This window comes from Paenibacillus sp. FSL R5-0713 (genome assembly GCF_037973325.1).
In the GTDB taxonomy this organism is placed as follows: domain Bacteria; phylum Bacillota; class Bacilli; order Paenibacillales; family Paenibacillaceae; genus Paenibacillus.
The window spans coordinates 4,613,720-4,844,405 of record NZ_CP150229.1; the positions used below are offsets into that span (position 1 = coordinate 4,613,720).

Consider the following 230,686-nt stretch of genomic DNA (forward strand, 5'->3'; position numbering starts at 1 on the left):
CGACGATCAGGAGACTGAACGAGCAGATCACACTCATATATCTCGCCAGACCCAATATAGATTAGTTCCTGCGGAATGCTGTCAAAAAAGTAATTGGCAATCAGCAACAACGGTTGTTTCAGATCACCGGGCCGTATAACCGTGCCTGCGACGACCAGATTTAATTCTGTATCCTTTACAGCGTCAAAACGTGCAAAATCCACTATGCCTTGTTGAATAAAGGATTGCATGGATGGATGCTCTTGCCAACCGAGCACATTCTCCGCTACAAGATCGGTCATTACATATCTGAAAGGTGGTAACTGTATTCCCGCAAATTGTTTGAGTTCCAGCAGCTTCAAGAGAATTTGATGCGCCAAACGCCCGACTCCTGCCCCAAGTTCCAGAATGGTGACGGTCTCGGTGATCTGTCCCTTGTTCGCGAGATCCTGAAGAAATCCAAAAATCATCTCTGCATACGCCGTGGCAATCATCGGATTACTGGTAATATATTGTGGGACTTGATTCTCTGTCCAAGCTTGCAAGCCCTTCTGTTCATAATAGGCTCTCTGCCAATCCCAGACCGGAGCTTCACTGTAACGAAAACGTTGACTTTCATTTGACGTCATTAAAATGGAAACCTGCTTTCTATCACTAATTTCATAAGATTCTCGGATGTTCTAGACACTACTTATTTTCAATGCCAATCAATCTCTGTACATGCATTATATCATAGAACCCTGCCTACTCGATGAAGATCAGTTTCCCCTCTTAAACACGAAAAAAACCTGCTTTTGAGGGCAGGTCTGTGAGTCTTTTCATTAAGAAGACTATTAATATATTTTTAAAACAAGGATGGTAACATTAGTCCGAATACAAAGCTCCCTCAAAGTTTTCAGGTCCTACACGGATCGTACCAAGCAAGTTGGAGCTGATAAATGCCGTGTACGTCAATTGAGGGGTTACTGGCGGATCGAAGTCACTTGCCGAGAACGTAATTACCTGAGGTGCCAATACACTTAAATTGAAAGTTGAAGTTGCCGAATATATAACTGGGTCTGTTGACAAAGTTCCTCTGACAATCGTAATCGTTATACCCACGAGTGCCAGTGGCAGTTGCACAGATACCGTTCCCGTAAATTGCACCCGCGGGTTAGCTCCAATACTGCCTCCTGTGATTAGACCGATCTGGCCAAATAATTGTGGCGTGTTAATAACAAGGATTGGTATTGCGATCGAGTTCGCCAAGCTCGCATTCTGCGAAGTTCTTGCATCAATAAATTGACTCATGAAATCTACCTCCTATGGGTTGGGATAAGGTAGTATATGCGAGATTTGAGATATGGCATGGACATACATTGACTTTCACAAAAAAGGGCATATTAGAAAGATACCAACAACAAAGTTACGCATTTCCTCTAGCAGCTGATTGCAGACAGAAAAAAACCCTTGCTAGGCAAGGGTTTCAAGAGTATGGGCCCTACAGGACTCGAACCTGTGACCAATCGGTTATGAGCCGACCGCTCTAACCAACTGAGCTAAGGGCCCTAGACATAATGTATAACGTGCAGATGATGGCTGTAAATCATCCAAGTGAAACTAAATTGCGGGGGCAGGATTTGAACCTGCGGCCTTCGGGTTATGAGCCCGACGAGCTACCGGGCTGCTCCACCCCGCGTCAGTAAGAAATATTAAAACAGCGACTTAATTAATATACACTATTGTTACCCTATAAGTCAAGGGGTAATGTCAGGGAATAAATCGCACACCGTAACGACCCTTGCGTGATCGATAAACTTCCACTTCCGCCGGTTCATTATGACCATATATCCATCCATCCTGTTCCATACGCTTGGCCAGACATCCTGCCTGAAATTTGGTTGCATACAACTTGCTGAAATATACCCAGTGCATACCGCTCGTCCTTTCCAGAGTCGTCATTTATTCCTGCTTTTTGTAGAATACCCCATTTTCATAAAAATAGCCGCCAAAGATAAAATCTTCAGCGGCTATCCTTATAATAAAACTACTCAATCAACTCTCATTTCTCATTGAAACGTGGCTTTAGGATCCTTTTTCAATTTTTCCAGCATCTCGTTTCCTTTAGCTGCCCACTCACCAAGTGCTTCTTTTGGTGTCTTTTTGTTCTCGAGAACCTGATTGAAATATTCCATGCCTTTTTCGTTCACTTGCCATAGACCTGGGGATTTTTGATACATTTTATCCAGGTTGGTATTCGTTGGCGGAATCGGCTTCAAAGAATAGAAAGCTTGTATGTTGTAATCCAAGCCATCTTTTGGCTTGATGAAGCTCTTCCGGGACACCATCTCATAGCTGCTACGCGCCTTGATTTTAGCCCAATCTTCACTGTTCATGTACTTGATCAGTTCCCACGCATCATCCGGGTTCTGAGCCGCACTATTGATCGCCATGAGATTGCTCAGGTAGATGCTACCTCCAATTTCAGGAGCTTCCGGGTGAACTGGAGGTGTAACTACATCCCAATCCACTTTCGTAAAGTCTTTCATTTTATCTGCATTTTTATTGGCATCAATTAATTGATTAATATAGCTGTAATCACCAATAGCCATGGCTGCCTTGCCGCTCAGGAACAGGTCACCCTGTATTGGATCATAACGTCCGCTAGGATTCTGATCCTGCGGTTCGTCTCCTTTAGGGATGACTTTGTCAATGGCAAGTTTGCTGATGGTACTCCACACTTTCTCCCATTGAGGAGAATCTACGGTCATCTTCTCTGCTTTGTCATCGAACGTCTTCAGTTGCAACGCGCTATAGTACTGCTGCATGGAGTAGTAAGGCGAACCACCCTGATATGTCGTGAAGGTGAAACCAAATACGTGATCTTTACCCTCGCCTTTTGTAAGTCGGGTACCCAGATTGAAGATATCGTCCCAAGTCATATTGTCCGTTGGCGGTTCCACGCCTGCTTTTTCAAACATGCCCTTGTTATAGAACAAAGCGGAAGAGGAGAACGTTGGTGTCAATGCATAAATGCTCTGATCCCCCAGATCTTTGATACCCTCCAGCACACTAGGAACAATGTCTGTCGTATCAAACTTGTCTTCTTGCATTAATGGATCCAGCTGTTTCACCAGATTCTCCTGAATTAATGATTTGACTGTAGAGGTATCTGCCACGATGACGTCAACCGGATTATCGCCAGTCATTATCTTCTTCAGACTTTCCATCGTATCCGGAACTTCCTGCTGTTCTTCGGTGTTGCCATACCCATACATGCTGCTCTGATCAACGGCAGCTACAATCTCAATGGTTACATTGGGATGGGTCAACTCAAAAGCATCGGTAAATTGTTGACGGAAATAACTGTCGTCTTGTCCTCCCCACATAGTAGCCACACGTAATACACGTTGCTCTGTATCCTTCGCCTCACTTGCCGTACATCCTGCAATCAGCGGCAATGCAAGCGTCGCAGTAGCCATGACAGCCAGCACACGTTTTCCCCACAACCTGTTCTTCATCTCCCAATTCCCCCTCATTAATTATCTTGGCGGTGTAATGACAATGCGTTCACCGTCAAATTCCAATGTAGCCCGGTTATCGATGGCTAAGGCCTCCAGATACTCTTTTGGCACCTGAAGCCGCCCAGCACGGTCAATAATGACAAATGCTTCATGAATGTCCGGCATACCCGTCTCGGATAAGCTATGCTCATCGTCCAAATTCGGGTTGCGCTTCACAAACTCGGTACTGGTCAAGCCGTCCCGGATCGCAACGATCCGGTCTACCTTGCCAGCTAACGTCAAGTCATGGGTAACGATGACAATCGTAACGCCGAGTTCCTTGTTCATTTTTCGGAAAATGCCCATGATTGTATCACATGTCTCGGAATCGACCGAACCCGTTGGTTCGTCTGCAAGCAGAATTTTGGGACGATTGGATAAGGAGATCGCAATCGCTACCCGTTGCTGCTCTCCTCCTGACAATTGATGCAATTTGTTATTCATCCGATCCTTAAGCCCTACCCATTCGAGCAATTGTTTCGCGTAAGCACGATCACGCTTGCCTCCCAGAATCATGGGCGTCTCCACATTTTCCAATGCCGTGAGATAAGGCAGCAAGTTACGACCGTTATTTTGCCAGATAAAACCTACCGTATGACGTTTGTATTCAACCAATTGGGCATCTGTCATCTTCAGCAAATCCCAGTCTCCCACAACAGCCGTACCCGCCGTAGGACGATCAAGTCCACCCAGAATATTCAGCAGTGTGGATTTACCGCTACCGCTGTTACCAATGATGGCCATCATTTCACCTTGATTGACAGTCAGGTTGAGACCCTGAAGGGCAACGACTTCCACATCGCTGGATTTAAAAATTTTGACAAGTCCTTCGCATTGGATCACGTTTACCTCTCCTCTCCCATTTTGACCGCCTGGTGAACACGCAGTCTGCGAATCTGCCAGAGCAACATCGTTGCACCAATGACCAGCATCACCACAGTAACCCCATACAGTTGCAACATATCCTGCTGCTCAAAGACAATCCGGAACGGAGGTACCTGAGCAGATACATTATCCGTCGTTTGCAGGAATGGCAGGAATAAACGACTGGATACCTGACCAATACCAATACCTAACAGGATCGATAGCCCCGCTGTGAATACCTGCTCCAGCAGCAGCATGCCGCTCAGTTGTGCACGAGACAATCCCATGGCACGTAATACACCGAACTGCACAACACGTCCGGACAGGTTGAAGAACCAGTACAGCACGTATCCAATCAACGAGATAATCACCGATACCAGGAAACCAAGGCTCAGAATTCCGAATACGCCACCTCGTGATGGGTGTTTACCCTGAGATACCAATTCGGTGCGTACGTCACGCACAGAAGATAACTCAATCCCTTCTGCTGCAAGTTTCTCCATTAATGGAGCCACTTTGGCATCCGGTTCCATTTTCAGCCAGACCTCATAAGGAATTAGAGGCACTTGGTCATAGATATAATCCAGATTAGCCACGAAGAATGGCATCTGATCCGGATACTGGGATGGCCAGTAAGGAATGATTCCGAAGACTACGAATTCAATCGCCTGTCCCTGTATACCCATGGAGACGAGGTCTCCGGTTTTCAGCTTGAATTTGTCAGCAAATTTGGAAGAGATCAATACAGCCCCTTCATATTTGCCGAGCAAGTCAAGGTACTTGTAGGGATGTGCCGGGAACAGATCATTGCGGAACCAAGCCACTTGAGCGAAATCCACATTATCAATCCCGACCAGCATCCCCTGCCCGCCCGATTTACCAGAGACGATTATATTGCCTTTGGTCTGCAGTACTCTTGCTGCATGTTCGACACCATCTAATCTGCGGAACACTTCAAAAGGAGGTTCGGAGTAGATGACTTTGGATGGCTGCGAAGAACCGCCGCCACCACCTGGAGCACCTCCACCGCCATTTCCTCCGCCGGGAGCGCCACCACCCGTACCACCACCGCCTTGTTGACCTCCACCCGTGCCGCCATTCTGCCCGGAACCGCCGGGTTTAACCTCAGGTGTTCCTTCCCACACCGTCTGCATAATCACATCAGAACCATAACGGTACAAGGTGCGCTCAGTGGAATTCAGATCAATCGTCCGAGCCGCAGCCGAGTTGTACACCCCAAGTCCCAATGTCAGTACAAGGAGGATCATCAGCGGATAATAAGACGAAGATGAACGCGATAGCTGCGTTAATGTCAGATACAACGGGACCGGGAGCAACTTGCGACCAATCAGCTGAATCAGCTTCAATATCCACGGGAACAAACGCAGGAAGAATAGTCCGAGCGCAAAGATCGCGAGTGCGGGTACAAAGAACAGAAACGGCTGTACCTGTAACTGATCGGTTGTCATTCCCGTCTGGAAAGTCAACATCTGGCGTTCATAGAACAGGTAGTATCCATATCCAGCCAGACCCAGTAACACAACATCCAGGAACCAGCGTTGCCATACTGGAGCACGGTCTGTACGTGCTTGCCGCCGTTTGGCTGATACAATGGTTGCCCGTGCATAGGTTATCGCAGGGATCAGGGAGGCAATAATGGCAACAAGCACTGCTGCTACACCTAAAAGAATGGCTTCTTTGGATACGCCAATCGGAATCGACTTTCGATCAACAAAGGATAGAAATCCACTCGCTGAACCAATACTCTTGGCCATAAAATAACCGAGCAACGGCCCGATAATTAGCGCAATAGCGCCCAAAAATATACCTTCAAGCAGGTAGAGAGAGAAGATCTGCCGAGCGGAAGCTCCACGGCTGCGCAATACCGCAATATCACTCTCTTGCTTCTGTAATGACTGTCTGGCATTCATAGCAATAAAATAAAAGACCATCGCAATCATCGGTGCTGCCAAGGTAAACAACATCGTCTGCAATTGCAGACTCTGACTGCGGAACTGCTTGAGCAGATCACCGAAGGTAATGTCCACTTTTGTATCTTTCAGCCGCTGATACAGATCGATATCCAGCCTTTCCAGCATGGAAGTCAGACCTGATAGCTGGCTGGTTTGAATTTCCTTCAGATCGAAGGCATAGTACCAACGTGAGTTTTGAAGTGGGATGCCTTTTTCTTTCAGTAAAACATCATTAAAAACCGATTCATCCACATAAAGTCCATTCATCATACCGTCAAATCCCTGTACCCAGTAAGGACTGTTTGGATCATCTGCTTTGAAAGACCCCGTAATCTTCACACGCAACGTAATATCAAGACCGCTGTATACCGGATATTCCAGAATATCACCGATATGCAGATCGTTACGATACATGCCTTCTTCCAACATGACTGCCTCGATAATATCGTCCTTGACCTGATTGCCAGGTTTCACTCCGGCTGAGTAATTCACCTGTGCATCCAGTCCACTCATCGTGCCCATACTCATACTGCGCACCCGGCTGGCGTCCACTTTGGTTGGATCCTCTGGACTCACCTCGGTGCTGCGAATGGATCTGGCATTCACATACGTATGGAATGGGAAACCGATCTCGCGAGGAACATCCTCACGAATATATCGATCTACTTCATCCAGACCCCTTGTGTCTGTCTTCACACCACCAGGTGCCTGATAACTCATGAGCAACGAACCCGCTGGCAATCCTTCACTATTATCCTGTAACGTCTGCGCGACGACCCGTTTCAGTGCACCATCGGCATACATGGGAATACTGACGGTGAACGCAACCGCCACAATTAATCCGATTAATGTGCTGAAGGTCATCCAGCGCGTGTTCCACATTTTGCGGAACAGCAGTCGAAGCAATGGCAGCCCCATTAGCGTCCCACTACTTTCTCGCCTACGGTCAGACCTTTCAGAATCTCAACATCTGTCGATGTCTGCTGGCCCACTTCAACGTCCACTTCACGCTTGCTACCATCACTCTCCACGACTTGTACATACGTTCTTGAACCGATGGAGCGTAAAGCGGATACAGGAATCACAATCGCGTTCTCGGTACGCTGCGTCACAATAGAGACCGATAGAGGTGTGCCACGTTCCACGCCTTTTGGCATTTTTGCAAGTGTAACGATTACATACTTATCCAGCGTTTCCTTCGTTGGAGGCGTCCCGCCTTCCCCCGTTCCTTCGCCACTGCCGCTTCCCGATGCTTCAGCCAGAGGCATGACTTTAATTTTGCCAGCGACTTTACCGGCTCCATTAATGTCCACTTCTGCCTTCATACCGGCTGAGAACTTCTCCAGATCTTCCTTTGCAAAGGTAGCTGCCACAACCAGATTCGATGTATCCGCAATCGTAGCAATCGGGTCATACGCTTTCACGGCTGCGCCCTTCTCAACCTGCACAGCAATTACGGTACCACCGAACGGAGCAGTCAACGTAGCTTTGCCCAGTTGCGCTTCCAGATCGGCGAGTTCCTGGCGTAGTTCTTCAAACGCAATGGTCGCCTCTTCGAACTCTACAGGGTCCATCTCATCTTTTTTGCGGAGTGTTTCCTTCATTTGAACTTCGGATTTGCGAATAGCCAGTTTCTTGCCACGGATCTCCTTCTCCACACTTTCCACATCGAGCACGGCTAGAAGTTGACCCTTTTTCACTTTATCTCCTGGTTTAACATTTAACTCTTTGACATGCATGCCATCAAGCGTGAAGTACACCTTCTCTTCCCGCTGACTCATCATCTTGCCACTTCCACTTACTCTTTTCTCCAACGTTTCAGTCCGGACTTCATATTCCGGTTTCTTAGAGATCGTTGGTGGTGTAATTGGCGGAAGCACTTCTTCCTCTGTTTCTGACGGCAGCAATGAGCAGCCAGACATCGTTGCAACCATTATCGCACCAAGTACAATAAGCGCTGCGCGTTTCCCCCTCTTCGGAGCGGCCCCTTTACTTGATAAATCTGCCGTCCGCCATTTCATAAACATGGTCCGCAACCTCCAAAATTGTAGGATCGTGTGTAGTCATACATATCGTTACTTGTTCTACTTCAATAATATTGCGGAATACGGCCATGACCTGAGCGCCCATCTTGGAATCCAGTTCCGCTGTAGGCTCATCCGCAAGCAACAATCTGGGTCTGTGGGCAATAGCCTTGGCTATAGCTACCCGCTGTTGCTCTCCCCCGGACATCTCGAAAGGTCGATGCTTCACCCGTTTGGATAGTCCAACCAGGTCCAGACAGTGACCAACCCTGTCCTTCCACTCCGCTCGCGGAACATCCGCCATTCGCAGCGACAGTTCTACATTTTCCCAAGCAGACAATAAGGGCATGAGTGCATACGCCTGAAAAATAAAACCGATCTCTTTGCGCCGCAAAGCGGTCCGCCGCCGGTCTCCCCAATCCTGAAGAGGCTGGCCGGAGAACAGAATGTCTCCACTTGAAGGCTGATCCAATCCACCGAGCATATTCAGCAGCGTTGTTTTGCCTGAGCCAGATCGCCCCTTCAGCATGACCAGTTGTTGCGGATTCACTTCCATATCAATGCCTTTGAGCACATGGATGATACGACTGCCTGTCTGGAAACTGCGATGCACGTTACGCACCTCCAGTACAGGTCCATCATATGGAGGCAATATATCCTTCTTCGGTTTGATCTTCTTCGGGGGGTTATCAACGGAAGTGACAGCAGTTGCAGCCACTTCATCTGAAGCGATTTCACTTTCAGGTACCAGAGGTTCACTCGACGGATGATCGTGTTCATTGTTGTATGTATGTTCTCCCGAAACCGTCGGTGCCTCCAGCTCTGCTTCCCCCTGTTGATTTTCATCGCCTGACTGGCTCTTGGCAGGTCTTTTTCTGAGAAATAAATTCTTCATGCCAGCAATCACGCTCATCCTTTCTTCATATCCCGTTCACTTCTTCAAAAAACCTAAAATTAGAAATCTGTTCCAACCTACACTGAATTATAAACGACCGATCACAACTAAAAGTTACAAGCTTTTTACAACGGTAGAGGGAAAAAGTTAATATTTTGATGAACAAACGAAAAAAGCACCCCAATGTATGGGATGCCTCTTGCATATTCGATGGTTTTGCCGCTGTGACGGCAATCATTACAATTTTGATACCGTTTAACATTGAACACATATTGCATTATGCAATGATATTATTTTCCAAATGAAGAAGGATCTTCACGCCAGGATTTCAGCAACTCAAAGTCACTCTCCTGAATCGTTCCCTGAGCCAGAGCCACATCCATCAGCGCCGTGTAATTGGACAGCGTCTGAAGCGGAATTCCAGCATCTTCGAAGGCTTTAACACCCTTATCGAGCTGGTAGCTGAAGATGGCAAGCACTGCGAGCGGCGTTGCACCTGCTACGCGTACAGCTTCTGCTGCTTTGATGGAACTGCCACCTGTAGAGATCAGATCTTCAATGACAACTACTTTTTGTCCTTCGGTAATCAGACCTTCAATCAGGTTCTCCTTACCGTGTCCTTTCGCTTTATCACGAATGTAGGCCATCGGCAGATTCAGCTTCTGAGCCACCCAGGCAGCATGCGGGATCCCTGCGGTTGCCGTACCCGCAATGACTTCTGCTTCCGGGTATTGGTTACGAATAATCGTTGCGAAGGCTTCAGCAATATCGTTGCGAATCTCGGGATAGGACATCGTTAAGCGGTTATCGCAGTATATTGGTGATTTGATACCGGAAGTCCATGTAAATGGCTGCTGCGGACGCAATGCCACGGCTTTAATTTTCAACAGTTGGGAAGCAATATGGTTCGGAATCTCATTCAGTTCGATCATGCGTTCAACATCTCCTTCAAAATGGTTTCTGCCGCTTCTCGCGGATTGGGAGCGCCTGTAATCGGTCTGCCTACAACAATGTAATGGCTTCCTCTGGCGATCGCTTCACCTGGCGTCAAGACACGTGTCTGATCTCCCAGACCACTACCTGCTGGACGAATTCCTGGTGTAACGGTGTGAAAAGCACTGCCACACGCTGCCCGAATTGCGGGCACTTCCAGCGGAGAAGCAACAACCCCATCCAATCCGGCCTCTTGGGCCAGTCCTGCATAACGGACCACAGCAGCTTCCACGCTGCCCAGGATGCCAATCTCGTTGTTCATCGTTTCCAGACTTGTACTGGTCAGTTGGGTGACCGCAATAATCTCGGGTCTGTGTAAGGAAGGATCGGCGGCTATAGCTGCCTCAGCACCTTCACGTGCAGCACGCATCATGATCGTTCCACCCGCGGCATGCACATTAAACATGTCTACCCCAAGACGCGTGATACTCTCAGCACCGCCACGAACGGTGTTGGGAATGTCATGCATTTTCACATCCAGAAAAACGGAATACCCTTTAGATTTCAGCTCCCGAATGAAGTCCGGTCCTGCTGCGTAGAACAGCTGCATTCCCACCTTGAGATAACAGGGAATGCCTTCAAGAGCTTGTACCAATGCTTTCGCTTCTTCCGCTCCAGGATAATCGAGTGCCACCATCAGACGGCCAGCCATTTCATTGAAACTCGCGTGATTCATCACCAGCGCTCCCCTCCACTTGCTCATTTTTTCCGTTTTTGCCCGATATAAAGGACATCTCGCCAGCCCGCAGGCTGACTGATGTCCTTCATCAGTGAATATTTATTTTACAAAGGCAGGCATTGCTTCTGAAGAGAAGTTGATTGTTTGCAGCATGATCAGCAGCGCACGAATCGTATCCAGTGAAGTCATACATACAATACCATTCTCTACCGCTTCACGACGAATACGGAATCCGTCACGCTGTGGTGTTTTGCCTTTGGTGAGTGTGTTGAAGACAAAGTTCGCTTCGCCGCTGCGAATCATATCCAGAATGTTCGGCGAACCTTCGCTTAATTTGTTCACCGTCGTTACCGGAATGTTCGCTGCTTCAAGCGCAGCTGCAGTTCCGCCGGTAGCCATGAGTTTGTATCCCAGTCTGTAGAAACCTTCGAGCAATGGTACAGCTTCGTCCTTGTCTTTGTCTGCTACAGTCACGACAATGGCTCCGGTTGCCGGAATTTTCATTCCTGCCCCGATGAGACCTTTGAACAACGCTTTAGCGTAATTCGGGTCACGACCCATAACCTCACCTGTGGATTTCATCTCAGGTCCGAGGGTTGGTTCTACACGACGCAGCTTCGCGAAGGAGAAGACCGGAACTTTGACAGATACATGGTCCGACTCAGGCCATAGCCCGTCAACATAACCAAGATCTTTCAGTTTTACACCCAGAATGGCTTGTGTTGCCAGGTTCGCCATCGGAATGTTGGTTACTTTGCTCAAGAATGGTACGGTACGGGATGAGCGCGGGTTTACCTCGATAATGTACACTTGGCCATCATGGATAACAAACTGGATGTTGACCAAACCTACCGTTTTCAGTTCTTTCGCAATTTTGATTGTAATCTCTACAATTTTCTCTTTCATGTCCTGGGACAGGTGTTGAGGAGGATATACCGCGATGGAGTCACCAGAGTGAACTCCTGCACGCTCGATATGTTCCATAATGCCCGGAATCAATACCGTTTCACCATCACAGATGGCGTCAACCTCAACTTCTTTACCCATCATGTAACGGTCGATCAGTACCGGATGCTCCGGATTGATTTTAACCGCCTGCTCCATGTACGTGAGCAATTCTGCATCAGAGTATACAATCTCCATCGCACGACCGCCGAGTACATAGGAAGGACGAACCAGTACCGGGTAGCCCAGACTTTGAGCTGTTTCTACAGCATCATCAACGGAAATGACCGTTTTACCTTTCGGCTGTGCAATCTCCAGACGGGAGAGCAGACGCTCAAACTTCTTGCGGTCCTCCGCCTCATCGATGCTTTCCAGATCCGTTCCGAGAATCGTTACACCTGCATTACGCAGTGGTGCTGCCAGGTTGATGGCCGTTTGACCACCGAACTGCACGATAACGCCTACTGGCTTCTCCTGTTCAATCACGTTCATGACATCTTCGAAGAAGAGTGGTTCAAAGTACAGACGATCTGATGTATTAAAGTCCGTCGACACCGTCTCCGGGTTATTATTGATAATGACTGCTTCATATCCTGCTTTTTGCAAAGCCCATACAGCGTGTACAGTAGAGTAGTCAAACTCGATACCTTGACCGATCCGGATTGGTCCTGAACCCAGTACCACAACTTTTTGCTTGTCGGAAGGGATCACTTCGTTCTCAGTCTCGTATGTTGAGTAGTAATATGGCGTTGTTGCTTCGAACTCGGCTGCACACGTATCTACCATTTTGTACACTGGGCGCAGGTTCTCTTCTTCCCGACGAGTTCTAACTTCCGCTTCCGTCGTTAATGTGCCACCAGGTTGACCTTGCGCACGCAGTTCGGCAATGGCGCGGTCCGTGAATCCAAGGCGTTTCGCTTGATACAGAACATCGGAAGACAATTCGGATTCTTCGCGAATACGATCTTCGAATGCGATCAGACCCTCGATTTTGTCCAGGAACCACCAGTCAATCTTGGTCAGGTCTTGCAGTTGTTGCAGCGTATATCCTCTGCGGAATGCTTCGGCAATCAGGAAGATACGTTCATCATCCGCTTTGATCAGACGCTCGTTCAGCGTATCTTCATCCAGCGTTTCGGCATCCTTCAGGTAAAGGCGGTGTACACCAATCTCCAGGGAGCGCACGGCTTTGTGAATCGACTCTTCGAATGTCCGGCCAATGGCCATTACTTCGCCTGTTGCTTTCATCTGAGTTCCGAGTTTACGGTTCGCCGAGATGAACTTGTCGAACGGCCAGCGTGGGATTTTGCTCACGATATAATCCAATGTTGGCTCGAAGCAAGCATATGTTTGGCCTGTTACCGGGTTCACGATTTCGTCCAGTGTGTAACCCATGGCAATTTTGGCAGCCATTTTCGCAATCGGATAACCCGTTGCTTTGGAAGCCAGCGCCGATGAACGGCTTACCCGTGGGTTAACTTCGATAACATAGTATTGGAAGCTGTGTGGGTCCAGTGCGAACTGTACGTTACATCCACCCTCGATGTTCAAGGCACGGATGATCTTCAGTGAAGCTGAACGCAGCATTTGATATTCACGATCCGACAGGGTTTGGCTTGGTGCTACAACGATACTGTCGCCTGTATGAACACCTACCGGGTCAAAGTTTTCCATGTTGCAGACAACGATACAGTTATCGTTTTTGTCCCGCATAACTTCATACTCGACTTCTTTCATGCCTGCAATGCTCTTCTCGACCAGACATTGCCCAATTGGGCTGTAACGAATTCCCGCTGCCACAGTTTCGCGCAGTTCTTCTTCGTTCGCACAGATTCCGCCGCCTGTTCCGCCCAGCGTATAGGCTGGACGAACGATGATTGGATAGCCAATCTCAGCTGCAAATTCAAGTGATTCTTCGAGTGTCGTTACGATCACACTCTCAGGTACAGGCTGTTCCAGTTCACGCATCAGGTCACGGAACAGATCACGATCTTCCGCTTTCTCGATGGATGTCAGCTGCGTTCCGAGCAATTTTACATTTTCACGTTCCAACACGCCTGCACGTGCCAGTTCCACAGCCATGTTCAGACCTGTCTGACCACCCAGTGTTGGCAACAAGCCGTCTGGACGCTCCTGACGAATGATTTGGGTTACAAAATCCAGTGTGATTGGCTCAATGTAGACTTTGTCAGCCATGTTAGTATCGGTCATAATGGTCGCCGGGTTGCTGTTGATAAGTACAACTTCCACGCCTTCTTCTTTCAGAGCCTGGCAAGCTTGTGTACCGGCATAGTCGAACTCGGCCGCTTGACCGATGACGATTGGACCGGAACCAATCACCAGGATTTTTTTGAGATCTTTGTTAATCGGCATGTTATTGTGCTCCTTTCACTGCGGCTGCCAATACGGCTTGACGCGGCTTTTGCGGGTTAGTGATTTTGTGCTCGCGAATCATCTCGATGAAGCGGTCAAACAGATAGCTGTTGTCGTAAGGACCCGGGGCTGCTTCTGGGTGATACTGAACCGAGAATGCCGGGAAGGATTTATGTTTCAGACCTTCAATAGTCTTATCGTTATTGTTGATATGTGTAACTTCCAGGTCCGTGCTCTTCACAGACTCCTCGTTTACGGTAAAACCATGGTTCTGGGATGTGATGAAGCAACGTCCGCTCTCCAGCTCTTTCACCGGGTGGTTTCCTCCGCGATGTCCAAACTTGAGTTTTTCGGTATCTGCTCCTGCCGCAAGTGCGAACAATTGGTGACCCAGGCAGATGCCGAAGATCGGGTATTCGCCAAGCAGTTCACTGATCATTTTAACTGCGTGAGGTACATCTTTCGGGTCCCCAGGGCCGTTGGACAGTTGAATACCGTCCGGGTTCAGGCGACGAATCTCGTCTGCTGTTACATCGTGCGGAACAACGACAACGTCACAGTTACGTTTGCTGAGTTCGCGCAAGATTCCTGTTTTGGCACCATAATCCACGAGCACAATACGTTCAGCCGTTCCCGGGCTGTTGTAGACATGCTCTGTAGAAGTCATAGGCACCTGGTTACGCAGCTCGGCGATGGTGGTGTCTCCCATCATCTCCAGCAGTTCTTCCACAGGCTTCGATCCTGTTGTGAGAATTCCCTTCATTGTGCCGTGGTGACGAATCCGGCGAGTCAACATGCGTGTATCAATTTCGCTGATTCCTACGATACCGTATTCCTTGAGCAGATTGTCTACGCTATATTCCGCACGCCAGTTGCTCGGCGTTGGCTCATGACGACGTACAACGAAACCGTGTACGTATGGACGAATCGACTCAAAGTCATCACGCGTAATACCGTAGTTTCCGATCAGCGGATACGTCATGGTTACGATTTGACCGCAATAGGAAGGATCCGAAAGCACCTCTTGATAGCCTGTAATTCCCGTATTAAAAACGACCTCACCTGTCGTTTCACCTTCAGCACCGAATGCTTTCCCGGTGAACAGTGTGCCGTCTTCCAACAATAATCTTGCCTGTGCCTGCATCCCATTTCACTCCTCTGTGTTTATCAACGTTGAATGGCATTTGGGTTGAACATGGGGGACGTTACGATTGTGCGGCTCCGCGTACAGAAAACCCTTTGATCGCTGTTATCCCCGGATTACTTTTTATCATTTTTCAAATGATGTAATCCGGTGATAAAGGCGAACGCTTTGCTTCTTCGGGTCTTTTCTGTCCGCTCCGCAGTTACGTTGGTGTCCAAGTTCAAAATCATGACATTCAACTTTGCTTGTTTCGTATGTTAGACTCTCGGCATGATTTGCCTCGAGTTAGTTGAAAAGATGTTACTGGTGTAAAAGTTGTAGATTAAGTTTTAGAATTACTGTTACTGATTTAAAGATATAGAGTTAGTAATTTATCAATTTACTAAATTACCGTTTTATTGTTGTACAGTGTTGCTCCACACGCTTTTGCCATCCACCCATGTTTGTAGAGCCCAGCCTTTCAGCTTCCAGCCTGTGAATGGGGTGTTTCTTCCTTTGGTTGCAAACGTTGCAGGATCAACTGCTTTTTCCTCGTTCAGATCAATCATCGTGATATCCGCTGGTGCTCCTTCTTCCAGTTTGCCTGTATCCAGTCGGAATACACGTGCCGGATCAGCTGTCATGCGTTTTACCAGGAAGTCCAAGCTCCAAAGTCCAGTTTCCACAAACTTCGTGTACAGCAGTGGGAAGGCTGTTTCGAATCCTACGATACCGAAAGGTGCCAGCTCCATGCCTTTGGCTTTCTCTTCTTCACTGTGTGGCGCGTGATCGGTTACGATCATGTCCAGCGTGCCGTCCAGCAAACCTTCGATACACGCCTGCACATCACGTGGTGAGCGTAGCGGCGGGTTCATCTTCCAGTTGGCGTCCATGCCCGGGATATCTTCATCCGACAACACCAGATGGTGCGGACACACCTCAGCAGTTACTTTAATACCGATGGATTTCGCCAGACGAATCAGGCGAACCGATTGCTCTGTGCTTACGTGGCAGACGTGGTAATGAACTCCCGTTGCTTCTGCGAGCAGAATATCCCGGCCTACGTGGATAGCCTCGGATTCATTAGGAATGCCTTTAATACCATGACGTTTGGAAAACTCGCCTTCCGTCACATATCCACCGACAACCAGTGAGTCATCTTCACAGTGTGCGATCACTGGCATATCCATGCTTGCCGCAAGGCTCATGGCATCTTTCATCATTTGAGCGTTTTGTACGCCGACACCGTCATCCGTGAATCCGATAGCCCCTGCTTCTTTCAAGGCGGCAAAATCGGTAAGTTCACGACCCAGTTCGTTTTTGGTAATGGCTGCATAAGGCAACACTTTTACCAGATCGGCTTCTTTGGCTTTATCCAGTACCAGTTTCACAACTTCCGCTGTGTCTGTAACCGGTCTTGTGTTCGGCATGCAGGCAATCGTTGTAAAACCACCTTGTGCTGCTGAACGGGCACCTGTCTCGATCGTCTCTTTGTGTTCGAATCCAGGTTCACGCAGATGCACGTGCATATCGATCAATCCCGGAATGACCAGTTTGCCTGATGCGTCTGTCACATGATGCGCTGACTTTTCGGCATCCAATACGGCTTGATCTTCCAGGCCAGCGATCTTTTTAATTTTACCTTCATCTATAATGATGGTTTTCCGTTCAAGTTCCCCTTGTTGGTTCAAGATGTTCGCATTCTTTATAATCTGTAGCATAATTGCCCTCCGCTTCGGTTCTGTCCGGCTTACCAGGTAAACCGGATGATTTTCTTTATCGTTTACTCTCTTATTGCTCTATAAGAACTGCCATCTTCGTCAGCCTATGACCCACAGCCAGACCCTGTTACAGTTTCATCGCACGTTCCATAACCGCCATGCGGATGGGAACGCCGTTTGCCATCTGCGGGAAGATCCGCGATGCTTCACTCTCCACAACCGCGTCATCTACCTCGACGTTGCGGTTCACTGGAGCAGGGTGCATGATAATGGTGCTTGGTTTTAGGCGTGACGCCCGTTCTTCCGTCAATCCGTAGTGTTCGCGATAATCCTCAGCTGAAGTAATTAAGCCATGTTGATGACGTTCCAGTTGAACACGGAGCATCATGACTACATCTGCATCCAGCGCTTCTTCAAAACCAACATAAGGAGCATGCTCTGCGAGTTCCGGTGCCTGCATCGTTTGCGGTGCACAGAAGCGTACATCTGCGCCGAACTTTTGCAGTGCCCACAGGTTGGAGCGTGCTACGCGGCTATGCAGAATGTCACCTATGATGGAAACACGCAAGCCTTTCAGTTCGCCAAATGCTTTCCGCATCGTGTAGAGGTCCAGCAACGCCTGTGTGGGATGCTCATTGTTGCCGTCTCCGGCGTTCACGAGCGGAACACTCACTTTCTTAGCCAGCTGTTGCAGAACGCCTGCCGGTTTCAACCGGATCACGCCTGCATCAATGCCCATCGACTCAAGTGTTCGCACCGTATCGTAGATGGACTCTCCTTTTTCCACACTGGATGCGGCTGCCGTGAAGTTCAGCACTTGTGCGCCCAGGCGTTTCTCTGCCATTTCGAAGGAGAAGCGGGTGCGGGTGCTGTTTTCGAAGAACATGTTCGCAACGAAGCGTGATTCAAGTACAGGAACCAGTTTCTCTTTCTGCGCTTCCCAGTGAGCCGCCCTGTTCAGAATGGACTCGATCTCTCCTCGGCTAAGTTCCTTCAGTCCAAGCAAGCTCCGGTCTCTCAATGCTGTCTGTGTAATCATCATGCTTGCTCCCCCCGGTTCTGAGTGATTTTGACTTCGTCCTGTCCGTCCGTTTCCATGAGTGCAACTTCGATCTCTTCTGATTTGGAAGTCGGCACATTCTTGCCGATAAAATCAGGTCGAATCGGAAGTTCCCGGTGTCCACGGTCTGCGAGTACCGCCAGCTGAATATTCTGCGGTCTTCCACAGTCCATCAGGGCATCCATCGCTGCGCGAATCGTACGTCCGGTATAGAGCACATCATCGAACAAGATCACTTTTTTGTTATGGATCGAAAGTGATTCAGGTGTCATAATCAACATTTCCTTGCGATTCGCCTTGTTTTCGTCAAAGCGATCATCGCGGTAAGGAGTCACATCTAGTTCTCCCCAGGGGACTTTGGCGCCTTCGATTTCTTCAATCTTCGCGGCAATCCGTTCTGCGAGGTAAACCCCGCGTGTACGGATACCGACCAGCACACAATCATCGATTCCTTTGTTTTTCTCCAATATCTCATGGGCAATCCGTGTTAATGCGCGGCGGATCGCCGTCTCATCCATAATGACATGTGTCTCTGTGCTCATGCGTTCAGCCTCCTCAGGATTTCCCTTCAGATCATGGCCCCGTGACGAGGAGAACAAAAAAGACTCCTTGCCGTGTTTATTGGCAAGGAGTCTCCGAACTTCAGACCGCTCTGAAGAAAGTTTACTCTCGGGGATGCATCGCTTCATTTGCCGCAGCAAAAAACGATGTATCGTTCACGTTACCTTGCCAGTCTCACGGGACTGATTTAAAGGTGCTATTCATGTCGTTCATATTGCAGGACCTCACAGGGTTCTGTAATCAATATGTCCGTTTGTCTTCATGAATTATGACAGAAAGACAACCCCCTGTCAACACCTCACCATCGCAGGTGAAAACCCTCTGCTACGTTCTTGTTAGAATCAGCAGTTAGCCTGAAAAACATCCATGCACAATTCATCTCATTGGTTATTCATAATTATACAACATTTCTGCATATTTATCCATAGGCAAATGAGAAATTTGATATAACCAAAATAAACCTCTGCCTATGCTTAAGTAGACACAAAACACTTCTTTTTGGAACAAGCAGTCAGTTTCATCTTACGTAATATATGTAGGCTCTGCATTAGTACCCACTGAAATGGGTACAGTTTATAAACATAAACCCATTCATAGATGCTGCTGTAATGCCGATATACATAAGATTCGCAGCTATGCGACATGGAATTAAGATACGCCCTACATTTATGTACATTTAGGAGGAAGTCATGCGTCACATTTGGCACGTTTACAAAACAGACTGGTTGCATATTCTGAAGGTTCCCACAGGTATATTTCTAATTGTGGCTATCATCTTACTGCCCGGGGTGTATGACTGGGTCAACGTGAAGTCCGTATGGGACCCGTACAGTAACACCCAGGGGATCAAAATTGCAGTGACAACTGAAGACGAGGGTGCAACTGTTGCAGGAACCAATGTCAATATCGGAGACGAACTGGTATCCAGCCTCAAACACAACGAAAAGCTGGGCTGGACTTTTGTAGATCGGGCTGAGGCCAGTCGAGGTGTACAAACTGGAGAGTACTATGCAAGCCTGCTCATTCCCGGAGACTTTTCGTCCAAAATTACAGGTATTGTTGACGGAAAGCTGGAGCGTCCAGAGGTAATCTATACTGTTAATGAGAAGGTGAATGCCATTGCTCCCAAAATCACAGGCTCTGGTGTATCTGCCATAACAACACAAATCAATGAAAATTTCACTGAAGCCGTCAGTGAGGCCGTTCTTACCAAGTTGAAGGAAGCCGGGGTTGAAATTAACGCCCAGCTTCCAACTTTGCGCAAGATGGAGAATGGCATTTTCACCCTGGAGAAAAATCTTCCGGCCATCCAAGCCGCGGGTCAAAAGGTACTGGAAGTGGAAAAAGCCATGCCTGAGATTGTAAAAGATGCTCAAAAGATCGTCGAAATCGAAAAAAAACTACCTGAAATCAATGAAGCGGCAAAGTATGTGCTCAAGGTGCAGGAGTATTGGCCACAAATTAATGATGCGGCTTCGGAAGTGCTGGCTATTCAAGGGCGGATACCGGATATACAAAAAGCGGTAGAACGCATTCGAGAAGTGGATGAAAACTTTGGTCAGGTATCAGTTGTCATTCAAACAGCCCTGGATAAAACCGACAAGGCTCTCTCTATCGTAACGGCCGCAGAACAAGATCTGTACAAGGTATCCCAAATCGCTGGCAACGGGATTGAGCTGGCTGAAGGCTTGAATCAATTTGTAGATTCAAGTGAAGAAGCGTTCCAGGCTATTGGCCCAACGATCCGCCAGAATCTGCTGCTAGTGCAGCAGATTACCAACGCTGCTGGAGAAGTATTTTCCCAATTGCAGGATTCGGATCTTGATAACCTGCCCACAGCAGAAGATCTGGACCGGATTGCTGCACGTTTGGGGAATGCGGTAAAACTTGTCGACAGTATGGCAGAACTGCTGGGCAAAATAGACAATTTACTTCCAAGCCACCCACTTACCGAACAAATTCAGCATTTGAACTCCGTTTCAGATAAACTGCAGTTGCAAATCCGGCTGGCTGGCATCATCAGTGATGCCATGCGCCGCAATACAACGCTACCCGCAGACGTCGTCGCTCAGTTAAATTTGCTCTCCAAAGACATTAGCAGCGGCATTGGCAATCTCTTGACTACGTATGAAAGTGACATATCACCGGCTCTATCGGCTGGCGTGGATAAATTGCGGTCCATCCTCTCCACTTCTTCAAGTGCAATGCAAGGAGCAAGAGATCGAATTCCGGATATTGCGGACATTCTTGCATCTGCCAAAGAAGGGATTACGTTTGGACAGACCGAGTTGACGAAAATCCAGAGCGACCTGCCTCAAATCCAATCCAAGATCCATGAGATATCAGAGACACTCGCAAGCAAAAGTGAAGGTTTTATTCAAGCTTTGAACACCGTCTCTTCCTTAATCCGGACCGATCTGCCCAAATTGGGAACCAAACTGAACGAAGCGGCTGATTTTGTTCGTCATGATCTGCCTAATGCCGAGAAACAAATAGGCAAGGCATCCGATTTTGTTCAGAACCAGCTTCCGGAGGTCGAAAAAGGAGTCCATCGTGTTGCCACACTGGTACGTGATGATCTGCCAGCATTGGAAAGTGCCATCAGCAAAGCGGCAGACAAACTTAGAGAAGTCGAAGGTAATAACCAGTTTGCCGAGCTCGCCAAACTTCTGCGCGGCGATATCGAAGAAGAGAGTGCTTTCCTTGCAAGCCCAGTGCAAATCAAGGAACAGCAGCTTTACCCGATTCCGAATTATGGATCGGCCATGTCACCATTTTATGGCGTGCTGTCCTTGTGGGTCGGCTCGACACTGCTGATTTCTCTGCTTCGTGCCGAAGCTGAGAATCCAGAGGGCAAGTTCCGGGGATATGAGTTATATCTTGGACGCCTCGCTACTTTTCTGACCATTGGGTTGCTTCAGGCGATATGCGTCACCCTGGGAGATATCTTAATCCTGGGTACCTATGTCGCCGATAAACTGTGGTTTGTCCTGTTTGCCATGTTGGTGAGTGCCGTATTTGTCACCATCACGTACACCCTGCTGTCCGTTTTTGGAAATATCGGAAAAGGGATCGCCATCATCTTTATGGTGTTCCAGTTCTCCAGCTCTGGCGGTACGTTCCCAATCAGCATGACATCCCCCTTTTTCCAGGCATTGAATCCGTTCATGCCCTTCACGTATGCGATCAGTCTGCTGCGTGAGTCGGTCGGCGGTATATTGTGGTCTACTGCCATCAAGGATATTCTGTGGTTGTGTTTGTTCATCGCGCTGAGTCTCATTGTTGCTCTCGCTTTGAAACGCCCACTCAGCAGTCTCACCAAACGTTCAGCCGAGAATGCCAAGAAGACCAAAATTATTGCTTAACTCATTAGCTTGACACAAATAAAGATAAGGCCATAGGACTTTCCATCCCATGGCCTTATCTTATTTCATTATGAGAATCGCTGCATCTTGATTATTTCACTGACCGGTCCTGTTCCAATTGATCATAGGATTGCTTGATTGTTGTTAATGTTTCTACGTGGCGATAGATGTTGTTACTTGCCGTAACGATAACACATAACATGATTAAGCCTATAATCGCTTTTTTCCCCAATCCCGGACGCAGGCTGATGACGAAACCTCCACCCAACAGGAAGAACGCAAACAGATAGTGTCCCGCATACAGGTACATATCATATTGAAATACTGCCAGACCAAAGCCCACGACTACATGAAGCAAAAAGGCAAACAGAATATATGGCACAAGTGTCCACACTTCACGTTCACGAATGCCCTTGATGAAGCCCATGAGTGCCAGTAATAAAATAAAGATACCTGTAATCTGTACAACGATTGGATTGGAACGGGATAGATCCGTAACAAAGGCAGCCATGCCCGGGTCCAGTAAATGCATCTTCGGTGTCATCATCGGATTGATGGTTAACATGTTCAATGCTTTCCAGTGAATGGCGAACTGGAATGGTGTTGCATAGCTAGTTCCACCATTTTGAATGCCCAATAGCCAGTTACTAACCCAGCTGCGACCTCCAAATGCAACATATTGAACACCTGTTAATACGGCAATCATCAGAACTGCCAGTGCCATGATGCCGATGTATTTTTTCAAATTCGCCTTATCACGCCATGCATGCATATTGAAGAAATTGGCACCAGCAAACGGTACGATATTGGTTGAGGTTAATCCGAAGTTAATCGATGCAAGCAATGCATTGGGTACATATCGTACGTCCTGACGCTCACGCGTATACTGCATGTAAACCACGGAGAACAGAATAACGAACTGTACATAAGGATACGAGTCCGGGATCAACGCAGTATACATGAGGTAGGAACTGAAACCAAACAGTAAGGCGAACAGCAAAGGTATAATCGTCGGTCTATCTTCTTTTTGACTCAGGAAGAGATACGCCAGCACTACCGAACCTGCATTCACCAGCGATTGCAAAATTAGAAAGAACCAGTTGCCTCCCAGCAGCTTCGCTACAGCCGCAACGGTGACTGCCAAAAAGGAAATCAGCGGATGAATAACAGAAGAACTGTTGTCCCCATAATACATTGAAGGATCAAAGTTGAATATATTGAGTGGAAACAGCGTCGTATTAAAAGGGCTATACTTCCCAAGCAATTCCGCATTATTTTCAATGTACAGAACGTACGAGCCGTTCATTAAACCATAAAATAGAGCAAATCCTGCAAACAGGTAAAAGGCTGTCCAGTTGGCTCTGCGATTATAAAATAAGTAGTCCAAAAATTTCATGCTATCATTCACATCCAATAAATTTTATAAAAAACCATCATAATTTGAGCGATTGGAAGGTCATTCTGTCATCGCAGTGTTCGTGTATATAATGGATGGTTCAAATTAGAGCACCAATAAACATAGGCCCCCCATAATACACGCCACGCCAATCCAGCGTAAAGGCCCTACTGCCTCTTTAAATACCAGCATCGCAATGATCAGAGTCCAAACATAGGTTAATGCGTTGGCAGGCAGTACTACGGTTAATGGGAGAAACTTCAACAATACAATATTCAGCAACGCACCGGTTCCGTAGAATCCGAGTCCCATGAGTACATGCAGACGATTGCGACTAGATGCATAAGCCTTCAGTCCAGCCCCGCCCAGTGCACCACACAATGTCATGACAACTAAAACGGCAACCATCCAGCTATCGATCAACACTGGTTAATGTCACCCCGATTCCAAGCAACACAACTGCTGCCAGCTTCTGCACCGTAATTTCTTCCCCAAGCAAAAAATATCCATAGATTAAGGCAAATACGTAGCTGGCACACATCAGAGGATAAGCAACAGAGAGTTTTTCCAGAGCAAAAGCTTTAATCATCAAAATCGCTCCAAGTCCATAACACAGAAAACCAACACCAAGGTAAATCCACTCGGTTAGTCCCCATTTCCAGAACAATTGACCCGTTGCTGTCAGAAATGCGGAGACGAGCATCAACCATTTACCGGTATGACGCGATTTTATTTCCCCCACGTTAATGCCTCCATGTCCGGAACACGCTTGTTAATAAAGTATCGTTGACTCACTAGCTGCATGACTGGAAGATCGGATAAGGAGTCCGAGTAGGAACATGACTGGTCATAGTCAATGACCATATCCTTCTCCCTCAGATAAGCCTGAATTCGGCGTACCTTCTCTTCCCCTTTGCAATTGCTGCCATCAATCCTGCATGTGTAACCATTCGCATGACGGACAAGTTCAGTTCCGATGACATGATCCACCCAGGGGAAGTTTTTAAAGTATTTCATATAGGCATGCGGAGATGCAGTGACCAGCAAGACATGATATCCTGCTTCTTTGCGATGCTGCATCTCTACACTGGCCTCGGCAAATATGGACGTACGCAAGCGAGTATCAAAGAAATGTTCCAGATCTTTTTCAGACATACGCTCAATTTCTTGAAAGTAGGATCGTTTGACTTGTTCAACAGTCATGAAGCCTGCCTTGAATAAAACAGTATGTAATGCGATGACAGGTAATCTCCATACCTGCCACGGGTAACGGCGAACACCGTAGTGCACAAATTGAAACATGGAATCACTGCGTATAATTGTTTTATCAATATCAAAAATTGCGACTTTCGTGCTTTTCACCCTGATCCCCCTCAGCCTTTATTCAAAGATAGTAAAAATGGTAACAACACTGATCACATACAAAATCACCGTAATTAATATGGGCTTGTCCTCAAACAGTACACGATCGGGCGAGCCTCCCTGGTTCTTCATGTGGATCAGATACAGATAACGGAACATGCCGTAAATGACCAGTGGAATGGTCCACATGAGATGGATGGTCCGGTCTGAAGTGAATGTGAATAGAGAGTAGCTGATAATCGTAGCTGTCGTCACAATCGTATTGAATTGATCCAGCAACGTAATGGAGTAGTTGTCTAAAACCTTACGGTGCGATCCCGTATTCCCCTCAAGCAGCGTAAGTTCATTTCTGCGTTTGCCAATGGCCAAAAACAATGACAACAGCATGGTACAGATCAAAAACCACGGTGTGAATGGTACATGGATCAGCACACCACCTGCAATGGCACGAAGTACAAAGCCGGCTGCAATGGTCATCATATCCAGGATAACGAGATGTTTCAGCACAAATGAATATGATACATTCAATAGGAAATAAACAATACATAACACGCCGAATAGAGGGTTCATCATGAAGGCCGTTCCGACGGAAAGGATTAACAGAATAATACCAAACAATAAAGCATGACTCGGATTTACCTGCCCAGAAGCCATCGGACGATACTTTTTCACCGGATGCTGTCGATCCCTGTCCCGATCTACAAAGTCATTTAAAATATAAACACAGCCTGCAACGAAGCTAAATAGAATAAAACCAAGCAAAGTCGCAAGAATGGTTTCAGCCCGAATCTCCTCAAAAGAGAATAGTAACGCAGCAAATAACAGCAGATTTTTAGTCCACTGTTTGGGTCTTAACAATCTGAATAATCCTGACACTGTACTTCCTGTTCCTGTAGCCGGTGAGGATACCGTACTCGTTCGTGATGATAACAATTGTAATAACTCCCTTCAAAAACAACTTCTGTATATAAGAAATAACGTAAAGATCTAATCATATGTTGCTTGTATAATTTTGTAAAGGGAGTAAATGAAAAAAATCTAATATAAACATAAAAAAAGAGACCGTTACCGGTCTCTTTGTTCTCACACATGATTAATCTATAGGGTACTACAATTAAAATTCGAATTGCACGTCGCTCAGACGACGTTTGATCTCAGCAATAACGCGTTTCTCTTCTTCTTCACCTTTAGCTTCAAAGGTTACGGAGAAACGAACAAAGTTACCAGCATCATCCCAAGGTACGGATGAGATCAATTTCTCACGGATCAGGAATTGGGAGAAATCTTCACCGGATTCAAAGCGACGTCCGCCAACCACACCTTTTGGTGCTTCCACATACAGGAAGAATGAACCTTTAGGTTTTTCAGCCTGGAAGCCCAGTTCGTTCAATGCGGCAACGAGCATGTCGTGACGACGGGAATATTTCTCTGCAATTTTCTCCGTAATTTCTGGATGATTCAATCCATAAGCAGCAGCCTTTTGAATCGCAATGAACTGACCGGAGTCATTGTTGTCCTTCACGTCGCTGAATGCTTTGACTACAAGCGGGTTACCCGCTACGAATCCGATTCTCCAACCCGTCATGTTGTAGGACTTGGATAGAGAGTGCAGCTCTACGCCGACATCCTTCGCTCCAGGTACGGACAGGAAGCTGAACGGTTTTTTGCCATCATACGTCAATGCTGCGTATGGCGCATCATGTACAACCACTACGTTATATTTCTTAGCCCACTCAACAACTTCAGTGAAGAACTCCACCGTTGCGCTTGCGCCTGTTGGGTTGTTCGGGTAGTTCAGGTAGAGCAACTTCGCACGCTTTGCGATGTCTTCCGGAATAGCCGTCAGATCAGGCAGGAAGTTGTTCTCTTTCGTCAATTGAATGTTGAACACTTCTCCACCCAGATATTTAGTGTGTGTACCCATAACCGGGTAACCTGGAACGGTCATGATTGTCACATCACCCGGATTGATGAAGCATGAAGGCATCATCGCCAAAGCCGGTTTGGAACCAATGGAGTGCACGATTTCAGTATCAGCATCGATACCTTCTACGTTAAATACGTTTTTCAGGTAAGAAGCAGCAGCAGCCTTGAATTCAGGAATACCATTGTCGGCATAACCACGGTTCTCAGGTCTGGAAGCTTCTTCAGCAAGTGCAGCTACAATGCCTGCATCTGCCATTTCATCCGGTTCACCTACACCAAGGTCAATCAGTTCCACATCGGGAAAATCTTTTTTGGCCGAAGCTTTGGCACGTTTGATTTTCTCGAATTTATAAATGTTCGTGTCTTTACCATAGTTGGAGCCACCGATACGGTCGGCAAAATTAGTCTGAATGTAAGTTTCTTGGTATTTATCGATACTCATAACGTTGTTCATCTCCTCATTTGACGCAAATTTCTACACTTTAATATGAAGCATTTGCGTGATCAAAGCCATGGACAAAGTATCCGAACATTTGTACTTTCTTGGAACGGTTAACGACTGCGTAGTGAGGCCAGAACGTCTTCTATATCCTGAGGAAGCGGAGCTGAGAATTCAAGATATTCTCCCGTTGTTGGATGCACAAATCCAAGAATGGCCGCATGAAGTGCCTGTCCTTGCATTTTGATGCCTTTATTCCGTCCGTACGTTGGATCTCCTACAAGCGGGTGACCAATAAATTTCATGTGAACCCGAATCTGGTGAGTACGTCCTGTCTCCAGTTTCAGTTCAAGTAAGGTGTAATCTTTAATGCGCTCTGTAACAGTAAAATGCGTAACGGCATGTTTACTGTTACGATCCGTGACCGTATACATTTTGCGGTCATTGGTATCTCGTCCAATTGGTGCATCAATGGTCCCTTGATCATGGTTAAGATGACCATGCACGAGCGCAATATAACGTCTATTCACCGTATGGTCTTTCAACTGAGCAGCCAGTGATGCATGAGCACGATCGTTCTTGGCAGCCATGATCAGGCCGGATGTATCCTTATCGATACGATGCACAATACCAGGGCGCAACTCCCCATTAATACCCGAGAGGTCATTGCAGTGATACATGAGTGCATTAACGAGGGTACCGGACGTATGTCCTGGTGCTGGATGCACCACAAGACCACGCTGTTTGTTAATCACGATCAAGTCGCTATCTTCATATACCACTTCCAGTGGAATATCTTCGGCAACGATCTCCACAGCTGTTGGTTCTGGAATCTGTAACTCGACCAGATCCCCTTCGGATAACTTGGCATTGGCTTTAACCACAGCACCATTGACCGTAACCATTCCGTCTCCGATCCACAATTGAACTTGGGAGCGAGATACGTTATCTACCGCTTCCGTAATATATTTGTCAATTCGTTCTTTTTTATGTTCAGCGGCAACGGTCCATTCCATACGTTCATTGCCATTCATTAGTTCTTCGTCGTTAATCTGTTCCTTATTCGGATTACTCATGATGTTCATTCCCTTCAATCTTCGCGGCAGCTTTTTCGCGCCGTCCTTCAAGTAACGTCTCCACAATGATCAACGCTACACCGATGCAGATTGCAGAGTCTGCGATGTTAAAAATGGGAAACGTATAACTTCCAAAATTAAGTTGTACAAAATCCACAACTTCTCCGGTCAATGCCCGGTCAAGGAAGTTGCCAATTGCTCCACCAAGCACCAAACTAAGCGCCACAGGCAGCAATTTGTGCGGGGTATCTTTTACTTTTTGCAAATACCAAATCAAGGCAACGACCACAATCAACGTAACCACGATAAAGAACCAACGCTGGTCCTGCAGAATGCCAAAAGCTGCTCCTGAGTTACGATGTGATGTGATGACAAAGAAATTGCCGATTACCGGAATTTCTTCTCTGAGTTCCATCCGGGTTGCAATCAGATACTTGGTTCCCTGATCCAATAAAAATACGATAAAAGCGAGGATATAATACACCACGTTTGTTTGTCACTCCGTTCTTGTCTTTTCCAAACGATACCAGGCTTACGCCAGACTTGTTTATTGTAGCACAGCTGTTTGGAAATCGTCCACGACGCGGCTATATCACAATGCTTATGGCAAAAACGATAACATTTCCCTTCTGTAATCTTGCCCATAATGGCACATCCTACAATAGAGTCAACATCCGGATTCCAGCATGAAATCAGAAAGGGGAAAATCATGTCACATTTTACTGCCGAACAACTGCATTTTTTACGTTCCCAACTGATGTCCGATAAGCGCGATATTGAACATAGACTGTCGGAAAACGAGCATTATGGCCTTGGAGACTCCCTTAAACTACAGACAGGTGAACTATCACCGATTGATAACCATCCTGGCGACTTAGCCACGGAAGTGTATGAGCGCGAAAAGGATATTTCCCTGTTGGAACATGATGAATTCCAATTGGAGCGAATCGATTCTGCACTGCACTCCATCGAAGAAGGAAATTATGGTACATGTGCAGTCTGCCAGCAACCCATTCCTTATGAACGCATGGAAGCTGTTCCTTATACGAAATACTGCAAAAAACATCAACCGGAAACCGTTGTCTCCGAAAACCGCCCTGTAGAGGAAGAGTTCCTCGCCCCGGCATTCGGTCGAACCAGTCTGGACGAGCGTGATGACCAAAACGGCTTCGATGGTGAGGACACCTGGCAGATTGTTGAAAGCTGGGGCACATCGAACTCACCAGCCATGGCTGAAGATCGAGATATCGACAGCTATGATGTTATGGCCATTGAAGCCACCGATGAAGTGGAGGGCTGCGTTGAAGCCTATGAAAGCTTCGTTGCAACAGACATCTATGGTCATGACGTATCCATCGTGCGCAATCGGCAATATCGCCAGTATCTGGAGAACCGTGAGGGCGAGGGTCTGTTAGAACCGGATATGGAGACGGATGACATTTACTAACTGTAACTCAATATCATTCACCTTAATTGCTTAATAGGTGTTCATATCAAGCTGACGCTGGACAATACGCACAATATCAGCGATGTAGTCTCCAACAATGGGAAGATTGAGCGCCCCGAGTAGCTGTAAAACGTAAATAATTGTTGCTGCGAAAAAGGTAAAACCAATGGCGATCCCCACACCTCGTGCGGCTCCAGACAACAAGTTAAGTCCGATTAATTTCCATGGTCTGTTCAGCAATTCTGTGTATTGCGCAATCCGTGAACGTTCCAGTTCATTCGCCAGACGGTTAGTCAGGGTATGCAGCTCTTCAATTTTGTCATGTGAATTCAGATGATCTGATGTTGATGGTGTAGCCGCCGTTGCTGTTTGCTTGTCATGTTCGCTCATGTTTTGGTCAGTTCCTTTGATCAATATAGATTGACTGCACTATAGAATCATTTCCTTTTTGCCTAAAAAACAAACGAGCCCAGAATCAGGGAAAATGTCCCTGCCTCTGCGGCTCGTTTGTTTATGCTCTATACGCTCTCACTGTTGAATGGAAAATGCTTCGAATTATGCTTCGATGTAAATACCGATCGATTTGCCTCCGGCTTCAACACGTTCCATGGACTCATTCGAGCCAAATGTCACTTCGGTTACGAGAACATTCTCACGCAACACATCATCAAACGCCTGAATAGCTTCCTGTAGGGATGTATCCACATCCAGTGTCAAACGTACTCTTTTCTCAATCGGCAAGTCCAGTCGTTTCCGGGTATCCTGCACAGCACGAACCACTTCACGAACCCAGCCTTCTTGTTCCAGTGCTGCTGTAATTTCAGTATTAAGCGCAACCGTCAGACCGTAACCTGATGCTGAAGCAAAACCTGATTTGGCCTGTTTATCAACCAATAATTCTTCGCTCGTCACTTGCAGCTCTTCGCCTTCCGGAGAAACGATGTTCAGCACACCTTCCGAAACCACTTTACGCGTCTCATCGGCCGACATTCCCTTGAAGAAGTTTTGCAGGAATCCTACGTTTTTACCGTATTTCTTACCTGCAACTTTCAGGTTCAGCTTCAATGTAAAGTCAACGAATTCCGCATCGTTATGCTCCGTACGGATTCCTTTTACATTGATCTCTTCCTTGATGATCTCTTCGTAACTTGCCAGGTCAAAGCCTTTATCCAGAGAAACAATCAATTCGGACAGCGGCTGACGTGTCTTGATGCCGGTTTCGTTACGAACGTTACGGGCAAGTTCAACCACACGGCGAGCCGTCTCCATATCCTGTTCCAGTCCTGCATCAATTAGAGATTCATTGGCTACCGGATAATCTTCCATGTGCACACTCTCGCCTGTTGCAAGGTTCAGATAGATATCTTCGGCGAGCATCGGTGTAAACGGAGCAACCAGTTTTGCAGTAGTCACCAATACCTCAGTCAATGTGCGGTAAGCATCCAGTTTATCCTCTGTCAGGCCACTTCCCCAGAACCGGTCACGGGAACGACGGATATACCAGTTACTCAGCTCATCGACAAATGCTTCAATCGCTTTGGAGGAGTTCAGGTAGTCGTTAACCAACAACGCTTTTTCTACAACCAGAATCAGACTGTTCAGCCTCGACAGAATCCAGCGATCCAGCTTGTGTGCGGACAGTTGGAACGGATGCTCCTGTGGATCAAATCCATCGATGGTAGCATATAGCGTCAGGAATGCATGGGTGTTAACCAGTGTATCCACCATTTTGGATTTGGCTTCGCCTACGATCCCTTTGGAGAAACGTTTACTGTTCCACGGTGCACTGTCAGACAACAAAGCCCAGCGGAATGCATCGGTACCGTATTCTTCAATTACTTCCCAAGGATCGATCACGTTACCTTTGGATTTGGACATCTTCTGTCCGTTCTCATCAAGAACGTGTCCTGTAGCCATAACTGCTTTGTAAGGCGCTTTGCCTGTCAAAAGGGTAGAAACCGCCAGCAAGCTGTAGAACCAGCCACGTGTCTGGTCAATTCCCTCACAGATCATATCAGCAGGATACTGCTGTTCGAAGACTTCTTTATTTTCAAATGGATAGTGCTGCTGGGCAAACGGCATGGAGCCGCTGTCGAACCAGACATCGATCACTTCCGGTGTACGTTTCATCTCATATTTGCCACAAGAGCTCATGACTTTAACGTCATCCACATACGGTTTATGCAATTCAAGATTCTCAGGCACATCCCCTACCGCACGGGCACGTAATTCTGCAATGCTGTGTGGAGCAAATTGTTCACCAGTCTCCTCGCACACCCAGATGTTCAGCGGAGTTCCCCAATAACGATCACGGCTGATGTTCCAATCCACCAGATCCTCAAGGAATTTCCCGAAGCGACCTTCACGAACATGACCTGGGTACCAATCCACTTCACTGTTGTTGGCAATCAATTGGTCCTTGATGGCTGTTGTTTGGATAAACCAACTGTCCATTGCATAGTACAGAAGCGGTGTATCACAACGCCAGCAGAATGGATAGCTGTGCTCATATTTTTCTTTGCTGAACAAACGTCCATTCTCAGACAGATATCGCACGATATCAATATCACAATCCTTCACGAAACGTCCGGCAAAGTCAGTAACCTCAGCGACAAATTTACCTTCCAGGTCCACCATGTTCACAAAGCTGATACCATTTTCACGGCACACACGGTAGTCATCTTCACCATGGGCAGGAGCCATGTGTACGATACCCGTACCACTTGCATCCGTTACAAAGCCTGCACCCAGAATGATGTTGGCTTTCTCAGCCTGAACGTAGTTGAACGGAGGATCATACGTTTTGCCAACCAGATCGGCACCTTTCAGTGCACCAATGATCTCATACTCACCCTTGGTATCTTTCATTACTTTCTCTACCAAATTCGTTGCCATGATGTACACTTCATCACCTTGACGAACACGGGAGTAGTCCATATCCGGATTCACGGCAAGTGCGACGTGTGAAGGCAGCGTCCAAGGTGTCGTTGTCCAAGCAAGCACGAATTCTCCGCTGTCATTCAGCTTGAATTTTGCTGTAGCGCTCAGGTCTTTGACGTCTTTGTACCCTTGTGCAACCTCATGGGAACTCAGTGTCGTCTGGCAAGATGGGCAATACGGGCTCACACGATGGCCCCGATACAGCAGGCCTTTCTCATGGATTGTCGCGAGGATGTTCCATACACTCTCAATGTAGTTGTTATCAAGGGTGATATATGGGTTATCCATATCTGTCCAATATCCGATACCCTCTGTCAGATCACGCCATTGTTGCTCGTACTCGAATACACTCGCTTTACATTCGTTAATGAATTTCTCCACACCGTAATCTTCGATTTCCCACTTGTGGGAGATGCCAAGCTTCTTCTGTACACCCAGTTCTACGGGCAGGCCGTGTGTATCCCAACCCGCTTTACGAACAACACGGTAACCCTTCATCGTGTTATAACGACCGACGAAATCCTTGATTACGCGTCCCAGTACGTGACCGATATGCGGTTTTCCGTTCGCTGTAGGCGGCCCTTCATAAAATACAAAGTTTGGCTTGCCCTCGCGGTTTTCGATGGATCTTCTAAATGTATTCTCCGTTTTCCATTTATCCAACACGCGTAATTCTCTGGCACGTGCCTTCTCTTTGACGTCAACTCGTTGCATGGTGATCATCTTCCCTTTCTTTGGTTAAGATTGTGGACCGTCCACAAAAAGCGTTTCAATCCCCCTAAATCCCCCTTGCCAAGGGGGACCCCATAGGCGCTCCGCCCTCTGGACACCCGGGATGGCTTGTCGATTGGGGGACAGTTGCGCCGCTTGTGGGCGAGGGTTTATGTGCGTGGTGACGGCCATTTTGCGGCTTGTTCCCTGCGTGAACGCCGCATGGCCTTACCGCGAGGCGGGTGTTGCCGGGTGCTTCGCTCTCCCGGCGGGCGGCTCTCTCCTTGAGGCACCTTCGGGCCTCATGAACGTTCGCCTTAGCGAAACCCGTGTGCCGGGTGCTTCGCTCTCCCGGCGGGTGGCTCTCTCCTTGAGGCACCTTCGGGCCTCATGAACGTTCGCCTTAGCGAACCCTGTGTGCCGGGCGCTTCGCTCCCCCGGCGGGTGGCTCTCTCCTTGAGGCACCTTCGAGCCTCATGGACGTTCGCCTTAGCGAACCCCTGTACCGGGTGCTTCGCTCTCCCGGCGGGCGGCTCTCTCCTTGAGGCACCTTCGGGCCTCATGAACGTTCGCCTTGGCTAACCTGTGTGCCGGGTGCTTCGCTCTCCCGGCGGGCGGCTCTCTACCTGAGGCACCTTCGGGCCTCATGGACGTTCGCCTTAGCGAACCCTGTGTGCCGGGTGCTTTGCTCTCCCGGCGGGCGGCTCTCTACCTGAGGTCCCTGCGGGCCTCATGGACGTTCGCCTTTTTTGGACACAAAAAAGCCCCATCCCTGGAAAGGGACGAGGCTATACTCGCGTTACCACCCTAATTCTGTTCATCACAAACCACATCCAGGCAAGCCTGGGTATGCTCTGTCATCAACAGCGCTTATGCCCCGCTAAACTACCGCAGGGTGCCGTTATAACGTACGGCTTACGGTTCGGCTTACACACGGCAATCACGATCACCGCTTCAGCGTCACTTCTCCGGGGAGATATTCGGCTATAACTCATCCATTGGTTTGCACCAACCACCAACTCTCTGAGGGATGAGATCATAACGTACTGAACCCGTCATGGAATCACTATTCATTATGAATATAGTTATAGCCTCTTTGCAGACAAAAGTCAACCAGGCGACAGACTAATAAATTTCTTTCATCTCCCGCTCACGGTCACGCACTTCCTGCTCCCGGCTCTCCAGCACTTCCCAACCATCCTGAGTCAACAGTTCAAGCTGCGCTTCAACAAGCGTGCGGAAACGGGCACGATAGATCGATGCCTGCTTTTTCAGTTCCTCTACTTCCAAAGCAATCTTTCGTGATTTACCCAACGCTTCGTTCACGATCCGGTCTGCATTTTTCTCTGCTTCCTTCACGATCAACTGCGCTTCTTTCTTCGCATTATTCTTCACATCATCAGCAGCTTCCTGCGCAATAATGATTGTTTTGCTGAGCGTTTCTTCAATCGTTGCAAAATGATCCAGCTTTTCCTGAACGGACAGCAACTGATTGCTCAGCTCTTTGTTCTCGCGAATGACGCCTTCATAATCTTTGATGACTTGATCCAGGAATTCATTGACTTCATCCTCGTCATACCCGCGCAAACGTCGGGAAAATTCCTTGTTGTGTATGTCCAGCGGCGTTAATGGCATGCTGTCCACCTCCTGTAAAAGTTCCTTCCCGTCCAGAGAAGGTTTGCAGCATAAATCTTTGACTTAATGTATATCGGATACACCGCGTATTTTCTACACCTTTATGATAAACATTTCGACAAGAAAGCGGATTTTCCTGCAACAGACTCAGGCAAATTTGCCGATTTTCACTCGGCATCGTCCTTTTTTGGTCATCCCATCCTGTTCAATGACCTTGAAGCGGCCAAATCCCTGAATGGATACGACATCACCCGCTTTTAGTGATTTGGACGGATCTTCCTCAACCTTCCAGTTTACACGACAGCGTCCAGCTTTGATTGGCACCAACACTTTACTGCGACTAAGCCGGTATACATCTGCACAGATTCCATCCAAACGAAGCGAAGCGACTGTAATGTCCATCGTCTCCAGTTTGTTCTCTGACCACCGCATCTGTTCCAAAGGAAGTAACTCTGTGAACACATGTAACCGATGCACCTGATTCAGTTGAAGCGATAAAAAAGCGCCGGTTTCCGCCGCCACCACTGTATGGCAACCGTCCTCCAGCACTTGGATATCCCCGATCTTTCCACGTTTCATCCCAAGTCCGAGCAGGGAACCCATATAGTCCCCGTGCTCCAGCTCTGAGATTTTCTGATCATCAGACGTGATGCTGAGCACCTGCATACCCATATCCTCATCATCCAGATACATGTAATCAGGTGCAACCAGCGCACGCTTTCGCTCAGCAGCCTCGTAACCACCATCCAGACGAATCTGTACGTCATTACGACGATTGACAAGAGTTTGTAAGATAAACACCTGTCTTGGGTCAAGAAAGTCAGTTAGCTTCATCTCATGATACTTGCCTGCACCCTCAACCCAATCTGAAGCCTTATCTACGAAATCTCGCTCATCATGGCTAAAATGTTCGTAAATTTCACCGCTCATCTATGTCACCCTACCCTAATAGTCCGTGTTCAAAAAGACCGGTTTTCAGTACCGAGAAGATGGGATAAAGCTAGAAATGGAGCAGCGGAGCGTAGAGAAAACTACGTGAGCAACCACAATGTTTCCGAAGGAAACATTGTTCGTAAGCCTCCCACTTATTTCGGCTGAATTCCATATTCGATGCTGACGATGCCACTAGGCATCCTTCGTAATTAAAAGCGGACTTTTTGAACAACCTCTAATATACAAAATACCGAAGTATGGAGATCAATCCATTAAGCGCAAGTTGCAGAACGATCAGCGCCACAATCGGGGAAATATCCAGTACACCGAACAAAGGTGGGATAAATCGACGGAATGGTCTTAGATATGGTTCCACAAACTTACCTAGCCATTCACCAATGAAGCTTTCCCGCGCATTGGGAAGCCAAGACATCAATATGTAGACGATGACCATGTAAAAGTAAATCTGGTATAACGTGTACAGCACGCTTTCAATCTGATACAAAAGTGGCTCACCTCATTCTGTTATAATCTTGCTCGCTGTCAGCCAGTATTTCCGTAATTGATCCCTGAATTTCAACCGTATCTGGCGTGCAGAGAAAAATGTTTCCGCCGATTTTGGAAATACCGCCACCCAATGCGTATACCGTGCCACTCAAAAAATCTATAACACGCAGCGCTTGGTCCTGACGTATCCGCTGCAGGTTTACCACAACGGTACGATGCGAACGCAGATGGTCGGCAATCTCCTGAGCCTCGTCATAAGAACGCGGTTCATACAGGACAACTTTAACATTTTTCTGGGAATGAATGCTCACCACATTATTCCCCCTTTGGTTTCTACGTTTATCGAGACTGGAGGTTTCAGCTTCCTGCTGTTCAGCCTCATTTTCCTCCTGCGAAGCCATCCGTTCACGTTCCACAATCTCTTCCTCTTCCTGAAGTCCGAGGAAATTCATAAATTTATTCATTACGCCCATCGTGAACCCTCCTCTTTTCCTACGAGAATCGATCCCAGCCGTACCCAGGTTGCCCCTTCTTCAATGGCCACTTCAAAATCATTGGACATCCCCATCGACAGCTCCGTTAATGGTTCTGCTGTAAGGACTTGTCCATTCAATTGATCTCTCAGCTCACGCAATCCACGAAATACGGGACGCGTCAGCTCGGGATCTTCCTCATGAGGTGCCATGGTCATTAAGCCAACAACCTTGAGATTGTTGAACGAACGAATATCACGCAAAAAAGAACTTGCCTGTTCAGGCTGTAAGCCATTCTTGCTCTCTTCACCCGAAATATTCACCTGCAAAAACGTTTCCACTTGAATGCCAAGTGAAGCTGCTTTCTTATCCAACTCCTTCGCCAATGACAAACGATCCAGTGAATGTATGTAACGAAACTTGCCGATCACGTCTTTCACCTTGTTCGTCTGCAAATGACCGATAAAATGCCAGGTACCCTGTTGACCAAAAGCTTCCCATTTGGCCTGTGCATCCTGCCACCGATTTTCTCCAATATGCTCAAGACCATGATCCAGCACCGATCCCGTTGTTTCAAGTGAGACATATTTCGTGACCGCAATCACATTCACATCATCACGATGACGGTTACTGCGCCGACATGCATCCTCAATCTTCTGATTTACCTGTTGTATACGCTCCTCCAATGACACAGAGGTCACCTCTCTTCCAGCCCAATCCAGCTCGCCATCCGCCCTGTAACGCCATTTTCCTTCCGATAGGAGAAAAATAGTTCGGGATGACAACTTGTACACCATGTTGTACATTCGATATGATCCGGCAATATTCCTGCTTTCATCATAATGTGTCGATTACATTCTTTCAAGTTTAACATCGTTTTACCGTTATTCACGGATCGATATGCCTGTTTAGGAGCAGAATCCTTGTATTCATCATTAACCGGGGAATCATTAAACCAAACCCGTACATGCTGCATGACCGCCTCATCCACTTCATAACAGCAATCCCCAATCGACGGGCCAATTGCAGCCCGAATGTCCTGCCTACGGCTACCGTACTCCCGTTCCATCGTCTCCACCATGGATACAGCGATACCCGCGACTGTGCCTTTCCAACCGGCATGAGCAAGACCAACCGCCTGTTGTACAGGGTCATAGAAATACAGCGGGACACAGTCTGCATAGAAAGAAGTCAACAGCACACCCGGCACATTCGTGACCAATCCATCCGTATCCTGCAACGCCGACTGACGATCAAGTAATCCTCTGCTCCGATCTTCAGCGGTAATTACTGCTACATGTTTGCCATGCACCTGCTCTCCACAGGTCCAGGCTTCCGCTGCAAAGCCAATCTTCTCGGTCACAAGCCGGCGGTTGTTAAGCACAACTTCAGGATCGTCCCCCACATGATAGGCACAATTGAGCGTAGCATACGGAACTTTTCCCACTCCACCATGCCTCGTCGTAAACCCGGCTGACAACTGTTCGAATTGCTGTGTCCATGGCTCAACATATAATAATAACGGATCAGGACCAAAATCTGAATTGGGGTTCTTTGTCCGTTCAAGTAATTCCTTATCCACTACAAAGGGTTCCATTCTCTCACCTCACCACTTCCAGTGTACCAAATGAGCCACATTCTGTCTCATTTATATCGTTCGACGCTGATTACGGTCAGATCGTTCAATGCGTTCCACACGCTCTGTGCGGTTATGCTGCTGTTCATCATACAGGCGCGCTTCGCGATCACGCTCATCATATGTGTTTTCCTTCACCTCATCCATCTTCACCAGAATCACATCCGAACCAATCTTTACGATGTTTCTCCAGGGAATCACCAGATCCGTTCCCCCTCCAAAGAGACCCATAAAACGGCTGTACCCCGGCACAACAATCGCTTCAATTCGTCCCTGCTTCAGATCCAGCTCCAAATCACTGATCTGCCCCAGACGTTTACCATCCGTGATATTAATGACATCCTTAGTCTGAAAGTCCGAGATTTTCATCCCACGTGCCGCAACTTCGCTCGTATTTACTTTCATTCATTCCCGCCCCCTGTTATTCCTCTTCAGCCCGTTCTCCACGCTTCTATACAATATATGTTTCAGGGGCGAAAAATGTCCTGTTTTTCATCGAATGTGGGAACGACTCCATACAAAAAGACGACCAACGGTATACACTGCCCCGATTGATCGTCCTCCTGCCTTTGCATCGTGTTACGACTTCACATGTTTTTGCATCTGTTGTATCGCTGATTTCTCCAGACGTGATACCTGAGCCTGGGAAATGCCAATTTCATCTGCTACTTCCATCTGGGTTTTTCCTTCGAAAAACCGCATCGACAAAATCATTTTTTCCCGCTGACCAAGACGATGCATCGCTTCGCGCAGCGCAATTTCCTCAATCCACGAGACATCTTTGTTTCGGTCATCGCTGATCTGATCCATAACATAGATCGGATCTCCACCATCATGATAAATCGGTTCGAAGAGCGAGACAGGGTCCTGAATGGCGTCCAATGCAAAAACAACATCTTCCTTCGGCACATTCAGTACTTCCGCAATTTCGAATATCGTCGGTTCCCGGGAATTTTTATTCGTCAGGCTGTCACGGACCTGAAGCGCTTTGTAAGCAATATCCCTCAAGGAGCGAGATACCCGAATCGGGTTATTATCACGCAGGTATCGACGGATTTCACCGATAATCATCGGCACCGCGTAGGTTGAAAATTTGACATTCTGGGATAAATCAAAATTATCAATGGCTTTCATCAGGCCGATGCAACCAACCTGGAACAGATCATCGACAAACTCCCCCCGATTGTTAAAACGCTGAATGACACTGAGTACCAGACGCAGGTTGCCATTCACTAATTTCTCTCTTGCTGAGCGATCATGGTGTTGCTGAAGGGAATGAAACAATTCCCTCATTTCAGTGTTGGTGAGGACAGGCAATTTTGCGGTGTCCACGCCACAAATCTCGACTTTGTTTCGGGTCATCGTGATTTACCTCCCAAGGAGAAACATTAATGTACATTATCTCCGGGGCAGGCTTTTTTATTCGTACTCGGCACCCTTGCCAGTAATACCCATTCTGAGGATCGATGGTTTTCAGACCATTTTATTAAACTCCTTGCGAAGTCTTTTAATGATTCTTTTTTCGAGACGAGAGATGTAGGATTGGGAGATTCCAAGTAGATCTGCTACGTCCTTTTGTGTCTTTTCTTCCCCATCCGTCAAGCCAAAACGAAGCTCCATAATCATTCGCTCACGCTCCGTTAATTTTTCCAGTGCCTTGTGCAAAAGTTTTCGGTCTACCTGCTCTTCAATATTCCGATAGATTGTATCGTTCTCTGTACCCAGTACATCCGATAATAATAGTTCATTTCCATCCCAATCAATGTTAAGTGGTTCATCAAAAGAAACTTCTGTTCGGATCTTACTATTACGTCTCAGGTACATCAAAATTTCATTTTCGATACACCGTGAAGCATAGGTTGCCAGTTTGATTTTCTTTTCCGGGTCGAATGTATTAACTGCCTTAATCAGTCCGATGGCTCCAATGGAGACCAGATCTTCAATATTGATTCCTGTGTTCTCAAACTTGCGTGCGATGTATACCACCAGACGCAGATTGCGCTCAATGAGCATCGCGCGAATGGCCGAGTCTCCCGAAGATAATTTTTGCAGTAAAAATTCTTCTTCTTCCCTTGTCAAAGGCGGCGGAAGTGCCTCACTTCCCCCGATATAATAGATCTCTTCACTTTTGAGTCCCAACAAAAATAACAGACGGTAATATTGCAGCTGCGCCACCAGTTTCCATTTCACAAGCATGTACGTTCCTCCTATACCACATTCAGCGGCTTTTCTGTTGCTCCCGCAGAGAGAGCCGTAGACTGCGCAGAAGCAGCGTCTTGCACAAGTTCAGGATGAATCACGGCCTGATATTTCCCATCCGACGACAAAACACCTCCATCCAGCCCAATGAGTACCCTTGTCGTCTCATAACATGTTTCCCCCATCGTCACCTTCACCCGGTCCGGCTTCATTGCCAGCATAAACGCAGTGCCTTTGTTAATGCCTCGATAGGGCACTAGCCGCAGTCGATCCTGCCACTGAAAACTTTCCTGATCAAGCTCCATAATAAGGTTGTCCGGCGCCTCGTCCTTGAGTCTACCCTTCCACGAAGCCGGTAACATGTCTTGCCACAACGAAACCTCCATCACCATGACTGGCATACGCGATAAGGGATCTGTAAGTTGATTGCCCGTATCCAGAAGGCCTGTACAAGAAATGACTACCTCATCGATGCAGACCTCAACTTTACCCAAATAGGTCGTCATGCGATCTGTTTTCCGTTTTGAGCTCTGCACAGCTTTGAATACAAACAGGACAGCAAAGAATACGATAAACGTGAACCAGAAGGCAATCTTCAGATCAAATGATATCCCGCCAGAAGCCGTGAACCAAATGCCGTTAAACAGCTCACCGGAGCTCTGAAGCATGTAATGCACACCCAGAATACCTCCGGCAGCGACAAAATTAATCACATAGAAGGTACCGAGCGTCCTCGTAAAAGCCTGCAGACCCTTAAAACCAAAAGCAATCGTAAGCATGACCAGCGAGAACCCGAACTTGATCAAAAAAGTGAACATAAAATCAAACTCCGGTACAAACATCATAACCACGTATAATGCGCCCACAATGGCTGACAGCAACCATCGCCACCAAACCAGCTTCGTTTTTCGCATCCAGGCGGTCATGCCGATGAGTGCACCGTCAATACACAGGTTTGTCAAAAAAATAAGATCCACATACACAACCAAACTCTTCACCTGCCTGCGCGCAACATATCGAAATACCGGTATCCCGATATCCTGATATTCATGAGCATATTCACAAGTATACGGAGACCCCTGTTCAAAGTCTGTCTAATCATGGGGGTGTGTTTCCAACTTTTTTTGTCGGAATTGCTCAGCCCTTTTGTTCAGAATTTGTTCAATGCTGTATGCTATGATATTTAAAAAAACAGAAAAAACCCGGTCGCTCCATAAGGAGTACCGGGCTATCCATAATTTGATTTGGGTATTAATCGTTATTATTATTGCGTGAACGATTGCGTAAAAATGTCGGAATATCCAGCTGATCATTGCTCGGCTGATTTCCGAACGGACGCAGATTCGGCGAACGTGTATCGGTTGTCTCCGTTGTTGCCGGAGCTGGCTTACGTCCTTGTGGAGGTGGAGCAGGTTTGTCTTCGAAACCAGTTGCGATAACTGTAACCTTGATCTCCTCTTTCAAGTCTTCATCGATGATGGCACCAAAGATCATGTTTACTTCCGGATCGGAAGCAGAAGTTACGATCTCTGCCGCTTCGTTCACTTCATACAGGGACAGATTAACGCCACCCGTAATGTTCATAATTACGCCGCGAGCACCTTCAATGGATGTTTCAAGCAAAGGACTCATAATGGCTTTGCGTGCTGCTTCTGCCGCACGATTCTCACCTGTTGATTCACCAATCCCCATAAGAGCAGATCCACGTTCATGCATAATTGTTTTGACGTCAGCAAAGTCAAGGTTGATTAGACCCGGTACAGCGATCAAATCCGAGATACCTTGTACCGCTTGACGAAGTACATTATCCGCTTGACGGAATGCTTCAAGCATCGGTGTCTTTTTGTCTACAATTTCGAGCAACCGATCATTCGGAATAACGATCAGCGTGTCCACTTTTTCCTTGAGAGCTTCAATACCTTGCTCTGCATGGCTGGAACGTTTACGTCCTTCAAATGTAAATGGGCGAGTTACGACACCCACTGTAAGTGCACCACACTCTTTAGCGATTTCGGCAATAACTGGAGCCGCACCTGTACCTGTACCACCGCCCATACCGGCTGTAACAAATACCATGTCTGCACCTTTCAACGTGTTCATGATCAGATCGCGGGACTCTTCCGCTGCTTTTTTACCTACATCCGGGTTGGCGCCAGCACCAAGACCACGAGTCAATTTATCACCGATTTGCAATTTATGCTCGGATTTCGCCAGGTGTAATGCCTGAGCATCCGTGTTCACCGTAATAAATTCAACACCTTGTACACCATTTTCAATCATACGGTTGACTGCATTGCTTCCGCCGCCGCCTACACCGATGACTTTAATTTGAGCCAAGCTCTCCATCTCGAAATCAAATTCCAACATATTATTCCATCTCCCCCTCAATGTGCATGGATGGCCCGTCCAATTTTTGCTTTGAACCGAATCAATTTCATATATCGACGAACGAAAGCGTTTATGTTAGTACCCGCGCATTCAGACGGCTTTAAGAATGTATGAAATGGATCCAACCTGTTATATAAATTCACTGAACATATTCTTCAGCCGTTCGAACAGACCAGGTTTTTGCTCCGATTCCTGAACCGTATTTGGCTTCGGACGGTTGGTCGGTTTCTTATTATTATTATTGTTATTGTTGTTATTTCCACCGCCGTTATTGATCGAGGGACGAATGCGCAAACTGCGAATTACACTGTGCAATATGCCGACTCCGCTTGTATAGCCAGGGTCACGCACACCAATGTAATCCGGAACTGCAACTCGTACTGAAGCCGCAAGCTCATGCTGAGCGACCTGCAGAACCCCAGGCATAGAGACCGTACCTCCCGTTAGTATATAACCTCCAGGAAGCTCGTTGTAACCAAGACGCTTCACTTCTTGAGAGATCATCTGGAATATTTCCTGAACCCTAGGTTCAATAATAGCCGCCAGATCCTCCTGTGAAAATTCCTTGTCTACATTACTGCCGATTCGGGTTACTTTGAACATCACATCCGCAGCAGCATCATCCAACCAGGCGCATCCGTATTTCAGTTTCACCTTCTCCGCCTGATCCGTCAACGTGCGTAAGCCATAGGCGATATCATTCGTTACGAATTCCCCACCAATAGGCAATGTTGATGTTGCAACAAGACTGTCCTCTTCAAAAATGGCGATGGTTGTTGCACCTGCTCCAATATCCACAAGCACTGAACCCATCGTTTTTTCATCTTTGGACAAAGCCAGTTGACCCGCTCCGAGCGACATGAGAACCAGATCGCTTACTTTCAGACCCGCTTTTTCCACGCAGCGCAAAAGATTATGTATCGCGGTTTTTGCACCCGTAATGATCGTTGCTTCAACTTCCAGACGAACACCAATCATTCCACGGGGGTCCTGTATGCCCTCCAAGCCATCTACAACATATTGCTTGGCGACAACATCAATAATTTCCCGTTCCGGCGGAACTGCAATTACTTCGGCTGCTTTCAACACCCGTTCCATGTCTTCTTCTCCGATTTCACGATCCTCGTTAGAAACAGCCACGACACCGTGACTGCTCATCAGTCCGATATGATTTCCCGAGATTCCAACATACACTTCGGATATTTGAATACCCACCATACGTTCTGCATGATCCACTGCGTTGCGGATCGACTGCACCGTCTGATCGATATCTACGATTACACCTTTGCGAATTCCCTCCGAGTCGGCAGATCCAACTCCTATAATATTAAAGGTTCCATTATTCATTTCCCCAATAATAGCGCGAATTTTGGATGTACCGATGTCCAAACTAACAATGATGTCATTGTTGCTCAAGTCTGTGGCACCTCCTGACTCCAATAGTAAATTACGTTCGAATTTAAACACTCTTAAAACATATTCAACACACTTCAGGCTTTCCCTCTTTTTTCTACAATGTTTTTGGGTGTCAAAATCTGGTTGCGAGACATAAAACCTTGAAGAAAAAAGAAGGAGGCAACTCATGTGCCATAAGTTCAAGTGTATCATTTTTTCTTCATCTCAGAAAGAACAAGTTTCATTGCTCTGACGGGGCCCAACCCCCGACCAGCCTAGGCTTTCATATTCAGTACAGCCTCATCATGGCAAAGGTCAAGGGCTTGCTCCTGGCTCAGCATCATCTTCCGGGTCATCCGGGATGAACGGGACATAGGTATCTGCCTCAAGCATGGTGATTTTCCCAGGCCGTTCGGTCTCTATCACCTGATTTAGATATTCCACTTTATCCGATAAAAGAGAGACGGTCGTAATCACTTCAAACTGTGATTTGGTATACATCCGAATCTGATCCGGAAATGAAGGCGTTGGGTTCGGAATAATTTCCGAAATATCCGTCGTCAATTCATTCGGGATTTTAGCCAGTGTCTGACTCAGTTTGGCTTTGAGTGGATCATCAGCCTTCCATTGAGTCAATATAGGCTTCTCCACAGCAACACCAATTGTAGCCGGAACCGTCAAGCTTGTCCCACTGGCCAAAATCGCTTTAAGTGTACCGTCAGAACCAAGCTCATACGCAACGGTGTCATATTCCTGAACCTTGATATTGATAATACCCGGAAATTGCTTGTCCACGGTAACAGTTGAAATGGCCTTGTTGGTCTTGAGACGCTCAATCACCTCGGCAGTACTTGTCCCAAAAAATTGATCGCCTTCTTTCAGACCACTTTTCTCCAGTAGCTCTGAAGTCGCTGTATATACATTACCCGTAATTTCTATTGCCGAAATCCGACTCATGGAAGAACGAAAGAATAATACAGCGAGCAATACAATAAATAGTAATAAGAGAATAATTACAATTCTACGGCTTGTGTTTCCTTTTGGCCGATTCTTCTTCAGAACCGGAATTTGACTTTTAGGCATAAGTAGCGCTCCACAAAGCCTCAGGTCCCCTCCCTTCAAGAGGGGACTCCAAGGACGTTAATTGGCAAAATCCAACTGTTTTGAAACGGGTGACTGTCGCTCAACCGATGCTCCAAGACTTTGGAATAACTTCTCGATCTGATCGTAGCCCCGGTCAATATGATGCACTTGCTCCACAACCGTTTTGCCTTGAGCAGCCAGACCAGCAATGACCAGAGCTGCACCTGCACGAAGATCGGTTGCTTCTACTGTAGCCCCGTACAGACGGGGAACACCACGGATAAATGCTGCGTTCAGATCGACTGAAATATCAGCCCCCATCACATTCAGTTCATCCACATGTTTGAACCGGCCCTCGAATACCGTTTCCTTCATCACACTGAATCCGTCTGCCAGACTGAGCAGCACCATGATTTGCGATTGCAAATCTGTCGGAAATGAAGGATACGGAGAAGTCACAATACGGTCTACTGATTTGGGACGGCTCATACAGCTCACCGTCATTATATCATTGCAGACTGTGATTTGAACACCAGTGCGCTTCAATACATGTATAAGTGAAGTAAGATGAGCAGGATTGCAGTGTGTAAGCGTAACATTGCCACGTGTTGCTGCTGCTGCAATCATCACAGTTCCGGCAACGATTCGATCCGGTATAATCTCATAGGAACAAGGCTTCAATTTCTCAACACCATTGATCGTAATCGTATCCGTTCCTGCACCAATGATACTTGCACCCATAGCATTCAGAAAGTTTTGCAGATCCTGTATTTCAGGTTCTCTTGCCGCGTTGCAAATGGTTGTCGTCCCTTTAGCCAGAACGGCTGCCATCATGATATTCTCGGTTGCTCCCACACTCGGGAAATCCAAAAGAATATCTGTACCCACCAGATTGCGGCCATGGCAGATAATCTGTTGGTCCTGCTCTTCAATCAAAGCTCCGAGCGCTTCCAGGCCCCGGAGGTGAAGATCAATTTTGCGTTCTCCGATGGCACAGCCTCCTGGCTGATACACTGACACATGCCCAAACTTAGCCAGCAATGGTCCCATCAAAAAAATGGAAGAGCGCATCTGCTTCATTAGATCTTCTGGCACATCATATGACCGAATCTGCGAGGTATTAATGGTCACTGTTCCCTGTTCATGCCGACACGTGCATCCAAGCCGTTCCAGGATATACAGCATCACTTCAATGTCCAGCAAGTGTGGAACGTTATGCAGTGTAACTTCTCCATCTGCCAACAAACTTGCGGCCATAATCGGTAAAGCGGCATTTTTTGCTCCATGGATGCGTATGGATCCTGAGAGGGGTTTCCCGCCTTCAATCACCAATTTGTCCAATGTATCACCTCCGGGGTTTACCGTTCACCCACTACGAAGACTTCCGGTACCAGGTTAATACCGTTTTGAGATGATATAGTGCTCTGAATCTGCTGCATTAGGGTGATAACGTCCTCTGCTGTTGCTTGGCCTGTATTGACAATGAAATTGGCATGCATGGTGGATACCTGTGCGCCTCCCTGATTCATGCCTTTGAGCCCTGCTGCTTCAATCAGACGGGCTGCATGATCACCCGGTGGATTTCGGAATACACTGCCTGCACATGCCATCTGCAGTGGCTGTGTGCGTCGTCGGCGATCTTTGTAAGCTGCCATGGTTTCCGAAATGACTTTGCGTTCTCCATGCTGGAGTTCAAATGTAGCTTCCAGCACGATGCCTCTCCGATCATGCAGAACAGAGTGGCGGTAAGCAAAATCCATGTCCTCCTTGCTGTAACGTACCAATTCCCCTGTCTCCAGTACAATCTCAGCGAATTTGAATATCCGTGACACATCCGATCCATGAGCACCTGCATTCATGTATACGGCTCCACCGACAGTGCCGGGGATACCGCTGCCGAATTCCAGACCGGTCCATTCCTTTTTGGCAGCAACCACACTGAGTTTAACAAAAGAATGTGCTGCTCCGGCAGTTACACCACCTTCGTGAAATTCGGCATAATCAAAGCCATCGCCTGGTTTCACAACAACACCACGTATTCCTTTGTCTGACACCAGCATGTTTGAGCCCCGTCCAAGTTGCATCCACGGAATCTGAAACTTGTGAAGCAATTGAACGAGATTCATCATCTGCTCTTTATTCTCGGGAATGACCAGTGCATCCGCAGGACCGCCGATCTTCCATGTGGTGTATTTGGCTAGCGATTCGTTTTCAAGAACTCTGCCAACATTATTCTGGGATAGTAACGACATCCACTGGTGCATGTTTGCTTCCTCCTTTACTTCCAAACCGATGAGCACGGTATTCTGTTGTTGCTAAAGAACGTGCTCTGGCGCCATGGAACGATGGTCACGATTTATACGGTATCTTATGTCAGCCCCGTCTTGTGTGTGACAATCGCCCACAAACGCACTTTACCGGCGTGCAGCAAGACGCTGAATTTCATGAACAAGCACTTCAGCAGCATCGGGTTTACCCAATTTCCGGGAGGCCTCAGCCATTCGTTTTCGTCCCAATTCATCATTCATAATTTTGGCGATGGCTTCATACAGAACTTGGCCTGTAAGATCCTTCTCCAGCATCGTGAGTGATGCGCCCCCACCTTCAAGCGTACGTGCATTGGCTTCCTGATGATTGTTAGTCACGTTAGGCGAAGGAATCAGAATGGAAGGAATGCCCAGTGACGTAATCTCCGCAAGGAATGATGCACCTGCGCGGTTTACAATCAAGGATGTACAGGCAAGCACCTCAGGCATATTATGCACGTAAGGCAAGACATGCAGATGGTTTGGCATCGTACCCAATGAGCTGCGAATGGCTTCACGCGTTTCATCAAAATAGGTATCCCCTGTCACATAAACCACATGTACATCGTCCAGTTGTTCCAGCATTGGCGCCATGTCCACCATGGCCTGATTGATTGCTTTTGCCCCTCGACTGCCACCAACCACAAGAACAACACGGCTGTTCATCGGTACACCTAACGTGGCAAAACCACGATCACGGCTAGCCTGGGCTACCGTAGTCGCACGTGGATTACCGGTGTAGATCACCTTTTTCGCGCCAGAAAACGATTTTTCAGAATCTTCAAAGCTAACTGCAACCGTGTCCACATACCGCATCAAAAATTTGTTCGTCAGACCCGGGATGGCGTTCTGTTCATGAATTATACTCGGAATTCCCAGTTTTGTTGCTGCATATACCACAGGTCCACACACATATCCACCTGTACCTATCACAACATCCGGTTTGAATTCCTTCAGCATTTTTTTGGACTTGCGTACACCTTGAATGAAACGCATGACCGTTTTCAGGTTGTCGATGGACAGTTTCCGTCGAAAGCCGGTAATATCAATGGATTTAAAAGGGATATTTTCCTGGGGAACCAGCTTGCTTTCCAACCCTCTGGTTCCTCCAATGTATAGAAATGTCGAGTCCGGGTTCTCCGCCTCGCATTGTCTTGCTATGGCAACGGCCGGATAGATATGTCCACCCGTACCGCCACCGCTTAGAACGACTCGCATCGCATAGTCACCTCGCATAACGGGATAAATTCACTAAAATGCCCAGTGCTGTGAGCATGAGGGTCAATGATGATCCGCCGTAGCTGATCAAAGGCAAGGTAATGCCCGTTACAGGCATCATGCCAATGACAACACCAATGTTAATAATGACCTGTACGGCGACCATACCTACGATACCCACACCAAGCAGACTGCCAAAGGCATCCGGCACAGTCATGGCTACACGCATTCCTCTCCACACCAGCACCAGAAACAACAATAATACAATCATTCCACCGATAAAGCCGAGTTCTTCGGCCAAAATACTAAAAATAAAGTCCGTTTGCGGTTCAGGTACATAACTGTACTTCTGCCGGCTCATACCCAGTCCCAATCCCGCCAGTCCACCCGGACCAATTGCGTATAAGGATTGAATGATCTGATATCCGGCACCCAGCGGATCGGACCACGGGTCCAAAAACGCTGTGATACGCTGTAACCGATAGGGAGCTGCCGCGATCAATGCTGCAAATCCGGCTACACCACCAAGAGCAAGCAAACCCAGATGTTTCATTCGTGCTCCGGCTGTGAAAATAATAAGCATCGATGCACCCATCATCACCGTGCCTGTCCCCAAATCAGGCTGGAGCATAATAATACCAAAAGCCAAACCAATCAATCCCAGCGGTGGCAGAAGCCCCGTTGTGAAGGTCTTAATTTTGCCCGGTTCCTTGCTCAGCCAGTGAGCGAGAAACAGAATCATGCCCAGCTTCATGAATTCTGAAGGCTGGATACCGAACGAGCCTATGCCCAACCAACTTCGTGCACCGCCGCGAACCACACCGATCCCAGGAATGAGCACCGCAATGAGCATAATAAAACAGGCAATCAATATCGGCTTGGCATATTTCCTCCACACCCGGTAGTCTACGTTAGCGGTGACGAACATGGCCATAAGCCCAAGCACCGCAAACAGGGCCTGTCTTTTAACGAAATAAAAAGAATCGCCATAGTCATGAAAGGCAAGCACCGAGCCCGCACTATATACCATTACGATGCCGATGGCAAGCAATGCCAAAATACTAATCAGCAACCAAATATCTGGTGCTGGTCGCGTCTGTTTCATCAGGAGGCCACCCCTTGCATGGAAGTAGGGGCTTTTCCACCCCCCTACTTACAAGTTATGCGCCGCCTCTTTAAAAATGCGTCCCCGCTCTTCATAGGAAGCAAACATGTCCCAACTTGCACATGCCGGAGATAACAAAACGACATCACCGGCACTGGCAAGCTTCGCTGCTTCCTGCACAGCAACGGTTAACGTCCGGGCAGCGTCCTCCTCATTATCGACGACCTTAATTTGCTTTAATCCGGCAAGTTCCGCGACCTTGGCAATTTTTGTCCGTGTCTCTCCAATTGCAACGACAGCTTTTACCCGTTCCTGGAACAAGGGCAACAACTCCATCATGTCTGATCCACGATCTAGCCCACCGGCAATCAATACGACCGGTTCCTTGAACGAATTCAGAGCCATGACCGTAGCTTTCGAATTGGTTGCTTTGGAGTTGTTGTAGTATGCAGAGCCATTATGCTCCAGGACATATTCAAGTCGGTGTTCAACTCCCTTGAAGTCTGCGAGCGGTGCAGCCAGCACCGCAGGATCAGCTCCTGCCGCTACCGCAATGGCTACAGCAGCCAGTGCATTTTCAACATTAAATCGCCCAGGAAGGCCAATATCCTCGATGTCGATAATGATGTGGTGATCTCCGTTTTCATCTGCGTAGATAACCTGACGCTTCACATCGTCCTCATCTCCATCCACATAAGGAGGATCTGCATACACACCTGTATCCAATTTCTCTGTCACTGAGAAGGGGATCAATCTGCCTTTGATGTAAGGAACCAGACCACGACATACCGCATCATCCCAATTCAGAATGGCTACGTCGTCAGGCTGCTGATTGGCGAACAGTTTGGCTTTGGAAGCCACATAATCATCCATGTTCCCGTGATAGTCCAGATGTGTCTCTGCAACGTTAAGTAAGCTGGCAATCCGGGGACGGAAATCAACCGTTCCTTTGAGCTGGAAACTGCTAAGCTCAACAACCATCCAGTTATCTGGAGAAGCTTGCTCTGCCGCTTCACAGAGAGGTGTTCCTATATTACCGGCAACGATCGGTTTGAGGCCGGCATGTTCCAGCATTTTGCCCACCCAAGTGGTCGTTGTGGTCTTGCCGTTGGAGCCCGTAATCCCGATCATGGGTGCAGCACATAGATGATAAGCAACCTCGACTTCGGTCACCACTTCAATGCCCAATGCCAAAGCTTGCTGCACAGGAGCTGCACGGTATGGGATACCCGGATTTTTGACGACCAGCTTCACATCACTATGAATCAGATCGTCCGGATGTCCTCCGCATACAACAGAAATTCCCAAAGCCTCCAATTCGGAAGCTTCGGGACATTGATCTCTCTCTTTTTTGTCATTAACTGTAACTTTCGCTCCGGCGCGATCTAGCACTTTGGCGACCTGTACGCCGCTTTTGGCCAATCCGAGCACGACTACTTGTTGTCCGCGATATGATTCAGGATGGTTCATGATCTACAACCCCTTGTTGAGATAAAGTCCAAGAGCGGCCAAAATTGCGCCTACCGCCCAGAAGGTAATAACAACCCGCCATTCCGACCAACCACTTAATTCAAAGTGATGATGAATGGGGCTCATTTTGAATACACGTTTGCCACGAGTCTTGAATGATACCACTTGAATAATAACAGACAGGATCTCGATGACAAAAATACCGCCAATGATGACAAATAAAAGCTCTGTTTTAGTTACTATCGCTACCGCACCTATGGCACCGCCAATGCCCAGAGAACCCGTATCGCCCATAAACACTTTGGCTGGATGTGCATTGTATACCAGGAAACCGAGCACGGCTCCAATCATCGCTGCTGCACACACTGCCGCCGGCATCGACGTGGCTTGCATCGCCACAATGGCAAATGCGCCAAAGGCAATCGCACTTACCCCTGACAGCAACCCATCCAGACCATCGGTAAAGTTAACCGCATTGGTAATGGCAAGCATCATGAATACGACAAACGGATAATAGAACCATCCAGTCCAGTCGAACGAGACTGACGTACCCGGAATAGAAATGGCTGTACTGTGTCCATTCTGAATCAGCAAGAAACACATCACTGCACTGAAGAACAACTGGCCCAGCATTTTTTGTCTGGCCGTCAGTCCCAGGGAACGTTTGAACACAATTTTGATGTAATCATCCAGGAAGCCAATCAGCCCGAATCCCAGCGTAGCCACAAGCAAGACATAAAAGTCTGTATTCTTGACAGCCGAAAATTTCAAAAAGGCCAATGTGAACGCAACTAAAATGACGACTCCACCCATTGTAGGTGTTCCGCTTTTTTTCAAATGGCTCTGAGGCCCATCTTCCCTAACTTGCTGTCCGAATTTCATGCGTCGTAACAGCGGAATCAGGAGCGGTGCGGCAATCACCGCCAGAATAAATGAAACGCCGATTGTTAACAGTAATACCTGAAAATCCATGGGTTCACCCCTCTAGTCTACTCGATTCTGTAATGTTGCCATTTGTAGTGCTTCGACCACGTCCTCCAGCTTCATGCCCCTTGAGGCTTTAAACAAGACAACGTCTCTGGGATGTAGTTTCTCCAGTAGATAACGGGTCATTTCTTCTTTATCTATAAAAGCATGCACAGCCTCTGCCGGCATATGCTTTCTTGCTCCTTCGGCAATATGCGCTGATAGCGGGCCGTATACGAGCACCATGTCCATTTTGGCAGATGTAATATACGCTCCAATTCCAAAATGAAGGTCCTGCTCCTGAGGACCAAGTTCAAGCATATCACCAAGCACAGCCACTTTCATGCGGTATCCTTTCAGACCCTCTAGTACATCGATTGCGGCCTTCATGGAGGTAGGACTTGCATTGTATGCATCATTCAGCAGGGTTAGACCACTAACACCTTGAGTAACCTCAATACGCATGCCTGTCAATTTCAAGCGAGACAACCCAGCGGAAATCTGCTCCGTTGTCACTCCAAAATGACGGGCTACAGCCAAAGCAGCCAGACAGTTAACGACATTATGCGTTCCTAGAAGAGGGAGTGTAAATGCATGTTCTCCAGACTGTTTGGTGGTGAAAACGACTCCGCTCTGCGCATTCATAAGTCCGGTAGGATAATCATCATTATCGGTTTGCAGACCAAATGTAAACCGCTGCAAACCATCGGGTTGTTTCGTTGCGGGCTCTTCAAGAACTTGTGCAATTAAAGGCTCGTCTCCGTTGTAGATCAGTAATCCGCCAGGCTTCAGTCCCGCGGCAATCTCGGCTTTGGCTCTGGCAATCTCCAGTCTGGACCCCAGCTGAAGCAGATGAGATTCACCAATATTGGTAATGATCGCTACATCAGGCTGAGCAATAACCGACAGATCGTTAATTTCCCCGCGACCACTCATACCCATCTCCAAAATGATAATCTCCGTATCCGGGGCCATACTTAATACGGTCAGTGGTAGACCAATGTGATTATTGAAGTTGCCTTGTGTCTTATGCACTTTGAATGTAGTTGAGAGAATCGCATCCACGATGTCCTTCGTTGTTGTCTTGCCGTTGCTGCCTGTAATGCCAACAACAGCTGCTTTATTCTCCGTTAGATAAGCCGATGCGAGTGCTTGCAGTGCGACAAGTGTGTCATCCACCACAATGACAGCTCCTTGTGGTGGAATACCATGATCCTTTTGCCAGATCGCCCCTGCGGCACCCTTCTCTAAACAATCTTGCACAAACTCATGTCCGTCAAACCTTTCACCCACTAGCGGGATAAACAAACTGCCTTCCAAGGGTTTACGCGAATCGGTAAACACCCCTTCAACCGTTACATGGCCATGAGCAGCAGCGTCACTTAATGTTCCTCCACACATCTCGGCCAATTGTGCCAATGTTCTTTTCATCAATTGGATTTGCCCCTTATCGCTTCTTTGGCTATGATTCGGTCATCAAAATCGGTTTTGGTTGTGCCGATAATCTGATAGGTCTCATGACCCTTGCCCGCAATCAATACTACATCGGCTGGGCTTGCCATTTCAATAGCTTCATGAATCGCCTGGCGCCGATCCACAATCATCGTATAACGTTCAGCAGGAACAGATTCTTCAATCAGGCCCTGTTCAATGTCTTTGAGAATCAGATCCGGATCTTCTGTCCGTGGATTATCGGAAGTAACCAGTACATAATCACTATACTTCGCAGCAATTTTCCCCATGAGAGGGCGTTTGGTACGGTCCCTGTCACCACCACAGCCAAACACGCAGATTACACGTCCTTCGGCAAACTCCTTCACCGTCCGTAACACATTCTCCAGTCCATCCGGTGTATGGGCATAATCGACAATAACAGCAAATGGCTGTCCTTCGTCCACTCCTTCAACACGTCCATCCACACCCGGAACCGTCTCCAGACTGCGCTTGATCTCTTCCAGCGGAATACCTTCCACCAGTGCTGCAGAGATTGCTGCCATGGCGTTGTACACATTGAATTTGCCTACCATGCGCAAGCGAATATCCGTGCTGCCCGCAAATGTGTCCACGTGGAAAGAAGTTCCTTGAGAAGTGATTGAGATTTGGGATGCACGTACATCGGCCTCTTCACCCATGCCATACGTAATCACTTCAGCAGCCGTCACAGAGATGAAATAATCCGCAGCTGCATCATCTGCATTGATGACCGCGAACTTACGCTGCGAAGCATCTTGCGTATAGCCGTTACCCAGCCGTGCAAAGAACAATCCTTTCGCCCCACGATATTCCTCCATGGAATGGTGGTAGTCCAGATGATCCTGCGTCAGGTTAGTGAATACCGCAGTACGGAAGTTGGTTCCCTTTACTCGTCCTTGTTCCAATGCGTGAGAAGAAACTTCCATGACACAGCAGTCCGTACCCTTCTGAACCATATCATGCAGACTGCGCTGCAGATCAAGCGCTTCTGGTGTCGTTCCTGACATCGGGTAGGTCCGACCGTCATACCGCATTTGAATGGTACCGATCAATCCTGTCTTGCGTCCATAATCACTCATGATTTTTTCAATCAAATACGTGGTTGTTGTTTTTCCGTTCGTTCCCGTAACACCAATCATATTCATCTTCTGGCTTGGCGAGTCAAAAAAGAAATCTGCCAGAACAGCCATTGCAAACCGGCTGTCCTTCACCAGCAATTGTGGTACAGGCAGATCCAGTTGCCGTTCAACCACCAATGCGACTGCACCGGAATTAACCGCTTTTTCTGCATAATCATGACCATCTACCGTATGTCCCGGAAGACAGATAAACAGATCACCCGGTTTTACCTGCCGGGAATCTGTCTGAAGGTTTTGGCATTCTGTATTTGGTTCGCCCACGAGACGGGCGGTGGTCAGCATCGATGCAAATTGTTTTAAAAGCACATGAATAACCTCACTTTTCCAATTATACTTCTGTTTTAGCATATGTCTGTATTTATTAATATCGTCAATACAGCCAAATAATGAAACGCACTTGGATGAACTTTGTTGCGCTTGAAGCCGAAACTGCTCCAGTGCACAAGTTATTCATCCTTCGTGTGATCGTGCGCATCGTTCAGTACATTCCCCATATAAATGCGGATGGTGGATCCCTGATCTACCCTTGCCCCGGGCTTGGGTGCCTGATTGATTACGTATTTACCACTGCCAGACTTGGCCAGCATAAAATTCATGTTCAGGTCTTCGTACAGATCTTCGACAGTAGCTCCTGTCAGGTCTGGAACTGTCACGATTTTGGTCTCACCGTACTTGTATTCTTTCGCGACCTGATCCTTTCGAACAGGGACATTCATATAATGCAACGCATCTTCAAGGATGTTCTGTACAATCGGGGCGGCAACCACGCCTCCGAACTGAATTCCTTTGGGATTATCCACTGCGGTATAGACCACAATCTGAGGGTCATCTGCTGGTGCAAATCCGATAAAGGATACGATATGCTCGGTTGAGGAATAACGTCCGTTGATGACCTTCTGGGCTGTACCTGTTTTGCCACCGACCCGGTATCCATCAATGAATGCTGGACGCCCTGTACCTTTGGCGACAACACTCTCGAGTGCTTCACGTACTTGCTTGGACGTATTCTCCGAGATCACCTGACGAACCAGTTCCGGCTTGGCTTCTTCCATGACTTCTCCCGTAACCGGATGGACCCATGCTTTCGTAACATATGGCTTGTAAAGTTTACCCCCATTGATGGCCGCTGACACAGCTGCTACTTGCTGAATGGGTGTTACCGATACACCTTGACCAAAAGCGGTCGTTGCAAGCTCAACAGGGCCAACTCTGGACAGTTTGAACAAAATTCCACTGGCTTCTCCGCTGAGGTCGATCCCTGTCTTGGTGCCGAAGCCAAAGTCTTTAATATAGGAGAAGAGTGACTCTTTCCCCAGCCTTTGCCCGAGGGCCACAAATCCAGGGTTACATGAGTTCTCCACCACTTGCAAGAAGGTCTGACTTCCGTGTCCTCCCTTTTTCCAGCAACGCAGGCGGGCTCCACCCACCTCAACATATCCGGGATCAAAAAATTGATCCTGTTGCAGATTGACTTTTTTCTCTTCAAGCGCTGCTGCCAACGTAATGATCTTAAAGGTGGAGCCTGGCTCGTAGGTCATCCAGATTGGTAAATTCCGATTGTAGATCTCTGCGGGATATTGCTGATAATCGGCAGGTTCGTATCCAGGCCTGCTGGACATGCCCAAAATTTCACCTGTTTTGGGATTCATCGCTATGGCCAATGCTGAGTTCGCCTGGAACTTCACCATGGCCTGATCCAGTTCTCTCTCCATGATGGACTGAATGGATTTATCAATGGTCAGCTTGAGGTTAAGGCCGTCCTTCGGTTCCACATACTTCTCGGATGAGCCCGGCATTAGCCTTCCGGCCGCATCGGACAAGTAGGACACACTGCCATTCAGACCATTCAGCTTATCATCATATTTCTTCTCGACACCCGTTAAACCCTGATTATCAATACCCGTAAAACCAAGAATATGGGCAGCCAAATCATCATAGGGATAAAAACGTTTATTGTCCTCAGCAACAACGATACCCGGAAGCTTCAAATCACGGATGCGCTGAGCTTTCTCCATCGTAATTTTGCGGCCGCCGGGTTGTAGTCGTACAATCAGTTCTCGTTTCTTGATGGTTGCCAGCACTTTTTCTTCCGTCATTCCAAGCAATGGTGCCAGTGCTTTAGCTGTCGTTTCAGCTTCTTTGACCTGAGCCGGAATGGCCATAATGGTCGGTGTTGTCACATTATAGGCCAGAGAGGTTCCATTGCGATCCAGGATCTCACCTCGCTTGGCTGAATAAGGAATATTACGCCGCCAAGATTCTTCTGCTTTTGCTGACAACTCCGGGCCTTTCCCGAGTTGTACATAAGCAAGCCTGATCATCAGGGCCGAAAATAACAAAACTAAAATCATTAAACTCCATAGCAACCTGCGCCGCAGATTTACACTTGATCCCTTCACGAAAAGATCCCCCCACTCGTCCCAAAATCATGACATTCGTTCCCTTCATGAATATTCAGGACAACCGGGGGTTAGAACAAGCTGTCAGAGCTCCCTATGGTAGCGAAGCCCCGTCTGTTGCTGGATCATCAGAGGATTTGGATTCATTGGCAGGAGCCTTGCTGTTATCTGTTTCATTTGTTCCGTCGGTTTTAACTTCTCCACCCGAAGGCTCTTGTTCCTTCACTTCAGAATCTGACGACGGATCAGAAGAGATTGGAGCCTCATCGGCTATACCTGTCACTGCCGCTTTGGCAGTTTGCAAGTTCAACTTCACGGTTCTCTGCTCACCTGCGACCTGCTCGGTTTGCTTCACGACATAGCCCTCACCTTCGACCGTTACCCCCACTTTCATGAGTGAAAGTACTTCAAGGGCATCACGAAGAGATTCACCTGTTAGATCTGGAATCTTCATCTTGCTGCTTTCTTCCGTTAGCAGATAGATTCGTTGGCCTGGATTCATAGAGGCGCCAGCAACCGGATACTGCCGAATTACATTATCCCCTTGACCAAGAGTAACATAAGCAATACCTGCGCTTAGAAGTTGGCTTCTGGCCTGTTTGGCTGTCTTGCCACTCAGGTCAGGCGCCTTCGCTTGCACGACAGAGACTTCTTTTGACTTTTTGTCAGGAGTTTTGGCAGTGTCCTTCGGTATTCCCATGTATTGAAGAGTCTGGCTGACAATCTTTTTGAATACCGGAGCAGCCGCGGTTCCTCCACCGATGTTGGTTCCATCCGGTTGGTCAATGACAACAAGTATGGCAATCTTCGGATTATTCACTGGTGCAAATCCAATAAACGATACAACGTCTTTGGACTTGCTGTATTCTCCGTTAACTACCTTTCTTGCCGTACCCGTCTTACCAGCTACACGGTAACCTTCAATATAGGCATTACGACCGGTACCAATCGTTTGATCTGCAACCACTTGTTCCAGATAACCGCTCACCAGCTTGGAAGATTCCTTGGAAATCACCTGACGAACCACCTTAGGTTTGATCACTTCCGTGGTCCCATCATTCGGGTTCTTGATCTCCTTCACCAGATGTGGCTCCAGCAATTTACCGCCGTTGGCAATCGCAGAGATAGCTGCGACCTGTTGAATTGGTGTTACCTGTACAAGACCATGACCGTAGGCTGCCGTGGCAATCTCGGATTTGAAAACCAGTGGTTTAATTGGTGATGCTGCCTCATTCGGTAGATCAATGCCTGTTTTTTTACCGAAACCGAATTCGTCTATGTAATGACGCAGACGTTCACCGCCCAACATGTTGTAACCCAGATTAACAAAAGCAATGTTACTGGAGCGCTTTACACCTTCAAGGTAGGATATTCGTCCGTAAGAATGACCGTTATCACTAATCGTATATCCGCCAATATAGGTCGGTTTGGATTCGAAACTAGCATTGGGATCAAAGAGTTTTTCTTCCACAGCTCCTGCCAGCGTAACTATTTTGAATGTACTACCTGGCTCATAGATGGATTGAGTGGCATGATTGATAAAATTCTTTTGATCAGGTGTACTCCCATACGAATTAGGGTTAAAGGTTGGCCAATTCGCCATGCCTAGAATCTCCATCGTGCTCGGATCTGCTGCAATGACCGTCATACTCAGTGGATTATATTTAGCAACGGCTTCTTTCATTGCATCCTCAATGTAAAACTGGATCGTGTCATCAATGGTTAGCGTAAGGTTTTTCCCGTTCTGAGGCGGCAGATAGTTATCCTGTGAATCCGGAAGTTTGATGCCTTTGGCATCCTTCTGATAATTCAAATATCCGTCTGTACCAGTCAGTGCTTCATCATATGAGACTTCAAGTCCATTGACAGCTTTCCCGTCACGGCTCATATATCCCAAGAGGTGAGAAGCAAGTGTTTCTTCAGGGTAAAAACGCTTCGACTCTTGAGCCATGACAATGGCATTACGAGCCTTGTATTCTTCTTGTAATTCCTCACGCAGTTCGTTGACTTTTTCCGCAAGCTCAGGACTTATCTTATACCCTTCACTGCGTACTTCACGCTGCTGATAGAACTTGCCATCTTCCTTTTTCGCTGTGACCAGAGCACGCATCTCACTCTCATTTTTACCAAGAAGGGCTGAGAGCTTTTCTGTCACTACATCCTGAATCCCAAGTTCATTAATCAACAGAGGATTCACGGAAACCGTGTATGCAGGCGCATCAGTAGCCAGAACGTTACCATTGCGGTCCGTAATCGTCCCACGTGCGGCCTTAATCGTCTGTTCCCGCTCTACCAAACCGGCCGCCCGTTCCTGCCATACACCGCCATTTACTACTTGAATGAAGAAGATTCGGGTTACGAGTACAAGAAAAAAGAGGGTAATACATCCCCCTATAAGCAACGTGCGCATCTTTATTCTTTTTATCATCGGAACACCTCTTTACTTACTGCTTGCTGTATTCGAAGACGATTCAGTACCTGTTGATTTCGTACTTGTTGAGCGTGGTACAAAAATAACATCCTTACCGGAAGCTTCGACGTAACCAAGTTGTTTTGCATTTTCGATGACCTGATTATTTAAGGTTTCTTTTTCCACCTGCAGGTCTGCAATTGTCTTCTCATACCCCTTGATATCCGTAATAGTAGCCTGGGCCTGTTTGTTCAGATCATAGATATGAGCATAACGAGACATTAAAGCTCCACCAACAAGGATAACTGCAACCAGGGTAATCAGATACAAAATCTTCTCGCGTGCCGGAAGACCCGTACGACGGGTCACCACTTTGGTGGTTTCTTTGTATCGTTGCTGGGTCACACGTTCCTGGGACGCTTTTTCTTTTACAGCGAGATTACCACGTGTATATGCCATACTCCGATTCTCTCCTCCACTCTTGATCTACAATTTCTCGGCAACGCGCAGCTTGGCTGAACGAGCACGTGAATTTTCGGCCAATTCCGTTTCCGTTGGAATTAGCGGTTTTCTGTTAACTAAACGCAGGGTACCCTTGCCGCCGCATACACACAACGGAAAGTCGGGTGGACATGTACATTTTTCCAGATAACTGCTGAAAATTTGTTTACATATCCGATCCTCAAGGGAGTGGAAGGTAATAACAGATACACGTCCTCCTGGTGCCAGACAACGAACAGCCTGATGCAAGCCTTCTTCAAACGCACCCAACTCATCGTTAACGGCAATACGTAATGCCTGGAAGCTGCGCTTGGCAGGATGTCCACCCGTACGGCGAGCTGCCGCCGGGATGCCTTCCTTGATCAGTTCCACGAGTTCACCTGTCGTCTCAATGGTGGACTGCGCTCGTTTTGCGACGATAACACGGGCAATTCTTCTCGAAAACTTCTCTTCACCATAGCGATACAAAATTCGAGCAATCTCTTCTTCTGGCCACTCATTCACAATCTCTTTGGCCGTCAGCATTGCATCCTGGTCCATTCGCATATCGAGCGGAGCATCGTGATTGTAGCTGAATCCACGTTCTCCTTCATCAAATTGCGGAGATGACACACCCAAGTCGTACAAAATACCGTCGACCTGTGGTGCACCATCCTTCATTGGCACATCCAGATCCTTAAGTACCTGTTCCAGATCTCGAAAATTGGTTTTCACCAATGTTACACGATCTCCATAGGCAGCGAGCTTCTCGCGCGCATTATCCAAAGCCCAATCATCCTGATCTAGTGCGATCAGACGTCCCCCTGGACCGAGCTTGGACGCAATCACGGAGCTGTGTCCGCCACCGCCTAAAGTGCAGTCCACGTATATACCGTCCTGCTTGATGTTTAATCCCTCTGTTGCCTCTTCTTTGAGTACGGTTATGTGGTGAAACAACCTGCACCCCTCCTGACTTTATAAATCAAAATTAAAATCGACCAGCTTTTCGGCAATGTCGTTGAATGCTTCTTCGGATTGATTGAAATAACTCTCCCATATGCCTTTGCTCCAAATCTCCACCCGGTTCGACACGCCAAGGACAACACAATCCTTGTCCAGCTTGGCATACTCTCTTAGATTGCCCGGCAGATTTACCCTGCCCTGTTTGTCCAGTTCACATTCGGTTGCACCCGAGAAAAAAAACCGGGTAAACGCACGTGCGTCAGATTTCATCAATGGCAGTGCTTTGAGCTTCTGTTCCATGACCCCCCACTCCTCCATGGGGTACACGAAAAGACACTGGTCCAAACCCCGTGTGACAACGAAAGACGGTCCCAGAGATTCGCGGAATTTGGCCGGAATGATAACCCGACCCTTATCATCAATGCTATGTTGGAACTCCCCCATAAACATTGGCCCACTCACTCCTCACCCGTTTCTCCCACTTTGCCCCACTTTCCACCACCTAAGCATAATAGATTCGCACAAAAAAATCAAAACCCTTCTTGCAATACTTGATTTTTTAATTTTTCAGCATAAAAAAACGTCTTTGATCCTGTCACTCAGGATCAAAGACGTTTCCCGTAAACGGGCAATCGTATGTCTACACGCACATGAGCCATATCATCAATAAACCATTCTATACCCTTTGAATCAATTCATCAGCTTGTAATTATTGGATAAAACTTAAAATTTCCAGCTATCCAGGTATTTTTCTTGCTCAGCCGACAAAGAGTCGATACCAATATTCAAACTTTCCAGTTTATAGCTGGCAACCTGTTGGTCAATATCATAAGGTACATTAACAACGTTTTTACCTAACTCCGCATAGTTCTCACTCACATAACGCAGGCCCAGAGCCTGCAGAGCAAACGTCGTATCCATGATTTCGGCAGGGTGACCATCTGCTGCACCTAGATTCACGAGACGACCTTCTGCAAGAAGGTACATTTTGCGACCGTCTTTGAAACGATATTCCTCAATGTTACGGCGAACCGTGCGAATCGATTCCGAACGTTTAGCCAGTTCAGGTTTGTTCACTTCAACATCAAAGTGACCTGCATTACTCAGGATTGCTCCGTCCTTCATCACATCGTAATGCTCGCCCGTGATAACATCCTTATTGCCTGTAACTGCGATAAAGAAATCACCCAATTTGGCTGCTTCCACCATCGTCATGACACGGAACCCATCCATATGTGCTTCTACCGCTTTGATTGGATCAATCTCGGTTACGATCACATTCGCTCCAAGACCTTTGGCGCGCATCGCTACACCTTTACCACACCAGCCATAACCTGCTACCACTACGTTTTTGCCAGCGACAACCAAGTTGGTTGTACGAATAATGCCATCGAATGCAGATTGTCCTGTACCGTAGCGATTATCGAACAGATACTTGCAGTATGCGTCATTAACTGCAACCATTGGAAACTTCAATTGGCCTTCTTTCGCCAATGCTTTCAAACGAATAATACCCGTTGTCGTTTCTTCTGCTCCGCCGCGAATTGTTGCTGCGAGGTCAGGGCGCTCGGATGCAATAATGGTTGCAAAGTCTCCGCCATCATCAATAATGAGATCAGGCTTCACTTCAAGCGCACGCAGTTGCAGAGATTTGAATTCCGCAGGTTCCGGATTGTATTTCGCATATACGGTAACACCGTCTTCCACTAATGCTGCGCAGACATCATCTTGTGTGGACAATGGGTTACTGTGCGTAATCGTTACTTCCGCCCCACCCGCTTGGATCACTTTTGCCAAGTAAGCTGTTTTTGCCTCCAGATGAAGACATATCGCAACCTTCAAACCTTTGAAAGGCAGATCCTGTTCGAACTGGCGACGAATGCGGTTTAATACCGGCATATGTGCCTCTACCCAGTCTATTTTCAGATGACCCTCTGAAGCGAGTCCCATATCTTTAACAATACTGTTTTGCAACGCAGGTGTAGTCATTCCATATCCTCCTTGTTTATGTGTTTCTTCTATTATAAAGGGCTCTATAGTTCAATAACCTTGTGCTCTCCAAGGAATTCGCTTGAGGTCTTAATCAGTTCTTCGATCCACTCGGAGCCATAACGATTCAGGTAAAAGAGTGCATTATGTACTCGTTCCTGTGGTTTGCCCGTTGGAAACAAGGAGTTTTGAATGCCGTTCCAGTGCCTTAGGCTCACATTGTGTTTATCTTCAATGGCTTTGTGAGTCTGCTGTTTCAGATACTGCATTTGCTCGTTGATTTTACTCAAATTGGTATCGCCAATTCGCTCCAGCCCCGGATGAATCTCCGCGATCTCATCTAGCAATGGTCCATACAGATCAAGAAACGCTTCCTGAACCTTGTCAAACTGCTCATCTACATGGAACGTCTCCTGTTGTGCTAGCCACTGTTCCTTCTTTTCTTCCAGATGATATTGTACATCCTGGAAAGAAAGTCCATATTGTTTCATATGTTTGTGATGAATATCTTCCATAATAGTGAAAGACAACCGCGGCAACAGAATGGGCATTTGCAGTCCGAACTGACAAAATGCTTCCCGAGTCAAACCCCAATATGCAATTTCACCTTGCCCCAAAATCACAGCGGCTACAGGCAGCACGGAATCCTGCATTAAAGGTCGCGTCAATACGTTGTTACTGAAGCGCTCCGGATGTTCTTCCAGTTCCTGAAGCAAACGCTCCTCCGTGAAAGAAACCAAACCTTTGCGATCACTATACAAACCGTCCTTCAACAACAGGAGCAGACGCGTACCTTCGTGAATGTAGAACAGATTCGCTCCATCCTCTGCTACTTCGGCAGGCATAGCATAACCCGCTTGTTGAACCAGCGAAGCTCCTTGTGCATATGCGTTGCGCAGCACTTCATTTTTGCGTATCATCCGCTCAAACACGGGCTGTTCCAACCTGCGTAACTCTGGATCGGCTGCATCCATTAGAACAAGTCCACTGCTGGCAAACAAGGCAGATATCATACGGGCAAATGCATCACTCAGATTTGAACTGGATTGATGGATCTCCGTGATACTTTTCATCAATCCTGGTTTATGTATCGTATCAGGTAACAGATGCTCCACCTGTTCGAGTACATTCATCCATTGCTGCGTATCCACATGAACATTACTCACAGAATCCCTTCCTGCGAACCGTCCTTGTAACTTGATCTTCTTCATATCTCCCTGATGATCAGGTAGATACGTATGATTAACTTCATCCCAGTCATGGTCTTCACCGGCAATCCAAAATACGGGGACTACCGGACGTTGAAGTTTATCTTCCGCTTCACGCGCAGCTGCCACTACACTGGCGGCTTTGTATATGACGAACAGTGGTCCGGTGAGCAGACCGCTCTGCTGTCCTCCTGTAACCACCAGTGCATCTTGTTCTGCAAGACGTGTAATGGACGCATGAACCTCTTCATGGTCGTTCACCCGCTTATTATATATACGTAAATACTCTGCCAGATCACGACGATCAATACGTGTGTTCTCCGATTGATCCAGCCATTCGGCACGCGCCTGAAGTCCTGATTCCCAGCGAATGTCATACTCGTAAAGGCCACGCGCAGCATCTCTTGAACAGATATAATCTTCTGCAAGTCTTGATCCGCTGCGGAGTGCCTCGGTAATACCGTTCATGAGGTCTGCCTCCTATTCTGCTTCAAAGAGCCTTTCTTGATTGTACCGAATTCAAGGCCGCTTCGTCAAAAGAAAGTGATGAAAATACGAAAAAAACCGCCGAACGAGTCGGCGGCACTTAATACATCAATAATAGCATATCGCTTTAATATTCCTATTATACGTAAGGCTCTGCAACCCAGTGACCTTTGGAAACCTCAATCAATTGAGCATTTTCCAGATTGTACGGGTCATTCGCAGGACCGCCAGATCCATTCTGAATCGGGTTCATATGCTCTTCCGGCAGCAAGATGCGACGTTTGTTCGCTTCCACTTCCGGATCAGGCACAGGGATCGCTGAGAGCAACGTTTTGGTATAAGGATGGACAGGATTCGCATACAGTTCTTCACTTTCTGCGAGTTCAACCACTTTACCCATGTACATTACAGCGACACGGTCACTGATATGTTTAACCATTGACAAGTCATGCGCAATGAACAGGTATGTCAAACCGAGACGTTGCTGAAGTTCTTCAAGCAATTTAACGACCTGCGCCTGAATGGATACATCCAGTGCAGACAATGGCTCATCACAGATGATGAATTTAGGGTCTACAGCAAGTGCACGCGCAATCCCGATCCGTTGTCTTTGACCACCGGAGAATTCATGTGGATAACGAAGTGCATGACTTGGATTCAGACCTACCAGATCAAGCAGCTCTTCCACTCTTCTCTTGCGCTCTTTGGAGCTGGAAGCCAGGCCATGAATATCCAGGGACTCCCCGATAATATCCATAACGTTGAAACGCGGGTTAAGAGATGCATATGGATCTTGGAAAATCATCTGCATATCTTTACGCATTTCTTTCATTTTGCGCGGGGACAACTTGTAGATATCCGTTCCGTTGAAGTTAACATTTCCGCCAGTTGGCTCATAAAGACGCAGAATGGTACGTCCTGTTGTGGATTTACCACAGCCGGACTCGCCTACAACGCCAAGCGTTTCACCTTCAAAGATATCAAAGCTTACGTCATTGACCGCTTTGAGAATGTTACCTTTACCCAAATTAAAGTACTGTTTCAAGTTTTTCACTTGTACCAGAGGCTTATTGCTGCCTTTGATAATACCAGCCGGAGCTGGTTTTTCCTTTTTGGGCTCGTCCAGACGAGGCAAAGCATTCAGCAATTTAATGGTGTATGGATGTTGAGGGTTACTAAAGATTTCAGCAGTTGTTCCTGTTTCAACAACTTCGCCTTCCTTCATAACAACAACACGGTCACACATACCCGCTACGACACCAAGGTCATGCGTGATCAGCATGATCGATGTTCCAAGCTTTTGCTGCATGTCTTTCATGACATCCAGAATTTGAGCCTGAATGGTAACGTCAAGTGCAGTTGTCGGCTCATCCGCAATCAGAAGGGATGGACGACATGCAAGCGCGATTGCAATCATGGCACGCTGACGCATACCACCAGAGAATTGGTGTGGGTAATGATTCATGCGGATTGCCGCATTTTTGATTCCTACAAGTTCCAGCATTTCCAAAGCAGCTTTATCCGCCGCTTGTTTGGACATGTTCTGATGCTTGCGCAATACTTCGGTAATTTGTTTACCAATTTTAATGGTAGGATTCAAAGAAGTCATTGGATCTTGGAAGATCATACCGATATCTTTACCACGAATCGCTTCCATTTGTTTATCTGTCTTATTCAACAGGTCTTGCCCGTGAAAAGTAATTTCTCCGCTTTTGACCTTCGAAGGCGGGGAGGGAATCAATTTCATGATGGTTTGGGCGGTAACACTCTTACCACTACCAGATTCACCTACGATCCCCAGCGTCTCTCCTTTGCCAATTTCAAAACTCACATTTTTAACGGCATCAAATTCACCAGAGCGCGTTGAGAATGACACGCTCAAGTCCTTGACTGTTAAAATCGGCTCCATAATCCCACCTCCTATTTCTATTTACGTAATTTCGGATCAAGCGCGTCGCGCAGACCGTCACCGAGCAAATTAAATGCAAGCATAGTCAGTACCATCAGACCCGCCGGGAACCACATCCGCCACGGATACAGCGTCCAGCCTGTGAGTGCGTCATTGATCATAGATCCCAGTGATGATCTCGGTGCAGATACACCAAGTCCGAGGAAGCTCAGAAACGCCTCAGCGAAGATCGCGTTAGGAATAGACAATGTCAACGTTACAATAATCGGACCAACTGCATTTGGCAACAAGTGACGGAACAATTGACGTCCAGTACTTGCACCCATGGAGCGAGCCGCAAGAATGAAGTCTCTGTTTTTGAGTTGCATAATCTCACCACGTACAATCCATGACATACTGATCCAGCCCGTAATGGTGAGGGCGATGATGATGGTTGTCAGACTTGGTTCCAATACAACCAACAACAAGATAACAACGAGCATGTACGGCAGGGAATAGAGGATTTCGGAGAATTTGTTCATGATACCATCAACACGTCCACCGTAGTAACCCATAATCGCACCATAAATTACACCAATAACAAGGTCAATCAGAGCTGCTGCCAAACCGACAGTAAGGGATACACGCGCACCAACCCATGTTCTTACCCATACATCACGACCAAGTTCATCCGTACCGAACCAATGCTCTGCACTAGGTGCCGCGTTGGCATTCATCAAATCGTTTGAATAATAATTATAACTTGTAAACAAAGAAGTTGGACCAATCAAAGCGAAAATCACGACAAGAACCAATACACCCAGACTTATCATTGCAGCCTTATTGGTTGCAAGTCTGTACATGGCATCTTTAAAAAGGGATACACTTTCTTGCGGTTTAACCGCTGCCTGACTAGTCAGGTTCGTGTTCGCCGTTTCATTCTTTTTATTATTCGTGCCAGACAACGTTATGCCCCCTTCCGGCTTTCCAGCTTGATTCTAGGATCAATTAGTACATAAGCGATATCCGTCAGGAAGCGTGCCAACATGAGGAGAATACCATAGAAAATTGTGATACCCATAATCATGGTGTAATCCCGGTTAGTGATGCTTTCTACGAATACTTTACCAATTCCCCCGATGTTAAAGATCTGTTCAATAACAACGGAACCTGTGATGATGTTTGCTGTCATTGGACCAACATAAGTTACTACTGGCAAAATACCATTTCGTACAACGTGTTTAAACATAATCGCTGGCCATTTTAAACCTTTGGCTTTAGCTGTTTTGATATAATCTGCATGTAAAACTTCCAGCATGCTGGAACGAGTCAAACGAGCGATAAAGGCAATTGGTGATGCAGACAAAGCTGCAACTGGGAGTACATAGTCAAGCGGTCCATCGAAGCCCATTACGTTGAACCATCCCAATTTGAAAGCAAAGACATATTGCAATAATGAGGCAAGCAAGAAGCTCGGAACAGCAATACCTATGACAGCGACGACCATGGTAACATCATCAATCAATTTGCGGTGATAAACTGCCGCGAGAAGTCCCAACAGTACACCAACAATAATGGAGATGAGAATTGCAAAGATCCCAAGCTTCAGTGAAGCCGTGAATGTTTGAGTAATCATATCCGTTACGTCCTGATTCAGATACCTCATCGAAACGCCGAAATCCCCTTTAAGGATTCCACCCATATACTTCAGGTATTGTTCATACATCGGTTTATCCAAACCGTACTTAACTTCTAAGAGTGCACGAATTTCTGGCGACAGTTTCTTTTCTGCTGTAAACGGGTCACCAGGAATGGCCTTCATCAGGAAGAAAGTCAGCGATGCGAGTATGAAAAGCGATAGCAGCATAAATAGTAGTTTTTTCAACACATACTTAACCAACCCTTGCACACCTCCACAAACAATATTTTGTATACAAATCGATTGTAGAATTAGACAGAAATAAAGTCCAATCCATTTATCGGAAATTTCAAGAATTATAAGGAAAATCGGTGCACATACAAAAAAATCGGGATATATATGGAATTCCACATATATATCCCGAAGTAATCATATTAGACTTCAGAACAACTTATTTCTCTTCCAGATATGCACGAGTGAAGTCAATAGCTCCACTGAAATCAAGTTGTACGCCTTTCAGGTAAGGCTTAGTCAAAGATACGTTAGTGTAGTAATAGATCGGCATAACGCCCATTTCATCTTGAATCAGGATTTTCTCAGCGTCAGCAAATGCAGCCATACGTGCAGCTGGATCAGCGGATTTTACAGTTTCTTTAACATCTTTGTCATACTGTTCGTTGCTGAATTTGGAATCATTGTTTGTGTTTCCAGTAGTCCACATTTCCAAGAAGTTGTATGGATCGTTGTAGTCAGCAGACCAACCTGCACGAGCTACTTGGAAGTTTTGGTTTTGACGGTTCTCAAGGAATACGCCCCACTCTTGGTTTTCTGTTTTCACATCGACACCAAGATTTTGTTTCCACATATCAGCAATTGCCAAAGCGATTTTCGCGTGACCATCACTTGTGTTGTAGATCAAAGTAACAGCTGGCAATGTAGTGTAACCTTCTTCTTTCATACCTTCAGCAAGCAATTTTTTAGCTTCATCCACATTTTCTGTGAAGTAATCGTCTTTGTGCTCATCACGGAATTCGCCGTTTTCACCACGGATACCTGGAGGTACAAAGCCGAATGCTGGAATTTGTCCACCTTGTGTTACTTTGTCAACAATCAATTGACGTTGAATCGCCATTGCAAATGCTTTACGGATTTTAACGTTGTTAAATGGTGCTTCATTTACGTTGAACTGGTAGTAGTACGTACTTGCAATACCAGTAGCTTTGAACTCGTCCGGCAATTCCGCTTTTACAGAAGGAATTTGGTCGGATGGGATTTCACCGTTAGGTGCACCAGTGTAGTCCAATTGTCCTGATTTGTAAGCTTGCAGTTCGGAAGCACTGCTGTTTGTCAAAGACATATCGATTTCAGCCAGTTTAATGTCAGCAGCTGCATGGTAACCATCGTTTTTCTTCACAACAATTTTTTGACCTTTAGCGTATTGATCCATTACAAATGGTCCGTTAACGATCATGTTTTTGTAGTCTGTGAAGAATTTGTCATTTGTATCAGCAGATGCATGTACTGGGTAGTACGTGTAGAATGCTGTCAGACCCAAGAAGTAAGGTGTTGGGTTTTCCAACGTTACTTCAAGCGTGTGCTCATCAGTAGCTTTAACACCTACTTGAGAGAAGTCTGTAACTTTAGTACCTTTATATGTTTCGTCTTTGCTCAGGTTGTAACCTTCAGCACCTTTGATGTAGTACAATTGGTATGCATATGGAGAAGCTGTTTCCGGTTTCAAAGCGCGTTCCCAAGAACGAACAAAGTCTTCGGCAGTGATTGCATCACCATTGCTCCATTTAGCATCCGGGTTCAAGTTGAAAACATATTTCAAACCATCTTCGGAGATTGTCCAGTCTTTAGCTACGCCCGCTTGTTCTTTACCGTCAGCATCGATGCGTACAAGACCTTCATACAAGAACTTCAGAACTGTGTTGGTTTGGCTGTCTTTTGCTTGAGCCGGGTCCAACGTAGGAGGTTCAGCTGACAGGTTAATTTTCAGGATTTGATCTTTAGCAAGACCATTTCCTTCGCTTGCAGAACCAGTATCGGTGTTACCTGTGCCTTCGTTTTTCGATCCGCACGCTGCAAGTACGGTACCGAACGCCAGAATCAGCGTCAAAAGGACTAATAGACTTTTCCTTTTCATCTAACACGTTCCCCCTAAATTGATATGGTTTATATGTTTATAGATTATACAACCACCGGTCAAAAAAATCTACATTACTTTTTCAGAAAGTAATGTTTTTTTCAGTTTTCGACAAAATCGACACATTTTTCAGCTCTTTTGCGTTATGTATCCTTACATCTGTTGCATGAAGTATCTAAATAATCCAAATAAAGTAAACAAAATGTATCCGAAACTCATGATTACAAAAGCCATGCGCCAAACGGCCCGGAACATTCTACCCCCATCCACCTTCCCCTTTAGTCGATTTTGCGCTCCCCCGATGAATCCAAGTGCTAGTAGTATGAGTAATAATGTCAGATAAAAACCAAAATTCGAATCAAATGTTAAGTTGAATAACGCCGATACTGAAAATACAAGGAAAAAGGTGGTTACATCCATTGCCGTCCGCAATGCTGTGCGCTTGTCTTTTTTCCATAAGTACATGCCCCAATAGACGAGAAAGAACGGAAAAAAAGGTAATATACTCAGCACGATAAAAAGTCCCATTAATTCACTCCTTCCGGTTGCATTCCTTCAATCAGTTGAAGCAGTAGTTCATGTGTAGGTGCAGTAAGGCCCGACTTTTGTGCCATCCTTACAATATGTCCGTTAATTGATCCGACTTCTGTACCACGTCCAGCGAGAACATCTGCAAGCATGGAAGAAGTGTTCGTTGCAGTCGAACGACAGACTAATATCAATTGATCCCACATATCCTGATCCAAACATATTCCGCGTTCAGAGTAGACTAACAATACTTCTTCATATAACTGCCGCATTAGCCTCTTGCGTTCTTCCGTGGTGATCAATTCTCCGTTCGGGATTCGCCATAACGCTGTAAGCGGGTTAATGACTGCGTTAATTAATAGTTTCCTGTATATCAGCTTATCGATTTCATTCGACACTGTACAGTCAAATCCTGCCTGCTCCAGGACTCTTGAAAGAGTAAATATTCCTTTTTCCTCTATAGAGATAGAAGCTTCTATATGTGTATTATGATTTCCCAACCTGGTTTCACCCGCCCCTGCACGAGTCACCTGACGCTGTGAACGCTTCGCACCTTCTGTTGTAACCGCACTACAGAGAAGCGAATTTGGCATAGCAGCATGAAGTTTTTCCAGATGGCCCATCCCATTTTGAAAACAAGCGATATTCAGCATATGATCTTGCAATGGGCTAATCTCATGAATGAAATCATCAATGCCTGTCTGCTTAACCATGAGCAGTAACCATTCTCCTGGCGTGTTCTTCCATGTGTCAGTCAGCTCACTTATGGGTTTCACATGTATTTGATCCGGTAGAATATGTATCTCCTTGTCTCGTTCCACAAGGGTTACTCCATCATGACTGAGAAGGTCTGCCTGAGCCGTTGTTCTTGTCCAGAATCTGACCTGGTTACCTGTCAACAGCAGTTTCCCGCCATATAATAGACCCAGCGCCCCCGCTCCAACGATGTCAATGATCATATCATGCACTCCTATCCGCTTCAGTAGTTACGCTTCCCTTATCTATAATAGAACAAAAACACTAAACTAAAAACCCGTCATACCTGCCGTTATGTAACGGAGGTGTGACGGGTTCATACCTGACTCTCACAAATCAGACGTCTGTACTTGCTATTCAATTCGTTCCAGATTCCCGTTGGCATCCATCTTGAAACGTGTCTTGAGTTCTTCTTCTTCTTCGGACAAAAATGCAAGTCTGCGAGCACGATCCATAATCTGAATCAAAGCTTTGTAGTCGTCGTTCACCACGCGGTAATCCGTTTGTACTTCATTCACTTCCTTGGAGAGACGATCATTCTCAAGACGCAGTTCGAGCAATTCATCTTCTTTCTCCCGAAGCTCCTTCTCCAACATCTTGAGTTGACGATTACTCTCCTGCACGGTTCCCTTCCATTGTCGCAGAAAGCGAATGACTGCATCCATCGATAATGAATCGTCCGAGATCCCATCTGATTTGTACAGATGTTCTTCAGTGTCCAGTGTAGACAATGCAGCAACCTGTGGTCCGAGCATCGCTGGCTGCTTTCTGAGATAACTTCGTTTTTGCCGTTGTGCCTTGGCGTTACTGATGGCAGACTCATACTTTTTACGTACACAACTGTTCCAGCGAAAACCGCATGCGGCAGATGTTCTGCCTATTTTTTCACCTACCTCTTCAAAAGCGGCCAATTGTGTACTGCCTTCCCGAATATGACGCAAAGTAACCTCAGCTAATATCAAATCGTCCTCTGTACTCCAAGCATCCTGTCTCACTGCAGTCATGCTATAATACCCTCCTAACAACATCCTAAAATAACCGTCCGCATTACCGGAAGCCCGGTATGTGAATTAGGTATAAAAGCTGCTTCATTCATTCTTATGCCTCTCATAGAGTTCATAGAATTGATTTCATACTAAAATGTATTTCCACATTCAGGCTTGCTCATACGTGACACAAGTAAAACTTCTCTCTTTATACTTCATTTGAGCAAAAAAAGAATTCGCTTTCATATCCAAATTTGTTTACACGTTTTTCCTTTCCCGGTATAATGTTGTGTAGACAATCTATGATCGTACTTAGAGAGGAGGATTTACCGTGGCACGCATGTTTCGGGTACTCGGGTTCTTCACGCTTGCGATTGGCCTGATGGCTTTTGCGGGAGATCTGGTCGAAATGGCTTTGCTTTTTTTCCTGCAGACTGCGTTTTTTGTCATTTTGGGATACTTGAAATTTACTGAAAGAACGTACATATTGCTCTTCTGGGGTTATATGATCGTCACATTCACGGGGTTCAGCTACTGGACCGTATTCCAAATGGGTTTGCCGCTATAATCCACCTGCAGCATCAAAGTAATCCGATATCTGTCGGGTTACTTTTTTGTTGTGTTCAGATTAAATGGTTGTTCATGGTGTTATGTAACCTCTAAGGATAATTCACGTATTTGTTTCATATATTGTCTGGAAGACAACTAGCCTGTACTATTGTCATTGAAGATGTGGAAAGGAGAATGATCGTTGAGACGTCATAACGGCATTGCCGCATTTATATTATGCATCATTGTATTTCTGCAACTACCCTCAAACTATGCCTATGGAGAGTCTTCATCTGAGGATACACGTGAAATATTGCAAAAAAGTCTATCCATCGTCGAAATCGATCATGAAATTGAACGTATCGCAGGCAGACAGAAGCAGCTGGCTCAACAATACGAGAGATTATCCGTCCAACTTCAGGATCAGGAAGAACAGATACATATTCAGCAAGATCGGGCCGGAGCTGTAGTGAGGTCCTACTATACTGGAGAACGTGACAGTCTTCTTATGACGGTCCTGGGGGCCCGATCATTCAAAGACCTGTTTGTACTGTATGATTATTATCAGATTATTATTGGACGGGATCAGGCTGTGCTGGACAAGTATCAGGACCGGTATCGCAACCTGCAACAGACTACCACTCAGATTCGTCAGACTACAGCAGAACTAACCGAAATGAAGACTAATCTTCAAAACCAGCGGGAACGTGTAGTCGCCTTGCAAAAAGAAGTAGATGCCCAAATAGCCGCCAGCGGAGATGCGGCGGCGATTCAGAAACTAATGGATGAATTAACTCTCTATTGGGAGAATATCGGCATCTATGAGGTGAAACGATATTTCAAAGCATTGGCATCTGCCATGCAGAACCTGCCTGATTTTATACAAAAACAAAACGGAGGCATATCCACAACTGGAACAACTTATACGATTCGGATTGGGCAGGATGAGCTTAACGCATTTTTACGTTCGCAAAATCCTATCTTTGAAGACTTTGCCTTTCAGTTTAATCAGGATAAGATTATCGCATCCGGTCAGCGGGATCAGTTGCAATTAAGCATTGAAGGACATTATACGGTAGAAAATGAACCTCAGAACTCCATTCGTTTTCATGTAGACAAACTAGTATTTAATCAGCTTGAATTGCCCGACACCACCCGCCGAATGCTGGAAAGAGAATTCGACCTTGGATTCTATCCACAGAAAATCCTGTCTTTTGTCAAAGCAACGGATGTTTCAACAAGTGAAGGCATACTGGAAGTTAAACTAGCTATATCATTTTAAAGAGCTTGTTCTAATACTATTTACGTATTGATTCGCTGTAATCTCTCCCTTTAGAAATTGTTGTACCTTTTTATGAAAACGAGTGATTAGAGCAAGATTTTCGGTCGTTGACGCAGGGGCATCTTGGGTTGTTGAGAACCAGGAATGTCTCTTTGTCATTTCATAACGTCCAGCAAGTTTCTCGGACTCCAAATCCAGTTCCTGTTGCTTTGCAGGCAAACGGTTGACCTGTTGGTACCATTTTAACTGTGACGTAGCGGACGTCATGCCTTCAATCCATCTACTGGCCTCCTCAGCCTCAACCGAACCCGAAGTAATGACAAGGCTTCTGGAGCTTACTGTTTCCAAGGATTCAAAAGAAATGCGCTCCAAAGAATCTTTATGAACGGTACTCGCTTGATCTGCACTTAATAATTGAGATAACAAGGATACAACCATTGGTATGTTAGTCTCGTCAGCAGTTGATGAGAACATCGGATAGGTAGACTGGACCATTATATGAGGTTGAATGTGATTCATCAATTGAATCCCCTCCTGGAGGTCTCCCGGTTGCGAATCTAATGGCATTTGATGAACTTGATCAGGTGCCATTCTCGGTTCAAGATGATTTAACCACGCATTTGTCCCGTACATATCATTGATGTTCATTGTAATTAAAGGGATTCCTTCGGCATTGGCTTGTTGAGTAAGTTTGACCCACTGATCTTTATTGTGAGGTAATGACTCCATTCCAGCTCTCTTCAGAAATGAAGATTGTGCAGCCAGAATGTACGGATCAAAATCAAAAGGCATTCCCCATTGATAACCATTCCACTCTGTCATTCCCCGTAATCCAACTACTGTATCACCGAGAGACTTCGATAATGTTGTTCCATTTAACGGATACAGGTACCCTTTTTGGGCATAGTATTGCACTTCTTCACTATCAAGCAGAACCACATCGCCGTTCTCTCCTAGTGAAAATTCAAGATCCAAAACACGCTTATATGTATCCGGTTTCTCATTCCGAAGATTAATCTCTACCAGCTGGGAAGCAGCAACTTCTTTGGCTAACTTTTGAAAGGCTTGGAACTCTTCATCCGACATGGCAACCACAATCTCCAGCGGGGATTGAGCATCTTCATTACGTGACGAATTACCCGGAAAAGCATCGTTCTCCTTCTCTTGTTCCTGATTGAGCTGCGAACCTCTAAAGTCAAAACTCGGTGACAAGATCGTTAACGAAAGCAGCAATACCGCGAACAAAACAACCTGATGTTTACGCTTCATTAACTTCCCTCCTTGTTCACCTAGTTTTTTCCTGCAGCAATTATTGTAACAAATAAGTAGTACTCTTGTCCTACCCTGCCGAAAAACACTTTTTCGGATTTTCGCATAATACGAGCATATCGAGTTCTGTGCAATAACGCTTTCTTATTTTTTCAGCAAAAAAGCCGGCTCCAAGAGCCGGCTTCAATAACAACATTTTCCGGGAAATAAATCCCCTGAATTTTACAATAAATCAGCCGCAAGCTGTGCCAGCTTGGACCGCTCTCCTTTTTCGAGCATAATGTGTCCGCTGATTCCCTCTTGCTTGAACCGTTCCACGATATACGTCAGACCGTTACTGGCGGAATCAAGATACGGATGGTCGATCTGTTCGGGGTCACCCATCAAAATAATTTTACTGCCTTCACCGACCCTGGATACAATGGTCTTCACTTCATGGCGGGACAGATTCTGAGCCTCATCAATGATGATAAACTGTCCAGGTATCGATCTTCCACGAATATATGTTAATGCCTCCACCTGAATACTGCCAAGCCCCATTAGAATTTTATCGATATCCCCGGCTTTTTTGGTGTCAAACAAAAACTCCAGATTATCATAAATCGGCTGCATCCATGGACGAAGTTTTTCTTCCTTCTCACCAGGCAAGTAACCGATATCTTTCCCCATGGGAACGACAGGACGAGCGATTAACAGTTTTTTGTATTTATGATCATCCTCTACCTTAAGCAGACCTGCTGCAAGTGCCAGCAAGGTTTTCCCTGTTCCAGCTTTACCGGTAATGGTAACAAGCGGGATGTCGTCATTTAAAAGCAGTTCCAGTGCCATGCGTTGTTGTGCGTTACGTGCGCTAATGCCCCAGACATTATCATTACTGAGGAAAAGCGGCTCCAGCTTTGTTCCCTCTGTATTCACTTTAAGTAAAGCCGATTTATTGGTTCCCATCTCATCCTTGAGAATGACGAATTCATTCGGATACAACGAGTAAGACAACTGTAGCGGTTTGATTGGTAAAAAACGATATGTGTAAAACTCATCAATCACTGACGGATGAACTTTTAGGGCCGTATAACCTGGATATAACTCGCTGAGTCCTGCCGTCCGATCTGATAAGTAATCCTGTGTAAACAGACCAAGTACATCCGCTTTGATACGCACAAGAACATCTTTACTGACAAGCACGACCTGACGTTCGACTACTTCCTTTTCATTCTCTTCGATCTGATAATTCAGTGCGACAGCCAGAATTCGATTATCGTTGGATACTTCACCAAACATTTCCTGAACTTTTACGAAACTCCGATGATTCAGCTCTACTTTCAGGTTACCTCCATTAGCCAAAGGTACCCCACTGTGCAGGTGACCCAGCTCACGTAATCCATCCAACAGTCTGGATACATTACGGGCATTACGCCCAATTTCATCGGCATTTCTTTTTTTGGAGTCGATCTCCTCCAATACAACCGCGGGAATGATTACCTCATGTTCCTCAAAGGCAAATATGGCATTGGGGTCATGCAGAAGCACGTTGGTATCCAATACAAAAATCTTTTTCATTCAATCCCCTCCAAAGCGGCGTCGTTAAAGGCATGGATAGTGTGATCTTTCAGCAGCGGCATGGACAATCATGATCCCATACATAAATGTATTCGACTAGGGCAAAATAATTGTCAACCATTCTGAAAAACTCCAAGAAAGGATGAACATTTATGAAAATATGGGTTTGCACGCTGCTTCTGATCTTTATACTTACAGGTTGCAACAGTACCACTCGTAACGCTTCTCAGGAACCGCATACGTCACATCCAAGAAGCTACGGAGGAAATATTACAACTCAGCAAGATCAAAGGAAAGGATCTCACATGCTCGATGCACAGGAAGATCGGTTGAATCCTTCACGTTTGGACCGTCTTAATGAAAATACAGGTGAAGTCCACGATACCAACATTGCGGATGATGCAAAGAGTGGCCGGATGCCAAATGAAAAACGAATCAATCACCTTAAAGCACTTGCCAAGCAAGTGGAAGGTGTTAAAGATGCGAACTGCGTTATACTCGGTAATACGGCTGTGGTCGGTATTGATGTTGATGGTGAACTGGAACGTGCTCGGGTAGGTACCATCAAATACGCTGTTGCCGAAGCGCTTCGTAAAGATCCCGAAGGTGTAGATTCCATTGTTACTGCTGATGCCGATGTCACTGAACGAATTAAAGAGATTGGTGAACATATCCGTCAAGGGCACCCCATATCCGGTTTTGCTTCAGAACTCGCTGACATGGTGGGACGAATTATCCCTCAACTCCCGAAAGACGTCAAAGTCCGTCAAAATCCGGATGAACACGTGAATCAAAAACAACAAATGCAGCAGCTGCATTCATCAGACAAAACACAACAAAAAGCCCAGTGATCTCTCACTAGGCTTTTTTCATGGCAGCAAAAACTTGCCCATCTAATTTTTCAGCAGCACGCTGATCATATACTTTGACATATTGAGGCACGGAGGACAGTTGAGCGCCGTAAAACAGAGCATTCCTCACCGCTTCAATCGTAATGTCGAAACAACACATATTAAATGGAACATCCTGCAGCGGATCTTGTCGTACCGCAGCACGTCCGTTCACTGCGTACACTGTCTCTTCTCCAAAGACAGTAATCGTAATGAGCGGGTTAGTCATCATGTTATTCACTAAGCGCGAACGATGATCGATCGCTAAACGAAAAGTAGAAGCATTCTCCGCATAAATCCAGGAGATGGCTGTTGAAGTCGGACCTCCGGATTCTACATCCACTGTGCTCAGCAGCACAAAGGTCTCATTCTTGAATTGCTGTAAAAGAGATTCAGTTAATTGTGTGACGGCTTCGGACATTCAACCAGCCCCCTAACCTTCTTTATGCAATTCTTAAACTTGGTTTATATTATTATAGCATACGAATTAATGTGCTTCCAATCCCAAAAGAATGAAGGTTATTCACTCGAAGTTGAAGTGGTTACCTTACCTGAAAGAGTATCTTGTAATGCCTGCTTCGCATTGGCGAGTTCCGTTTCATTAATATACACATAAGGGCTTCTCCACTCTCCGGTTACCGGAGTATAGTGTACATCCGAGGTGGAAATATTCCAATACGTCGAGATAAAGTTTTTCATTTGTTCCGATTCCACATCTGTCGTCATGTTCTTGTCAACTGCACCAATCACTTTGCTAATCTTCGTAATTCCCCCAAGAGATTTCATCTGATCCAACATGGAGTTCAATACTTGGTTTTGACGTTTGTTACGGTCAAAGTCATTGGATTCAGCAGTCTTCGGATTACAATTGGATTTGCGGTAACGCACAAAATCCAGTGCCGCTTTACCATCGAGATGTTGTGCGCCTGCGACCAGATTGATATCTGTCCCATCGGCTGTATCTCTATAACACATATTTTTATCCACAGTCACATCCACGCCACCCACGGCATTAACAGCGTCACGGAAAGCCTGGAAATTCAGTACGGTTGTATAATTAATATCTACATCCAAATACTTACTCATCATTTCTTTCATCTGATCCTCTGCATTTTTGCCAGTGGTTTTTTCCTGTGCTTTAAACCTCGGATAATAGGAATTCAACTTGTTGGATTTGTACCCATCCAATTGAATACGGGTGTCTCGTGGCAAAGATACAATGGTTGCCGTCTTGGTCTCCGGATTCAACGAAGCCACCATTACGACATCCGAGAGATATGTGCCCGTTTCAGGACGGTTATCTGTGCCTAATAACAGCATCGTGATCGGTTTGGTTGTGGCTGACATGCCGGGAGGTACCGGTTTATCGATGCCTGTATCCACGACTTGATTGTATACCCAGTACGCATATCCACCGCCTACCAGAATGGCAATAACCAATAGACTTAAAAAGATTCTGCCAAAAGCATTCATTCTCTTTTTCTTCTTAGGCTGCTTGCCCTTGCCATTCTTCGATCCAGAAGCACCGGATTGCGCTGGTGCCTGTCTCCGTGGAGGCAGTCCGTTCGAATTTGAGTTCATATCTTCAACACCTTTATCACATCTGTTTTTTGTCTAAATAAAAGACAACCGCTTTCCCTAAGGAAAACGGATGGTCTGTACAAGACAGGATTTATGAATTTCGAGCGGTAGCTTCCGCTTTTTTCTTTTGACGGCCTTCGATAAAATAACGCACTCTCACTAACAACATCAAACCAACCGCAACCAACAAACATTGAATGATGGGAAGCTTGTCGATCTGGAAAATAAGAAGCATGAATGTGCCCATCGCCATCAATATATAGAGAACGATTTCCTTACCAAGCGGCAATTTCTGACGTACCCGAAACACCTTGTTATATACGTAAGTAATCAATACAAAGATGACGATGTAGGCTACGATCGGGTGTGATGCGAACCATGCTTGCATGCACAGCCAGCTCCTTTCGTGTTCATGCTAGAGTATAAGTTAACTGGTTGATGAAACTCCCTTTAGCAACTTAGAGAGCCAGTACGTGCATCGTGACCGTTTCGATCTCAGCTCGTTCTTCCGATCGCTGTTATCCCCAGATTTTTTTGATTCATTTTCAATGGTAAAATCCGGGGATAAAGGCGAACGCTTCGCTTCTTCAGAATCGATTCTGTTCCCTACACTACGTTAGCTGTACAAGCTCTCGTTACTAGCCGGGCCCATCAAATGCTAACTTATATAAATTATTTTGTTGTTATTAGGCTTTGGAAGCCATTTTGCGTTGTTTTTCTGCACGTTCACGCTCGGATTTATTCAGGATCTTCTTACGAAGACGAATGGATTTCGGTGTGATCTCACAATATTCATCTTCATTCAGGTACTCAAGCGCCTGTTCCAATGAGAAGATAATCGGAGTTTTAATTTTAACTGTATCATCTTTACCAGAAGAACGAACGTTAGTCAGTTGTTTTTCTTTGCAGATGTTAACAACGATATCATTATCACGTGTGTGTTCACCAACAATCATACCTTCGTAGATCTCAGTACCCGGCTCCAAGAAGAGCGTTCCGCGATCCTCAACACCCATCATTCCGTAGAACGTAGATGTACCCGTTTCAGTTGAGATCAGCACTCCTTGGTGACGTCCACCCACTTGACCGGATACGACTGGAGCGTAACTGTCAAATGCATGGTTCATAACACCGTAACCACGAGTCAATGTCAGGAAGTTTGTGCTATATCCGATCAAACCACGTGCTGGAATCAGGAACTCCAGACGAACTTGACCACTACCTGTGTTAACCATGTTAACCATCTCTGCTTTACGTGCACCTAGGCTCTCCATTACGGAACCCATGCTCTCTTCAGGGATATCAATCAACAAGCGCTCAACAGGTTCCATTTTCTTACCGTCAACTTCTTTAACGATAACTTCTGGTTTGGATACTTGAAGCTCATATCCTTCACGACGCATGTTCTCAATCAGGATACCCAAGTGAAGCTCACCGCGTCCGGAAACGACAAATGCATCCGGGCTGTCCGTTTCATCAACACGAAGGGAAACGTCAGTTTCCAGTTCTTTCAACAAACGCTCACGAAGTTTACGGGAAGTTACCCATTTACCTTCACGACCTGCGAATGGACTGTTGTTCACGAGGAACGTCATTTGTAGTGTAGGCTCATCGATTTTCAAAACTGGAAGTGCTTCTGGATTGTTCGGATCGGCAATGGTTTCACCAATGTTGATGTCCTTGATCCCTGCAATGGCAACGATGTCGCCTGCTCCTGCTTCTTCCGTCTCAATACGTTTGAGACCCTGGAAACCGAACAGTTTCTCGATACGTGCAGTTTTGCTCTTGCCATCACGCATAATAACCGTTACCGATTGTCCTTGACGGATCACACCGCGGTTAACACGACCAATGGCAATACGGCCAAGGTATTCATTGTAGTCCATCAAAGTAACGAGGAATTGAAGTGGTTCTTCAACATTTTCGGTAGGGTGTGGGATATGACTAACGATCGTATTGTAGATCGCCACCATGTTGTCATCCTGTTTAGCAGGATCACTTTCCATGCTGGATGTTCCGTTCAATGCGGAAGCATATACAACAGGGAATTCAAGCTGTTGATCGTTGGCACCCAGTTCAATGAACAGGTCCAATACTTCATCAATTACCTCAGCCGGACGAGCCGCTGGACGGTCAATTTTGTTTACAACAACGATAGGTGTCAGGTTGTGCTCCAGTGCTTTACGAAGTACAAACTTCGTTTGTGGCATACAGCCCTCATAAGCATCAACAACGAGCAATACGCCGTCAACCATTTTCATGATACGTTCCACTTCGCCACCGAAATCGGCGTGTCCTGGTGTATCCACAATGTTGATCAGATAATCTTTATAAGTTATAGCCGTGTTTTTGGCCAAAATCGTAATACCGCGTTCACGCTCCAAATCGTTGGAGTCCATTGCGCGCTCCTGTACCGTTTCGTGATCACGGAAAGTACCGGATTGCTGGAGCAACTTGTCGACGAGCGTAGTTTTCCCGTGGTCGACGTGGGCAATAATCGCAATATTGCGAATGTGTTCTCTTGAATGCATGGTTTGTATCCATATCCTTTCCAATTTCAATTCTTATCTACTAAACTTCCCGCAATTTCGCAGGTTACTCACAAAATAAGCGTCGGTGATATCCCGACGCATGTCTATATCCCTTATATTATAGTTTATTATAGGTAAAAATCAAGATATTTCGCACGAAAAGACCATTGGGAATGTTACCAGCCTCTCCCTTGCCGTCCTCGTCCAAGCAATAACCAGACTCCGCCCAGGATCAAAAGAACAGCAAGGACATAGATTATTCCCGTTTGCAGCAAGGTAAATCCGAATAATATGATGGATACCGCACCAAGGATCAAAGCTGCAGGTAATACATATTCCGGTCTTCGACGCTCAGCCATTCCATATTCGAGCAGCCCTATGGCGATCCCAAGCAAAATTGCTGGCCAGAGCCTGCTCATCAGTCCAGCACCCCATGTATTGGTTATACTGAATAACACACCATACACCGTTAGTATGCCGGCTGGAACAAGTGACCACGACGGTGAAATACGCGCATAATATAACGCATGAAGGGCTATGCCTGGCAGCAAGATCAGCAAAGGCCAGAAGTTACGACCAATAAATCCAAACACGCCAAACTTACCGAGCAGAATAATAATTCCAGCAGCTACAATAAATATGCCAATTGCTTTTTCATTTCTCATCCTCATCTGCAATCACCTCTTATACCATGGCTATGTACTTTATTTCTTTGATAAACAATTTACAATCCATGCTGACTGTTGATTTCCTAACCTGTTATCCTGCTTCTAGTGTATCTGATGTTTCGGCAAAAAACTATACTTTATGTCGCACTTTGCAAGTGCCCTTTACCTGTATTACCCTAAAATGTGCAACTTATGACTAGCCCAATGGAACTTCTAATGGCAAGAGTATTCGCTCAACACAGGACCGCCTAAACCTGAGGGTTCGGGCGGTCCTGTGTTCAAGCTTTTATCCATAGTCAAACTATGCGTTCTTCCTCACAAATTTATGGGCTCCTCCAACCGCTATTACAAGACAAGCCATTGCTGCGGGCAACAGCGTGTGTACCTCTGATGCCATTCCTCCCAGCCATTCTCCTAACTTGGGGTCTTTCATCACCATCTCACCAGCTGTGAAAGCCAGAATGCCTGATCCGGCGAATACCAGAATCGGAAATCGCTTGAGCAAACCAACAATTAGCCCACTGCCCCATACGACAATGGGAATACTTATTGCAATCCCGATGACGATCAAAGCCAAATCTCCATCTGCCAAAGCCGCTATAGCCAAAACGTTATCCAGGCTCATTACAAAATCGGCAATCAGAATGGTTTGAATGGCTTTCCACGTCGTAGAAGCTTCCCGAATATGTACTTCATCCTCATTTTGAAGCAGTAGCTTCACTGCAATCCAGAGTAGCAACAGTCCACCTGCCGCTTGGATAAAGGGAATCCCGAGTAATAACACTGCGACGAAGGTTAACACACAGCGTAGCAGCACCGCCCCAAAAGCTCCCCACCATACCGCTTTTTTGCGTTGTATCGGTGGCAGATCCTTGCTAGCAAGCGCAATAACAACCGCATTATCTCCACTCAATACCAGATTGATCATTAAAATCTCAGTCAACAGCCAGAGTGTATCCATGTCCTCATCCCCCCACATTAACTTGTATGTCAGAGTTGTCCATGCTATTCTTAATGATTGAACCGTATATAAGGAGTGACATAATACATGGAGCTATTTAGCCCCGCTTTCTGGCTGGCTTTGCTGAACGTTGTCTTTATTGATCTCATTCTGGCTGGAGATAATGCCATCGTCATTGGTCTTGCAGCTCGAAATTTGCACCCTTCCGTGCAGAAAAAGGCAATTCTATATGGAACGGGCGGCGCACTTCTGATTCGAATCTTGGCAACCGTTGTTGTTTTATGGTTGCTTAAAGTGCCTTGGCTCTTGCTGGTGGGAGGCATACTGCTGATCTGGATTGCCTATAAATTATTGGCGGATCAGGGAGATGAACACAATGATATTCAGGCGGGGACTTCCTTATGGACTGCTGTTCGTACCATCGTGATCGCAGATGCAGCCATGGGACTCGATAACGTGATTGCCGTTGCCGGAGCTGCGCAGCAGCATCTTGTGCTTGTCATTCTCGGGCTCCTGATCAGTGTACCTATTATCGTCTGGGGCAGCACTCTGTTTATCAAGCTCATTAATCACTTTCCCTGGATCATCTATGTCGGAGCCATCGTTCTCGGGTATACGGCATCCAATATGATTACCGAGGAGCAGCGACTCTCGCCTTACTTTACTGAACATCCGGCATTGCGAATTCTCTTCATCGTTGTGGTTATCGCAGGCGTAGTCTTTGCAGGTTATCGCAAACGCTCCAGCAGTTCGAGTCACAAGGGATCTGGCGGGGAACAGCAACGCTCCTATTCGTAGGCTATTTAATTTTATAATTGCTCCTGAACACAGCAAAGGACTGAACGATATTTTATCGGACAGTCCTTTTTTGCAGTTAACATAGCCCTTATTATGTCAGCCATGCTCATTTTTATTGAGTTTAGAACCAGTCATCCTTCATGGCTTGATCGCCTGACTGATTCGTTACCACAGTAGTTTCACCGGCGTGCAGCGTGATGGTTTCTGTTAATTCTACCGCTTGATCGACCCATTCTGGCAGATGGCTCATGGTTGATTCAATTTTATCCACAATCCGAAGATTGGGATTGGTAGAAGGTGACTTTGGCACAAAGAGAGTACAGCAATCCTCATATGGCAAAATCGATATGTCATACGTTCCAATTTGTTTGGACAGGGTGATGATCTCCTGTTTATCCATCATAACCAGTGGTCGCAACAGTGGTAGATCCGTCGCACGGCCAATGACATTCATACTCGGAAGAGTCTGACTCGCTACTTGGCCCAGGCTATCCCCGGTGATCAGTGCTAGTGCACGCTCCCGCTCGGCAAGTTTGGATGCAATTCGCAGCATTGAACGTCTCATTAGGGTAATAATCAGATTGTCCTGACCCAGTTGGGTGAATGCCGTTTGGATCTCCGTAAATGGAACCAGATGCAGCTTGATTGTTCCTGCATGATCAGCAAGGGCACGCGCCAAATCAATGACTTTTTCTTTGGCCCGCTGGCTTGTGAACGGATAACTGTAAAAATGTACACATTCCACTTCGAGTCCACGACGCATGGAAGACCAGGCAGCAACAGGGCTATCTATCCCACCTGATAGCAGTACCATTGCTTTGCCATTCGTCCCCAGCGGAAACCCACCCACCGCAGGAATGGTTTCATTGAAAATATAAGTGCCTTGATCCCGAATTTCCACTCGCAGTTCAATATCAGGCTGACGAACATCAACACTCAATTGCTGGAACTTCCGAAGGATCGGGGAACCAACCAGATGATTCATTTCATGTGAAGAGTTCGGGAACTCCTTCCATACCCGCCTTACATTTACCTTGAATGTGGTGCCTTCCTTAAATTCGTCTTCCCTTTCGTCCATAAAAGCAACTGCGGTTTTCACAATCTCATCAAGCTCGGATGGAGTAACTTTAACCGGACTAATCGACATCACACCGAATACCCGCTTTAACACCTTAATCAGTTCATTATGTGATTCACCGCCAAGATCCACATAGACACGGCCATATTCTTTGCGAAGACTTGCTCCTGGATAAGGTTTAAGTAAAGCTTTCACCTGTGTAATGATCGTTTTCTCGAATCGCGCACGATTTTTTCCTTTTAACATAAACTCTCCGAAACGGAGAAGCAGCATATCATATTTCATATCCATTCACATCCGCCTTTCAAGGGGTCGCAACTGCGCCACCATCTGATGTAAAGCCCGTTCAAGCGAGGCTACATCTTCTTCTGTATGTTCATCTCCAAGACTAATACGCAATCCGCCAGCAGCACAAGCTGTATCTCTGCCCATCGCAAGTAGAGCTCTACTTGGTTCAGCCGAACGCGAAGAACAGGCAGATTGGGTGGATATGGTTATGCCAAGTTGCTCCAAGGTGTGCAGCGCCACTTCTGCCTTCATCCCGGGATAGGAGAAGTGCACAATATGAGGTGCACCCTCTGTGCGACTGTTCAATTCAAATTCAGGAATATGACGTATCGTTTCCATCAATCGATCACGGAGTACCTGAGTACGACGGGCAAAATTAACCTGGCCTTCTGCTGCCATCCGCATGGCCTTTGCCATGCCTACTAACAAGGCCACGTTCTCCGTGCCAGCTCTTAGACCCTGCTCCTGTGATCCCCCTGACATGAGTGGCGTAAGTTCCACTCCACTTCGCACATACAAGAGACCTGCTCCCTTCGGTCCACGGATCTTGTGAGCAGACAAACTGTACAGATCTGCGCCCCAAGCGGCAGGTGAAGCCTCCATTTTTCCAAACCCCTGAACACCATCCACATGAAAAAGCACTCGGGGTGCTTTCTTTTTGAGCTTTTTGCCAATCTCTGCAATCGGATGGATAGCTCCTGTTTCATTGTTTACATGCATCAGACTTACTAGCACTGTATCCTGTCTGATTGCATCTATAACCTGCTGAGCATTCACAACACCAGCGGAATTGACAGGAATTAGCGTTACATCCCATCCCCACTGTTGCAATTGCATAAAACTTTCATACACCGAGGCATGCTCGGTAGCCGTTGTGACAATATGTCTTCCTCGTGACTGATAACGTAATGCAGCACCTTTTATCGCAAGATTATTGCTCTCGGTCGCACCGGAAGTAAATACAATCTCCTCAGGCTTAACGCCTATCGCCGCAGCACAGCCAGAGCGTGCACGACGCAACAATTGATGAGCACGCTCTCCATATCCATGAATAGAGGACGGATTACCGAATTGTGTCTCCATAATTTCGGCCATCGTACGAACTACATCCGGATGGGGAGGCGTGGTTGCAGCATAATCAAAATATTTCAAATGAGGTTAGACCTCCCTTATCTCTTCGTTCATGAACCTACAGTGAGCATTGTAACACGATACCCATACAACACAAAAAGACCAACCGGGAACAGGCGTTTCAAGCGCTGCTGTCCCCACATTTGATCTCATCCTGCCTATCATGTGTTATCGCAAATGTTACTGTGAGTTTAAATCACATATTTAGACTGTGCCTTTTCCACCTTGGAGATATAATTCTGTGTTTCTGAAGGCAGACGGTTAAGTACACTCATCAGTTCGCTATCACTCGACACGCCCAGACGTGAAACACGACCCGGTCCTGCATTATATGCAGCAAGCGCCATCTTCACTTCTCCACCGAAACGCTGGAGCTGAAGAGAAAGATATTTCGTCCCGGCATCAATGTTCTGGGCAGGATCAAATGAATTATTTACACCCAGCCCTGCAGCTGTCCCATCCATTAATTGCATGAGCCCTTTGGCACCGGCGGAGGAAACAACATTTGGGTTAAAATTGGACTCTGTGTCAATGACGGCCTTAATCAATGATTCAGGCACACCATATTTCGCACTTGCTTCCGCAATCAATGATTCAAAATCCGTAGGTACGGATGCACCGGAATCCACGATTCCTGTATTGGATGAAGATAATAAAGACTCAACGATGTTATTGGAGACAGAGGACGATCCTGCCGTATTTATATCCGGATTGTACGTGCTTCCGAGTTGCAGCCACAACAAACCATCACTGGATCTTTTGGAGACCGTAGCGGTGGAATCCGTATTGCTCGTCGAATTGGCACCCGTGCCTAACAGCTCGTCCATCACATTGGCGAAATCCACTGTTGAACCAGCATCTGGTTGTGACCCACTGGTTTGGTTATTCACATTGGACAATTGCAGTTCCAACAACTGCCGCGATCCGCTTGGATCTATCTGCATGACTTATACCCACTCCCGTAGTATTAAGCGTAATATGACCTTATTCTACATCGTTTTACAGCAAGGTTCCATTGTTTTCAAAAAAATAGTTAAATCCCACGGTCTAACCTGCGTATATACGAAAAAAAAAACCTCCTGTAAGTCACCACACATGGGTGCAAACAGAAGGCTTGGTGAAGCATATTTTACACCTAGCGCGCAAATGGGATCATGAAAAAATAACTCAGCGTAGCTACAATACCCAGTCCAATGGACCAAGCTCCCGCCGTTTTCCTACCATTTACATAAGCATAGTAACCCAGAACAGCTGCCGCTGGTCCAAGTACGATTGACCACATGAACAAGGACGCAATACCGAAGGCCAGCCCCATATAACCTGCGACTTTGCCTGTTGACTCCATGACACGGTCCGCCTCATGCTTCTCAACTACAGGTTCTGAACGTTCGGTGCCTCCAGTTCTTACAACAGTTGGAGGAGCCACCTCAGCCCCGTACTCTTCCCGATGTACTTTCCTTGGATAATCCACACGCATACGCTGTTTTTCAACCTCACCTTTGTTTTCAGGGCGATCAATAGAACGAATGTTGTTATCGTCATTTTTCATTTGGAAGCACCTCCATTATGAATAGGGATGACTGCTCACTTGGGTTTGAACGTGTGACAGCAGGTTGCAGAGGATGTACGCGCATGATCATGATGATCCGAGTCGAATGTCTCACCGGCAAACTCCTCATGCAGACGACGGGTGGCGTGTTGGTCGATGTCAATCATGATAGCATCAGCCTGGCAGAAGTTGTTCTCTCCCCAAAAGTTGCAGTTGGAGACGCTGCATTTGACAATTGGTTTGTCTTGGCTCATTTTTTTTATCACCTCGACTACTATTGTCTCCCCGCCACAAACCCGATATTCTCCGCTAAAATGCCAGATGATGACATGATCCCTCCCCGTTAATTTCTGACTGAAAACACAAAAAAACCGCCACAAGGGCGGTTTCGTTCAATATCATATTAAAATTCAAACGTTAGTTAAGCGTGATTCCGTTGATTTTGCATACGGCGCTGAGTCAGGTAATCACTTTCGTAGTATGCCAGATCATCGCGCAATTCTTCGTACGTTTTGGAAACCTCAAGAATGACATCCCGCACTGCACGAATTGGCTTGTCACGAAAACGAATGGCATCTTGTCCTGTGTAAGCGTATCTTCCGTCTTCCGAGTAACATTCATTTTTGGGATAGAAAAAGCTGTTTACGCATTGGTGATACGTATTATAAAGAGCCTTTTCGGCAAAATCGACATCAAAGTTGGCACGACGCAGCACAACGCCAAGTTTTTCGTAAGAAACTTCAGAAAAAACGAGTAAATGACGGAGATCTGAAAGAAATCCTTTGTAGAAGACTGTTGATTCTTCCGTCTGATTCTGATCCAGTTCAGGCAAAGCATTCTCATTCAAAAATTTTTCAATCCGATCGATAGCCGGTTTTAACTTTTCCCTAGTTGACTCACATGTTTTCTGTACATTGGCTGCTGACATAAAGGTAGCTCCCCCTTAAATAAGTCCTTACATATAGGTCGGCCAACGGTGGTTTTCCCCTGACCTTTGAATTCTCAGCTATAATCCTACCATAAAAAGTTGACGAGCGGTATCCCTTAATCATGCTTTCCGTTTCTGCCATTGAACATGCCTATTATACGCAGTCAGACTCGAACTTGTTTGCATAAAACGTTCCACTTTTTCTAACGATAGATATAACCAGTGACAACGATGAAGCACTGTTAATGACTGTCCAAAAATGAACGAAGGAGGATCCATCCGCCATGGCCAGACCGAAATGGATTAACTGGGCCCTTGCAGCTGGTGCGGGAGCACTCGCCCTGACACTTTTGCTTCCAACATCAAATCGTACCGAGCCCAAACCTAGCGCCCTGTCCGATTCTGCTCATGAAGAGCACACGAGTAAACAGCGTCTGAAAGTGCAGGATGTCAAAGCAACCGATCTTCTGACCCGCATGGATGCCAAGCAACATCTCAGTATCATGTTGGAGAAAACCGCCACAATGAATGCCGCGCAGGTGAATCGATATGTGAATGATCTTCAAGGCTCACATGAACATATCAGATCCATTCATCTGATGAATATCAATGGCTCTTTTGACAAACCGTTAGATAAGGCTTCCACACTAGGAAGCAAGCTGGAACAACAGAAGCTTCAACATGCACTGAACCTTGCCAAAAAAGCGGTAAACAAACGTCAAAGTTTCGAATCCTCTTCTTTTCCTTTGGGAAAAGAAAAATATTTTGTTATGGGGCAACCCTCCAAAGATGGCAAACGAGCTGTAGTTGCCTTGTTCAGCCAGAATGTATTAAATGCAGTTGAACAACATCAACGCAAAAATCTGCGTATGATCCCTTATCCGCGTGAGGGTAAATTCAAGATTGAGTCTGTTCACCCGGATACACTTAACGAAATCACAGTGAAAACCGGACATGATAACGCCAATGCCAGTCATTTTTACGAAAACGAAATCGTTATCCGATTTCGCCAGGATCCCAGTGAACGGGATATGCGTATCATTAAATCTGATCTAAGAATGCAATCTGCGCGCAAGCTGGGATACACGTATGTTTTTCGGTCAGAAGACATGAGTTACAAGCAATTGCATAGCTATTTCGAAAGCAAATGGAATCCACTTTATATGGAACCCCACTACATGTATTTAACCAATGATACCGTAACTGAACAAACCGATGTTACGATACCCAATGACATTTTGTTCTCCGATTATCAGTGGAACCTGCCTGCGATTGAGACAAACAGAGGTTGGAATATTACCAGGGGAAACAAAGATGTCATCGTTGCAGTCGTTGACACGGGGGTTGATATGAATCACCCTGACCTAAAGGGCAAACTCCTCGAAGGTTATAATGTTGTCGAGCCGGGAAGCAAACCGATGGATGATGTGGGACATGGCACACATGTCGCAGGCATTATCGGTGCTATTGTCAACAATAATGAAGGCGTGGCAGGCATGAGCTGGTATAACAAGGTACTACCGGTTAAAGTACTCGACAACTCGGGTTCAGGTACCACGTATGCCGTTGCCGAAGGTATCATCTGGGCAGCCGATCATGGAGCCAAAGTGATCAACATGAGTCTGGGCAATTATGCTGATGCGCAATTTCTTCATGATGCCGTTAAATATGCTTTTGATCGGGATATTGTCCTGATTGCAGCCACGGGAAATGATAATACAGAACGTCCAGGATACCCTGCTGCTTATCCGGAAGTATTTGCCGTATCAGCTACCGACCCGGATATGAGCAAAGCTTCCTACTCCAACTATGGGGATTATGTGGATGTGATGGCTCCGGGTTCTAGTATCGCCAGTACCTATCCAAACAATCAGTATGCGGCCTTGTCCGGAACGTCCATGGCTAGCCCCCATGTAGCCGCACTTGCAGGTTTGATTCGTTCGTTAAACCCGGATTTGACCAACACGGAAGTAATGGATTTGATGCGTCAAAGTGTTATTGACCTCGGTGATCCGGGTCACGATAAGTATTTTGGATATGGGCAAATCGATGTCTATAAGGCATTGCAAGCCGCATCAGGCAACAGCGCTCCTTTGCAGTTCTGGCCGCAACATGTCAGACAACAAATGGATAATACAATGAAGAAGTATACCCATTAACCGTAATAACACTAATCAGTAAAAAACAAAAGCAGCTGCGCCCCGGGGCGTACGCTGCTCTTTGATTTATATTCAATTCCCCGGGGCACCCGCTGCAATTAGCGCTTGCGTGAAGATGTGCGGGCTTTACTTGATTTTTTCACGGATTTTTTCTTCGCATTGTGACTGGATACATAGCAAGGATCTTCTTCTTTGACAACAACAGGATACATGTGGTGATGAATCGGAACACAGTGATGTTTTTTGATTACTTCGATCGGGTGGATTACAGGCACGATTTGTGGGATGTAGTAATCCTCAACAACCTGGATCGGGTCACAGACAATCGGGCAAAGCGGTGGACAGTAATGGTTCATTTCAAAACCAACTCCCTTTCTGGTGATACTATAACCTATTGCAGCAGGTCGAAAGTGGATTGGATGTATGTCCATACTCCGAAAAATTATATGAGCGGTAGCCTGTCCGCCACTGCCCCACCCTGCCCAGGTGTCACACTAGCAATGACTCCGCACAGTACACGAAGACCCTCACACAAAAGCTCCACACTCGTAACCGTGAAGCAGATGCGCAGACTTGGTGTATCCATCTCCCCTACATAACAGGCGGAACCCGGCAGGAAAGAGACCCCTGCAGCCAAGGACTGATGATGCAGCTCACGCATATCCAGGTTGCTCGGAAGTTGGAGCCACAGATTGAGTCCTCCCTCTGGCAAACGCCATTGCATTCCCATAGGAGCATGCTCTTCCATCACTTCAGATGCGGCACGCAAACGAGAATACAATTCATCCCTCAATCGGGATACATAGGCACCATACTGATTCTGAATGAAAGATTGCAATGCCTTTTGTGTAAGCAACGGACTACCCAGATCCGCCGTTGACTTCGCAGCCACAAGCCGGGTCAGTACACTTCCATCAGCGATAGCACAGGCTATGCGGCAACCGGGAGAGAGCACCTTGCTGAAGCTTTTGATATATACGACATGGCCTGACCCATCCATCGATTTAATGGAAGCTGGCGGAGGGTCCCGAAAATAAAGATCTGCAAATGGATCATCCTCCAGGATGAGGCAGTGGTAGCTTTGCGCGAGATTCAGAAGCTGTGCCCGCCTTCTCGCACTCATCGTAATACCTGTTGGATTATGATAAGTCGGGATCGTATAGATGAGTTTGGGCGGATAGGTATCACATAATCGGGTCAACAGATCGATACGCATGCCTTCGTCATCCATCGGGACCGTAATGATCTTCGCACCTCTACTCGTAAATACATCAATGGCTCCGGTATAGCTTGGCGCCTCCATATATACAACATCCCCAGGTCCAATAAAAGTCCGGGCCACAAGATCAATCCCCTGCTGAGCACCACTTGTGATTAGCATGCGTTCAGGTACTACCTGTAGTCCACGTTCGGCAAAATGTTCGGCGAAGATCTGTCTGAGCTCCCGATCTCCCTGAAAAGATCCATACGCCGCCATACGCTCTGCATGGTCAGAGGAGAGCCGGTAGGCACTGTCAATAATCTCGCGTGTAGGCAGCAGTTCTGGCTGAATCGCTGACATATGTAGTTCATACCGTACTTGAGGGGACGTATCGAAATGTCTCCAGAGCTGCGCTCGGGGTAAATAATCCACAAGTGCCATCTGCCAATTCCATGACGTACCGGATTCACTGTTAAGATGATTACGCTTGGCTCGATCCACATCCTCCATCGAATCCGCGTTTAGAGTACCTCTTACATAACAACCTTTCCCCTGAGAGCAGGTGATCAGTTGAATCGCTTCGAGTTCAGCATACGCTTTGGATACAGTGACCAGGCTAACACCCAAATCTGTGGTCATTTTGCGAACAGAAGGAAGTCGGGTTCCGGGTTCAATGAGTCCTGATCTGATACGATCGGCAATTGTTAGTGCAATCTGCACGTACAATTTGGTACTGCTTCCCCGCTTTAATTCAATATGCATGGTTGCGCCCCCCAACTGTTATGATCTTCATTTTACTGTTATAGTGCAGTCCGTCTATTATAGTTTATAATATCAGTATAACAGTGAATAACAGGAGATGAGAATAACATGAGTATCCCATGGTCCAAAATGTCACAAAATACCCCGTCCTCTGTCGTTCGCGACATGCTCCAGGCCGCTCAGGCACCTGGAATGATCTCGCTAGCCGGTGGATTACCAGCCCAGACTTCTTTTCCGCTGGAAGCCATTCGTGTTGCGTATGAAAAAGTATTTATGAGCGGAGCAGCCGCTCTTCAATATGCAGAGACTGAGGGCTACCGTCCTCTTCGCGCCAAAATCGCCGAACGTCTCGAATCCAAGGGCATTCCCGCTTCACCTGATCATATGCTTCTCACTACGGGTTCACAGCAATCTATTGACTTGGTCTGCCGCATCCTTCTTGACCCGGGTGACCGCGTATTAGTTGAATCACCAACCTACCTCGCTGCTCTGCAAGTCATCCATTCCTATCAAGCTGAATCTCACGGCGTAGCCTGTGATGATCACGGCATGTTGCCTGAGTCTCTGGAGGAACAGCTCCAGTTGCATCGTCCAAAACTGGTCTATATTAACCCCACGTTCTCCAATCCTACGGGAAAAGTATGGTCTCGAGAAAGAAGAAAGCAGGCTGTGGATCTGTGCCGCAAGTACGGCGTACTTATTTTGGAAGATGACCCCTATGGTGAAATCCGGTTCAATCCAGAGCAATTGGATGTCCCTGCTCTCGCAGAACTGGATGCCGTATCCTATGATGGCCCTTCCAATGTTATCTACACAAGTACATTCTCCAAAACGGTAGCACCAGGCCTTCGTACGGGCTGGATACTGGCTGCTCCCGATATTGTTAAAATGGCAGCACGCGCCAAACAAGGCGCCGACTTGCATTCCAGCAGCATTGACCAAAGAGCGCTTCATGCGCTGCTTGAATCTTTCGATCTGGATGCGCATATTCGTCATATTTCAAAGGATTATGAACAACGGATGAAAACACTGACCACTCTCATGGCAGCCAAGTCATGGGAAGGCATCTCATGGAATTCACCACAAGGTGGCATGTTCTTGTGGCTGCAACTACCAGAAGGCATGCTGGCAAGCAATCTATTCACTTACGGTATCCAGGAGAAAGTGTGCATTGTTCCGGGTGATTCCTTCTATGCAGGTACACCAGAGTTAAACCGCATGCGAATCAACTTTACTCATACAGACCCTGAGCTTCTTCCTGAAGCCGTGGAAAGAATGGATCGCGCCATCCAACGCTGGCACGCTTCGTTAACATCGGACAGTGTTGTTACACTGTAATGAACTGTCATAAACGTTGCCCTATATTTTGCGTATGACATTGATTAGGACGTGTCTGAAAACACCAGGCACGTCCAAAACTTGATATGAGCAACAAAAAAAAGGCGGCAGGCCCGAGAATATCGGAACTGCCGCCTTTTTTTATAGTATAGAACCTGTCATCAACAGGAATTATGTTTATCCAGATATGCATGGGTCCTTCTGATCAGTCAGGCCATCGGTGAATCACACGGATTGTCCTCGACTGATAGGTGGACTACACTGTAATACTGTTGTTGCAGTTAGGAAAGCTTACCGTAAGCCGGGTTCTGTGCTCTTCGTGGTTCATACGGGAACTACCCTCCCACCAGAAGCGACAATCATCTATCTAGGCCATACATTGCTGCACAGCTCAAGCGACCAACCTAGACACACCTCGGGCTAAGGCTGCCTCCTCCGAAGAGGCGACTGTGTCCCATTAGGTCTTGCTCCAGATGGGGTTTACCAGGAACGAAGTCACCAGCGTTCCTCGGGGTCTCTTACACCTCGGTTCCATCCTTGCCTGTGCCGGAAAATCCGGCCATCGGCGGTCCATTTCTGTGGCACTATCCTTCAACTCGCGCTGACTGGACGTTATCCAGCATCCTGCCCTGTGGAGCCCGGACTTTCCTCTCGTGGCAACAAAGGCCACCAGCGATTGTCTGTCAAGCTTTCCGAACAACATTACATAGTATACAGGCATTTGGGTTCCCAGACAAGCTTAATATTACTGGGAATCACACAGCAACTGTCTTTTTAGATAAACTGGAATACCTCCGTATTGACCTCTGAAGCTGTAACTTGCGTATCATATCGTTTCTCTTCCAAACGGGAACGAAGCCAATCAGCCGTTTTTGGTTTCATAATCTTCTCGGAATTATGACCTGGGTCGATGATACACATGCCTGCCATTAACGCATCATGAGCCGTGTGATAATCAATATCTCCGGTCACAATAACATCCGCACCTTTGAAGCGGGCAGTGAGCGCGTAACGGCTGCCCGAACCGCCAAGAACCGCTGCTTTTTTGATCTGCTTGTTCAGATCTCCGACAACACGTACATGAGGCACATTGAATTGGGTCTTCACGACCTCCACAAGCTCACCTAATGTCTTAGGCTCCCTAAGGGGTCCCAAGCGCCCCAGACCAAGCGTACGGCCCTTTAAATCCATTGCATAGAGATCGTAGGCCACTTCCTCATACGGATGAGCCTTAAGCATCGCCTGAACGACCTTACTTCTCAGACTTTGGGGTACGATGGTCTCAATCCGCATTTCTTCCACACGTTCCATCTGCCCTTGGGTTCCGATAAACGGCTCAGTCCCTTCACCAGGTACAAACGTTCCTGTACCTTCCGTGTTGAAGCTGCACTTGTTGTATTGGCCGATACTCCCCGCTCCGGCTTCAAGAACCGCTTGAAGCACCTGTTCATGATGCGTACGTGGGACAAATACAGCCAGCTTGTACAGATGATCTGTGTGTACATCTTCCAACGATTCTTTACTGTCAATGCCAAGTGCCTCGGCCATCCAGTCATTCATACCACCCTCGGCCACATCCAGGTTCGTATGACTGATATAAACAGCAATATCATGCTTAATCAGCTTTTCATACAATTTACCCATAGGTGTATCTGTACTCAGTGACTTAACTGGTCTGAAAATGATGGCGTGATGCGCGATAATCAGGTTGGCACCGATGCGAATCGCTTCATCCACTACTTCATTCGTTACATCCAATGCAACTAACACATGGCTGATTTCTTTTTGCAAACTGCCGAGCTGTAGACCAATCCGGTCATCCGGTACAGCCAGATGTTTGGGAGCGAGCTGCTCCATCAGTTGAATTACAGTTTGACCTTTGGCAAACATGCCAAAACCTCCTTCAAGTTTGCGATAAGACGCTCTACCTCAGTCGCCTTGTCCCGAGAAGAATCCTGATCGGATTTGGAGATGGAGTTTACAACCCCTTGCAATTTGATGATCTCACTTTCCCATTTCGCAAAAAATACATCCGTTGGACGATCCACCAAATAGGGTCCCATCCGCAGCAGCAAATCTTCCGTCAATTCTGCCCCGTCTTGAAGCGGACGTGCACGATACACTTCTTCATTTGCAATCGGGCTTACGGATTGTGGCATCGCCGTTATAATCTCGTAGATCTTGCCATCTTCTTCGAGCAACTGTTCTGCTACAACTACCCAGTGATGCTCCAGCAACCAGCGTCTGAGAATATCCTCTCCCACATTCGGTTGTAAAATAAGTAACTGCACTCCATCCAGTTTGGATAAACCTCGGTCCAAAATGGAGGCAATGAGAGCACCACCCATACCTGCAATGGTGATGACATCCACTTCTCCCGCAGAGATCACATCCAATCCGTCTCCACGGCGTACCGTTATTTTTTCTTTCAGGCCAGCATCACTGACTTGTTTGCATGCAGCATCATAAGGGCCAGGATTAACTTCCCCGGCTACTGCACTCGCGGCTTTCCCACTGCGGATTGCGGCTACTGGCAGCAGCGCGTGGTCTGAACCGATATCAGCCATGCGGCTACCATCGGGAATTTGATCATGTATTCGCTGTAATCGATTCGAAAGTTTCATGAAGCACCTACACCATTCATTTAATTTATTGATTTGCATTGAACAAGGAAAAGCGATAAAATAAAATCCAATCAAACATTTCAAGGATGAATTTCCAAAACCAAGAAATCAAGACGTTCAAATTAAAAATAAAGGAGACCCCGCCGCCGCTAATGCGTCTTGCGGAAAGTCTCCCGTAGTTCAATTATTCGAGGAAATCTTTGAGTCGTTTACTACGACTCGGGTGACGCAATTTACGAAGAGCCTTGGCTTCGATTTGACGAATACGCTCACGCGTAACACCAAACACCTTGCCGACTTCCTCCAGCGTTCTCGTCCGTCCATCGTCCAGACCAAAACGTAGACGAAGCACGTTCTCTTCACGTTCAGTCAGTGTATCTAACACATCTTCGAGCTGTTCTTTCAGCAACTCATACGCAGCAGCATCCGCCGGAGCAAGTGCTTCCTGATCCTCAATGAAGTCACCCAGATGGGAATCATCTTCCTCACCAATCGGTGTTTCCAGAGAAACCGGTTCCTGTGCAATCTTCGTAATTTCACGAACTTTTTCCACACTCAGATCCATCTCAGCAGCGATTTCTTCCGGTGTCGGTTCACGCCCAAGTTCCTGCAACAGCTGACGGGATACCCGGATCAGCTTATTAATCGTCTCCACCATGTGCACAGGGATACGAATGGTACGCGCCTGGTCAGCAATAGCACGAGTGATCGCCTGGCGAATCCACCAAGTGGCATACGTACTGAACTTATATCCTTTTTTGTGGTCGAACTTCTCAACCGCTTTGATCAGGCCCATATTACCTTCCTGGATCAAATCAAGGAATAACATTCCACGTCCAACGTAACGCTTGGCGATACTGACTACGAGACGCAGGTTCGCTTCAGCCAGACGACGCTTGGCTTCTTCATCCCCATTCTCAATCCGCTTAGCCAGTTGTACTTCATCATCTGCCGACAACAATGGCACACGACCAATTTCCTTGAGATACATACGGACAGGATCATTGATTTTGATTCCTGGCGGCAAGCTCAGATCATCATCAAAGTGGAATTCGTCCTCTCCCTCTCTGGTGTTGTTTTCGGAATCTTCACTAGGACGAAGTGTAACCTCTTCATCGTTCTCATTCACTACATCAATACCCAGATCGCTCAGTTGCTCGTAGAACTCATCCATTTGCTCTGCATCCTGCTCAAAAGGAGAGAGTTTCTCTATAATTTCCTTGTAATTCAGCGAAGCTCTTTTCTTACCTGATTCAATCAATTGATCTTTAACCTGATCCAGTGTCAATTCTGTTTCTAGTTCAGTATGCTGATCATTCGCCATAACTCGACTCCCTCCTCCCTAGAAACATCTAATCATCAGACGTTCACTGTCTCTCTAGGGCAATCATTTCAATTGCGATCTGTGCCGCGCGTACAGAATCACCTGCCCGCTCTGCAGCAATCATTTCTTCTTTTTTCAAATCGTACTCTTTCTTACGTGGATACTTCAGCACTTCCCTGATGCAATCATCGAGCATTTGAATACTCCATTCACCTGGACCATCCATCATCGAGATTGAACTGACCGTTTTTTCCAAACGATCGTCATGCAGTGAAGACATAAAACGACTTGTATCCGACGGTTTGCCTTGCGCATAGTAGGCATATAGATAAGCAGCAATAGCTGCATGATCATCCAAGTTAAAAGCTTCACCAAGATGCTCATTCACGTACTGGGCAGCCTCATCATCCTGTAACATCCAGGCAATCAGTTTGCGTTCAGCAGCGTGATAAGCCGGCAACAGATTAGGTGTAGGCACCTGCCTATTTTGTTGCCTACCATTATTCCACCTTTTCGGGTTATTATCCCCATACTGTAGGTTATTTTTCATCGCCTCCCGTTCTTCATTACACTCCTGCTTCAATGTTTCGAACGATACGTCCACTTCTGCAGCCAGTTCACGAAGATACACTTCCCTCTCTGTTGGAGAAGGCAAGGGGGCAATCAATTTTACTGCTTCTTTCGAATAGGCGATTTGTCCGCCACCCTCTAGCAGTATATGGCTTTTTTTTAAGTTTATAAGTTTAAATTTTGTAGTTGTCACGGCACCATCCACAATCTGGTTTCGGAACCGTTCACCACCATGCTTCCGGATAAAGTCATCCGGGTCAAGTCCCTCGGGTATGAGAGCCACTTTGACCTGCAATCCGGCTTCCTCAAGAATGGGGAAGTTTTTCAGTGCAGCAGCCTGTCCTGCTTTGTCGCCGTCATAACATATGATGACTTCGTCGCACATGCCTTTGAGCATCAGTGCCTGATTCTCGGTTAGCGCAGTACCCATTGCAGCTACACCATTCTGGATGTCCTGATCCCATGCGGAGATGACATCACCATATCCCTCGAACAAAATGGCTTGTCTTTGTTTGCGAATTGCATTTTTGGCCTGATGCAGATTATAGAGAACACGGCTTTTGTTAAATAACCGGGTTTCCGGTGAATTTAGATATTTCGGTTGCCCATCTCCCAATATGCGTCCTGCAAATGCAATTGGCTTACCGCTCCTGCCATTAATCGGGAACATGATCCGGTCTCGGAATCGGTCCACATATCCCTGACCTTCATTTCGCGGAGATAGAAGTCCACCCTTTTCCATTTCTTCGAGCGGATAATTACGTTTTTCAAGAAATTGTACCAGTGTGTCCCAACGATTTGGTGCGAAACCAATCTGGAACTGGTCAATCAACTTGTCGCCAAAACCTCTGGAGCGTAAATATTCCATGGCTGACTTGCCGTGCTCTGTATTTTTCAACAAAAAATGATACAGCTTCGCGGTAAGCTCATAAGCCTCCAACAGACGTTCAGTCTCCGGATTCACATGAGCAGATTCACGCCCTTGCCAGTCCCCCATAGAGATGTGACTTTCTTCCGCCATCGTTTTGACAGCCTCGGGAAAGGATAACCCTTCGATTTCCATCCTGAATTTGATGGCATTTCCACCCGTGCCGCAACCGTAGCAGTAGAAAATTTGTTTCTCAGGTGTAACGGTGAACGAAGGCGTCTTCTCGGAATGAAAAGGACAGAGGCCTTTCATATACTTCCCCTGCTTGGTCAGATGCACAAATCGGCTCACCGTATCGACAATATCATTCTGCTGCAACACCGATTCAATAATACTTTCGGGTATACCGCCTTGTCCGGTACTCATCTCTGGCCACCTTCATCTCTTCAACACGTAAATATAATTCGATAAACTTACACATTCTCCTGCAAATCTTTTAAAAGTTTTGTCAGTTTATGTTGAAAAATTTCACGATCCTGCTCTGTGAAAGGCTTTGGGCCTTTCCCGTAGTGGCCTCTTTTTCGTGCTTTGGCCGCAGTATGACGAGAATCCAACATGAAATCAATGTCACGGTCGTTAAACTCACGACCACGAAAGGATAAAACATAACAACGTTTGCCGAGCGCAAGTGCCGCAAGTCCATAGTCCTGAGTGATAACCACATCATATGGCTTAATATGATTAGCAATATAGAGATCTGCGCTCTGATCACTGCGATCCACTTGCACGGTACGCACCCCTTCTCCCCCTTGAAGCAAATGATCAAATGAAGAGACTAACAGTACAGGGATGTTGAAAAGGCGAGCGGTTTGCGCAATCTCGGTTTTGACCGGGCAAGCATCACCATCCACAACAATATGACGTACATTCAACTCACTCAAACTCAGACCACCCGGTTTCATAAAATAGCTGCATATTGTAATATACGACCCCGGCCAGGCAAAATCCTTCTGCCACAACAAGGGAAATCAAAGGCTAAAATACGGAGCGGTTGTCAAAAATACATTTCACAACCCGTTCCGTATATTTATACCCTCATATATCCTTCTTTAATACTGAATTTTAGCTTTGCTCCAAGTCTGTGGAAAAGGACTCATGAAATACGCCCAATTACCAAACCAACTTGGAAAAATCAGCAAATCCTTTCAAGTCGCGATCAATAGCCGCAAGCAAGGCAAGTCGATTCGCACGGACAGCCTCATCTTCAGCCATAACCATGACCGAATCGAAGAATGAGGTAATCCCATCTTTCCAAGCTGATGCAATAGCCAGTGCTTCAGCAGCATCATGCTGAGTCAATGCCTGACGATATTCTGCATTCGTTCTACTCCATGACTCGTGTAGCTGACGCTCTCCATCTTCTGTGAACAGTTCTGGATGTACAGAAGCAGTGGATGCTTTGGCAGCCAGGTTACCCACACGGTTGAACGATTCAACCGTTGTTTTGAATGCGTCTCCTGTCAGAACAGCAGCCATCAACGCTTCACCTTTTGGAACTACAGCACTAATATCATCGAATCCGGAAGAGATTACGGCATCCACTACGTCGTAACGAACGGTTTCGGACAACAATTTTTTCACACGAAGACCAAAGAAGTCTTGCAAGTCTTTACGCACCTCTTCATCTGCACGTTTCAACAGGTTCATCTGTGCATGTACTTGAAGTGCTACTCCGAATACGTCTGACAATGTCAGCGGAAGCTTGTGATCCAGCAAAATCTGTACAATACCTGCTGCCTGACGGCGCAGTGCATACGGATCTTGAGATCCCGTTGGAATGATGTTAATGGAGAAACAACCCACGATTGTATCCATTTTGTCCGCAGTACTCACAATGGCACCGACAAGAGAAGCAGGGGATTGATCTCCAGCGAAACGTGGCTGATAGTGTTCAAATACCGCTTTGGCCACTTCTTCTTTTTCACCGGATTTACGAGCGTAATCCTCACCCATCACACCTTGCAGTTCCGGGAATTCACCCACCATCAGTGTCACCAGATCGAATTTACAGATATCTGCTGAGCGGCTGACCGACTCGGCAACATCAGCGGATACTTGCAGTTTAGCAGCAATTCCATCAGCAATTTTGCGAATACGGCGCACTTTATCTCCAACCGTTCCCAGCTCTTCCTGGAAGACGATACTTTCCAGCTTCGACAATGCATCCTTAATCTGTAACTTCTGGTCTTCCTCATAGAAGAACTTGGCATCAGACAGACGTGCACGCAGTACTTTCTCATTCCCTTTTGCAATAACATCCAGTGAATCACTTCCACCGTTACGTACTGTCACGAAGAATGGCAACAATTGTCCTTCATTGTCAAGTACAGGGAAATAACGCTGATGCTCACGCATGGAAGTAATCAATACTTCTTGTGGAATATTCAAGAATGAAGAATCGAATGTCCCGAACAATACGGTAGGTGTTTCCACCAGGAACAGGACTTCCTCTAACAAATCTTCCTTAATCGCAATATCCCATTTCTTCTCACTAGCCAGTGCTTGAATCTGGGATACAATCATCTGTTCACGTTCCTGAATATCTGCAATGACATGCTCTGAACGCAGCACTTCCACGTATGAAGACGGAGTGGAGATCACGGCCTCCTTACCGAGGAAACGATGTCCGCGAGTTACATTACCCGACTTCACACCTGTCACTTCCAGATCGATGACATCACTGCCCAGCATAGCCACAATCCAGCGGATTGGACGTACAAATTTGAAATCATAGGAAGCCCAACGCATGAATTTCGGGAACGTCATGGCATGCAATACAGAAAGCAATCCTTCGCCAATCACAGAAGCCGTCTCTACACCTTTACTGGACTTCATTGCATAGATATATTCGACACCGTTCAGTTCCTTGAATGTGAACTGGTCCGGTTCAACACCTTGACTGCGCGCGAAACCGAGTGCAGCCTTGCTCCAATTGCCACTGTCGTCCAGGGCAATTTTGCGTGAAGGACCTTTTACTTCTTCCTCTATATCTTCCTGCTTATCAGCCACATTCTGGATCAAAACAGCCAGTCGGCGAGGTGTAGCATACGCATTCACTTCACCATAAGCAATGCGGGATGCATCAAGCCATTTCACGACACGCTCTTGCAGCTGCGCAATCGCTGCGCGCATGAAACGTGCAGGTACTTCTTCCAGTCCGATTTCAAACAACAGATCCTTAGACATGCTCGGCTCCCCCTTTCTTGATCAGCGGGAAGCCTAGCTTCTCACGCTCTTCCATATATGTTGCAGCGACTTGGCGAGCCAGATTACGGACACGTGTGATGTAACCCGTACGTTCCGTTACACTGATGGCTCCACGTGCATCCAACAGATTAAATGTGTGGGAACATTTCAACACATAGTCATATGCCGGGAACACCAGATGCTGTGCCATAGCCTTGTTTGCTTCTTCTTCATGCATGTTGAAGAGTGTAAACAGCATTTTGACATCAGATACTTCAAACGTATATTTAGAGTGTTCGAATTCTGGCTGACGGAATACATCACCATAAGTGATACCTTCCACCCACTCCAGATCAAACACATTTTCTTTATCCTGAATGTAAGAAGCCAAACGCTCCATACCATACGTAATTTCAACAGCTACCGGATTTGTCTCAATTCCACCAACCTGTTGGAAATACGTAAATTGGGTAATTTCCATTCCGTCCAACCATACTTCCCAACCAAGACCTGCACAACCAAGGGAAGGATTCTCCCAGTTATCTTCGACAAACCGAATATCATGTTTGAGCGGATCAATACCCAGGCGTTTCAGACTTTCCAGGTAAATTTCCTGAATATTGTCTGGAGAAGGCTTGATGATTACCTGGAACTGGTGATGCTGGTACAGCCGGTTAGGGTTCTCGCCATAACGTCCGTCCGAAGGACGACGGGAAGGCTCCACATAGGCCACTTTCCAAGGTTCGGGTCCAAGCGAACGCAAAAAGGTCATCGGGTTCATCGTACCTGCCCCTTTTTCCGTATCGTATGGCTGGACAATAATACAGTTATGCTCGGCCCAGAATTGTTGCAGCGTTAGAATCATCTGCTGAAAATTCATAATCATGCTCCTTTTCGATGGTTTGTTGGCAAGCTTAGAACGGTGCAGACAACAATAAATAGCCCCCGTCCTACGCCTGTTGTACAGACGTAGGGACGAGAGCTATTCCCGCGGTTCCACCCTACTTGGCTTGGATCAAACAAGATGATCCTGTTCGTTCCAGCCCACTTTTCCGTGTCCATTCATGCTCCCGAGTGCCATTTCAAAGACCGATTCAGCCAGGCTTCCACCATCCCCGGCTCGCTCATCCATGATTGCAAGTGTCATACAACGACTTGTCTCCATAAATGCAATAAATCCAGACTTCTACTCTCTCGTTCAATGCATGTCTCATAAAGAGAAATTATATTTCATAATATATAAAATCTAGTATGAAGTCAAGATATAGTTTCACTTCCACAAAAACGCCTCAAATCCCGTACTTCTCCATCTGATCGAGGAAAGAACGGGATTTAAGATTCAGACCAAGCTGATGATCCATAAAAGCACGCATCAGCTTTTTGATCTCATCACGGGTAGACTCACTCACTGATATATTTCCCAAACGCTGCAGATCCAACTGTGCGAACAAACGTAACAATTTCAGAGCCTTTGGACTGACTGACATCGCTGGAGGATCGAAATGTTTGCATGCACGACACAGGACACCACCAAGTCTTGGACTTACAAACAACTGCTCATCCGGTCGCTCCTGATTGCAGGAGATACACTCGTCAAACTGCGGACCATAACCGGCTGCCTGTAATATCTTCATTTCGTACAGACTTGTTATGACAATCGGATCTTTCTCATCCTTCAACGCTTGCAAGCACGCCTTCAACTGCTTGAACCAAAAAGCACCTGTCTCTTCATCCTGAAGTACACGATCCAATAGTTCACACGCATAAGAAGCATAAGAGGCCTTGACCAGATCTTCACGCAACTCATGATAGGATTCAACAATTTCTCCAGCGTTCAGTGTGCCTAGACCTGTATTGCGAAAATATACATATTGACCATACGTAAACGGCTGCACCAGTGCAGCATGTCGGCTCTTGGGCTTTTTGGCACCGCGGACGAGTACCCCTACTTTCCCGCCGCTTTCGGTGCAAAGCGTAATGATTTTGTTCCCTTCGCCGTAGTCCATGCTGCGGATGACAATCCCTTCCACCCTGTATAGCATGCCTCGTCACCTAACCATTCCCGAATCAGCCAATTATCCTTCGGCTTCTTCATCTTCAATCACTTCCCTTGCATGATCCGACTCCTGTCCTAACGAGTTACACGCCTCGGTATATAACAAATAGGACTCTACATCCCCCGTCATCGCAAAAACCTTCCACGAAAAATCTCGCATCGGAATTTCATCCTCTCTTCGGAAATGACGTCTGCATCTACCAAATAGGATGGAGTCTTGCAAGGTAAACTATGTGTTGCAATTACTGGATACAAATCCGGTGATTATTCGCGGCCAAAGCCAAGATCACGCAGAACTCGATCCTGATTTCTCCAGTCTTTTTTCACTTTAACCCACAGATCCATGAAAATTTTGGAGCCGAGCAGATTTTGGATATCATGACGAGCTCGTTTACCCACTTCTTTCAAAAGGGCACCCTGCTTCCCGATGATGATTCCTTTTTGCGAATCCCGTTCCACAAAAATGACGGCTGAGATATAAACAACACCGTTATCCTGTACTTTCATATCCTCAATCGTTACCGCAATGGAGTGCGGCACTTCTTCGCGAGTCATCTGCAAAATTTTCTCACGAATCAATTCCGCACATACAAACTGCTCTGGATGGTCAGTAACCTGGTCATCCGGATAGTACTGTGGACCTTCTGGCAAATACTTGCCGAGCTGTTCCAATAAGGTGCTTACATTACTGCCGAGCATGGCAGAAACAGGCACGATTTCAGCGAAATCATGTAACTTGCGATACTCCTCGATAAGAGGAAGCAGCGCTTCCGGCTCGATTTTGTCAATTTTATTCATGACAAGAATGACCGGTGTACGGATATTTTTCAACTGTTCCGCAATATAACGGTCACCGCCACCCATACCTTCCGAAGCGTCAATCAGGAACAGTGCTGCTTCCACTTCTCCAAGCGTGTTCAGAGCAGTCTGGTTCATGTAATCGCCCAGTTTAGATTGACGTTTGTGAATCCCCGGGGTATCGAGGAATACGATTTGCTGATGTTCGGATGTGTACACACCATGAATTTTATTACGAGTGGTTTGCGGCTTGTCCGACATGATCGCGATTTTCTGTCCTATCACCTGGTTCATCAGTGTGGATTTACCTACGTTCGGACGTCCAATAATAGCTACAAAACCGGATTTAAATGCTTGTTTTTTCATATGTTCCTCCTCAGGCGCCTAGGCCTGGAATATTGGTTTATTTTTTGGCAGAATTGAGATCAGAAGGCCCAAAAGCCCAAGGTAACAGTTCAGCAACGGTGGTCTCTTGCAGATCACCTTTCATGTTCCCCAAGATGACTTTCATATCGGGTTCACACAATTCGTACATCACCTGACGACATACACCACATGGAGCAATCGGACCATCCGTATCTCCCACAATGGCAATCGCTTTGAAGCTGCGAGGCTTCTGCCCACCTGCGATGGCACTGAACATCGCTGTACGTTCAGCACAGTTGCCTGGAGTATACGCAGCATTCTCAATATTACAACCATGATGCACATGTCCTTCACTGTCAAGCAACGCTGCACCTACACCAAAATGGGAGTAAGGCGTATATGCCTTCATACGCGCCTTAATTGCCTCCTGCATGAGCAAATCATTATCCATTAATATTCTCTCCCTTAGGGTGCAATATAAAGTTACTACCTACGAATTAAGTTCAACCAAAGCCAATGTTACACTAGCCACTCCGAGTCCAGAATAACCCTTCGATCGCTGTTATCCCCAGATTTTTTGATTCACTTTTTCAAAGTGAAAATCCGGTGATAAAGGCGAACGCTTCGCTTCTACAGGTTTATTTCTGTCCTCTTCGTTATCGTGTAACGTCTACAAGTTCAACTTAAACAAGGTCTAACTTTATAAAGTTGTGTAGTATTAAAATCACAGAACGAATCAAAATCAGTACAGACCCAGCCAGCTCATCACCGGCTTAATAAAAACGATACAACCGATGATGACGGCGAATACCGCAGCCAGCAGAACTGCCCCGGCCGCGGTATCCTTCGCCGCTTTTGCCAGCGGATGGATATGGGGATGTGCCAAATCAACTGCTGCCTCTACAGCCGTATTCATCAATTCAGTCACAAGGACCAAAAAGACAGCGGTCAGCACAAACATCCAATCCGTTCTTGAGATTCTGAAAAAAAAGCCGGCTACACACATCAAAATAGCCACTCCCGTGTGAACTCTCACATTACGCTGAGTCCGCAACCCATATGCGATTCCTTCCGCAGCATTGCGGAATACCAGACCCCAGGAGCGCCTTTTCATTATCGTGTCAACCCGGCCTGGGCCAATACCGCTTCTTGTTTACCCATCATTTCAGCCTCACTTGCCTCATCCTGATGGTCATATCCGAGAAGGTGTAAAAAACCATGGACAAACAGAAAACCAAGTTCACGTTCAAAAGAGTGTCCATACTCCTCGCTTTGCAGGATGGTCCGTGGTACGGAAATGATGATGTCTCCAAGAACATCCGGCATTTCTTCCATTTCTTCATCTTCGTCAAGCTCATAGATAATATCAAGCTCTTCATCCACCGTTTCGTTCATCGCAAAAGACAATACATCCGTAGGACGGTCAATACCGCGATAATCACGGTTCAACTCATGGATCTGCTCATCGTTCACAAAAGTTAGAGCCACTTCCCCGTCTGCAACACCTTCCGCTTCTCCGGCGAGATTCAGCAACTGTTCCAGCATCGCAATCATCGGTTCTGTAATTTCTTTATCCTGTTGTTCATTATTCCATGCCAGATTAAGACTCATTCTTTCATAACTCCTGTCTGCTCAATATTAGAGGTTCTTCAAAAAGTGAAATCAACCCGCTTCAGGTGAAGTCGGCTTTGGTTTCTTAATCTCCTCCGGATATTCTATCCTGGAGTGGAAGATCCCCATCACCGTTTCCTTCAATGTTCTGGCGACGATATCCAGTTCGCGCATCGTAAGATCACAATCATTGAATTGATGATCGTCCAATCGTCCTTTAATAATCTTCTCAATCATGGATTCCACTTGTTCCACGGTCGGTTTGCGCAAAGATCTCACAGCAGCCTCCACACTATCGGCAATGCCAACAATAGCAGATTCCTTGGACTGCGCCTTCGGCCCAGGGTAACGGAAATCTTCTTCAGTAAAATCAGGTTCAACTCCCGCTTCTTCCGCCTGACGCAGTGCTTTGTGATAGAAAAAGTGGAGAAAGGTCGTTCCGTGATGCTGTTCCGCAATATCCCGAATAGGTTTAGGCAGCTTGTAATCCTTCTGCATTTCCACCCCATCGCGTGCATGAGCAACAATAATGGATTTGCTCAGTTTTGGATCAATTGAATCATGCGGGTTCTCCATATTGTTCTGATTCTCAATAAAATAGATGGGACGCTTCGTCTTGCCAATATCATGATAATACGAACCCACTCGGCACAGCAATCCGTTAGCTCCAATGGCTTCTGCTGCAGCTTCGGACAGATTCCCCACCATAACGCTGTGATGATAGGTACCCGGTGTCTCCGTAAGCAACTTGCGTAGAAGGGGATGGTTCGGATTAGACAGTTCCACCAGTTTGAGTGCTGACAAGATACCAAACGATGTTTCGAAAAATGGCATCAGCCCAATGACCAGTATGGCTGTCAAAACGCCCCCCGCAAATGCAAACCCAACGCCATACAATGTCGTAGTTCGGTTCCAATCGCCCGAGTCAATCAAAGCCAGGGTGAAGACGGCTATCGACCCGAACAGACAGACCATAATAGCCCCTTTCAGGATCGTAGAACGCTGACTGGCCTTATGGGTAGCGAAAATCGCAACAAACGACACGAGCACGGCGAAGAATCCTAATTCAAAGTCAAAAAGTTGACCCTGATGGGTGTTCAAAATGATGCTGGATAACATACCGATCAAGATCGAACATACAAAGGCAAGTGACGTATCCAGCAGCAGTGCAATTAACATTGCCCCTACCGCAACAGGTGCAAGGAAGCCTACATACGACCTCTCATTGGTTTGAATAATCGCCGTCACATGCATAACCACTATCGTAATAATAAAAATGAGAACAAGCATCAACAGCTGCGCATTATTATATTTGAAATGCGTTCCACTGCATTGCTGAATATACATCAGAATTGCTGCCGACAACAGGCAGGAAAACATAAGAAGACCAAGCTGTGGCCAGTAGTTGACTTCGTTTTTCAGCAAATCATTCTCACCCAGCAAAGTATACATCTCCGGGGTGATCATCTCACCTTTGGCAACTAAGGTGTCCCCTTGCTTGATAAAGACGGTTTGCGTGTTCTCACGTGCCTGAACCTTCGCTTCCTTGGTTCCCTCTTCATCGTAGAAGCGGTTAGCGGTCACTACGAGGCGGGCAAGCTCTTGCACTACCTCACGTTGCGTACGCTTACTAAGAGAGCTGACACTTACCATCTCGGCTACTTTGGCACGGGCAGTGGTTGCATCGCTGATCTGATCCGTCATTAACCGGGAAACAATATCCCTCGCAACTGGTTTCATCTCCTGGATATCATCCGATGTCAGGCGCGAGATTTTGATGTAGGTTTCTTCGGGAATACGGTAACTTTGCTCCTGTACCACATTTCTGATCTCTTCCAACAGAGTCTCGGAGTATGTACCGGCTTTCCGATTATTATTGATATAGTTGGTCACAAAGTCCTTATGACGCTGCGGAATTTCATCCCGATAAATATCAATTTTGTCCTGACTTGAAATCTGATCATCCTGATTCAATCGATCTACACGATCAAGCAGGGTTGTCATCAGATTTTCGTTTCGCATCTGCACGATCTGAAATATCGGCTGTACGCGTTCAGCAGCTTCTTCCTGCGCTTTGAGTGTAGCCTTGTTGTTCGGAATCTGCATGGGCGCAGCAATATCCACTTCACTCCGTGTACCTTCCTGAATATCATACCGCTCAGGGAGCAGCTTGGAAGCCAGACTCACGTAGAAAAGAATCACCAGAAACAAAAACAGAAGATAGCGTGCCCACACGCTATACTTCCATCCTGTAGCCTTATTCTGAAAAGATTTGCCTTTTGACGGTTCCTTCGAGGTCACTTTAGACAATCCCTTTCTATGCTTGATTTTCTGCGGCGTGGTTGTAAGCCACGATAATTTTCTGGACGAGAGAATGCCGCACAACATCTTGCTCGGCAAAATGCACAAATCCGATCTCTTCAACTTCGTTCAAGATCGTATTCGCTTCCACAAGCCCGGATTTCTTACCACGCGGTAAATCAATCTGTGTCACGTCTCCGGTAATAACCATTTTGGAGCCAAAACCAAGACGGGTCAGAAACATCTTCATCTGTTCCGGCGTTGTGTTCTGTGCTTCATCGAGAATGATGAACGAGTCATCCAAGGTACGCCCCCGCATGTAGGCAAGTGGTGCAATTTCGATTAACCCACGCTCCAGTGCCTTCGCGGTCTGTTCTTGTCCCATAACGTCATACAGGGCATCATACAGCGGTCGCAGATACGGGTCTACCTTTTCCTGAAGATCACCTGGCAAAAACCCAAGACTCTCGCCCGCTTCAACCGCAGGCCGTGTAAGTACAATGCGTTTGACGCTGCCCTCTTTGATTGCGGCAACAGCCAGTACAACAGCAAGGTAGGTTTTACCCGTACCGGCAGGACCAATGCCAAATACAATATCACGTTTTTTAATTGTAGTTACATAGTGCTTCTGTCCAATGGTTTTGACACGGATTGGTTTACCTCGGTATGTCGTCGTAATCTCGCCCTTGAACAGATCCAGTAGCTGGTCTGCCCGCATATCCTTGGCAAGTTCAATTGCATACTTCACATCTCTTTCAGTTAACACATATCCGTTGCGTATCAATTGCAGTAACACATCAAATAATTGTTCAAGCGATTCCACCTGCTGTGTGCTGCCAAAAATCACAATTTCCGCTTCGCGGGATGCAATCTGGGCGGGAATCTCGGATTCAATCAGTTTAAGAAAAGTATCTTGGGGTCCAAAAAGAGATTGACCCTCTCCCGCACTCTGGAGCGAGATTTGTATGCTGCGTGTTTGCTCTGACAAATATCCTCATTCTCCTTGACTATGGACTAGCGGAAGTTCCTCCGCAATGCTTTCTTCTACTTCAAATAAGACTTTCATATAAACTTTACCATTCTCTTTCTTCTCATGCAAAATTTTTTCACTTATAATTTTCGTTCCTTTACCGTTTTTGGCAATAATATCGTTCCTTGCTCCTTCTAATCCTTTCGTTCTGGCCCATTCTATCGTCTGCTGCTCCTCATGCTCTCGGGTCTCCAGATCTTTCTCTGTCAGCCAACCCATCGGGAGTGTGAAGGATCGCCACGTCAATGGTCTGTGATTACTCTCGGTATCAAATGAACTGAACGGTGTACTTCCGTACCCCCACAGTTGGATCGCCCATTTTCCCAGTACCATGTAAAAACGTTCTTTGCTCTCACCTGTCATTGTGTTATGTTTTTGCACCAACGGGACCTCTACCTGATACTCACGCCATACCAGACCACGAACTTCGCCTTTGGCAACGATGGTTTTGGTGTTCTCCTCATCCCCGAGAATCCCCGATATTAATACCTGGCCCTTTTTGACACGCATGTCCTTCTGAACAACAGGGCGTCCCTGCTCCGCATAGATTTGAGTGACAACAGCATCTGATTTGCTGATCAGATGTCGGGGATTCAGTAATGGCTCGCGCTTGGGTTGCGCCGATTCCACGACCTGAATGGTAATGGTTGTCCCCTCTTTGCTCACGCCAATCCAGGTTACATCCGGAAGAGCGAGTGCAAGCTGTCTGGAGAGCTTGTCTTGGCTTGGCAAGCGGAACCCCCATTGGAAAGGATATATCCCCTCTTTCTTCGCTGCTGCGAGCACCTCGTCCGTAGGAATGGTAACGTTACCCTTGACCTCTACATCCCATACCATGGATGACAACACAAACAAAGCTGCTACAAAAAACAGCATTCCCCCAAGAAAGAACTTCCTGCGTAATAATCGGGCTGCAAAAAAGGGGAAACCGCTGCGGTGGGTCACTTTCACCCTGCAGCCTGTCCGTTTCAACACAGGACGCAGCCTGAAAAAATGCGGCAGCAGAATGTTCATCTCTGCCACGCGTCCATCGTGAGCACGCAGGTTCCACACTTCCAATCCCTGCTCTGCCACCGTGTTGATCAATGTTTCAATGTCTCCCCCAGTGACCGTGATTCGGACTGCTCCCCGCAGTTTAGACAGACTGGGCTGCTTCATCCGTTCCCCTCCACTCCATTCATATGAATATCCAGAATCGTTCCTTCAACAGCTACTTCATCCGGCAAAATGTTACGTATCACCAAGGCAGTTCCTTTGATCTCCAATTGGCCTTGGGAAAGAGCCAACACGATGCGATCCGGGGTGAAATGGATGACACCGCGATGATTCTCTATATACAGTTGCTTACTGCCGATCAGGGTTAACCGTGGCATATCATAAAGCACATCCTGCGGCAGATCCAACACTTCACTGGTCCATCTGCGCAGCTTGCGGCTGATCCGGGTCATTCGAAGGTCTTCCCCCTTCCTCTACAGTTCAACTTATGCGCAGATTCATGAATTTATGAAAATTCCGGGGCGTGTTAGATACGAATGTTGAGAAAAATGGAGAGAACACAGAAAAAGCCGTCTCCGGCGGCTTGATGCTCACCAGAGACGGCTCTATTTCCGTCCAACAGTTTAACTTCTTTACAGTTTCCCTCTTGTACCAAACGGTTGCTTGGAACGGGGCGGACCCAATACTTCTGCCCATATGACGCCCTTACGAATATCTTCAGGACGAAGTTGGGAATTTCCCGAATCACTTGTGTCAACTTGATCCCAACTAGAATCAGACACAACTGGTTTGTTCGAAGGAGAAAAGCGATTTAGCCTTTCATGAATCAAACGTTGTTGCTTTTCAAATTCTTTGTTCTGTTGGTCAAGCGAACGTTCCATTGCTCCACTAAAATCTCGACTACCTACCTCATCTAAGGTACGTGAAGAAGTTACAGGTCCTACATTGGGCTGATTGTGAGGAGCTTCATCATACTGGTTTTCATAAGGTTCATCATACTGATTGTCATAGGTTTCATCGTAACGAGTCTCACCTGCCGCCTCAGTCCGCGAAGATTGCTGCTTAGAGGTCTGCGCGGGCGAACGCGGGGAGTCGCCACTGCCACCGAAGGTTGGCATCCCGTTTCCAGGTCGCTTTTTGTTCGGATCGGCCGATTTGGCCGCTTTTCCCAAGAAGGAAAAGAGGGCAAAGCCAATAACAGCTACAATATACAGATTATTAAAAATCCATTCAAATAGGCCCATATGCACTCACCGCCTATCTTCCGTTTTTGGAATCACCCTGATCGTTGGAATTCGAACCTTCACCAGGTTTTCCCAATGTATTGCGCATTTGAGTATCCGCTTCAATATTTTTGAGATTCATGTAATCCATAACACCAATTTTCCCACTACGCAAAGCCTCTGCCATTGCTAGTGGTACTGCGGATTCCGATTCAACCACGCGTGCTCTCATTTCTACAACGCGTGCTTTCATCTCTTGCTCTTGTGCTACGGCCATTGCACGACGTTCTTCGGCTTTTGCCTGAGCGATTCGTTTGTCAGCTTCTGCTTGCTCCGTTTGCAAGAATGCACCAATGTTTTTACCTACATCAACGTCCGCAATATCAATAGACAGAATTTCAAACGCAGTCCCTGAATCCAGTCCTTTGGACAAGACCGTACGAGAGATCATATCCGGATTTTCAAGAACGTCTTTGTGAGAGTTGGAGGAACCGTTCGTACTTACGATACCTTCACCAACACGGGCGATAATTGTCTCTTCACCAGCACCACCGACAAGTCGGTCAATATTGGCACGAACTGTAATTCTTGCTCGAACATTAACTTCAATACCATCCTTGGCTACTGCGGAAACGACTGGCGTTTCAATTACACGAGGATTTACACTCATTTGTACAGCTTGCAATACGTCACGACCTGCGAGGTCGATGGCAGCAGCACGTTCAAATTCCAGTGGAATGTTTGCACGTTGTGCAGCAATCAGAGCATTTACAACGCGGTCAACGTTACCACCAGCCAAGAAGTGGCTTTCCAGTTGGTTCATTGAGAGTTTAAGACCGGCTTTGGTTGCTTTAATCATTGGATTAACGATACGGCTAGGCGTTACACGTCTCAGTCTCATCGCTACCAGTGTAATAATACTTACGCGTACGCCGGATGCAATCGCCGAAACCCAGAGCATAACCGGGAAAAAGCTGAAGAATACGCTCAATACGATAATACCTACTACCGCAATGAGCAAAATCGTAATCGTAGATGTGTCCATTGTTTAATTTCCTCCATTTGCAATTTGAATTTGATAAAGACAGTCAGAGAAGACATTCATGAGTGCGCTGCTAAAATAAAACATTGCACCACCTCGCTGGCAGCTTCAGCTTAAGTGGTTATGTACATTGCCGAAGTGTTAATACGCTTCGACAACAAAGCGAGTTACACCGGTAGTGCTTGTTGAACGACAATCCGGGTACCTTCCGCTTTAATTACAATAATCGGTGTATCAACTGGAATGAAGTCACCATCGGTCACAACATCAATTCGTTCGCCATCAAACATCGCTGTTCCAGATGGGCGAAGCGGTGTCAGACTGATTCCTTGCAGTCCAATCAACTCTTTGCGTTCCGTAGCAGATGAGTATCCACGTTCCGCAGAGAGACTGTCACTCAGGATAAATCGATTCCATATCCCTCGATCTTTAAACAGCACTGCAATAATAGCAATAACTACCACTGCTGCTCCGAAAGCAATACCCAATGACACAAATGCATCGCTTGTATCATAAGCAGCCCTCACAACACCTGCTACTAGTGCAATGGATCCCAGAATACCAAGAATACCCATGCTTGGGATGAACATCTCTAGAATCATCAGGATGAGTCCGACAGTAAATAGCACCCATGTCTCTGCTCCGGCAAATCCCGCAATGTAATTACCCGAGAAATACAACACGAAACACACGATACCCACAATACCAGGAACTCCAAAACCAGGAACGATCAATTCAATGGCCACACCTGCGATTCCAAGGAATAGAAGTACAGTCATGACAACGGGATTGGTCAGAAAAGATGAGATATTCTCCGCTGTCGTTCGTTCCACCTTAAATACATCATCCTGACTGTATCCGAGCCAAGCTGCTGCTTCTTCCGGTGTGTTGCTGATGTGGTCGGCATAACCAACTTTCAGCGCTTCTTCAGCCGAGAGAGCAATAATCTCACCTTTTTGCTTGGTTTTATTGATCTCTGGCATTTCAACAACGATGTTAACATCCGTCATTCCAGCTGCAATCTTGCCATCACGACCACTGATTTCAGCCGCTCCCTGCATTTTGCTTTTCCAGAATGCAACAAGCTTTGGATCATCAACATGTTTACCCGTACTGTCCACCATGGCTGCCGCACCAATCATACTGCCTGGTGACATTACGATCTTATCTGCATTCAGGGCCAGAAAACTTCCGGCTGAAGCAGCATCTCCACGGACAAATGCAACAGTCTCAATCGGACTGTCCTTGATCAGGATACCCAACGCTTCCGCAGTGTCTACACGACCTCCTGGCGTATTGATATCAAGAACGATCAGGCCAGCGTTCATCTTTTCCGCTTCCTTGAACCCACGTTCCATGAACTTGCCAAGTCCCTGCTCGATTGGTTTATCAACCGGAATAATATATACGGCGCCACTCTTCTCAGCTGCATGCGCTGACGGTGATCCAATCCAGACAGGAAGCAACAGCGTCAGCAGCATTAAGAGCATCAATGGCCCCGTAAGCTTCTTCCGGCGCTTTCCCTTCACAATAGTCCCCCCTTTTCCATTAATGTTATACTGTCCAGCTTATGGTATTTATTACGTGCAATGCAACATTTCGTTTCAAAATCTTAAGATTATATTTGAAAACTTGATCAATTGCAAGAATATAAAACCATAATCATATATATTAACCATTAAAAAGAAATTCGACTTCCTAAGAACATCCTGAATTAAAATAAATGGAAAAAACACCTTCTGACAAGTCAGAAGGTGTTTATTGATTTGCTTTATTGCAGGAATTGTTGAACTGCTTGATTCACCAGTTTGCCGTCCGCTTTGCCTTTAACTTTCGGCATAAGGGCCGCCATAACTTTCCCCATCTCGGCTTTCGAAGAAGCACCGGTTTCCTGGATGGTCTGCTGTACAATAACTTTAATTTCTTCTTCGGAAAGCTGTGCGGGAAGGTACTGGATGAGTACTTCAATTTCCGCTTTTGCATTTGCCGCGAGGTCTTCACGGCCCGCTTTGTCAAATTCTTGGAGGGCATCTTTGCGCTGTTTGATTTCACGACTCAGAATATCAAGCACTTCGTTGTCATCCAAATCTCTTTTCAAATCTATTTCAAGATTCTTGATCGTCGAACGAATCAACCGAATGTTGGAGAGTCTGAACTTGTCCTTACTCTTCATCGCTTGCTTCATATCTTCGTTCAATCGTTCGCTAAGATTCATGTAGTTAAAATCCTCCTAAAACTTTCTCTTACGAGCAGCCTCGGACTTTTTCTTGCGCTTTACGCTTGGCTTCTCATAATGCTTACGTTTCTTCACCTCAGCCAATACGCCATCTTTAGCGATGGAGCGTTTAAAACGACGAAGTGCAGCATCAATAGTCTCGTTTTTGCGAACTTTAGTTTCAGACACCAGTTTTCCCTCCCTCCGACCAGACCGTCCAAGAGCAATAACACGGTTCATCATCTTTCATTATAGGCGAAAGGTAATAAAGGTGTCAACCTCAATGTAATGATCACTTATTTATATGAGCGTTTGGTCACATATCCATGGACTTCATGCATATGACTAAATCCTCAATAGTAGTACCCATTAGCTCGTTATTGGTGAGAATCCGACAGGCTTGTTAACACGCCAAGTCTTGTACCACCCAACAAATGATAATGCAGATGATGAACAGTTTGTTCTCCATCCTTACCACAATTGTTGATTAAGCGATATCCTGTTTCATCCACGCCAAGACGCTTGGCTGCTTCTTGAGCAGCCAGATGGATCTCACCGATCAAAGGCAGATCTTCTGCAGTAACTTCATTCATGGAAGCAATATGTTTCTTCGGAATGACAAGCACATGTGTCGGTGCAGCGGGCTGGATGTCATGAAACACGATAACATGGTCATTCTCCAGTACTTTATTGGAGGGAATGGTGCCCTCTACAATTTTGCAAAATAAGCAATCCATAGTTCATACCCTCCTTTGTATCCCAATGTATGTATTCCCTTCTATCATACTAGAAGTACAAACTCACGTCCAATGTCCAGTCACACAATCAGGTGATCTATGTCAACTCTGCATCTCCTATAAATGTCGGCAAGAATTGGGGCTCACAGATGGTTTGACTCGTATCTCATTTGGATCGAGGTTGTTGAGGATTTACTTGAGGATCTGAAACTTGCATTAAGTTAAGGGCGTTCTGCGGTCCATGCTGGGCTTGATACTCGCGTATGGAAAATTGACCATTTTCTAAGGAACACAGAACCTCTTAATTGGGTCTCAGGCTCTCATTTCAAAATTATAAGGAACATCAGACACGTTATTTCCCAAAATAACCTCACAACAATGCTGGAAATGGCTGTTTATCCGGTTATAGCGTGTCCCAGATTCTTTAGATTGCTGCTGACGCTTCAAAACCTTGAATAAGATGCCTCAGATTCGTCAGCGCTCACATCATGCTCTTCTCCTCCAACCGTAAGGCATGAGAACAGCATCTATTTCACTCGAAACGAAGCTTCTTATCGGAATAGAGAATTAAATAGAGAATTAAAGCCATGCGGTGTCTTGATTGTTGCTCACACATGGGTACCTTCTCGCTCTTCGCATATTCAGAATACGATTCGCCGTTTGCTGCTACGAACACGTTAATGCTCGCTTCTGCTTTCAGCAGGTTAACTACACAGTATATGCCATCCAATTATCATCGACCTTTCCCTAATTAGGGTTCAAAAAAAGGTCATGTCTTACAGAAGTTCGCTTCTGCAAAAGCATAACCTTTGGGATGTTCGGTATGTTGCCAGTTGTATTGCAATGACAGATCGCGATACATCAGGCTGAGACTCCGTATGTGATAAAACCGCTCTATTTCATACTGCATGGTAGTTTCTTTCCACGAATGAAACATATTCATCCTGAGCTGTTCTTTTTCAAAGACGTTAAGGAACATGAAAATGACTCACTGTTCGTATGCCTTTATTTCTCAATTTCAATAGTACGGTAAAAGGGTTAACGCCGTAAGCGCAAATAACGGGAGCACCAGACGGTTAAAACGTCTACGTCCATAACCATAATATGGATAAGGCGTAGGGTAGCCGTAACCTGGATAAAATCCGCGAGTATGACCTATTGGATAGTTCCCTCCAGGCATGGCATTTGGAGCCCAGTTCGCATGATTCATCATGGCTTCCGGTCCAACGGGAACAGCCAGGTAGATCATTTCGTCATCCACATTTTCCATTATGCCATCGTAGTGCATACCGTCATTCATCTGTACACATACATAACGGTGCATGTGTGCCTTGCATAATTTCTTCGCTTCCACTTTTTCCACTTGCCAACGCCTCCCTGATTCTGCTCTTGATCACCTTTTCATGGTATTCAGAACTGGGCGAATTGACACTACCGACGAGAAAACACAAAAAAAGAAGCACCCCGTGAGCGGCTTCCTTAGAAGTCTGCTGCGCGGACATCTATTCAGGATACGTCCTGATCAGATGTCCGCCGGGGTACTTAAATAAGGTTTGTCGGCTTAACTGTAGTATAACAGCGGGATGAACCTGTATCTGTGATGAAACTCACTCCGTTATGTCATACAAGCAAGAAAAGAAATATTTTTACAAAAATAATATTCGGTAATAGTGCGTGTTCAAAAGGTCTTTTTAGCACCAAAAAGATGGGATAAAGCCAGAAATGTCGTAAGGAGCGTAAAAAGCTACGTGAGCAACTGCAATGTTTCCCCAGGCATCCATATAAGCCCCTACTTATTTCGGCTATACTTCATATTCGATGTTGAGGATGATGCTGCCGCCAGACACCCTTCGTAATCAAGAGCGGACTTTTTGAACAACCTCAATATTCAGTGGCTTGGACTATAAGAAGCGCTTCTATCCGTGATATTGCTTACATCGTTTCCCGCTACAGGGTCTCCAAGACCACCCGTGAGCCGTTTCCGGCCTCACCTGCCGGAATCACCACAAGCTTGCGCGGCAAGCGTGCACGCAGTTCAGGCACGTGACTGATTACACCAACAGCCAATCGCTCGTCATGCAATTTTTCCAGAGACGTAATGACGGTATCCAATAGCTCAGGGTCAAGTGTACCAAACCCTTCATCCAGGAAAAAGAATTGAAGCGGGTACTGACCTCGCAGCTGAATCTGGGCCGACAGTGCCAAGGCCAGTGACAACGAAGTCAAAAACGTCTCGCCACCGGATAACGTCGATACCGGTCGTTTGACTCCTCCGTTGGCATCATCACAGATCACAAAACCACCACCGGAATCCACCTCCAGTGAATAACGTTGTTTGGTCAGGAAGCGCAGACGCTGAGATGCCGCATGACTGACCTGCATCAGTTGTTCCTCTGCAATATATTCAACAAAAGCATTACCTCTGAATGCGGATTGAAGTTTGCTGAGCAGTTCGCCTTGACGGCTGACCTCCAACCGCTTGTTCTCCAGTTCGGTCCAGCGAACATGTCGCTGCTCCACATCCTCCAGATCACGTTCTGCACGTGCTTTCGCACGTAGGGCAGCCTCATCCTGAGCCCGGACCTGCTGCAAACGTTCAGTGCAGGCTAACCACTGCTCCTCCGATACAACTGCACCACCCAGCTTTTGTTCCAGTTCACGCAATTGGGATGCCAGTTCACGCTCACGTTCACGGTGCTGCTGGATCTCGCCCGCCAGTCGTTCCGCTTCCTGGGAAGGCATCGCCGCGGACACAACGGCATCATCCGAGTCGAACGGGGATTGTTCCAGCAATTGATTCCACCGTTCCTGTGCCTGTTGCAGATGCTCTGTTGCCGAGGCGGCAGCCTGCTGAGCCATGACATCTTTCTTGGCTGATTCCTGCTTCAGATGATCCGCTTCTTTGAAGCGTTGTGCTGACTCCGCAGCTTCTTTGCGCAGTCCATCCAGACGAGCCTGAGCCGCAGCAATCAGGTCTTCTACCCGCTGCTCCCCAACCCACTGGCGCAAGCGTTCTTCTTTCTCGGCGAGCAGTTTGTTATTTCCCTGCCACTGCGTTTGCCACTGGATCAGTTGTTTGTCCAATTCCACCAGCTTCTGCTGAAGCGATTGAATGATCTGATCTTTTTCCTCAAGGAATGTCACGCTTTTATTCAGACGTTCCTTGATGTCTTCGGCGCGCGCATCGCGCTCCTGCATCGCCTGATAGAGGGCCTTGGCCTCCTCCTGAGCGATGCCCGGCAGTTCCGCGGCCCAGCGGCCCTGCAAGGCAGCCACTGCAGCCTCGCTCTCGGCCAGCTTGCGCTCCGCCTGGGCGAGCCCGGCACGGCCGGCCTCTTGCGCAGCTGCCGCTTCCATGCGGCGCTGCTGCGCGCCCACAGCCGCCTGCTGCAACGCGGCGGCTTCGGCCTGGAGCGGCGCTGCTGCGGCAGCCAGCGCCTGCGCGGCTTCGCGCAGCGCAGCGGCACGCGATGCCCAGCTTGCCGGGGAGCGCCCGTATTCGGGCGACCCGGCGGGCTCGGGCTCCGCTGCCGCAGGCGCGGCCTCGGCTGCGGCCGGAGCTTCGCCGGCCGCAGCGCCAAGCTGCGTCAGCAGGCTGCGACGTTCGTGCAGCTGCTGGCGCAGCCCAAAGCGCAGCTCCTGCAGCTCCGCGTGCAGGCTGCGCAGCAGTTCCAGGTCCGCATCGCCTGCGTGCGGGCCTTCTCCCGGCGGCGCAGCCGGGAGCGGGTGATGCGGCGAGCCGCACACCGGGCATGGCTCGCCATCGCGCAGCTCGGCGCGCAAGGCGGAGGACAGCTGGTGCAGCTCCTGCTCGCGCATCGTGCCACGCAGCTGTTCCTCCGCAAGGGCCAGCAGGCGCTGTTCGCGGCTGATGTCCTGCTCACAGGCAAGCAAGGCCTCAAGACCTGCTGACGCCTGTTCCACGAGATGCTGACGCTGATCACTCAGGCGTCTCTCTTCCTCAGCCGCCGCCTTCAGCTTGTCGGCTCCCTGTTCTGCCGACTGCTTATAGGCTTGCATGTCAGCCTTGTTTTGCTGCAATTGCTCCGCAGCAGTATCCACACGATGCTTCAGTTCAAGCGCAGCCTGAAGAAGCCTGCGTTCCTCTGACTTCACTTCATTCGGCTTGAGGCTCTCCTGCAGTTCCTCACGCCGTTTGCGTCCGCGCTGCTGCAGCTCTTTTTCCTTTTCAAGTTGCTGTCCCAGCGCGGTCTGTTCGCCCTGCCCCTGTTCCAGAAACTGAGCAAGGCGCGAGCAATCGGCTTGAAGCCCATCCCGTTCCCGTTGCAGCTCTTTCGCTTGTTCGAGCTGCTCCAGGCGCAGCATAAGTTTCGGTTCTTCCTCAGTCAATTGCTTACGTGCCGTCTCGGCCTTCTCCGATTCCTGAATAGCCACACGTTCATGTTCCAGAGCTTGCTGATGAGCCGTCTCGGCAATATCCTGCCGCTGCTTCTGTGTAGCTGTAGCATCTCGAACCGTCTGCAACGCAGGGAGTATGGCATCTGCCGCAACGGATTGTTTCAGCCGTTGTTCGCCCGCCTCAACCTGTGGCTCCATTGCCTTCAGCTTCTGCTGTTCATCTGTACGGGCCTGCCGTTCGTGACTTAACTCACGAATTTTACCCAGTTGTTCGGCTTCCTTTGCAGCTTCATCCAGCGCTTTGCGGGACAATTCTGACTGCTGAACAGCAGCTTGAAGAAGACGTTTCGTCTCATCCAATGTTTCCTTGCTGGCATTGCCAAGTCCCTGTTGCTCCGCAGCAAGGGATTGGTGAACCATATCATTATCCTTGACCCGTCGACTTAATTTGATGGCCAACTGGTCCCCATACTTCTCCAAATGGAATAATCGTTGCAGCATCTGGCGACGCTCACTGCCTTTGAGTGACAAAAACTCGGCAAATTTCCCTTGCGGAAGCACCACTGCCCGTGTAAAATCATCCATCTTCAAACCAATCACATCTTCAACACAGCGATTCACATCTGCCAATTTGTCGGCAAGTACCTGCTCTTCGCCATTGACCGTCTCTATAAATTTGCTGATCGTGTTACTTACCGACACTTCATTATTTCGTTTGAAACGTCTCTCTACCCGGAACCTTCGCGTGCCTTCAGTCGACATCAATTCAAATGTAAAAGCAACCGACAACGAATCCTCTGCATGATTCATAATGCCCTGCGTCCCGTTCACCGCACGTTCCACTTTGCCATACATGGCGAGTGTGATGGCATCAAGCAAGGAAGATTTACCACTGCCCGTTGGACCGAAAATACCGAATAGACCCGTCTCCGTCAGCACGGTAAAATCAATCTCCTGCATCTCCCGATAACTTTGAAGTCCGGCAACTTTCAGTAGAATTGGCTTCATCTTTCCTCGACCTCCTCACGCAGACCCGGCTCGTCTTCATCCACAAGTTCAAGGAAAAGCTGTACCAGGCTGTCTTCCGGCTGTGCGCCGCCTGTCTGACGCTGATAGAATTTACGGAATAGTTCATGTACCGGCAGCTCGGATCGTTGCTCCAAAAGTCCTGCTGCAGCCATCTCGGGATACACCGGGCGAATATGAATGATCCCTTCATGTGATTTTCGCAGCTGTTGAATCTCCTTCAGAGACATTGCCTCGTCCAGCCATACTTCCATGTCAATAAAAGCCTGCGGATCACGTCCCTCTTCCAGCCAGCGATATACTTCTGCCAGACCGCCACGTGCCTTCCAGCGAACAAGCGGACGCCCGGACGTCAACAAAACTTCTTCTACCTGTGCAGCTCCGCCCGGGGCCAGATCAACCATCGTGACAGACTTGCTCTGTCCAGCTTCCGAGAAGCTGTAGGCCAAAGGCGAACCGCTATATCGAATTACACCGTCACCTTTGACAGCCTGAGCACGATGAAGATGCCCAAGCGCCGTGTATTGTGCACCAGTCGATAAAGACGAAGGGTCCACCGTGTAGGCCCCACCGATCTGAATCGGACGTTCCGAATCACTCTCAAGTCCGCCGAGCACATAGATATGACTCATGGCCAAGTTCACGGTATCCGGGCGGAAGGAAGCTGCCAGACGCTGCATTAACATACCCACCCGGTGACTATATGCCTGGCGAAGCACATTTTCGTCCCCATCCGTTGTCAGCAATTCATTCAATCTGGCTTCAGAAGGATAAGGTAATGCCGCAATCTGTCCAGTCTCTCCGGTACGCTTGGCATGGATGGTCACTGCTTCTGAAGTAGGCATACCTACGAGTGTAATGCCCTGCCTGTTCACAAGTGGCGTAACAGAAGCTACACGTTCTGGCTGATCATGATTGCCTGCAATGACCACGAGAGGTCTTCCATGCTCCGTCAGACGCGCTGCAGCTTCGTAAAAAAGCTGCTCCGCCGCTGCGGGAGGATTCACCGAATCATACACATCTCCAGCCATCAATATGGCATCCGCCTGCTGCTCATCCGCCAGTCTGACGAGTTCATCAACGAAATCCTCCTGTTCACGCAGTCGGCTTCGTCCTTCCAGCGTTTTTCCCAAATGCCAGTCCCCTGTGTGCAAAATACGCATCGTCCGTTCCACCCCTCTCCCATGTGATATCCATGGTTCTGATTCCGATCAAGTTCTTTTACAGTTTCACTGCATGTCCACCATCAAAAAAGTACAGCCATTTCCGGTCAACTTTCCGACCTAATATATCTTCAATAGCCCGTCCATACAGATCGAGCTGGAAGCGATAGTTTTTGGTGAGTTCACCCAAACCACCACGATGCTCCAACACCCGATCTGTCTTGTAATCGAGCAAAACAAGCTCACCGTCAACCTCATACAGACAATCGATAATTCCCTGTACAAGCACTGTTTCATTTTCAATCGTTGCCTTCATTTTGCTATCTATATTTAGTGCCTGCATATCTGAATTCGATGCCCGTTCATGTAACCATTCCACAGGAGACTGATGTGCCGGAAGCCCATATACAAACGGGATCTCCCGTTTTACCCAATCTGCACGCAATAATTCTTCCCCGGGTTCTGTATTGAAAAATCCGGTCAGTTCTTCGGGTTCGATCGCCTCAACATGATGGGGCAGCAGAATCTGAAGCTTAATCAACCGCCCAATGGTCTGTTCAACAACCTGTGAGTCAATGGTTGTTGATCCATCCACAGGAAGATGCTGCATCAACGTATGATACACGTTCCCCCGTTCTGCCCCTGTCAGTTGGTTCTCACCCATAAATTTTGGACGACGAAGATGCAATTTGAATGACGTACCCAAAGATCCCGCATCCGAAACGTTCATCGTACCGTCTGAACCTGACCCCAACCCAATCCCATGCTCGTTCAATTCACTGGATAAGCCATGTAGTGCATGGCCTGCTTCATCGTTGGTGTAATGGTTTCCCAGGTTGTTGTGATCCAATAATGTCTCCGACTGTTCTCCCAGTTCCTCCATTACCTCTACAGACTGGATGTCCTGCATCGAAAGCAACGTTTTCAACTCCGTGACAGATGTACTGGCTGCCACTTGAGTTGCCGCTTCATAGGCATATGTCCACGAAAGGCGTTGATCAACCTCGTGAATCAGCCGTGTCTCTTCTTGTTGCAGAGCTACCGTATCTGCACCTGTATCTGCAATGTTTTGGTTCACCGTATCTTGTGCATTCATCGTGAGCTCTTCTACAGTTGAGGATGTAACCAATTTCACGGGCTGAACCGCTTTTAGCGCAGCAATTCGTTCTTTCCGCACCACCGTCATCCCGTCTTCTTCTCCCAGAGTCTGATCCACCACATGATCACGGGATACCTGATCGGCGGAAATAATAGAAATTGCCCATCGTGATTGATCATCTGCAAGACAGGACGAGAACGAATCATTGCTTCCAGCAAGTTCACGCAGCACAGCCGCATCTGGATGCCTCATTAAGGATGGTCCAATCCAGTCCAAGTAACTCCGTCCAGCAGCCAGCAGGTAGTCTGGCAATGCCAGTTCAGTACTGTCCTTGACCTGAGACCACGCCAACGCTTTTTTCGCCGCATCTTTTACAGTACCCAGCAAAATCATTTTCTCTTTAGGACGGGTCAACGCAACGTACAACACACGCATCTCTTCAGCAAGCAATTCAAATTGCGCGCGACGACGAATCGCCAGATTGGCTAGTGTAGGATAGGCAACCCGGTTCTCACGATCCACAAACCTCGGACCAAATCCCAGTTCCTTATGCATGAGAAACGGTGCGTTCAGATCCTGTTGATTGAACATCTTGGATATGCCACCGACAAAAACGATCGGAAACTCCAGACCCTTACTCCGGTGAATCGTCATGATACGTACAGCGTTGTCCTGCTCACCGGAACTACCCGCTACAGTCCCCAGGTCTCCTCCGTTTTCCCGCAATCTTGAGACATAGGTCAGGAAACGGAACAAGCCGCGATTTGCAGTTGATTCCTCATATTGTCGTGCGCGATCGTACAATGCCTTAAGATTACTTTGACGTTGCAATCCTCCGGGAAGACCACCAACCCAGTCCAAATACCCGGTTTCTCGGTACATACGCCAGATCAGTTCACTCAGACTGCCTTGTCTTGCCTCAAGTCTCCACTGCTGCAATTGACGCAAAAAGAGAATTAACTTTTGCTGCAACGCCGAGCCTGAAATCTCCGTAACGCCCATATCCTCGCTTGCATGTCCAGTAAAACCAGCATCTTGAATTCCTTCTGTATGCACATCGAATTCATATCCATGGTCAAGAATCTCTGCTTCGACAGAAGCGGCTGTCTCCCGCTGTCCTTGTTCCATCTCTGACCAGGCTTCCGGCCACTGCAACTGGACGATATTGGAATCAGGATGATTTTCCTGCCGGGATTGTTGTACGTCATTAGTGGAAGAATCGCCCCATTCCCCAGCAGCCGTTATAACTGCATCATAGAATGACTGTCTTTTGTCACCGAGCCGAATCTGTGCCAGTTCTTCTTCATCCAATCCAACAATCGGGGAACGAAGCACGGAAGCAAGCGGAATATCCTGCCTTGGATTATCAACAAGCTGAAGCATAGACATCATGATTTCCACTTCCGTGGCCTGGAAGTACCCCTTGCTCTGTTCTCCTCCAGCAGGAATTCCCTGCTGTCTGAACTCCTCAATCATGAGCGGAGCCCACATCAAGGTTGAACGCAGCAAGATGACCATGTCACCGTAACGTGCCGGGCGCATCGTTTGCAGGGCTTTGTCGTACACATGGAGGGCAGGTTGGTCCGTATCTCCAACCATCTCACGAATACGCCTTGCGATCGCCCTTGCTTCCAACTGGGCTGTCTCAAGTTCGGCACTCTCCAGTTCTGCGGAGACCGCTGCATCTCCGTTCTCATCCATACCATCTGTCAGATCAGGACCACCGCCTTGACGATCGATCAGCATAAGTTCAGGTGTATACGCCTCATCGCCAAGCGTTTCTGACGGGAACGTAGCCCCATATGCCAGTTGAGCACGTTCATCGTAAGCAATCTCTGCCACACCTTCGTTCATGAGTTGCCGGAATATCATATTGACCGAATGCACGACCTCCGCACGACTGCGGAAATTACGTGCCAGATCAATACGTTGACCTGTACGATTCAGGCGATCTTCACCATTTCTGTCCTCATGCATGTTCGCTCCGTACTGGCGATACTTGTTCATAAACAGACCTGGCTCAGCCAACCGGAACCGGTAGATACTCTGTTTGACATCACCTACCATGAATCGGTTACCCGGATTTTCTCGGGAGATCAGTTTCACGATATCTTCCTGAACCGTATTGGTATCCTGATATTCATCAAGCAACACTTCATCGAATCGTGAACGGTACTCCATAGCCGCGTCGGAAGGCATCGACAGTTCAGGCGTTGAATCCTCATGTCGCAATATGTGAAGACAGTAATGCTCCAGATCACTGAAGTCAACTTGCCCACGTTCCTGTTTGGCCTGTCGATAACGTTCTCCAAATGTACTCACCAGCCTCGAAAGTTCCTTCATGAGTGGTGCCGCTTGCTCCAGCTCCTGCCAGAACGAAAACGCACTTCTCCCGAACATGGAGCCTTTCAGGTCGGAAACTGCCTTTTTCGCAGCCTCTCGGAGTTCCTTCACTTGATCCTGTAAAACCGGGTCCGTTTGATCCTTTTTGCAAGGTTTCAATTTGCCAAATGCAGCGGGTTGAAACACTTCGGGCAACCCTTCCCACGGCATTACCTGGGTCGCAGATAGCAGCTCCTCCACCATCACCAGATCTTCTTTTAACGTATCTGCATACGGTGCAGGGCCTTCCGGCTGCATGGAAATATGGATGCCTTGGCGGAGCAGTCCTGCTGCACCACTTAAAGCAAGAGCAGCATCACGCATAATACTCTGAACCCATGCTGAATGCCCCAGCTCCCCCACACTCTCCACCTGAAAAGCGGATGCCATCTCTGAGAGCCAATGATCCGGCCAGGAATGGCTACGGGAGAAATCATACAAGCGTTGCACCAGTCGATGCATGGCATCATCGTTTCGTTCTCCACTGAACCAGTCCACTAATTCACGGAATGTACTGCCTTCATCTTCTTCGCCATACTTTTCCTCAAAGAGTTCTTCCAGCAGTTCTTGCCGCATGATTTCCGCTTCATTTTCATTCAGGATACGGAAAGCCGGGTTCAACGGAATCTGCTGGTAGTACCGGCGAATGACTTCCATACAGAATGAATGCAATGTGGTAATGGATGCCCGCCCAAGCAGGGACAGTTGCTTACGCAGATGTTCTTCTCCAGGCTGTTCTTCAAGCGCACGTTCCAGTGCTTCCCGAATCCGTTGTTTCATCTCGGCGGCGGCGGCTTTGGTAAACGTGGCTACAAGCAAACGATCCACACTGAATCCTTGGGAGGGATCTGCGATCTTGCGAATAATACGTTCAACCAATACGGCTGTTTTGCCCGATCCCGCCGCAGCAGCAACCAGAATATCTTCTCCGCTTTCCGAGATCGCACTCCACTGATCGTCACTCCAGAAGCTTCCTTCCGGTTTAGGCATATTCGTCATGATGTTTCCCCTCCCTTGGTGTGAGATAACATATCCCAGATTTGCTGTTTGCCCGGTTTGGCAAGCAGATTATATTCATTTCCTTCTATATTCTCATCAAACTGACAAACAGGCTTATATGGACAGAACGTGCATGCCACTTCCTGCTGAATACGATAAGGCTCAATCGCCACATCCCCATCCGTAATCCGGGTACCAATCTCGCGGATGTTACTGCGAACTGAAGCAAGCAGCGTATCCCATTGCTCTGGCGTAGCTACAGCGGCGCTGCTATAAAAGCTGCCATCTGCTTTAAGAGCAACCGGAATTATGGCCGAATATCCCTTATCCAGGGTATTGTCCATTTGCGCGATAGCATCCCGGTCCGCCAGCAGCAGACCTTTCATTTTGAACCGTTTCAGCAGTTCTTGTCCGGCTTGCTCCGATGTCATACCGTTTGCGGATTGCAACAGCGGGTTATGCACATGGAAATACAGCGTTCCTCCAGGCATCGCCGTTTCTCCAAGCCATTCCTCGGCAGCACTAAGCAGCACCTCCAGATAGGTGAGCATCTGCAATGACAGACCATAGTACACTTCATGCAGCTTGAGGTCCGTCTGGCTCGACTTATAGTCAATGACACGGAGGAGCAGACCATTCTCGCCTTCTGCCACATCCACACGGTCAATCCGACCCACGATTTCCATCACACAGCCGTTCTCCAGTTCAAAACGCAGTGGCGGCAGTGTTTTATCCGGTCCAAAATCAAGCTCCAACCCAATCGGTTCAAAACTTCCACGTCTGGACTGTTCCCCGAGAATAACAGATGCCCGGCTAACAATGTCCTTCAATTTGCGGAAAATATAACCGTATCGCTTGGTGCTTAACAAAATCTCCCCTTGCAGCTGTGGAGCAATCTGCTCCACCGTTTGCTCGGCTTCCTGACGGCATTGGTCTGGAGTCAAACTGCCCCAACTACGATTTTCTTCGCGCAACCGCATAGCCAGCTGGCTTAGTGCAGCATGAAACAGCTGTCCGATATCAGGAGCCTGAAGGCGGTACAATTGCCGTTCTTTGAGACGCAGCCCATGCGAGGCAAAATGGGAGAACGGACAAGCTACGAACCGCTCCATTCGTGAAACACTCGTCCTCACCTCTGTGCCATACAGTCTGCGACTGGTGGCTGTACGTAGTGGCAATGCCCGATTACGATAAAAGATTGATCCCATCAACCGTTCCAGCTGAGGTCTGCTTGTCTCCTGAGATACATGCCAATTGTAGACCGCCCACCACATTTCAGGGATGTCTTCTCCGCGACGCCATTTACGCAATTGTCCAATGAGCGCAGACAGACTCTGACCCGGATGGGTGACATACGACCAATGGGATTCTTCCGAGTTCACAACCGGTGGTTGGGCAAGCAATGGCTGTTCTTGTAGACCAAACATTTTCCGTACATGGCGGACAATTTCGGAAGGAAGCAGTGCTTTTCCCTCATCATCAGCAACCGGGTAACTCAACCACAATTGGTTGCTTGCCGCTGTAAGTGCCGTATAGATCAGAAAACGTTCATCCAACATTTGCCTCGTTGCACCTGGTCCAAGCGCTACACCTCTTTCCGTCAATAACGCTCTCTCCAGTTCCGTTAATACGCCATCATCCTGAGGTACAGCTGGCAATTCACCATCAACTGCACCAAGGATAAATACGTATTTGATATCCTGAAGACGTGTACGGTCCATGGAACCAACCAATACCTGATCAAGTGCGGGTGGTACCAGACCCAGCTTCAGTTCCGTTAATCCGGTCTCAATCATCCCGGCAAACAGAGTGATATCCAACCGTTCATTGCCCATCATATCTACCATCTGATCCAATAGATCCAGCACAGCTCCCCACATCTGCCGATGTTCTCTCGACCGTTCTGGGTCACCTTGAGTCTTAGCTTCAGCAGACATCTGTTCCAGCTTCCATGGAATCTCGGCCTCTTCCAGCAGTCTGTATAGTGCCTCGCATTGAGCTTTGGCTGTCTTTGCTTTTTTCATCCGTTTCTCAAAAGCACCCAAGGCATCTGTAATGACCGCTCGACAACGCTCCATTAAAGAAAGCATTTGGTCCCGTCCACGACTACGGCCATCCTGACCATTGTCTTCCAGCGACAGGCTGGGTACATACTTCCACGGCTTGCCGTCAGTCCAGCGATACCCATGAATACCACAAGCCAGCACATAATTCTCAAGCTGGTCCATATCTTCACGAGTGATGGAACCATCACGCGGAAGCAGCAGATCCGTTTTGACACAGCGAAATACATCCTCATAACGCCAGTGGCGCCGAACAATATCCAGTGCGGAACGGATAAATTCGGATAATGGGTGATGAAGTTCATTTCTTCTGCGGTCCAGAAAGACAGGTACACCATAGTCCCTGAATAGCGGTTCAGCTATATCAGCGTAGGTATCCAACTGACGAACAAGTACTGCCATATCCCGATAACGCGCACCTTCGTTTTGCGCCAGACGCCGCATCTCACGGAGTGCTCCCTCCATCTCAGCTCGTCGGTTCTCCGCTGCAACTAGGCGAATTCCTGAATCAGTACCATCACCTTTCCAACGAATTCGGCGGTCAAAACCAGCCTCCAGATGAGCAAGTCCCGGACGATCCTTGTATCTAGGTGGAATCTCCGAATCTAGCACGGTGATATCGCTCGGTACACCCAGTTCTTCAGCCATCCCTTTCAAACGCGCATAGGCACTTGCCGTTGGATAGAACAGTTCCAGTTCTCCAGGCAGTGCGCCGTGATCATATGGACGATCCAATGTCAGTGCAATCGTCACGGAAGAGCACTGCAACATCAGGCGACCGATCACACTCATCTCCTGTGGCGTGAATCCCTGAAAACCATCAATCCAGATCTGAGCATCCTGCAGCAATGTACTTTCAGACAGGCGCTCTGTCAGTTCGGTCAACGTATCTTCATCATCAATATATAAATTGGTCAGTTCCTGTTCATAGTCACGATAGATCAGATTCAAGTCATGCAACTTGTCCTCCAGAATTGGCGAAGAGGATGAGGTATACCCTCCAGACAACCCTTCTTCCAGCAAAGATGGATCAACTTCATAACGTTTAAACTCACTATATAAGTCATTTAATTCGCCTATAAAACCCAGCTGGCTGCCGGATGCACCAAACAGCTTCAATTCTTCCTTACGACGCTGGATGACCTTATAGAGCAGCATCTTTTTGCCTTCGGCTCCGATTGGAATACGAGCAGAACCGCCTGCTTCCTGCATTATGCGGTAAGCTAATCGGCGAAAGCCGAGCACTTCTGCACGCATGGTACCTTTAATTGCTCCAGAAGACACCAATGCCTGCTCTGTTCGAAAGGAACTCTGTTCGGGAACGAGTAAAATCAAAGGTTTACCTTGCGGCTCCTTTTGAAGTAAGGATGTAATTTCCCGGGTAATCAGCGAGCTTTTGCCGCTGCCTGCCCGGCCAATAACAAAACGAACGGACATGTCTAATCCTCCAAACCACACGTACAAGATTTTAATTCCCAGTATAACATATCTGACTTGGTTCGGAACATACGTTTGCCACTATCCGGTAAAACCGGAGATTCTCTCCGTTAACACGGCAAAACAGCAAAAAGCCCGCAGCTGTTCACACTGTGGACTCTAACCGAAAGTATCATTCATTTAAACTTCACTTTATCTCACGAAAGGATTAAAAAAAGTAAAAAGAGACTCCTCTAATTCTTTTTGCTGCGCACCTCAAAAATAGCAAATTTGAGGTAATGTCCTTCATCCACGCCCAAAATTTGCGGGTGGTCCTTACCGGCTGCCTTCCAGTCGATCAGACGAAGCACTTTGCCAGCATCTTCCGCTGCATCAGCAATCGTATCCAGGAAGAGGTCTGGACGCATGTGGTATGAACAGCTGGCGGTTACCAAATATCCGCCCTCATTGACCAGTTTCATTCCTTGCAGGTTGATATCCTTATATCCACGGCATGCGCCTTTGACTGCTGATTTCGTCTTGGCAAACGCTGGGGGATCGAGGATCACTACATCAAACGTTTTACCGCCAGCTGCAAGCGCTTTGGAAGTATCTACTTTTTGTTCGCCAGCACGCGCACGTGCAGTACGTTCATCCAGTCCTTTCACTTGTTCACGCAAGTACTGGAATGCATCGGCAACTACGAATTCGACACGGTCGGTGAAACCATTCAGTTCGACATTCGTTCGTGCACTTTCAATGGCATGCTCCGATATATCAAGACAAGTCACTTTCTTGGCTCCATATTTGCAAGCATTTAACGTGAAGCTGCCCGTGTGTGAGAAGCACTCCAGTACGGTGGCACCATCCCAATAAGGGAATGTAACTACCTTACCGCTTTTATTCACAGGCAAGAGCTGCTCTGTGCCGTCCTGCTCAGTCGTTTGGAGTGTGATTCCACTCTTATAGCCCCAACCCTTCATAAGCGGTTCGATCGCTGCACGATTCTCACGTTGGTCGAAGAAGTAACCTGTCTTCTGTCCTTCCACGATATCGACTTTAATGAGTAGTCCATTCTCGGTAACGGTGACATGTCTTGGGCATTCTCCATACAGTGGACCTTTGGTCTGCTCCAAACCTTCCAGTTCACGAATTGAGACGTCACTGCGCTCATATATGCCTTCAGGCTGCATCACTTCAATGAGTGCTTGAACGATGGCTTCACGGCAACGATCCATGCCAAGTGTAAGCAACTGTACAACGAGGATGCTACCGAATCGGTCAACGATCAATCCGGGCAGAAAATCAGCTTCCCCATAAACGAGACGGTACGCTTCTCCATCCTGGATAAAACGTTCCCGATGACGCAAGCAATCGCGAAAACGCGCTACAAAGAACGCCGTATCCATCTTTTCGGACTCCAGGGGTTGATAAGCTACAACCCTTACCATGATCTGAGATGCGGGATTGTAATAACCTGTCGCCAGATAGCGACCTTGATGGTTCAATACATTGACCAGATCTCCCGGCTCCGGGTTTCCTTCAACCGAGGCAATTTCGTTGTTAAATATCCATGGATGTGCATGTTCAAGCCGCTTTTTGCGACTGCGTTCGAGTGTAACTGATGGCAAGGTAGATCCACTTCTTTCATAGTTAGTTGAAAAGATAGGTTTGGTGCAAAGGAGACGCTACGGCGACGAATTGTTCCTCTGATCACTGTTATCCCCAGATTTTTCGATTCCCTTTCTTTAAAAAGGAAAATCCGGGGATAAAGGCGAGCGCTTCGCTTCTTCGGTAACAATTTCGTCTTCTTCGCTACGTTTGCACGAATCACCGTATCTTTCGAATTGGGGTGCAGCAATTAGGTGGCGTTTCGGTTACGAATCGATCTTCCGATCGCTGTTGTCTCCAGATTTTTTTGATTCCCTTTTTTAAAGGGAAAATCCGGGGACAGCATATGCTTTCGATGTAGCTTTCTTTCAGAAAGCTTTTAGGCGCACGCTTCGCTTCTTCAGATTCGATTTCGTCCCCTCCACTACACTTGCACAAAGCACCGTATCTTTCGAATTGGGGTGCGGCAATTGAAATACTTGAATTGTGGGAGGTTGGTTTCCCTCTGATTTCCTTTAGGCTTGTCATGGTTGTCTTTTCTTACTCATAGGATGAGGTAAGGAACCGGACGGAAGGAATGATGTTCTATGTTTAGAGATGTAATATTGCCCCTACTCTATGGGCTTATTATCTTTTTTGGTGGCATGAAGCTGATGGAGACGGCCTTGCAGCGCATGGCAGGGCCCATGTTGGCAGGTTGGCTCAATCGTGCCACCTCTGCTCCGTGGAAAGGCATGGCCTTCAGTGCAGGTGCAACGGCCTTGTTACAGAGCAGTACGGCGGTCACCGTACTTACCATTGGACTGGCGAATGCCCGATTAATTACCTATGGACGCACACTCGGCATCATCCTTGGTACCAACATCGGGACTTGTCTGACGACGGAGCTGGTGGGACTGCAGATCGGACGCGCTTCCCTGCCATTGCTTGTCCTGTCGCTGACGGGCTGGGCCATGTTTGTTGTGCTTGGTGAACGCAATCTGGCCGCGCCTGAGAGCACACGCCGGACTTTGTTTAACATCCAGTACAGCTTCCTGGCAGCTGCGGGATTTGCACTTGTCATGACAGGCATACAGGTGATGCAATCCATTGCCTTACCCTTGCGGAGCATGGGTGTATTTCAATGGTTTCTCGACCGCTCGGCCGACAGCCTGTGGTGGGGCTTCCTGGCAGGTGCCTGTCTTACCGCGCTCATTCACAGCAGCGCAGCTGTCATTAGCATGGCGATTACGCTCGCAGCCACAGGGGTATTGCCTGTGGAGATCGGCATCGCCATTGTGATCGGGTCCAACGTGGGGACCTGCATCACCGCTGTGATCGCTGCCGCGGGCGGCGCATCCGCGGGCAAATTTGTCGCAGCCTCCCATGTTGTATTAAACATTGCGGGAGCGCTGCTCTTTATGCCGCTGATCGGCCAGCTGCATGCAGCTTCGGCCTGGCTGTCAGCGGACAACGGGGCACAGATTGCGCATGCCCAGACCCTTTTTAACATCACCAGTTCACTGCTTGCTTTGCCATTCTGTTACTTGCCCATCTGGCACAAAAAACCACCGGTCCACGCCCCCGCGGCAAAGTCACCTGTGGCTTGATGATCTGCCTATCCAGACCCACAGAACACCCGGCTAACTGAACCAAGACTAGAACTATAGTGAGTTATACATTAATGCCCAATTTGTTCAGTGCTACACGCAAGATGTCATCGTTATTATCATATCCGCTCTGCTGCTGTCTGGACCATGCTTCTTCCGGAGCATACCAATCCACACCTTTGATTTCTTCAATCTGAGGCTGTAGATCACCACTCTCGGCTTCTACGAGATAATAATGAACTTCCTTGTCCACCGGGCCAAAGTCTGCATGTTGGTACGTATATGCAATGATATCAACTGGCTCTACAATACGACCCACCATACCTGTCTCTTCCAAAATCTCGCGCAGTGCCGTCTGTTCGATTGTTTCTCCATCTTCCATTTTGCCCTTGGCGAGAGTTGTTTTACCATAACGATCTACGATAAGCTGAATTTGAAGACGTCCGTCTTCCCCTTTTCTATACACAACTCCGCCTGCTGAAATTTCTTTTTTGTTCATCGTACTCTCCCCCATCGACTTCAATATCTTATTTTTTGCAAAAGAAGGACCTCATCTCCCCGGGTAAGCTCCCCAAGGAAATGAAATCCTTGTTTCTGACGCCTCGATCACATCGCGGCGGACTTCAGATTCTCTTCCAACACCCGTACCAGCGTAGCCTGACTCTCGTTGACACCAGCTTCAACCACTTTGACTCGGCACACTTTACCGACCATATCCATGGTTCCGTCAAAGACCAGCTGAATGTAGTTGTCGCTATAACCGTGCAGCTTGCCACTTCCCTCACGACCCTTGGCTTCACCTTCGGGAATAACATCAAGTACCTGTCCAACAAACTGCTTAGCGTACTCCAGCTGCATCTGCTCAGACAACTCAATCAGTTCATGCACACGTGCATTTTTGACCTCTTCGTCCACCTGATCTTCCATTCGTGCTGCTGGCGTACCCGTACGCTTGGAATAAGGGAATACATGCATTTCGGAGAAACCGATCTTCCGCATCAGCTCATAGCCATTCCGATACATCTCATCGGTCTCACCTGGAAATCCAACAATAATGTCTGTTGTAATCGCTACATCCGGCATCGCTTCCCGAATGCGAAGCATCTTATTGTAAAACTCTTCTGTCGTATATTTGCGGCGCATGCGTTTCAACACCGTATCATCCCCCGCTTGCAGCGGAATATGGAAGTGACGAACGAGTTTATCCGAACGTTGGATCACGTCGAGCATGCGGTCATCGATCTGACTGGCTTCAATCGAGCTGATTCGAATACGCTCCAAACCTTCCACCTTGTCCAGATCCCACAGCAGATCGGTGAGATCATAATTCTCCATGTCATCGCCATAACCACCTGTATGAATACCCGTCAGAACAATCTCCTTGTATCCTGCGTGTACGAGTTGATGCGCCTGTTGAATAATGCTGCTTGCCTCACGGCTGCGTGAAAGCCCCCGAGACCACGGAATAATGCAGAATGTACAGAAGTTATTGCAACCATCCTGAATCTTCAGGAATGCGCGGGTACGGTCAGCAAAATCCGGTACGTCCATTTCTTCAAACACACGGGTTTTCATAATATTACGCACCGCGTTAACCGGTTGACGGGACTCCTGAATTTCATTAACATATGGCAAAATCTTGTCACGGTCCTGTGTACCGATAACCAGATCCACCCCAGGGATATCCAGAATCTCTGCCGGAGAAGTCTGCGCATAGCAGCCTGTAACAGCCACGATCGCCTCCGGGTTGCGCCGAATGGCACGACGAATAATTTGACGGCTCTTTTTGTCGCCGGTATTGGTTACTGTACAAGTATTAATCAAGTATACGTCCGCTGTCTGTTCATCAAAGTCCACTTGATCGTAACCTTCGTTTTTGAACAATTGCCAAATCGCCTCTGTATCATAGAAATTAACTTTGCAGCCTAAGGTGTAAAACGCCACGGATGGCATAATTACATTCCTCCCATTTCTCCGGATTCATATAGCACGCAAGTTAGTGCTGCCATTCCAGCTGTCTCAGCACGCAAAATGCGTTTGCCCAGTCCAACAGATACAGCACCTGCCTGATCAGCCTCTGCCGTCTCCTTCTCAGAAAATCCACCTTCCGGTCCAACAACGATCAGTACTTCTGCACTTGCATCAGGCGCAAGCTGCTCAACAAACGGTTTCAATGCATCTCTCAGCTGTTTACCGTTTTCTTTCTCATAACAATAACATACCAGACTATAGCCCTCAAAAGAAGATAACAGCCCTTTCCAAGAAAGCGGCTGCTCGACGGATGGAATGCGATTCCGATGACTCTGTTCGGCAGCTTCCTTGGCAATTTTTCGCCACCGCTCCAACCGTTTGCCTTCTTTCTTGGCATCATATTGCACAATCGTACGTTCTGATAGGAAAGGTACAAAGGATACCGCTCCGATCTCAGTACATCTCTGGATAACTGTTTCCATCTTGTCGCCCTTGGGCAGACTCTGTGCCACAGTTACTCGAATCCGTGCTTCACGGTCCATCTCGAGAGGTTCCACAATATTCGCTGTCACTTGGCCAACTTCAATGGTCTCAATTTCGACGAGAGCTTCTCTGGAGTTTCCGTCACTGACAATCAGTTTATCTCCAGGTTTACCACGCATGACCCTACCAATATGGCGTGCATCATCACCTGTGATGATCACATCGTGTTCATTAAACTGTTCTGCAGATACAAAATATCGCTGCATTAGTCAATCCACCCATTCTGTCCTGTTATGACTGGAATTCACCCCGCCTTAAGACAGGCATGAATCCAATCGCCACAGATGATCATACAACTTTTACGTGTTTCTGACCAGTATTCCGGTCCAATACAAGATGCGCTTTTAGCGATATAATTCAATAATCACCTTTGCCAGATCCACATACATTGTTTGCGCAAACTCATACAAAGGTTGAATCGTCACATTTTGCAACGGAGGAATAACAAGAATTAATAAGAAAATAAAAATGGACCATTGCTCCACCCCTTGCAGCTTGCGGCTGAGTGAAGGTGGCAGTACATCTTCTAGAATCCGATAACCATCCAGAGGTGGCAACGGAATCAAGTTAAACAGGAACAAGAAAAAGTTGGTTAAGTTAAAAATAGCGAAGAACGTCGTGATTGCTGTCAGCAACCGCTCATTATCTATACCGCCGAGTGCTCCCGAACCAACCAGTGACGCATAGATGATTGTACCGATGATCGCCAGCAACAGATTACTCAGAGGCCCTGCTGCGGATACGATGATGCCCATCAACCTTGGCTTGTCGAAGTTAGCACGGTTAACCGGAACCGGACGAGCCCAACCGAAGCCGGCAATAATGAGCAACAACACCCCAAACAAGTCAAAATGTACAACCGGATTCAGTGTGACCCGACCCAATAGCTTGGCTGTCGGATCACCAAATTTGTTGGCAAAATACGCATGCGAGAATTCATGCACCGTAAATGCGATCAGGATCGTCAGCAGGAAAAACGGAAGCTGATCAATCGGATAACGAAAGAACGAATTCCAAAAGTCCATACGTTACCCCTTTCTGGCTACATACGCCAGCCAATCCTCATCACGGTGGATCTCACTCACTTCAAACCCGGAGGCTACCAACGCATCATGCACTACTTGCTCTTTGTTCTTCCAGATGCCCGACACAATATAGGTGCCACCCGACTCAAGCGCATTGTACACATCGTCCACGAACAACAAAATGATCTCAGCCAGAATGTTCGCCACAACAACCTTAACTGGCAGTTGCACTCCAAGCGCAGGGTCTTGATTCCCAAGGACGGACAACAGATCACTTTCTTTAACCGTAATTTGTTGCTCCAACCCGTTCAGTTCCACATTCTCCCTGGCGCTGATTACCGCAACCGGATCAAGATCGAGGGCCAGCACATGTTTTGCCCCGAGTCTAATCGCGCCTATAGCCAAGATGCCAGAACCTGTACCTACGTCAATGACTTCCTCACCGCCCTGAATAACCGTTTCCAGTGTGCGCAAGCAGAGGGAGGTTGTTGGGTGTGTTCCTGTACCAAAAGCCATACCGGGATCAAGCTCAATGATTTTCTCATCCGTACTTTCTGGCGTATACTCTTCCCACGTTGGTTTAATCGTCAGACGTTCCGATACACGTACCGGCTTGAAATATTGCTTCCAGGCTGTTGCCCAGTCATTTTCATCCACTGTACGTGTCTCATAACGAACCTCACCTGTATCAATTCCGAATTCAGAGAGTTCCTCAATTCTAGGATTAACTTCTGACTGTAGTGCAACCATATCCGTACCTTCGGAGAAGTACCCTTTGATGACCGCAAAGCCTTCAGGAATATCATTCAAAGGAACATCGTATAACTCACCATATGTGGTGTCCCGTTTTTTATTTAAAGTACCGGACTCTTCTATCGAAACCCCTCCAGCACCCGCTTCATGTAAAAAATTCGAAATCATCTCCACAGCTTCTTCTGTGGTATGTATTGTTAGTTCATGCCATAACATACTTGGTTTTTCCTCCTCATTTTTCAAACATCCCAACTATTGTACTACACAAGCGAGCCGGAGTACAAAGCCGCACCAGTAAAAGAAAAACAAAACAGGATATCCGCAGTCTGACTGCTCGAATATCCTGTCGTCTAATATACATATCTGATTCATTTACTTCAGCATATTGCAACATTCAAATCTGATTTAGCAAAAGCGTCCACCATTCTGCGTGATCATCTCTGCGGCTTGCGGGAGCGAATCGTTCGATACGGACACGGTTAGCAAAATTTCTTGTTTAAACCTGTTTGCCGAATCCTCTTCAGGCGTATCATACACCTGACCATTGGACAACATTTCCGTGTCATCACTAATCAGAGCAAGTACATTCAGTTCACCACTGAATCCGCCGACAATGGCTGTAGGAGAATTATCAGAGCCCGTAACATCGTGTGAGTCCAATGCAGACGTTTCATTGCCAAGGCTCTCGATACTCAATTGGTTCGGGTGCAACAATGTCAGGGCTCTGCGTGCAGACTCGGCCTCCGTCCAGCTTGTAAAAACAGCTTCGAGGGTCACTGCCGAGCGATCTTCAGTCATGAAGCTCCCGTCCCTGACGTCGATCAGCCGCTTCACTGCGGCGTAGTGCTTCTATATCTTCATGATCCGCAGCTTCAGCGCTGAATTCCACGTCTTCATTTTTCGCGGATTGCATCCGTTTCATTTTTTCCGTTTTTGTTAGAATCTTGCCCGGACGTTCATGTTCTGCCATTGTAATGCTCCTCCTTCAAATTAAAATGAACTAAGAAGTGTTACACTGTAACACTCCGATTGTAGTACCATACCTCCGATCGCTGTTATCCCCAGATTTCTTCAACTCCCTTCTTAAAGGGAGAAATCCGGAGATAAAGGCGAACGCTTCGCTTCTTTAGATTGGTTCTACACTCTCCATTAAAGTGTAATTCACTGTTCATCTTTATACATTTCCTGAAACTAGATCATTCCACCGGCTTGTTCGATTATGGACATTGCGCGGTGATGTACCGATTCATCTACGATGACAGTAAGTAATACATCCCTTCCTGTAGGTCCACCTTGTCCACCATCACTCATGCCGCTCGCAGAAGGGTCTGCTGCAGCCATGATTCCAGCACTGGCATTCGTTTGCATCGAATCGGGCACCCATGATGAAAAACTGCCGGAAACGCCCGGCTTGTAGGAAGCCCCGCTTGGTCCTACACCCGCATATCGGCTGAATCGATTAATGGACAGGTCCTCCACTCGCAATGCCTCCAGTTTTTTGGCCGCCCCTTGTGCCTGCTCCGGGCTGTGAAAGTACGCCAAAATATTTTTCTCGGTCATTCGCTTCACCTGCTTCCCTAATTTCTCGTATACCAGCTATGCATATCATTCTCGCCATGCTATCTTTCCGCAAGTTCGCTCAGAATATACCGAAATGCTCCCACAAATTGCTGTCGTCTTCGCAGCATATAACCATGGATGTTGCCAAAACCATTGGGGCATTAAAAAAGACGCAAAAAAAAGGACACCCTGCGGTAAAAACCGCTGTGGTGTCCTTTGGGGACTTGCTATATTTTATTCTCAGTCGCCGCGAAAGGCACGTTTCACTCGATCAAAGAAAGATTGTTCATGCTCATGTGTTTGCTCTCCATCCAGCGCAGCAATTTGGCGAAGCAGGTCTTTCTGCTCGTCATTCAGCTTACTAGGTGTAACCACAACCACTTTCACATGCTGATCCCCTTGCCCCATACCGCGCAAGCGTGGTACGCCCTTGCCTTTGAGACGGAAATACGTACCCGTTTGTGTACCCGCTGGTACTTTCAGTTTCACTTTCTCGGTCAACGTCGGGATCTCAACTTCATCTCCCAGAGCTGCCTGAGCAAAGGTAAGTGGGATTTCGCAATAAATATCGTCGCCTTCACGCTCGAAGAAATCATGTGATTTCACGCGAATGACAATATACAGATCTCCGGCTGGTCCGCCACGCAGGCCTCCCTCGCCCTCACCTGTCATACGCAGTTGCGCTCCGTCATCCACACCCGCTGGAATGCGAACATGAATTTTGCGTTGCTTGCGGACTTTCCCGCTGCCACTGCACGTTGTACATTTTTCTTTGATAATTTGGCCCGAACCGCTACAGTTTGAACATGCACGACGATTCACCATACGACCAAACGGTGTATTTTGCACAACTTCCTGCTGACCGCTACCATGGCAGACCGAGCAGGTTTCCGGTTTCGTTCCAGGTTTGGCACCTGAGCCATGACAGGTATCACAGCCTTCAGTACGCGGAATTGTAATATCGGTTTCTTTACCGAATACCGCTTCCTTGAACTCAATCGTCATGGTGTACTGCAGATCATTCCCCCGTTGCGGAGCATTTGGATCACGTCGTCCACCGCCACCACCGCCAAAGAACATGTCGAAGATGTCGCCAAATCCGCCGCCGCCAAAATCACCGCCACCACCGAATCCACCCTGATTCGGATCGACATGACCATATTGATCATATTGTGCACGCTTCTGACTATCACTCACTACGTCATAAGCTTCTTTGACTTCTTTAAATTTAGCTTCCGCATCAGCAGCCTTGTTTACGTCAGGGTGATACTGACGGGCAAGCTTACGGTAAGCCTTTTTAATCTCATCGTCGTTAGCTGTTTTACTAACGCCAAGCACCTCATAATAATCACGCTTTTCAGCCACTCTTCCACCCCCATATCATTCACCATATCGCACATCGTGACAAAAGGAAAGCCAAAGCGCGGGAGCCCCGGCTATGACTTTCCCTCTAATTCGAACGTCACCGATGTTTAATTCGCGTAGAACTACGAATTAGTTTTGTTTTTTATCTTCATCCACAACTTCGTAATCAGCGTCTACGACGTTATCACGTTTAGCGGAACCTTGTTGCTCTTCAGCACCTTGCGCTTCTTGCTCTTGCGCCTGAGCTTGCTCATACAGTTTCACGGACAGTTGTTGAACGATCTCTGTCAGTTCTTCTGTAGCCGCTTTGATATCTTCCAGGTTGTCGGAAGCCAGAACACCTTGCAGTTTTTCTTTAGCAGCATTCGCTTTTTCAACTTCGCCAGCATCTGCTTTTTCGCCAAGATCTTTGATCGTTTTGTCAACAGAGTAGATCAGTTGATCTGCACTGTTTTTCGCTTCAACGAGTTCTCTGCGTTTTTTATCTTCTTCAGCGTGCAACTCAGCATCTTTCATCATTTGTTCAACTTCTTCATCGCTCAAACCGCTGGAAGAAGTGATTGTGATTTTTTGAGTTTTGTTCGTACCTTTATCTGTTGCAGATACGTTAACGATACCGTTGGCATCAATATCGAAGCTAACTTCGATCTGTGGAACGCCACGTGGAGCTGGTGGAATATCACCCAACATGAAACGTCCAAGCGATTTGTTACCCGCTGCCATCTCACGTTCACCTTGCAGAACATGAATCTCAACACTTGGTTGATTGTCTGCATACGTGGAGAATACTTGAGATTTGCTTGTAGGGATCGTTGTGTTACGCTCAATCATTTTAGTGAACACGCCGCCTGCTGTTTCGATACCCAGGGACAATGGAGTTACGTCGAGCAATACAACGTCTTTCACGTCACCTGTCAGTACGCCCGCTTGTACAGCGGCACCCAAGGCTACAACCTCATCCGGGTTAACGCCTTTGTGAGGCTCTTTACCAGTGAGTTTTTTGATCGCTTCTTGTACTGCAGGAATACGTGTGGAACCACCAACCAATACGATCTTGTCGATATCGTTAGCTGTCATACCCGCATCGCTCAATGCACGACGAGTTGGTTCAAGCGTACGCTCAACCAGACCTGCAGAGATTTCTTCGAATTTCGCACGGCTCAGGTTCAACTCCAAATGCTGAGGAACGCCATCAGCTACCGTGATGAACGGCAAGGAGATCGTTGTAGTCAATACGCCGGAAAGTTCTTTTTTCGCTTTTTCCGCTGCATCTTTCAAACGTTGAACCGCCGCTTTATCTTTACTCAAGTCAATGCCTTGATCTTTTTTGAATTCACTTACGAGATAATCAATGATCACTTGGTCAAAGTCATCGCCACCCAGTTGGTTGTCCCCGCTAGTTGCTTTAACTTCGAAGAAGCCGTCACCCAGTTCAAGAATGGATACGTCGAACGTACCACCACCCAGGTCATATACGAGAATCGTTTGGTCTTCGGATTTCTCCATACCGTATGCCAAAGCTGCTGCTGTAGGCTCGTTGACGATACGCAGAACTTCCAAACCTGCAATTTTACCCGCATCTTTAGTCGCTTGACGCTGACTGTCGTTGAAGTAAGCTGGTACAGTGATAACGGCTTGAGTTACCGTTTGACCCAGATAAGCTTCAGCATCAGATTTCAATTTTTGCAGGATGATTGCAGAGATCTCTTGTGCAGAGTAGTCTTTGCCATCGATTGTTTCCTTGTGGGAAGTACCCATGTGACGTTTGATCGACATGATCGTACGATCCGGATTGGTAATCGCTTGACGTTTTGCTGTTTCACCGACAACGCGCTCCCCATCTTTTTTGAAACCAACTACGGATGGAGTTGTGCGTGCGCCCTCCGGATTTGGAATTACGACAGCCTCGCCGCCTTCCATTACTGCTACGCATGAGTTTGTTGTTCCTAAGTCAATACCAATTACTTTGCTCATCCGAAAATTTCCTCCTCAACAATTTAAAATGAATGGGTCTGATCTGACCCTTATTTAGATGTTCATGTTGCTAATCGTGCTCTATGTGTACAAACCTTTATATTAAACTTCGCCCACATTGTTCAACCAAGGAGCCGACTCATACCTTCCCATGAGGAAATTATGAGCTGACTTTAACCATAGCTGGACGAAGCACTTTATCTTTCAGCATGTAGCCTTTTTGGACTTCCTCAACAACGATACCTTCTTCATACTCGTCGCTCTCCACTTGCATAATCGCTTGGTGGAATTCAGGATTAAACGGTTGTCCTACCGATTCCATAGCCGTCAGACCTTCGTTATTCATCACCGTTTCCAATTGACGGAAGATCATTTGCATGCCCTTGGAGAAAGATTCGACCTCTGCTCCTTCCGGTACAGTAGCCATGGCGCGCTCGAAGTTATCAATAACCGGTACCAGTTCGGTGACCAGCTTCATCGAAGCATATTTAGCCAATTCTTCTTTTTCCTTCTGCGTACGACGACGGAAGTTATCAAAATCAGCCTGTGCACGGACATAACGCTGCTGTTGCTCTTCAGCTTCAGCCTTCAGACGCGCAAGCTCATCCTGCTCCTGATCAGCGATCTCCTCAGCTTGTGCTTCTGCAGCGCCAGCTTCATTAATAGGCTCCTGCTCAGCTGCTGTTACCTCTTGTTCTTCTGTAAATGATTGCTCCTCTTTCAAGATGTTCACCTCCTTATACGAATGAAATGGTTCATTCCCGAATCTTATTTGAACCGATGCGTCAGCATCGCCGTCAAGTCACGGGATAGTGTATTTAGAATATGAATGACACGTGCATAATCCATTCGCGTGGGTCCCAGAATACCAATCGAACCCAAAGCCTCACCGTCCAATGAATAGGAGGCTGTAATCAGGCTGCAGTTGGCAAAGGCTTCATGATCATTCTCAGTGCCGATTCGCACTTGAATACCAGATCCACCCGGCACAGGCATCATCAATTTCATGAGTGTTGGTGTCTCTTCCAGCAGGTCAAGAATATCTTTTACCTTTTCGATATCTTTAAATTCAGGTTGAGTCAACATATTGGTGGCACCACTGAGGAACAGACGATTATCATGTTCATTGTCAAAGGCACTGTTCAGCACCTGCATAACTTCCTCGTAACGTGTAATATGCCGCTCCATCTCTTGCCCAAGTTCGGTATAAAGACGGGATTTTAATTTGTAGATGGGTACGCCCACAAGCTTGGTATTTAACAAACGAACCACATTTTCCATCTCGGCAACCGAGATTTCTGGTGGAATCTGGACGGTCTTGTTCTCCACCTGACCTGTATTGGTCACAATGATTGCCACAGCTTCACTCTCGTTCAGCGGAAGCAATTGGAAGTGACGCAGGGACGTATGGAATACTTCAGGCCCAAGCAGGATTGAAGTATAATTGGTCATATGTGACAAAATATTGGATGCATGCTGAATAACTTGTTCCATGACGTTCAGCTTTTCAGCGAAGAACGACTTCAGATCATCCAACTCCTGAGGCTCCACCTGATTCCAGGGAACCAAATGATCGACATAATATCGATAGCCTTTATGGGATGGAATGCGTCCAGCCGATGTATGCGGCTGTTCCAGAAAGCCCATATCTTCAAGATCCGCCATTTCATTACGGATCGTCGCCGGACTGTATCCAACATCTCCCCTTTTGGAAATGCTCCGGGACCCTACGGGCTCAGCTGAACGGATATAGTCATCCACTATAGCGTTCAGAATCATTCGTTGACGCTCTGTTAACATGGTGAGTATTCCCTCCTTCTGACTGTACTGTCCCATGTCGTTAGCACTCCGGTTAGATGAGTGCTAAGCGGTAATACAAAAATACCAAACTGACGTGAACATTGTCAAGTGAGTTTGATGAGTGGGCTCATCTATTTATAGTATAGACCAATGTCGACGAGTCCTAACATACTTTATTGAGCATACTTTGAAGTAAAAAAAGACTGCATGTAGGGCAGAGGCTGACTCGGCTCGATCCATGCAGTCCATTCAATTGTTAAGCTGAAACATTAAGCTCTTTCAATACCGCGATCTCGTCACAACAATCCTGCTTGCTGCAATGAACACAGTCCGTCCATACTTTCTCGGGGAAAATTTCTTTTTCCACCACGGCAAAGCCGTTTTTGAGGAAGAAGGATACTTCATATGTCAACGCCATCACCTTGGGAATCTGTTGTTTCTCCGCCTCTTCTACCAATCGATCCAACAATCGAGAGCCAATACCAAGCCCTTTGTGCCCTTCCGAGATACCGAGTGATCTGACTTCTACCAGATCATTCCCCAGACGACAAAGCGATCCGCAACCCACCACTTCACCATCAACTTCGGCTACAACAAAGTGCTCCAGCTGCCGGTGCAGTATTTCCCGTGATCGCGGAAGCATGATCCCACGCTCTGCATAGCCCTTAATCATTTCATACAGTGGTTCAACATCCTCCGGCACGGCTTTTCTGCATATTACCGACATCCTGCTCTCCTCCTATTACCAAGCTTTCCAGAGGAAAGCTGACTTCGTAGTTGTTAAATTAACACGCTCTGTAAAATCAATATGAATAAATATACAACAGAGCGTATAGAATTTCAAGCTACGAATTCAGCGATATGGACCCGATAAACTCCGCAAAAACGTCATTTCCGAACAGGATACCCTGCTCGCTCAGTCGGAAGCCGTCTGCCGTACGCTCAAGCAACCCTGCGTTCAACATTTTACCCAAAGGCTTCGCAAACACTTCTTCCATGGACTCTCCAAACTGTTCGCTAAACCGTGAGGCTGAAGCCCCCTCCAGCATTCTCAGTCCAACCATCAGATAATCTTCCATAGCCTCCGGGCGAGCAATCTCAAAATGATCCAGACGAGGCAATCCTGCTCGTGAAGCTTCAACATAAGGGTTTATACCTTTAATATTCATATGACGTTCGCGGCCTACATATCCATGTGCACCTGCACCCAGACCGTAGTAGTCCTCATTGCGCCAGTACGTAATATTGTGACGACTCTCGAAGCCTGACTTGGCAAAATTACTGATTTCGTATTGTCCATAGCCTGCTTCTTTCATACGTCTCATTAATAGAAGATACATCTCAAGCTCATCATCTTCATGAGGAAGAGGGAGTTGGTTCTTCTGATACAGTGTATGGAAAAGGGTATTCTCTTCCACTTTCAGGCTGTAGATGGAGTAATGCGGCAGATCCAGTTCCAGCGCTTTGTCGATACTCTCATTCAACATCCCTACAGTTTGGTTCGGCAATCCGAACATCAGGTCAATGGACAGATTAGTCAGTCCCGCTTTTCGAGCGTTCTCCAGACTCCGATATACATCATCTGTATTATGAATACGGCCAATGCCTGTCAGCAGATCATTCTGAAAAGCCTGAACGCCAAAGCTGACACGGTTTACGCCGCCTTCTTTCATTGCAGCGAGCTTCTCCGCATCGGTTGTCCCCGGGTTCGCTTCCATCGAAAATTCAATATCGTCGGCCCAATTGGGGAAATACGTCTTCACTGAACGAAGGAATACGGCCATTTCATCCGGTTTCAGAGCTGTTGGCGTACCACCACCTACAAATATGGTCTTGATCTCACCCGGTGGATTTGCCTTAACTGTATGTTCCATCTCCCGTTCCAGCGCTTCGAGATATTGCATCACGGGCTGATCTTTCAGAACGTAGGAGTTAAAGTCGCAATAAAAACACTTATTCGTGCAAAAGGGAATGTGTAGATACACCGCTTGGGGCGCACCTGTCTTCCGGCTGTGTGCTGCCAATGTCATGGCAAGTCCCCCTCTATTTGAAAAAAGGAAAGCCATCCGGCTTCCCTTTCAGCTTCGTTATTTAATATTCTGTGTTGTACCTGAGAAAAGATATCGTTTATCCTTTCATACACAAATTATTGATGTACCGAAAGGATTCACGTGACGTTTGCAAGCAAACGTCTTAATCATCAATTTTCAGTACCGCCATAAATGCCTCTTGCGGCACCTCAACGTTACCAACCTGCTTCATCCGCTTCTTACCTTCCTTCTGCTTCTCAAGCAGTTTCCGTTTCCGCGAGATGTCACCACCATAACACTTGGCAAGTACGTTTTTACGCATGGCTTTTACCGTTTCACGGGCAACGACCTTGGTACCTACAGATGCTTGAATCGGCACCTCGAACATTTGCCGTGGAATCAGCTCGCGCAGCTTCTCACAGACAATGCGTCCGCGGTTATAGGCACGGTCACGGTGAACGATGAAGGACAGGGCATCAACCTGCTCGCCATTAAGTACAATATCCATTTTCGCCAGATTGGACTGACGGTAACCGGACAGCTCATAATCCAGAGACGCATATCCTTTGGTACCTGATTTCAACTGGTCGAAGAAGTCATATACAATCTCGGACAACGGAATTTCATAGGTAATGGTAACCCGGGTCGTGTCCAGATATTCCATATTCACATATTCACCGCGTTTATTCTGACACAGTTCCATAATGGTACCTACATAATCATTCGGTACGATGATATCTGCCTTAACATATGGTTCCTCGACGTAATCAATCCGTCCCACCTCAGGATAGTTGGATGGGTTGTCGATTTTCATCACTTCACCATTCGTTAAAGTGACGTGGTAGATTACACTTGGTGCCGTTGTAATCAACGGAATGTTGAACTCCCGCTCGATCCGCTCCTGAATAACGTCCATGTGAAGCAGTCCAAGGAATCCACAACGGAATCCAAAACCGAGTGCACTGGATGTTTCCGGTTCAAAGCTCAGAGACGCATCGTTCAACTGCAATTTCTCCAATGCTTCACGCAGATCAACATAGTCGGAGGTTTCGATCGGATAGAGACCACAGTACACCATTGGGTTAATTTTACGATAACCCGGCAAAGGCTCTGGTGTTGGATTTTTGGCATCCGTTACGGTATCCCCGACTTGTGTATCGCCAACATGCCGAATACCTGCAACGATAAATCCAACATCACCCACGTTCAGCTCGTCCACGATGGTCATGCGAGGTTTGAACGCACCAACTTCAATGACTTCAAATGATTTACCTGTTGCCATCATTTTGATTTTGGAACCGGATTTGATTTTGCCGTCGACAACACGTACATATACGATTACACCTTTGTACGGGTCATAGTGCGAATCAAAAATCAGCGCTTTCAAAGGTTGGTCAGGATCACCGGTTGGTGCAGGAACACTTTGCACCACTTGCTCCAAAATTTCTTTGATTCCGATGCCTGATTTGGCCGAAGCCAAAACCGCATTACTTGTGTCCAAACCAATAACATCTTCCACTTCCTGCTTCACCCGTTCAGGATCAGCACTTGGAAGGTCAATTTTGTTGATAACTGGTAGAATTTCAAGGTTGTTATCCAGTGCCAGATACACATTGGCAAGTGTTTGGGCTTCAATTCCCTGAGCCGCATCCACAACCAACAGAGCACCTTCACATGCAGCAAGACTGCGTGATACTTCATATGTGAAGTCTACGTGTCCTGGTGTATCAATCAGATTCAATAAATACTCTTCACCGTCATCCGCTTTGTAAGTCAAAGCTACTGCTTGTAGCTTGATTGTTATTCCACGTTCGCGTTCAAGGTCCATCTTATCCAGAACCTGTTCCTGCATTTCACGCGAAGTGAGCGCACCTGTGTGCTCCAAGATCCGGTCCGCAAGTGTTGATTTGCCGTGATCTATATGTGCAATAATAGAAAAGTTACGAATTTTACGTTGTCTTGCCCGAATGTCAGTCATTCCTTACCCCCAGAAACAGCCTAGTGTCAATCACTTCATTATAACAGTTGAAGCACAGTGCATCAATCCCGTGATGTCTCAACTTTACAATAAAGTGTGATCATACACTCCTAGAGGTTATATTGTACCTTTAATCCATGGTATTTTATTCAGCAACGCCGCTAAAAAGAGAGACCACCCACTTGATTCCACTATGTGAGAGATTTTGCAATAGTCCTGCCGTTTTGTCTGCCAACACATCGACCGGAGCCTTACTCTGATCTGCCCCAAGCACTTGGCTTGGTGACTGAACAGGTACAAATGGGGGTTCTTTGATTTCCTTTTGCACAGGTGCAGCTGGAACAGATTCGGTAACCGGGGAAGTTGGCTCAGTTGTTACCACGTTTGACGTGTCTCCTGATGGATTGCCAGTCTGAAAGTTGCCGCCAGCCAGCTGCATTCCAAACAGAACACCCAACAACATTAATACAGCCATGGATAATAGTCTTTTACCGAATCTGGACATATGCTTAGCCTCCTGTCACTCTCTACTATTTTCATCTTCTTACATATATAATCCCTACCCACCCTGCGACGAGGTTTCCGCACTTGCTTTGTCCACCTTCTGATCTTCCCAATACACTTGGGCAATCATATCTGCGAGGATCTTTGATGTCCGTTGTAACTCAGCTCCTGTATTGTCAATGCCGCCTATCTCGATCAAAATACTGTTGGGTGAAAGTGTTTGGTTATACTCTCCATTGTTGGCGCCTCCGCCATCCTTACCCCACACACCACGGGATACTCCCGGGTACTTGGCTTCCAGCTTCTTATGGATTTTCGCTGCAAAGGCTTCATTCTGCCGCCAATTTGGATTTTCATGTCCAATAATGAAATACACTTTGGCGTAGCCCAAGTCATTAATTGTCGTTGTTGTTTTGCCATGACGCTGTGAATCGCGGTGAATGTCTATGAGATACGTCAGATCATCATTTTGAGCAAGTGCCGCTTTTACCGTTTGACGAGAATATTTATAGGAATAGTTCCAGTTATAATCCTTTACTTTAGTCGGGTAATCATCCTTGGCGTGCTCTACGCCGATTCCCAGCTTCTCCAGACTGTCTGAGAGATAGGTGCCCACTTGAAACACATTGCCGGTTGATTTGCCTGATGATGGATTATCACTTTTGGTACCTAGCAATGGATTGTATCCTTCCCGTGGATGGGAATGATAGATAAGAATTGATTTTTTGCCTGTTGTCGGGGAGCCTGAATTATCTTTCTCTCCATTCTTCGCTGGGGGATCTGCCTTGCCTTCTCCATCCCCAGGCTCGCTCGAATCAGGCGGATCCGTATTGTCCTGACCTGGTGGAACATGCAGTTCACTACCGGGTTTCCCTCCACCTGCGGAAGCTGTATCCGTAAGACCAGGACCGGGCTGATAATCTTCGGGAGCCTCTGCTTTTTCGTTACCAGATCCAGGACGGAGCAGAACAGGTTGGTTGGAACCCATGCCCGGCATTTCTCTCGCAATCAGGCTCTTGGGATCTTGAGGATTTACATTCGTTAGTAATTGGAAAACAAATGAAGTGAGATTCTCACCGGATATGGCAGAGGTCTGTTCTTTCTGGGTGAGATGGGGCATCTCCATACCGAGCATATCGACGAAAAAGCGGCTTGATACAGCACTCGCAAATCCTTTCATCGAAGAAACGGGGGAATTATTCAAGCGTTTCTCTGCCATGCCCCCAAGACCAAGTACGACAAAAAACAAGGCAGATATGATCATAAGCAACAACAACGTACGGCCCATGGCCAGCACGTGCAGACATCTTTTTTTCCACTTTCCAATATTCCAGGCCAATATCTTGTTCATTCTGCTGTCTCCTTCCCTGCTGGACAACTCTTATACTTCAACTCTATGAGCCCGCCCAATCTGATAGAACAGGAAAATGAAAGATTCCAGAAACAAAAAAAAGAAAGTCCGATAGATTCGGACCTTCTTCTCAGTTTTAAGTTTTAATGTGTATAAGCAGCTACGTTATCCGGATTCACTGCATCATGGAGTGCGGCATTAAGTCCCGTGGCGATGACGTTGGCAATGCCCTCAATAAACTCATCGATTTCCTTCGGAGTAACAATGAGGTCATGACCCAGCGGCTCCAGTACCTCTTTGACCAGACTTAAGCGATCTTGCTCACCAATGTCGTCCAGCATGCCCATGATCTGTTTTGTCTGATCCGTTTCCTGGCGGAAGTGTGAGCGCATCATCTCAATCACATTGTTCACAATGGTGGACGCATAACATACGGTAGGCACTCCGATGGCGATGCATGGCACGCCTAATATCTCACGAGTCAGGCCACGCCGTTTGTTTCCAATACCGGAACCAGGATGGATACCAATATCGGCTACCTGAATGGTGGTATTTACACGTTCCAGAGAACGGGAGGCCAGGGCATCAATTGCAATAATAGCATCTGGCTTGGTCCGGTCTACAATCCCCTGTACGATGTCACTGGATTCAATGCCTGTTGTCCCTAACACACCAGGAGCAATTGCGCTGACCTCCCGATATCCTGGCGCAACCTGATCGGGCACCAATTCGAAATACTGACGGGTTACCATCAGATTTTCCACAACAAGTGGACCGAGTGAATCCGGGGTGACATTCAAGTTGCCCAGACCAACAATCAAGACCTTGGATGTTTTGTTGATTCCGGCCTTGATCATAAAATCTTCCATCTCGCGTGTGAACTCGGCAGCAACACGTTCCTGTAAATCCGTATCCCCATTCCGTAGTGAGGGGACTTCCAACGTGACATAATGACCTTTCACCCGACCAATGGCTGTGGCTGCTTCATCATTAAGTACATCAATACGTGTAATCGTAATGCCCTCTTTTTTTTCCACATCTTCCCGTAATCCGGGAATCGTCTGTTTCTGTCCACCTTGCGCCATTTCCTTGGAGTCGATGGCCAAATCGGTACGAACTGTATAGTTTTGCAAATCCAGTGTCATTCTGTCCCTGCCTCCCTTACCGCATTTGAGCATATTGTGTGGGAAAAAGAGTTTCTTTATGCAGCATGTCGAACATCGTAGGAATATCTGTTGCATTTTACATGCTAGCGTGATAGAATATTTTAAGTTGTGAAACGTTTGTATTCATGCAAATGCCTTACAGGAGGTGAATGTAATGCCAAACATCAAATCCGCTGTTAAACGCGTAAAAACGAGCGACAAGCGCCGCGCACTCAACGCTTCCCAGAAGTCTGCACTCCGTACAGCTGTTAAAGCTGCTGATGCTGCTCTGGTAAGTAACGAAGTTGATACTGCAAAAGCTGCGATTCAAGCTGCTTCCAAAAAGCTGGACAAGGCTGTAACTAAAGGTCTGGTTCATAAAAATGCTGCAGCACGCAAAAAGTCTCGCTTGGCGAAAAAACTGAACGCTCTTTCCGCACAAGCGTAAGAAGCGTTACTTATACGATCCAATGGAAAAATCCTGAACAGCATAGGCTTTCAGGATTTTTTAGTATCTGATTCGATAAGTATAAGACACAGACAAAGCGACCTTTATTCCGATGATCTAACCATCATGGAGCAAAGGTCGCTTTGTTTGTTATTTACACTAGTAATCTATTACGGTACCTATTTTTTACGCACCAAGTCTTAATAAGAACAGCTCCAGACCAAGTACTTTATCCACCGCTCCTGTTTTCATCTGGTAATCCAGTTCGCTGAGGTGACTCAAGATCATTCTCAGACGATCCGCCTGAAATTTGCGAGCTTGTTCTCCCGCAATCTTAACGGCATATGGATGCAGGCCAAGCTGACTGGCGATCTGCTGTTGGGAGTAGCTTTGTTGGCCCAACTCTTTAACTTGAATCATAATCCGAAACTGCCGAGCGATCAAAGCCGCAATTTTAATCGGTTCTTCCCGCTGCTTCAGCAACTCATAGAACAGAGCCAATGCCTTCTCCAGTCGCAAATTAGCCAGTTCTTCCACCAGTGAAAATACATTCTGCTCTGTACTGCGGGCAACCAGCGATTCAATATCAGCACGCTTAATAGTCCCACCATTACCCGCAAACAAACATAACTTGTCTACTTCAGCAGACAGGGTCTGAAGACCTGTTCCTGCATAGTTGATTAATGTTTCCGCCGCTCCTGTCTCCAAGGAAACATCCCGCTGCTTCGCCAGTTTCACAATCCAATTCAACAGCTCATCTCCACTTAGTGGAGCAAAAGCAAGAACGACTGCCTGTTTCTTGACAGCCTTCACCAGTTTCTTGCGCTCATCCAGCTTATCCCCTTGGGCCAGGAAAACAATCGTACTGTAATCTGCCGGATTTTCCATATATGTAAGCAGACGATCAACCTGATGTTCAATCTTGGATTCTTTACCTGCAGTGAACAGGCTCGCGTCCCTTACAATAATTAATTTGCGTGGAACGAGAAAAGGTACGGTCTCTGCTTCTTCAATAACGACCTCCACAGCCGTCTCAGACAAATCATATGGAATAATCGCAAAATCACGATGTTCTTCTTCAATAACCTGTTCTTTTAACATATCCGTAAATTGCTGTATCTGGTACTTCTCCGTTCCGTACAGCACATAGATCGGTGCCGTTTCTCCATTACGTATTGCCTTTGTTGCACTTTTTACATCCATTCACGGCGCCTCCTTATCCCTCTTATCCTACCAGAAAAAGCGCAAGACAACAAAGGGACCTTACATCCAGTTGCGGATGAAGGTCCCCTGTCCTACATCTATATAAACGCAGACACCAGCCATTCTAGAAAAAGCCAGCGCGCGGTCATACGACGTCAGTTGTTTGAACTGAGATAGGACGTTTTGTTACTTCCATTATATGCTTGTCATACTGAAAATGTTCTTTCGTTTGAGGAGTGAACTTCCCAATCTTAATTATTTCGCAGAAGCTCCACCTGAAACGGCAGGTACATTAAACGAATTCTTCGCCGTTGTTCCGTCCTTGTCCGTTTCGTAATTAAATAGTGTACCATCCTTAGACCAACTCGCTGACTTCAGTGTGCCCTCTATACTACGTTGTTCAACCAAATTTAGAACATCCGGTTCGCCCACAGGTTTCGAGTATATGCTGATTTGATCACCAATAAGCATAACTACATAAGAGCCGTCAGGTGATTTCCATTCTTTTGGTGCTGCCGTTGTACTCATCTCCTGATCCGGTCCTGCTGCGAATCCTTGGCTTCCTCCAGAGGCGTCTGTACCTGCAGCGGATGCAGCGGAATCAGGAGCAGAATTACCTTCTACCGGAGCATCTTCATTTACATTCGGTACGATTGTCTGAGAAGTGAAGGAATCTCCATTGTCTGTTTCAGTTACTCCGGTCTCTTCCCCATCTGCAGGAGTTCTGGGCGCACTTCCTGAATCTGGATTTTTCTGCTCGGAATCTTGATTCTGAACTTGATTCCTTTGATTATCGGTCGTAGGTGTTTTGGACGAATTGTCTTGTGTTCCTTTATTTGAAGAAGGCGTTGATTCAGTAGCCGGTTGTTGAGGAGTCGGATCTGACCGAACCTCAGGCTCCTGCACCTTTTCTCCACCATTCTCTTCGGGAGTTGTTTCTGTTCTCAGGTTATCCCCTTCCGTTGAGGAAGTATTCGAATTATCCACAAATACATCGTTGCTGCTTGGTGTGGAAGAAGCTGCTGGATCATTATTCTCAATATTCTTGCTCAATGGATTCTCATCCACATTGCCACTCTCTTGAGAAGCTCCAGAGCTCAGCATCATGGAATCGGCATTCTCAATCTGTTCAGGCTGATATCCCCAGATGGCAAATCCCAATACAACTGCCGCAGCCGCTGCACCCATGGACATACGTCCTGCCATCGAGTTGAGCCATTTTTGCTTCGTTTTCCGCTCACTTGAACGTTGTAAATTCTCAAATGTAGCGGGGACAGGATTCATTTCCTGTATGGTGCTGCTTTGTTCCTTCCGCGCTTCGTCAATGGCATCAAGTTGTGGCATAATCGCATCAACCAGACTGAATCTCGGGCTTACTTGCGGTAATTCTTCCAGTTCTCTGGAAAGAGCTCTGAGTAAACTAAAATTCTCGGCACACTCCGGACACTTCGCCACATGCTGTAGCATCTGCGCGGTTTCCGCCTCGCCCAGATCATGATCCAGATAGCGGTGCATCCATTCCACCACCTCTTCGCATTTCATCCTGTCACACCACCTTTCTGATATTCCTGTAGTAGATTCTGTAATTGCTGCCTGGCTCTAAATAAATAAGATTTCACCGTATTCAATGGAAGATCGAGACAATCCGCAATTTCATTGTAGGATAAGTCCTGCAAATATCTTAGAACAATAACGGTCCGATGATGCTCGGGAAGCTTGTTGATCGCATCCTGAATGTCTTGGGCCACATATGTAGACATGACCTCGTACTCCACATCCTGATTATCCTGAAAAACCATGTCATGTTCGTCAATGGAGACGGATGGTTTGGTTCTTCTGAATTTATCAATACAGATGTTCGTGACGATGCGTTGTACCCAGGTTTTAAATTGGGCTTTTTCTTCGTATGAGTTGATTTTGGTGTAAATTCGGATCAATGCTTCCTGAGCAGCATCCAAAGCGTCCTGTTCATTATTTAGAATGTAATATGCGGTCCGATAGACATGTTGTTCAATCTCCCGCAATAGGGTAATTAGAGCGTCGCGATCGCCCGATTGAGCGGCTCTGATGAGTTCCGGCTCTACCACAAAGGATCCCCCTCTCCCTGCAACCTTACAGACGTGATCATCAATAAAATTGTTGCAAAGTTAAGTATTTTTTAATTTGCCATAACAAAATAACGGCGTATGTATTTGGGCCGCTGAAATCTTCTCTTAGAATAACAGAAATTGCATAACGAGTCACCAAACGTATCCAAAAGGGATTCCATTACTTACACGACTCAATTCAAATGCAATGGCATACATTATAGCTAAGCACTTTTTGGTTCTGAAAATAAAAAAAAGTCGAAATTTGTCCAAATTTAAGCTGATTTTAATGCAATTTTCATGAAAATGGTGTATTGTAAATTTACATTCATAAAACACGAGGTGATGAGCATGCCAGCTCTAGCGAAAATTCAAGCTTTAAAAGAACAAATGCCCAAAGAATACCAAAGTATTTCCCACTTTGTGGAACATGCACTGGAGTCCATTGATACTCTGGTTGAGGAACATCGGAAGTATGTAGCTGCACAGGCATTATACGGCGATAAAATCGTTGGATCGGAAGAACGCTTGTACAGAGAAACCGTACTTGATGTCAGAGCACAGCTGTTGATGACTCTTGAAAAAACGGTAGAAGATCTGTTGCACAAGGGTGACAAACATTGGAACAAACACTTTAAGGATGGCGTGGAGTAGTTCTTATATTTCTTCTACATTTTGAAAAAATGGCCCGTTTTCCGATATTCTCCTTCGTGGAGCGTAACGGAAAGCGGGCTTTTTTGTGCTGTGCTGGGATGCTGTGCTGGGATGCTGTGCTGTAACTTGCTATCAAATGAAGTGAGGAATTAATAGCGCCTGGACGTCTTCTTTCTCAGCCTGTATATGTTAAAATATAGTAAATCTCAAGTCTACTCGTTGTTGAATATAGTTTTTTTTTAAGATGGAGGTCAATATTTGAAATGACAAAAACTCATAGAATCCATAGGCCGCGCGGAAAAATACTTGCAGCTATATTAACTGCAATTGTAATTTCACTTGTAATGGGGTTATATCACTACATTCCCTTGGATGAAAGAATAGAGAATGCCCACTATTATTCATTCGGATATACTTTTGCGGTTGGATTATTGATTAACCTCGCTATTTTACTTTTCTTAATTATGCCACTTTCCATATTGGTGGATGGATTACTTTTATACAGAAGAAAAGATAATACGTATATGAGATTGCTTGTTGCTATTGCGGCGTATGGTCTATTAGGCTTCATAGGTGGAATTATCTACTCGATATTTACACTTAACTTCATTACTTTTTCTGGTCAGACTATCCACATTATTGTAAGCTCTCTTGTTTTTTTTGCCTTACAGTTGGTATTAAATCGGAGCTTTTTTCACTTATCTTCACACCGATAGTACGACTTAACCCATAAGGTTTCCATTTAGTAAACTTAGGCTTCCAATAGTGATGTCACTTCAGTATCATCACAAACCAATGGATAACTCAACGAAACATTAAGAACAGTCTAGAAAACTACAGACTGTTCTTAATGTTTCAACTAACGTTTCTTGTTAGCTTAATATATCAGGCTCAAAGTTTCATTTATTATAGAACATTTTCATTTTCTAATTCATCATTCCAATGATTATCGATATACCCACGGCTGTTGTTCCATTCTACCAACAGTTAATTTATTGAATACATAACTAATTCCTGATGTAATAGCATATAGAGTCGACAATAGCATAGTGACTCTTGGTTTTTATTTTTCTTTCCATTATATTCACTTCCACCTCCATAAAAAGCCGTCCAATTGATAACTCGGCGGTTATTGTGAATTTTCTACAGTATTTCGTCTAGAGGGAGTTTGAAGGAATTCATTTCATCACGATCGATGTGATTCATAATCAAAAAAGCGTTTCTTTTTTCGTACGGAATAGCGACAATGATTTCTTCGTCTGGGACATTTTTAAGATACGAAGTTGCAGCCCGGATATCGGAAGCTGTTGCATAATCATTATAATTGTCAAACAACTGATAGACATTGAACTGACCTTCTGTTTCTGTTTCTGCGATGATGTAGATGTTTCCATTATCGAAGCCTTTATAGATATTGGAGTTATCGATGGTTTTCATATTTTTTTTCTCCTTCTGGGTCTTACCGAGTGTAATTTTTAAAAATTGGTATGCTTGTCAATAAATATATCACAATCTCTCAAGTTGTTTGGCAGAAAATGTTGAAGAGCTATTAGCTGGTATAACTTAATGAAACAACGTCAGCAATGGAACCATGTTCTTGTCCCTCGACAAATATAGGGTTCGAAAATTGATAAAGCAATCCCGATATTTGAACAGAAGCAGCCGATTAAGTTGAGCAGTTGCTTTTTAGTTGTATTGAGTTATCGTTTCCCGTTAGTTCAATACACGATCCCTCTTACAACTAAACACTTCTTTGAAGCTTGACATTAAATTCTGTCGTTGACGCAGTGACATACTCCATATAATTCACGGAGCCGTTAAAGTTCAAATAAGCTTCATAACGCATGCGGATTCCAGGTAAAGTAATCAAATCCAGAACATTTTCCTTTGGAACCCACCTGCATTCGCTCGTTTCATTAGAAGTAGCTAACTCTCCACCCACAGCTTTACACACGAAATCAAACATGACCTTGGTAGGGACATCAGTCACACCGTCATACCATTTATGGATTGCTGTATTCGAAATAACACTAACCAAATAGCTAACCGTGGCGTCTATTCCACTTTCCTCTTTAATTTCACGGATGACCCCATCAATCAGGTTTTCTCCAACTTCAGTTATCCCACCAGGATACACCCAACCATCGTCATGGGCTTTTACTAAAAGGATATTTCCAGTTCCATCCTCTACAATTCCACCTGCAGATACAATATGTGTCGGGAACGTCATTTTACAACCTCCAAATAAGATAAATTTGTATATTTATTCCTCATACTTCTCATACTTTCCTGCCTTTGTGAATTTCTAAAAGATACTGTCGACATATGCAACCATGTAAATTCCGTCACTCAACTCCAACCACCTTGTACCGGATATCAATTTTTCCATCTTTCACTTTCATCTGTACCTCACCCATCTGATCAGTCCGATAAATATCTGACCCGTTAGCTTCCAGACGTTCCATCACTCCCGGATTGGGATGCCCATATGTATTGTTAACACCAGCAGAAATCACGGCGGTTTTGGCGTTCCAGTATTGAAGCCAGGCTTCGGTTGACGACGTTTTACTCCCATGATGAGCGACCTTTAACACGTCAATGGAGACAGATGCTGGTGGAGCAATATTTGAATTTTCCGGCAACAGGCCTGTAAGTCCCCTTTGTACAACTCCCTTTGTAACTCCAATATCTGCACCTTTCTGTTCAAACTGGGCAGCCAATGAGCCGTCCTGAATCATATAGAGCAGGTCCTGCTCGGCTGCTGCATCCATGTCCCCGGTGAACAGCATGGAAGTGCCAGCCATGTCCAGCAAAAAGACAACCGAATCATGATTCTGGTGTTCCGACACAGGCAAATTGCCTAATGCATTTACATCCATATGCGCCAGATCTGGAGCTATAAAACGTAAACTTGTCTCTTTATCAGCCTTATAAGTCATACCCTGCTGAATAGCGTAAAGAGGAATTTTTCGTTCCATGGCTGTATTCAGTAACTTATCAAAGTTCTCCTTACCGCTGGTCGTTCCATTAAACATGAACCGTTTAACCGGAATCTGTTCCAGCACAGCCTGTAGCCCTCCGGCATGATCCTGATCGGCATGTGTTACAATGACAGCGTCCAGTTGGTGGATGCCTCTCTTTTTCAATAAAGGAACAACCACCTTGGCTCCGACCTCATACGGATCACGTCTTGTTTTCCACGATTGCTCGGTGTTCCCAAAGTTAACTGTTCCCCCGCCATCCACCAAAATGTGTTTGCCTTCCGGGGTTGTGATCAACGTACCGTCCCCTTGTCCAATATCCAAAAACTGCACAATGCCGGTTCCAGCAGGCTTGGGAGTCTGATATGCCCACCACAAGCCAGCAACAAAGCTGAGCGTGAGCAAACCGCACAACCATTGCTGAGCTTTACTCATTCGTTCATGTGCATAATAACCTGCACCTCGTGCGGTAAATGCACTTGCATACTCCGGCCAGGCAATACTGGCTCCTAATATGGTTAACGAAGTTTCTTTTCCATCTATACGTTTCTTACCTTGATCCTGATCCTGTGCCGCGTTAGACATCGAAGAGCGAATGCCCATATTCCCCATGGAAACTATAGGTTGTCGCCTCACAAGAGGAGCTGTATCCTCCTCAATAAACGCCGTTTCCCGCTGTTCACCATTGCCACGATGCAACAAGTAGAGTAAGGCATACAACACGGCATAATATGCGGCTATCCACAACAGGGAAGGTGTTGCCCAGATCAACACAAAACCTGGCAGGCTGTTCATCCACTCCACGCTTACAAATGTCAGTTGATTCAGTTGAATCGCAATCCATGCGAGAGGTCTCGCCAAGGGAACCCATATGAATGACAATAGCATGGCGACCGTCCCCAGAGGTAATATAATGGCGCTAATCAGTGAAACCAGTAGAAAGTTGGCCACAAATGAGAGCAATGAGAATTGGTTGAAATACAAGATGGTTACTGGAAAAGAAATCAGCTGAGCGGTCACCGTAACCGATGCTGTTGCAGCAAGAGATTTCGGCCAACTGCTGAAGAGTCGGCTAATCAACGGCATATAGATCATCAAACCTGCGGTTACGAGAAAGGATAACTGGAAGCTCACACTTAGCAAAAAGTACGGGTCCCACCACATCATCAGCAAAGCTGCTGCACTAATCATCTGGAGCCCGTCTCTGGCGAGACCACGGCGTGCCATATACAAACCAATCATGGACATAATCCCTGCCCGAATGACTGAAGGTGAACCACCGGATAACAGTACATATGCAGGCACCAGGATCAGAACAATCGTGAGTGCCGTCTCTCTGGTAAGCTTTAACCAGGATAGAATAAGGAGAAGAGAAGCTACATATACAGCGACATGAGTTCCGGAGATCGCCAGGATATGCGTTAGACCCAGTTGTGAAAACTGACCATAAGTCCCTGGATCAATATCATTAGCCATCCCGATGATCAAGCCCTTCATATAGCCTGCATGGGGCTCAGAAAATAACTGCTCTATCGCCGAACCCAACCTATGCCTCGTCCAATCCGTCCACCGTAGTACGTTAAATTGTCCAATGCCCTCAGGAGGCGTAGCTGTGACAGAGCCGACTCCCTTCACTTTGAACAACCAATGGATATGGAGGGTTCGCAAATAACTGCGATAATCAAACCCGCCAAAGTTCCTCGCTTCGCCCGGAAGGGCAAATGAACCATCAAGTGTGATTAAATCACCCCGCTTCCAGCCCCCTGCTACCTGTTGTTCTTCTTCCTCCAACAGTCTGACTTGTACCATCAATTGTTCATCTATTTTGAATGCAGATGATGTTGCCAGACTTGTATCTGCTGATGAATCCGATAAGCGCATTATTGAAGACATCTGTATCTTAAAGTCAGCCCGATCTCCATCAATACGTACATCTGACACAAGCTCACCCTGAATTTCGGCTACCGAACCGTCAAGCTCTTTAGTAGCGATATGAGTAGTCTCGGACAGGCTACTGTGATTGCGTGCGTCATTCCATTCCCAATGTGTAGCACCTCCAATAAGGGCAACGAGTAAAAAGAAAATGGACCATCCACGTACATCTATGAAACGAAGCAGAAGTGGCAGACACGCCAGCGCTCCAATCATTCCCCAGATTAACGTCCAACCGGTTAACACACATGCCATCCCGCTACCGCATAACCAGCACATCGAAAAAGTCAGCAAAGGTCTGCCTTTCATTCGTCTCCCTCCTTCACGTCACGCGTTGAACGCAGAAAAACCCCCGAAAAGCCAATTCAGGCTTGCCGGAGGTTCTCCCTCGCATATTCGACCATATTCACATTAATTGCTCACAGTCATCATCGTTTCCCGCGGCGGTTGGTAATTCTCCAGCCTGCGGAACGTTATGCCCTTCTGTTCCATCATATTCGTAACCTTACGCGTATCTTTAGGATAAGAGCGATGAAACACGATTTCTGTAATACCACTGTTCGCAAGCATATTGGCACATGTCCAGCAAGGTTCGTCGGTCACATACACAGACGAGCCTTCGCGGTCGATTCGATCTGTGAATAAAAGCAAATTTTGCTCAGCATGGATTGTGCGAATGCAGCGTTGCTTTTTCACCATTTCTTCCTGACCATCGGTCACAACCAACTCATATTCTTCCGATATCATGCAACCCGCTTCAGAACAGTCCGGAACACCAGTGGGTGCACCATTATAGGCTGTTCCCAGCAGTTTCTTTCCCTGAACTAGCACGGCACCTACATGACGACGCGAACAGCGGGAACGGGTGGAAACCATATACGCGATGTCCATAAAATACGTATCCCAGTCCTTGCGTACCTCTACTGTACTCATGCTGCTTTCCTCCCGCTCAACACATTTTTTATTCTAATATTTACCGGATCTGCACATATGGTGCCATCTTCTCCAGCATCTTCATGCCGATTCCTTTGACCTTTGTCAGATCACTAACTTTTGTGAAAGGACCATGTGCATTCCGATAGTCCACAATGGCCTGAGCTTTCTTCTCTCCGATTCCGGGGAGCTCTGTAAGCTTGGAGAGAGGTGCACTATTCACATCAATCTTGCCATTATCGCTTGCTTCCTCACGAACGATAGATGAATTACTACTTGATGCCGTCTCGGAGGTAACCGAAGGATTGGATTTCGTATCTTGCACTACCGGTTCAGTCGAAGCAGCAGTAACCAATGAAATATCGTTCGTCTGAGTTGGAGTTTGGGCTACTGGATCACCTTCGACTGCACCAATCAAGCTTTCTTTAGACTCTCCTACCTTTGCATCATTCCCAGTATGCATCCCATTTGCATCCGTTCCTGAAGATGCCCCTGGTTTGCCCTGAACCGAAGTAGCCGACTGTACAGCAGGAAGTTCCTGCTCTAACGTCGGCTTCTCGGTGCCGAGCTGCAAGGGTTCCCAGCCACTAGGTGGTTGTTCACTTTTGCCCGACCATAATATGAGTATACTTCCAACCACCGCAGCAGCAATGGTCATTCCTTTGTTCCATCTCATTTCTTCCACACCTCTCCCTGAATTCAAAATCATTCATTTCGAACACGGGCGGTGCTTCCGAACCGTTGAACATCCCTGATGAAACAAGTTATGCATTTTTCATGTCATGTGAAACAGGTCCTCACGCATAGAATAGAGGGAATGAACTGCGCCAGTACCGTAAAGCATGAAAGGAGGCCTGAACAATGAAGGTTGGATTTATCGGAACCGGCAGCATGGGCAGCCTGCTGATCTATGCCCTAATTCAATCCGGTGCACTTGAGCCCCGGCAGATCGTGGCCAGCAATCGAACCCCATCCAAAGTACGACAGTTATCCCTCCGTTACCCCGGTCTGCATGAATCCCAGAGCAATCGGGAAACGGTGATCCGAAGTAATATCATCTTCCTGTGCGTGAAGCCGCTTGAATTCAAACATGTCATTGACGACATCCTGCCTGTCGTGAATCCCAATCATATCATTGTCTCGATCACCAGTCCCGTGCAGCTGCGCCATCTGGAATCTTCACTTCCTTGCAAAGTCTCCAAGGTTATTCCCAGCGTCACACACCAGGTTGGCAGCGGCGCGTCCCTGTGTATACACGGCGAACGAATGACTAATGAAGACCGCGCTGTGTTGGAAAGTCTGCTTAGTCATATAGGCAGGCCGTACCAAGTGGACGAAGCCTGTACACGAATCACATCCGACTTCTCCAGTTGCGGACCTGCATTCATATCGTTCTTTTTGGAACAATGGATCGAAAGTGCCGTGAAGCTGACAGGCATCAAAAGAGCAGATGCCTGCGCTCTGGCTGGCGAAATGCTTCTGGGAACAGGCAAGCTGCTTACCGAAGGAGGATACACGCCGCAAGAGCTTCAAGCTCGTGTCGCTGTACCTGGCGGTATTACCGCTCAGGCACTTGCACTGCTGAAGGTTAGTCTCGACGGTGTTTTCGACAGCCTGATCCGCACGACACATGACAAATATGATGAAGATTTGTTAAAGCTGGATGAACTATTTCGAGCCGGTGAGATTAACCGGCAACAATATTAACGAGTTTGCCTGGAACGGCAATGACCTTGCGAATGGTCTTGCCTTCCAGCGCCTGCTTAACAGGTGCCAGCTCCATCGTGAAGTCCTGCATACCCTGTGCATCCAAGTCCTTCGCGATCGTCGCACGAGTTACGATTTTACCGTTTACCTGAACAACGATTTCTACTTCCGCATCCACTGTCATGGACTCGTCATATTCCGGCCAAGCCACGTAAGAGATTCCACCTTCATGACCCAAACGACTCCACAGTTCTTCTGCCATATGCGGTGCCAGTGGTGACAGCAGTTGCACAAAGTTCTCCATCGCTTCACGAGGCAGTGTATCGGCTTTGTATGCATCGTTGATGAAGATCATCAGCTGGCTGATAGATGTGTTGAAGCGCAGATGTTCCAAATCTTCCGTCACTTTTTTGATCGTTTTGTGAGCAGTCCGCTTGAACTCATCCGTTCCACCGTCCACCGTAATCTTGTCATTGATGGCTCCTGTATCTTCGTTAATAAAGAGACGCCATACACGTGACAGGAAGCGGTGCATGCCTTCAACCCCGTTTGCATTCCACGGTTTTGTCGCTTCCAATGGTCCCATAAACATTTCGTACAGACGCAATGTATCCGCACCGAATTCATTCACAATTTCATCCGGGTTAATGACATTACCACGAGATTTACTCATTTTCTCATTGTTCGTGCCTAGGATCATACCTTGGTTCACCAGTTTGTGGAACGGCTCTTTGGTATCCACAACACCCAGATCATACAGCACTTTATGCCAGAAACGAGCATACAGCAAGTGAAGCACCGCGTGCTCCGCTCCGCCAATGTACAGATCAACAGGCAGCCACTGCTGCTGTTTCTCCTTGGAGATCAGTTCCTTGTCATTGTGAGGATCGATAAAGCGCAGGTAATACCAGCAGCTACCCGCCCATTGTGGCATGGTGTTGGTCTCACGACGCGCCTTCATTCCCGTTTCCGGATCTACCGTATTCACCCACTCCGTAACATTCGCCAGTGGTGATTCTCCAGTACCCGAAGGTTTGATCTGATCGATATCAGGCAGCAGCAGTGGAAGTTGATCCTCCGGTACGGTCTTCATCGTTCCGTCTTCCAGATGCAGAATCGGAATTGGCTCACCCCAGTAGCGCTGACGGCTGAACAGCCAATCACGCAGACGATAGGTTACTTTCCCTTGTCCTTTACCGTTCTCTTCCAACCAGGCAATCATCTTGGCAACTGCTTCTTCATTGTTCAGTCCGTTCAGGAAATCGGAATTCACATGTGCGCCATCACCGGAATATGCCTCTTGTGTAACGTCTCCACCTTGAATAACCTCAATGATATCCAGACCGAACTGCTTCGCAAATTCCCAGTCACGCGCATCATGCCCTGGAACAGCCATAACCGCACCTGTACCATAACCCGCAAGAACGTAATCAGCAATCCAGATCGGCAATTTTGCACCATTAACGGGATTGATTGCATAAGCACCAGTGAATACACCTGTTTTGTCCTTGGCCAAATCCGTACGTTCCAGATCACTCTTACGAGAAGCCTGCTCCTGATAAGCCTGAATCGCTTCACGTTGGTCATCCGTTGTAATCGCTTCTACCAATTCATGTTCCGGAGCAAGTACTGCAAAGCTCGCACCGAACAATGTGTCCGCACGGGTAGTGAATACCTTAATAACTTCCTCGCGACCTTCAATGGCAAAAACAACTTCTGCACCTGTCGATTTACCGATCCAGTTACGCTGCATATCCTTGATGCTTTCAGACCAATCCAGCTCTTCCAAGTCTTCCAACAGACGCTCTGCATACTCGGTAATTTTCAGTACCCATTGACGCATCGGTTTACGTACAACCGGATGTCCACCGCGTTCACTCTTGCCATCAATAACCTCTTCATTAGCCAGTACCGTTCCAAGTGCTTCGCACCAGTTTACTGCGACTTCGTCCACATAAGCGAGGCCCTTATTGTACAACTGGATAAATATCCATTGTGTCCATTTATAATACTCAGGGTCTGTTGTGCTGATCTCACGATCCCAGTCATAGGAGAAACCGAGTGATTTGATCTGGCGACGGAAGTTGTCAATATTGCGGAATGTAATATGCCGTGGATGTTCACCTGTATCCAATGCATGCTGCTCAGCAGGCAGACCGAAAGCATCCCAACCCATCGGATGTAATACATTGTAACCGCGCATACGTTTGTAACGGGAAACGATATCCGTTGCCGTATATCCTTCCGGGTGACCTACGTGCAGACCTGAACCGGATGGATAAGGGAACATATCCAGTGCATAAAATTTCGGTTTAGCAGGGTCCTCACCCGTTTTAAACGTTTTATTGGCATCCCAGTATTGCTGCCAACTTTTTTCCATGACTTGTGGCTGATAGCCGTGCTTCGGCTGGTTATTCTCACTCATCTATTGTTCCTCCTTCAGGTTACTCGCTTAGCTTTAATTGCAACAAAAAAACCTCAGCATCCCGTAGCGTTTGCAGCGCTAGGGACGAGAGGTTGAATTCCCGTGGTACCACCCTAGTTAGCGGACGAACGTGCTTCGTCATCCACTCCCTTTGGACCTGTAACGGCGGTTAACCGATGCGGATTTCCATTCCTGAATTCCAGCTTATACTTAGCAGATTAGACAGGATGGTGTAATCACCGCATTTCTCCAAGGCGAGTTCGCAATTTACTGTCAACCGGCTTGCACCAACCGCCGGCTCTCTGTGATGTACAGAAATCACTACTAATCCTTATCATCGAAATATGTATACAATATCGGGACCATTATATAAAAAAGCAAGCCCAAAGTCAATATTACACCTTATAATTGCCTTCTTGAAGATCACAGTTTGTATCCTTCATAACGCTGGTGCTGTTCAGGATAACCGAAATCGCTCAATTCCTTCCTCCAGGTTATGAATAGTCCAATTCACATGTTCCTGATTGTCATATTGCCGATAAGCGCACTCAATGCGCAGCACCAGATCAAAGTACAAGTCATACAGACTTCTTCTTTTTAGCTCACTTTCAGTCGTAATCGCACGCCCATAACCTTTCACAAAACCGGGTGTATAGTTAAAATGACTGAAATAATGCTCCATCAGAGGGTCTGCCCACAGTGAACGTTCAAAATCAATAATTGCTGTGATGCGACCTTTGTCTACTAGAATATTTCCATCCCATAGATCCCAGCTGACAAGAAGAGGTTCTTTTACATCGTCCAACACATCCGATTTCTCTTCAATCAAACGTCTCAATTCAGAGTGATCCATCGAAAATGTAATCCCGGCTTCTTCCCCATCGGCAAGAACGTCTTCCATCAGGTTCATAAATGCTTCTTTCCATGTGGAATAACGCTGTTTTTGCTCTGAGAAATATCCGAACTTCTCGCCCTTGATTTCATTTATTCGACGATTGTAACGCCCCAGTTGTTGTTCAACGGCTTCCTGCTCTTCCGCAGAATACTGATCCTTGACCTGATTATAGGGTGTTCCAGACATGTACTCCATGATAAAATACCGCGCTGAAGCCATGGTTAACGAATCATCATAAACCAGAACTTTGGGTACGGGAACATCCTTCAACTCGCCGATGAGACGCAGTGCCTCGACCTCAGCAATCATCAGATCCTGCTCACAGCGCATCAGATTGGTGGAAGCCGAAGGGGCAATTTTGAGTACCACTTGCTGTTGGTCACTCAATGTAATGAGATATGCATGATTGGCCCAGCCATCCACCATTTCCTTGTAGTCCTGTATACTTGCAGATAGATGCTGCTCGATTATGGCATTTATTTGTTCTGACGAGAGTCTTGTTTTATATGTACTTTCCACTTCCACACCTCACCTCGACTATTGGTTTCCATAGAAAACGCTTTCTATCCGACTATTATCGCCTCCTTTACTTTAGCTGGCAATACTTTTTGTCACGCTCTTGGGTCTTTCCAAGCATTTCTTCGCCCGATCACAGAAACATGTCAATCCATCTTTACGAGAAATAAAAAAACTGCCCCCATACAACATAAGGAACAGTTTTTATCTTTTATACTTACTTCACAGCAACGTAGAACAAGCGCTGTGCGCTGTCTCCTGCCTCTTTCCATTCAAAATCCGCATATACCTTCACATCTCTAAAACCTGCCTTGGATAACTCCAGCTTCATCCAGTCCGGGTTATATGCACGTTGGACATGAACTTCTTCAAACCGCTGATACATATCCTTGCTGCCGTCATCCACACGTGAAAAAATACTGAGATGATGCTCAATCTCACAGCGATCCTGGTCCAAATCACAAGTCCAAATATAAGATACGGAGCGCTCATCAAGCACAAAAGGCTGCTCCTCATCATAACGGATAAGCGTATTGGGATGATGCACATCAAACAAAAACGTTCCATCCGGCTTCAGCATCTCATATGTCCGCTGGAATGTTCGAACGACATCTTCTTGTTCAAGCAGATAATTGACGCAATCGCAGAATGATATCACCGAATCCACAGGTTCCGGAACTCGCCAGTCTCGCATATCCTGCTGCACCCAACGTACGCTGCCTTCCCGATACAAGCGATGACCCTGAGGCGTAGCCTCCATCTTGCTGCGCGCAACCGACAGCATATCTGCTGACAGGTCAATGCCTGTAACTTCGAAACCGGAGTTCACGAGCGGGATTGTAATAGAGCCCGTTCCACAGCCAAGTTCAGCGACACTTTTGGGCATTCCATGCTGTTCCCATGCTGTTCTTGCAAACCTTATCCAGTCCGGATAAGGCATATCTTCCATTAATTCATCGTAGACATAGGCAAATTTCCGGTAAGACATGTCAGGCACCGCACTTTCAATTTCATTTTTCAAACCTCGCTAACAAAAGAAAAAGCAGGGGTATCCGGTATTTACCCAGCCTATCCCTGCCTTCTCCGAGTTTCATATTACGAAATATTCAATCAAAAAAATTAATTGTTTTCATTCTGTTCCTTAGGAGCAGATTCGGACAGATACGTCCAGCTTTCCTTTTGGACCACCAATCCGTCCTTCATCAATTTTCCCAAGGCACGCTTGAACGCAGACTTACTGATCCCAAAGCGCTGCTTGATGATATCCGGCGGAGTTGCATCCGAGTAAGGCATGCCGCCCATAGGACGCTCTTTCATAAAGGCGAGAAGCTTGTCTGCATCTTCGTTACGTCCAACTTGTTTGAGCTGAGTCATGGCCAGATTCACACGTCCGTCTTCACGTACCAGTGTCACTCGACACTTCACTTTCTCACCAAGACGCAGCATATGACTACGTTCAGATGAATGAATCATGCCAATTGCCCCAAAGCCAAGTACACCGCCCTCTACAAGTACAAAAGTACCCATCTGCAGTGGCTTGTATACCGTCGCTTCAACCCACTCGTTTAACCATGAAGTTGGCGCATGGAAAGCCAATGGTGAAAGTTCACGTTCCCCGGCCAATTTGGCACGCAGACGTCCTTGCTTATCATGTTCCATGATGACAAAGACTTCATCCCCCACTTGAGGACGCAGTTCTTCCAGTTCAGGCAATTCACGAATAGGAAGCAGCAATTGCCGTCCAAGTCCCATTTCCAGGAAACAGCCCAGTCGTGGGTGAACATCAGCCACAACCAGTCGTGCCATTTCGCCAAGCATGAGATAAGGCTTCTTCATCGTTACAGCCAGACGATCTTCCGTATCAAAGAATACAAAGACCTCAAGTGTCTCACCAATCTTAATATCCCGTGTTAGCTCGGTGTAGTGAAGCAGTACATCTTCCGATCCTGTCGTCAAAAAGAAACCAAACGGAGACACTTCACGTGACACCGACAAAGAGACGACTGTTCCAGCAATCAAACTCATACCATTTCCACCACTTTGGCATCAGACCATAAACGTTCAATGTTGTAGTATTCACGCTCGTCGCGGTGGAAGATATGAACAACTACATCGCCCATGTCCATCAGTACCCAACGTGCGGAATCCATACCTTCGATACCTTTGATCGTCGCTCCAGCTGCATGAGCCTGTTTGCGAATCTCAGTGGCAATGGCCTGTACCTGTGTATCGGAATTCCCGTGACAAATAACAAAATAATCGGCCACCAGGGAAACATTAATCAGATCCAACGCTACAATATTGGATGCCTTTTTGTCGTCAGCGGCAGCAACCGCCATATTCATAAGTTCTTTCGATGATACTGTCATGAACCAACCTCCATAATCTATATTTGTGTGTTCAAAAAGATCCTTTATAATCAAAAGTGGACTTTTTGAACAACTATAATTGAGTAATCAAGTCATTGCGTGACAACACGGTTAACGGATAAATAACACGGCGCTGCGAAATCAGCAAGCTGATCGTCGAATCGAATCCGGCAATTAATCCTTCCTCCAGACTATGTTCAGCCTGTTCGCGAATGTGATCCACTCCCGGGAAATCTCGTCCCGGTTCAATATAATCGGCAAGACACACCACTTTGTCCAGCAGGCTCATGCCTACCCGACCCGAGGTATGCCACCGGATGGCATTAATAACTTCGGAATCCTCTACACCGTAATCACGCTCGGCTACAAAAGCACCGACTTCGGAATGCCAGAGCTGTTTGTCATGCTGCAGAAGTTCCTGGTTTAATCCGTTATCACGGATTACCGCTTCCATCTCCGCTACGGGCCAATACTTCGCCACATCATGCAATATCGCTGCCAGATCCGCTTTTACAGGATCAGCACCGTATTTTTCAGCCAGCATCACAGCCGACTCCATCACGCCAAGTGTATGTTTCCAGCGTTTCTCCGGCATTTGTCCGGATACGGCTTGAATCAGTTCATCACGGCTTAGTCCCATATAAACCGCTCCTTACAATGTATTGGTGCACTTCATCAGGAATCATGAAGCGCACCGAATGTCCTTTGGCAAGACGTCTGCGTACGGCTGTCGATGAAATATCCACCAAAGGCATCTCGGCCAGTAGGACCCGATCCTGCAACTCGTCTGGTAGATCATCCAGATGTAACTGGAAGCCCGGTCGACCAACCCCGATAAAGGTTAGGCGTTCTGCAAGTTCTTCAATCTGCTCCCATTTGGGAAGATAGTTCACCATATCCGCCCCGATAATGAAATAGAATTCATGTTCAGGATGGCGACGCCACAATTCCTTCATCGTATCGATTGTATAAGACACTCCGCCAAGTTCCATCTCGATATCCAGCACCTCATATTGCTCAACACCCCTCACAGCGGCTTCCGTCATATCGAGACGTTGCTGTCCCGAAGCTCCGGCGCCACGTTTGTGAGGTGGAACATGGGAAGGCATGAACCAGATCTCATCCAGTGCATGCGAATCCCTTGCCGCTTCAGCTGCCAGGAGGTGTCCCATGTGGATCGGATCAAACGTACCACCCATGATACCGATCTTCACCCGCGTCACACTCCCTTATCTAGGTAGTTCGATTTGTTTGTTATCGCGCGATTCTTTGTACAGGATGATTGTGTTACCGATGACTTGTACAAGCTCACTTCCCGTTTCACGGGCAACTTCTTCAGCCATCTCTTTTCTGTCCTCATCATTGTTGTTGAGCACTTGCACTTTCATCAATTCGCGCTTCTCAATCGCATCTTCGATGTGACGGAACAGGTGTTCATTCGTTCCACCTTTACCAATCTGAAATACAGGGGTCAGATGATGTGCCTGTGACCGCAAAAAGCGCTTTTGTTTACCGTTTAACATGAATACTCCATACTCCTTATGTTGAGCAGGCCCTGATCGACAGCACAAAAACTGTCCGGACCTGACCATTCAATTATTATTTTTCACTGGTGAAAATGATCACTGAGACACAAGGTGACTCCGATTGCAGTACCATCTTCCGATCGCTGTTATCCCCAGATTTTTCTGATCCCTTTTCACAAAGGGAAAATCCGGTTATAGCTTATGCTTCCGAAGCAGCTTTCTTGCAGAAAGCTTTTAAGCGACCACTCCGTTTCTTGAGATTGGTTCTGCACTCGTCGTCTGCCTGTACTCTTAATATCATTTTCACACTTCAAAACTGTTTAACACCGCTCGTCTCATCGTCTCCACAGGAGCCGGAATGCCGAGCCAATGTTCAAAGGCCACTGCGCCCTGGTATACAAACATACCCAGACCACCGTGCACCGTACATCCACGCATCCGTGACTCCCGAAGGAGACGGGTCTCCAACGGATTGTAGATCAGATCACTTACCGCTGCTCCTTCACGAATCAATGAAGGGTCAACCGGTACGTCATCAACATGCGGATGCATTCCGGCAGACGTTGTGTTAATCACGATATCAGCCGTAGCCAGTACATTCGCAACTTCTTCCATGCCACTGCCCGAGATTTCTCCCAGACCATGGCCCCGTAAATCCGAAGCAAGTGCAATAGCCCTGTCCGCTGTACGGTTCAGAATATGGATATGCTCAGTCTTTTCCAGTGCAAGGGCGTATATGACGCCCCGCGCTGCTCCACCTGCTCCAAGTACCGCAATACGTTTGCCCGCAAGCTCAGGTACAGCCTCTTCCTTCAAAGATCGGACATAGCCAATACCATCCGTATTATACCCTGTCAGTGTTCCACCTTCATTGACGATGGTATTCACCGCACCAATCAGGCGAGCACTTTCATCGATCACATCCAGATACTGCATGACCTGCTCTTTGTGCGGGATCGTGACATTGACACCACGATAGCCCAATGCCACAATACCCCGAACTGCGGCTTCCAGTTGATCCGGATGAACATGCAGTGGCATATACATTCCATTCACTCCTGCAGCCAGTAGAGCTGCATTGTGCATTGCCGGAGACTTGGAGTGAGCAATAGGATCACCCATGACACCAAGCAATACGGGAAGTGAAGTGTTGAACTTTTTCTGCTCAGACATAGGTAAGCCTCCGATCCATCTGATGTACAGGTTTTGAGAATTTGTTAGATCAATGATGGACGGATCTGTACACGAATGCCTTTTGGAGCATGAACAGCAACCAGCGCTCCAATATCACCATTGACCTTAATCCAGCCCAGACCAGAGATGAATACATCCGATTGACTGCCGCGTTTGATGCGGAATTCATGTCGGGTCCATTCAGCCATCTCAGCTGCATTCTCACGGGTTGGCGGAGATAACAATTCTCCCAGGTGATCGCGGTACAGGTCGTCTGCACGCTCCAGCTTCGTCCGGTGAATATCAAGCGCAGTGCTGATAAAACACGTGAACGACTGACGATCACCTTCCACAAAGTCAAATCGAGCCATGCCGCCGAAGAACAGCGTCTGACCGGAATTCAACTGATAGACAGCCGGTTTAAGCGGTTTTTCCGGCATGATGGCAGCGAGATCTTTACGTGAAACAATCTCGCTGAAACGCCATGGATATACGATTCCGGGCGTATCTATAATATATTTCCCATCATCCAGCGGAATGTTCACCATATCCAGCGTTGTTCCCGGATAACGGGATGTGGTCAGTTCCTGCTCCAGATCACTGTAATCACGGATCAGACGGTTAATCAATGTGGATTTACCCACATTGGTACCGCCAACCACGTACACGTCACGATCTTCGCGATACGTTCCCACAAGCTCAAGCAGTCGGTCGAAGCCCTGATTTTGCTTCGCACTGCACAAGACGACATCCACGGTGCGCAGACCTTGTTCTTTGGCTTGCTTCTGCACCCAGTTGCGAACCTTGTTCCAGTTGGTTACTTTTGGAAGCAAGTCCGTTTTGTTCACAGCAAGCAACACCGGATTGTTGCCTACAAAACGTTGCAGACCAGAGATAATACTGCCATCAAAGTCAAACAAATCAACGATATGGATGACAAGTGCATCCTTATCCCCGATTTTGCTAAGCAGCGCCAGGAATTCGTCCTGATCCACTGTAACGGATGATGACTCATTGTAATTTTTGATGCGGAAACAGCGCTGGCATATAACCGGTTCACGATCCAGTGCCTTCTCGGGGATGAACCCTGGTAATTCCGAATTTTCTGTTTGCAGATGCACGCCGCATCCGCTGCACCTTACGGCAAGATTGCCGTTATGCGGTTCTGTCATTTCTTCTTTTCCTCCTCAAGCCATAAGCCTTTCCTGCGTAAACTCGTTAGAGCAATCCGTTCCACGCGCCGATTGAAGCGGGTCATAAATCCTTCGTCACCAATGGAGATTGGCAGTACCAGAACGGTGTATAACCCCATCCGGTTCCCTCCATAGACGTCCGTAAGCATCTGATCGCCTACTACAATCGTGTTTTCAGGAGATAACTCCATCATTTTCATTGCTCTACGAAACGGTACATTCGATGGTTTGCGTGCACTATGCACAAACTGGATATCCAGCGGGGTCGCAAATAGGGATACACGATTCAAATTGTTATTGGACACAATCATCAGCTTGAAACCGGCCTCTTTCACACGCGCAAACCATTCAATCAGTTCGGGTGTAGCGTCAGGGGCTTTGGCTCCAACGAGTGTGTTATCCAGATCAGTTATAATTCCACGGTAGCCTTGAGCGTACAGCTCTTCCAGATTAATGTCAAAAACCGTGTCTACACGCAGCTTGGGCATTAACATTTTAAACAAAGAAGTCACCTCAGTTTCATACGACACACTATATCACAAATCCGTCTTTCCTGAAAATGCATACAGCGCCTGATGGCATAGGAAAAAAGGAAAAACGGGACGGGCAACAACTATGCCCGTTCCGCTTTCAATTCTTTTCTCAGCTTCAAGGCAGTCTGATAGACACCCTTCCAGTCGTCGGCAGTTACGGACGCCGGACTGTAACGAGTCTGTTCAAACTTCGTGAGAAGCTCATACAATGTAGCTTCTGCAGCAGGTTTGGCCTGGCTCCAGCGAGCTACTGATTCACGAAGTGTCTCGTCTCCGCTCCGGGTCAGTCCCTTGCGTTTCACATAATGAATCCAACGCTCGGTCTCCGCCACCACCTTCTGTTCAGGACTGAGCGGTCCACCTGTCCGTAAACGAAGCAGGAAGAATCGCATGGAGAAGCGATTACGCCAGAACATGTATGCTACCCACAATACGATAACGGCTCCTGCAGCCCAGATGACAAAAGTCGGGATGGTAGACGCGTTCTGCTCAGGTGCAGGGGTCTGCTCTTCCTCTTGTACCGGCTCCTCTTCAGGCTGTTCTTCAGGCTCATCTACAGGCTGTACGTCAGGCTGTTCCGTAAGCAGTGGCATATCAAAGCCCGGTGTTGCTTCAACAGGAATCCAGCCATACTCACCGAAGTAGACCTCAGCCCAGGAGTGTGCATCTGCATTGGTAACGGTGTAGGTCGTCTCAATCTCCGCGCCAGGTTGACGCGGAGCCTGCATGTCCGAATTGAGGGACAGCTGTCCAGGCGCATAACCTTTAACCCATCTTGCAGGAATGCCCTCCGAGCGCGCCATCATCACCAGCGCCGTGGAGAAGTAGTCACAGTAGCCTTCCATAATATCAAACAGGAAACCTTCCACAAAGTCACTGCTTACTTTTCGAGATAAATCCGGATTGTTCGTGTATTCAAAATTAGTTTGTAAATAGTTTTGCAGTAATGCCACTTTTTCATACGGCGTATTCGCAGATGCCGTTATCTCGGCTGCCAGATTCGAGACCCGGTCAGGGAAACGGGATGGTAACTGCAAGTACATATCATCAGCAGGGTTACTGTTATACAGATCTTCAAAAGACTTTGTACGAAGCTCATCTTCCACAATCACAGGGGCTTCAGATACGATGGTGTACGTCTTGGGATACTGTGGTTGCTGACGGTCTGTCACTACATGCAGTTCAGCCTGTTCTGGATTCCACAACATCCGTTCCGTTCTGCCCTCGCCATTAATCGAGCTCACTTCCGAGATCGAATAAGCACCAAAGAGAATTGGATAGACATTATCGTTTAGCATCGTTACGTTCTGAATCACTTGTTTGGTATTCACATTTCCGGATTGATCGTTCTCCAGAGGCTGTCCTGCTTGAACATTCTCTGTTGCACCCCGTCCACGGTCATCCCAGCCTGTGCCTGTATACTCTGCACGTGTCTCACCGCGCCAGTAACTACGTTCATTGGTCGTGACAGACATGACAGGGGTATAGTCGAAGTTGAATCCGCCACCCAGCTGATTGTCTTCCCTGCTGTATCCCGATTCGGTAGCTGCCGGAATATCAAGGTTTCCGTTACCAACCTGGCTTGTGGAACTTCCGGTATAGTTCCGCCACGCTGTATACGGGTCCGTCAAGGTGGGCGGAATCTCTGGCATGTTGACGCTGGCTACAATAATCAAAGAAAAAATAATGGCAATATTGGCCAGGACTTTATAAGGATAACGGATGATTCGTTTCCAACCTTGTGGATACTGGAGCTGATAGTTACGGAAATGCTGACATACGAGCCATCCCATCCCTGCAAACATCACCCACGCGATTTCAATCCAGAGTGGAATCTGGGTAAAAGAATCGAGAATCCCCATCGAAATGATGTTAACACCCAGAAAAACAAGAATGCGACGTGTTGTGGTCACGAGTCGAAGCGCAGCTTCAAGCATCACCCATGCACACAGGGAGAACCAGATGTAAGGCGTCATATGCAATATGAATTGCTCCGCTCGGTCCGTTAATGAACCGTAAGGGATGTACACCGTATAATCAATTAGCGTTTTATGCAAAATGTAACCAACGACGACCGCCTTGATCATCGCGCGATACATCGTTTTGAAGGGCAGAATGACCTCCAGCACACTGACCGCTGCAAGTGTCCATAACACGAGAGACGTTGTCTCCGTATACCACGATTCCTGCGTAAATGAAATCCACTGCATGCCAATCAGGAAAATCCAGAGCAATGACGCTGCATGATACCAAGATCGTTTGCCTGCAACACTTTCATTTCCTTTTGTACTCATACAGAACCTCCCCCCATCACCGTTGGAAGCTCCTGCAAGTGAGAAACCGTGAATGACCTCGTGCCTCTTCCACGCAACATCGCATTCCACTCCGCACTACGGCGGGATTCACTGGTATCCATCAGAATATGACATGGCGTCATGCCCCGCGTATCAGCCCAGCGCAACAGTTCCAATATCTTTTCATCCTTCTGGGGAGAAATCACAACAAAGTAAGCTCCCTGAGGCAATTGACGTGCGATTCTTTCCACTCCAGGCAACAGATGAGTGTCCTGACCGTTGTATTGAATGTCTACCAGATGATGCATCATCTTCTGTCGTTCCAGCTGACTTTCACTGGGGGCCATGTAAGAGGTCTCGTCTGACAATGTCAACAATCCCATTCCCATCCGTTCCCTCGCACCATACTCCAGCAGTGAGGCAGCTGTGGACACGGCAATTTCAAAAGCATCCCCATGTTCATAACTTGATGCCAGCGCATCCAGAACCAGAATGGTTTTGGGCACAGACTCATGTTCAAACTCCTTGGACTTCCAGTTCCCTGTCTTTGCCGTAGCATTCCAGTGAATGCGGGAAAGTCGATCTCCGTATACGTAGTCACGTACACCATTGATCTGAGTGGTCTCTCTCCGTGAACGGGTTAACGCCGTCTGAGGACCAGATAACCGTGATTTGCGGTCGTAGAGCTGCCAATATGGAATAAATACCGTTCTTGGCAGTACGCGAAACTCACCTTTAGCCTTAAACTTTCCTCGATGTTCAATCAGTCCGAATATGTCCTCACTGGCACATTCCGTTTCTGAGAACACGTACTTCCCCCGCTCAAGTGGCGGTGTCTGGAATGACAACTCCCCATTACCTCGCATATTGGGAATCAAACTTTCCTTGAACGACCACGATTCTCCATTATGCCGATGCAGCATTTCACGTACAACCACATAGGGAAGCGGAAGGAATCCCGGAATGGTCAGACTCAACTGTACTTGAACCTGATCACCTGCATGAAGCAGTTCTTCATGGTCCGGACCAGAAGATAGCCTACGCACTCCCTGAGCACGTCGTACACCGCTAAATCCAGCGATAGCAAGATACACACAGAGCAGGGTCACCATCGAAAGTAACATTAGGGATGTCTTCCCGCCCTGGAACAAAACATAAGCCAGACAGCACATCCACACCATTGCGATGCTCCATACGCGTGGGTGGCGCAGCCCTCTATTGACTGTACTCAAAAGCTGCTTCATGAACTATTGCCCCATGGAGACGGGCACGCGTACTTGCTGCAGCACGGCATTCAGAACTGCTTCGGAACTCATACTGTCCAGTCTCGATTCGGGACGAAGCACAATACGATGAGAGATCACATAAGGGGCCATCGTCTTCACATCATCCGGGAGCACATAATCACGTTCCTGCAAGAAAGCAAAGGCTTTTACCGCCATCATGAAGGATATGGCTGCCCGTGGGCTGGCACCCAGCAATACGGATGGATGGGAGCGGGTTTGACGAACAACATCCAGCAGATAGTCCATGACCGGATCACCGATAAAGACTTCCTTGATCTCCTGCTGGATTGCCGAGATCTGGTCCATATGGGTGACGGATTCGAGACGATCTACAGGCTGGCCGGACTGATGCGTTTTCAGCAGGGTTTTCTCGATTTCTTTATCCGGATAACCAAGGCTTATTTTCAACATAAACCGGTCTAATTGTGCTTCCGGCAACGTGTATGTGCCTTCAAAATCAATCGGATTCTGAGTTGCACAGAGCATGAACGGATGTGGCAGATCATACGTATCGCCATCCACGGTTACACTGCGTTCCTCCATGACTTCAAGCAATGCTGACTGAGTTTTCGTAGTGGCCCGGTTAATCTCATCAGCCAGCAGGATGTTGGTCATCACGGGACCTGGACGGAAATAAAAACGTTCATCCTTCGGATGGAACACGGATACGCCCGTAATATCACTGGGTAAAATATCAGGATTACATTGAATGCGTCGGTACTCTCCGCGCATGGATTTCGATAATGCCTTGATCAACTGCGTTTTGCCAGTTCCCGGTACGTCTTCGATCAGAACGTGCCCGCCTGCAAGCAAAGCTGTAAGTAAAAGTTGAATTTCAAAGGATTTCCCCATAATGCAGGATTCCAGATTCGAACGAACTGCGGATATGATTTGGATCGACTCTTTGCGCACAGGCATGTGGTCTAACCTCCTAAAAAAGCATACAGATTTCCTTTTATTGTACATGATCCACGGGCGTGAGTACACTCGAAGGAACTCACAATTTGTTTCCAGCCCGTCAGATTCACCGCAGTTCTCGCATGAATACGACAAAAAAGGCCCGGATAGAAGTAATCCGAAGCCTTTGGTGAATCAAAATCAGGTTCAAGTGAATTTGTCATATGAAGTTAGCCTTTTGGACGAACCACCAATGCCGCCAAAAAAGAAAAGATGATCGCTGACGATATTCCCGCCGCTGTCAGATCAAATATCCCGGTGATCACCCCGATCCATCCCTCTTTCTCAAGTTCAGTCAATGCTCCATGTACCAAGGAGTTACCGAAACTTGTTATAGGAACAGAAGCACCTGCACCTGCAAACTTAACCAAAGGATCATAAAGACCGAGTGCATCCGCAACCGCCCCTGCCACAACAAGTGTACTCATGGTATGTGCCGGTGTAAGTTTGACACCATCCATTAGAAGCTGTCCTACAACACAGATCAAACCGCCAACGATAAATGCCCACAAGAACTGCATTCCATTAACCCTCCTTCTCTATAGCTACGGCATGTGCGATACAAGGAATAGTTTCACCCTGCTGATACGAGAGCGGTGACAAGAGTGCACCCGTAGCCACAACGAGTACCCGTTTGAGATCACCCTTCTGCATCCGATTCAAAATGTGACCGTAGGTTACCGTGGCAGAACATCCGCAGCCACTTCCTCCTGCAACAACATAAGGCTGTTTCTCCCGATCATAGATCATCAATCCGCAATCATTGAACACCGTCTGTTCCATGGGGAGACCTTCTTTTTGCAAAAGCTCTTTGGTAATCGGCAGACCGACAGAAGCCAGATCCCCGGTCACAATAAGATCGTAATAACCAGGCTCCAGTCCCGTATCCCTGAAATGAGAGATCAGGGTGTCGGCGGCTGCCGGTGCCATCGCTGAACCCATGTTGAAGGGATCTTTGATTCCCAAATCCATGATCCTACCAATGGTAGCCTTGGTCACTACTGGACCATCACCTGTACGGGACACCACACCACACCCTGAACCCGTAACGGTATATTGCGCATAAGGCGGCTTCTGAGAGCCATACTCCGTCGGATAACGAAATTGCTTCTCAACCGTGCAGTTGTGACTGACCGTACCTGCAAGGACATAATCGCCAGCTCCCGAGTCCACAATCATGGATGCCAGCGCCAACGTTTCCATAGAAGTTGAACAAGCTCCGAAGACACCAAGGTAAGGCACACCCAATTTTCTCGCTGAAAATGAACTGCTGATAATCTGATTCATCAGATCTCCACCAACAAAAAAGTGTAGCTCTTCCTTGGTGATGTTTGCATTAATCAAAGCGAGTTGGGAAGCCTGTTCGAGCAGTTTGCGTTCTCCCTTCTCCCACGTCTTCTCACCGATCTCAAGGTTGTCATAGATGTAATCAAAATCTGATGACAAGGGACCTTTGCCTTCATCTGGTCCTACTACTGCCGCCTTGCCGATAATTCGCGGACGATTCTCAAATTGCCACGTTTGGCGACCCAATCGCTTCACAGGTGTCCACCTCCAAATCCCAAAAAGGCGTACACGATGCCTACAACAAATGCTGCCACGACACCAAACACGATAACGGAACCAGCAAGTTTGAACATGTTGGCCCCAACCCCAAGTACCAACCCTTCAGCACGATGTTCAAGTGCAGCAGAGCACATGGAATTGGCAAATCCGGTTACCGGCACAGCCGTTCCTGCTCCTGCCCATTGAGCCATTTTATCGTATACCCCAAGACAAGTCAGAATAACGGATATGAGAATCATGACCGCCACCGTAGGATTGGAAGCTTCCTTCGATGTCATGTCGAAACCGGCCATGAAAGCCTCTTGAATGGCCTGTCCTATCAAGCAGACGGTACCTCCAACCAGAAATGCCTTGAGGCAGTTCTTCAGGATTGGACGAGGCGGTTCATGTTTTTTCGCAACTTTTTTGTACTCCTTTTCATCCATGGACAGGGACGACGTTTTTTTTTCGCTTCCTGATGCAGATTGAGCTGGCAAGATGCAAGACCTCCTCTATGTCAAAATGGTTCAAAGCTACGGCTGAATGCCAATGTGTATAATCTTATATTCAGTGTTTGTTAATCATCGGAAGGTTATGTATCCGGCGACAGACAGCATATGTTTCCAACAAGATCATACGGTGGAAACAGGTTGGAGATCCGCCGGATTTGAAGGCTCATAGATACGTTCTATAAATAAAGAAGAACAATCACGAGCAAGATAAAAAGAACGATGAACAGTACTTTTTCCGTGCCCTCTTCCGGAGGCTTCATTGGATAGTTAGCTCCTTCCTGTATGAGACAAGGAAATATTGAGTATATAAACTTCACAAAATGATGACATCCCCTCTGTATATTCATATTCATTGAAGTAGCTCCAGGTCTGCGGCTACCGCGGATAAAATCATGAAACATGGGTAAGACAAGCGCCCAAAACATGCCTTAAATACGTGACATAAACATGGACAATCACTTGCGCAAGGTTCATACTGTAATGTGACCAGTGGTTAAATAACAAGTCCTCCGCATAATCAGATGCGTGTTCAAAAAAGTCTGATTTTGAACTACATCTAAAAGGACAACAGGCGGGTAGCCGTTCTACTGTGACCTGAAATACATACCAACAGAGGAGTTGTTGACACATGAATGAAAAAACGATGGATATGTTTCGCACGTTGACGGAGTTTCCCTCCGCATCCGGTTTTGAACGTGAGCTTCGCGGCTGGATGAAAGAGCAGCTTTCCGCTTATACGGATGAGTTCGTCCAGGATCGCCTAGGGAGTCTATTTGGTGTTTTACGGGGAGAGGAATCCGGTCCTAAAGTTATGGTTGCCGGACACTTTGACGAAGTTGGTTTCATGACTACGGGCATTACCGAAACAGGTATGATCAAATTCCGTCCACTGGGTGGATGGTGGAGTCAGGCTGTACTTTCTCAACGATTGGAAATCATCACACCTGATCGTCGGATTACCGGAGTTGTAGGTTCCACACCTACACACTTGCTGGACGAGTCCCAGCGGAACAAACCTGTTGATCTGAATTCCATGTATCTCGATATTGGAGCAGACAACCGTGCCGAAGCAGAATCCTGGGGCATTCATCCAGGGATGCAGATTGTGCCAATCTGTGAATTCACGCCGATGGCGAACCCGAAAAAAATCATGGCCAAAGCGTGGGATAATCGTTACGGCGTAGGTCTTGCACTTGAACTGGTTGAAGCGTTACACAAGGAAAAACTGCCAAACACACTTTATGCTGGTGCAACGGTTCAGGAAGAACTGGGGCTTCGCGGTGCACGTACGGCGGCCAATCTGATTCAGCCTGATATCTTCTTCGCGCTTGACTGTAGCGCGGCGAATGATATGACAGGTGACAAACAGTCATTTGGACATATCGGAGAAGGAGCATTACTTCGTATTTTTGACCCGGGTATGTTCACTCATCGCGGAATGGTGGAATATGTTCAAGATACGGCTTCATCGAATCAGATCAAAATGCAGTATTTCATCTCACCAGGCGGTACTGATGCAGGTCAAGTTCACCTGAGCGGCATTGGTGTGCCCTCAACAGTGATTGGGATCTGTGCACGTTATATCCATACCTCTTCTTCCATCATTCATACGGATGACTACGATGCGGCCAAAGAATTGATTGTAAAACTCGTTAAAGGTCTTGATCGGACAACGATGAATACCATTATTGATAACGCGTAGTTCAGTTACATGGAAAACACTTAAATAATTATGCCTGAAAGAGATGTCCCGTCAGACCGGGATGTCTCTTTTTTTGGTTTAATCAACTAGATTAATAGGTCGAACATTATGGAGAATGCCACATAAGATATACGATAATGGAAGATCAATAACCAAACACCAACCAGTGGGGGACCTGTTATGGCAGTGGGAAGAAACGGAAAATCGAATAAAGGTTCTAACAAAAAACCAAACGCTGCTAATACCCTCCTTAATGGAAACCTCAAGGGAAAAAATCTCGAATTGATTGTAGCAGCGCTATTGGTGAGCGGAAAGTTGAGAGTGGATGCTGTCACGTTGTTTCGTGAGGCTACATTGGTTGTGGAATTGGTTGGTCAATATAAAACACTTCGAAAGGTCACACCCTCCAATTCAGACAAACTGGTACAATTCCTGGATGAAACCGGCGGCGATATGACGCTGAATGATGTTATACAGGCATTTCAACAGAGAATCAATTCCTAATCGCCAAGAAATGAGGTGGACATCATGTCCGAGTTTGACGGAACCGGGTTTGCCGAACTGTTAATTGTGCTTATTCTTGTTGTTTTATTTGTTTATGGCTCTACTGACATCGGAACACTCACTGGCTCACCTACTTCAACCTGATCTTATTGTAAGTCCTAACAGTAAAAATCGCAGCATCTGGAGAAAATGAACACATCAAAATGCCAATCCGATTCACCGGACTGGCATTTTATGTATCATTACAGAAATAATGGCGAGAACGCAAACCACGCCAAAATAAGGGTAAGCACAATGCAGACATTCTCTACAACGGCTCCATGTTTGGTTCCTGTGCTCATCAGATTGGCTCGTATGCGCCACTTGAGCGGTGGTAACGGACGAATGCCACGATTGGTTAATGAATCGGCCAACAGGTGCATGGCATACGCCGTACCTCCTGCTACCCAGATTTCCGGCCCCTGCTGTTGCGAGGTGCTGTAAAGTAAACCAGCCCAGACCGCAGTTCCATACAAGGTATGCGTCAACCCCCTATGCGTTAGTGTGGTGCACAGCATAAGCAGGCTGCCTGCAATCAGATTCCACGGAGCAAATGCGTGGCCGTAGAACACCAGGCCGAGTCCAATGGTGAACATCAACACTTTGCGAAGAGAACGCGAAGGCAGGAATGACACGAGTGCAATGAGAATTGCAAGCAGCAGGTTCCATGGTTTGGCATGAACATAGAAGTACACAAACACAGCTGTCGGCAAAAGAACGGTCTGTAACAGCCTGATGAGACTGTTAGGCAAGGCTCTCGATACCAGCAGCGAATTCGGCTCATCGATGTCAGGCAATAACGAACCAATCAGAGCAACCGTAACTGCGGGTGCAGTCACCGGCATACCAGCCAATTGAAGTACAGATAGCGAAACGCCTGTCCCGATAATCAGGTGGGATCTTCCCATCATGATGCAAAAACGTCCTTTCGAAGAAATAGGGAACATACATAGCCCACTTTTGATAGTACAACGAAACCAAAACAAGAACAATAGTTCGTATTTCTTATTTATATAAAAATAAATATCACTTTCTGTGATGGGGCTCACACTATTAAATTTATGACTCTTCTATCTTTATTAGTGAATTAAATCACATAAATTATCGTCAACACCTTGTATAATTTCAAATATAAACCACTAAAATTGCAGGTAATGTACAGCGTCTATTCAAGGAGGCATACACACATGAACGGAAAAAAAGAGAAACTCGTTATCATTGGTAACGGTATGGCAGGAATCAGTACCGTCGAACAAATTTTGAAATTAACTACGCGATTTGATATTACCGTTTTTGGCACAGAGCCCTATCCTAACTACAACCGCATTATGTTGTCATATGTACTGGAAGGCAGTAAAACACTGGATGACATCGTGCTGAATGATCTCCACTGGTATGAAGATTATGGTATTACACTCCATACTGGAACAACTGTAGCCCGAATTGATTCGGATACACTTGAGGTCATTACGGAGGATGGAACTCGCTTTCCTTATGACAAAATTATCATTGCAACAGGCTCCAACTCCTTCATTCTCCCCGTACCGGGGCATGACAAAGAAGGTGTCGTTGGTTTCCGTGATATCGCCGATTGTAACGTCATGCTCGACGCTGCTAAACAGTACAAACGAGCGGCCGTGATCGGGGGCGGACTGCTGGGTCTTGAAGCGGCCAAAGGTCTGGTACAACTTGGCATGGAGGTTACCGTAGTACATCTGATGGAAGATCTGATGGAGCGTCAGCTTGATCCGCAAGCTTCAGCCATGTTAAAGGCAGAATTGGAGCGTCAGGGTATCCGGTTCAAAATGGGCGCACAGACTTCCGAACTGCTTGGCGGTGAACGGGTTGAAGGCATTCGTTTTGCCGATGATTCCGTACTGAATGTTGACTTCGTGGTCATGGCTGTAGGGATCAAACCGAATACAGCTGTAGCCCGTGAAAGCGGTATGGAAGTGAACCGGGGTATTGTTGTGAATGACTACATGCAGACTTCCCTTGAGAATGTCTATTCGGTTGGGGAATGTACAGAGCACCGAGGGGTATGCTACGGCCTCGTTGCCCCATTGTTCGAGCAAGGCATGATTCTCGCGAAACATATCTGCGGTGTGGAGACCGCTCCGTATGAAGGCTCTGTAGTATCAACGAAATTGAAAATTTCGGGTGTGGACGTCTTTTCAACTGGTGAATTCATCGACAGTCCGGAGCACACCGTCATTTCGCATAAAGACGACTGGAAACGGACCTACAAAAAAATTCTGCTCCGCGATAATAAAATGGTTGGTGCTGTTCTATTCGGTGACATTACGGATTCTGCCGAATTGCAGAAGTTAATCAAACATCAGACTGAAATGACTGAAGAACTGTATAGCTCACTCATGGGTACAGGTTGCGGCGGTCATAAGAAAACAACCTCTGTTGAAACGATGCCGGAAGACGAAATCGTCTGCGGATGTAACGGGGTCACTAAAGGAACGATTGTTGATGTCATTACCAACCAGGGCCTCACTACTGTAGATGAAATCAAAGCCTGTACGGGTGCAACACGCTCTTGCGGTGGATGTAAGCCGGTTGTGGAACAGATTCTGCAATATGTGCTTGGAGACAGCTTCAGCAGTGGAGCCAAACAGGGCATATGCGGATGTACTTCCATGGGACGGGATGAGATTGTAGCCGAGATTCGTGCAAAAGGATTACAAACGACCAAAGAAGTCATGAATGTACTCGGATGGAGTCAGCCTGAAGGTTGTTCCAAATGTCGCCCGGCAATCAACTATTATCTTGGCATGATTGCACCGGACACGCATGAAGACGAGAAGGAATCACGCTTTGTTAACGAACGCATGAACGCCAATATTCAAAAGGATGGAACGTATACGGTCGTACCGCGGATGTATGGCGGGGTGACTACACCAGAGGATCTCAAACGCATTGCTGACGTTTCAGTCAAATATGATGTGAAAGCAGTCAAAGTTACCGGCGGCCAGCGCCTCGACTTGATTGGTGTCAAAAAAGAAGACCTGACCAAAGTTTGGGCTGAACTCGATATGCCATCAGGTTATGCATACGCCAAATCGCTACGCACAGTCAAAACATGTGTCGGCTCCCAATTCTGCCGATTCGGTACACAGGATTCCATGGCCATGGGCGCTCGCATCGAACGTAAATTTGAACGCCTCGATCTGCCAGCCAAGTTTAAATATGCCGTCAACGGTTGTCCACGGAACTGTGCAGAGGCATGTACCAAAGATATCGGTATTGTTGGTAACGACGGCGGCTGGGAAATATTCATCGGCGGTAACGGCGGTATTAAAGCAAGACTGGCTGATTCCCTGTGCAAAGTGAAAACGGATGAAGAGTTGATTGAACTGTGCGGAGCTATCATGCAATATTACCGCGAAACAGGTAACTATCTGGAACGGACTTCGGAGTGGGTGGAACGCATGGGTCTGGAGCATATTCGTTCGGTTGTCGTCGATAATCTCGAAGAACGTAAAGCATTGATGGAGCGGATTGAATTCGCACTTGAACATGTCGAAGAACCTTGGCAAAAAGCGATTCGCAATGAGGAAGGCCAAAGCAAAATGTTCCACGGCATCGAAGTATCGGCTCGTCCATAAGCAATCCCGCATGATCAACACGATCAGAACGTTAAATAGATAAAAGGAGTGGTTTAAGATGACGACAAAACAATCAGCCACCTACTTCCCTGCCGGAGTAGTTGAAGAATTCCTGCCGCGAATCGGAAGAGTCGTTGAGATTCAGAACCGTCAGCTTGCTGTCTTTCGTGCATCGGATGGTACCATCTTCGCTGCGGATAATCACAACCCCCACCCCAAAGGTGGTCCACTGGCAGAAGGCATCGTGTCAGGACATTATCTGTACGATCCGCTGTATGATTGGAAAATCGACCTCACTACAGGTGTTGTGCAAGCACCGGACAATGGTCAAGTGCAGATGTATCCGGTGAAGGTAGAGAACGGCCAGGTCTGGATTGAGATATAGCTCCATTGAAACGTTCATAGATTGATGCAAAATAATGGGGGAAACCGTGATGTATACACCAAGTGTTGAGGGAATTATTGAAGCTGCAGTTAAAAAAAGGGATCAGATGAACTCCAACCTTTCACGCTACATGGTTGCAGCCTTAATGGCGGGTGCCTATGTAGGACTTGGCATCGTGCTGATCTTCAGTATCGGTGCTCCGCTCCTTGCAGCACAGTCACCACTGCAAACCATGTTGATGGGCATGTCCTTCGGACTCGCGCTCACGTTAGTCATTTTTGCCGGATCGGAACTGTTTACAGGCAACAACATGTTTTTCACCATGAGCACGCTCGCAGGCCGGACCACAGTTAAAGATACACTGAAAAACTGGGGACTCGTCTTCCTCGGTAACTTGTTAGGTGCGATCCTGCTCAGCCTGCTTATTGTAGGCAGCGGCCTGTTCAAAACGGCTGCGCCCGAACATCTGTTATTCGTCGCTTCTGCCAAAAAGATGGCCGCTCCCGTATCGGAGTTGTTCTTCCGCGGCATTCTCTGTAACTGGTTGGTCTGTCTGGCGATCTGGATGGCTGCTCGCACCAAAGAGGATATCGCCAAAATTGCGCTTATCTGGTGGTGTCTGTACGCCTTTATTGCAAGTGGGTATGAGCACAGTGTGGCCAATATGACTTTGCTTTCCCTGTCCTGGCTGTTGCCAAACCACCCGGATACCATTACACTGGCAGGCTGGTTCCACAACATGATTCCGGTAACGCTTGGTAATATCATCGGCGGCGCCCTCTTTGTCGGAATGGCTTACTGGTATACTTCACCGGTACGTAAAAAATCATAATTCTTCATTCAACTGCCACGATGGATGCCGAACTTACGTTCAGTCACATCGTGGCTTTTAAGGTATATCGATAAGCTGCGTACTCTCTCGTATGGTTCCCCTTTCATGCTCTCGTCCTTCTATAAAAAATTAAAACTGCATTTTACCTTCGTCGCTATCCGCTTTAATCCACAGTTGACATTACTGGTGTATAGTCGATGGATACTCACACTTATACTCAATCAAGCAAAGGATGATCGCTTATATGGGAATCCATACGTACTTCAGGTCTCTGAATGATCTTGAACGTATTATTCGTACACCTGGCAAATTCAAATTCGAAGAACACAGCGTCTCCGCTCATTCCTGGAAAGTCGTACAATACGCCAAAACACTTGCAGATATTGAGGAGCAGCATGGCGTCACCGTGGATTGGAAGAAGTTATACGAAATTACGAGCAGTCATGATTATGGCGAAATCTTCATCGGTGATATCAAAACACCCGTCAAACATTATTCACTGGAGCTGCGTTCGATGCTACAAAAAGTGGAAGAAGGCATGGTTGAACATTTTATTAATGAAAATATCCCTGAAGAATTCCAGCCTATTTTCCGCAGACAGCTGCGTGAGGGCAAAGACCAATCGGTCGAAGGACTGATTCTGGAAGTCGCAGACAAGATGGATCAGGTATACGAAGCTTTTGCCGAACTCCAACGTGGAAATACGGAGAAAGAATTTATCGTCATGTACCGTTATGCCTTGGTCAAAATCAAAAATATCGACCTCCACTGTGTGCAATATTTCCTGGAACAGATTCTCCCCGACATGATTGAAGAAGGTATTCGCTCCCCGTTTGATATTCGTAAAATAACCGAAGAAGCTCTGGCTCAGTAATCAGCTCAAGTCAACATGGTTCTCCTCATCCATGGACAGGGCTTTTTTTCGTTCCTGCAATTGCAGTCGGTACTCGCTAGGGTACATGCCAGTTTTGTTTTTGAAGATCCTGCTGAAATAATGGGAATCACTATACCCTACCGCTCCACCAATCGTCTTGATATCCATATTCTCATGGGTGACAAGCATACGTTTCGCTTCATTGATTCGCAGACCTGTCATATATTTCAGCGGAGTCTCCCCCGTTACTTTCTTAAAACACTTTCCTAGATAGTCCACACTAAAATGCATCTGTCCCGCCATGTCCTGAAGTGTAATCTCATGCATATAATTCTGCTTCAAATACAGCTTAACAGCCTCTGCGATATCCTCCGGCTTCACCTGCTCATCCAGCACGGCACTGACATGGGCAAGCGAATCCACAGCGCTCCCAAGCTTCAATTCCATCGCATCCAGCAGTGAACGAAGTTGTTCTTCGGACAATGGCTTGAGGAGATAATCCTCCACCTTGTAGCTGATCGCCTGCCGGGCATATTCAAACTCATGATATCCACTCAAAATGACAATTTTCACATGCGGATAGGCAAAGTACAGATGTTTGGCGAGTTCCAATCCATTCATCACGGGCATCTGTATATCCGTTATAACCAGATCAGGTACGGAATGTTCAATGAGCTGTAAAGCTTCCTGACCATTCCTCGCTTCACCAATCACCTCGAACCGGGTGTCCAGCTCTCTGAATTTGCGCGAGACATTCCGGCGAATCAGGGCTTCATCTTCCACAATAATCGTTCTATATTTGATTGTCATGGTTAGCCATGCTCCTTTCTAATGGAACCACCTATTGTAATCTGGACACCGCCGGAAGGCTTGTTCGTAATCTGCATGTAAGCTGCCGGGCCATACCATAATTTCAATCGGACCCATATATTCTTAAGTCCCATTCCGTTAATTTCGAGTTCCGGCATACGCTCCCACTCCTGTGACTGTTCGATGTACTGCATGATCTTGGCAAGTGCCTCAGGTTCCATGCCAGGCCCGTTGTCTTCCACATGGATCTGCCAGGTCTGCTGTACTGCATCCATATCCCCAGTAATATTCAGTTGCCATGGAGGGGTATCACCCAGTCCATATTTCATGGCATTTTCCAGTAGTGGTTGTACCATCAGCATCGGAACCTGAATATACTGCATCTCTTCCGGAATATGAAACTCGTAGTGCAGATCATCTTCAAACCGAATCTTCATACACTCCAGGTATCGCTCACAATAATCCAGTTCTTGAGACAGTGGAACCCCGTTTTTACCAGGAGTAGAGATATAACGAAGCATGGACGCGATATGACCACAGAACGCGACAATCTGCTCATTCATACCTTCCTCCGCCATGATGCTGATATTCGTGATGTTGTTGTAGAGAAAATGCGGGTTCATCTGGGACTGAAGCGCGAGTAATCTTGCCTCTGTCTCTTGGGATTTCATTGCCAGTCTGTCCTGAAAAGATTGCACAAGCTGTTGATTCAACCGAATAAACGTATCATTCAGCTCATCCATCTCCCGGATGGAACCCGGATGCTCAAGCTTGAACAAATGCGCCGAATCCTGACCGGATATCAGATCGTTCTCACCCGTTTTCTGAATAATGCGCTGCAAGCGATGCAAAGGTAAAGTGACCCTTTTGGAAATCAGATACGAGAGAACCAGAATCAGCATCAACGTAGCTAAAGTGGCACCAATAAACATCACAGCCATCCGGTTGAGACTCGCAAAAAGGGACTGTTTGGACTGCATGACAACAACGGTCCATCCTGTCTCCTGTGACGTCATATACGTCATCATCTGTTTGGAATCATTCAAAGGGTCAGTGATCTCCTGCATCGTATCCGGTGGAAATGAAAGATTCTGAATCAAGTCCACATCATCGAAGTGGGCTGCCTGTGAATCATCACCATCCGAAGTAAGTGGATACAGCCGTGTATTTTGCTCATCTATCACATAAATGCGAAGATTCTCGTTACTTGCCTGCAAATCATTCAAATGCTGGAACAGGGTTCCGGCATCCTGCAAAATCTCAACGACGCCCTGGCTAACATAATTGCCATCTTTGTATACCCGGGTAAGGGAAATGTACGGTTGATCTGACTTCCCCTGACCTGTTGGCATGGGCAAAGCTCCCCCCTGTAACAATTGGATCACCCGCCAGCCACTCCGCTCCCAGGTTTCCTTGTACCACGGTCGCTGAGTCAGGTCCACCGATAGTTGACCGTTGAATGCACCCGCTCCCAGCATCTTGCCGTTCACATCATAAATATTGGCCTGCTTGGCGGTATTGGAGCTGCTGATAATCGCCAGAATGACATCAATTAGTGTGGTTGTATCCTTATACAATGCCGGATCACTCGTCAGTGTCTGCTCACTGTCTTCCGCTGGTGCCAAGTAGTGGCTGAAGTGTTCTTTGACCAGATTGGAGTACACAATATTCATGGAAAAGTTGTTCATTTTCACGACTTCCTGATCCAGATTACTGACGATTGATACCCCCAGTTGTCGCTGCTGTTCTTCACTTCGATGACGGATGTCACTCGCAAGAAAAACATACAGGAGTCCTGCCACAATGAGCGAAAAGACAATAAATACCGCAGAGTAATAGGCAAACAGACTTTGCTGAAGCGTTCCAAATCGATACCGCAATCCACACACACCTCGTCCTATGATGATATCTGTCACACCATTCGAAAATGTCCACCCAACAGAACGCTTTTGTCTATTGAGCGTATTCGCTGTTCACAGTAAAGTTATCCACATAAGAATACGCTTACATAAAGCGTTTCGGCAAGTAATAATTTTCTTTATATTTCGGGAGGTTCAATGATGAGAAAACGATTTCTTTTTTCGCTCGCAAGTGTGCTCCTGCTCTCCACTCTGCTGCTTGCCGGGTGCAACTCAGGTAAAAGTACGGAAGGTTCGGGTAAGGTTACACTTACGTTTGGAACCAGCCAATCCGGTATTCCGCGTACAGGCATCATGCAGACGATGGCCAAGGAATATGAGCAGGAGACCGGTGTCAAAATTGACTTTCAGGTCGTACCTGACGCACAGTGGCGTGACCTGATCAAGGTGAAGCTGGCCTCTGGCGAAGCACCTGACATTTTCAATGTCGATGTGGACCCACTGAGTATGCCGGCTAACGTAAGACCGGAGGAAAATGCCATTGACCTCACCAATGAGGAATTCACAGGTCGGATGTCCGAAGAGATTTTGCCAACGGTCAGTCACAATGACAAGGTGTACGGGGTTTCTTTTGCGCCAACGAAAATCTGGTATGTGTACTATAACAAACGCATCTTCCAAGAGCTCGGTATAGAGCCTCCTACATCCTATGCCGAATTCAAGGAGATCAGCCAGAAAATTAAGGATAAAGACATTATTCCGTTCTATCAGGCACCCGCCAGCGGGTGGTATCAGGTTCTGCCTTTGTTCGAAACAGGGCCTAACTATGAGCAAACGACAGCGGGAACCTACGAAAAACTAAACAACAATGAGATGAAAGTCGCTGATATGACGCAACTCAAAACGGTCATTGAACAATTGAAGGAATTTGCGGATCTCGGCTATTTCGGCAAAGACTTCTTGTCCAACACGGTAGAAGCGGGAATTGAAGCGTTTGGTCAGGAGAAAGCAGCGATGTTGCTGCGGGTTCCAGGGACTGAAAAGGAAGTCTCCGAAGCGTATCCGGCAATGAAAGACAATATGGGGTTCTTCGTGATGCCGTGGGGAGATAATCAGACGATTGGTGTGAATCCGGGCGGTTCTGCTGCGATGTTCGGTAACAAAAACAGTAAACACCCCGAAGAAGTGCTGAAATTCTTCCGCTGGATTACCGAGCATGATCATCTGCAACGTGTGTTCGATGAAGGTGAAGGTAATCTGACCATTTGCTGGCCGGAAATCGAACCAAAGCTGACACAGGATTATATTGATTATGAGAAAAATCATGAAAAAGGTACGGTCATGCAGGCCGCTGTGAAATATATAGATCCACAATGGATGGATATTGGCAAAGACTTGTCGGGCATGTTCGCCGGAGCCATGACACCGGATCAGATTCTGCAAAACATTGATAAACGCCGTGCTGAACAAGCCAAAGTGCTGAAAGATGAGAAGTGGCAGTAATAGCACAAATTGCAGATAAACATACATGCTGAACAGTGTTACATGCAGCGGGCATTTGCCCGCTCATGTATTTTGTTTTGGCAGGAAGGAAAGGTGTTACCGGTTATGAATGCGAACAAAATCTATCCCTGGTATTTCTCATCTGGAGCGATTGTATTATATCTGCTGTTTATCGTCGCTCCCGCCCTGCTGGGCATCTATTATTCCTTCACCGACTGGAACAGTTATAGTTCGGAGAAGAACTTTATCGGTCTGGAGCATTTCCGTACCATTCTGGCGGGTGATCCTACATATCTTCTTTTTATCAAAAATACCGTTCTCTTCACCCTCGTGACGTCCATCGCCAAGACTGTTCTGGGATTGTTCCTGGCTCTGCTCCTGGTCAGCGGTGTAAAGGCCGCCAATCTGCATCGGATGATCATTTTCTCCCCGCAGGTGCTGTCGTTTCTGATTGTTGGGCTTGTGTTCAAAAGTCTGCTTGACCCCAACAACGGGTTCGTTAACGTGACCCTGCGTTCCATGGGACTGGACGTTCTCGCCCAGAACTGGCTGGGCTCCTTGACCTGGGCAATGCCATCCATCATGGCAGTGGATACGTGGAAAGGCATGGGGTACATTATGGTGCTGTTCATCGCCGGGCTTCTCGCGATTCCCCGCGATTACTACGAGGCAGCATCCATTGATGGCGCAGGCTTCGGGCAGAAGCTGTTCCGAATTACTATTCCAATGCTCATGCCTACCATTACCATCGCCACGGTGCTTAATATTACGTATGGGCTAAGAGTATTCGATGCCGTATACGTGCTGACCAATGGTGGCCCTGGTAACGCGACAGATGTCATTAACACGGCGGTCTATTCCTCTTTTGCCAAAGGATATTGGGGGCTGGGGAGTGCGCTATCTACCATTCTGTTTGTCATCATGGCGATCATCTCCTTCTTCATCATTCGTTTGATGAACCGAAAGGTGGAATACTAACATGCGATTGAGAAAAAGACTCGCTTCCATCGGATTAAATGTACTCGCCTGGCTGCTTAGCCTGGTGGTCTTGATTCCTTTTGTCGTCATTGTACTGAATTCATTCAAGTCGGACGCCGAGGCCAAGGTGCTTAAACTGACGCTGCCCGAGAAGTTTATCTTCGAAAATTACAAAATCGTCTATGAACAGGGACACTTGGGAGGTTCCTTTTTCAACAGTTTGCTTCACTCCGGGGCCTCTTCCCTGCTGCTGGTATTTGTTGTGGCGTTCTCGGCCTTCACGTTATCCCGTAATCATTCAAAGCTCAGCAAGTTTCTGTACTTCTTCCTGATTCTCGGCATTACACTGCCTCTCAACTACATTCCGCTTATGGAAGTCATGAAGTCGATGGGCATGATCAATTCACATCTCGGCATGATTCTGCTGTATACGGCCATGGGCATTCCGATCTCGTTGTTCATTACGTATGCGTTTGTATCCAACATCCCGAAAGAGCTGGATGAAGCCGCGATCATGGACGGCTGTAACGGAATCAAGCTGTTCCTGAGAATCATTGTGCCTCTGCTCACGTCCGTGCTTGTAACGGTATTTGTTCTTAATTTCCTAAGTGTCTGGAATGAGTTTACTGCTCCACTCTATATGCTGAATACGGTCGAGATGTGGCCGATGACGCTTGCTGTATATAACTTCTTCGGGCAATTCAGTGCCCAGTGGAATCTGGTCAGCGCCGATATTGTGCTCACGTCATTGCCTGTATTAATTGTGTTCCTGATTGGGCAAAAGTATATAGTAGGGGGACTGACTTCTGGGGCAGTGAAGGGGTAAAAGTTATAGTTGACAACAGATCCTTTTGTAACTATTATAGTTACAACGGTGGTGATCATTCCATGAGACAAATCAGCAGTCGCTTCTCCATTGCGGTTCATACCCTGTCCTTGATAGCTGTTATGCCCAATGAATGCACCGGAGATGTGATCGCACAGAGTGTGAATACCAATCCCGTGATTATTCGGCGGATCATGTCCAAGCTGAAACAGGCCGGTCTGATCGACGTCAGACCTGGTGTGGGCGGTGCTTCCTTGTTGAAAGATCCGGCGGAGATTACCCTTCTCGATGTATATCGAGCGCTTGAGGTGGTGGAGGATGGGGAATTGTTTAACTTTCACAAACATCCGAATCCGAAATGTCCGGTCGGCAACATGATTGAACACACCTTGCGTGCGGAACTCATTGAGGCTCAGACAGCCATGGAACAGCGCTTGAATCGTGTAACCATACAGCAGATGATGGATCGGATTCATGTCTCTGAATAAAAAAAGCTCATTGCGAGCTTTTTTTAACCCTTTCGTTGTAATCACACCTGTTATAACATTTTTGGTTACATCCATATGCAGGCAAAACACATACCCTAGGAGGAATAGAAGATGAAAATTTTGGTTACTGGCGCAACAGGTCAATTGGGTTCACTGGTTGTAGAGGCATTGTTAAAAAACGATTCTGCCAAGGATTTGGCTGTAAGTGTACGTAATCCAGAAAAAGCGGAAGCACTCCGCGCTCAAGGCGTTGACGTGCGTCAGGGTGATTTCGATCAACCGGAGACGTTGGAGAAAGCTTTTGCCGGTGTAGACCGTCTGTTGCTTATCTCTACTGATGGTGACAATGAAACGCGTATTCGCCAACATCAGACTGCCGTGGACGCTGCCAAGAAAGCAGGCGTTGGATTCATCGCTTATACAAGCGTTGTGAATGCAGACCAAAACACCCTTTCTCTGGCGGAAGTTCACCGCGCTACAGAAAAAGCGATTCGTGAATCCGGCATTTCGTATTCCTTCCTGCGCAACAACTGGTACCTGGAAAATGAAGCAGGCAGTATGCAAGCCGCTACGCAAGGCGCACCTTGGGTTCATGCCACCAATGACAGCCAAGTCGGCTGGGCTACGCGCAGTGACTATGCCCATGCTGCTGCAGCTGTACTCGCAGGTGAAGGACATGAAAATACCGTGTATGAATTGTCCGGCAAACTGCGCACACAAGCTGAACTGGCTGCCATTGTAGGTGAAGTGCTTGGACAAGAAATTAACGTGCAAAACGTGAACGATGCCGCTTACGCTGACATCATGAAAGGTGCAGGTCTACCAGACTTTGTCGTATCCATGCTCGTTGATATGCAAAGTGCTATTCGTGAAGGTGCATTGGCGGTAGAGAGTGATACATTAGAGAAATTGCTTGGCCGTCCGGCTCAGCCTCTTAGCGAAGGTATTAAAGCGATTGTAGGCAAGTAAGTTTTGGATATGAGAAAGGGACGCACCAACGAATGTTGGATGCGTCCCTTTTTGATGTAGCTAACGATCAATACCCTGATATACTCTTTGAACGAACGGATGACTGCACACTCAACCCATTCACTGCGACTGCTGTAATTCGGTGTGGGTGTTTATGAGTTTCACAACAGTTCATCACTCATTCTTCATACATCATGGCTTAAGAATATAACGTGCGGGAACATGATCGGCCAGCCAGATATTTTCGTTTCCATGATAAAAGTGGATTCCATCTATGGACGCTTGTGCAGCGTCGATTCTCAAAATGACAGGCTGATCATCACGTCTTCGACCCACTTGATTGGCCGTATCGATATCTGCGGACAGATGTACATATTGCCTTTGCCGCGGCTGTAAGCCATGTTCCATAATCGAATTCACAGCACGTGCGGGTGTTCCATGATAAAGGGTTTCCGGTGGCTCAGTAGCGATCTTGGATATCTTATGTGGCGTCGAATGTCCATACAATGCCCGGATGCGGCCGGAATGGATTTCATGTCTCTTTTTCTCCGAGGCTTGAATCATCTGCTCCAGATCGGCTTGTGTGACTTCCTTCCACTGCGGACTTTCATGTAAAGCCACCAGCAATTGCGAGATTTCCACCCAACCCTCTTCGTCCAGCTCCAACTCATATTCCCATGGTGCATGTCGCAGCGCGTATGAGAGTTCCTTGCTTAATTTCATCAGATCCATTGTGATCATCTCCCACATCTAATCAAACTCGTTTATTACTGCGATTGAACCGCTGTTAAAATCTCCTGTATATTACGTTGTAGTCCTTCATCGTCTTCCTGATTGAACTGGCGGTGTCCATCAATCCCACGTTGGATAATGGTATTCATCACAGGATGAACCTCACGATCGGAAGCCACCCGGATCAGATCATCCGCAAAATCAACAGCCTGCTGCTCACTATAATTAAATGGTTTGATCAGCATTCGAATGCTCAAGGCATGTGCCTGAGGCTCCGCCAGCTGATCCCGATGAGTGATGCCATATACTGCGCCAAAACCAAAAGCAGCCATGACCTGACGCTCCAGTTCACTCGTTTGTTCCAAAGGTGTGCCCATCAGCTCACACATTTTGTCCACCATCTGCTCCAGTTCGTTTGCCGCCGCACCCAGAATTACGTCATTAATATCGTCAGCGTTAATAAATTCAGTCATATTGGTTTTCTCCATTTCTGTACTGTATTTGATCCATTCTCTCAGACTCTATGAGAACATTGTATCGGAGGTAGGGTGTTCCTTTCAAATTCATCATAAAAAACCAAATCTCCTCATTTACAAGTCGACTTGGTTTAATTAGATGTAGAACTATGCTCATTAAACATTCCCATTTATAAAAAGATGTTATGTTATAACTCAAGCCGTTTCATGTTGCTTTTTCGACTCCACTTCATAGACCTGCGTATGTTCATTCTCGGCTAAAGACCATTCCACTGTACCTGGCTTGCGCACTTTCCACACCCAGGCTTGAACTCGCAGCGAGCTTCTGACCCAGGCCAGGGAAGCACAGCGTTTCTCGGAACGAACCGTCAGACCCCAATGAATAACACGAGCGAGCCACGGATTCACATACTCATTATGTGAGCGAACAGATGGCAATTCATCCTGGAACAACCGCTGTTTCACATCCATAGGGGGTTGCCCGCAAGTCCAATAATGGAGCAGAGCCGCCAGGCTATAGATGTCCGACATTGGCCCCTGACTGGATTTCTCCGAATAGAATTCCAGCGGAGAATAACCTGCCGATGTAAATATCACCTGTTTCTCTCCGGATTGCATAGGCCAACGGGTAGCCGAGCCGAAGTCCAGAAGCTTGGGTGTACCATCCTCCATGACCATAATGTTGGAAGGTTTCACATCCCGGTGAAGAATGCCTTGCTTATGTATGTAATCCAATGTATCCACCAGTGGAAGCAATGTCTCCGTTATGAAGGCAGCATCAAGCGCATGATTGTGTTCATTCAAATATTCGGTCAATGTGATTCCCGTGCAGTATTCCATAACCAGATATCCTGTATCATTCGCTTCAAAATGATCCAAATACGACACAATATGAGGATGATCCAGTTTCGATAACAATTCACCTTCGAGCATAAATGCAGCCAGTAACTCCTGATATTGCCCACCGTATCCTCGTGAAGAGCAGAACACCTTGCGCTTGTCTGCCTGACGTTCAGCCATTCTCTGCGGGAAGAATTCCTTAATGGCTACTTTGGCACCCGTGTTACGATCCCGCCCTGCATATACAATAGCCAACTCACTGCTGGCCAATACCTGTCTTACCTGATATGTATCATTTATAATCACATTGCGCTGCAATGCCATTTTGCAGTTGTCTTTTCTCATAACAGACCTCTTTTCAACCTTGTCGATCGGAAGACTTTCCGCGTAAGTGCATCATTTGGTTCAACCAGTAAGCAATTCATCGCCAACCAATTATATAAACCAAATGATGCAATTTGAAACACCTTCACGCGAAATAGTTAATTATTTTTTTATATCAAACTTACTACAATTTGTTCCTAATCGAGATTCTTATTCTTCTATTGAAGAAAAGCACACTTATATACTCTATCGACAGATAAGGGGAATTACTTAATTAAACTGAATAAAAACATTCCTGAGTCCATTTTTATCAACCTTTTTAATAATTTTTCTGTAAAAATTGCCCGATTTCCTCGTTCATCTGAACCAATACGTCCTGGGAAGGAAAATGTCCGGTATCATACTTAATGGCTTGCACATTCGTAATAATCTTTTGAGCACGTTCAATACACTTATCCGCAGGGAAAAAGACATCCTTCTCCCCCACCAATAACAGGGTTGGAGACGTATAGTTAACGAGCTCTTCCCGCTCCGTGAGCTTCGGCAGATCCTGATCTATGCTGACATATTTGAAAAGTTTGCCGATAATGTTTTTATCCATTTCTTTCATGCAGTTGCACGACATGGTGTCCGTAATTTTTTGCAAGGAAGATGGTGAAGACGTCATACGATACTTGACGAGCGGCAGCGTGATATCCTGAGCTGTTTTAATTTTGGAGTTGACCGCAAGACCCGCAGGAGCAACCAATACGGCACACGAGATACGTTCGGGAATATAGGTAGCCAATCTGAGAATGATGCCTCCTCCAAATGATGGGCCGATAAACGCACTCTTTTCAATGTCATAGTGGTCAAGCAGATCCGACACCCATAATGCCAAACTATCAAATCGTGTCGAGATGCTCGCTTCCTCGCTATAACCTGGGTGACCAATCGTATCCGGAGCAATAATCCGGTATTCTTTAAATAAAGAAGAGAACCATGACAAGGTCATTGGGTTCACACAATTACCGCCCTGGAGAATAAATAACGGCTTGCCATCCAGAGGGCCTGTCAGTAGAACATGTGTCTTTCCAAAACGTGTCTCCACATACTCCCGAGTAAACGCCTCACCCAACTCGTTCAAATAAATCTCATACTCTTCAAGTATGCTGCTCTTGCCTTCTTCACTTCTATAAATGGAACTCATGTCTGCCTCCTGCAATATATACTCAAAATAACTGATTCTAACAAATGGACTCGCTAACCAATGGACCAAAAAGATAAAGAGGGCCTGCAGATGACAGGCTCCTCCATATGTTTAACTAATCATATTCAGATGATTATAGAGCGGAAACTGGAAATTGTAAATAACGATTCTAATAGACCAGAAATAAAGGAAGCATCCTTTGTATGAATACTTACTTCCGGCCGTAGTCGGCCTTGATTTCGCCCCACTGTTTGGTCTGCCATTTGAGCACTTTATTGCTGTACGTATTCGTCTGGAGCCACTGTTCCGCACGGTCAATCATCAGCCAGATCTCTTCCGTGGAGTTGTCTCTTGGTAACGTCGTGGCTACTTTTTTCTGCTTCAGCCATTTCATGGCATTGACCGAGTCGGTATATACCGTTTTGGTACTTCCTTCTTTTTTCAGATATGCTAGGGCATGTACAATGGCCAGGAATTCGCCCAGATTGTTCGTGCCTTTGGAGATCGGTCCAACAGAGAAAATAGTCTCACCGGTGCGGGTGTCTACCCCTTTGTATTCTACAGGTCCGGGGTTACCACGTGTACCCACATCAACAGAGATACTGTCGTAATCCACTTCCTCCGACGTTTCCATGCCTGCGCTTCTTCCACTACCCGTTGACTTCTTCTTCGATGCTCCGCCGGCACTTGAACCCCAATTTCCTTTCCACCCGGCACGATACGCTTCTTCTGCAGCCGCTTTGGATTCATACGATTTATATTTAGCTCCGGTATACTGATCCGTCTGCGCTTTGCATTCTGCCCATGTACTGTACACACCTGGCTTCTTGCCTTCCCAGACAACATAGTATTTCTGTTTTGCCACTGTGACCCGCTCCTTTGTTTACTTCATCAATATCCTATTGTAAACGATCCGGTGGGATGAATGATAGTTATGGATTCAGTCACCTGCATAATTCCTCCAACTCCAGAACAGCCTAAGAAGCAAAGAGCATACTGGAATAGAAAGGAATATACTTATGGACTGGATATGGAAATCTGTTTTACTTGTACTTATCGGCATGATTCTGCTACGGATAGCCGGACGTAAATCTATCTCGCAGATGAGTGTTGCCACAACGGTCATCATGATCTCCATCGGAACAACGATTGTACAGCCCATCGCCAATCATGAGCTTGGCAAAGCGATTGGATCAGCATCAATATTCATTGTGACATTACTTGTGGTGGAACAACTTCAATTGAAATTTAATATTTTTGAACGGTTAATGAGTGGCAGTTCCAAAATGGTGGTCGAGGACGGGAAAGTCATTATTCCGAACCTGAAACGTATGCGTTATACGATGGACCAGCTCGAGATGCATATGCGGCAGAACGGAATTACGAGTGTAGATGACCTGGAGTCAGCAACGGTGGAACCTAATGGTCAACTCGGTTATGTCCTGAAACGACATGCTCGTCCCGTGACGATTGGAGATCTGGAGGAGATCCTGCGAAGTTATGCAATGACAGGTAGTAGTTCAGCAACGGCAGAACCCAAACAACAACAAAACAACAGCAGCAACTCTTCAACTCATAGTAATAACTCCACAGATATTTTCCAAGAAGTCAGCAATGGTGCTCATACTCACCCCGTTGATCCTAAGCTTCAATAGACGCACCTAGACCTGACCAAAAAAAGACCTACCTGCGAGCAATTAACAACATCGCTCCAACAGGTACGGTCTATTTTCACTTTGGATTGGTACTTCCAAGGCTCACATAAAACCCAAGGATTTGGTGCCCAATTTGCCGTCCGAATCACCGTGTACTCAGGTAAGCAATACCCAGGCCACCCGTCACCGGATTTGTATAGATTTCACAGTCTACATCGAATACCTCACCAATCATCTCGCGAGTCAGAATATCAGCCGGTTTGCCATGGACCACAATCTGGCCCTTCTTCACCACATAGAGATAATCGCAATATTCTGCAGCGAGTTCGAGATCATGCAGCGCAGCCAATATGCCAATGCCGAGTCCACGGACAATATTCAGAATCTGAAGTTGGTATTTGATGTCCAGATGGTTCGTCGGCTCGTCCAGGATCAGGAATTCAGGCTGTTGTGCCAGGACACGTGCTAATACGACACGCTGCTTCTCTCCACCAGACAATGACACATAATTGCGGTCTGCATGTCCAGTCAGATGTACTTTTTCCAAAGCCTGTTCCACAATTTCGTGGTCACGTTCATTATCCGTCTCCAGCATTTTTTTGTGCGGGGTACGCCCCATCATGACCATCTCGCGCACCGTAAAATCAAAGCTCAATTCATTAAACTGGCCGACAACACCCATATGTCTGGATACAACCTTCGGGCTGGATTTGAGAATATCGGTATGGTCGAGAAAAACCTTGCCTTGCTGCGGTTTGATCACTTTATAAATGCTCTTGAGTAACGTTGACTTGCCGCAACCATTCGGTCCGATCAGTCCGACGAACTGTTTGCCGTCCACCTGTAAAGAAATGTCCTTGATGATGTCCGTGTTCAGCACAGAGATGGATACATTTTCTACGTTCAGCTTCATGTTAATTTCCTCCAAAACCGTAGCCTTTTTTGACCAGCATATACATAAACATGGGTGCACCAATCATGGCCGTAATAATACCGATTGGCAGCTCCACACTGGATATGAGGGATCGTGCAATAACATCCGTCCAGATGAGGAAAATGGCTCCAAACAGCACGGACACAGGCATTACTTTACGATGGTCGGAACCCACCAGACCTCTGACGATATGCGGAATGATTAGTCCCACGAAACCAATCATGCCACAGCTCGCCACCATGACACCTGTCACCAAAGCGGTTAACAGCATATACACCCTGCGGTACACACTCAGATTAATGCCCAGTGTGACGGCTGCTTCATCTCCCAATAACATCGTATTGAGAACTCTGGACTGTAAAAGAAAGAATAGAATCGCCACCAGCACGACGATACCCACGAGTGGAAGCTTGTTCCATCCGGAAGATGCCAGACTGCCCATGGTCCAGAATGTCACCGTTTTGATGCCTTCAGCATTGTTGGCAAAATAAATAATAAAGTTCGAAAATGCGCTGCACAGCGCGTTAATTACCATTCCGGCAAGCACTAGCTTGACCGATGTCATTTTCCCCCGAATCCCTGCCAAAGTCAGGACCAGTAAGGATGCACCCATCGCTCCGGCAAAGGCCCAGAAAGCAACTCCGGTCTGACCAAGCCAGCCAATCGCACCAAAGCCAATGAGAATGGCAAAGGTCGCCCCAAGTGAAGCGCCTGAGGATATACCCAGTATGTATGGATCTGCCAACGGATTCTGCACAGCAGCCTGCATAACAGCACCGCACAAGGCCAAGCCTGCACCAATAAACATCGCCATCAGCACACGTGGGAAACGAATCTGCCAGATGATATCGGTAAAGGAACCTGCCTCAATGGGTGTTGTCCCCCACTGAAATCCCGTTAATTTGTACAAAAGAATACGATATGACTCCGCCAGTGGAATGTGTACCTGTCCAATGGAAACTGCAATACCTACAGAAATAACTGTAATCATGATTAAAGCTGCAATCAGTAAAGCAAACCCGGATTTACTCTGAATCAGAGACTCTCTTTTCCCCATACGCTGCGTCTGAACCTGAACCGTCTGTGTCATCTCTTCCCCCATCAATTCATGTAAATTGTAGAACATCATAAATTTAGCTATTTACAAAGCATTTTCTCGGATTATAATTGAGAATGATTATCTTTGTCAATTTAAAACACATCGAAAAGGGGTTCATCATTTCATGAAATTTACATCCAGAACGATTGGCATTGTTGCTCTAAGTCTCCTGTTGCTGCTGCTTGCAGCCTGTTCGAATGTTTCAACTTCCTCCACTGCCGGAGAAACAACTTCAACCACGAACACGACAGAAACTTCAACTTCTGCTCAGAATACAAATAAAACGACATACCCGCTCACCATTGAGAATTTCACGATCTCGGGTGAGGGTGGTGAATGGAAACCAAAAGTGCAAGTATTCGATAAAGCACCGGAACGTGTGGTTGCGAATACCCAATCTGCGGCAGAGATGCTCATCAAGTTGGGTCTGACCGATAAAATGGTCGGCGTTGCTGCTCTATACGGTTCCGTTACACCGGATGTGGCTGATGATTTCGCCAAAATTCCGGTATTGTCCAAGGATTACGTAGGTAAAGAGCTGGTTGTAGGTGCAAGCCCGGATCTGGTACTCGGACGGGGTGACCTGTTCGCTGATGCAGACTGGGGTGTGGGTACCGTCGATGGATTGAATGACATGAATATCCGCACATTCCTGCAAACGACGAATCACAAAGGCACACTCGAAAGCCTCTATAGCGATATCGCACAACTTGGGCAGATCTTCGACGTTCAAGAAAATGCCGCAACATTCACCGAAAGTCTGAAGACTCGTGTTGAAGCCATTAAGGCAAGTGTAGCCGATCAGCCTGAACATTCTTTTGCCTACATCGTACCTGCTACGGAAGACACCATTACGGTAAGCAGCATGCTGAACGATACGTATCAGCTTGATGCCCTGGGCCTGTTGAAGCTGAAAAACACGTTTGATGGTGTTCAAGGTGAGGTTAGTGTTGAACAGTTGATCACAGCGAACCCGGACTACCTGCTCTTGTCCGCGTACGCCGGTTCACCGGATATCGACAAGCTAATTGAAAATCTGTATGCCAACCCTGCCCTGCAAAGTATGAACGCAATCAAGAATAAACAGATCTATGTCACAGATTTCAGCCAGTTCTGGGGTTATGGATATCAGATTCTGGATGGTATTGAGAAAATGGGACAGGAAATGAAAGCTAATCCAATCAAGTAATCGCTGGAGCAAAGGAGCAGGAGAAGAAGTTCTCACTGCTCTTTTGATATACTCCGCAAGTAATACAACATGATCAAAGCTTGACATTAGTTTGATAACAAACTATATTACACATATGAAAACAAGAGACGCTATTTCACTCATATCCAAAATTAAAGAGAAGGTCAACCGCTTCATCCTCACCGAGATGGCTGAGCAAGGAATCCAGGATCTCGCCACGTCCCATGGAGATATTATCTATGCCCTGTACAACAATCACAGGATGACCATGGCTGAAATCGCCAAAAAAATTGGCAAGGATAAATCCACGGTAACTGCACTTGTGGACAAATTGGTGCGGACAGGATACGTCGTCAAGGAGCGTGATGCAACCGATTCACGCGTTGTTCATGTGGCTTTGACTGCGAAAGGCGAAGAATTAAAGCCGGCCTTTGAAGAGATATCGCAGCGCATGCTGGACGTGTTTTATGCGGACGTTACGGAAGCGGAGAAAAAAGAACTGCTGCGAATTTTAATGAAAATTCATGGCAACTTCTAATTTTTTTTGGAGAAATAGTTTGATATCAAACCAATATCTTGGAGGAGGTTTTTAGCATGACAGATTACGCAAAATTATTACCGAAACATGAGGTCAAGAAGATCGGAGAACATGATTTGCACTTGGAGATTTTCGAAGGAGCCCTACCTCATGATACCGAAACAGTGACCAAGAAGCCCCCTCTGCTGTTCCTTCACGGTGCCTACACAGGCAGCTGGATGTGGAGCAAATATATCCCCCATTTTGTCCAGCACGGTTGGACCTGTTATGTCATGAACTTGAGAAGTCATTACATGAGTCGGGTCATGGACATGACTAAGATTACGTTTGACGATTACTTGGAGGATATTCGGGAAGTGTTAGCCGGGATCAACGAACCTCCCATTCTTATTGGCTTCAGCATGGGCGGGATTCTCAGTCAAAAGATTGCAGAAAACGCTACTCTCGCAGGCCTGGTTGTCATTGATGCCAGTATAAGCAAAGAGGTCCATGACGCCGTACCTTATCCTGAAACAGATCGAGCGACCGTATCGGACATCATCATGCCTGCACCTGTCCGTGATGAACTGAGCAGTATAGATGAGACGGCAGAAGACATTGCTTTTCAGCGTAAGTATCTGCAAACGGAGTCTGCGAAGGCATTTGCTACCTTTTCAGCCCTGTGTGGAGCCGATGGAATATCCATTAATGGCGACCTGATCCATTGCCCCAGCTTGGTGATCAAGGCTGTTTCCTGTGAAGACGAAGATCAGAGAGGCCAATTAACTGCCAAGCAGCTGGGCGCTGCATATGCCGGACTGTGGGATACGACCCATACGGGTTTGCTGGTAGGCCAACGGTACTTGGAACCTGTCGAACTCATCCTTAAATGGATGAACAGACAGCATCCTTTTGAATTAACGGAAAAACTCACAAAATAAAGTAAATACCATGTTAAGAACTCCTTCTTACCTTTAATCCTGTATGCAAAAGTTTGTTTTTTTTAGATAAGCTTATATGCATAGTTCTGAATAGGATTAAATGATAAGAAAAGAGGTTTTAATTCATGGCCATTCACACAACCCTCCCCAAGCAAAGGGAGCTGCCTTCCATATCTTCAGAACGCCTTCCGTGGGCGGGGCTACTTGCTTTAGCCATGGCTGGATTCATTTGCATCCTCACTGAAAGTCTGCCTGCGGGACTGTTGCCGCAAATTGCAAAAGACTTGGGGGTCACCGAATCCCTCACTGGACAGTTGGTGACTCTTTATGCCATTGGATCACTTATTGCTGCCATTCCCTTGACTACTGCCACACGTGGATGGAGACGCCGACCTCTTCTGCTGGTATGCATCGGCGGCTTTCTTGTCTTTAACACCGTTACCGCCTTATCCTCAGATTATATCCTGACACTTGCTGCTCGTTTTATGGCCGGGGTCTCTGCGGGTGTGTTATGGGGAATGACAGCAGGTTATGCTCGTCGGATGGTCTCTGATTCGTTAAAAGGCAAGGCCATGGCCGTGGCTATGGTCGGCACTCCGGTGGCGTTAGCCCTGGGTGTCCCCATCGGCAGTTTTCTCAGTTCTTATATCGGCTGGCGCCTCATCTTCGGGATTGTATCGCTTCTGACCGCAGCTTTAATCGCATGGGTTCTCTGGAAAATGCCAGATTTTGCAGGAGAACCGGCCGGGGAACGTCTTCCCCTGCATAAAGTATTTGTAATTCCGGGAGTCAGACCCATTCTGTTTGTTGTTCTGGCCTGGATGCTTGCCCATAATATCCTTTACACCTATATTTCCCCCTACCTTGCCCAGACCGTATTTGCAAACAGAGTAGACTTGATTTTACTCATTTTCGGTATCACTTCCATTGTGGGAATTTGGTTAACCGGAATGCTCATTGACCGATTTTTGCGTAGATTAGTGATTATCAGTCTGGCAGCATTCGCTCTGGGATCTGTCGTGATGGGAATCGGTACTGATCAACCTGTGATGATTATCCTTGGCATCATGATCTGGGGAATTACGTTTGGCGGGGCTGCCACGCTACTGCAAACTGCCATTGCTCAAGCCGGAGGTAAAAGTACAGATGTCGCCCAATCGATGCTGGTTACAGCATGGAATCTGGCCATTGGTGGAGGAGGCATCATCGGGGGCATCCTTCTTGAAGTACTGGGAGCAGGATACCTTGCCGGGTCGTTGTTTATCTTGCTCATTCCTGCATTGCTCGTAGCTATGAGGGCTTATACATATGGATTCCCCAAAGCTAAATAACAGGAAGGCATTTTGCATGAGATACCATGAGTTACACCATGAGTTACACAAAGAACCAAAGAGGAGTTCACTTGATGTGAACTCCTCTTCTGTATTTCATTTTATAGATTATATAGACTGCGGTCTTATTCTGTCTGTGCCAGCAAATTCGGTCCTTGCATCAGATTTTTATGTGCAATCGGAGAAGACATCGTAATCAAGGTCATGTAAGTCCCGTATGGGTCACACTTGTTCTGGAACTCTTCAAGTCCCTGGATCGTGTCTGTAAGGATTTTCAGCAAGTAGTTATACTCCCCGCTAATCCGATAACATTCCACGACTTCAGGTGACGCACGGCAGAAATCCAGGAAGGGATAACAATCCCGTGTACGAAAGAGGACATATGCCGTGCTCTGCTTGCCCAATTTGGATGGGGAGATCACTGTACGATATTCCTCGATAACCCCCTTTTCTTCCATTCGTTTGACGCGTTCAGTCACAGCTGGTTGAGATAATCCGACTAATTTTCCTAATTCGGTCATGGATAATCTCGCCTGATTCTCCAAGTGAAACAGAATATGCTGATCTATTTCGTCCATGTAATACACCCCTTTAAATACATAAGATATAGGCTGGAATAACCTTAAGTATATCTGATAAATCACTATAATACCTTTAGTAATCCATGTAATACAACATTAATCATTTATATAATAAGCACAGTCACAATAATGAATCAAGCATATCACCTGAAGAGAGGAAGTTTGGAATGGAAAAAGAAAATAAGGCAACATTGCATACTTATGTGAATGAGGCAATAGACCGTGCTATAAGCGAAAACAGAATCGTGGGAACGGTTGTACAAGTTGCAATAGGAGGAGAACTGATCTACAGCCGGGCTGCTGGTTTCGCAGACAGGGAGCAAAAGCGTACCATGGCAGAAAACGCTCTGTTTCGACTGGCTTCCGTAAGCAAACCCATTGTGTCCACAGCAGCTCTGGCATTGGTCTCACAAGGACAACTGAGTCTACATGATCAGGTGACTCGCTGGCTACCTGCATTCCAGCCCAAGCTTGCCAATGGTCAGGACACCCAAATAACCATTCAGCAATTGATGACACACACCGCTGGCTTGACCTATCGGTTTTTCCAAGAAGAGCAAGGAACCTATGAACGTGCAGGTATCTCGGATGGAATGGATTTATCTGAATTAAGTCTGGAGGAGAATCTCCAAAGGCTTGCTTCTGTTCCTCTTATATATGAGCCAGGACACATGTGGAGGTATTCCATCGCGACAGATGTACTCGGAGCTGTTATTGAAAAGGTAACCGGAATGTCATTGAGAGAAGCTGTTCAATTGCTGGTTACTCGTCCACTTCACATGAAGGATACTGATTTTGTTGCGGTGGATTCGGATCGGTTGACCGCTGCATACGCTGATGGTTCTGAAGAACCGCGTCTTCTCCATAATCAATTGGAGCAGGTCCCCTTTATTGAAGGTACTGCCGGTTTCCGGCTTGCCCCCAATCGTGCAAATCAACCTTCGGCTTATGCATCAGGCGGAGCGGGAATGGTTGGAAGCACCGGAGATTTTCTCACTTTACTTGAGACATTGCGGCAAGGGGGACAGCCCATTCTTACCGAAGCTGTTGCCTCTAAGATGTCCACGAATCAAATCGGTGAACTCGACATGCCGTATTGGCCAGGAAGAGGGTTCGGCCTTGGATTTACAATACTTAAAGACCCTGTTGCAGCTGGTACACCGGAATCCCCGGGAACGTGGCGGATGGGCGGAACCTACGGTCACTCCTGGTTTGTCGATCCAAAAGAAGAACTTAGTGTTGTCGCATTCACCAATACGGCACTTGAAGGGATGTCGGGAAAGTATACTACCGATATCTGTGATGCCATCTACGCAGGCATTCGCGAAAGCAACGAGGCTGCAAGAATTTAAATACGAATAACCGCCCAATATCATTGGGCGGCTTTATTTGGCGACAATGGTAAGACCTACTATCTGTCACTGCTCAAGTTTCTCTTTTTAAAAAGGTAAATCCCTGCAACCAGGATAAACCACACCGGCGTGACAAATAACGCCACTCGCGTGTCTTCAGCCAATGCCAATACCACCAGCACAAACGCGAGAAAAGCCAAAATCAAGTAGTTCGAGAACGGATAAAGTGGCAGTTTGAAGCGGCTCCGACTCGCAAGTTCCGGCTGAGTACGACGATATCGGAGATGACAGATCACCATGATACCCCAGACAAAGATGAAGCACACCGTCGACACACTTGTGATCAGCGTAAATACGCCTTCTGGCATGATATAGTTCAAAACAATTGCAATCAAAATAACAATCGTGGAGAAAAACAGCGCATTGGCAGGAACCTTCCTGTTATTCAGACGTGCAAATGACTCGGGGGCGTTGCGATCCTTTGCCATCGAGAACATCATACGGCTTGTACTGAAAATGGCGCTGTTACAAGCCGAAGCTGCGGAAGTCAGTACCACGAAATTCACAATGCCTGCGGCAGCCGCAATTCCCACAGCGGCAAACACCTGTACAAACGGACTTTCAGTCGGCACAATGGCGTTCCACGGGTAGATACTCATAATAATCAGCAGTGCGCCAACATAGAAGAGCAGTACCCGGATCGGGATCTGATTAATTGCTCTCGGAATAACCTTCTCTGGGTTCTCCGTCTCTCCAGCAGTGAGTCCCACCAGTTCCATGCCTACAAAGGCGAAAACTACCATCTGGAACGATATGATGAAGCCATGCAGTCCATTCGGGAACCACCCCCCATGACTCCACAGATTGGTGAAGCTTGCAGGACCCTGATCCGTTGTAAAACCTTTGAAAATCATATATAAACCAACCACAATAAGTGCCAGAATAGCCACCACTTTAATCAGGGCAAACCAGAATTCCATCTCACCAAACAACTTGACCGTTGCCAAGTTCATAATTAGCAAAATGACTAACGCAATTAACCCTGGCATCCACTGCGGTACATTCGGAAACCAAAACTGCGTATATAAACCAACGGCGGTAATATCGGCCATGGCAATGGAAATCCAACAGAACCAATAGGTCCAGCCTGTAATAAATGCCGCCATATTTCCCAGGTAATCACGCACAAAATCGACAAAGGAATGATACTGCAAGTTGCTTAAGAGCAGCTCCCCCAATGCACGCATGATCAGGAACAACACAACACCCGTAATAATGTAGGCAAGCAAGATGGATGGTCCTGTCAGTTGGATCGTTTTGCCTGCTCCCAGAAACAGACCTGTCCCGATCGCACCTCCGATCGCCATCAATTGCACATGTCGGTTCTTTAATCCCCTTGTTAACGTTTCTTGCTGCATGATCAACCACCACTCTCTTTCTGCACATGCTCTCTACGATGAAAAATAATATTAATCATCATATAATAATCTGCCCAGAATACATATCCCTCTTTATATATTTTTTTTGCACAGCAAAAAGCATGTCCCACACGTCATGGATATGATAGGGGGTATGCTCTTTGCTGTGTTATTTTGTTTTAATGAACCTGACACACGTTATTCCCTCCCATTTGCCATTGGATGAGGCGGAATCCCTTTTGAGACAGTACCTGATTATGTACATGTTTACCATACATACCTAAGGAAATATATTAAAATATAAACCAAACATAGAACGGAAACGAATAAGAAGGCAATCGCTAATGGTCGATCGTTTTTCCAATTTCGAATCGCATTAGCAACATTAATTATGATTAACGCAAAAAAGTTGATAACACTGGAATACCATTGAAATGAGTTGAACACGATCATCATAAATCCTACGATCCAGACGAACCAAAACCAAAGTGGAATTTTCAGAAAAAGCTGCTTCATTATGTTGTACTCCTTATATATTAAATCGGTCTATGTACAAGATATTCTTCAACGTAGATATAAATCCCTTTATTTAGGTTATAATCCTAAATAATTAATACGATTTAGATCCAATTTTAAGCATCTTCATAGTAAAAAGGGCCCCGATAAAGGCGCCCTCTTGTCTGTTTAGTAATTTCTTTGCTTATCCAATCTGTTCTGAGGATATCGATCAGTGTAATTTCATTTCCCTCTTTGTCCGTACCAATTTCAGAGAGCGCAGTGTATCAAATTTTCGATCTTCATGCATCCAGCTACAATTGATGGGTTCGGAAAGCACCATCGTTTTAACGAATAGCGCTATCTAACCAGCAACTATTTTTGCTTATAAAACTCATGATACAGCTTCATTAACGCCCGCTTCTCAATCCGTGATACATAAGAACGTGAGATGCCCAGTTCCTTTGCAATTTCGCGTTGAGTTCGTTCTTCCCCGCCTGCTTCCAGACCAAATCGACCGATGACAACTTCCTTCTCCCGATCATCCAGGATATCTAGATTGCGATAAATTTTGCTTTTTTCAATCTTGAGCTGTACCCGATCTACGACATCATCAGCTTCTGTGCCAAGGATATCGATCAATGTAATTTCATTGCCTTCTTTATCTGTACCAATAGGGTCGTGCAAGGATACGTCTTTGCGTGTTTTCTTCAGGGAACGGAGATGCATAAGTATCTCGTTTTCAATACACCTTGCTGCAAACGTGGCAAGCTTCGTGCCTTTGCCTTGTTGAAAACTTTCGATGGCTTTGATCAAACCGATGGTTCCGATGGAAATCAGATCTTCCTGATCTTCACCCGTATTGTCAAACTTCTTGACGATATGCGCGACGAGGCGCAGATTGTGTTCAATGAGCAGATTGCGAGAGTGAGCATTGCCTTCAGCCATAAGGCGTAAATGTTTGGCTTCATCATCCTCAGCCAGTGGCTGGGGGAACGCATTATTTTTGACATACGAGACGAGTAACGTTAACTCTTTAATGAATAGAGCAATTGCGGTAAACAATCCGGGCACAGATGACACCTCCTGCAGTTTTACAACGATCTGGCCTGAGCACATGTGGGAACAGGGTCGATTTATTGTATGTAGGCAGAGGCCCAGAAGTGCATGTACGGGGAAATAGGTACGGGCTATAAAGCTTTAAAAAATATTATTTTATGTAAATGGAGTGTGCAGCATATGCAACCTTTTAATATCGCCTTTCTCCTTCCTTAATGAAGCATCAACTTCATGAAGTTACGATAAAAGAAATTTATTCCATTAAAGATGTAAACATGCTAACATATTAAAATGCTACTTTTTGACTACGAATTAGCACATAAGACTCAGGAGGATGTTATGGGAACCGCATCACAACAGAAGGCGAAAAAGGAAATTAAGAAAGTAGACAGACTTGGCAGAGCAGTAGTATCCTTTATATTTAGTTTTATTGGATTAGCCTCCCTCGGTTTATTCCATATGGCAATGGAAGCAAATAAAAGCTACAATACAAATGGAAACGGAATAATGATCACAATGGCATTGGTTCTATTAATTAACGCAACTAGTTTTTTTCTTGGCATGAGTGCTCGACGTTCAACATCGGGAAGAGGGTTGGCTATTGCGGCAATTACTATAAGCTCAATTCCACTGGCTCTTATGCTTCTATTAATAATAGGTACAATGCTTGCGATGTTTTTAATGCACTAAGCCCTAACTGGGCTTTTTTATTTCATCAGTACTAATGTCAAGTGGATAGATCCCCCTTCAATCTAAATGTGTATCTTCAAGAAAACTAAAAAAAGGTGACACCCCAGGGCCACCTGACACTAAATAAATGATTATAAGACCTTACGAAGATTTCACAGACTCACAGAAACGATGGAGCCCACCCGCTGAAGCAGAAGAAATTCTTTCTCCACACTTTCGATAAAATACTTCTTTTCACCAAATAGGACAACATCATTCTGGGCTAATGAAACATCGCTTTTAAAATAGATCACATTGTCCGTTTCACGGAACGCACCTTTGTAATAAAACATCATATCCCTCTCCTTCATCACAGTACCTATACCTATGTAATAATAAATTAAACCAATACGTACACTCTCATTAACCCCAACTACAAAATTAATAATACTCTAAATGTTCCATTCAGATGACTTGATTCATCATAAAAACACAAAAACCCCAGCTCTGTATGAAACAGAACTGAGGTTGCAGTTCTTCCAATATAATAATTCCCAACACATATCCTTTAAACTACAAACCCCTAGGAGTACCGGTTAATTACTTGAAGATTCGTTGTGAGAACTGATACAGGCCGCTGTTCCAGACAGATGGTTCGTGTCCACCTACATCCAGATAAAACGTATGCGGAATGTTCATGCTACTCAAGCCGTTTTTGAAATTCTGGCTGACCCATAACAGACCATCACTCGATCCGCAGGAGATCCACAACAATTTCAGTTGGCTAGCAACTTGTCCCGGGTTGGACACCAGCTGCGATACAGATTGCGTATTCGGTGCAGCCGAGAAGGCCCCTACCCAAGCGAAGGTACTCAGATTTTTCAATCCGAAGTTAAGTGACTGCCCACCACCCATGGACAGACCGGCCAGCGCACGACTATTCTTGTCTTTGTATACCGGATAATTAGCCTCGATGTGAGGAATCAGATCCTTGAGCAGGTCTTGTTCAAACCGTTCAAACGCAGCCACTTTGTCCGGAGCAAAGATGTCACCCACTGGACGGTCGTCCTTCATGGCACGGCCATTCGGCATAACAACGATCATATCTGACAGTTTGCCTTCGGAATACAGGTTATCCAGAATATTCTTCGGTTTCATAGCGTTAACCCACTCATACTCATCCCCGCCGATGCCGTGCAAGAGATACAGAACGTTATACTTTTTATTCGGAGAATATCCTGGCGGTGTATACACCGTCGCTTTCCGTGTATTTCCTACCGTTGTGGAATAATAGGAGATCAGATTGGTATTGCCGTGCGGAATATTGTTGCGATAGGCATCATAACCCGGCGGTGCAGGCACAACCGGAGTGTTAGCAAGCGCATTTTGCCCGGAATTATCCAGGGTCCCGGTCGTTCCCTGATCTACCACCGCCTGAATGGGGCTAGGGGCTGCGGTTTCCTGCATATCGGCTGCAGACGCCATTGTAGGTACAAGGAGTGCTGCTGTGATGGAGAGACTCAGAATCTTGGACAGACCTTTTTTCATCAGTATCAATCTCCTTTGGAATATGATTTTAAATCGTGTACGAACCTCATAACAGGTCTTTCAGATATACAACCCCTAATTGAAAGCCCTTACATTTTAGAGTGAAGTCCCTCCTTCCTACGCACGAATACGTCTTGCTGTTCTTCACCTTTCCTAATACAGATGCCAACATTCACTATCCATAATTTACAAACAATTCCAATTACATTTTCATTATATCACCTTATATGTCTTGTACATCATCAAAAAACTTAAATATCTATACCTTCTACTTAAAAAAGTATACTTCTGCACGCCACCAGACCGTCTATTCACTCCCAACTCCGGATTCATCATGGCATAAAAAACACCTCAATTCTCCATGTTCAATGGAAGAATTGAGGTGAACGGATTTTATGTTCAGCTTGCCGACACGGCCTCTGCAACCTCGACTACCTCTGGTCCATGATGTTTACGCCCCATGAACAGACTGTAGAGCAGTCCCAGCAAACCCAATCCGGCAATAACTGCTGCATATAAAGGAACGGATATAAGTCCAGTATGGGTAATTGCATACCCGCCCAGATAGGCACCACCTGCATTCCCCAGGTTAAATGCAGAGTGACTTGATGTCGTCGCCAGCAGTGGCGCTTCGCGGGTCATATTCATGATGCGAATCTGTAATCCCGGCATAATGCCAAAAGCGGCAACCCCCCACAAGAATATCGTGATTACAGCAAGATAAGGATTCTCCAGCGTAAGCGTAAGTGCAGCCAGAAGCACCGCCAGTATTCCAAAGTTGACGATCAACGAAGGCATTAGCTTCCAATCTGCGAGACGGCCGCCAACCATGTTGCCCAACGTAACACCAAATCCGAACAGCACCAGAATCCAGGTCACACTTTGCTCGGCAAAACCACTAATGTCCACAAGCATCGGCGTGATATACGTAAATACAGCAAACAGACTTCCACAGCCCATTGCTCCCACGAGCAGAACCAATAATACTTGGGGACGGACCAGATTCCGAAATTGCTGCCCGAGGTTTGCTGGTGCGCCTTGCGGGAGAACGGGAATGAAACGAATGATGCCAATCAACGAAATGATGCCCAAGATCGTAATTGCTCCAAAAGATGACCGCCATCCAAGCTGTTGCCCGATAAACGTACCAAACGGAACGCCAATGATATTGGCAATCGTTAGCCCCGCGAGAACAACCGATACCGCTCCTGCCCTTCTCTCGGGTGCAACAAGCCGCGTTGCCATGATCGAACCTACACCAAGGAACGTACCATGGGCAAATGCCGTTAATATCCGCGCTGAAATTAACAACCCGTATGTCGGGGCAATGACAGACAATGCGTTCCCGATAATGAAAATGCACATGAGCAACACCAGCAGTTTCTTCTGTGGAATCTTGTGGGTGAACACGGTTAAGATCGGCGCACCTACCGCTACACCAAGCGCATATCCCGTGATGAGTTGTCCTGCCTGTGGAATGCTTACATTCAAGTCTGTTGCCACATTGGGCAGCAGGCCCATAATGATGAATTCAGTCATACCAATCGCAAAAGCTCCAATCGTCAGACATAACAGGGACAATGGAAATGCCCCTCGTTTACCAGACTGCGAAGCCTCTAATTCTGTTTTGTGTCCAGTCGTGCTCATAGATGTTCTCTTCTCCTATCTCTTTATCAACGAGTTTCTGTCGCCTTCAACCACAAGGCTTCTGTTAGTTGTTCGAACGTTTCAGGCATAGCCAACTTGTCCCGCCAGTGTGCCGGAATACCACTCAGTCCATAATAAGCACCAGCGATCTGTCCGTACACCGCGCCCGTAGTGTCCGCATCATCACCCAGATTAACAGCTAACAATGCGCCTTCTTCAAAACTTGCCGACTTATGGAACGCCCATAATGCTGCCTCAAGTGAACGAACCACATAACCACTACCCTTAATGTCGGGCGGCTCTTTACTCTGATAGGAACCCATGACAACCTCTTCAATAGCAGGTGAAAATACAGTCTCTTCCCTCCACTGTCGGCATGTCTTCGGCATTAGCATGACGTCTTTGTCCGCTCCGTGCAGTCCAGCAACAAGTATGGCAGCCAATACCTCACATGCCTCTACGCTTTCCGCTGCGGCATGCGTTGTGCGAGAACTCAACCCGGCATAGCGGACTGCCTCGTTTGGTTGATTGGCGTAAGCCAACGCGACAGGAGCAAGCCTCATAATAGAGCCGTTGCCCGCCGTCATCGGGTCAGCTGATCCGCTGAAGGCTTCTCCAGTGATCTCAAACCTCTCCAGAGCACTTCGCGTGGCCCCGCCGATATCGAAGCAGTCGCCTGTACTGCTCATATATCCGACCCTGTACCAATTCGTATATCTGCGCATCTGATCCGCAGGATCGAAGTCTGCCTTGCGCACCAAACTTTCTGCCAAACATAGAGCCATGGAGGTATCATCTGTCCACTGTCCTGCTTTTAGCCCGAATACGCCGCCTCCCACGATATCCGTTACAGGTTCAAATGTGCCCGGACTGCTGAATTCCACGGTAGTTCCGAGCGCATCACCCACTGCAAGCCCGATGAAGCAGCCATTGAAATGGTCTCTTAGCAGCATGCTTGTCTTCCTCCCTTACTCCATATACTTTCAGAATCTTTCTTCTATTTTCCCACAGGGTTTAATCCGGCGTAAAGCTAATATTCCTGATAACAGGAACACGATTTCTTCTATTATAAAAGTGTCGAAAGCTGTTGAAGGATCAGAAAAGCCCATTTTCATAAAAATTCTTTTATTTTATTATGCTGAAAAAACAGTTTATTCAGTACACCGCTTACATGTAAAGGGCTTAACGGTTTGCAAGGTTCATCACTTTCTGAAATACGTCATTCATGTGAAAATTTTCAATGTAAACATTCATAACACACTTGACCCCCAAGTTTGTCCTATGTTACGGTTTTATTAGCTTTTAACGCATATTTTTTCCCAATTTAATATCCATTAACGATAAACTGCGTCAGATAACATTCCGCAGGTTAATGAATATACGGAAATGAATTTGCAGAAAACTTTCATTTTGTTTTATCCCAAACTAATTCTGAAACAGGAGGAACAAATTTATGATTAAGGCACTGGTGTTTGATTTCGACGGAACGATTATTGATACAGAGACAGCATGGTATATTGCTTTTCGTGATGCTTACAAGGAACACGGCGTAGATCTAACCCTGGAGATGTACTCACAATGCATCGGGACCAGTCTGAAAACATTTAATCCGTATGAGTACCTCATCACAGATTTGAATCTTCCGATCGATCGGGAAGCGTTCAGGGAGTCCGTTCAGTTGCAGCACGCTGCATTGATGAACAAGGAGAAGGTACGTCCTGGTATTCAGGAATATCTTGAACAAGCACGTGAAGCCGGATTGAAACTCGCTGTAGCCTCCAGCTCCAAACGGGAGTGGGTTGAACAGCATCTGGAACAACTAAAACTGAAAGATTATTTTGAAGTCATTCGTACGGCAGATGATGTAGCGAATGTAAAGCCTGACCCGGAACTCTACAATCAAGCGCTTGAAGCCCTTGGAGTAACTGCAGACGAAGCCGTAGCGATTGAGGATTCACCTAACGGCGCGCGTGCAGCTGCTGCGGCTGGTATGCACTGCGTAGTCATCTCGAATACCATCACCGGAACACTGGAATTCGATATGCCTCACCAACGGCTTTCTTGCTTGACTGACCTTGCATTTAACGATTTGATTTCGAAGCCACTCGTCACTACCGTCTAAGGTCTGCACGAATTTCGCAATTTAATCCTTAAGGGGGAGTTCACACATGAAAGCTGTACATTTTGGTGCGGGCAATATAGGCCGCGGTTTTATCGGTCATATGTTGTCCGCTTCCGATTACGAAGTCTGCTTTGTCGCACGTAACCCGAAGAAAATCTCCATGCTTCAAGAGAGACAGGAATACCCGATTACACTTGCCAATAGCGAACAGGATACAACAATTGTCAACAATGTGACGGCGATCAACGTAAGTGAGCAAAATCTGGTTGCTGAAGAGATTGCTTCAGCTGATGTGATTACAACTGCGGTGGGTGTATCTGCACTCGGAGATATCGCAGAGCCAATCGCCAAAGGCATTCAACTTCGCATGAAAAACAATAATCAGGCGCCACTGCATATCATCGCTTGCGAGAATGCCATCGGTGGCAGCACCCGGCTGAAGAAACGCATCTATCCATTCCTGGATGAACAGACTCGCAATAAAGCCGAACGTTATGTTTCTTTCCCCAATGCAGCTGTGGATCGGATTGTTCCGGCCCAAAACCACAAAGACCCGCTGCAGGTCACGGTTGAACCTTTTTACGAATGGGTCGTTCATCGTCCAGCACTTCTGGATGGTTTTAAAGAAATTGACGGTGTTCACTATGTGGATTCCCTTGAACCTTATATCGAACGTAAAATGTTTACGGTGAATACAGGCCACTGTGTCGCCGCATACTTCGGATATCTTGAAGGATTCAAGACAATCCGGCAGGTCATGAGCAACTCCACCCTGCGGTCCAAGGTACGTCAGGTTATGGAAGAGACCGGTGAGATGCTCATCCAGAAGCACGGATTTAACGCTCAGAAGCATAACAAATATATCGACACCATACTGGAACGCTTTGCTAACCCCAACCTGACAGATCAGGTCACTCGGGTCGGACGTTCCCCCCTTCGCAAGCTCTCGCCACATGATCGGCTTGTTCGCCCAGCGATGCAGGCCAGTGAATTCGGAATCAAAATTCCTCATTTAACTTCTGCTATGGCGGCCGCAATGCTATTCAATGACAAACGCGACGAGGAAGCCATGAAGCTACAACACATGATTCGCGAAGATGGCGTCTCCGCCTTCATCCGTGAACGCATGGGAATTCCCGACGAACATCCCGTTCATCAGAATGTAATTGCCAGCTATCAGGAACTCAGAGGGCGTAAGGAATCGACTATATTAACCTGAATATGCCTATCAGTCCTATCCAGGCTATTGATTCGATTCTGCTAACTGAATATTAATACGGTGAAGAAGCCGGGAGGAACCTATGCATGGGCATCGTTCCTTCCGGCTCTTTGTCTTTGCATACCCGCTACACTCTATAGTGTAGGGACCCTCAACAAAAACAGCGTATCTCCTCTCTCAAGGAAACACGCTGTTTAGGGAATCTTTTTTTCTACTCATTCATGATGGAATTAAGGGATGCATATGCCATGGGCAGGAAACCTTCAGACGGTTCCCCAATCGGTGCATGAATATGGAAAACGAAGCCATTACCGTCCAGTTCTTTCACAATAAAGTACTCTGTTTTCTTATCATTCTGGGACATCATGTACAATTTTGCATCCTTCATCGGCCCATTACTGAGTTGTTCAGCCGTCAATTGCTTCACTTCTCCGGTCTCGGACAACTCTTCCTTGGCGTCCATCTTCAGCACATCCAGATTGTAATCCGCCGGCAGCTTTTCAATCTCTACCTCATAGTCGGGATCAATCTTCATGGTCAATTCCTGATCTTCCGCGTCAAAAGCCATCGGTTCAAACACATAAAGTGAATAACCTTTTGCTTGTGCCAGTGTCACTGGTCGCTTCTCGGTCATGCCTTCTACCGTCACTTCCAGCTCTGCTGTCTTCGGACGATCGGAGGTTACAGTGCCACCTCCATTGGAACCATTATTATCATCACTCGATTCAATCTTAGCAATCTCTGTAAGTACAAGCTGTTTCGTTGTTGCATCAATGGTTTTCTCTACATATTTGAAACGAACGGAATCTTCGTCATCGATATCATCCAAAGACTTCTGCAGGTCTTCGCCCACCTGGAAAGACATCGGTTTGTCATTCACACGAATCTCGACGGTGTGCGGATCAGCCCATCCGGTGAGAATCCCTTCCGCTTCTATTACAGCACTTTCATTCGGTTGTTGCTCTGGTGCTGGTGACTGTTCTTTCGTATTATTCACCGGTGGCTGTGCTGCAGGATTACTGTTCCCACAGGCCACAAGCGAGAATCCCATAAGTAAAACCAGGAGTGATGCACTGACTTTCATTGTATTTCCTTTTCGCATATGAACACCTCCGTTAGCTTATACGCAATGATGCTTGTCCATGTTGCTTCTCATCCATTGGCTTGGCTGTATACTAGTACTTACACGGGAGAAAGGCAGCTCAATCATGCAAAATATCTGAACGATTATCAGGGACCCCAGCCTAGCTGGCCTGATCCATCTGAACCAGTTTGGCATTGGCTACGTTAAATGCTTTGGTCTGGAGGTTAAATTGCTTGCGGAATTCAGCAAGCTTCGCATATTCGCTATTTCGTGACCGAATGGCTCGCTTGATCTTAACCAGATTAGGTTCTGCACTTTCTCTCATCAGATCATACAACTGCTCATCGGCACTCAGACTTAGCTGATACGAGGCAATAAAATTTTCCAATGCACGCGCTCTTGCTTCATACTGATCCAGCACCTTTTCAGCCTGTGCCAACGTTTCTTCGTTTTCAAATGATAGTTCTTTCAATGAACTGCGCAGGGCTACCGCCCTCTCGTTGGTCTGTTTCATGGCCTCTTCCGCCTCTTTCAACAACGCGCTTCGTTCATCAATATGATCTGCCGCCTGATCCAGCAGTGCTTCGAGATCACTATTTTTGTTCTTGCCTTTGTCTAAAATGGACTTGTATAACTTCATATCTTCCTGCTCGTGACTGGTCAAATTTTTCAAACTCTGATCAATCTTCTGACCACTGAGCACCAGTTGGTTCACCTGATTTGCCGCAGGCTCCTGCGGATCTCCACAACCACTCGCCAGCAGAATTAGCAATACACTAACTGCTGCGAGCGCCACTTTTTTACTCGTTAGCACCTAAGTCCTTCCTCTCTTGCACCATCTTGTTGATCTATTACAAGCGGGTATCTCCGCTAAAATTCGCTATCCAATGTGCATCCGGATCGTATACTTCGAACTCGTAACCTCGATCTTCGAGCAACTTCAGAATACGCGGCAAAGCCTGAACCGTTTGCTCTCGCTCATGCATCAGAATCACTTCCTTATCCCGATGTACACTTTTGCTCACGCGGGCCACAATCTTATCCGGCTGACCGGGAAGATTCCAATCCAGTGAATCTGTCGTCCAGTCCCACATTTTGAACCCGGCCGCCGCAATGTCACCTCTGAATTTTTCACCAATCTGTGGACTACTGCCATAAGGCGCGCGAATAAGATGAGGCGTAAAACCAATCAGGTCCTGCACCATCTTCTGCTCTTTTTTGAACTCTTTCACAAAGTTTGCAGAGCTGCCGCTCTTATACAGCTTTTTATAGTTATGCGTTATGCTGTGGAGTCCAGGGTAACTGCCTTCCTTCAAAAGCCGTTTCACTGCATCTGGATGCTGATTCAATTGTCGTCCGATCATGAAAAAGGTAGCCTTCGCCTCATGCTGCTTCAAAATATCCAACAGTTGTTCCGTATACTCCGTTGGGCCATCATCAAACGTTATGTATGCCAATTTGCGAACCTGGCCCTGGAACCGTACCGGCTCCTCCTTCGCATCTGGAGTAATCTGTATCATGCCGAGCTTGGCGGGCTGTTCGATTACAGTCATCGGAGGCGGTGCCACAACGCTTTTGATCCAATGTGTCATGCCAAGGAATATATATGTTACACCGGTAACGAACAGTACCAGGAGCATTAGAGCTATGCTGATCCTTCCATACCGAATTTTTCTGCGTTTATGTGTTTTCTTGCGGCTTGTGTTGTGCGGAATACTGCCACGTTCTCCCGCTCTCTCTTGTTGGACTCTCACTGTCATGCCACTTCCTTACTTTCATTTTTTCCCGATTATTGGTATATTATCTCGTTTCATGTCTCTATATAGAAGATTAATAGAAAAATGATTCGGGAGAATGACAGAATAGTTACAAGCCCGGTTACAATCTACTTATCTCTTTATTCTCTTGATCTTTCCTACGGTTACCTTCTCCTGTATAATGAAGTGATTTACGCCATCAGACTTCAAGAAGGAGCTACACCCATGACAAGCTTGAACCGTGCCGGCAGATCCATTTATCTGTTATTCTTTGTCGGCATTATCGCCATTTCTTTTTCTTCGATATTTGTACGTTGGTCTAACGCAGATGTTGCGGTCATTGCCATGTACCGTCTATTTCTGACCAATCTGTTAATGCTCCCGTTTGTCTGGAAATACAGACACGAGATGATGCGTCTGAGCTTACGCCAGTGGGGCTTGCTGCTTTCATCCGGTGTGATGCTGGCCCTTCACTTTCTGCTCTGGATGGGTTCGCTTCGACTCACCAGTGTCGCCAGTTCCACCGTTATTCTCGCACTGGAGCCTATACTGATTCTTGCAGGTTCGGTATGGCTGTTCAAAGCCAAAATTAACCGCATGATGATCATCGGCATGGGCATCGCCCTGTTTGGGTCAATCGTCATTGGTGCAGGAGATTTCCAGTTGGCAGGTACTGCCCTGCAAGGTGACATCCTCTCTTTGCTTGGCACAATTGCAGTCGCTGTCCATATGCTGCTGGGTCAATTTTTGCGAGCGGGGCTTAGTGCATTCTCGTATAACTTCTGGGTATTCTTCGTGGCTGCCTGCACGCTGGCGGTATATAATCTGATCATGGGCCATCCGTTCGGAGGTTACGCTGCATCAGAGTGGGGGATCTTCCTATTGCTCGCCATTGTGCCAACGATCTTCGGACATTATCTCTTCAACTGGCTGCTTCAATATATGAATGCCACGACGGTATCCATGGGTGTACTTGGGGAACCCGTATTCTCTTCATTGCTGGCCTGGATGCTGCTCGGTGAATCCCTCAGTGCGTTACAGATGTCTGCCGGGGTCGTCATTATATTCGGGGTATGGATCTTCATTCGATATGGCAAAACCAAACCTCAACCCATTCCTGCTGATGCTCCTATCGCTGGAAAAGGGCCTGTTGAACCTACTACGGTATAACAAACTTGCTCGTTCATAATGCGTAGTTTTAAACGACTCTAACACTCTCATAAGGCGGTGTATTTTGATGAAAAATATTGTATCCATGCGCTGGCTGCTCGCCAGAATGTATGAACCTGATGTCGTCATTGCCGATTGCCGATTCTTGCTCGGTCAGGCGGAGGCTGGAAGACAAGCCTATGAAGCTGGACATATTCCAGGAGCTGTCTATCTCGATTTGGAAAAAGACCTGTCTTCTCCTGTCTCTGCACACGGAGGACGTCACCCGCTCCCGGATCCGGCTGTTCTCGCGAATCGTCTCGCCAAAGCGGGCATTGGCTCCAATAGTCGAATTGTTGCTTATGACGATCAAGGCGGCATGAATGCCTCACGATTGTGGTGGTTGCTTCGCTATATGGGACATGAGCAGGTATACATCATGGACGAAGGTTTCTCCGCTTGGCAAAATGCCAAGTTCCCGGTGACCACGGATGTGCCCGTGCAGATCCCGTCTTCCTTTGAGGTGAACGTACAGCCGCAGATGCTGGCAAGTGTTGAGGATGCGCAACAAGCTTCGGCAAGCGGTAGCGCCGTGCTCATCGACTCCCGCGATGCCCGCCGCTATGCAGGTCTGGAGGAACCGATCGATGCCAAGGCCGGACATATTCCCGGGGCGTTGAACTACTTTTGGAAAGATGTGTTGGATTGGGATGGACGTTGGACAGGTACTGGGGTGTTAGAAGAGCGTTTCAGTAAGCTGGACAAGGATGGTGCGATTATCGTGTACTGCGGTTCTGGCGTCTCGGCTTGCCCGAATGTGATTGCTCTGGAGGAAGCGGGATTCTCGAATGTGAAATTGTATTCCGGGAGCTGGAGCGACTGGATTAGTTATGAGGAGAATCCGGTGGCTACGGGGGGCTGAGTAAAGACAAAAAGACGTATAATAGTGGTTCATCGATGGATACATCGCCATGTAGGCTCAGTGCCTTGGGCGATGTTTTTTTTATGTCCGAAATCAACACGGAACCAACACTCAATCTCTGTAAACACTTTCAGTCCACCCCACACTGAGCTCTTGATTGTACGTTTACTCATTCATGTATCGTACAGTGTCACACGTGCGTGCGTCCTCACCGCTATACTTACGTAAAAAGATCGGTCAGCCCTCCTCTCTCGAGTGTATAACTGGCCGATTTTGGTAAATCAATTTTTCGCCTGGTTGACCAAAATCTACAGATTTCTCTAACCGAAATTATTCGTTTCAAGCAAAAACGACCTAACTGGACGCTGAAATGCTTGCTTCTTAAAGATATAAAAACTTTTCACTGTCCAGTTAGAATAACGTAGGTTATAATTTCAGGAGAAAAGATATGGGAAACGAAGGAAAACTTAAAGAATTTGAAGAAATTAAGATATTTTCTGATAAAGCTGTAGCCCCCTAAAAATTAAAATTCCCCATTATATTACAACAAAGGATATAGACACAACCTGCAATTGAATATTCTCCAAATAATAAAGAACTGATTGCTGACGTAATAGCACTATTGTTCTTTCGTAATCGTCAAATAACGAATTATTTAAAGGAGGTTAACTGTATGAGTTTTAAAGATAGAGTTGATGAATTGCGTAGTCAGGCGCAAACAACACAAGCTGCAAACAAAATTATTGATCAGCTCAAAAAGCTAGAAAATAATAATAATGAAGATACTTCCTATCGTTGGATTTGGGAGCTTATTCAGAATGCAAAAGATGTAGTTAACTCCACTGGGAAAGTTGATATTCTTGTTAATTTTGATGAATACAGAAGGGTTATAGAGTTTAAGCATAATGGAAAGCTATTCTTGATAAAAAATATTGTTTTTCTTATCGAACAAGTTTCTACAAAAGAGCGAAATGAACTTGATAGGAAAGAAAAGAAAATAACAGGAAAGTTTGGAACAGGTTTTCTAACAACTCATTTACTTTCAAAAAAAGTAAATGTAACTGGGTATTTGTGCGATGAAGATGAGCCTGTACACCAATTTAGTATTGATATTGACCGTTCAAGCGATAATCAAACAAAAATCATCAAGTCAATCGAAGATAGCTGCGAACAACTTAACAAAAATGTAGTAAAAGTTACAAAAGAAATAAATGAAAGTGATTTTAATACCTGTTTTACATATGAGTTAGACGTTCTTGGAATTCAGACAGCAAAGGCAGGTTTAAATAATCTTGTTGCGTCAATTGCATATGTTTTTGCTTTTGTCCCAGAGATAGGATCAATTACTATTCAAGCTAATACTGTGAAAGGCGATTATAAGCAGGTGCTTTCTCGTGGCTATGATGTTGATGTTAATTTGAGAAATGCACAAGTTATTACTGTGTGTGATACTAAAACAAAGAATCCAAGGTATATTTTTGTTTTAAAAGACGAAGCGTTAATAAATTTATCAATTGCGATTGAATTAGTAGATATTGGAGAAAAATCAAGTATAAAAAAAGTTAATGGGAATTTGCCAAAACTCTTTTGCGATTTTCCATTAATTGGAACAAGTGATTTTGCCTTTCCCGTAGTAATTAACAATCCTTATTTTGAACCCACCGAGCCTCGTGATGGAATAGAATTAGAGAGCAAAGCAGAAGAAAAACAATATATTAAAGACAATAAAGTAGCATTAGAATCTGCTACTGAACTTTATAAAACCGCATTGAATTTTTTTGCAGAAAAGAATTATATAGGTATATATAATATTGTGAAAATAAATGAGCAACCTCAGAAAACTTGGCTGAATGCTGAATGGTTTGAGAATAAAATACTTGTACCTATAAAAGAGAAAATTAAATATTTAGATCTAATTGTTACCAATACTGACAACAAAAGCTCATTATTTGAGTTAGGGGATAAACCTGTTGTTTTGATTCCTAAAAATCAAGAGAATAAAGAGGAAATGTTTAAACTTTGGTCGTTATCAAATGCTTTATTTCCTGAACTTCTCCCGAAGCAAGAAGAGTTAGATGCTTGGTGTTGTTCACTCTGGGATGAATGTAAAAACTTAAGCATAGACAACATAGTGCAGGCAATTGAAAATTCTGAAAACATATCTTCTTTAAGAAATAAATTAAACGAACAAGATGTATTTATTTGGTTAAATGAGTTCTACAAATTACTCTTTACAAGTGAAGATGAGAACTGTAAAAAAATAATAGAACAATCTGAGGTTTTTCTCAATCAAAACGGTAAGTTCTGCTGCTTGAATAGAGTTTATTTTGACAAAGAAATTGATGATACATACAAGGAGGTTTCATTATTATTAGATATAGACGTTAAAGATAAATTACTCCATAAAATGGTCGCAATAGAAATTGCCAAGCATATTGAAGTAACACAATATGGATATTCAGAACTATTTTCTGAAACCACACGATGTTTACAAAACGAACATCAAAATCGTGGAGATTTCTTTCAAAGAATACTATGCATACAAACAAATGAAAGGCCGAAACAAGATGACTTTTTACACATCGCTAAAAAGTTTTATAACAATACTACATGGGAGACTATTATTTCTAAAAAGTATTCAAAATACATTTTTGAACAGGCATTAAATTATTGGGTTATAAAGTTGTGCGTTGATATACAGAAAAGTGGAAATTTGAATACTTTCACTGACGAACACTTTTTAGACAACGTAGATGGTGCGATTTCTTTTATAAATCAATTTGTGTTATTTTTAGAGAAAAATGATTATAAACATTTTGCAGACAAGTATCTTATTCTTCCTAACCAGAATGGCTCGTTTAAAAAAAGCACTGAGCTACAACTCGATTCGGGAGAGATTCATAAAACGGTGAAAGATGCATACTTGTTTACTGGGGTAGACATCAGAACACAATTGCTTATGAGCAGTATATATTTTCCGTTATCTGAAAACACAGCAACCAGTCTTTACCCATTAGCAGATGCAATAACAAATTATATTGAAAATCACAAGAATAAGCTTGGTAAAGATAATGATCAAGAGAGATTGGTTTTTCAAAATTTCTTTTCATACTTAAAGAGCACAGATGATAAAACAATTAGAAATGCTTTTAAAACCCTGTACAGCAATTTATATTGGTTTTATAATGACGACATAATTTCTGACAACATGCAAAAAGCTGAGAAGTATGAGCAGCTCTTATCTAAACATGGTGTACAAAGTCTCCAAGAGTTAGAAGAACTATTAAAAAAAGCTACAAGCAATTTGCAATCAGCAGAAACAATTGTTATTTCAAAAGAACAACTTGCACAAATTGGGATTAATACTGAAGAAGAGTTTTTGCAAGTCTTAAATGTGTTAGTAGGAGAAGGAGAAATAACTGGTTCACAATTAGGCGAACTGCCAGAT

205 protein-coding genes, 2 tRNA genes, 1 other RNA gene and 2 other annotated features (2 of these 210 cut by a window edge) are annotated in these 230,686 nt (G+C 46.6%); of the genes, 36 read left to right on the forward strand and 172 right to left on the reverse strand.

Translation table 11 applies throughout. The annotated features are described in order from the left end of the window. From MKZ12_RS20580 to pyrR, 17 genes are all read right to left on the reverse strand, one after another. Positions 1-608: the 5' portion of a tetratricopeptide repeat protein gene (locus tag MKZ12_RS20580; protein WP_339235844.1), read on the reverse strand. 949 nt of this gene lie to the left of the window's left edge; only the first 608 of its 1,557 coding nucleotides appear in the window; its start codon is at positions 606-608; the stop codon falls past the left edge of the window. 235 nt (positions 609-843) lie between these two features. Next, complete coding sequence (locus MKZ12_RS20585) at positions 844-1,269, reverse strand: hypothetical protein (protein ID WP_339235847.1); 426 nt, start codon at positions 1,267-1,269, stop codon at positions 844-846. Positions 1,270-1,453: 184 nt separating this feature from the next. Continuing rightward, positions 1,454-1,527: transfer RNA gene (locus MKZ12_RS20590), tRNA-Ile, on the reverse strand. A gap of 56 nt (positions 1,528-1,583) precedes the next feature. Continuing rightward, positions 1,584-1,657 (reverse strand) — tRNA-Met (locus MKZ12_RS20595). Positions 1,658-1,728: 71 nt separating this feature from the next. Beyond that, positions 1,729-1,920: a hypothetical protein gene (locus MKZ12_RS20600; protein ID WP_339261571.1), complete on the reverse strand. Its 192-nt coding sequence runs from the start codon at positions 1,918-1,920 to the stop codon at positions 1,729-1,731. A 107-nt stretch (positions 1,921-2,027) separates the two neighbouring features. After that, on the reverse strand, positions 2,028-3,479 hold the full coding sequence (locus MKZ12_RS20605) for an extracellular solute-binding protein (RefSeq protein ID WP_339235850.1): 1,452 nt from the start codon (positions 3,477-3,479) through the stop codon (positions 2,028-2,030). 21 nt (positions 3,480-3,500) lie between these two features. Next, positions 3,501-4,364 (reverse strand): ABC transporter ATP-binding protein, encoded by an 864-nt coding sequence (locus MKZ12_RS20610; RefSeq protein ID WP_339235853.1) that lies wholly within the window; start codon positions 4,362-4,364, stop codon positions 3,501-3,503. A 2-nt stretch (positions 4,365-4,366) separates the two neighbouring features. Continuing rightward, positions 4,367-7,276, reverse strand: a complete 2,910-nt coding sequence (locus MKZ12_RS20615; protein ID WP_339256386.1) for an FtsX-like permease family protein — start codon at positions 7,274-7,276, stop codon at positions 4,367-4,369. Further along, positions 7,276-8,385: an efflux RND transporter periplasmic adaptor subunit gene (locus MKZ12_RS20620; RefSeq protein WP_339235857.1), complete on the reverse strand. Its 1,110-nt coding sequence runs from the start codon at positions 8,383-8,385 to the stop codon at positions 7,276-7,278. Before MKZ12_RS20620 ends, MKZ12_RS20615 begins: the two co-directional genes overlap by 1 nt. Beyond that, positions 8,348-9,295, reverse strand: coding sequence for an ABC transporter ATP-binding protein (locus MKZ12_RS20625; protein WP_339256388.1), 948 nt, complete (start codon positions 9,293-9,295; stop codon positions 8,348-8,350). Before MKZ12_RS20625 ends, MKZ12_RS20620 begins: the two co-directional genes overlap by 38 nt. A gap of 272 nt (positions 9,296-9,567) precedes the next feature. Further along, on the reverse strand, positions 9,568-10,209 hold the full coding sequence (pyrE, locus tag MKZ12_RS20630; RefSeq protein WP_339235861.1) for an orotate phosphoribosyltransferase: 642 nt from the start codon (positions 10,207-10,209) through the stop codon (positions 9,568-9,570). Then, positions 10,206-10,946: an orotidine-5'-phosphate decarboxylase gene (gene pyrF / locus MKZ12_RS20635; RefSeq protein ID WP_339256390.1), complete on the reverse strand. Its 741-nt coding sequence runs from the start codon at positions 10,944-10,946 to the stop codon at positions 10,206-10,208. Before pyrF ends, pyrE begins: the two co-directional genes overlap by 4 nt. Positions 10,947-11,048: 102 nt before the next feature. After that, positions 11,049-14,267, reverse strand: a complete 3,219-nt coding sequence (gene carB, locus MKZ12_RS20640) for a carbamoyl-phosphate synthase large subunit (RefSeq protein ID WP_339235868.1) — start codon at positions 14,265-14,267, stop codon at positions 11,049-11,051. A 1-nt stretch (position 14,268) separates the two neighbouring features. Then, positions 14,269-15,411, reverse strand: a complete 1,143-nt coding sequence (gene carA, locus MKZ12_RS20645) for a glutamine-hydrolyzing carbamoyl-phosphate synthase small subunit (protein WP_062835434.1) — start codon at positions 15,409-15,411, stop codon at positions 14,269-14,271. A 395-nt stretch (positions 15,412-15,806) separates the two neighbouring features. After that, positions 15,807-17,111 carry a dihydroorotase gene (locus MKZ12_RS20650; RefSeq protein ID WP_339256392.1) on the reverse strand — a complete coding sequence of 435 codons (1,305 nt, stop codon included), beginning with the start codon at positions 17,109-17,111 and terminating at the stop codon, positions 15,807-15,809. A 127-nt stretch (positions 17,112-17,238) separates the two neighbouring features. Beyond that, entirely contained in the window at positions 17,239-18,153 is a 915-nt protein-coding gene (locus MKZ12_RS20655; RefSeq protein WP_253439283.1) for an aspartate carbamoyltransferase catalytic subunit, read from the reverse strand. Continuing rightward, complete coding sequence (gene pyrR, locus MKZ12_RS20660) at positions 18,150-18,713, reverse strand: bifunctional pyr operon transcriptional regulator/uracil phosphoribosyltransferase PyrR (RefSeq protein WP_339256394.1); 564 nt, start codon at positions 18,711-18,713, stop codon at positions 18,150-18,152. The genes MKZ12_RS20655 and pyrR overlap by 4 nt, the downstream gene beginning before the upstream one ends. Before the next feature lie 708 nt (positions 18,714-19,421). Between pyrR and MKZ12_RS20665 the strand changes: the two genes are divergently transcribed. Next, on the forward strand, positions 19,422-22,097 hold the full coding sequence (locus tag MKZ12_RS20665; RefSeq protein WP_339256396.1) for a YhgE/Pip domain-containing protein: 2,676 nt from the start codon (positions 19,422-19,424) through the stop codon (positions 22,095-22,097). 91 nt (positions 22,098-22,188) lie between these two features. Here the strand turns inward: MKZ12_RS20665 and MKZ12_RS20670 are convergent, their stop codons facing one another. The 8 genes from MKZ12_RS20670 to lspA form a co-directional block, all read right to left on the reverse strand. After that, positions 22,189-23,493, reverse strand: a complete 1,305-nt coding sequence (locus MKZ12_RS20670) for a DUF6080 domain-containing protein (RefSeq protein WP_339256397.1) — start codon at positions 23,491-23,493, stop codon at positions 22,189-22,191. Positions 23,494-23,598: 105 nt separating this feature from the next. Further along, the gene (locus MKZ12_RS20675; protein ID WP_339256399.1) at positions 23,599-23,919 is read right to left on the reverse strand and encodes an EamA family transporter; all 321 of its coding nucleotides are present in this window, start codon (positions 23,917-23,919) and stop codon (positions 23,599-23,601) included. Next, on the reverse strand, positions 23,906-24,235 hold the full coding sequence (locus MKZ12_RS20680) for an EamA family transporter (RefSeq protein ID WP_017687326.1): 330 nt from the start codon (positions 24,233-24,235) through the stop codon (positions 23,906-23,908). The genes MKZ12_RS20675 and MKZ12_RS20680 overlap by 14 nt, the downstream gene beginning before the upstream one ends. Further along, complete coding sequence (locus MKZ12_RS20685) at positions 24,223-24,855, reverse strand: HAD family hydrolase (RefSeq protein ID WP_339256401.1); 633 nt, start codon at positions 24,853-24,855, stop codon at positions 24,223-24,225. The genes MKZ12_RS20680 and MKZ12_RS20685 overlap by 13 nt, the downstream gene beginning before the upstream one ends. An 18-nt stretch (positions 24,856-24,873) precedes the next feature. Continuing rightward, the gene (locus MKZ12_RS20690) at positions 24,874-25,788 is read right to left on the reverse strand and encodes a decaprenyl-phosphate phosphoribosyltransferase (protein WP_339256403.1); all 915 of its coding nucleotides are present in this window, start codon (positions 25,786-25,788) and stop codon (positions 24,874-24,876) included. A 181-nt stretch (positions 25,789-25,969) separates the two neighbouring features. Beyond that, positions 25,970-27,223, reverse strand: a complete 1,254-nt coding sequence (locus tag MKZ12_RS20695; RefSeq protein WP_036674844.1) for an LL-diaminopimelate aminotransferase — start codon at positions 27,221-27,223, stop codon at positions 25,970-25,972. Between the two features lie 110 nt (positions 27,224-27,333). After that, on the reverse strand, positions 27,334-28,305 hold the full coding sequence (locus MKZ12_RS20700; RefSeq protein WP_339261479.1) for an RluA family pseudouridine synthase: 972 nt from the start codon (positions 28,303-28,305) through the stop codon (positions 27,334-27,336). Continuing rightward, positions 28,289-28,783 (reverse strand): signal peptidase II, encoded by a 495-nt coding sequence (gene lspA, locus MKZ12_RS20705; protein WP_091028497.1) that lies wholly within the window; start codon positions 28,781-28,783, stop codon positions 28,289-28,291. Before lspA ends, MKZ12_RS20700 begins: the two co-directional genes overlap by 17 nt. 222 nt (positions 28,784-29,005) lie before the next feature. Here lspA and MKZ12_RS20710 point away from each other — a divergent pair, with 222 nt between their 5' ends. Then, on the forward strand, positions 29,006-29,743 hold the full coding sequence (locus MKZ12_RS20710) for a TraR/DksA C4-type zinc finger protein (protein ID WP_339256405.1): 738 nt from the start codon (positions 29,006-29,008) through the stop codon (positions 29,741-29,743). Positions 29,744-29,773: 30 nt separating this feature from the next. On the opposite strand, the gene MKZ12_RS20715 is transcribed toward MKZ12_RS20710, so the two are convergent. The 37 genes from MKZ12_RS20715 to MKZ12_RS20895 all read right to left on the reverse strand — a co-directional run bounded on the left by MKZ12_RS20715 (position 29,774) and on the right by MKZ12_RS20895 (position 73,219). Next, positions 29,774-30,133: a DUF5665 domain-containing protein gene (locus MKZ12_RS20715; RefSeq protein ID WP_339235894.1), complete on the reverse strand. Its 360-nt coding sequence runs from the start codon at positions 30,131-30,133 to the stop codon at positions 29,774-29,776. A 165-nt stretch (positions 30,134-30,298) separates the two neighbouring features. Then, entirely contained in the window at positions 30,299-33,397 is a 3,099-nt protein-coding gene (ileS, locus tag MKZ12_RS20720) for an isoleucine--tRNA ligase (RefSeq protein WP_339235896.1), read from the reverse strand. 772 nt (positions 33,398-34,169) lie between these two features. After that, positions 34,170-34,462: a binding site (T-box leader), on the reverse strand. A 57-nt stretch (positions 34,463-34,519) separates the two neighbouring features. Beyond that, the gene (locus MKZ12_RS20725) at positions 34,520-35,029 is read right to left on the reverse strand and encodes a DivIVA domain-containing protein (RefSeq protein ID WP_339235898.1); all 510 of its coding nucleotides are present in this window, start codon (positions 35,027-35,029) and stop codon (positions 34,520-34,522) included. A 147-nt stretch (positions 35,030-35,176) separates the two neighbouring features. Continuing rightward, a complete protein-coding gene (locus tag MKZ12_RS20730; RefSeq protein WP_339256407.1) occupies positions 35,177-35,959 on the reverse strand; it encodes a YlmH/Sll1252 family protein in 783 nt (260 codons plus the stop codon). Between the two features lie 238 nt (positions 35,960-36,197). Then, positions 36,198-36,458 (reverse strand): YggT family protein, encoded by a 261-nt coding sequence (locus tag MKZ12_RS20735; RefSeq protein ID WP_090810047.1) that lies wholly within the window; start codon positions 36,456-36,458, stop codon positions 36,198-36,200. A gap of 16 nt (positions 36,459-36,474) precedes the next feature. Then, on the reverse strand, positions 36,475-36,942 hold the full coding sequence (locus MKZ12_RS20740; protein WP_253439303.1) for a cell division protein SepF: 468 nt from the start codon (positions 36,940-36,942) through the stop codon (positions 36,475-36,477). Beyond that, on the reverse strand, positions 36,933-37,634 hold the full coding sequence (locus MKZ12_RS20745) for a YggS family pyridoxal phosphate-dependent enzyme (RefSeq protein ID WP_339256409.1): 702 nt from the start codon (positions 37,632-37,634) through the stop codon (positions 36,933-36,935). The genes MKZ12_RS20740 and MKZ12_RS20745 overlap by 10 nt, the downstream gene beginning before the upstream one ends. A 5-nt stretch (positions 37,635-37,639) precedes the next feature. Next, positions 37,640-38,539: a peptidoglycan editing factor PgeF gene (gene pgeF, locus MKZ12_RS20750; protein WP_339256411.1), complete on the reverse strand. Its 900-nt coding sequence runs from the start codon at positions 38,537-38,539 to the stop codon at positions 37,640-37,642. A 51-nt stretch (positions 38,540-38,590) separates the two neighbouring features. Then, positions 38,591-38,983 (reverse strand): YlmC/YmxH family sporulation protein, encoded by a 393-nt coding sequence (locus tag MKZ12_RS20755; RefSeq protein ID WP_251035120.1) that lies wholly within the window; start codon positions 38,981-38,983, stop codon positions 38,591-38,593. 174 nt (positions 38,984-39,157) lie between these two features. Next, positions 39,158-39,940 (reverse strand): RNA polymerase sporulation sigma factor SigG, encoded by a 783-nt coding sequence (gene sigG, locus MKZ12_RS20760; protein ID WP_017687309.1) that lies wholly within the window; start codon positions 39,938-39,940, stop codon positions 39,158-39,160. Between the two features lie 111 nt (positions 39,941-40,051). After that, positions 40,052-40,774, reverse strand: a complete 723-nt coding sequence (gene sigE / locus MKZ12_RS20765; protein WP_017687308.1) for an RNA polymerase sporulation sigma factor SigE — start codon at positions 40,772-40,774, stop codon at positions 40,052-40,054. Between the two features lie 11 nt (positions 40,775-40,785). Further along, positions 40,786-41,766 (reverse strand): sigma-E processing peptidase SpoIIGA, encoded by a 981-nt coding sequence (spoIIGA, locus tag MKZ12_RS20770; protein WP_339256417.1) that lies wholly within the window; start codon positions 41,764-41,766, stop codon positions 40,786-40,788. A 262-nt stretch (positions 41,767-42,028) separates the two neighbouring features. Continuing rightward, positions 42,029-43,144 carry a cell division protein FtsZ gene (gene ftsZ / locus MKZ12_RS20775; protein ID WP_253439311.1) on the reverse strand — a complete coding sequence of 372 codons (1,116 nt, stop codon included), beginning with the start codon at positions 43,142-43,144 and terminating at the stop codon, positions 42,029-42,031. Between the two features lie 150 nt (positions 43,145-43,294). Beyond that, positions 43,295-44,581, reverse strand: a complete 1,287-nt coding sequence (ftsA, locus tag MKZ12_RS20780; protein WP_339256419.1) for a cell division protein FtsA — start codon at positions 44,579-44,581, stop codon at positions 43,295-43,297. Between the two features lie 294 nt (positions 44,582-44,875). Continuing rightward, positions 44,876-45,643, reverse strand: a complete 768-nt coding sequence (locus tag MKZ12_RS20785) for an FtsQ-type POTRA domain-containing protein (RefSeq protein ID WP_339256420.1) — start codon at positions 45,641-45,643, stop codon at positions 44,876-44,878. Positions 45,644-45,700: 57 nt separating this feature from the next. Further along, on the reverse strand, positions 45,701-46,984 hold the full coding sequence (gene murA / locus MKZ12_RS20790) for a UDP-N-acetylglucosamine 1-carboxyvinyltransferase (RefSeq protein WP_339235916.1): 1,284 nt from the start codon (positions 46,982-46,984) through the stop codon (positions 45,701-45,703). Positions 46,985-47,001: 17 nt separating this feature from the next. Further along, positions 47,002-47,907, reverse strand: coding sequence for a UDP-N-acetylmuramate dehydrogenase (murB, locus tag MKZ12_RS20795; protein ID WP_253439319.1), 906 nt, complete (start codon positions 47,905-47,907; stop codon positions 47,002-47,004). Positions 47,908-48,057: 150 nt separating this feature from the next. Beyond that, positions 48,058-49,167 carry an undecaprenyldiphospho-muramoylpentapeptide beta-N-acetylglucosaminyltransferase gene (gene murG, locus MKZ12_RS20800; protein WP_339256422.1) on the reverse strand — a complete coding sequence of 370 codons (1,110 nt, stop codon included), beginning with the start codon at positions 49,165-49,167 and terminating at the stop codon, positions 48,058-48,060. Between the two features lie 7 nt (positions 49,168-49,174). Further along, on the reverse strand, positions 49,175-50,272 hold the full coding sequence (gene spoVE, locus MKZ12_RS20805; protein WP_253439323.1) for a stage V sporulation protein E: 1,098 nt from the start codon (positions 50,270-50,272) through the stop codon (positions 49,175-49,177). Between the two features lie 48 nt (positions 50,273-50,320). Continuing rightward, positions 50,321-51,742 (reverse strand): UDP-N-acetylmuramoyl-L-alanine--D-glutamate ligase, encoded by a 1,422-nt coding sequence (murD, locus tag MKZ12_RS20810; protein ID WP_339256424.1) that lies wholly within the window; start codon positions 51,740-51,742, stop codon positions 50,321-50,323. 3 nt (positions 51,743-51,745) lie between these two features. Next, positions 51,746-52,714 (reverse strand): phospho-N-acetylmuramoyl-pentapeptide-transferase, encoded by a 969-nt coding sequence (gene mraY, locus MKZ12_RS20815; RefSeq protein WP_278298911.1) that lies wholly within the window; start codon positions 52,712-52,714, stop codon positions 51,746-51,748. A 12-nt stretch (positions 52,715-52,726) separates the two neighbouring features. Continuing rightward, positions 52,727-54,139, reverse strand: a complete 1,413-nt coding sequence (gene murF / locus MKZ12_RS20820; RefSeq protein WP_339243147.1) for a UDP-N-acetylmuramoyl-tripeptide--D-alanyl-D-alanine ligase — start codon at positions 54,137-54,139, stop codon at positions 52,727-52,729. Continuing rightward, positions 54,139-55,626, reverse strand: a complete 1,488-nt coding sequence (locus MKZ12_RS20825; RefSeq protein ID WP_339256427.1) for a UDP-N-acetylmuramoyl-L-alanyl-D-glutamate--2,6-diaminopimelate ligase — start codon at positions 55,624-55,626, stop codon at positions 54,139-54,141. The genes murF and MKZ12_RS20825 overlap by 1 nt, the downstream gene beginning before the upstream one ends. A gap of 140 nt (positions 55,627-55,766) precedes the next feature. Continuing rightward, positions 55,767-57,719, reverse strand: a complete 1,953-nt coding sequence (locus MKZ12_RS20830) for a stage V sporulation protein D (RefSeq protein ID WP_339256429.1) — start codon at positions 57,717-57,719, stop codon at positions 55,767-55,769. A 94-nt stretch (positions 57,720-57,813) separates the two neighbouring features. Beyond that, complete coding sequence (locus tag MKZ12_RS20835; protein ID WP_339256430.1) at positions 57,814-60,147, reverse strand: penicillin-binding transpeptidase domain-containing protein; 2,334 nt, start codon at positions 60,145-60,147, stop codon at positions 57,814-57,816. Between the two features lie 12 nt (positions 60,148-60,159). Continuing rightward, complete coding sequence (locus MKZ12_RS20840) at positions 60,160-60,588, reverse strand: hypothetical protein (RefSeq protein WP_339235933.1); 429 nt, start codon at positions 60,586-60,588, stop codon at positions 60,160-60,162. Positions 60,589-60,615: 27 nt separating this feature from the next. Beyond that, complete coding sequence (rsmH, locus tag MKZ12_RS20845) at positions 60,616-61,566, reverse strand: 16S rRNA (cytosine(1402)-N(4))-methyltransferase RsmH (protein ID WP_339256432.1); 951 nt, start codon at positions 61,564-61,566, stop codon at positions 60,616-60,618. Positions 61,567-61,584: 18 nt separating this feature from the next. Beyond that, positions 61,585-62,022, reverse strand: a complete 438-nt coding sequence (gene mraZ, locus MKZ12_RS20850; RefSeq protein ID WP_017687291.1) for a division/cell wall cluster transcriptional repressor MraZ — start codon at positions 62,020-62,022, stop codon at positions 61,585-61,587. A gap of 273 nt (positions 62,023-62,295) precedes the next feature. After that, the gene (locus tag MKZ12_RS20855; protein ID WP_278298908.1) at positions 62,296-63,561 is read right to left on the reverse strand and encodes an adenosylhomocysteinase; all 1,266 of its coding nucleotides are present in this window, start codon (positions 63,559-63,561) and stop codon (positions 62,296-62,298) included. 44 nt (positions 63,562-63,605) lie between these two features. Beyond that, positions 63,606-65,237, reverse strand: a complete 1,632-nt coding sequence (gene bshC / locus MKZ12_RS20860; protein ID WP_339256434.1) for a bacillithiol biosynthesis cysteine-adding enzyme BshC — start codon at positions 65,235-65,237, stop codon at positions 63,606-63,608. Between the two features lie 157 nt (positions 65,238-65,394). Next, positions 65,395-67,164, reverse strand: a complete 1,770-nt coding sequence (locus MKZ12_RS20865) for an ABC transporter ATP-binding protein (RefSeq protein WP_339256436.1) — start codon at positions 67,162-67,164, stop codon at positions 65,395-65,397. A gap of 17 nt (positions 67,165-67,181) precedes the next feature. Further along, positions 67,182-68,108 carry an ABC transporter permease gene (locus MKZ12_RS20870; RefSeq protein ID WP_339256438.1) on the reverse strand — a complete coding sequence of 309 codons (927 nt, stop codon included), beginning with the start codon at positions 68,106-68,108 and terminating at the stop codon, positions 67,182-67,184. A gap of 2 nt (positions 68,109-68,110) precedes the next feature. Beyond that, entirely contained in the window at positions 68,111-69,043 is a 933-nt protein-coding gene (locus MKZ12_RS20875; protein ID WP_100527052.1) for an ABC transporter permease, read from the reverse strand. Between the two features lie 190 nt (positions 69,044-69,233). Continuing rightward, complete coding sequence (locus tag MKZ12_RS20880) at positions 69,234-70,931, reverse strand: peptide ABC transporter substrate-binding protein (RefSeq protein ID WP_339256441.1); 1,698 nt, start codon at positions 70,929-70,931, stop codon at positions 69,234-69,236. A gap of 153 nt (positions 70,932-71,084) precedes the next feature. Then, the gene (locus MKZ12_RS20885; RefSeq protein ID WP_339235950.1) at positions 71,085-71,459 is read right to left on the reverse strand and encodes a DUF3397 domain-containing protein; all 375 of its coding nucleotides are present in this window, start codon (positions 71,457-71,459) and stop codon (positions 71,085-71,087) included. Beyond that, positions 71,459-72,418, reverse strand: a complete 960-nt coding sequence (locus tag MKZ12_RS20890; protein WP_339256443.1) for a 2-dehydropantoate 2-reductase — start codon at positions 72,416-72,418, stop codon at positions 71,459-71,461. The genes MKZ12_RS20885 and MKZ12_RS20890 overlap by 1 nt, the downstream gene beginning before the upstream one ends. 150 nt (positions 72,419-72,568) lie before the next feature. Further along, positions 72,569-73,219 carry an RsfA family transcriptional regulator gene (locus MKZ12_RS20895; RefSeq protein WP_215077527.1) on the reverse strand — a complete coding sequence of 217 codons (651 nt, stop codon included), beginning with the start codon at positions 73,217-73,219 and terminating at the stop codon, positions 72,569-72,571. A 313-nt stretch (positions 73,220-73,532) separates the two neighbouring features. Here MKZ12_RS20895 and MKZ12_RS20900 point away from each other — a divergent pair, with 313 nt between their 5' ends. Both MKZ12_RS20900 and MKZ12_RS20905 read left to right on the forward strand, forming a co-directional pair. Continuing rightward, a complete protein-coding gene (locus tag MKZ12_RS20900) occupies positions 73,533-73,769 on the forward strand; it encodes a DUF2626 domain-containing protein (RefSeq protein WP_076332330.1) in 237 nt (78 codons plus the stop codon). A gap of 183 nt (positions 73,770-73,952) precedes the next feature. Then, positions 73,953-75,032: a hypothetical protein gene (locus MKZ12_RS20905; RefSeq protein ID WP_339256447.1), complete on the forward strand. Its 1,080-nt coding sequence runs from the start codon at positions 73,953-73,955 to the stop codon at positions 75,030-75,032. Here MKZ12_RS20905 and MKZ12_RS20910 read toward each other — a convergent pair. Together MKZ12_RS20910 and MKZ12_RS20915 are read right to left on the reverse strand one after the other, a co-directional pair. Continuing rightward, complete coding sequence (locus MKZ12_RS20910; RefSeq protein ID WP_339256448.1) at positions 75,024-76,301, reverse strand: extracellular solute-binding protein; 1,278 nt, start codon at positions 76,299-76,301, stop codon at positions 75,024-75,026. The two genes, MKZ12_RS20905 and MKZ12_RS20910, sit on opposite strands and share 9 nt — an antisense overlap. Before the next feature lie 222 nt (positions 76,302-76,523). Then, positions 76,524-77,858, reverse strand: a complete 1,335-nt coding sequence (locus tag MKZ12_RS20915; protein ID WP_024628438.1) for a PhoH family protein — start codon at positions 77,856-77,858, stop codon at positions 76,524-76,526. A 152-nt stretch (positions 77,859-78,010) separates the two neighbouring features. Here MKZ12_RS20915 and MKZ12_RS20920 point away from each other — a divergent pair, with 152 nt between their 5' ends. Next, a complete protein-coding gene (locus MKZ12_RS20920) occupies positions 78,011-78,709 on the forward strand; it encodes a YhcN/YlaJ family sporulation lipoprotein (protein ID WP_339256449.1) in 699 nt (232 codons plus the stop codon). Between the two features lie 7 nt (positions 78,710-78,716). Here MKZ12_RS20920 and MKZ12_RS20925 read toward each other — a convergent pair whose 3' ends face one another. From MKZ12_RS20925 to MKZ12_RS20950, 6 genes are all read right to left on the reverse strand, one after another. Next, positions 78,717-79,169 (reverse strand): pyridoxamine 5'-phosphate oxidase family protein, encoded by a 453-nt coding sequence (locus MKZ12_RS20925; protein WP_124116004.1) that lies wholly within the window; start codon positions 79,167-79,169, stop codon positions 78,717-78,719. Positions 79,170-79,267: 98 nt separating this feature from the next. Next, entirely contained in the window at positions 79,268-80,329 is a 1,062-nt protein-coding gene (locus tag MKZ12_RS20930; protein WP_339256450.1) for an LCP family protein, read from the reverse strand. 91 nt (positions 80,330-80,420) lie between these two features. Then, entirely contained in the window at positions 80,421-80,717 is a 297-nt protein-coding gene (locus MKZ12_RS20935; RefSeq protein WP_339235971.1) for a YlaH-like family protein, read from the reverse strand. A 298-nt stretch (positions 80,718-81,015) separates the two neighbouring features. After that, positions 81,016-82,860 carry a translational GTPase TypA gene (gene typA, locus MKZ12_RS20940; protein WP_339235973.1) on the reverse strand — a complete coding sequence of 615 codons (1,845 nt, stop codon included), beginning with the start codon at positions 82,858-82,860 and terminating at the stop codon, positions 81,016-81,018. A gap of 176 nt (positions 82,861-83,036) precedes the next feature. After that, entirely contained in the window at positions 83,037-83,531 is a 495-nt protein-coding gene (locus tag MKZ12_RS20945) for a hypothetical protein (protein WP_339256452.1), read from the reverse strand. A gap of 298 nt (positions 83,532-83,829) precedes the next feature. Then, on the reverse strand, positions 83,830-84,489 hold the full coding sequence (locus MKZ12_RS20950; protein WP_339256454.1) for a TerC family protein: 660 nt from the start codon (positions 84,487-84,489) through the stop codon (positions 83,830-83,832). 87 nt (positions 84,490-84,576) lie between these two features. Between MKZ12_RS20950 and MKZ12_RS20955 the strand changes: the two genes are divergently transcribed. Further along, a complete protein-coding gene (locus MKZ12_RS20955; protein WP_339235981.1) occupies positions 84,577-85,287 on the forward strand; it encodes a TerC family protein in 711 nt (236 codons plus the stop codon). 121 nt (positions 85,288-85,408) lie between these two features. On the opposite strand, the gene thiI is transcribed toward MKZ12_RS20955, so the two are convergent. The 6 genes from thiI to MKZ12_RS20985 form a co-directional block, all read right to left on the reverse strand. After that, positions 85,409-86,650: a tRNA uracil 4-sulfurtransferase ThiI gene (gene thiI, locus MKZ12_RS20960; RefSeq protein ID WP_339261481.1), complete on the reverse strand. Its 1,242-nt coding sequence runs from the start codon at positions 86,648-86,650 to the stop codon at positions 85,409-85,411. Positions 86,651-86,656: 6 nt separating this feature from the next. Continuing rightward, positions 86,657-87,805, reverse strand: a complete 1,149-nt coding sequence (locus MKZ12_RS20965; RefSeq protein ID WP_339256456.1) for a cysteine desulfurase family protein — start codon at positions 87,803-87,805, stop codon at positions 86,657-86,659. Positions 87,806-87,975: 170 nt separating this feature from the next. Next, the gene (locus MKZ12_RS20970; protein ID WP_339256458.1) at positions 87,976-88,728 is read right to left on the reverse strand and encodes a lytic transglycosylase domain-containing protein; all 753 of its coding nucleotides are present in this window, start codon (positions 88,726-88,728) and stop codon (positions 87,976-87,978) included. 191 nt (positions 88,729-88,919) lie between these two features. Continuing rightward, complete coding sequence (locus MKZ12_RS20975) at positions 88,920-89,333, reverse strand: hypothetical protein (protein ID WP_253439370.1); 414 nt, start codon at positions 89,331-89,333, stop codon at positions 88,920-88,922. Positions 89,334-89,368: 35 nt separating this feature from the next. Further along, positions 89,369-89,587, reverse strand: a complete 219-nt coding sequence (locus tag MKZ12_RS20980) for a DUF1540 domain-containing protein (protein WP_076211597.1) — start codon at positions 89,585-89,587, stop codon at positions 89,369-89,371. A 167-nt stretch (positions 89,588-89,754) separates the two neighbouring features. After that, positions 89,755-90,261: a YpuI family protein gene (locus MKZ12_RS20985; protein ID WP_091014020.1), complete on the reverse strand. Its 507-nt coding sequence runs from the start codon at positions 90,259-90,261 to the stop codon at positions 89,755-89,757. A gap of 284 nt (positions 90,262-90,545) precedes the next feature. On the opposite strand from MKZ12_RS20985, the gene MKZ12_RS20990 reads away from it, so the two are divergent. Further along, positions 90,546-92,420 (forward strand): S8 family peptidase, encoded by a 1,875-nt coding sequence (locus MKZ12_RS20990; protein WP_339256461.1) that lies wholly within the window; start codon positions 90,546-90,548, stop codon positions 92,418-92,420. A gap of 98 nt (positions 92,421-92,518) precedes the next feature. Here the strand turns inward: MKZ12_RS20990 and MKZ12_RS20995 are convergent, their stop codons facing one another. After that, positions 92,519-92,776, reverse strand: coding sequence for a hypothetical protein (locus tag MKZ12_RS20995; RefSeq protein ID WP_339235994.1), 258 nt, complete (start codon positions 92,774-92,776; stop codon positions 92,519-92,521). A gap of 86 nt (positions 92,777-92,862) precedes the next feature. After that, positions 92,863-94,383 carry a PLP-dependent aminotransferase family protein gene (locus MKZ12_RS21000; protein WP_339256463.1) on the reverse strand — a complete coding sequence of 507 codons (1,521 nt, stop codon included), beginning with the start codon at positions 94,381-94,383 and terminating at the stop codon, positions 92,863-92,865. Between the two features lie 108 nt (positions 94,384-94,491). On the opposite strand from MKZ12_RS21000, the gene MKZ12_RS21005 reads away from it, so the two are divergent. Continuing rightward, on the forward strand, positions 94,492-95,721 hold the full coding sequence (locus MKZ12_RS21005; protein WP_339256465.1) for a PLP-dependent aminotransferase family protein: 1,230 nt from the start codon (positions 94,492-94,494) through the stop codon (positions 95,719-95,721). A gap of 282 nt (positions 95,722-96,003) precedes the next feature. Here MKZ12_RS21005 and rnpB read toward each other — a convergent pair. From rnpB to MKZ12_RS21160, 31 genes are all read right to left on the reverse strand, one after another. Beyond that, positions 96,004-96,413: RNase P RNA component class A (rnpB, locus tag MKZ12_RS21010), an RNA gene on the reverse strand. An 82-nt stretch (positions 96,414-96,495) separates the two neighbouring features. Beyond that, a complete protein-coding gene (locus MKZ12_RS21015) occupies positions 96,496-97,611 on the reverse strand; it encodes a Nif3-like dinuclear metal center hexameric protein (protein ID WP_339236001.1) in 1,116 nt (371 codons plus the stop codon). Further along, positions 97,587-98,345, reverse strand: coding sequence for a class I SAM-dependent methyltransferase (locus tag MKZ12_RS21020; protein WP_339256467.1), 759 nt, complete (start codon positions 98,343-98,345; stop codon positions 97,587-97,589). Before MKZ12_RS21020 ends, MKZ12_RS21015 begins: the two co-directional genes overlap by 25 nt. A 184-nt stretch (positions 98,346-98,529) precedes the next feature. Beyond that, positions 98,530-99,669, reverse strand: coding sequence for an RNA polymerase sigma factor RpoD (rpoD, locus tag MKZ12_RS21025; RefSeq protein ID WP_062835490.1), 1,140 nt, complete (start codon positions 99,667-99,669; stop codon positions 98,530-98,532). A gap of 43 nt (positions 99,670-99,712) precedes the next feature. Continuing rightward, entirely contained in the window at positions 99,713-101,533 is a 1,821-nt protein-coding gene (dnaG, locus tag MKZ12_RS21030) for a DNA primase (protein ID WP_339236006.1), read from the reverse strand. A gap of 47 nt (positions 101,534-101,580) precedes the next feature. Then, positions 101,581-102,069 carry a DUF188 domain-containing protein gene (locus tag MKZ12_RS21035; protein ID WP_339236009.1) on the reverse strand — a complete coding sequence of 163 codons (489 nt, stop codon included), beginning with the start codon at positions 102,067-102,069 and terminating at the stop codon, positions 101,581-101,583. A gap of 208 nt (positions 102,070-102,277) precedes the next feature. Further along, a complete protein-coding gene (gene glyS, locus MKZ12_RS21040; RefSeq protein WP_339256468.1) occupies positions 102,278-104,353 on the reverse strand; it encodes a glycine--tRNA ligase subunit beta in 2,076 nt (691 codons plus the stop codon). Further along, entirely contained in the window at positions 104,346-105,233 is an 888-nt protein-coding gene (gene glyQ / locus MKZ12_RS21045) for a glycine--tRNA ligase subunit alpha (RefSeq protein ID WP_017687252.1), read from the reverse strand. The genes glyS and glyQ overlap by 8 nt, the downstream gene beginning before the upstream one ends. Positions 105,234-105,368: 135 nt before the next feature. Continuing rightward, on the reverse strand, positions 105,369-105,500 hold the full coding sequence (locus MKZ12_RS21050) for a hypothetical protein (RefSeq protein WP_339256470.1): 132 nt from the start codon (positions 105,498-105,500) through the stop codon (positions 105,369-105,371). A 142-nt stretch (positions 105,501-105,642) separates the two neighbouring features. Further along, positions 105,643-106,395 (reverse strand): DNA repair protein RecO, encoded by a 753-nt coding sequence (gene recO / locus MKZ12_RS21055; protein ID WP_339256472.1) that lies wholly within the window; start codon positions 106,393-106,395, stop codon positions 105,643-105,645. Positions 106,396-106,428: 33 nt separating this feature from the next. After that, positions 106,429-106,569, reverse strand: a complete 141-nt coding sequence (locus tag MKZ12_RS21060; RefSeq protein WP_091013993.1) for a YqzL family protein — start codon at positions 106,567-106,569, stop codon at positions 106,429-106,431. A 104-nt stretch (positions 106,570-106,673) separates the two neighbouring features. Continuing rightward, on the reverse strand, positions 106,674-107,573 hold the full coding sequence (gene era / locus MKZ12_RS21065) for a GTPase Era (RefSeq protein ID WP_145151051.1): 900 nt from the start codon (positions 107,571-107,573) through the stop codon (positions 106,674-106,676). A gap of 37 nt (positions 107,574-107,610) precedes the next feature. Then, complete coding sequence (locus MKZ12_RS21070; protein WP_339256474.1) at positions 107,611-108,024, reverse strand: cytidine deaminase; 414 nt, start codon at positions 108,022-108,024, stop codon at positions 107,611-107,613. Positions 108,025-108,315: 291 nt separating this feature from the next. Continuing rightward, positions 108,316-108,687: a diacylglycerol kinase family protein gene (locus MKZ12_RS21075; protein WP_017687246.1), complete on the reverse strand. Its 372-nt coding sequence runs from the start codon at positions 108,685-108,687 to the stop codon at positions 108,316-108,318. Continuing rightward, positions 108,687-109,184, reverse strand: a complete 498-nt coding sequence (ybeY, locus tag MKZ12_RS21080) for an rRNA maturation RNase YbeY (RefSeq protein ID WP_036674804.1) — start codon at positions 109,182-109,184, stop codon at positions 108,687-108,689. Before ybeY ends, MKZ12_RS21075 begins: the two co-directional genes overlap by 1 nt. Before the next feature lie 51 nt (positions 109,185-109,235). Continuing rightward, entirely contained in the window at positions 109,236-111,485 is a 2,250-nt protein-coding gene (locus tag MKZ12_RS21085; RefSeq protein WP_339236022.1) for an HDIG domain-containing metalloprotein, read from the reverse strand. 16 nt (positions 111,486-111,501) lie between these two features. Then, complete coding sequence (locus MKZ12_RS21090) at positions 111,502-112,473, reverse strand: PhoH family protein (RefSeq protein ID WP_339236024.1); 972 nt, start codon at positions 112,471-112,473, stop codon at positions 111,502-111,504. Positions 112,474-112,479: 6 nt separating this feature from the next. Beyond that, positions 112,480-113,673 (reverse strand): sporulation protein YqfD, encoded by a 1,194-nt coding sequence (gene yqfD, locus MKZ12_RS21095; protein WP_339256476.1) that lies wholly within the window; start codon positions 113,671-113,673, stop codon positions 112,480-112,482. Next, positions 113,670-113,963: a sporulation protein YqfC gene (gene yqfC, locus MKZ12_RS21100; protein WP_017687241.1), complete on the reverse strand. Its 294-nt coding sequence runs from the start codon at positions 113,961-113,963 to the stop codon at positions 113,670-113,672. The genes yqfD and yqfC overlap by 4 nt, the downstream gene beginning before the upstream one ends. A gap of 180 nt (positions 113,964-114,143) precedes the next feature. Further along, positions 114,144-114,755, reverse strand: coding sequence for a hypothetical protein (locus MKZ12_RS21105; protein WP_339236029.1), 612 nt, complete (start codon positions 114,753-114,755; stop codon positions 114,144-114,146). A gap of 13 nt (positions 114,756-114,768) precedes the next feature. Then, complete coding sequence (gene floA / locus MKZ12_RS21110) at positions 114,769-115,779, reverse strand: flotillin-like protein FloA (protein ID WP_339236031.1); 1,011 nt, start codon at positions 115,777-115,779, stop codon at positions 114,769-114,771. A 164-nt stretch (positions 115,780-115,943) separates the two neighbouring features. After that, complete coding sequence (locus MKZ12_RS21115; RefSeq protein ID WP_339261483.1) at positions 115,944-117,266, reverse strand: NfeD family protein; 1,323 nt, start codon at positions 117,264-117,266, stop codon at positions 115,944-115,946. A 281-nt stretch (positions 117,267-117,547) separates the two neighbouring features. Beyond that, the gene (locus tag MKZ12_RS21120) at positions 117,548-117,991 is read right to left on the reverse strand and encodes a GatB/YqeY domain-containing protein (protein WP_062835503.1); all 444 of its coding nucleotides are present in this window, start codon (positions 117,989-117,991) and stop codon (positions 117,548-117,550) included. Positions 117,992-118,006: 15 nt separating this feature from the next. Beyond that, positions 118,007-118,180: a 30S ribosomal protein S21 gene (gene rpsU, locus MKZ12_RS21125; RefSeq protein WP_005547957.1), complete on the reverse strand. Its 174-nt coding sequence runs from the start codon at positions 118,178-118,180 to the stop codon at positions 118,007-118,009. 188 nt (positions 118,181-118,368) lie between these two features. Continuing rightward, the gene (locus tag MKZ12_RS21130; protein WP_339236033.1) at positions 118,369-118,728 is read right to left on the reverse strand and encodes a histidine triad nucleotide-binding protein; all 360 of its coding nucleotides are present in this window, start codon (positions 118,726-118,728) and stop codon (positions 118,369-118,371) included. Positions 118,729-119,746: 1,018 nt separating this feature from the next. Beyond that, entirely contained in the window at positions 119,747-120,052 is a 306-nt protein-coding gene (locus tag MKZ12_RS21135; RefSeq protein ID WP_339243151.1) for a hypothetical protein, read from the reverse strand. A gap of 623 nt (positions 120,053-120,675) precedes the next feature. Continuing rightward, positions 120,676-124,095 (reverse strand): SMC family ATPase, encoded by a 3,420-nt coding sequence (locus MKZ12_RS21140; RefSeq protein ID WP_339256478.1) that lies wholly within the window; start codon positions 124,093-124,095, stop codon positions 120,676-120,678. Beyond that, entirely contained in the window at positions 124,092-125,276 is a 1,185-nt protein-coding gene (locus MKZ12_RS21145) for an exonuclease SbcCD subunit D (protein WP_339236037.1), read from the reverse strand. The genes MKZ12_RS21140 and MKZ12_RS21145 overlap by 4 nt, the downstream gene beginning before the upstream one ends. Positions 125,277-125,334: 58 nt before the next feature. Further along, entirely contained in the window at positions 125,335-129,756 is a 4,422-nt protein-coding gene (gene addA, locus MKZ12_RS21150) for a helicase-exonuclease AddAB subunit AddA (protein ID WP_339256480.1), read from the reverse strand. Then, positions 129,753-133,256, reverse strand: a complete 3,504-nt coding sequence (gene addB / locus MKZ12_RS21155) for a helicase-exonuclease AddAB subunit AddB (RefSeq protein ID WP_339256482.1) — start codon at positions 133,254-133,256, stop codon at positions 129,753-129,755. Before addB ends, addA begins: the two co-directional genes overlap by 4 nt. Before the next feature lie 233 nt (positions 133,257-133,489). Then, the gene (locus MKZ12_RS21160; protein ID WP_339256484.1) at positions 133,490-134,866 is read right to left on the reverse strand and encodes a class I SAM-dependent rRNA methyltransferase; all 1,377 of its coding nucleotides are present in this window, start codon (positions 134,864-134,866) and stop codon (positions 133,490-133,492) included. A gap of 567 nt (positions 134,867-135,433) precedes the next feature. Here MKZ12_RS21160 and MKZ12_RS21165 point away from each other — a divergent pair. After that, complete coding sequence (locus MKZ12_RS21165) at positions 135,434-136,435, forward strand: Na/Pi symporter (RefSeq protein WP_339236050.1); 1,002 nt, start codon at positions 135,434-135,436, stop codon at positions 136,433-136,435. 64 nt (positions 136,436-136,499) lie between these two features. On the opposite strand, the gene MKZ12_RS21170 is transcribed toward MKZ12_RS21165, so the two are convergent. From MKZ12_RS21170 to gpr, 18 genes are all read right to left on the reverse strand, one after another. Further along, on the reverse strand, positions 136,500-136,934 hold the full coding sequence (locus tag MKZ12_RS21170; RefSeq protein WP_339236053.1) for an NUDIX domain-containing protein: 435 nt from the start codon (positions 136,932-136,934) through the stop codon (positions 136,500-136,502). Positions 136,935-137,041: 107 nt separating this feature from the next. Next, a complete protein-coding gene (mtaB, locus tag MKZ12_RS21175; protein ID WP_339236056.1) occupies positions 137,042-138,388 on the reverse strand; it encodes a tRNA (N(6)-L-threonylcarbamoyladenosine(37)-C(2))-methylthiotransferase MtaB in 1,347 nt (448 codons plus the stop codon). A 2-nt stretch (positions 138,389-138,390) separates the two neighbouring features. Beyond that, on the reverse strand, positions 138,391-139,155 hold the full coding sequence (locus MKZ12_RS21180; RefSeq protein ID WP_339236059.1) for a 16S rRNA (uracil(1498)-N(3))-methyltransferase: 765 nt from the start codon (positions 139,153-139,155) through the stop codon (positions 138,391-138,393). A 138-nt stretch (positions 139,156-139,293) separates the two neighbouring features. Continuing rightward, positions 139,294-139,974, reverse strand: a complete 681-nt coding sequence (locus MKZ12_RS21185) for a site-2 protease family protein (RefSeq protein ID WP_339236061.1) — start codon at positions 139,972-139,974, stop codon at positions 139,294-139,296. A 3-nt stretch (positions 139,975-139,977) separates the two neighbouring features. Next, positions 139,978-140,943 (reverse strand): 50S ribosomal protein L11 methyltransferase, encoded by a 966-nt coding sequence (gene prmA, locus MKZ12_RS21190; RefSeq protein WP_339256486.1) that lies wholly within the window; start codon positions 140,941-140,943, stop codon positions 139,978-139,980. 189 nt (positions 140,944-141,132) lie between these two features. Continuing rightward, complete coding sequence (locus tag MKZ12_RS21195; RefSeq protein ID WP_339256488.1) at positions 141,133-141,525, reverse strand: hypothetical protein; 393 nt, start codon at positions 141,523-141,525, stop codon at positions 141,133-141,135. Continuing rightward, positions 141,518-141,697, reverse strand: a complete 180-nt coding sequence (locus MKZ12_RS21200) for a YfhD family protein (RefSeq protein WP_017687220.1) — start codon at positions 141,695-141,697, stop codon at positions 141,518-141,520. The genes MKZ12_RS21195 and MKZ12_RS21200 overlap by 8 nt, the downstream gene beginning before the upstream one ends. Positions 141,698-141,918: 221 nt before the next feature. After that, on the reverse strand, positions 141,919-142,287 hold the full coding sequence (locus MKZ12_RS21205) for a hypothetical protein (RefSeq protein WP_017687219.1): 369 nt from the start codon (positions 142,285-142,287) through the stop codon (positions 141,919-141,921). A gap of 240 nt (positions 142,288-142,527) precedes the next feature. Next, positions 142,528-143,652, reverse strand: a complete 1,125-nt coding sequence (gene dnaJ / locus MKZ12_RS21210) for a molecular chaperone DnaJ (protein ID WP_339236068.1) — start codon at positions 143,650-143,652, stop codon at positions 142,528-142,530. 129 nt (positions 143,653-143,781) lie between these two features. Continuing rightward, positions 143,782-145,626, reverse strand: a complete 1,845-nt coding sequence (dnaK, locus tag MKZ12_RS21215; RefSeq protein ID WP_278298857.1) for a molecular chaperone DnaK — start codon at positions 145,624-145,626, stop codon at positions 143,782-143,784. 160 nt (positions 145,627-145,786) lie between these two features. After that, positions 145,787-146,350, reverse strand: coding sequence for a nucleotide exchange factor GrpE (gene grpE / locus MKZ12_RS21220; RefSeq protein ID WP_339236072.1), 564 nt, complete (start codon positions 146,348-146,350; stop codon positions 145,787-145,789). A 44-nt stretch (positions 146,351-146,394) separates the two neighbouring features. Next, on the reverse strand, positions 146,395-147,426 hold the full coding sequence (hrcA, locus tag MKZ12_RS21225) for a heat-inducible transcriptional repressor HrcA (protein WP_036615092.1): 1,032 nt from the start codon (positions 147,424-147,426) through the stop codon (positions 146,395-146,397). A 256-nt stretch (positions 147,427-147,682) separates the two neighbouring features. After that, on the reverse strand, positions 147,683-148,153 hold the full coding sequence (locus MKZ12_RS21230) for an N-acetyltransferase (protein WP_017687214.1): 471 nt from the start codon (positions 148,151-148,153) through the stop codon (positions 147,683-147,685). A gap of 118 nt (positions 148,154-148,271) precedes the next feature. Then, positions 148,272-149,456, reverse strand: coding sequence for a radical SAM family heme chaperone HemW (gene hemW, locus MKZ12_RS21235; protein ID WP_339256492.1), 1,185 nt, complete (start codon positions 149,454-149,456; stop codon positions 148,272-148,274). A gap of 163 nt (positions 149,457-149,619) precedes the next feature. Then, a complete protein-coding gene (gene lepA, locus MKZ12_RS21240; RefSeq protein ID WP_076332291.1) occupies positions 149,620-151,434 on the reverse strand; it encodes a translation elongation factor 4 in 1,815 nt (604 codons plus the stop codon). 145 nt (positions 151,435-151,579) lie between these two features. Beyond that, complete coding sequence (locus MKZ12_RS21245; RefSeq protein WP_339256494.1) at positions 151,580-151,939, reverse strand: hypothetical protein; 360 nt, start codon at positions 151,937-151,939, stop codon at positions 151,580-151,582. 54 nt (positions 151,940-151,993) lie between these two features. Then, the gene (locus tag MKZ12_RS21250) at positions 151,994-153,289 is read right to left on the reverse strand and encodes a stage II sporulation protein P (protein WP_339256496.1); all 1,296 of its coding nucleotides are present in this window, start codon (positions 153,287-153,289) and stop codon (positions 151,994-151,996) included. Positions 153,290-153,432: 143 nt separating this feature from the next. Then, on the reverse strand, positions 153,433-154,434 hold the full coding sequence (gene gpr, locus MKZ12_RS21255) for a GPR endopeptidase (RefSeq protein ID WP_253439436.1): 1,002 nt from the start codon (positions 154,432-154,434) through the stop codon (positions 153,433-153,435). 175 nt (positions 154,435-154,609) lie between these two features. On the opposite strand from gpr, the gene rpsT reads away from it, so the two are divergent. After that, positions 154,610-154,882, forward strand: a complete 273-nt coding sequence (rpsT, locus tag MKZ12_RS21260; protein ID WP_024628504.1) for a 30S ribosomal protein S20 — start codon at positions 154,610-154,612, stop codon at positions 154,880-154,882. Positions 154,883-155,068: 186 nt separating this feature from the next. Here rpsT and holA read toward each other — a convergent pair whose 3' ends face one another. The 3 genes from holA to MKZ12_RS21275 all read right to left on the reverse strand — a co-directional run bounded on the left by holA (position 155,069) and on the right by MKZ12_RS21275 (position 158,172). Next, a complete protein-coding gene (gene holA, locus MKZ12_RS21265; protein WP_339236086.1) occupies positions 155,069-156,085 on the reverse strand; it encodes a DNA polymerase III subunit delta in 1,017 nt (338 codons plus the stop codon). A gap of 255 nt (positions 156,086-156,340) precedes the next feature. After that, positions 156,341-157,627, reverse strand: a complete 1,287-nt coding sequence (locus tag MKZ12_RS21270) for a zf-HC2 domain-containing protein (protein ID WP_339256498.1) — start codon at positions 157,625-157,627, stop codon at positions 156,341-156,343. Then, complete coding sequence (locus tag MKZ12_RS21275; RefSeq protein ID WP_017687205.1) at positions 157,624-158,172, reverse strand: sigma-70 family RNA polymerase sigma factor; 549 nt, start codon at positions 158,170-158,172, stop codon at positions 157,624-157,626. Before MKZ12_RS21275 ends, MKZ12_RS21270 begins: the two co-directional genes overlap by 4 nt. A 351-nt stretch (positions 158,173-158,523) precedes the next feature. On the opposite strand from MKZ12_RS21275, the gene MKZ12_RS21280 reads away from it, so the two are divergent. Then, positions 158,524-158,826: a hypothetical protein gene (locus tag MKZ12_RS21280; protein ID WP_062835531.1), complete on the forward strand. Its 303-nt coding sequence runs from the start codon at positions 158,524-158,526 to the stop codon at positions 158,824-158,826. 263 nt (positions 158,827-159,089) lie between these two features. Continuing rightward, on the forward strand, positions 159,090-159,542 hold the full coding sequence (locus MKZ12_RS21285) for a hypothetical protein (RefSeq protein ID WP_339256500.1): 453 nt from the start codon (positions 159,090-159,092) through the stop codon (positions 159,540-159,542). Between the two features lie 427 nt (positions 159,543-159,969). Here MKZ12_RS21285 and MKZ12_RS21290 read toward each other — a convergent pair whose 3' ends face one another. From MKZ12_RS21290 to MKZ12_RS21310, 5 genes are all read right to left on the reverse strand, one after another. Then, positions 159,970-160,263, reverse strand: a complete 294-nt coding sequence (locus MKZ12_RS21290) for a hypothetical protein (RefSeq protein WP_339256502.1) — start codon at positions 160,261-160,263, stop codon at positions 159,970-159,972. Positions 160,264-160,567: 304 nt separating this feature from the next. Beyond that, positions 160,568-161,056 carry an NUDIX domain-containing protein gene (locus MKZ12_RS21295; protein WP_339256503.1) on the reverse strand — a complete coding sequence of 163 codons (489 nt, stop codon included), beginning with the start codon at positions 161,054-161,056 and terminating at the stop codon, positions 160,568-160,570. Between the two features lie 115 nt (positions 161,057-161,171). Continuing rightward, positions 161,172-164,048: a ComEC/Rec2 family competence protein gene (locus MKZ12_RS21300; protein WP_339256505.1), complete on the reverse strand. Its 2,877-nt coding sequence runs from the start codon at positions 164,046-164,048 to the stop codon at positions 161,172-161,174. A gap of 102 nt (positions 164,049-164,150) precedes the next feature. Next, on the reverse strand, positions 164,151-164,672 hold the full coding sequence (locus MKZ12_RS21305; RefSeq protein ID WP_339236098.1) for a deaminase: 522 nt from the start codon (positions 164,670-164,672) through the stop codon (positions 164,151-164,153). A 40-nt stretch (positions 164,673-164,712) separates the two neighbouring features. Then, positions 164,713-165,348: a helix-hairpin-helix domain-containing protein gene (locus MKZ12_RS21310; RefSeq protein ID WP_339256507.1), complete on the reverse strand. Its 636-nt coding sequence runs from the start codon at positions 165,346-165,348 to the stop codon at positions 164,713-164,715. A 185-nt stretch (positions 165,349-165,533) separates the two neighbouring features. Here MKZ12_RS21310 and comER point away from each other — a divergent pair, with 185 nt between their 5' ends. Then, positions 165,534-166,379, forward strand: coding sequence for a late competence protein ComER (gene comER / locus MKZ12_RS21315; protein ID WP_339256509.1), 846 nt, complete (start codon positions 165,534-165,536; stop codon positions 166,377-166,379). Here comER and leuS read toward each other — a convergent pair. The 17 genes from leuS to spoVAC form a co-directional block, all read right to left on the reverse strand. Continuing rightward, positions 166,360-168,804, reverse strand: coding sequence for a leucine--tRNA ligase (leuS, locus tag MKZ12_RS21320; protein WP_339236105.1), 2,445 nt, complete (start codon positions 168,802-168,804; stop codon positions 166,360-166,362). The two genes, comER and leuS, sit on opposite strands and share 20 nt — an antisense overlap. A gap of 77 nt (positions 168,805-168,881) precedes the next feature. Continuing rightward, positions 168,882-169,151 (reverse strand) — a binding site (T-box leader). Between the two features lie 110 nt (positions 169,152-169,261). Next, positions 169,262-170,218, reverse strand: coding sequence for an aminoglycoside phosphotransferase family protein (locus MKZ12_RS21325; protein WP_339236107.1), 957 nt, complete (start codon positions 170,216-170,218; stop codon positions 169,262-169,264). Positions 170,219-170,432: 214 nt separating this feature from the next. Further along, positions 170,433-171,203 (reverse strand): class I SAM-dependent methyltransferase, encoded by a 771-nt coding sequence (locus tag MKZ12_RS21330; protein WP_339236110.1) that lies wholly within the window; start codon positions 171,201-171,203, stop codon positions 170,433-170,435. Positions 171,204-171,334: 131 nt separating this feature from the next. Then, complete coding sequence (locus MKZ12_RS21335; RefSeq protein ID WP_339256511.1) at positions 171,335-172,240, reverse strand: S1-like domain-containing RNA-binding protein; 906 nt, start codon at positions 172,238-172,240, stop codon at positions 171,335-171,337. Further along, positions 172,237-172,584, reverse strand: coding sequence for a ribosome silencing factor (gene rsfS / locus MKZ12_RS21340; protein WP_253439462.1), 348 nt, complete (start codon positions 172,582-172,584; stop codon positions 172,237-172,239). The genes MKZ12_RS21335 and rsfS overlap by 4 nt, the downstream gene beginning before the upstream one ends. Before the next feature lie 73 nt (positions 172,585-172,657). Next, on the reverse strand, positions 172,658-173,224 hold the full coding sequence (gene yqeK, locus MKZ12_RS21345) for a bis(5'-nucleosyl)-tetraphosphatase (symmetrical) YqeK (protein ID WP_339256513.1): 567 nt from the start codon (positions 173,222-173,224) through the stop codon (positions 172,658-172,660). Then, positions 173,208-173,798: a nicotinate-nucleotide adenylyltransferase gene (locus MKZ12_RS21350; protein WP_339256515.1), complete on the reverse strand. Its 591-nt coding sequence runs from the start codon at positions 173,796-173,798 to the stop codon at positions 173,208-173,210. Before MKZ12_RS21350 ends, yqeK begins: the two co-directional genes overlap by 17 nt. A gap of 15 nt (positions 173,799-173,813) precedes the next feature. Further along, complete coding sequence (yhbY, locus tag MKZ12_RS21355; protein WP_063567269.1) at positions 173,814-174,107, reverse strand: ribosome assembly RNA-binding protein YhbY; 294 nt, start codon at positions 174,105-174,107, stop codon at positions 173,814-173,816. Between the two features lie 306 nt (positions 174,108-174,413). After that, complete coding sequence (gene aroE, locus MKZ12_RS21360) at positions 174,414-175,283, reverse strand: shikimate dehydrogenase (protein WP_339256517.1); 870 nt, start codon at positions 175,281-175,283, stop codon at positions 174,414-174,416. A 44-nt stretch (positions 175,284-175,327) separates the two neighbouring features. Next, the gene (gene yqeH, locus MKZ12_RS21365) at positions 175,328-176,455 is read right to left on the reverse strand and encodes a ribosome biogenesis GTPase YqeH (protein ID WP_249912122.1); all 1,128 of its coding nucleotides are present in this window, start codon (positions 176,453-176,455) and stop codon (positions 175,328-175,330) included. Continuing rightward, complete coding sequence (locus MKZ12_RS21370) at positions 176,452-176,979, reverse strand: YqeG family HAD IIIA-type phosphatase (protein ID WP_036615148.1); 528 nt, start codon at positions 176,977-176,979, stop codon at positions 176,452-176,454. Before MKZ12_RS21370 ends, yqeH begins: the two co-directional genes overlap by 4 nt. 110 nt (positions 176,980-177,089) lie before the next feature. Beyond that, entirely contained in the window at positions 177,090-179,303 is a 2,214-nt protein-coding gene (locus tag MKZ12_RS21375) for a transglutaminase domain-containing protein (protein WP_339256519.1), read from the reverse strand. After that, positions 179,300-180,547, reverse strand: a complete 1,248-nt coding sequence (locus MKZ12_RS21380; RefSeq protein WP_339256521.1) for a DUF58 domain-containing protein — start codon at positions 180,545-180,547, stop codon at positions 179,300-179,302. Before MKZ12_RS21380 ends, MKZ12_RS21375 begins: the two co-directional genes overlap by 4 nt. Positions 180,548-180,550: 3 nt before the next feature. Beyond that, on the reverse strand, positions 180,551-181,507 hold the full coding sequence (locus tag MKZ12_RS21385) for a MoxR family ATPase (protein ID WP_253439472.1): 957 nt from the start codon (positions 181,505-181,507) through the stop codon (positions 180,551-180,553). Between the two features lie 209 nt (positions 181,508-181,716). Next, positions 181,717-182,067 carry a stage V sporulation protein AE gene (gene spoVAE / locus MKZ12_RS21390; RefSeq protein WP_091028336.1) on the reverse strand — a complete coding sequence of 117 codons (351 nt, stop codon included), beginning with the start codon at positions 182,065-182,067 and terminating at the stop codon, positions 181,717-181,719. Between the two features lie 4 nt (positions 182,068-182,071). Then, a complete protein-coding gene (gene spoVAD / locus MKZ12_RS21395) occupies positions 182,072-183,088 on the reverse strand; it encodes a stage V sporulation protein AD (protein WP_339236134.1) in 1,017 nt (338 codons plus the stop codon). After that, positions 183,085-183,537 carry a stage V sporulation protein AC gene (spoVAC, locus tag MKZ12_RS21400; protein WP_145324195.1) on the reverse strand — a complete coding sequence of 151 codons (453 nt, stop codon included), beginning with the start codon at positions 183,535-183,537 and terminating at the stop codon, positions 183,085-183,087. The genes spoVAD and spoVAC overlap by 4 nt, the downstream gene beginning before the upstream one ends. Positions 183,538-184,231: 694 nt before the next feature. Between spoVAC and MKZ12_RS21405 the strand changes: the two genes are divergently transcribed. Then, positions 184,232-185,305, forward strand: coding sequence for a M42 family metallopeptidase (locus MKZ12_RS21405; protein ID WP_339236137.1), 1,074 nt, complete (start codon positions 184,232-184,234; stop codon positions 185,303-185,305). Positions 185,306-185,485: 180 nt separating this feature from the next. Further along, complete coding sequence (locus tag MKZ12_RS21410) at positions 185,486-185,809, forward strand: hypothetical protein (protein ID WP_339256524.1); 324 nt, start codon at positions 185,486-185,488, stop codon at positions 185,807-185,809. A 242-nt stretch (positions 185,810-186,051) separates the two neighbouring features. On the opposite strand, the gene MKZ12_RS21415 is transcribed toward MKZ12_RS21410, so the two are convergent. Next, entirely contained in the window at positions 186,052-186,759 is a 708-nt protein-coding gene (locus tag MKZ12_RS21415) for a metal-dependent hydrolase (RefSeq protein WP_339236141.1), read from the reverse strand. A 276-nt stretch (positions 186,760-187,035) separates the two neighbouring features. Here MKZ12_RS21415 and nirB point away from each other — a divergent pair, with 276 nt between their 5' ends. The 4 genes from nirB to MKZ12_RS21435 all read left to right on the forward strand — a co-directional run bounded on the left by nirB (position 187,036) and on the right by MKZ12_RS21435 (position 191,556). Then, on the forward strand, positions 187,036-189,465 hold the full coding sequence (gene nirB, locus MKZ12_RS21420; protein ID WP_339256526.1) for a nitrite reductase large subunit NirB: 2,430 nt from the start codon (positions 187,036-187,038) through the stop codon (positions 189,463-189,465). Positions 189,466-189,523: 58 nt separating this feature from the next. After that, positions 189,524-189,850, forward strand: coding sequence for a nitrite reductase small subunit NirD (nirD, locus tag MKZ12_RS21425; protein ID WP_339236145.1), 327 nt, complete (start codon positions 189,524-189,526; stop codon positions 189,848-189,850). A gap of 49 nt (positions 189,851-189,899) precedes the next feature. Then, positions 189,900-190,682 (forward strand): formate/nitrite transporter family protein, encoded by a 783-nt coding sequence (locus MKZ12_RS21430; RefSeq protein ID WP_338588039.1) that lies wholly within the window; start codon positions 189,900-189,902, stop codon positions 190,680-190,682. Positions 190,683-190,926: 244 nt separating this feature from the next. Further along, complete coding sequence (locus tag MKZ12_RS21435) at positions 190,927-191,556, forward strand: HD family hydrolase (RefSeq protein ID WP_210108944.1); 630 nt, start codon at positions 190,927-190,929, stop codon at positions 191,554-191,556. Here the strand turns inward: MKZ12_RS21435 and MKZ12_RS21440 are convergent, their stop codons facing one another. Next, positions 191,557-192,366: a response regulator gene (locus tag MKZ12_RS21440; protein ID WP_339256528.1), complete on the reverse strand. Its 810-nt coding sequence runs from the start codon at positions 192,364-192,366 to the stop codon at positions 191,557-191,559. Between the two features lie 2 nt (positions 192,367-192,368). Then, positions 192,369-194,246 carry a histidine kinase gene (locus MKZ12_RS21445; RefSeq protein ID WP_339256530.1) on the reverse strand — a complete coding sequence of 626 codons (1,878 nt, stop codon included), beginning with the start codon at positions 194,244-194,246 and terminating at the stop codon, positions 192,369-192,371. A 177-nt stretch (positions 194,247-194,423) separates the two neighbouring features. On the opposite strand from MKZ12_RS21445, the gene MKZ12_RS21450 reads away from it, so the two are divergent. The 5 genes from MKZ12_RS21450 to MKZ12_RS21470 all read left to right on the forward strand — a co-directional run bounded on the left by MKZ12_RS21450 (position 194,424) and on the right by MKZ12_RS21470 (position 198,989). Then, the gene (locus tag MKZ12_RS21450) at positions 194,424-195,728 is read left to right on the forward strand and encodes an ABC transporter substrate-binding protein (protein ID WP_339256532.1); all 1,305 of its coding nucleotides are present in this window, start codon (positions 194,424-194,426) and stop codon (positions 195,726-195,728) included. A gap of 105 nt (positions 195,729-195,833) precedes the next feature. After that, positions 195,834-196,706, forward strand: coding sequence for a sugar ABC transporter permease (locus MKZ12_RS21455; RefSeq protein ID WP_017687164.1), 873 nt, complete (start codon positions 195,834-195,836; stop codon positions 196,704-196,706). A gap of 1 nt (position 196,707) precedes the next feature. Next, entirely contained in the window at positions 196,708-197,532 is an 825-nt protein-coding gene (locus MKZ12_RS21460; RefSeq protein WP_339236162.1) for a carbohydrate ABC transporter permease, read from the forward strand. A 62-nt stretch (positions 197,533-197,594) separates the two neighbouring features. Then, complete coding sequence (locus tag MKZ12_RS21465) at positions 197,595-198,020, forward strand: Rrf2 family transcriptional regulator (RefSeq protein WP_339256534.1); 426 nt, start codon at positions 197,595-197,597, stop codon at positions 198,018-198,020. 111 nt (positions 198,021-198,131) lie between these two features. Next, positions 198,132-198,989: an SDR family oxidoreductase gene (locus tag MKZ12_RS21470; protein WP_339256536.1), complete on the forward strand. Its 858-nt coding sequence runs from the start codon at positions 198,132-198,134 to the stop codon at positions 198,987-198,989. Positions 198,990-199,181: 192 nt separating this feature from the next. Here MKZ12_RS21470 and MKZ12_RS21475 read toward each other — a convergent pair whose 3' ends face one another. The 5 genes from MKZ12_RS21475 to MKZ12_RS21495 form a co-directional block, all read right to left on the reverse strand. Further along, positions 199,182-199,721 carry an RNA 2'-phosphotransferase gene (locus MKZ12_RS21475; protein ID WP_339256538.1) on the reverse strand — a complete coding sequence of 180 codons (540 nt, stop codon included), beginning with the start codon at positions 199,719-199,721 and terminating at the stop codon, positions 199,182-199,184. 35 nt (positions 199,722-199,756) lie between these two features. Beyond that, positions 199,757-200,194, reverse strand: coding sequence for an Imm48 family immunity protein (gene imm48 / locus MKZ12_RS21480; protein ID WP_339256540.1), 438 nt, complete (start codon positions 200,192-200,194; stop codon positions 199,757-199,759). A 198-nt stretch (positions 200,195-200,392) separates the two neighbouring features. Continuing rightward, on the reverse strand, positions 200,393-201,382 hold the full coding sequence (locus MKZ12_RS21485; protein ID WP_339236173.1) for a serine/threonine-protein kinase: 990 nt from the start codon (positions 201,380-201,382) through the stop codon (positions 200,393-200,395). 298 nt (positions 201,383-201,680) lie between these two features. After that, complete coding sequence (locus tag MKZ12_RS21490; protein ID WP_339256542.1) at positions 201,681-202,550, reverse strand: alpha/beta hydrolase; 870 nt, start codon at positions 202,548-202,550, stop codon at positions 201,681-201,683. A gap of 211 nt (positions 202,551-202,761) precedes the next feature. Further along, positions 202,762-203,415 (reverse strand): ribonuclease H family protein, encoded by a 654-nt coding sequence (locus tag MKZ12_RS21495; protein WP_339236178.1) that lies wholly within the window; start codon positions 203,413-203,415, stop codon positions 202,762-202,764. Between the two features lie 154 nt (positions 203,416-203,569). Here MKZ12_RS21495 and MKZ12_RS21500 point away from each other — a divergent pair, with 154 nt between their 5' ends. Further along, positions 203,570-204,205, forward strand: a complete 636-nt coding sequence (locus MKZ12_RS21500) for a DUF421 domain-containing protein (RefSeq protein WP_339256544.1) — start codon at positions 203,570-203,572, stop codon at positions 204,203-204,205. 145 nt (positions 204,206-204,350) lie between these two features. Here MKZ12_RS21500 and MKZ12_RS21505 read toward each other — a convergent pair whose 3' ends face one another. Both MKZ12_RS21505 and MKZ12_RS21510 read right to left on the reverse strand, forming a co-directional pair. Next, positions 204,351-205,118, reverse strand: a complete 768-nt coding sequence (locus MKZ12_RS21505; RefSeq protein ID WP_339256546.1) for an ABC transporter ATP-binding protein — start codon at positions 205,116-205,118, stop codon at positions 204,351-204,353. A gap of 1 nt (position 205,119) precedes the next feature. After that, the gene (locus MKZ12_RS21510; protein ID WP_339256548.1) at positions 205,120-206,229 is read right to left on the reverse strand and encodes an iron ABC transporter permease; all 1,110 of its coding nucleotides are present in this window, start codon (positions 206,227-206,229) and stop codon (positions 205,120-205,122) included. A gap of 133 nt (positions 206,230-206,362) precedes the next feature. On the opposite strand from MKZ12_RS21510, the gene MKZ12_RS21515 reads away from it, so the two are divergent. The 4 genes from MKZ12_RS21515 (at position 206,363) to MKZ12_RS21530 (ending at position 210,216) form a co-directional block, all read left to right on the forward strand. Then, positions 206,363-207,427, forward strand: a complete 1,065-nt coding sequence (locus MKZ12_RS21515) for an ABC transporter substrate-binding protein (protein WP_339256550.1) — start codon at positions 206,363-206,365, stop codon at positions 207,425-207,427. 91 nt (positions 207,428-207,518) lie between these two features. Continuing rightward, a complete protein-coding gene (locus MKZ12_RS21520; RefSeq protein WP_339256552.1) occupies positions 207,519-207,965 on the forward strand; it encodes a MarR family transcriptional regulator in 447 nt (148 codons plus the stop codon). A 56-nt stretch (positions 207,966-208,021) separates the two neighbouring features. Further along, the gene (locus tag MKZ12_RS21525) at positions 208,022-208,885 is read left to right on the forward strand and encodes an alpha/beta hydrolase family protein (protein ID WP_339256553.1); all 864 of its coding nucleotides are present in this window, start codon (positions 208,022-208,024) and stop codon (positions 208,883-208,885) included. A 125-nt stretch (positions 208,886-209,010) separates the two neighbouring features. Next, complete coding sequence (locus MKZ12_RS21530) at positions 209,011-210,216, forward strand: MFS transporter (protein ID WP_339256554.1); 1,206 nt, start codon at positions 209,011-209,013, stop codon at positions 210,214-210,216. 125 nt (positions 210,217-210,341) lie between these two features. Here the strand turns inward: MKZ12_RS21530 and MKZ12_RS21535 are convergent, their stop codons facing one another. After that, the gene (locus MKZ12_RS21535) at positions 210,342-210,794 is read right to left on the reverse strand and encodes an Lrp/AsnC family transcriptional regulator (protein WP_339236197.1); all 453 of its coding nucleotides are present in this window, start codon (positions 210,792-210,794) and stop codon (positions 210,342-210,344) included. A gap of 170 nt (positions 210,795-210,964) precedes the next feature. Between MKZ12_RS21535 and MKZ12_RS21540 the strand changes: the two genes are divergently transcribed. Beyond that, on the forward strand, positions 210,965-212,149 hold the full coding sequence (locus MKZ12_RS21540; RefSeq protein ID WP_339256556.1) for a serine hydrolase domain-containing protein: 1,185 nt from the start codon (positions 210,965-210,967) through the stop codon (positions 212,147-212,149). 59 nt (positions 212,150-212,208) lie between these two features. On the opposite strand, the gene MKZ12_RS21545 is transcribed toward MKZ12_RS21540, so the two are convergent. Together MKZ12_RS21545 and sigK are read right to left on the reverse strand one after the other, a co-directional pair. Next, entirely contained in the window at positions 212,209-213,567 is a 1,359-nt protein-coding gene (locus MKZ12_RS21545) for an amino acid permease (RefSeq protein ID WP_339256558.1), read from the reverse strand. 870 nt (positions 213,568-214,437) lie between these two features. Then, a complete protein-coding gene (gene sigK / locus MKZ12_RS21550) occupies positions 214,438-215,136 on the reverse strand; it encodes an RNA polymerase sporulation sigma factor SigK (protein WP_090915017.1) in 699 nt (232 codons plus the stop codon). 324 nt (positions 215,137-215,460) lie between these two features. Here sigK and MKZ12_RS21555 point away from each other — a divergent pair, with 324 nt between their 5' ends. Next, a complete protein-coding gene (locus MKZ12_RS21555) occupies positions 215,461-215,811 on the forward strand; it encodes a hypothetical protein (RefSeq protein WP_339256560.1) in 351 nt (116 codons plus the stop codon). Positions 215,812-215,963: 152 nt separating this feature from the next. Here the strand turns inward: MKZ12_RS21555 and MKZ12_RS21560 are convergent, their stop codons facing one another. From MKZ12_RS21560 to MKZ12_RS21575, 4 genes are all read right to left on the reverse strand, one after another. After that, positions 215,964-216,146, reverse strand: a complete 183-nt coding sequence (locus MKZ12_RS21560) for a hypothetical protein (protein WP_249912092.1) — start codon at positions 216,144-216,146, stop codon at positions 215,964-215,966. A gap of 244 nt (positions 216,147-216,390) precedes the next feature. Further along, positions 216,391-217,338, reverse strand: coding sequence for an alpha/beta hydrolase-fold protein (locus MKZ12_RS21565; RefSeq protein ID WP_339256562.1), 948 nt, complete (start codon positions 217,336-217,338; stop codon positions 216,391-216,393). A gap of 399 nt (positions 217,339-217,737) precedes the next feature. Next, a complete protein-coding gene (locus tag MKZ12_RS21570) occupies positions 217,738-218,985 on the reverse strand; it encodes an MFS transporter (RefSeq protein ID WP_339256564.1) in 1,248 nt (415 codons plus the stop codon). Positions 218,986-219,011: 26 nt separating this feature from the next. Continuing rightward, on the reverse strand, positions 219,012-219,938 hold the full coding sequence (locus MKZ12_RS21575) for an ADP-ribosylglycohydrolase family protein (RefSeq protein WP_339256566.1): 927 nt from the start codon (positions 219,936-219,938) through the stop codon (positions 219,012-219,014). Between the two features lie 500 nt (positions 219,939-220,438). Between MKZ12_RS21575 and MKZ12_RS21580 the strand changes: the two genes are divergently transcribed. Beyond that, positions 220,439-221,107: an HAD family hydrolase gene (locus MKZ12_RS21580; RefSeq protein WP_253439552.1), complete on the forward strand. Its 669-nt coding sequence runs from the start codon at positions 220,439-220,441 to the stop codon at positions 221,105-221,107. A 46-nt stretch (positions 221,108-221,153) separates the two neighbouring features. Further along, a complete protein-coding gene (locus tag MKZ12_RS21585) occupies positions 221,154-222,326 on the forward strand; it encodes a mannitol-1-phosphate 5-dehydrogenase (protein WP_339256568.1) in 1,173 nt (390 codons plus the stop codon). Positions 222,327-222,537: 211 nt separating this feature from the next. Here the strand turns inward: MKZ12_RS21585 and MKZ12_RS21590 are convergent, their stop codons facing one another. From MKZ12_RS21590 to MKZ12_RS21600, 3 genes are all read right to left on the reverse strand, one after another. Continuing rightward, positions 222,538-223,428, reverse strand: a complete 891-nt coding sequence (locus tag MKZ12_RS21590; protein ID WP_339256570.1) for a hypothetical protein — start codon at positions 223,426-223,428, stop codon at positions 222,538-222,540. A gap of 142 nt (positions 223,429-223,570) precedes the next feature. After that, positions 223,571-224,224 (reverse strand): YkyA family protein, encoded by a 654-nt coding sequence (locus MKZ12_RS21595; RefSeq protein WP_339256572.1) that lies wholly within the window; start codon positions 224,222-224,224, stop codon positions 223,571-223,573. A 37-nt stretch (positions 224,225-224,261) separates the two neighbouring features. Next, positions 224,262-225,164 carry a polysaccharide deacetylase family protein gene (locus MKZ12_RS21600; protein ID WP_339236331.1) on the reverse strand — a complete coding sequence of 301 codons (903 nt, stop codon included), beginning with the start codon at positions 225,162-225,164 and terminating at the stop codon, positions 224,262-224,264. Positions 225,165-225,392: 228 nt separating this feature from the next. Here MKZ12_RS21600 and MKZ12_RS21605 point away from each other — a divergent pair, with 228 nt between their 5' ends. The 3 genes from MKZ12_RS21605 to MKZ12_RS21615 all read left to right on the forward strand — a co-directional run. Beyond that, on the forward strand, positions 225,393-226,337 hold the full coding sequence (locus MKZ12_RS21605; RefSeq protein ID WP_339256574.1) for a DMT family transporter: 945 nt from the start codon (positions 225,393-225,395) through the stop codon (positions 226,335-226,337). A 67-nt stretch (positions 226,338-226,404) separates the two neighbouring features. Next, positions 226,405-227,238: a sulfurtransferase gene (locus MKZ12_RS21610; RefSeq protein WP_339256576.1), complete on the forward strand. Its 834-nt coding sequence runs from the start codon at positions 226,405-226,407 to the stop codon at positions 227,236-227,238. Positions 227,239-227,911: 673 nt separating this feature from the next. After that, positions 227,912-230,686, forward strand: partial view of a hypothetical protein gene (locus tag MKZ12_RS21615; RefSeq protein WP_339256578.1) — the 5' portion only. The gene runs 417 nt beyond the window's last position; the window shows 2,775 of its 3,192 coding nt (coding positions 1-2,775); its start codon is at positions 227,912-227,914; its stop codon lies beyond the right edge, outside the window.

Excerpts from the sequence above, each read along its gene's own strand:
- MKZ12_RS21535 (WP_339236197.1), bottom strand. The coding sequence starts at position 210,794 with ATGGACGAAATAGATCAGCATATTCTGTTTCACTTGGAGAATCAGGCG.
- MKZ12_RS20625 (WP_339256388.1), bottom strand. The coding sequence starts at position 9,295 with ATGAGCGTGATTGCTGGCATGAAGAATTTATTTCTCAGAAAAAGACCT.
- sigG (WP_017687309.1), bottom strand. The coding sequence starts at position 39,940 with ATGACCCGAAACAAAGTCGAGATTTGTGGCGTGGACACCGCAAAATTG.
- MKZ12_RS21545 (WP_339256558.1), bottom strand. The coding sequence starts at position 213,567 with ATGCAGCAAGAAACGTTAACAAGGGGATTAAAGAACCGACATGTGCAA.
- MKZ12_RS20855 (WP_278298908.1), bottom strand. The coding sequence starts at position 63,561 with ATGACTACACCTGCGTTGCAAAACAGTATTGTTAAAGATATGGGACTC.
- prmA (WP_339256486.1), bottom strand. The coding sequence starts at position 140,943 with ATGTTATGGCATGAACTAACAATACATACCACAGAAGAAGCTGTGGAG.
- MKZ12_RS21145 (WP_339236037.1), bottom strand. The coding sequence starts at position 125,276 with ATGCGTATTTTGCACACAGGGGACTGGCATTTGGGAAAAACGCTGGAA.
- MKZ12_RS21500 (WP_339256544.1), top strand. The coding sequence starts at position 203,570 with ATGGACTGGATATGGAAATCTGTTTTACTTGTACTTATCGGCATGATT.
- MKZ12_RS20600 (WP_339261571.1), bottom strand. The coding sequence starts at position 1,920 with ATGACGACTCTGGAAAGGACGAGCGGTATGCACTGGGTATATTTCAGC.
- MKZ12_RS20995 (WP_339235994.1), bottom strand. The coding sequence starts at position 92,776 with ATGAACCATTACTGTCCACCGCTTTGCCCGATTGTCTGTGACCCGATC.
- yqeH (WP_249912122.1), bottom strand. The coding sequence starts at position 176,455 with ATGACAGAACCGCATAACGGCAATCTTGCCGTAAGGTGCAGCGGATGC.
- MKZ12_RS21560 (WP_249912092.1), bottom strand. The coding sequence starts at position 216,146 with ATGATGTTTTATTACAAAGGTGCGTTCCGTGAAACGGACAATGTGATC.
- MKZ12_RS21120 (WP_062835503.1), bottom strand. The coding sequence starts at position 117,991 with ATGAATCTTAGCGAACGATTGAACGAAGATATGAAGCAAGCGATGAAG.
- MKZ12_RS21115 (WP_339261483.1), bottom strand. The coding sequence starts at position 117,266 with ATGCTCTTAATGCTGCTGACGCTGTTGCTTCCTGTCTGGATTGGATCA.
- MKZ12_RS21270 (WP_339256498.1), bottom strand. The coding sequence starts at position 157,627 with ATGAAATGCGAAGAGGTGGTGGAATGGATGCACCGCTATCTGGATCAT.
- spoVE (WP_253439323.1), bottom strand. The coding sequence starts at position 50,272 with ATGAAACAGACGCGACCAGCACCAGATATTTGGTTGCTGATTAGTATT.
- MKZ12_RS21415 (WP_339236141.1), bottom strand. The coding sequence starts at position 186,759 with ATGATGGGAAGATCCCACCTGATTATCGGGACAGGCGTTTCGCTATCT.
- MKZ12_RS21455 (WP_017687164.1), top strand. The coding sequence starts at position 195,834 with ATGAATGCGAACAAAATCTATCCCTGGTATTTCTCATCTGGAGCGATT.
- MKZ12_RS20740 (WP_253439303.1), bottom strand. The coding sequence starts at position 36,942 with ATGGGCGTAATGAATAAATTTATGAATTTCCTCGGACTTCAGGAAGAG.
- MKZ12_RS21575 (WP_339256566.1), bottom strand. The coding sequence starts at position 219,938 with ATGCTGCTAAGAGACCATTTCAATGGCTGCTTCATCGGGCTTGCAGTG.
- rsfS (WP_253439462.1), bottom strand. The coding sequence starts at position 172,584 with ATGACAGTATCATCGAAAGAACTTATGAATATGGCGGTTGCTGCCGCT.
- MKZ12_RS21075 (WP_017687246.1), bottom strand. The coding sequence starts at position 108,687 with ATGAAAAGGCGCTCCTGGGGTCTGGTATTCCGCAATGCTGCGGAAGGA.
- murB (WP_253439319.1), bottom strand. The coding sequence starts at position 47,907 with ATGCACCAGTGGATGTCGTTACTATCCCAGAATAATGTTGGCAGAGTT.
- ileS (WP_339235896.1), bottom strand. The coding sequence starts at position 33,397 with ATGCAACGAGTTGACGTCAAAGAGAAGGCACGTGCCAGAGAATTACGC.
- sigE (WP_017687308.1), bottom strand. The coding sequence starts at position 40,774 with ATGCTTGTGAAATGGAAACTGGTGGCGCAGCTGCAATATTACCGTCTG.
- MKZ12_RS20955 (WP_339235981.1), top strand. The coding sequence starts at position 84,577 with ATGGAGCTATTTAGCCCCGCTTTCTGGCTGGCTTTGCTGAACGTTGTC.
- MKZ12_RS21525 (WP_339256553.1), top strand. The coding sequence starts at position 208,022 with ATGACAGATTACGCAAAATTATTACCGAAACATGAGGTCAAGAAGATC.
- nirD (WP_339236145.1), top strand. The coding sequence starts at position 189,524 with ATGACGACAAAACAATCAGCCACCTACTTCCCTGCCGGAGTAGTTGAA.
- MKZ12_RS21335 (WP_339256511.1), bottom strand. The coding sequence starts at position 172,240 with ATGAGTTTGATTGCTGGAACAGTCGTCTCTTTGTCGGTGTCACGTGAA.
- holA (WP_339236086.1), bottom strand. The coding sequence starts at position 156,085 with ATGGATGTAAAAAGTGCAACAAAGGCAATACGTAATGGAGAAACGGCA.
- MKZ12_RS21510 (WP_339256548.1), bottom strand. The coding sequence starts at position 206,229 with ATGACACAGACGGTTCAGGTTCAGACGCAGCGTATGGGGAAAAGAGAG.
- MKZ12_RS21000 (WP_339256463.1), bottom strand. The coding sequence starts at position 94,383 with ATGCATATTGAATTAAAGCGGGGAAGCAGTACCAAATTGTACGTGCAG.
- MKZ12_RS20925 (WP_124116004.1), bottom strand. The coding sequence starts at position 79,169 with ATGTCCGAAGCCGTCACACAATTAACTGAATCTCTTTTACAGCAATTC.
- MKZ12_RS21105 (WP_339236029.1), bottom strand. The coding sequence starts at position 114,755 with ATGGGCCTATTTGAATGGATTTTTAATAATCTGTATATTGTAGCTGTT.
- MKZ12_RS21285 (WP_339256500.1), top strand. The coding sequence starts at position 159,090 with ATGACAAAAACTCATAGAATCCATAGGCCGCGCGGAAAAATACTTGCA.
- pyrF (WP_339256390.1), bottom strand. The coding sequence starts at position 10,946 with ATGAATCACGCGAGTTTCAATGAAATGGCTGGCCGTCTGATGGTGGCA.
- MKZ12_RS21430 (WP_338588039.1), top strand. The coding sequence starts at position 189,900 with ATGTATACACCAAGTGTTGAGGGAATTATTGAAGCTGCAGTTAAAAAA.
- gpr (WP_253439436.1), bottom strand. The coding sequence starts at position 154,434 with ATGACACTGGATTTGCAAAACTATACAGTTCGTACCGATTTGGCCATC.
- MKZ12_RS21505 (WP_339256546.1), bottom strand. The coding sequence starts at position 205,118 with ATGAAGCTGAACGTAGAAAATGTATCCATCTCTGTGCTGAACACGGAC.
- carA (WP_062835434.1), bottom strand. The coding sequence starts at position 15,411 with ATGCAGGCACAGGCAAGATTATTGTTGGAAGACGGCACACTGTTCACC.
- murD (WP_339256424.1), bottom strand. The coding sequence starts at position 51,742 with ATGAACCATCCTGAATCATATCGCGGACAACAAGTAGTCGTGCTCGGA.
- MKZ12_RS20670 (WP_339256397.1), bottom strand. The coding sequence starts at position 23,493 with ATGAAATTTTTGGACTACTTATTTTATAATCGCAGAGCCAACTGGACA.
- lepA (WP_076332291.1), bottom strand. The coding sequence starts at position 151,434 with ATGACTGACATTCGGGCAAGACAACGTAAAATTCGTAACTTTTCTATT.
- MKZ12_RS20655 (WP_253439283.1), bottom strand. The coding sequence starts at position 18,153 with ATGATGATTACACAGACAGCATTGAGAGACCGGAGCTTGCTTGGACTG.
- MKZ12_RS20755 (WP_251035120.1), bottom strand. The coding sequence starts at position 38,983 with ATGAAAGTAAATACGAGCGAAGTTGCGGCACGTGGGATGAAAATCTCG.
- MKZ12_RS20715 (WP_339235894.1), bottom strand. The coding sequence starts at position 30,133 with ATGAGCGAACATGACAAGCAAACAGCAACGGCGGCTACACCATCAACA.
- MKZ12_RS21250 (WP_339256496.1), bottom strand. The coding sequence starts at position 153,289 with ATGAACAAGATATTGGCCTGGAATATTGGAAAGTGGAAAAAAAGATGT.
- MKZ12_RS21170 (WP_339236053.1), bottom strand. The coding sequence starts at position 136,934 with ATGAACAAAAAAGAAATTTCAGCAGGCGGAGTTGTGTATAGAAAAGGG.
- yqfD (WP_339256476.1), bottom strand. The coding sequence starts at position 113,673 with ATGAAGCAGCCCAGTCTGTCTAAACTGCGGGGAGCAGTCCGAATCACG.
- hemW (WP_339256492.1), bottom strand. The coding sequence starts at position 149,456 with ATGACATTGGCAGCACACAGCCGGAAGACAGGTGCGCCCCAAGCGGTG.
- MKZ12_RS21290 (WP_339256502.1), bottom strand. The coding sequence starts at position 160,263 with ATGAAAACCATCGATAACTCCAATATCTATAAAGGCTTCGATAATGGA.
- imm48 (WP_339256540.1), bottom strand. The coding sequence starts at position 200,194 with ATGACTGAATTTATTAACGCTGACGATATTAATGACGTAATTCTGGGT.
- nirB (WP_339256526.1), top strand. The coding sequence starts at position 187,036 with ATGAACGGAAAAAAAGAGAAACTCGTTATCATTGGTAACGGTATGGCA.
- leuS (WP_339236105.1), bottom strand. The coding sequence starts at position 168,804 with ATGAGTGAGAATAACCAGCCGAAGCACGGCTATCAGCCACAAGTCATG.
- mtaB (WP_339236056.1), bottom strand. The coding sequence starts at position 138,388 with ATGCCATCCGTGGCGTTTTACACCTTAGGCTGCAAAGTTAATTTCTAT.
- MKZ12_RS21465 (WP_339256534.1), top strand. The coding sequence starts at position 197,595 with ATGAGACAAATCAGCAGTCGCTTCTCCATTGCGGTTCATACCCTGTCC.
- addA (WP_339256480.1), bottom strand. The coding sequence starts at position 129,756 with ATGACGAATATGCCTAAACCGGAAGGAAGCTTCTGGAGTGACGATCAG.
- bshC (WP_339256434.1), bottom strand. The coding sequence starts at position 65,237 with ATGAACGGTATTACCGAGGCACTCCGCAGCGGATCAAGACTTGCAGAA.
- comER (WP_339256509.1), top strand. The coding sequence starts at position 165,534 with ATGAAGGTTGGATTTATCGGAACCGGCAGCATGGGCAGCCTGCTGATC.
- mraY (WP_278298911.1), bottom strand. The coding sequence starts at position 52,714 with ATGGATTTTCAGGTATTACTGTTAACAATCGGCGTTTCATTTATTCTG.
- MKZ12_RS21180 (WP_339236059.1), bottom strand. The coding sequence starts at position 139,155 with ATGCAGCGATATTTTGTATCTGCAGAACAGTTTAATGAACACGATGTG.
- MKZ12_RS20990 (WP_339256461.1), top strand. The coding sequence starts at position 90,546 with ATGGCCAGACCGAAATGGATTAACTGGGCCCTTGCAGCTGGTGCGGGA.
- MKZ12_RS21185 (WP_339236061.1), bottom strand. The coding sequence starts at position 139,974 with ATGGACTTTTGGAATTCGTTCTTTCGTTATCCGATTGATCAGCTTCCG.
- MKZ12_RS21015 (WP_339236001.1), bottom strand. The coding sequence starts at position 97,611 with ATGTTTGCCAAAGGTCAAACTGTAATTCAACTGATGGAGCAGCTCGCT.
- yhbY (WP_063567269.1), bottom strand. The coding sequence starts at position 174,107 with ATGTTAAACGGTAAACAAAAGCGCTTTTTGCGGTCACAGGCACATCAT.
- MKZ12_RS21165 (WP_339236050.1), top strand. The coding sequence starts at position 135,434 with ATGTTTAGAGATGTAATATTGCCCCTACTCTATGGGCTTATTATCTTT.
- spoVAC (WP_145324195.1), bottom strand. The coding sequence starts at position 183,537 with ATGGATGAAAAGGAGTACAAAAAAGTTGCGAAAAAACATGAACCGCCT.
- recO (WP_339256472.1), bottom strand. The coding sequence starts at position 106,395 with ATGCTATACAGGGTGGAAGGGATTGTCATCCGCAGCATGGACTACGGC.
- MKZ12_RS20700 (WP_339261479.1), bottom strand. The coding sequence starts at position 28,305 with ATGAACATCATGAGTAATCCGAATAAGGAACAGATTAACGACGAAGAA.
- MKZ12_RS20915 (WP_024628438.1), bottom strand. The coding sequence starts at position 77,858 with ATGAAAAAGATTTTTGTATTGGATACCAACGTGCTTCTGCATGACCCC.
- MKZ12_RS20980 (WP_076211597.1), bottom strand. The coding sequence starts at position 89,587 with ATGAGCCAAGACAAACCAATTGTCAAATGCAGCGTCTCCAACTGCAAC.
- MKZ12_RS20910 (WP_339256448.1), bottom strand. The coding sequence starts at position 76,301 with ATGAAGCGTAAACATCAGGTTGTTTTGTTCGCGGTATTGCTGCTTTCG.
- MKZ12_RS20920 (WP_339256449.1), top strand. The coding sequence starts at position 78,011 with ATGAAAATATGGGTTTGCACGCTGCTTCTGATCTTTATACTTACAGGT.
- glyS (WP_339256468.1), bottom strand. The coding sequence starts at position 104,353 with ATGTCTAAGGATCTGTTGTTTGAAATCGGACTGGAAGAAGTACCTGCA.
- MKZ12_RS21330 (WP_339236110.1), bottom strand. The coding sequence starts at position 171,203 with ATGTCTTACCGGAAATTTGCCTATGTCTACGATGAATTAATGGAAGAT.
- MKZ12_RS20970 (WP_339256458.1), bottom strand. The coding sequence starts at position 88,728 with ATGCAGATAGATCCAAGCGGATCGCGGCAGTTGTTGGAACTGCAATTG.
- MKZ12_RS21450 (WP_339256532.1), top strand. The coding sequence starts at position 194,424 with ATGATGAGAAAACGATTTCTTTTTTCGCTCGCAAGTGTGCTCCTGCTC.
- MKZ12_RS21020 (WP_339256467.1), bottom strand. The coding sequence starts at position 98,345 with ATGAAACTTTCGAATCGATTACAGCGAATACATGATCAAATTCCCGAT.
- MKZ12_RS21485 (WP_339236173.1), bottom strand. The coding sequence starts at position 201,382 with ATGAGAAAAGACAACTGCAAAATGGCATTGCAGCGCAATGTGATTATA.
- MKZ12_RS21470 (WP_339256536.1), top strand. The coding sequence starts at position 198,132 with ATGAAAATTTTGGTTACTGGCGCAACAGGTCAATTGGGTTCACTGGTT.
- MKZ12_RS21375 (WP_339256519.1), bottom strand. The coding sequence starts at position 179,303 with ATGAGTACAAAAGGAAATGAAAGTGTTGCAGGCAAACGATCTTGGTAT.
- era (WP_145151051.1), bottom strand. The coding sequence starts at position 107,573 with ATGAAAAAACAAGCATTTAAATCCGGTTTTGTAGCTATTATTGGACGT.
- MKZ12_RS21460 (WP_339236162.1), top strand. The coding sequence starts at position 196,708 with ATGCGATTGAGAAAAAGACTCGCTTCCATCGGATTAAATGTACTCGCC.
- spoVAE (WP_091028336.1), bottom strand. The coding sequence starts at position 182,067 with ATGCAGTTCTTGTGGGCATTTATCGTTGGCGGTTTGATCTGTGTTGTA.
- MKZ12_RS21435 (WP_210108944.1), top strand. The coding sequence starts at position 190,927 with ATGGGAATCCATACGTACTTCAGGTCTCTGAATGATCTTGAACGTATT.
- yqfC (WP_017687241.1), bottom strand. The coding sequence starts at position 113,963 with ATGACCCGGATCAGCCGCAAGCTGCGCAGATGGACCAGTGAAGTGTTG.
- MKZ12_RS21035 (WP_339236009.1), bottom strand. The coding sequence starts at position 102,069 with ATGAAACCGGGTGGTCTGAGTTTGAGTGAGTTGAATGTACGTCATATT.
- dnaG (WP_339236006.1), bottom strand. The coding sequence starts at position 101,533 with ATGAGTACCGGACAAGGCGGTATACCCGAAAGTATTATTGAATCGGTG.
- MKZ12_RS20880 (WP_339256441.1), bottom strand. The coding sequence starts at position 70,931 with ATGAAAAGGAAAAGTCTATTAGTCCTTTTGACGCTGATTCTGGCGTTC.
- hrcA (WP_036615092.1), bottom strand. The coding sequence starts at position 147,426 with ATGTTAACAGAGCGTCAACGAATGATTCTGAACGCTATAGTGGATGAC.
- MKZ12_RS21070 (WP_339256474.1), bottom strand. The coding sequence starts at position 108,024 with ATGGATAATGATTTGCTCATGCAGGAGGCAATTAAGGCGCGTATGAAG.
- ftsZ (WP_253439311.1), bottom strand. The coding sequence starts at position 43,144 with ATGTTGGAATTTGATTTCGAGATGGAGAGCTTGGCTCAAATTAAAGTC.
- MKZ12_RS20950 (WP_339256454.1), bottom strand. The coding sequence starts at position 84,489 with ATGGATACACTCTGGCTGTTGACTGAGATTTTAATGATCAATCTGGTA.
- MKZ12_RS20615 (WP_339256386.1), bottom strand. The coding sequence starts at position 7,276 with ATGGGGCTGCCATTGCTTCGACTGCTGTTCCGCAAAATGTGGAACACG.
- MKZ12_RS21295 (WP_339256503.1), bottom strand. The coding sequence starts at position 161,056 with ATGACGTTCCCGACACATATTGTATCTGCAGGTGGAATTGTAGAGGAT.
- MKZ12_RS20985 (WP_091014020.1), bottom strand. The coding sequence starts at position 90,261 with ATGTCAGCAGCCAATGTACAGAAAACATGTGAGTCAACTAGGGAAAAG.
- MKZ12_RS21050 (WP_339256470.1), bottom strand. The coding sequence starts at position 105,500 with ATGACACTTGCAATCATGGATGAGCGAGCCGGGGATGGTGGAAGCCTG.
- MKZ12_RS21490 (WP_339256542.1), bottom strand. The coding sequence starts at position 202,550 with ATGAGTTCCATTTATAGAAGTGAAGAAGGCAAGAGCAGCATACTTGAA.
- MKZ12_RS21475 (WP_339256538.1), bottom strand. The coding sequence starts at position 199,721 with ATGGATCTGATGAAATTAAGCAAGGAACTCTCATACGCGCTGCGACAT.
- MKZ12_RS20695 (WP_036674844.1), bottom strand. The coding sequence starts at position 27,223 with ATGAGTATCGATAAATACCAAGAAACTTACATTCAGACTAATTTTGCC.
- aroE (WP_339256517.1), bottom strand. The coding sequence starts at position 175,283 with ATGTCTGAGCAGAAAAAGTTCAACACTTCACTTCCCGTATTGCTTGGT.
- pyrR (WP_339256394.1), bottom strand. The coding sequence starts at position 18,713 with ATGAGCACAGAGACACATGTCATTATGGATGAGACGGCGATCCGCCGC.
- MKZ12_RS20605 (WP_339235850.1), bottom strand. The coding sequence starts at position 3,479 with ATGAAGAACAGGTTGTGGGGAAAACGTGTGCTGGCTGTCATGGCTACT.
- MKZ12_RS20935 (WP_339235971.1), bottom strand. The coding sequence starts at position 80,717 with ATGCAAGCATGGTTCGCATCACACCCGATCGTAGCCTACATCGTCATC.
- murF (WP_339243147.1), bottom strand. The coding sequence starts at position 54,139 with ATGAAAAGAACATTGGCACAATTGGCCGAGATGTGTGGAGGAACATTA.
- MKZ12_RS21565 (WP_339256562.1), bottom strand. The coding sequence starts at position 217,338 with ATGAAAAAAGGTCTGTCCAAGATTCTGAGTCTCTCCATCACAGCAGCA.
- MKZ12_RS20840 (WP_339235933.1), bottom strand. The coding sequence starts at position 60,588 with ATGGCATATACACGTGGTAATCTCGCTGTAAAAGAAAAAGCGTCCCAG.
- MKZ12_RS20930 (WP_339256450.1), bottom strand. The coding sequence starts at position 80,329 with ATGAACTCAAATTCGAACGGACTGCCTCCACGGAGACAGGCACCAGCG.
- rpsT (WP_024628504.1), top strand. The coding sequence starts at position 154,610 with ATGCCAAACATCAAATCCGCTGTTAAACGCGTAAAAACGAGCGACAAG.
- MKZ12_RS20835 (WP_339256430.1), bottom strand. The coding sequence starts at position 60,147 with ATGATAAAAAGAATAAAGATGCGCACGTTGCTTATAGGGGGATGTATT.
- MKZ12_RS20710 (WP_339256405.1), top strand. The coding sequence starts at position 29,006 with ATGTCACATTTTACTGCCGAACAACTGCATTTTTTACGTTCCCAACTG.
- MKZ12_RS20885 (WP_339235950.1), bottom strand. The coding sequence starts at position 71,459 with ATGGGACTTTTTATCGTGCTGAGTATATTACCTTTTTTTCCGTTCTTT.
- MKZ12_RS21195 (WP_339256488.1), bottom strand. The coding sequence starts at position 141,525 with ATGACTGAAGATCGCTCGGCAGTGACCCTCGAAGCTGTTTTTACAAGC.
- MKZ12_RS21305 (WP_339236098.1), bottom strand. The coding sequence starts at position 164,672 with ATGAGTACAGTAGAGGTACGCAAGGACTGGGATACGTATTTTATGGAC.
- rpoD (WP_062835490.1), bottom strand. The coding sequence starts at position 99,669 with ATGGCGAATGATCAGCATACTGAACTAGAAACAGAATTGACACTGGAT.
- MKZ12_RS20895 (WP_215077527.1), bottom strand. The coding sequence starts at position 73,219 with ATGACTGCAGTGAGACAGGATGCTTGGAGTACAGAGGACGATTTGATA.
- MKZ12_RS21410 (WP_339256524.1), top strand. The coding sequence starts at position 185,486 with ATGGCAGTGGGAAGAAACGGAAAATCGAATAAAGGTTCTAACAAAAAA.
- MKZ12_RS20665 (WP_339256396.1), top strand. The coding sequence starts at position 19,422 with ATGCGTCACATTTGGCACGTTTACAAAACAGACTGGTTGCATATTCTG.
- MKZ12_RS21140 (WP_339256478.1), bottom strand. The coding sequence starts at position 124,095 with ATGAAGCCAATTCTACTGAAAGTTGCCGGACTTCAAAGTTATCGGGAG.
- MKZ12_RS21570 (WP_339256564.1), bottom strand. The coding sequence starts at position 218,985 with ATGAGCACGACTGGACACAAAACAGAATTAGAGGCTTCGCAGTCTGGT.
- ybeY (WP_036674804.1), bottom strand. The coding sequence starts at position 109,184 with ATGAGTCTTAATCTGGCATGGAATAATGAACAACAGGATAAAGAAATT.
- MKZ12_RS21610 (WP_339256576.1), top strand. The coding sequence starts at position 226,405 with ATGAAAAATATTGTATCCATGCGCTGGCTGCTCGCCAGAATGTATGAA.
- MKZ12_RS21280 (WP_062835531.1), top strand. The coding sequence starts at position 158,524 with ATGCCAGCTCTAGCGAAAATTCAAGCTTTAAAAGAACAAATGCCCAAA.
- MKZ12_RS21590 (WP_339256570.1), bottom strand. The coding sequence starts at position 223,428 with ATGCGAAAAGGAAATACAATGAAAGTCAGTGCATCACTCCTGGTTTTA.
- MKZ12_RS21300 (WP_339256505.1), bottom strand. The coding sequence starts at position 164,048 with ATGAAAGGCAGACCTTTGCTGACTTTTTCGATGTGCTGGTTATGCGGT.
- MKZ12_RS21580 (WP_253439552.1), top strand. The coding sequence starts at position 220,439 with ATGATTAAGGCACTGGTGTTTGATTTCGACGGAACGATTATTGATACA.
- yqeK (WP_339256513.1), bottom strand. The coding sequence starts at position 173,224 with ATGGGACTAAGCCGTGATGAACTGATTCAAGCCGTATCCGGACAAATG.
- MKZ12_RS21530 (WP_339256554.1), top strand. The coding sequence starts at position 209,011 with ATGGCCATTCACACAACCCTCCCCAAGCAAAGGGAGCTGCCTTCCATA.
- MKZ12_RS20620 (WP_339235857.1), bottom strand. The coding sequence starts at position 8,385 with ATGTTTATGAAATGGCGGACGGCAGATTTATCAAGTAAAGGGGCCGCT.
- MKZ12_RS21385 (WP_253439472.1), bottom strand. The coding sequence starts at position 181,507 with ATGCCTGTGCGCAAAGAGTCGATCCAAATCATATCCGCAGTTCGTTCG.
- MKZ12_RS20975 (WP_253439370.1), bottom strand. The coding sequence starts at position 89,333 with ATGAAAAATGACGATAACAACATTCGTTCTATTGATCGCCCTGAAAAC.
- MKZ12_RS21585 (WP_339256568.1), top strand. The coding sequence starts at position 221,154 with ATGAAAGCTGTACATTTTGGTGCGGGCAATATAGGCCGCGGTTTTATC.
- MKZ12_RS21130 (WP_339236033.1), bottom strand. The coding sequence starts at position 118,728 with ATGGATTGCTTATTTTGCAAAATTGTAGAGGGCACCATTCCCTCCAAT.
- MKZ12_RS21405 (WP_339236137.1), top strand. The coding sequence starts at position 184,232 with ATGAATGAAAAAACGATGGATATGTTTCGCACGTTGACGGAGTTTCCC.
- MKZ12_RS20650 (WP_339256392.1), bottom strand. The coding sequence starts at position 17,111 with ATGCTACAGATTATAAAGAATGCGAACATCTTGAACCAACAAGGGGAA.
- MKZ12_RS20945 (WP_339256452.1), bottom strand. The coding sequence starts at position 83,531 with ATGAGGATGAGAAATGAAAAAGCAATTGGCATATTTATTGTAGCTGCT.
- pyrE (WP_339235861.1), bottom strand. The coding sequence starts at position 10,209 with ATGATCGAACTGAATGAGATTCCGAACCATATTGCTTCCCAACTGTTG.
- glyQ (WP_017687252.1), bottom strand. The coding sequence starts at position 105,233 with ATGAATTTTCAGCAGATGATTCTAACGCTGCAACAATTCTGGGCCGAG.
- MKZ12_RS21440 (WP_339256528.1), bottom strand. The coding sequence starts at position 192,366 with ATGACAATCAAATATAGAACGATTATTGTGGAAGATGAAGCCCTGATT.
- MKZ12_RS20865 (WP_339256436.1), bottom strand. The coding sequence starts at position 67,164 with ATGGAGCCGATTTTAACAGTCAAGGACTTGAGCGTGTCATTCTCAACG.
- MKZ12_RS21555 (WP_339256560.1), top strand. The coding sequence starts at position 215,461 with ATGGGAACCGCATCACAACAGAAGGCGAAAAAGGAAATTAAGAAAGTA.
- MKZ12_RS21310 (WP_339256507.1), bottom strand. The coding sequence starts at position 165,348 with ATGAGATGGAACAAAGGAATGACCATTGCTGCTGCGGTGGTTGGAAGT.
- mraZ (WP_017687291.1), bottom strand. The coding sequence starts at position 62,022 with ATGTTTATGGGGGAGTTCCAACATAGCATTGATGATAAGGGTCGGGTT.
- MKZ12_RS20585 (WP_339235847.1), bottom strand. The coding sequence starts at position 1,269 with ATGAGTCAATTTATTGATGCAAGAACTTCGCAGAATGCGAGCTTGGCG.
- typA (WP_339235973.1), bottom strand. The coding sequence starts at position 82,860 with ATGCATTCAAGAGAACACATTCGCAATATTGCGATTATTGCCCACGTC.
- pgeF (WP_339256411.1), bottom strand. The coding sequence starts at position 38,539 with ATGGAACCCTTTGTAGTGGATAAGGAATTACTTGAACGGACAAAGAAC.
- MKZ12_RS21005 (WP_339256465.1), top strand. The coding sequence starts at position 94,492 with ATGAGTATCCCATGGTCCAAAATGTCACAAAATACCCCGTCCTCTGTC.
- carB (WP_339235868.1), bottom strand. The coding sequence starts at position 14,267 with ATGCCGATTAACAAAGATCTCAAAAAAATCCTGGTGATTGGTTCCGGT.
- thiI (WP_339261481.1), bottom strand. The coding sequence starts at position 86,650 with ATGAAATATGATATGCTGCTTCTCCGTTTCGGAGAGTTTATGTTAAAA.
- MKZ12_RS20730 (WP_339256407.1), bottom strand. The coding sequence starts at position 35,959 with ATGAGCGGTGAAATTTACGAACATTTTAGCCATGATGAGCGAGATTTC.
- dnaK (WP_278298857.1), bottom strand. The coding sequence starts at position 145,626 with ATGAGCAAAGTAATTGGTATTGACTTAGGAACAACAAACTCATGCGTA.
- MKZ12_RS20890 (WP_339256443.1), bottom strand. The coding sequence starts at position 72,418 with ATGATCATTGACATCGTTGGAGCGGGGGCGCTGGGTCTATTATATGGC.
- floA (WP_339236031.1), bottom strand. The coding sequence starts at position 115,779 with ATGGACACATCTACGATTACGATTTTGCTCATTGCGGTAGTAGGTATT.
- MKZ12_RS20725 (WP_339235898.1), bottom strand. The coding sequence starts at position 35,029 with ATGCCATTAACGCCGCTGGACATACACAACAAGGAATTTTCCCGACGT.
- MKZ12_RS21380 (WP_339256521.1), bottom strand. The coding sequence starts at position 180,547 with ATGAAGCAGCTTTTGAGTACAGTCAATAGAGGGCTGCGCCACCCACGC.
- addB (WP_339256482.1), bottom strand. The coding sequence starts at position 133,256 with ATGTCCGTTCGTTTTGTTATTGGCCGGGCAGGCAGCGGCAAAAGCTCG.
- MKZ12_RS21060 (WP_091013993.1), bottom strand. The coding sequence starts at position 106,569 with ATGCGAGATTTTTCGTGGAAGGTTTTTGCGATGACGGGGGATGTAGAG.
- MKZ12_RS21540 (WP_339256556.1), top strand. The coding sequence starts at position 210,965 with ATGGAAAAAGAAAATAAGGCAACATTGCATACTTATGTGAATGAGGCA.
- MKZ12_RS21605 (WP_339256574.1), top strand. The coding sequence starts at position 225,393 with ATGACAAGCTTGAACCGTGCCGGCAGATCCATTTATCTGTTATTCTTT.
- MKZ12_RS21200 (WP_017687220.1), bottom strand. The coding sequence starts at position 141,697 with ATGGCAGAACATGAACGTCCGGGCAAGATTCTAACAAAAACGGAAAAA.
- MKZ12_RS21245 (WP_339256494.1), bottom strand. The coding sequence starts at position 151,939 with ATGTCCAGATTCGGTAAAAGACTATTATCCATGGCTGTATTAATGTTG.
- MKZ12_RS21230 (WP_017687214.1), bottom strand. The coding sequence starts at position 148,153 with ATGTCGGTAATATGCAGAAAAGCCGTGCCGGAGGATGTTGAACCACTG.
- MKZ12_RS21205 (WP_017687219.1), bottom strand. The coding sequence starts at position 142,287 with ATGACCGAGAAAAATATTTTGGCGTACTTTCACAGCCCGGAGCAGGCA.
- murG (WP_339256422.1), bottom strand. The coding sequence starts at position 49,167 with ATGCGAGTCGTTCTAAGCGGTGGCGGTACGGGTGGACATATCTATCCG.
- MKZ12_RS21135 (WP_339243151.1), bottom strand. The coding sequence starts at position 120,052 with ATGCACCGTTATGTATGTGTACAGATGAATGACGGTATGCACTACGAT.
- MKZ12_RS21515 (WP_339256550.1), top strand. The coding sequence starts at position 206,363 with ATGAAATTTACATCCAGAACGATTGGCATTGTTGCTCTAAGTCTCCTG.
- MKZ12_RS20785 (WP_339256420.1), bottom strand. The coding sequence starts at position 45,643 with ATGCCTAAAAGTCAAATTCCGGTTCTGAAGAAGAATCGGCCAAAAGGA.